A 194,358-nucleotide genomic window follows, 5' to 3' on the forward strand; every position below is an offset into this window, starting at 1 on the left:
TGTGGTCATCCAGGCTCGCCAGCAAGCGGCCCTGGCTGTCCCACGCCGCCGAGCCGCCGGCGCCGATGAACGTGTCCGCCGGCCCCACACAGTTGGCCATCAGCACCGGCATGCTCAGTTCACGCGCCACTGCCGGGTAATGCAGGTAGCCTTCGCGGATGCCCTTGGCGGTTTTCGCCACACTGACCAGATACAGGTCGGCGCCGTGCTCACGGGCGGCGGCAGCGTGCGCCATGAACATCGACTCGTAGCAGATTGCCGGTGCCACCCGGTGCTCACCGACCTGCAGCAGCAATGCCTGATCGCCCGGGGTGAAGTAAGGCAGCTCGTCTTCATGCAGGCGCCGTTTGGCATAGGCCTGGCGCGCAGCCATGGGGCTGAGAATCGGCATGCCGATGCGGATACCTTCGGGTGTCGGCAACGGTAAGCCAGCCGCAACGGTGATGCCCAAGCGGTCACAGGCGGCTTGCAGCGGGTCCAGCCGTGCGGAGCTGACCGGCAGGGCGGCCTGGCGCGCCAGGGTAGGCTCATAGCCCGTCAGCGAGAGTTCGGGGAAGACCACCAGCTCGGCACCCAGCGCCGCCGCCTGTTCGATGCAGGCCAGGTGACGTTGGAGGTTGCCTGGCACATCGCCCTTGAGCGACGCCAGTTGTACGGCACACAGTTTCATCTAAACCCTTCCCTGGTACAGGTTGAAGGGCCGAGCATACTACCGGCACCAACGCCTGTACCAGTGAAGGGTTTTTCAGGTTGCCGGGTGCGCGGCGAAGCGTTGGCGGAACCAGTCGTTGAGCATGGCCTTCTCGGCATACAGGCGGTCGCTGCTGCTGGCGACCCGGCCCGGGCGGCTGAGGTACATCTTGTCGCTGACCCGCTCCTCCACTTGCCGGGCGGGTTTGCCCGGCTGGCTGAGGGTGTAGGTCAGGTCAATCGTCGGCCAGGTGATCTCGCGCATGAAGCGCACATCGTAGGCCTGGCTGTGCCAAGGCTCGAAGCGCCCGGCCAGGTCGATGTCGCGGATGTCGATGACCAGTTGCTGGCCCGGTTGCAGGTAGCGTTGGCCGAGCTTCTGCAAGTACTGGGTGAGGGTTTTCATCACATAGTCATCGGCGCCACGCTCATAACCGTGGCTGTCCAGGCTGGCATCGCGGAATTTTTCCGGGTGGTCGAAACGCACCTCGACCTGCGCGGGCGGGGCACCTTGTGCCATGCTGTCCAGTGACAGCGCCATGAGCACGGCAAACACGAGGGCGGTACGCATGATGCACCTCCGGGGTAGAGTGGGAGTGCTTCCATTTTACGCCTGCCATGGCGCCACCAGCAGAGGAAGATTGTAATGGGACGGTTTCGGCGGTTGCTTGCCAACATCCGGGGGCGGGACCTGGCAGTGGGTGATATCCATGGTCACTTCCAGCGGCTGGAGAAGTGCCTGGAAGCGGTAGGGTTCGACCCGGCCGTGGACCGCCTGTTCAGCGTGGGTGACCTGGTCGACCGTGGGCCGCACAGCGAGGCCGCTCTGGAATGGCTTGCGCAGCCATGGTTTCACGCGGTGCAAGGCAACCATGAGGCGCTGGCAATCACTCGCGTGCGAGGGGGGCGGCTTGACCTTGAGATGTACCGTGCAGCGGGTGGGAGCTGGTTCCTCGACCTGCCGCGGGCCGAGCAACTTCGCTATGTGGAGCGCTTCGAGCAGTTGCCGATTGCGATAGAAGTGGAAAGCGCAGATGGTCTGGTAGGCCTGCTGCATGCCGACAGCCCGTTTGCCGATTGGGCAGCCTTGAGGCGTTGGCTGGAGCTGGAACTGGATGACGATCCCAAAGTGCGGGAAGTGTGCCAGTGGTCGCGGCGGCGGCTGAAGGAAGGCAATACCCAGCCGGTGCAAGGCCTGCGCGCCTTGTTGGTGGGGCACACGCCGGTGCTGGAGCCCAAGCTGCTGGGCAATGTCTGGCACCTGGACACCGGCGGTTGGGCCAGTGGCCACTTCAGCTTGATGGACATGCGCACGCTGAAACTGCTCAGCCCAGCGCCAGATGCAGCAGCAACGCCAACGCCAATGCCACCAGCATGACGCCCGAGGCTCGCTCCAGCCACGGCAGGCTGCGGGCGAAACGCCGCAGAACCCGCCGGTTACCGATGGCCACGGCAACCAGCAAGTCCCAGAGCAGCACGATGCTGAACATCCACAAGGCGTACGCTGTTTTCCAACTGTCGCTGGCACTGGCTACCATGCTGGCCAGGCTGGCATAGAACAGCGCGTTCTTGGGGTTGAGGATGCCGGACAAGAAACCCATGCCCAAGCCCCGCCACCAACCCGGTACCGCCGACTCGCCCGCGACTGCGCCCAGGCGGGTTTGCCCGGCATGGCGTAAAAACAGCACGCCGATGTACAGCAGGTAGCTGGCCCCCGCCAGTTGCAGGGCGGTGAACAGCAGGCTGCCTTCCTGCAGCACCGACAGGCCGGTGAACGCCATGGCGATGAACGCGCCATTGGCCAGGGCGATGCCCAGGCAGGCACCACTGGCGATGCGCCAACCGCTGTTGATCGAAGTGCGTGCCACCAGGAAGAAGTCCGGCCCAGGTGATAGCAGCGCGAGGAAGTGGGCGAGGGCGATGATCAGGAACTGTTGCATGGGTGGGGCTGCTCTGCGGAAAACCGCAGTCTGCTGCCCGGCCTGTCAGGCGTATTGAACAATATTGCAAGCCCAGGCGGCGGGCCTTCAGCGCCCTCGGTACTGCCCCGGCGTCACCCCCACATGGGCCTTGAACACCCGCTGGAAGTGGCTCTGGTCGGCAAACCCGAGTTGGTAGGCCACCTCCGCCAACGCCGCCCCTTCACCCAACAGCTGGCGCCCGCGATTGACCCGGGCATTGAGCAGGTAGGCATGCGGTGTAAACCCGGTAGCCGCACGAAACGCACGGATCAGCTGATAGCGCCCAAGCCCGGCCTGATGGGCCAGTGCTTCCAGGCTCAAGTGCGCCGGGTCTTGGCCTTCGATGCGCGCGACCAACCCGCTCAGCGCGCTTGCCTCCAGGGCGGGGGCTGCAGATAGCGGCGGCTGGGCCGAGTAGTCCAGGTCCCCCAGAAAGGCAATCAGCGCTGCATCCTTCTCACCGTTGCTGGCGCAGGAGAACAACAGGCTGTTCAACTCGCAGAATTGCCGATACACCTGTGGTGCCCGGCAGATACGCGCCGGTTCGCCTGCCCCGGCACCGCTCAGCCCCGACTCCAGGCGCAACTGCGTCAGCCAGTCGGCGTCCACATGCAGCATCTGGTAGCTCCAGGCATGCCCGGGTGCGGGGTTGCAGGCATGTACGCGGTGGGCCGGGACAAACACCAGCGTGCCGGGCGTCAGGCGTTCCTGCCCGTCGGCAGCCCCGGTGAAATGGCTGTGGCCAGCATCCACCGCGCCGATGGAAAACGTGGGGTGGCTGTGGGCCTTGTAGCAAGCCCGGCTATGGCAGGCGCGGCGACTTTCCACATGCGCAAGTGCCGGGTCGCGCCATAGCGCGGTGTGGGGGCGGGGCATCACAAGGTCCTCGGTTTTGCCAGCAGGGTAACAGTTGCCGTTCACCCGTACAGTTTTTAACGCTGGCTGTAACTTGACCGCAAGGCCCGGCACCCGCCGAAATAGACGCCTGTTGCCAAAGGAAAACAAGAATGGACCTTTCTAGCCTGCTGCTTTTCATCCCCGCCTGCTTCGCCCTGAACATGGCGCCCGGGCCAAACAACCTGCTGTCGCTTCATAACGCCAGCCGCTACGGCCTGCGCACCGCCTGCGTGGCGGGTGGCGGGCGTATCCTGGCCTTCAGCGGCATGATCGCCCTGGCGGCCATGGGCCTGGCGGTGGTGCTGCACACCAGCGAATACCTGTTCCTGGCCATCAAGGTGGTGGGCGCGGCCTACCTGTTCTACATCGCCTGGCAGCTGTGGCGTGCACCGGTGGGCGAAGCCGTGGTGGCAAGTGACCACCCAAGTGGCACGTGGCGCCTGGCACGCCAGGAGTTCTGGGTGGCGGCCGGCAACCCCAAGGCCATTCTGATCTTTACCGCCTTCCTGCCACAGTTCGTCTCGGTCGGTAGCGCCACCCCGGTGAGCGAGCAGTTCCTCTGGCTGGGTGTGTTGTTCCTGCTGCTGGAGTGGGCGGCCATTGCCATTTACTCAGGCCTGGGCGCCTACATGCAGCGTTGGTTCAGCCAGCCTGGCCCACGCCGCCTGTTCAACCGGGTCAGCGCCTCCCTGCTGGGCTGCGCCGGCCTCGGCTTGCTGGCGGCACGCCGCTAGAACTGCCAGCGCACGCCCAGGTTCACGCCGCTGGCTTCCTGCTGGCGGCTGTCCAGGTTGGCGGTGTACTGCACGCCGCCATGCAGGCTCAGCGCCTCACTGACCTGCGCCACCACGCCGCCTTCCAGTTGTGCCGAGGTGTAGCGGTAGTCGGTCTTGATCTTGTCGACATCATCGAAGGTCAACGTATCGCGGCCACCGTCGCCGTGCCACAGGTTGACCTGTGCATAGGGCTGCAACAGGCGCCCGCTGCTACCCGCAAACGCACCTTCCAGGCGTACCCCCAGCCGGCCGGTCAGTTCAACCTGTGCGTCATGATGGATGCGCGAGACACTGTCGCTTGCGCTGTCGAGCGAGACCTTCTGTGCAATCAGCTGGGCTTGTGGCTCCAGGGTCCAGCGCTCGGACAGGGCGATGGGGTAGCCGGACTCCAGCGAAGCCGTCCAGGCATGGCCGTCGATGTTCAGCTTGTCGCCACGGTCCGAGCGGGCGCGGCCATCGAGGTGGGTGTACTGCAACACGGTATCCAGATAAGCACCTTGTGGCCCGACCAGCGTCCAGTAGGTGCCCACGCTGTCGCCATCAAGCCTCAGGTCGCCGACGCTTCGGTTCTCCTCGGCCAAGGCGAAACCCTTGACGTCGGCCTCCAGGCGGCTGTGACTGACGTAGAGGCCAACATGCTGCCGATAACCGTTGTCGCCAACCTTGGCGTACAAGTCCTGCCCAACCTTGAAACCGTACAGATCGCCATCCAGGCTCGGGCTGACCGTGCCGCTCCATTGCTGGCGTAGCGCGCCGCCGTAGGCCTGGCCCCAGCTGGCGGGCAGGGCGCCTTCACCTTTGAGTAGCAGTTGGTCGCCCTGGCGCTGGTGGAATGTGCCCAGTGCCTGGCGGGCGATGATCGCAGCGCCACGTGGAGCAGCGGCATATACGGGAACTTCCGGGCGATACAGCGGCAGGCTTTCACCTTGCACCGGGGCCGGCAGATCCACCTGACCGGGTGCCGGTGCCGCAACAGGTGGGGTTGCAGCGGGGGCAATGACAGGCGGCTCGCCAGGTTCGGTTGGCTGCGTCGGCTCGCCTGGTTGCGGGACAGGGGCCGGAGCGGGTGGCGCGACCACGGTTGAACGCAGGAACCAGCTGTTTTCGCTGCCAGCGGTTACGCCACCTTTGAACAGGCGATAGTCGTAGGCGCCAATCGACAGCGTCTGTGTCTGCACGAAGGCAGTGGCGGTACTGGTGGCGCCGTCACGGGCTTCGACGACCTGGATACCATTCAGAGCGGTCGCTGCACCCGCGCCATTGAGGTTGTTGATGAGCAATTGGGTAGAACCGCTGATGGCACCACGGCTGACCACCAGGCGGTCGGAGTCGGCACCGTCGCCTGCCAGCACGCTGTTCAGGCGCAAGGTGCCGTTGTTGCCGGTGTAATCGCCCTGTATGGTCAGGCGGCCCTGGGCGTCGTTGCCACGGCTCAGGTCGATGGTGCCGGCGTTTACAACCGATACCTTGTTGCCACTCTGGATACTGACGATGCTGCCCTGGCGGCTGATCAGCGAGCTGCTTGCATCAATTTGCAAGGTGCCGGTGCCCGTGGCAGGGATCACGCGTGGTTGGTCGGCGCCCAGATCTCCCAGGGTGAGGGTATCGTCGAGGGTCAGCTGGCTGCCTTGTTTGAGGTTGATGCTTTCCCAGTTGGCGTACAAGGCACCTTTGCCGACCTGACTCTGCTCGAACGAAAGCGTGTCCGTGCCGGTGCCGCCGTCCAGGATAACGGCCGAGTTGCCGAGGTCGAGGGTGCGGACGGTAGCCGTGTCATTCCCATTCTCCAGGATGACTCGTTTGCCGATCTGACCGCCAGTCCAGGTAAACACATCATTATCGTTGCCAGTGCGTATTTCGCCTTTGAGCGTGCCGCCACTGAGGGTGATCTTGTCTACGCCGCTACTGGTGCTGATATCACCGCCGATGGTGCCACCGGTCATGGTGATCGTGTCATTGCCAAGCCCACTGACGACATTGCCGACAACGAGGGTTTCAATCCCGAGATTTTGGGAAATATTGAGAATGTTGTCAGCAAGTTTGAGATCTATCCGGCCAATGCTGCCGCCCTGGAAGTCGGCGATGTCACCATCTTCAAACGCGCCCGTAATAGTTCCGCCGGTCATGGTGAACGTGTCCATGTCACCGCCCTGGTTCAGCGACCCCAACGTACCGCCAGACATGGTGTACGTGTCTTGGCCATTGCCTTGCTGCAATGACAGAACCGTGCCGCCACCGATAGTGAACGTGTCGGCCGCATTCGTCTGCACGATGGCACCCAGATTGTCACCGGGTGAAACGGTCAGGGATTCAGCGTGAGCCAGCAAAGGCAGGGTAAGCAGGGGGAATGCGGCAGGCAGCAGCAGGCGAGGGCAGCGCATAGGCAGGTCTCCGTGTCCATTGAAGGGTCCACTACCTGAAGCGTCGCTTCGGCCCTGCCTGTGTTGTATGTAATGTAAGGTGACGGGACAACTGGCAGAAATGTCAGGTGGCCCGCTGCCATCAATCGCGGTAGAAGGTTTGCACCAGGTGGTAGCCGAACTTGCTCTTGATCGGCCCGTGCACCACGCGCAGCGGCTTTTTGAAGATTACCTGGTCGATGGCACCGACCATCTGGCCCGGGCGGATTTCGCCCAGGTCGCCACCGCGTTTGCCTGACGGGCAAATGGAGAACTTTTTGGCAAGCACGTCGAAAGCCTCGCCGTTGGCGATGCGCTGCTTGAGCTTTTCGGCTTCGTCAGCGGTCTTGACCAGGATGTGGCGGGCTTGGGCTTTCATGGGGTACCTGTGCTTCGGGGAAAAAGGGCGGCATTATGCCTGCTCGCGCAACTCCACGCGATCTCGAAACTGCTCCAGCGCTTGCGGGTTGGCAAGCGCGTCGGTGTTCTTCACCGGTAACCCATGCACCACATTGCGAACCGCCAACTCCACAAGCTTGCCGCTGATGGTACGTGGTATGTCGCTGACCTGGGCAATCACCGCCGGCACGTGGCGGGGGGTGGTGAATTGGCGTATCACCTGGCGAATGCGCTGACGTAGGGTTTCATCGAGCTGCAGGCCGTCTTGCAGGCGTACGAACAGCACCACGCGCACATCGCCTTTCCAGTCCTGGCCGATGGCCACGCTTTCCAGCACCTGTTCGACCTTCTCCACCTGGCGGTAGATCTCCGCCGTGCCAATGCGCACGCCGCCCGGGTTGAGCACGGCATCCGAGCGGCCGTGAATCACCAGGCCGCCATGGGTGCGCTGTTCGGCATAGTCGCCTTGGGCCCAAACCCCCGGGTACTGGCTGAAATAAGCGTCGTGATAGCGGTTGCCGTCCGGGTCGTGCCAAAACCCCAACGGCATGCTGGGAAAGTTGCGGGTACACACCAGCTCGCCTTTTTCGTCCTGCACCGGCTGGCCGTGCTCATTCCACACTTCCACCGCCATGCCCAGGCCCTTGCACTGGATTTCGCCACGGCGCACTGGCAGGGTCGGGTTGCCCAGCACGAAGCACGAGACAATGTCGGTACCGCCGGACATGGACGCCAGGCACAGGTCAGCCTTGATCTTGCTGTACACGTAGTCATAGCTGTGGGGTGACAGCGGCGAGCCGGTGGACAGCAGCAACCGCAGGTTGGCCAGGTTGTGGCTGGCTGCAGGCTCAAGGCCCGCCTGCTCCAGCGCTGCCAGGTACTTGGCGCTGGTCCCGAAGGCGTGGATGCCCTCGGCGTCGATCAGGTCCAGCAGCCGTTCGGGGCCGGGGTGGAACGGCGAGCCGTCGTACAGCACCAGCGTGGCGCCTATTGCCAGGCCGCTGGCCAGCCAGTTCCACATCATCCAGCCGCAGGTGGTGTAGTAGAACAACACGTCATCGGCTTTCAGGTCGTTGTGCAGGCCGTGTTCCTTGAGGTGCTGCAGCAACACGCCACCGGCGCGGTGGACGATGCACTTGGGCACGCCGGTGGTGCCGCTGGAGTAGAGGATGCACAGCGGGTGGTCAAACGGCAGCGGGGTGAAACGCGGCTCGCCACCGGGCTGGTAGACGTCATCCCACAGGCTCACCCGGGCCGCGTGGAACTCGTCGGGGCGAGTGCCGCTACGGGTATGAGGTACTACGATCAGCTGCTCCAGGCCCGGCAGCTGCTCGCACACCTGATTGACCTTGGCCACCTGATCGATGTCTTTTCCAGCGTATTGATAGCCGGCACAGACGATCAGCAGTTTGGGCGTAATCTGGCCGAAACGGTCGATGATGCCATGCACGCCGAACTCGGGCGAAGAGGTTGACCAGATCGCGCCGAGGCTGGTGCAGGCAAGCATGGCCACCAGTGTTTGCCAGGTATTGGGCATCACGGCAGCCACACGGTCGCCTGCGACGATGCCTGCGGCCTTGAACGCCGCTTGCAACCCCGCTACATGGGCGGCCAGCTGGGCGTGGGTGAGCGCCTGGCGGTGGCCATCCTCGCGTATGGAAACGACGGCCGGGCGGTCGTCGCGACGGCGCAGCAGGTGTTCGGCGAAGTTCAGGGTGGCGTTGGCGAACCACTGCGCTTCGGGCATTTGTGGCCCTTCACTCAGCACCTGGCTCGCCGGGGTGTGCCAGCGCACGTGGAAATAGTCGGCAAGGGTCTGCCAGAAGGCGGGCCGCTGTTCGATGCTCCAGCGGTGCAGCGCCTGGTAGTCGGTAAGTTGCAGGTTGTAGCGCAGGTTGACCCGTCGGCGGAAGGCATCCATCCGGCTGGCCTCGACCTGCGCCGTGGAGGGGCGCCAGAGCACATCGTTCATGCGGTTCCTCCCGTTACTGCCAACTGCGGGCTTGTTCTTTGTGGGACAGGTATCCGCTATTCCCTGTGGGAGCGGGCGTGCCCGCGAAGCAGGCTGCGCGGTGGATGGCACGGGCTTCGCCCGTGTTCGCGGGCAAGCCCGCTCCCACAGTGACCGCGCAAGCTTTCAGATTTACTCTACTTTAGCCTTTTGCACGTCTTGCGATGCCGACCACACGCGGTAGCGCACTTCGACATCCTTGGGCACATACACCACCACCGGCAGCTTGCTGTTGTAACGCAGCAGGAAGCCGTCACCGACCACCGGCACGAAGGCCTCGGTCTTCTTGCCATCCGGGCAGGCCATCAGCGTGCTGGCAGGGCCGCTGACCTTGTCCAGGCGATAGTAGTTGTAGCCCCAGCCTTCCAGGGTGCGTTCTTCCAGGTTGCCGCCCAGGCGTTGGCGATTGCAGTCCACCTGCAGTGTCTTGCCGGCGAGGATTTCCAGTTTATAGGCCGACTCATCAGCCTGTGCCGGCAGGTGAATCACCTGCCGGGTGAAGCCTTTTTCTGCCTCGGGGTAGGGGGCGACGTCCTTCAGGCTGGCTGCCATCACAGGGGCTGCGGCAGCCAGGGTCAAGGCCAGAATCGCGGTCATCGGGGTAGGGCGCATAAGGCCTCCTTGCAAATAATCGAATGCGAGACCACTGCCAGGCCCAGGCCGCCCGTCATTGGGCCAACCAGCCACCATCGACGTTCCAGGCGGCGCCGCGAACCTGGCTTGCGGCCTCGCTGCACAAGAATAGTACCAGCTCACCCAGGTGTTCGGGGGTGACGAACGCCAGCGATGGTTGCTTCTCGGCCAGCAGATCATGCTGTGCCTGCAGCGGATCGCCACCGTTGGCAGCACGGTCGTCGATCTGCTTCTGCACCAGCGGGGTCAGCACCCAGCCTGGGCAGATGGCATTGCAGGTGACATTGCTGGTGGCCGTTTCCAGCCCGACCACCTTGGTCAGGCCGACCACACCATGTTTGGCCGCCACATAGGCTGCCTTGCCAGTCGAACCGACCAGGCCATGTACCGACGCGATGTTGATGATGCGCCCCCAGTTGCGCGCACGCATGCCCGGCAGCGCCAGCCGCGTGCCATGGAACACGGCCGACAGGTTGAGGGCGATGATCTTGTCCCAGCTTTCCTGCGGGAACTGCTCCACCGGTGCTACATGCTGGATGCCGGCATTGTTGACCAGGATGTCGACACCACCGAATTCGCGTTCGGCCAGGGCGAACAACGCTTCAATCTGGGCCACGTCCGACAGGTCGGCCGGGTGGTGAACGGCCTTCACCCCGTGCCGGGTGATCTCGGCCAGCGCCGGTGCCGGGTCGCCAAAGCCGTTGAGCACGATATTGGCGCCCGCGCGGGCCAGCACCTGGGCGATGCCCAGGCCGATACCGCTGGTGGAACCGGTGACGAGTGCAGTCTTGCCTTTGAGGGTCATGCATAGCTCCTTAGACGATGCCGGTGGCGTAGAACGTGGCGATGACCACGAACACCGCCAGGGTCTTGATCAGGGTAATACCGAAAATGTCCTTGTAGGCCTCGCGGTGGGTCAGGCCGGTCACCGCCAGCAAGGTGATCACCGCGCCGTTGTGTGGCAGGGTGTCCATGCCACCGCTGGCCATGGCGGCCACACGGTGCAGTACTTCGAGCGGGATGTTGGCGGCATGGGCGGCGGCGATGAACGTGTCGCCCATGGCCGCCAGGGCGATGCTCATGCCGCCCGAAGCGGAGCCTGTGATGCCGGCCAGCAAGGTCACGGTGATGGCTTCGTTGACCAGCGGGTTGGGGATGCCACGCAGGGCATCGGCCAGCACCAGAAAGCCTGGCAGCGAGGCGATCACTGCACCAAAGCCATATTCGGAAGCGGTGTTCATGGCCGCCAGCAAGGCACCCCCCACCGCGCTTTTGGTGCCCTCGGCCAGGCGCGTACGGATGGCGCCAAAGGCACACACCAGCACCATCAGGATGCCCACCAGCAATGCTGCCTGCACTGCCCAGATGGCCGTGAGCTTGGCCACGTCGCTTTGCACTGGCGCGCTCATGCCGGGCAGTTGCAGGCTGTGGCTGGGGCCGTACCACTGCGGGATCCAGTGGGTGAACAGCAGGTTCATCACCCCCACCAGCAGCAGTGGTGCCAAGGCCAGCCAGGGGTTGGGCAGGGCCAGGTCGGCAGCGGTTTCCGGCTCGTTGCGCAGGTCGGTGCCATAGCCCTCACCCGCACGCTGGGCTTTGTTGCGTTGGCGTTGCAAGTAGGCCATGCCGGTAAAGAACACGAACAACGTGCCGATCAGGCCCAGCCATGGCGCCGCCCAGGCGGTGGTGTTGAAGAAGGTGCTGGGGATGATGTTCTGGATTTGTGGGGTGCCCGGCAGGGCGTCCATGGTGAACGAGAATGCGCCCAAGGCGATGGTGGCCGGGATCAGGCGTTTGGGGATGTTGCTCTGGCGGAACATTTCGGCGGCGAACGGGTACACCGCGAACACCACCACGAACAGCGAAACACCGCCATAGGTGAGCAGGGCACAGACCAGCACGATGACCAGCATCGCCTGTCGGGTGCCGAGCAGGCGGATGGCGGCGGCAACGATCGACCGGGAGAAGCCGGACAGTTCGATCAGCTTGCCGAACACTGCGCCCAGCAGGAACACCGGGAAGTAGAGTTTGATGAAGCCCACCATTTTCTCCATGAACACCCCGGTGAACGCGGGGGCCACGGCAGAGGGATCGGTGAGCAGGACGGCGCCGAGGGCGGCAATGGGGGCAAAGAGGATTACGCTGTAACCGCGATAGGCAGCCAGCATCAGCAGAGCCAGAGCGGCGAGGGCGATGAGCACGGTCATCGGGGTGGGTCTCCTGGGTGAGTCTTGTTTTTATCGGTGTGCAGGAGATAGCGGGAATCGTGCCAACATATAAGATATTGATTTATAAGTGTTTTTTGTTTGTTCTGAAATATTTGTCTCTAATTCGAGATTTTTGTTTCGCGTTGCGTCCCGTCGAGGCACAAGGGCAAAGCCCTCGCGATAGTCTCAATATTGAAACTAAAGTCTCTAATCAGAGACCTAGTGCAGCCATCTTCTTGTACAGGGTCGACCGTCCTAGCCCCAATGCCTGAGCAGCCTGCGGCACATTGCCCTCGCATTCTGCGAGGGCCTCGCCAATCAGCTTGCGCTCGAATGCCTCGCAGGCCTCCCGGTATGTCTGTCGCACCGGCCCGGCCGCTACCGGGCTCAACGGCCCCAATGCCGCACGCAAGTCCGCCACCCCCAACCGTGGCTGATCCGCCAGCAATGTCGCGCGCTCCAGCACATTGCGCAGCTCGCGAATGTTCCCCGGCCATGCATGCCGCGCCAGCAGTTGTTGCGCATCAGCCTCCAGTTCGTACTGGCTGCCCAGTTCACCCAGTATGGTCTCGCACAGCGCTGGCAAATCCTCCAGACGCTCCCGCAGCGGCGGCACGTCGATTGGCAGCACATTCAGCCGGTAATACAGGTCTGCGCGAAACGCCCCACGGGCCATGGCTGCCTGCAGGTCGATGGAGGTAGCGGCAATGATGCGCACGTCGCTGCGCAGCATCTGGTTCGAGCCAACCGGCTCGTATTCCTTTTCCTGCAGCACGCGCAGCAGCTTGCTCTGCAGGGCTAGCGGCATGTCGCCGATCTCGTCGAGGAACAGCGTGCCGCCTTCGGCCAACTGCAGCTTGCCACTGCGGCCCTTGCGGTCGGCGCCGGTAAACGCACCCGGCGCGGTGCCGAAAAATTCGGCTTCGAGCAGCGTTTCGGGGATCGCTGCACTGTTGATGCTGACGAAGGCTTTGTGCGCCCGCGCCGACGCCGCGTGGATGGCATGGGCCAGTAGCTCTTTGCCCGTACCGGTTTCGCCCAGCAACAACACCGGCGAATCGCTGCCCGCACCGCGCCGGGCGCGGCGCTTGGCTTCCAGGCTGGCAGCGCTGCTGCCCACGAACTGGGCGAAGCTGTACTTGGCTTGGCGGGCGCGCAGTTGCGAGCGTGTCGAGGCCAGTTCCTGCTGCATGCTGGCGTAGCGTTTTAGCAGTGGCGACAGGCTGCGCAGTTCGTCGAACAGGGCAAAGCCGATGGCACCGATCAGTGCGCCCTGGTCGTCGTGGATCGGCAGGCGCATCACCACCAGGGGCTCGTTCGGGGTGTCGAGCATGTCCAGCAGGATTGGCCGGCCATTGCTCACCACGTCGCGCATCAGGCTGCCCGGGATCACCGCCTCGCACGGCTGGCCGATGGCACTGGCGGCATCGGCCAGGCCAAAGCGCCGGGCGTAGCGTTCGTTCATCCAGACGATACGTGCATTGCGGTCAACGATGACCGTGCCTTCGCTGGACTGCTCGATGATCTCGAACAGCGAGTGAATTGCCAGTTGCCGTACCTGGGGGTAGTTCTTGAGGCTGTCGCTGTCGTACATGGGTAAACATCCTGAATCATTGTATAAGCAGGTCTGGCCTCTTCGCGGGCACGCCCGCTCCCACAGGTACTGCACAAAACTCAGCTTTTGCGGAGAACCTGTGGGAGCGGGCGTGCCCGCGAAGAGGCCGGGCCTGCAAACTTATCCTCGGGGATCGAACGCCTCACGCAAGGCGTCCCCGATAAACACCAGCAACGACAAGATCATCGCCAGCGCGAAAAACGCGGTAAAGCCCAGCCATGGCGCCTCCAGGTGTTGCTTGCCCTGGGTCACCAACTCACCCAGCGAAGCACTCCCGGCCGGCATGCCAAACCCGAGGAAATCCAGTGCAGTCAGGGTAGTGATCGCCCCGGTCAGCATGAATGGCACGTAGGTCAGCGTGGCATTCATGGCATTGGGCAAAATATGTCGCAGCATCACCTGGCTGTCCGGCAGGCCCAGCGCCCGGGCTGCCTTTACATACTCCAGGTTTCGCCCACGCAGAAACTCGGCCCGTACCACATCGACCAGCGTCAGCCAGGAAAACAGCGCCATGATCCCCAGCAACCACCAGAAATCCGGTTCGACAAAGCCGCTGAGGATGATCAGCAGGTACAGCACCGGCAAGCCTGACCATACTTCCAGCAGGCGCTGGCCGAGCAGGTCGACCCAACCGCCGTGGTAGCCCTGCAACGCGCCGGCTATCACGCCAATGAGCACGCTGACGACGGTCAGGGCAAAAGCGAACAGCAGCGATACTCGCGTGCCGTACAGTACCCGCGCCAGCACATCGCGCCCTTGATCGTCGGTGCCCAGCCAGTTGCTTGCACTTGGCGGGCTGGGGGTGGGTACTTGCAGGTCGTAGTTGGGGGTGTCGGCGCTGAACGGGATGGGCGCAAACAGCATCCAGCCGCCTTGTTCCGCGATCAGTTGGCGCACATACGCACTGCGGTAATCGGGCTGGAACGGCAACTGGCCACCAAACTGCTGCTCGGTGTAGCGTTTGAGTGCCGGCATGTACAGCTCGCCCTTGTAGCCCAGCAGCAGTGGTTTATCGTTGGCCACCAGCTCTGCGCCCATGCTCAACAGCAACAGGCCGGCGAACAGCCACAGCGAGACCCAGCCCAGGCGGTTGCGGCGAAAGCGTTGCAGGCGACGGCGCGAGACGGGGGAAAGCATCAGTGCGCCCTCGTATCGAAGTCGATGCGAGGGTCGAGCAACGTGTACGACAGGTCCCCGATCAGGCGGATCAACAGGCCCGCCAGGGTGAAGATGAACAGCGTGCCGAACACGACCGGGTAATCCCGCGATACCGCTGCGTCATAGCTCATGCGGCCCAGGCCATCGAGCGAGAAGATCACTTCGATCAGCAAGGAACCGGCGAAGAACACCGTTATCAGTGCCTGCGGCAAGCCCGCTACCACCAGCAGCATGGCATTGCGCAGTACATGGCCATACAGCACCCGGCGTTCACTCAGGCCTTTGGCCCGGGCGGTGACCACGTATTGGCGGGAAATCTCGTCGAGGAAGGCGTTTTTGGTCAGCAACGTGAGGGTCGCGAAACCGCCAATCACTAAGGCGCCGACTGGCAGCACCAGGTGCCAGAAGTAGTCGGCGACCTTGCCCAGCAGGCTGAGTTCGTCGAAGTTGTCCGAAACCAGGCCGCGCACCGGAAACCAGTTGAGCGAGGTACCACCGGCGAACAGCACGATCAGCAGCAGGGCGAACAGGAACGAGGGCAGGGCATAGCCGACCACGATCAGCGCGCTGCTCCAGGCATCGAAGCGGCTGCCGTGGCGCACCGCCTTGCGAATGCCCAGCGGGATCGACACCAGGTAGGTGATCAGCGTGGCCCAGAAACCCAGCGACAGGGTCACCGGTAACTTGTCCAGGATCAGGTCCGTGACCTTGGCGCCGCGGAAGAAACTGTTGCCGAAGTCCAGCCGGGCATACTGGCCCAGCATCAGCCACAGGCGCTCGGGGGCGGACTTGTCGAAACCGTACTGGCGCTTGATCGCCTCGATCAGTTTCGGGTCCAGGCCTCGTGTGGCGCGGGACTCACCGTGCACCACTTCGGCCCGTGCGCCGGGTGCGCCGCCGCCAAGCCCTTGCAGGCGCGCCACGGCCTGTTCTACCGGGCCACCCGGCGCAGCCTGGACGATGGCGAAGTTGACCAGCAGGATCGCCAGCAGGGTCGGGATGATCAACAACAAACGGCGCAGGATGTAGGTGGTCATGGCAAGGCCTTCTGGCGTTCAGCCATTTGCGCGTTGGTCAGCGGGGTGGGGCTGATCTCCCACCAGGTGTCCAGGCCTTCGTCATAGGCCGCCTGGACCTTGGGCAGGCCAAAGCGGTTCCACCAGGCGGTGGAGCTACCTGGCGGGTAGTAGTTGGGGATCCAGTAGTAGTTCCATTGCAGCACCCGGTCCAGGGCGCGGGCGTGCTGCAGCATGTCGACCTGGGTATCGGCACGCACCAGGCCGTCGATCAGGCGGTCCACGGCCGGGTCTTGCAGCACCATCAGGTTGTTCGAGCCGGGATCGTGGGCGGCTGCCGAACCAAAGTAGTTGTACAGCTCGGCACCCGGCGACAGGGTAACCGGGTAGCCGGTGACGATCATGTCGTAGTCACGCGCCATCAGCCGGTTAACGTACTGGGCAGCGTCGACATTGCGGATGTTCAGGGTGACGCCGATCTGGGCCAGGTTGCGCTTCCACGGCAGCAGCAGGCGCTCCATGCCCGACTGGCCGTTGAGGAAGGTGAAGGCCAGCGGTGTGCCGTCGCTGTTCACCAGGCGGTCGCCTTCGGGGTGCCAACCGGCTTGTTCAAGCAGGGCCAGGGCCTGCAACTGTTGTTTGCGGATGATCCCGGACCCGTCGGTGACCGGGGCGCTGAACACCGTGGTGAACACTTCGCCCGGTACGTTGCCGCGCAACGGCTCAAGCAGCTTCAGCTCGCCGGCATCTGGCAGCGTGCGGGCCGCCAGCGGGGTGTTGGAGAACACGCTTTGTTGGCGGATGTACATATTGCGCATCATCTGCCGGTTGCTCCACTCGTAGTCCCACAACATGCCCAGCGCCTGGCGCACCCGGCGGTCCTTGAACTGCGGCTGGTCGAGGTTGAACACGAAGCCTTGGGCCACTTGCGGTTTGGCCGGGCCTAGGTGGGCGCGTTGCAGGCGACCATCCTCCAGTTGCACGCCGTTGTAGCCCAGTGTGTAAGCGGTGGCGGAGAACTCGCGGTTGTAGTCGTAACCCCCGCCTTTGAGCACCTGCCGGGCCACCTCGGTATCGCCGAAGTACTCGATGCGCAGCTTGTCGAAATTGTAGCGGCCACGGCTGGCGGGCAGGTCGCGCGCCCACCAGGTGGGGTCGCGTTCGAAGGTGATGCTGCGGCCGTTGTCGATGCGCCCGATGCGGTACGGGCCGCTGCCGACTGGCTTGTCAAAGCCGGCACCGTTGGCGAAGTCGCGTTGCTGCCAGTCGTGTTCGGGCAGTACCGGCAGGCTGGCGAGGTCCAGGGCCAGGGTGCGGCCGTGCCCGGGCTTGAAGTCGAAGCGCACGCTGTGCGGGTTTTCAACGGTCACGCCAGTGACGTCGGCGAACTGGGTGCGGTACTTGAGGCTGCCGTTGTTCATCAACAGCTCGAAGGTAAAACGTACGTCTTCGGCGCGCACCGGTTTGCCATCGGCGAAGGTGGCACGCGGGTCGATATTGAAACGTAGCCAGGCATCGTCGGGGCCGCGCTCCATACTGTGGGCGATCAGGCCATAGACGGTATAGGGTTCATCGAACGAACGCACGGCCAGTGGTGCATACAACAGGCCATCGACTTCACTGACGCCAATGCCTTTGTCGATGTACGGCAGGATGTGGTCGAACTGGCCGATCTCGATGGCCGAGCGGCGCAGGATGCCGCCCTTGGGGGCGTTGGGGTTGACGTAGTCGAAGTGCTGGAAGCTGGCGTTGTAGCGGGGAGCTTCACCGTAGACGGTGAGTGCGTGGGCGGGCGCGGCTTGGGCATTGAAAGCCAGACAAAGCAAGAACAGGCCCCACAAACCCTGTGGGAGCGGGCGTGCCCGCGAATGCGTCGGCCCAGGCAACGAGGTTGTCTGGTCTGGCCTATTCGCGGACAAGCCCGCTCCCACACGGACTTTCATCGGCTGCGAGGACTTAGTCCTGGCGGCTGGTCACTTCCAGCAGGTGGTAGCCAAACTGGGTTTTCACCGGGCCTTGCACGGTGTTGACCGGGGCGCTGAACACCACGGTGTCGAATTCCTTGACCATCTGGCCTGGGCCGAACGAGCCCAGGTCACCGCCCTGGCGGCTGGATGGGCAGGTGGAGTTGGCTTTGGCGATTTCAGCGAAGTCGGCGCCTGCTTCGATCTGGGCTTTGAGTTCGTTGCACTTATCTTCGGTGGCGACCAAGATGTGGCGGGCGGTTGCACGGGCCATGGGTACTGCTCCTTGGGGTAAAAAGGCAAGCCTAGCGCACTTGCTTGGGGTATGTCTCGCCAGGCTTGCAAGCTTCGCCTTACAGTTTTTGTGCCGCTTCGCGCAACAGGGTTTCGGTCGAGGCCCAGCCCAGGCAGCCGTCGGTGATCGACACGCCGTATTTCAGTGCGCCCTTGCCCAGCGCCTGACAGCCATCGAACAGGTGCCCCTCGATCATCACGCCGATGATCGAGCGATCGCCGGCCAGGCGCTGCGCCAGCACATCGTTGAACACCGCTGGCTGACGCGCCGGGTCTTTGCCGCTGTTGGCGTGGCTGCAGTCGACCATGATGCTTGCGTGCAATCCAACCTTGGCCAGTGCCTGACGGGCCATGGCGATGCTGTTGGCATCGTAGTTGGGGCCTTTGTGGCCACCGCGCAGTACCAGGTGCGTGTCCGGGTTGCCCAGGGTTTCGATGATGGCCGGGTGGCCCTGCGCATCCATGCCGAAGTGGCGGTGCGGGTGGGCGGCGCTGCGCATGGCGTCGCTGGCGATGGCGATGCCGCCGTCGGTGCCGTTCTTGAAGCCGACTGGCAGCTCCAGGCCACTGACCATTTCCCGGTGAATCTGCGATTCGGTGGTGCGTGCGCCAATTGCGGCCCAGGCCAGCAGGTCGTCGAAGTAGCCGGCGGCCATCGGTTGCAGCAGCTCGGTGGCGATCGGCAGGCCGCGTTCGATCATGCTCAGCATCAACCCACGGGACAACGCGATGCCCGAGTGCATGTCGTCACTGCCATCGAGGTGCGGGTCGTAGGCGAGGCCTTTCCAGCCCACGGTAGTGCGCGGTTTTTCGACGTAGGCGCGCATCACCAGCAGCAGCTTGTCGCTGACTTCACGGCTGAGAGCGGCCAGGCGGTCGGCGTATTCCAGGGCTGAGCGAGGGTCGTGGATCGAGCAGGGGCCAACGATCACCAACAGGCGCGGATCGCGGCCTTCGAGGATGTCGCGGATGGCCTGGCGGTGGGCATGGACTTGCTGGGTGAGTTCGCTGGACAGCGGCATTTGCTGCTTGAGCAGGTGCGGGCTGGGCAGGCGCTTGCTGACGGTGGTGTTGGCCGCTTGCGGCTGGGTCAGGGGCAGGGCGAGGCTGGAAGCTTGCATGGCGTTTTTCCCTGGGCGGACGGCGGGTTCTGGCCCGCGTGGTCGGCCCTATCGAGGTGTTCGACAGATCGTTGAATTCGTATTGGCTGCTGCATTGCCACCTGTGGAAGACCGGTCGGAGGCGGCAGGCTGGCCCGAACGGGATTGGCTAAATCGCCAGGCATAGGTGTTTGCGTAGTAATAAGTGGCGTAGTTCATGAATCTGTCCTCAATGTGAATCGGTGATGTTCAAAGGCCTGAAAAGCAAAACCCCCGGTCGGGGAGCCGACCGGGGGGTTGAGTATTCTCATGTTCGGCGGCCCCTCGAAGGTGGGCGCCGTGTGGGTATCGGCGCCTAGTGGCTAAACCAATACCCAAAGTAATAGCTGGCAGGTGCCACGCAGCCGGCAACGGCCAGCACAGGGCGCAGGGTGCGACCGGTGTGGTTGGCGTGGTTGCGGGTGTGTTTCGGCATGTTGCTCTCCAGTGAATGAGCCCGAGCTTACTTCAGTTCGGCCGGGCCATTCAATGGATAAATGCTATTGGGTTGATCATTTGTTTTTGTACTGGTTGGTTCAATGGCCATAACGCCCGACCAGGCTCTGCGCGCCCAGCGCGTGGCCTTGCAGCAACTGCAAAAGGCCGCTGCGGTCCAGGCCCTCGGGCAAGGTACCCAAGGGCAGGTCGGTGGCGATCAGGGTCAATGCATAGTGATGCGGGTTGTCACCGGCGGGTGGGCAAGGGCCACGATAGCTCAGGGTGCCCCGCGAGTTGCGCCCTACGGTCAGGTACTGCCCGCTGACACCGGCCGTGCCTTCCTTGAGCCCGTCCTGTTCCGGGTCGATGTTGTAGGCCACCCAGTGCACCACACCGATTCCCTTGCCGCCGTCCGGGTCGAACATGATGAGTGCCAGCGACCGGGTACCGGTGGGCAGGTTGTCCCAGCTCAGTTGCGGAGTGCGCTCTTCACCGGCGCCGCAGGCCGGGTCCGGGCCGACCTGCTGCAGGGCGATCACGCCGCCATCGGTAAATGATGAGGAACTGATCGACAGTGCGCCTTGATTGCTGCTGTTGGCCAGGGCCGTGCAGGGCAGCAGGGCGGCGAGCAGCCAGAGTTTGAGGTTCATGGCGAATCCTTGGCGGGCTTTGCGGCGCAGTGTAGCCCAGGCCAAACAAATGGGGCCGCAAAGCGGCCCCTGGGATCAATGAGATTCTGAACGCTGTGCTGGCGCCGGGTTTTCTACCGGCTCCAGCGGCGGATGCTCCTGCGCGGCGTGCATCAGGTCTTCGGTCACGCGCAGTTCGGCGCCGGTTGGCGAGAACGTGGTCGAAGCCGTAAACGGCGCCGGGTGCTCCGCCGCCGGGCGTTTGCCACGGCGCCACATGAAGAAGCACACCATGCCCAGGTTGACCACGGCAAAGGCCCAGAACAGGCCAGCCTCGCCAAATTCGGTCATCATCGGCGACATGGCGACCGGCGCCATGGCAGAGCCCAGCGAGTTGATCAGCAGCAGGCCCTGAATCATCGGTACCAGCGCATCGGACGGTGCCCGGTCGGCGGCATGGCTGACCGCCACCGGGTACAGCGTGAACACGCCGCCCCCCAGCAGGAACAGCATGGCTGGCAGCAGGAACGAGTCCGACGGCAGGAACACCGTGACCAGTGACAGCACCACACACAGCGCGGCCAGGGCGATCAGCACATCCTGGCGGTCCTTGCGGTCGGACCAGCGCCCGACCGGGTATTGCAGCAGCATGGCGCCGAGGATCACCCAAGCCATCATGTTACCGACCTCGCCCACCTCCAGGCCGATGCGTTGCAGGTACAGCGGCAGCAGGGAATAGATCCCGGCAATGGCCACGCCCGAACCGAAGCAGCCCACCAGGCCCGACGGTGCCACACCCAGCAGCTGGCGGGGTTTGAGCGGTTCGACCTGGTCCAGCAGGGGCGATACCCGCGGCAAGATCACGATGGGCAGCACCGACAGTGAAGCCAGCACGCCAGCCAGCATGAAGGGGGCGGTGTCACCCAGCTGGGTGATTTCGCCAAGGCCGGCCTGGGCGATTACCCCGGCGCCGTAGAAGGCGATCATGTACAGCGCAAGCAGGCGGCCGCGGATCTTGGCGTCGCCGGCCAGCAGCAGCCAGCTTTCGATCACCAGGAACACGCCGACCGCTGCCCAGCCGTTGATCAGGCGCAGCACAGACCACCAGGTGACGTCGTAGAACAACCCTTGCAGCAGGATGGTCGCGGCGATCAGCGAAGCGAAGCTGGTGTAGGCGCGGATATGGCCGATGCGCAAGATCAGCCGGTCGTTGAAGATTGCACCCAGGGTCAGGCCGATGAAGTAGGTCGACGAGACAATACCGATGGTGGTGGCTGATTCACCGGCAGCGCCCAGGCGCAGGGTGGTCAGGGAAGACATGAAGCCGTTGCCCAGGGCAATGATGAACAACCCGAGCAGGGGCGCCAGCGCCATGGCCAGCAAACGCGGAGACATACGTACCTCTAGTTGGATGAGCGGAATGAGCGCCTTCTCGGACGCGCACACCGGCCCGACCCGGCAAGGGGCGAGTGGCTACACGGATGCGACCTGGGCAAGACTCAACCGCTGGGCCCTTTGGGAAATGGGCCGTGCGGGGAGGGTTGAGCCTATTTCACATGTGCGTTCATGTGTTCAGGCACGGACTCTGTCATTGCTGCCGGTTGCCACCGTTCAAGGCGACGGGCGAAAAGGAGGCGCGATTCTACGGGCTTGCGCAGTTTTGCCCAAGGGGCATTGGTATGCGACGAGACGCCGCAGTCTGTGGGCGACATGAATGTGTCTGTGGCAGACAAGCCAGTGCTGCAGGGCAAACCCGGTAAGCCACTACCTGTCCCGCAGTTGCCATCCTTGATGGGTCAGCACCATGGCCCGGGTATCTTTGAGCGGCGCATCATGACTGGCCACTGCCTTGCCCAGTTCGGCAATGCTGGCCTTGACCTGTTCATCACTGGCCCATGCCGGTAGCCCGGTAATCGTGTAGGCATAGGTCACATTGGATGTCTTCTGTCCCCCCGCGTCGCTTGGCGCGCTGAACTGTTCGATCGCTGTTACCTGCGCCTTGCCAAAGCACAGGCCGTGGTCCGCCTTGTAATACTTGCGGCCTTCGTCGGTAAGCGCGTAGGCATAGTAGATGTCCGTACGTGCCGGTTGCCACAGACGGGCAGGCACTTCGGTGCGCGAGATTTCCTTCTCACTGACCACGCCCACCTTGGCCAAGGCATGCAGCGCCTTGTTGGTGCCGTGCAGGTCGAAGTCCTGGGTCTTGGTGGGGAATGAGCTGATGACGAAGCAGTGTGGATACTGGGTGTCGAGGTAGGCCTGGGCGGCTTTCCTGAAACCGGCCTCGGGGGTGTCACTGCTGTCGGAGCAACCTGTCAGGGTTGCCAGCAGCGCCAGCGGCATGATCTTCCTGTACATGGTGAAACTTCCTTGAATGGCGAAGATAAAACCGATGGCTGAAGATTAGAACCCACGGGTTAGAGCGGCGCAATCGTGGCAAGACGGCATCGCTATGGCTCACCTCGGGTATCGATACTGACGACCACCGACATGCCAGGGCGCAGTCGCCTGGCTTCGTCTTGGCCGGCATCCACAGTAATGCGCACCGGAATTCGCTGGGCAATCTTGACGAAGTTGCCGGTGGCATTGTCTGCCTGCAGCAGGGCGAACTCCGAGCCGGTGGCTGGCGATATCTGCTGCACGTGCCCCTGCAACTTCAGGTGGTTCAGGGCATCCACGGTGAACGTCACCGGCTGGCCGATGCGTACATTGGCCATTTGGGTTTCCTTCATGTTGGCGATGACCCACAAGGTGTCGGGTACCAGCGCCATCAACTGCGCGCCAGAATTCACATAAGCCCCCAGGCGTGTGCCGATCTGCCCCAGCTGGCCGTCGCGCGGGGCGGTGACGCGGGTATTGTCGAGGTCGATGCGCGCCAGTTCCACGGCCGCCTTGGCATTCTCCACCGATGCTTCCAGCGCGGCCCGGTTGACCACCACCGTTTCACGGTCCTGGCGGGCGATTTCCAGCGCTGCCTTGGCCTGGGCCAGGCTGGCGACCGCTGCCGCTTCGCTGGCACGGGCCAGGTCCAGGTCGCGCCGCGACACCGAGCCGTCGTTGACCAGCGCCTGGTTGCGGCTCAGGTCGGCTTTGGCCTTGATCGCCTGGGCCATCGCATCGCCGATGGCCGCCTGGCGCTGGGCGATGGTGGCTTCGGCACTGTTGCGCTGCTGCAGGTTGTTGGCCAGGGCTGCCTGTTGTTGCTGGAGTTGGGCGATGGCCTGGGCCAGGCGCTGTTTGTAGATGCGGTCGTCCAGTTGCACCAAGAGGTCACCGGCCTTGACGAACTGGAAGTCGTGCACCGGCACGTCGACAATGTAGCCACTCAGTTGTGGGCCGATGATGGTCACCTGGCCGCGTACCAGCGCATTTTCGGTACTTTCGATGGCGCTGCTGAACGGTGGCAGGCGCCAGGCATACAGCACCAGCAGGATGCCGGCCAGGGCCACGCAGGCGAAACTGATTGACGAGAGGATGCGTACCCGCCGCGAACGTACCGGGCTGGTCGGCTCGCTGGGTGGTGTGGCACCTTCCGGGGTTTCGGCGATGGCGGTGGTGGTCGTGGTGCGGGTGTCGTCGGTCATCGGTTGGGCGCGCCGGGGGTGGAGTCGGTGAGGGTGGCCTGGCGTTTTGCGTACCAGAGCCAGGTACTACGGATGCAGATCCAGACCATTGTCAGGATAGCGATACTGCCAATCAGCACGAACACGTCGTTGTAGGCCATGATGTTCGCCTCGCGGGTGGCGGCGCTGGCCAGCAGGCGCATGCCGGCTTCGCTACGCAGGGCCGGGTCGGCGATGATGCCGCCGTAACCGCTGCCGCCACTCTGCACACGCGCATTGACCAAGGGTTCGAGGTAGCTGAGGCGGTCCATCAGGTGGCTGGAATGGAATTTTTCCCGCCAGGTCTGGAAGGTGCCCAGCAGCGCAGCGCCAATCAGGCCGCCGAGGTTGTTGCAGATGCCGAACAGTACCGAAAAGCTCACCAGGTTGCGTGGGTTGGCGCGCACATGGCTGATGCCCAAGGCCATCGACGGGCCGAGAAAGAAGGTGCTGCCAAAGGCCAGCAGAAACTGGCTGAAGTACATTTGTGCCGGGCGCGTGAGGTTGCTGGAGCTGCTGTCCATGAAGGCGCCGGCAGCCATGGCCAGCAACGAGACGAACAGCGGAATCACCAGGTGGTTGGGGTTGATGGTGAGGGCGCTGCTGGCCAGGCCTGCCACGGCACCCAGCAGCATGATCCAGTACAGCGTGCGCATTTGCTCGCTGCCCATGTTCAGCGCCTGCAAAAAGCCGACTGCGCCCGTGGACTGTTCGGACGTGACCATGCGGATCAACACCACGCACAGCGCCAGGCGAATGACTGCACCGCTGCCCAGCCAATGGGTCATCAACAACGGGTTCTGCCGGTTGTGCTCGATGGCCAGGCCGCTGAAGAGCAGGCCGATCGAGGCCGCCAGCGCCACGCCGATCCACGGCGCCTCCAGCCACCAGTCGATGCGCCCCAGCGACAGCACGGCGCAAAGCAGGGCTGTGCCACTGGCGATCAGGGTGAAGGTGAGGAAGTCCAGGGGCTCGAAGGTCTTGAAGCGGTCACCGGGTGGCAACTTGAGCATCAACACGCAACCCAGCGCGGCCAGCGCCAGGCCCAGCTCGAACAGGTACAGGCCACGCCATTCGGCGATTTGCAGCAGGTCTTCGGAAAAGATGCGTGCCAGCGGCAGCGCCAGCTGCGAGGCGCCCAGGCCCAGCACCATTGCCTTGAGCCGCCATTGCGCCGGGAACGCCTGGATCATGTAATACAGCCCCAGCGAGCTGAGCGCGGCACCGACCATGCCGTGGGCCGCGCGTACCGCGATGGCCGAGTTGAGGTCGTTGACCAGCAGGTGGGCGAAGGTGACCAGGGCGTACAGCACCAGGAACACCTCGGTGAAGGCACGCAGGCCGAATTGTTGGCGAAACTTCACCAGCAGCAGGTTGATGGACACGTTGGTCATGACGTAGGCGGCAGGCAGCCAGGCCATTTCTGCCGTGGTCGCGCCCAAGGCGCCTTGCAGGAACACCAGGTTGGCGGTGACCAACGCATTGCCAAGGCCACCGGTGATTGCGACCAGCAGGCCGACCACGCCGTAGGCCAGGCGCCTGGCTGGCGAATGCAAGGGCGTGGAGGGGGAGCCTGGCAGGCTGGGTTTTTCGTGGGGGAGCCACTGGCGTGGGGCGTACTTGTCCATGGGCAGACTGTACTTGAGCGGCGGTGGCAAAGAAAACAATTGTGCCTGTGCCGGCCTCTTTGCAGGTAAACCCGCTCCTACAGGGATTGCACCAACCTTGAGGCTGGCGCTGTACCTGTAGGAGCGGGTTTACCCGCGAAAGGGCCGGCACAGGCTATAACAGCGGCTAGCCTCCAGACTCAGAAATCAACACTGGCCGACAAGCGCAATACCCGCGGTGTGCCTTGGGTCAGGTAATTGTTCGATGTCGACGCCGACGCCCAATACGCCTTGTTCGCCACGTTCTCTACATTGGCGCGCAACGTCACCTGCTTGTCATCGACCTTGAAGCGATAACGCCCGCCCAGGTCTACCCGGGTCCAGGCAGGAATGCTCAGGCTGTTAGCCGCGTTTACATACTGGCCCCCCGTGCGCAGCAACCGGGCGCTCAGCGCAGCCCCCTCCAGGCCAGGCACGTCCCAGTCGGCACCCAGGTTGAACTGGAAGCGCGGTACACCGGCAGCGCGGTTGCCGTCGTTGCTGCCATAAGCGGTGTTCTTCTGCTCGGTGTGCATGAACACCGCGCCGGTCAGCAGGCGCAGGCCGTCCACCGGTTCACCGAACACATTCAGCTCCACCCCCTTGTTGACCTGTTCGCCGTCCATGCTGAAGGTGTCCTGCTGCGCCCCGGGTACGCGGTAGGTGACGCTGTTGGGCTGCTCGATGCGGTACACACCCAAGGTGGCGCCGAAGCTGTTCCAGTCCAGTTTCACTCCGGCCTCGACCTGCTTGCTGCGCTTGGGTGGGAACACCTCGTTGGCGTTGGTCACGCTGGACGGTGCAGTCGGGCCCTGGGCCAGGCCTTCGATGCGGTTAGCGTAGAACGACACATGCTCCCAGGGTTTGATCACCAGGCCATACACCGGGGTAGTGATGGACTCGTCGTAAGGCGTGTTGCGCGCACCGGTGCCGGTCACCCAGCTGTCGACGCTGATCGATTGCCGCCGTACGCCCACGGTCAGCAGCACACGGTCATCAAGAAAACCCAGCGTGTCGGACAGCGCGACACTCTTGTTGCGGTTTTTACCGACAATGCGCGGGTCATGCAGGTCGCTGCCGAAGTAGGTATCGGTCGGGCGCGGTACCTTCACCGGGTTGTACAGGTTACTGTCGTAGCGCTTGGCCGCCGCCAGCGCTTCATAGGCGGAACGTTGCTCACCCCACATACCCGACAGGCCAAAATTGACCCGGTGGCTGACCGGGCCGGTGGCAAAACGGCCGTTGAGCCCGGCGACGGCGCTCTTGTTGTCCTCGTCGTGAGGGGAATAGAGGAAGCCGCCACGCGCGGTGCCGTTGGCGTCGCTGACGTACAGCGAGGAGTACTCGCCATTTTCGCGGGTGTGCTTGGCGCCAGCACCGGCGTACAGCATCCAGTTGTCGTTCAGGTCGTACTCGGCGTTGACCATGCCATAGGTATCTTCGAGCTGTGACCAGCTCCAGTCCTGCGAGTAGTTGTCACGCGCCGATGGGGCGTGGGGCACTTTGCTGCCGGTAGGGTAGATCACCGCGCGGCCCTGGTTGATGCGCTCTTTCTGGTAACCCAGGTCGGTGGACAGGCGCAGGCGTTCGCCTCGGTAGTCCAGCGCCACGGCAACCAGGGTGGAATGCTGGGCCTCGTCGTCGACGCCGGTGCCACCGTCATGCTGGGCCAGGTTGACGCGTGCGCCGAAGCGGTTGTCTTCACCGAAGCGCTTGCCCAGGTCCAGGTGGCCACCGATGTTGTCGCCTGTGGCGTAGTCGAGGGTGACATGGCGCGTCGGGGTGTCTTCGGCGCGCTTGGGCACCAGGTTGATTGCCCCCCCGATGCCGCTGCCTTGTGGCGCGACCCCATTGAGAAAGGCGCTGGAGCCTTTGAACACCTCGACCCGTTCGAGCGCCTCGGTGGTCACGATCTGCCGTGGCAGCACGCCGTACAGGCCGTTGTAGCTGATGTCGTCGGTGTTCAGCGGCAAGCCGCGTATGGTGAACACTTGCGAGAAATTGCCGAACCCCGCCGACTGGCGCACCGCCGCGTCATTGAGCAACACATCACCCAGGGTGCGGGCTTGCTGGTCGGCGATGGTCTTGGCGGTGTAGCTGGTGACACTGAACGGCACGTCGCTGATTGCCTGGTCGCCGAGCACGCCCAGCTTCGCGCTGCGGGCCACCTGGCCGCCTTGCCAGGTGTCGCTGCTGGCGGCCAGGTCGCTGTTGATGGTGGTTGCGCCCAGTTCCAGGGCATTGCCCAGGTCGACCGTGGGGGCCAAGGTATACCCGCCGCTGTCGGTGGTTATCAGGCTGTAGCCACTGCCGGCCAGCAGACGGGCGAAGCCTTCCGGGATGCTGTAGCTGCCTTCGAGGCCCTGGCTTTGCACGCCCTTGAGCAAAGCCGGGTCGAACGACAACGGCACCCCGGCGCTGGCGGCGAAGCGCGCCAGTACATCGGCCAGCGGGCCGGCCGCCAGGTGATAGGTGCGCGGGGTGGCGTCGGTTGCCATTGCCACAGGGGCTGTGGCGGCCATGGCGATGGCAAGGCCTAGGGCCTTGAAAGGCAAGCGGTACGGCTGGCGGGGCGTCATGCGAAGGTCCTGTGGATGCAGAAGATGAAGGTTCTGCACTCATCACCGGACGAAGCAGGAAAAGGTATCACTGAAATGTTCGCAACCCTGCCGGATCACGTCAGCTCAGCGGTTCCACGGTCACCCAGAAGCGGGACAGGCCCTGGAGGGTGACGGGCAGGGTGTCGCTCAGCAGCCGCAGGCTGGCATCGGTGTCTGTCAGCGGGAAGGCGCCCGATACCTTCAACTCGCGCACTGCCGGGTGGCAGCGCAGCACACCGGGGCGGTAGCGGCCCAGCTCCCGCAGCAGATCGGCCAGGCGCATGTCGCGCGCCAGGAGCATGCCGTGCTCCCAGGCCAGGTCGCCGATCTCCAGCGGCGAGGCAGGGAGCGCGCGTTCGGCATCGAAAGCGTTGCGCTCGCCAGCCTTGAGCAGCAGCCCGCCGGTGGCGTACAGGGGGCGGGTTTCGACTGCGCCTTCAAGCACGGCCACCCGTGTCAGCGCGCCATCGATTCGCACACTGAAACGTGTGCCCAGCGCAGTTGCCAGACCTTGCCGGGTGCGCACCAGCAGGGGCCGCGCTGGGGTGGCACGGTCCTTGGCGCTGGTAATCAGAATTTCGCCTGCCAGCAGGTCGATGCGGCGCTGCTGGGCGTTAAAGGTAATGTCAATGGCGGTGTCGGTGTTCAGCAGCACCTGGCTGCCATCGGCAAGTGTCAACGAGCGTTGCTCACCCACCGCTGTGCGTGCATCGGCAGCCCATTGCTGCCACGGCGTTTCGCGCCAGGCCAGCCAGGCTGCTGGTGCGGCCAGCAGCCACAACCCCAGGCGCTGCAAGGCCTGGCGGCGGCTGACGGCACCGTTGCGGCTAAGCCGGCGCAAGGTTTCGCCGGTCACTGGCGTGGGCAGGCGGCGGAAGTCGCCCAGAATGGCCTCGGCCCGCTGCCAGGCCTGGGCGTGCTGGGCGCTGCGCTGGCACCAGGCCTGCACCGCACGGTGGTCGTCTTCGGTGGCGGTGCCCGACTGCAACTGCACCAGCCAGTCGGCCGCCTCGCCGAGAATCAGCGGGTCGATGCGCTGCTCCATCAGTCGATGCTCAGGCAGGCGAGAAAAGCGGTGCGCATGTCGCGCTTGATGGTAATCAGCGATACCTGCAGGTGTTCGGCGATTTCTGCGTAGGTCAGCCCGTCCAGCTGCGACAGCAGGAACACCTGGCGCACCCGGGCTGGCATGTCGCGCAGCATGGCATCGACGCGGTACAGGGTTTCGAGGATCAGCCAGCGTGTTTCCGGTGAGGGCACTTCGGGCGGCGGCAAGTGGGCGATGGCCTCCAGATAAGCACGCTCGACATCCTGGCGGCGCCAGCGGTCGACCACCAGGCCCTTGGCGATGTGGGTGAGCAACGCCCGGGGTTCACTGCCGAAGTAGCTGCTGCCCTGGCGGCTCAGCAGGCGCACGAAGGTGTCATGCGCCAGGTCGGCTGCATCGCAGGCATTTCCCAGTTTGCGCCCTAGCCAACCCTGCAGCCAGCCGTGGTGCTCGGTGTACAGCGTCTGGACCTGCAGGTTGAGGGTAGGGTCGGCGGGCGGCATGGCAGGCGCGAGGTTCCGGGAGAGGGGTGCAATTAAGAATTGATCGCATTCTAAGCCTCTGCCTGGAACCTGGCAATGCGCGCTTTTACAAGGCCTTGGCCAAAAACGCCGCTGTGCGGCTTGCCGTACACCCAGCCACCACCTGCGGCGTGCCACTGACCACCACCTTGCCCCCGGCATCGCCGGCACCCGGCCCGATATCGATCACCCAGTCGCTTTGCGCTACCACACGCATGTCATGTTCGACTACCACCACGCTGTGCCCGCCGTCGACCAGGCGGTTCAGTTGCACCAGCAACCGGTCGATGTCTTGCGGGTGCAAGCCGTTGGTGGGCTCGTCCAGCACATACAGCGTTGCCCCGCGGGCCGTGCGTTGGAGCTCGGTCGCCAGTTTGATCCGTTGCGCTTCACCACCGGACAGTTCGGTAGCCGGTTGGCCCAGGCGAAGGTAGCCCAGGCCGATGTCCTGCAACACTTGCAGGCAACGCCGCGCCGATGGCTGTTTGGCAAAGACCTGCAGGGCCTGCTCGACAGTCAGCTGCAGCACTTGGGCAATGTTCATGCCTTGCCAGCTTACCGCCAGGGTTTCAGGGTTGTAGCGGTCGCCATGGCAGGTGGGGCAGGGGGCGTAGACACTGGGCATGAACAGCAGCTCAACGCTGACGAAGCCTTCGCCTTCGCAATTGGCGCAGCGCCCCTTGGCAACGTTGAAGGAAAAGCGCCCTGCGTCGAAGCCCTGTGCCTTGGCCTGCTCAGTGGCCGCGAACAGTTTGCGCACGTGGTCGAACAGGCCGGTGTAGGTGGCCAGGTTGGAGCGAGGCGTGCGGCCGATCGGCTTCTGGTCGACCTGTACCAGGCGCTTGATGCTGTCCAGGCCAGCGCTGACATGCCCACTGCCGGTCTGCTCAGGCGCGTCCTCCAGGCTTGTTTCTTCGTGCTCGCTGCGTTGCTCGGCATGGCCCAGGTGCGCACCGACCAGCTCCAGCAGGGCCTGGCTGACCAGGCTGGACTTGCCCGAGCCGGAAATACCCGTAACGGCGGTAAAGCAGCCCAGCGGGAAGGCGGCGCTGAGGTTGTTGAGGTTGTTGCGGGTAATGCCTTCAAGCGTGAGCCAGTCTCGGGCCTGGCGTGGCGTATGTGTGGCCCGGGACTGGGCGTTGAACAGGTAGGCGCGGGTGCATGATGGCTCGATCTCGGCCAGGCCTGCGGGCGGCCCGCTGTAGAGGATGGTGCCACCATGCTCGCCGGCAGCCGGCCCTACATCCACCAGCCAGTCGGCGCGGCGCATGGTGTCCAGGTCGTGCTCCACCACATACACCGAGTTGCCCGCGTGCTTCAGGCGTTGCAGGGCGTCGAACAACGCTTCGCTGTCGGCCGGGTGCAAGCCGGCCGAGGGCTCGTCGAGCACGTAGATCACACCGAACAGCTGTGAGTTGAGCTGGGTGGCCAGGCGCAAGCGTTGCAGCTCACCCGAAGACAAGGTGGGGGTGCTGCGCTCCAGGGCCAGGTAACCGAGGCCAAGGTCGAGCAGCGTGTCGATGCGCTCCAGCAATTCCTTGGCGATGCGTTGTGCCGCCAGGCGCTTTTCCAGGGTCAGGTCGTCTTGCGGGTGCGCCAGATAGTCAGCTGCCGCCACTTTGCCGAACACCTCAGCCAGCGCCTGCAGCGACAAGTGCGACAGTTCGGCGATATCCAGGCCGGCGAAGGTCACGCCCAGCGCCTCGCGCTTCAATCGCTTACCCTGGCACAGCGGGCAAGGGCTGGGGCGCATGTACTGGGCCACGCGTTTACGCATCTGTGCGCTCTGCGAGTGCATGAAGGTATGCAGCACGTAACGCCGGGCACCCATGAACGTGCCTTGGTAGCTAGGCTCCAGCTTGCGCTTGAGTGCGGCGCGGGTCTGCGCGGGCGTCAGGCCGGCATACACCGGTGCGGTGGGCGTTTCTTCGGTGAACAGGATCCAGTCGCGTTGCGCCTGGGGCAAGTCGCGCCAAGGGATATCGACGTCATAGCCCAGCGTTACCAGAATGTCGCGCTGGTTCTGCCCCTGCCAGGCCATCGGCCACGCGGCCACCGCGCGTTCGCGAATGGTCAGTGACGGGTCGGGGACCATGGTCGCTTCGGTCACCTCGAAGACCCGGCCCATGCCATGGCACTCCGGGCACGCGCCCTGGGGCGTGTTTGGCGAAAAGTCTTCGGCATACAGCATCGCTTGCCCGGCCGGGTAGTGGCCGGCGCGTGAGTAGAGCATGCGGATCGAGCTGGACAAGGTGGTCACGCTGCCCACCGAGGAGCGCGCACTGGGTGTGCCACGTTGCTGCTGCAGGGCCACGGCTGGAGGCAGGCCTTCGATCGCATCTACGTCTGGCACGCCAACCTGGTCGATCAGGCGCCGGGCATAGGGCGCCACGGATTCGAAATAGCGGCGCTGGGCTTCGGCATAGAGCGTGGAAAAAGCCAGTGAGGACTTGCCCGAACCGGACACACCAGTGAACACCACCAAGGCATCACGGGGTATATCGACATCGATGTTCTTCAGGTTGTGCTCGCGGGCACCACGGACTCGAACAAAACCCATTAGCGAGGTAGGGCGTTGATGCATGTGGTGATCCTTCATCGTTCGTGGCATTGACGTTAGGGTACCAAGAGCCGTGGGGTAATGGTTCCTTTAATGAGACCTGAGAGTTTTTGCGCTTTGGGTATGCGAATACAGTGGCCTCGCGAATTAATGAAAACTCGGAGGTAAAAATGCACCGCTCGCTAACAGAAACTGCGGGTCGCCAGAACTTGACCCACACGAGAATAAAGAGCGCTGAGCGCGTTTATTCACCTTACGGCTTTGGCAGGCCACAGGCCGACAGTGTGTTGGGTTTTGCCGGATACCTCAGCGCGTTGAATGGCGATGGCTATTTTTTGGGCAATGGCGTGCGCATGTACAACACCCAGTTGATGCGGTTTCATAGCCCGGATAGTTTCAGCCCATTTGGCCGTGGAGGGATCAATGCTTATGCCTATTGCGAGGGCGACCCCGTGAACCAGATAGACCCGGATGGCCATTCGGCGGTTTCTGTAGTAGGCAAAGCTCTCTGGGCTGCCGCGTGGGGCGCGGATACGGTGACATCGGTGGATGCGGCAGCAAAAAGAATTCTCCACCGGTCGATCCAGAAAATGAAAGGGCGGCGTGTGCCCCCGATGAATGGAAATAGATGCCGAGGGAACGAGGCATTGATTAACGTCGGAACGACGGTTGCTATGGGCGGGTATAATTTACCGGATTTGGTCATGGAATCGTTGACGACGTTGGGCCCGTTCAAGGAGAACCTAATTAACGGGTTTACGGGATTCGGCGCTGTGGCGGCTACCGTGGGCAAGGCAACAAGGGCATTTCGTAAGGTCAAGCAAACTAATGCGTTGGCCAAAAAACACAATTTTTCGCGGCCGAAGCTTTTGTGGGAAGCTGTAAAAGAGGCGTACGGATGGAACCTGCTGCGTGGTAACGAGTCGGCTATCCTCGAACCACGGGACAGAACGATAGTGTTGCAAATTGATGAATATAGGGTTCCAACGGGAAATTACATCAGGAAAGGCAAACTGAATTTCGGTTCCACCGTGTGAAACCAATTTGGATTGTGCTTCCAGTCTCCTCGCGTTTAGCTGTGGTCAGACACGACCTGCCTCCCCCGTCGTGACCTCAAGGCGAACAACAAGAACGGGAAACCACCCGCGCGAGGAGACTCTACATGTCCCGACATCAGCACATCCTGGCCTGGCTTGACGATGTGGCCAGCGAGCTGCACGCGATCCGTCACGATATCCACGCTCACCCGGAACTGGGTTTTGAAGAAAACCGCACGTCGGCACTGGTCGCCCGGTTGCTTGAGGCGTGGGGCTATGAGGTGCACACCGGCATCGGCAAGACTGGCGTGGTCGGCGTGCTACGCAATGGTAGCAGCCCACGCCGTCTGGGCCTGCGCGCCGACATGGACGCGCTGCCCATTCACGAGGCCACGGGCGCGATGTACAGCAGCCAGCACCAGGGTTGCATGCACGCCTGCGGCCATGATGGTCACACCACCATGCTGCTCGGCGCCGCGCGCTACCTGGCGGCGACCCGGCAGTTCGACGGCACGCTGACGCTGATCTTCCAGCCGGCAGAGGAGGGCCAGGGCGGCGCCGAGGCGATGCTGGCCGACGGCTTGCTGGAGCGCTTCCCTTGCGATGCACTGTTCGGCATGCACAACATGCCGGGCCTGCCAGCCGGGCACCTGGGCTTTCGCGAGGGCCCGATGATGGCCTCGCAAGACTTGCTGACGGTGACCCTCGACGGGGTTGGCGGCCATGGTTCGATGCCGCACCTGACTGTCGACCCGCTGGTGGCGGCAGCCAGTGTGGTAATGGCGCTGCAAACCGTGGTGGCGCGCAATATCGATGCGCAGGAGGCGGCTGTTGTCACGGTGGGTGCGCTGCAGGCCGGCGAAGCGGCCAACGTGATCCCGCAGCAGGCCCTGCTGCGCCTTAGCCTGCGCGCGCTGAACGCCGAGGTGCGGGCACAGACCCTGGAGCGGGTGCGGGCGATCATCGTCAGCCAGGCCGAAAGCTTTGGCTGCCGTGCCAGTATCGAACACCGTCCGGCTTACCCGGTGCTGGTCAACCATGGCGCAGAGAACGCCTTCGCCACGCAGGTCGGGGTGGAACTGCTGGGTGCCGAGGCGGTGGATGCCAACACCCGCAAGCTGATGGGCAGCGAAGACTTCGCCTGGATGCTGCAACGTTGCCCGGGCGCCTACCTGTTCATCGGCAATGGGGTATCGCGGCCGATGGTGCACAACCCGGCCTACGACTTCAACGACGACATCCTGCTGACCGGCGCCGCCTACTGGGGCGCGCTGGCAGAGCGCTGGCTCGCGCCCGCCTGACCTTCCTGTTTACGACTGCCGCTGGAACCCGGGTGCGACCGCGCCCGGGTGATCACCCAATCATTGTGTGGAGTGTTCCCCTATGCAGACTTCGAGCACTGGCGTGTCGCGTACCCGGCAGGTGGTCGCTGCCGTTATCGGCAATGCCCTGGAGTGGTATGACTTTATCGTGTATGGCTTTCTGGCCAGCATCATTGCCCGGCAGTTTTTCCCGTCCGACGATGAGTACGCCTCGCTGCTGATGGCCCTGGCCACCTTCGGCGTCGGCTTTTTCATGCGCCCGGTGGGGGGTGTGTTGCTGGGCATGTATTCCGATCGCAAGGGCCGCAAGGCGGCCATGCAGATGATCATCCGGCTGATGACCGTGTCGATCGCCATGATCGCTTTTGCCCCCGATTACCTGGCCATAGGCATGGCCGCGCCGATGCTGATCGTGGTGGCGCGCATGCTGCAGGGCTTTGCTACCGGTGGCGAATACGCCAGCGCGACAGCGTTTCTGGTAGAAAGCGCGCCTGCCCACCGCAAGGGGCTGTATGGCTCGTGGCAACTGGTGGGGCAATGCCTGGCGGTGTTTTCCGGGGCGGCGATGGTCGCCCTGGTGACGCACCTGTGTTCGCCTGAGGCACTGGACAGCTGGGGGTGGCGCATTCCGTTCGTGCTCGGCCTGCTGATCGGCCCGGTGGGGCTGTGGATTCGCAAGCACATGGAAGAGCCCGAAGAGTTCGTCGAAGCGCGCCGCCAGGCCAAGGGCCAATCGCCCAGCCTGTGGCAGGTGTTGCGTGAGCACCGGCGCAGCCTGCTGGTGTCGATGGGCCTGGCCTGTGGCGCGACGGTGTCGTTCTACGTGGTGCTGGTGAACATGCCGACCTTCGCCCACAAGAACCTCGGGCTGCCGCTGGACCAGGTGCTGCTGGTGCAGATGCTGGCCGTGGGGCTGATGACCGTGGTGATTCCGTTGTCTGGCGCGCTGTCTGACCGGCTGGGGAGGCGCCCGGTGTTGATGGCCTTCACCTTGGCGTTCTTCGTGATGGTCTACCCGCTTTATGTCTGGGTGGCCGCCGCGCCGTCCGTGGAACGCCTGCTGATCATGCAACTGCTGCTGTGCACCGCCATCGGCGGCTTCTTCGGCCCGGCACCCACTGCCTTGGCCGAGCAGTTCCCGGTCGAGGTGCGCTCCACCGGGGTGTCGGTGGCCTATAACGTGGCAGTGATGGTGTTCGGCGGCTTTGCCCCGTTGATCGTGACCTGGCTGAGCAAGGTGCTCGGCACCCCGGTGGCGCCTTCGTTCTATGTGCTGTTCGCCTGCCTGCTGACGCTGCTGGGTACCTACTGCCTGAAAGAAGCACCTCGGTTGGCCAAGCCTGCCGCCTTCAACCTTGGAGTAAAACCGTGAAGCCGCTAGCCATCGACCCCATCGTAGCCCTCGATGCCGAGGCATTGTCCCAAGCCATCCATGCCCGTCAGGTGTCGTGTCGGGACGTGATGCAGGCCTATCTGCTGCACATCGAACGCTGCAACCCTGTAGTCAATGCGCTGGTGTCGCTGCGCCCGGCCGAAGCGCTGCTGGCCGAGGCTGATGAGCGTGACCGTGAACTGGCCCGCGGCCATTCACGAGGCTGGATGCATGGCATGCCGCAGGCGATCAAGGACCTGGCAGCCACTGCCGGGCTGCGCACCACCCTTGGCTCCCCCTTGTTTGCCGAACAGGTACCCGAGCAGGACGCGATCAGTGTTGCGCGGGTGCGGGCGAGCGGGGCGCTGATCGTGGGCAAGAGCAACGTGCCCGAGTTCGGCCTCGGCTCGCAAACCTACAACACCCTGTTCGGTACCACCACCAATGCCTACGACCCGCAGCGTGTGGCCGGTGGCAGCAGTGGCGGGGCGGCAGCGGCGCTGGCCATGCGCCTGCTGCCGGTCGCCGACGGTAGCGACATGATGGGCTCGCTGCGCAACCCGGCGGCGTTCAACAATGTGTTCGGCCTGCGCCCCTCACAGGGCCGAGTGCCCCATGGGCCGGCGCCCGAACTGTTCGTGCAGCAGCTGGCCACCGAGGGGCCCATGGGCCGCAGCGTGGTTGACGTGGCGCGGTTGCTGTCGGTACAGGCTGGTGTCGACGCACGGGCACCCCTGTCGCTGAGCGAAGGTCGGCGGGATTTTGCCGCCGGTTTGCAGCATGATTTCCGGGGCGTGCGGGTCGGCTGGCTGGGGGATTACAACGGCTACCTGCCCATGGATGACGGGGTGATGAGCCTGTGCGAGTCGGCGCTGGCCGACTTTGCCGAACTGGGTTGCCGGGTGGAGGCTTGCCAGCCGGGGTTCGACCTCGCGCGTTTGTGGCAATGCTGGCTGACCCATCGCCACTTCCTGGTGCACGGCAATCTCGCCGCGGCCTACGCCGACCCGAACAAGCGCGCACTGCTCAAGCCTGAAGCACAATGGGAAGTGGAAGGGGGCTTGCAACTGAGTGCGGCAGCGCTGTACCAGGCTTCGCTGGACCGCAGCGACTGGTACCGTGCATTGGCCCATCTGTTCGAACGTTACGATTTCCTGCTGCTGCCATCGGCCCAGGTGTTCCCTTTCGATGCACGCCAGCCATGGCCGACGGTGGTTGGGGGGCGGGTGATGGACACCTACCACCGCTGGATGGAGGTGGTGATCGGACCGACCCTGGCCGGCTTGCCGAGCATCAGCATACCGGTCGGGTTCAGTGCTGCCGGGTTGCCCATGGGCCTGCAAATCATAGGCCCGGCCCAGGCTGACCATGCCGTGTTGCAGTTGGCGTATGCCCATGAACAGCTCACCCGGTGGGTGGAGCGTTGCCCACCCCATTGCCTGCAGGCGTCATGAAAGCAGCGGGCAGGCGCGGATCTTGCTGGCTATGCTGACCATCCCGCAACAAGGAGGTCAAACCCATGGGCATCACGGCAGACAGTGGCGGCGTGCGTTCCGTGGAACGGGCGTTGGCCATTGTCGACCTGTTGGGCGAACACCAGGCACTGGGCCTGGAAGAACTGCATTACCTGACGGCGCTGCCCAAGGCCACCGTATCGCGCATGCTCGCCACCTTGCAGGAGCAAGGCTGGGTGTACCGTGGCCTGAGCGACCGGCGCTACCGGCTGTGCGCGCGTCGCCTGTTCGGCGACCGCCAGTTGCGTTTCAAGCGACGTCTGGTGGAAAGTGCTGCGCCCATGCTGCTGGAACTGAGCGAGCGCACCGGCCTGGTAGCGGACCTGTCGTGCTTCGACGGCGAACGGCTGGAGGTGATGGAAAGCGCCATCCCCCAAGTATTGCGCAAGCGCTATCCGCACACCTGCCAGATCGTCGGGCACCATGCCAGCCTGTTCCATTCGGCGATGGGGCGGGCCTGCCTGGGTGAGCTGGCGGAGGACGAAGTGCAGCGCCTGGCGGCCCACGAGCGGCTGGGTGATGACACAGTGCTGCGCAATATCGAGGAAGACGCACACAAGGGCTTTGGCCAGCGGACTGAAGGGCACTGGGAGTATCCGGTGCGGTTGCCGTTCCTGATTCGCGCCATCGCCTTGCCGGTGCATGCCGAAGGGCGCCTGGCCGGGAGCATTGCCTTGCACTGGCCACTGGACCAGGCGCCGGTCGAGCGGGTGTTGAACCTGCACCTGAACAGCCTGGCGACTACCGTGGGCGAGGTGCAGCGGGCATTGTCGGTTTGAGGTTTCGGCGTTGGTGCCGTGGCAGCAAGGTCGGCATGCCGCACACTGGCTTACCGCTCCAGGCTGTACATCCGGCACTCCGCCAGCAACGCCAGCAGGTTCGGCTCCCGCTCCCGGGCTTTCAGAAACACCACACCGATATGCTGCTGCAAGCGATATTGCGGCTTCAAGGCAATCAACCGGACGCGGTTCTCGTATACCGCAGCGATGCGCCCGGGCAGCAGGGCAAAGCCCACCCCCGAGCTGACCATGCTCAGCAATGTGAAGATATCGTTCACCTGCATGGCCACCTTCGGTTCAAAGCCGGCCTGCTGGAACACCCGTGCGCCATCGCGGTGGGTGGCGAAGCCCTGGGTCAGGGTAATGAACGTGGAGTCGGCAAGGTCTGCCAGGTCCACCTCGGCTTGCTCGGCGAAAGGCGAGTCGGTGGGGACCGCGAGGAAGATATCGTCGGAGAACAGCGGCAACTGCTCGCAGGCCGGGTCGCTGACGCTTTCATCAAGGGAGACCAGAATGGCCTCCAGTTCGTGGTTCTTCAGGCGCTGCAGCAAGTCGATGTTGGAGCCCAGGGTGAGGTCGATGTTCAGTTCGCTGCGGCGCAGTTTCAGGCCCATGACCAGCTTGGGCACAGTCTTCACGGTTAGCGAATAGAGCGCGCCCAGGCGGAAGCGCTCAGCATAGAAGCCGGCGGCCTCACGGGTCTGGCGCACCATCTGCTCAGCGTCCTGGATCAGCTGTCGGGCCTTCTTTTCCAGCACGTAAGCACTTTCCAGCGGGATCAGCTGGCGGCCTTCATGCTTGAACAACGGGCAGCGCAGGGCGCTTTCCAGTGAGTGGATGGCGCGATGCACACTGACCGCACTGGTGGACAGCTCGCCCGCGGCGCGGCCGAGGTTGCCGGTGCGCATGAAGGCGAGGAAGGTTTCCAGCTTTTTGAGGGTGAGTTCTTCGTCGATCAGCATGGGCGGCCTTGGGCGGTCATTGCATGGATTCGATCAATGCCCACAACGCCGGGTCATTGAAGTCATTCACAACCAGCCTGGCTCCCGCCGCCAGCAACCGCTCCGGCGTTTGCGTCGTGGCCACGCCTACGGTGAAGATGCCTGCACCACTGGCCGCGGCCACGCCTGGTAATGAATCCTCGAAGGCCAGCGCTTGCGCGGCTTCGGCGCCCAGCCGCTGCAACCCGGTGAGGTAGGGCAGCGGGTCTGGCTTGGGCCGCGCCAGTTCCTCGGCCACCAGCACATGCGCGAAGCGCTGGCCAAGGCCCATGGCATTCAACATGTGCTCGGCATTCAGCCGTGGTGCGTTGGTGACCACGCACATGCCGATGCTGCGCGCCTGGGCATGTGCCAGCAAGCGCAGCAGGCCCGGCATTGGTTCAAGGGAAGGCGACATGTCGCGGAACAGCGCTTCCTTGCGGTCGGCCAGCGCCTTGCACTGTTCGGCGCTGGCGTCGCTGAACAGCTCGGCGAACAGCTCGCCGTTGGCGCGGCCGCTGACCTGCGCATCGAACTGCGCCTGGCTAAGCTCGCGGCCATCGTGCTCACGCAGCAGCTGGCGAAAGGCTTGCAGGTGCAGGGTATCGGTGTCGGTGAGGGTTCCGTCGAGGTCGAACAGCAGGGCGGTCAGCATGAGATATCCAGATCAAAAAACACAAGCCAGGGGATCATAACCAAAGCTGGCGACAAAGGGGGCTGTTCAGCGTGCCCCGAAAAGAGTACAAATGTGCTCCATGAACAATCTAACCCCCAAACGCCGCGCCATTTTCGAATTCATTCGTGAGCGCATTGCCGACCATGGCCAGCCGCCAAGCCTGGCCGATATCGCCACGCGCTTCGGTTTTGCCTCGCGCAGCGTCGCGCGCAAGCACATCACTGCCCTGTGCCAGGCCGGCTACATCGATGTCACGCCGAACCAGGCGCGGGGCATCCGCCTGGCTGAACCGTTGCGCCGGCCCGAAATCCTCGAAGTACCGGTGCTGGGCCAGGTGGCAGCAGGTGCCCCCATCGGCCCGGACCTGGGCATCCACGAACAATTGCTGCTCGACCCCAGCCTGTTCCGCCGTACACCGGATTACCTGCTGAAGGTGCGTGGCGACTCGATGATCGACGACGGTATTTTCGACGGTGATCTGGTCGGCATTCTTCAGCAGGCGGACGCCCGCGATGGCCAGATCGTGGTTGCGCGCCTGGACGGTGAAGTCACCATCAAGCGCCTGCAACGCAAAGGCAGCCACTATCGGCTGTTGCCGCGCAACCCGGCCTACGCGCCCATCGATGTGAAGCCTGAGCAGGAGTTCTTCATCGAAGGCGTGTTCTGCGGCCTGCTGAGGCGTGACTGATGGGCGCGGTGGTCGACCTCGACAGGCTGCTCGACCAGCGCCGGGTATGGCGCGGGCGGCAGGCCCAGGCGCGGCCACTCGGGTTGCAGCCCACCGGCCATACGGCCCTTGACGAGCGCTTGCCGGAAGGTGGCTGGCCAGCGGCCGCACTGAGCGAGCTGTTGCTGGCCAGCCCCGGTTGTGGCGAATTGCAGTTGCTGTGGCCAACCCTCGCCCGGCTAAGCGCTGACGCCAGCCGCGTGGTGCTGGTGGCACCGCCGTTCATTCCGTATGCACCGGCCTGGCAGGCGGCAGGGGTGGACCTGCGCTGGCTGGTACAGGTGGATGCCGACCCCGCCGATGCCCTGTGGGCCGCCGAACAGTGCCTGCGCTCGGGCAGTTGTGCGGCAGTGCTATGCTGGCCGGAACGTGCCGATGACCGCGCCCTGAGGCGCTTGCAGGTGGCCGCCGAAACCGGTCAGGCACTGGCATTCGCCTGCAGGCCGCAGCAGGCGGCGCACAACCCTTCACCTGCAGCACTGCGCATTGCCGTTGACACGCGCCCGGCGCAATGGCGTGTGCTGAAGAGCCGTGGCGGCATGCCGCCAGCGCTGCCCATCGCCTGCCCGGGCCGGGGCTGATGCACCATGCTCTGGGCCTGCATCCTGCTGCCGCAGCTGGCGCTGGACACCGTCCTGCGTGAGCGTGACGACCCTGATACGCCTCTGGTGCTTGTTGGCGGGCCTACCCAGCGGCGTGTGGTGCAGGCGGTCAACCCGGCGGCCGCTGCACTTGGCTTGCGGGCCGGGCAAACCCTGACCGCAGCGCGTGCCCTGGCGGATGGTTTCACCTGTGTCGAAAGCGACCCCAGGCGCATCGAGCAGGTGCAGCAGTTGCTGGCGGCCTGGGCCTACCGTTTCAGTGCCCAGGTCAGCGTGCATTACCCTCGGGCGCTGTTGTTGGAAGTAGGCTCCAGCCTGCAACTGTTCGGCCCGTGGCCCTTGTTCGAGGCGCGTCTGCGCCAGGAACTGGCAGACCTGGGCTTGCGCCAACGCATCGTCCTGGCCAGCAACCCGGTGGCGGCACGCATGCTCGCCAATGGCCACGACGGTTTGGCGGTGAGCGATGCCGATGCAACTCGCGCAGCGTTGCTGGCCATGCCCATCACGCGAATCGGCTTGCCGGCAGAGGCTGCCGAAGCCTTTGCCCGCATGGGCTTGCGTCAACTGGGCCAGGTACTGGCCTTGCCGCGCGATACCTTGGCCAGGCGCTTTCCGGCCCAGGTACAGCTGCACCTCGACCAGTTGCTCGGCCTGCGCAACCTGGGGCTGGACTTCTACCAGCCACCGGACCGTTTCGAAACCCGGCTGGAGCTGAATTTCGACGTTGAATCACACCAGGCGCTGCTGTTCCCGCTGCGGCGCATGCTCAACGACCTGGCTGCATTTCTCGCCGGGCGCGACTGTGGCGTACAGCGCTTTTGCCTGCATCTGGAGCATGCCGAAGGGCCGGATACCCTGCTCAAGGTGGGCCTGCTGGCGGCTGAGCGCGATGCTGCGATGCTGTTCGAACTGGCCCGTGGGCGCCTGGAGCCACTGCGTATACCGGCACCGGTGCGCAACCTGCGGTTGGTCGCCGAAGACCTGCCGCCCTTCGTGCCGCAGCATCAGCCGTTGTTCGACCCGCGTGCTCAACAGGCGCAGCCCTGGGCGCAATTGCGTGAGCGGCTGCGCGCCCGCCTGGGTGATGAGGCCGTCAAGGGGCTGAGCGCGGCTGCAGATCACCGCCCTGAATGCGCCTGGCAACTGGCAGAGCAGGGCGCACAAGGCAACATGCCGGTTGCCCCGGGCAGCCGCCCAGGTTGGCTACTGCCTGCACCGATGGCGCTGGATGATGCCGGCTATCGGTTGCAGGGCCATGCCGAACGCATCGAATCGGGCTGGTGGGATGGCGGCGATGTGCGCCGCGACTACTACCGCATCGAAACCCGTGAGGGCCTGCGTGGCTGGGCCTACCGCGACCTGGGCCAGGCCGGCCCGCTGTGGTTGCAGGGCTGGTTTGCATGAGCACGTCGGGTTATGCCGAGCTGCATTGCTTGTCCAACTTCAGCTTCCAGCGCGGTGCATCGAGTGCCGAGGAACTGTTCCGCCGCGCAGCTGAACAGGGTTATCAGGCGTTGGCGATCACGGACGAATGTACCCTGGCCGGTATCGTGCGCGCCTGGCAGGCCGCCAAGGCGCATGGGTTGCGGCTGATCGTCGGCAGCGAGGTGCAGTTGCACGACGGCCCCAAGCTGGTGCTGCTGGTCGAAAACCTGGCCGGCTACCAGAACCTGTGCGCACTGATCACCCGTGCCCGTCGGCGGGCAGAAAAGGGTGAATACCAGCTTTTTCGTGACGACCTGCAGCTGCACGGTCAGGGCCTGCTGGCCTTGTGGGTGGTCGATGACAGTGACAATACGGCCACCGGCGAGTGGCTGCGCAGTGTGTTCGATGAGCGCCTGTGGCTGGCGGTGCACCTGCACCGGGGCCACGACGATGCCATGCGCCTGCAACGCCTGCGGGCACTGGCGGCCGATGTGGGGATCCGCGCCGTGGCCTGTGGCGACGTGCACATGCATGTGCGCGGCCGCCGTGCCTTGCAGGACTGCATGGCTGCCATCCGCCAGCATTGCCAGGTGGCCGAAGCCGGGCGCTTTCTGTTTGCCAATGGCGAGCGGCACTTGCGTAGCCTGGCGCAACTGGGCGAGCTGTACCCGTTCGACCTGTTGGCCGAAACCCTGGCCATTGCCCAGCGCTGCCAATTCGACCTCAGCGAGTTGAAGTACCAGTACCCGCGCGAACTGGTGCCCGAGGGCCACACCCCGGCAAGCTGGTTGCACGCGCTGTGCGAGCAGGGCCTGCCGTTGCGCTGGCCGCAGGGGCCCAGTGACAAGGTGCGTGATGTGCTGGCCAAGGAACTGGCGCTGATCGAAGCACTGGGTTACGAAAGCTACTTCCTGACCGTGCACGACATCGTCGCCTTCGCCCGCAGCCAGCGCATCTTGTGCCAAGGGCGTGGCTCTGCTGCCAACTCGGTGGTGTGTTTCGTGCTGGGCATTACCGAGCTCGACCCCATGGAGCACCACCTGTTGTTCGAGCGTTTCCTGTCGCGCGAGCGCAACGAGCCACCCGATATCGACGTGGACTTCGAGCACGACCGGCGCGAAGAAGTGATTCAGTATGTGTTCCGCCGCTATGGCCGGCACCGTGCCGCGCTGACTGCGGTGGTCAACACTTACCATGCAGCAGGTGCGGTGCGGGATGTGGCGCGGGTGCTGGGTTTGCCAATGGATCAGGTGGATGCCCTGGCCAAATGCTGTGGCCGCTGGAGCGACCGCATACCCGACGACCAGCGACTGGCAGAAGCCGGCTTCGAGGCCGGCAGCCCTTCGTTGCGCCGGGTGCTGGTGCTGGCGGGTGAGCTGATCGGCTTCCCTCGGCACCTGTCGCAGCACCCGGGTGGTTTCGTCATTTCCCAGCAGCCGCTCGACCAGCTGGTGCCGGTGGAGAATGCGGCAATGGCGGAACGCACGGTGATCCAGTGGGACAAGGACGACCTGGACATGGTCGGTTTGCTCAAGGTCGACGTGCTGGCGCTGGGTATGCTCAGTGCCTTGCGCCGTTGCTTCGACCTGCTGCAACACCACCGTGGCCGGCAGCTGACCCTGGCGACCATCCCCAGCGAATGCCCGGCCACCTACGCGATGATCAGCCGCGCCGAGACCATGGGGGTGTTCCAGATCGAGTCGCGTGCGCAGATGGCCATGCTGCCTCGGCTGCGCCCCCGAACGTTCTATGACCTGGTCATCGAAGTGGCCATTGTCCGCCCCGGGCCGATCCAGGGTGACATGGTGCACCCCTACTTGCGCCGGCGCCTGAAGCAGGAGCCCGTGACCTACCCGTCGCCGCAGCTCAAGGCAGTCTTCGCACGGACCTTGGGCGTGCCGTTGTTTCAGGAGCAGGTGATGGAACTGGCCATGGTCGCAGCCGACTACACGCCGGGCGAGGCCGACCAGCTACGTCGCAGCATGGCGGCCTGGAAACGCCACGGCGGCCTGGAGCCGCACCGCGAGCGGCTGGTGCAAGGCATGCTGCGCAATGGTTACGAACTGGCATTCGCCGAGCGTATCTTCGAGCAGATCAAGGGCTTTGGCAGCTATGGTTTCCCGGAGTCGCACGCGGCCAGTTTTGCCTTGCTGTGTTATGCCAGCAGCTGGCTGAAGTGCCATGAGCCGGCAATCTTCACCTGCGCGCTGGTCAACAGCTGGCCCATGGGCTTCTACAGCCCGGACCAGTTGCTGCAGGAGGCGCGCCGCCAAGGTATCGAGGTGCGGCCCGTCGACGTTTGCCACAGCGACTGGGACTGCACCCTCGAACCTGAGGCTCAAGGTGCGTTGGCCATTCGCATGGGCTTGCGGCTGGTGCGTGGCCTGGCCGAAGCCGATGCCAGGCGCGTGCAGCAGGCGAGGGCGCAACGGCCGTGGCGCGATGTCGAAGACCTTTGCCTGCGTGCTGGCCTCGACCAACGCGCCCGTGCCCGTCTGGCTGATGGCGGGGCATTGCGTACCTTGGCCAGCGACCGCCATCAGGCACGCTGGCAGGTGGCGGCGGTGCAGCCGCAGTTGCCCTTGTTCGCAGAGGTGGAAGCAGCGCCTGAAGCCGCAGTTGATTTGCCTGTGCCAAGCGTGGGTGAGGACCTGATGGCCGATTACCAAACCTTGGGCACCACACTCGGGCCGCATCCGCTGGCGTTGTTACGTTCACGCCTGAGGGCGTTGGGGTGTCGCAGTTCGAGTGAGCTGCAAGGTGTCGCGCATGGCGACACGATTGCCGTAGCCGGGCTGGTAGTCGGCCGCCAGCGGCCGCAGACTGCCAGTGGGGTCACCTTCGTCACACTGGAGGATGAGCACGGGATGGTCAACGTGGTCGTGTGGCGGGAGCTTGCCGAGCGGCAACGGCGGGCGCTGGTGGGGTCGCAGCTACTCAAGGTCAGTGGGCGGCTGGAGCAGGAGGAGGGTGTGAGGCACCTGATTGCGCGGCGGCTGGAGGATGTTAGCCCATTGTTGCAAGGGCTGGATGTGCGCAGCCGCGACTTCCATTAAATGATTGGGGCTGCAAAGCAGCCCCAGATGCTCAAGGCTGGGTGCTTACACCATCGCCAACCGCTGCTTGCGCGTCGGTGCCGGGAACGCCCGGTCTATCGCTCGCAGGTCTTCGCTGTTCAAGGTCAATAAACCCGCAGCAGCATTCAGCCGCACATGCTCAGGTGTCACGGCTTTGGGGATGGCGATCACCCCGTCGTTGCGGGTCACCCAGGCCAGGCTGACCTGGGCCGGTGTAGCACCATGGCGCTCGGCGATTTCTGCCAGCACGGGGTGCTGCAACAAGCGCCCGGCCTGAGCCAGCGGGCAGTAGGCCATGGTCGGCAGCGCACGTTTTTCGCACCACGGCAGCAGGTCGAACTCAATGCCACGCTGAGCCGGGTTGTACAGCACCTGGTTGGTGGCACAGTCAGGGTTGTGCAGTTCGCGCAGGTCGTCTACGTCGAAATTGGACACGCCCCAGCGCTTGATCTTGCCTTGCTCGCGCAAGCGCTCGAATGCGTCGACCGTTTCTTCCAGCGGGTGCTGGCCACGCCAGTGCAGCAGGTACAGGTCAATGCAGTCAGTCCCCAAACGTGTGAGGCTGCGCTCACAGGCAGCTGCCATGCCGCGTGCACTCGCATTGTGCGGGTACACCTTGCTGACCAGAAACACCTGGTCGCGTCGCCCGGCAATCGCCTGGCCAACCACGGTTTCTGCCCCGCCTTCAGCATACATCTCGGCGGTGTCGATCAGGGTCAGGCCCAGTTCAATGCCCTGTTGCAGGGCCGCGACCTCGGCAGCCTTGCGGCCAGGGTCTTCCCCCATGTACCAGGTGCCTTGGCCAATGGCCGGAACGCTCGAGCCTGCCAGTTTCACGTAACGCATGTCACCTCCGGGATCCGGGTATTGGAATGCAGAACCTCAAGCAGCGCCTGCGCTGCGGTGGAAAGCTTGTGTTCGCTAAGGGCAATCACGCCGATGCGCCGCTCGACCGTGGGCTCCACCAAGGTCACGCAACGGGCGCCCAGCTCTTGCATCTGGTTGATGCACAGCGCCGGTACGGCACTGACCCCCAGGCCGCTGGCGACCATGCGGCCGATGGTCGCCAACTGGTGGCTTTCGAAGGCCACGGCCAGTTTGCCGTGCTGGGGTGCCACATTCTGCTCCATCAGCAGGCGCACTGCCGAAGGACGCTGCAGGGCGACGAAGTCTTCGGCCATCAGCTGTGCCCAGCTCACCTCGGGCAGCAGTGCCAGGGGCGAGTCGGCAGGCACCACCGCGACGAAACGGTCCATGTACAAGGGGTGGAAGTCCAGCCCGTCGATGTTGTCCGGCTCGAAGCCGATGCCCAGTTCGACGCGGCGATGGCGCACCAGTTCCTGCACCTGTTCGTTGATCACGTCATGCACGGTGACGTTGACCTTGGGGTAGCGTTGACGAAACACCTTGAGCGAGTGGGGCAGCAGGTTGCCGGCGAAGGCCGGCATGGCTGCCACCGCCACGCGGCCCAGTTGCAAGGTGAAGCGCTGGCGCAGCATCTCCTCGGTGTCGTCCCAATCGGCCAGAAGCCGCCGTGCCAGTGGCAGCAGCACTTCGCCTTCGGCGGTCAGGCTGACGCTGCGTGTGGTGCGGCTGAGCAGGGCGCCGCCGAGGTTTTCTTCCAGGGCCTTGATGGTCAGGCTGAGGGCGGGCTGTGAGACATGCAGGTGCTCTCCGGCCTGGGCAAAGCTCTGGTACTTGGCCACGGCGACAAAGGCACGCAGTTGCTTGACGTTCATGACGGGCCTATTTTTGTTTTGTAAAAGTTATCAATCGATGACGAAAACAAAATTAACAAATCAGTCGCTTGCGGTGAAGATGTCTGCACACGCTCACCGACAGCTTCGTCGGTTCAACAACTACAAAAGGCGGATCAGCATGGCCGGACTGGACAAGCGCGTTGCAACCTATGAACAGGCCCTTGAAGGCCTGACCGACAACATGACGGTACTGGCCGGTGGTTTCGGCCTGTGCGGCATCCCGGAAAACCTCATTGGCGAAATCAAGCGGCGCGGCGTCAAGGGCCTGACCGTGGTGTCCAACAACTGCGGCGTCGACGGCTTTGGCCTGGGCGTGCTGCTGGAAGACCGGCAGATCCGCAAGATGATCGCTTCCTACGTGGGCGAAAACGCCGAGTTCGAACGCCAGCTGCTCAGCGGCGAGCTGGAGGTGGAGCTGACTCCGCAGGGCACCCTCGCCGAGAAAATGCGCGCAGGAGGTGCCGGTATTCCGGCGTTCTACACCGCCACCGGCTACGGCACCCCGGTTGCCGACGGCAAGGAAGTGCGCGAGTTCAAGGGCCGCAAGTACATCCTTGAAGAGTCCATCACAGGCGACTTCGCCATCGTCAAGGGCTGGAAGGCTGACCACTACGGCAACGTGGTGTACCGCAACACGGCGCAAAACTTCAACCCGCTGGCGGCCACCGCCGGCAAGATCACCGTGGTCGAAGTGGAAGAAATCGTCGAGCCAGGCGTGCTGTTGCCCAGCGAGATCCACACCCCGGGCATCTATGTGGACCGCGTGATCGTCGGCACCTTCGAAAAGCGTATCGAAAAGCGCACCGTCAAGGCCTGAGCGCCATCCACCAGAACAACAAAGAGATCCTGACCATGGCACTGACCCGCGAACAGATGGCGCAACGCGTCGCCCGTGAACTGAAGGACGGCTACTACGTGAACCTGGGTATCGGCATTCCGACCCTGGTGGCCAACTACGTACCCGCCGACATGGATGTGATGCTGCAATCGGAAAACGGCCTGCTCGGCATGGGCGAATTCCCGACCGAAAGTACGATTGATGCCGACATGATCAACGCCGGCAAACAAACCGTCACCGCCCGCCGCGGTGCCTCGATCTTCGATTCGGCGCAGTCGTTCGCCATGATCCGAGGCGGCCACGTCGACCTGACCGTACTGGGCGCCTTCGAGGTGGACGTGCAGGGCAACATCGCCTCGTGGATGATCCCGGGCAAACTGGTCAAGGGCATGGGCGGTGCCATGGACCTGGTGGCTGGCGCCGATAACATCATCGTCACCATGACCCACGCCTCCAAGGACGGCGAGTCCAAGCTGCTGCCGCAGTGCAGCCTGCCACTCACCGGCGCTGGCTGCATCCGCAAGGTGCTGACCGACCTGGCCTACCTGGAAATCGAAGACGGCGCCTTCATCCTGCGCGAGACCGCACCAGGGGTGAGCGTTGAGGAAATCATCGAGAAAACCGCCGGCAAGCTGATCGTGCCGGATGATGTGAAGGAAATGACCTTCTAATCACGCGCTATACACCGCCCCCTGTAGGAGCGGCCTTGTGTCGCGAAAGGGCTGCAAAGCAGCCCCGCGATTTCGGCATCGACGCTGAGATCGGGGGCCGCTTTGCAGCCCTTTCGCGACACAAGGCCGCTCCTACAGGGGTTTTGTGTTTTTGCTGATTTATCCGATAAAACCAATAAAAGGAATTCAACTGTGGCCGCTGAAATCCAAGACAGCCGCTCCGCCCGCTTTGCCTTGCGTTGTTCCAACTGGGCGGAACGCTGGTTCCCCGATTCCTGGGTGTTCGCCGCGCTGGCGGTGCTGCTGGTGTGCATCGGCGCGCTGGCCATGGGGGCCAAGCCGACCGACACCGCCAAAGCCTTTGGCGATGGCTTCTGGAGCCTGATTCCGTTCACCATGCAGATGGCCTTCGTGGTGATCGGCGGTTATGTGGTGGCCAGCTCGCCGCCTGCCGCACGGCTGATCGACCGTCTGGCGCGCATCCCAGGCAATGGTCGCTCGGCAGTGTGCTGGGTCGCGCTGATCTCGATGTTGGCCTCCTTGCTCAACTGGGGCCTGTCGCTGGTATTCGGTGGCCTCCTGGTACGCGCCCTGGCACGGCGCACCGAGCTGAAAATGGACTACCGTGCCGCAGGTGCTGCTGCCTACCTGGGCCTGGGCGCGGTATGGGCACTGGGCCTGTCGTCATCGGCTGCTCAACTGCAAGCCAACCCGGCCAGCCTGCCCCCTTCGATCCTGTCGATTACCGGGGTCATCCCGTTCACCGAAACCATTTTCCTCTGGCAATCCGGCGTAATGCTGGCGGCGCTGGTGGTGGTGTCGCTGGTGATTGCCTACGCTACGGCCCCCGGCCCAAACAGTGCACGCAGCGCCGAAGACTGCGGTGTCGACCCCAGTTTCACCGCGCCACCGGCACCGCAACGTACCCGCCCGGGTGAGTGGCTGGAGCACAGCCCGATCCTGATTCTGCTGCTGGTGGCCCTGGCCGCTGGCTGGCTGTACCAGGAGTTCGCCACTAAACCTGCGATCACGGCGATTTCCGGGCTGAACACCTACAACCTGTTGTTCATCATGCTGGGTGCATTGTTGCACTGGCGCCCACGCAGCTTTCTTGACGCCGTCGCGAGAGCGGTGCCGACCACCACCGGGGTGTTGATCCAGTTCCCGCTGTATGGCTCGATTGCCGCCATCCTTACCCAGGTCAAGGGTGTGGATGAGCAGACCCTTGCGCATCACATCTCGCTGTTCTTCACCCAGATCGCCACCCATGACACCTATGCCGTGCTGATGGGCGTGTATTCGGCGGTGCTGGGCTTCTTCATCCCTTCGGGCGGTGGCAAGTGGATCATCGAAGCGCCTTACGTGATGCTGGTGGCCAACGACCTGCAGTACCATCTGGGCTGGGCGGTGCAGATCTACAACGCTGCCGAAGCCCTGCCGAACCTGATCAACCCGTTCTACATGCTGCCGCTGCTGGGCGTGCTAGGGCTCAAGGCGCGCGACCTGATCGGTTTTTCCTTCGTCCAGTTGCTGGTGCATGTGCCGTTGGTGCTGGTGTTGCTGTGGGCACTGGGTACGACGCTGCAGTATGTGCCGCCGGTAATGCCGTAGCTAAAGGGGCTCTCAGGCTTGGCGTCAGCTTTCAGACGCGTATCATGGCTGCCTCAGCCTGGGAAACCCGCGTCACATGTCTATCCGATTGAAACTGCTGCGTAAGAAACTGGGGATGACTCTGGAAATGCTGGCCGAAAAGACCGGCATGACCAAAAGCTACCTGTCCAAGGTCGAGCGTGGCCTCAACACACCCTCGATCGCAGCCGCGCTGAAGCTGGCGCGGGCGCTGAACGTCAATGTTGAAGAGCTGTTCGCCGAAGAACAGACAGGGGCGAGCCGCTACAGCCTGGTGCGTCATGGCGAACGCCAGGCTTTGGTCGGCGATGGGCAAGGGCCGGGGTATGCGGCCCTCACCAGCCAGGTGGGGCAGCGCAGCCTGTTGCCGTTTCTGATCCAGCCGCCTTCCGAATTCAGTGACCCCACGTTCAAGGAGCACCAGGGCGAGGAGTTCCTGTTCGTGCATGCCGGCCAGGTCGAGGTGGATTTCATGAACGAGCGGGTGCTGCTGGAACAGGGCGATGCCCTGCATTTCAACGCCCAGACACCCCACCGGCTGCGCTCGGTGGGTGCGCAGCCGGCGCAGCTGCTGGTCGTGGTTCACCACGCGGACGAATGAACAGCAGGGGGCGTGCGGCATGGCCCCATGCCTTCTCGACCGTAATGCACAGCCTCCATTACGACAACGTTCCGTTGCACATTCTGCATGTCGATATTTTGACGAGCTCGCCCATCTCCCATTGAATTTTATTATGGTGTCGGATCATTGACGTAGTGTCATTGTGCCCATAAGCTCAACTCAACAGCGAAACAACTCCCGCCACACCACGCCAATAACTAATTGATTTTCCTGTTTTTTGGAGGGGCGTATGCGCACGACTCTGATTATCAAATCGATGTTTTTGCTGGTGTTGCTGAGTGGTGCCGCTCGCGCAGCAGATTCGTATGTAAATCAAAACAGTATCATTCCTGTTTCAACTGCAGGCTGGTTGTTGGCTTTTGCTGTTGTCGGCTTTGTGCTGGTGGCTAACAGAAGAAAGATCTGAACCTGATCGGCGCGTTTATAAAGTACAACGCGTTGCCCCAAGCCTTGGGCCTGGCTTGTGAATTCCCCAACCGTTGCTATATTCCCATTAGCCCATGAGGCCCACGGTTGCAGCACGTTGCAGCCTGCGTATACAGCGTCAAGGTAAAGGCCTCCAGGAAGGTAGGGGCCATCGCGGCGGATGTCGGTCGCGAAGCGGAGCGAGAGTTGGTGTGCTGTTCTCATTCAGTGCTCTTTGTCGGGCCATTTGGCCGGAGGGACCCTCATGAAGCGTTCATTGATTGCCGCATTCTGCATGCTGACGGTGTGGTCTGGCGTGGGCAACGCCGACCAGGGCAGTGCGACTTACCTGCTCAGCCCCGGCGATGTCGTCATGGTTTCGGTGTGGCAGGAAGAGAGTCTGCGTCAAGAAGCCACCGTACTTCCCGATGGCAGTATTACCTTCCCCCTGGCCGGGCGCATCACTGTTGCCGGGCTGGATGTAACGGCAGTTGAAAAGCAGGTGGCTGCCAAACTCGAAAAATTCCTCCCCGACCCGAACGTCAGCGTTGTCGTCAAGAGCATCGCTGGCAACCTGGTCTATGTCCAGGGCAAAGTCATCAAGCCGGGTGCAGTGCAAATGGCAGGCCCTACGGCGGTGCTTCAGGCCCTGAGCATGTCGGGCGGCCTGGACAAGTTTGCGGACGAAAGCGAAATCAAGGTGGTCCGTGGCACTGGCGCTTCCCAAAAGATCCTGCCCGTGCGATATAAGGACCTGGTGTCTGGGCGGGACATGTCCACCAACATCCAACTTCAGGCTGGCGACACGCTGGTCGTTCCTTGATCTTGCCTTTAATAAGAACATTTAATGCCTCTTCTTAAAACAACACGCATTGCAACGGCAATTCTGGTGTTGCCGTTCACGGACGCGGTCCTGGCGGCAAATTGGCAGTCCACGGTGGTGGTACCGACATCCGTCGAATACGACAGCAACCCTTTGTTGCTGACGTCGGGGGAAAAGGGCATAACGCGCACGATCATTGCGCCGGACTACACCCTGATCGGTACCTTCGACCGTGACGAACTGAGGTTGGGGTTGGGCATGCATGTGTTGCGCTCATCCGACACGGACATAGTCGATGACCGGGAAGACCCTGACCTGAGCCTGGGCTGGCAGCGCACGACCGAGCGTGGGCGTTTTGGCCTGGTGGCACGCTATAACGAAAGCTCGACTTTGTCGGGAACCGTGCTGGACACTGGTGTGATCACCACCGACGGTACGCAAAAGCTGTATACGCTGACCGGCAACTGGAGCCAGGCGGTTACCGAACGCAGCACCCTGAGTAACGAAACCACATACAGCCGCGCCCGTTATGACATCAGTACGCTGACGGGTTACGACGAATTGGCGAACGTCTTTACCTGGACCTACGCCTGGAACGAGCGGGCCGACCTGTACACCCGTTTCGGCGCGCGGCGGTATGAGCCCGAGCAAGACCTTACCGCGACAGCCTCCAACAGCTACACCCCGGCGGTGGGGATCAAGTACCAGCTTTCGGAACGCCTGAGCGCCGACGCGCACGTAGGCGTCAACGAAGTATCCGGTGACGAAGGCGGCCGGCGCGGGGAGGGCGGCGTATCGCTGCTGTACACCGGTGTGCGCGCAGATGCCAGTTTTACTGCCGAACGCAGCACGGTGGCCAGCGCTGAAGGTGGCTTCGCCGAGCTGGACCAGGTTCGCGGTGTATGGAGTTACGCGGTCAGCGAACTGAACCGGGTGGGCGCGGATGCGGCCTGGCAAGACAGCAAGGGGCAGAGCCCCAACACGTTACAGACTTACAGCGTATGGGCCAGCCGCCAGTTTTCGCCGTACTGGGACCTGCGCCTGTCGCTGATGTACAAGGAACGGCAGCAGGACCATGTAGCGGATGCAACCGCGACGATCGTTGGTTTGACGTTGACGTACAGGTACCCCGACATCTGAACTTCAGGCAGGTGGCCCCATGAAGTCTGACTACGAACTCTCCCTCAGGGATTACATCGCCATTATCAAGGACAGGGCCCTGGTGTTAGGGGTGAGTGCCGCAGTCATTCTTGCCGCGACCGTGGCTGTCGCGTTGATGGTGCCGCCGATCTACCAGTCGACCGGCACTATCCTGGTGGAGTCGCAGCAGATTTCGCCCGAGCTGGTGTCTACCAACAACACCAGCTTTGCCGATGAGCGCATCGAGGTGATCCGCCAGCGGGTGATGACCCGTGAGAACCTGCTGCGCATCATCGGCAAGTACGACCTGTTCGCCGACAAGCGCCTCAGCGAAAGCGACAAGATCGACCAGATGCGCAGTGCCATCGTGGTCGAAACCCTCACCACGTTTGTGCGCGGGCGGGGTGAAGCCACCGTGGCGTTCAATGTGTCCTTCGAACACAAGCAGGCGCAAGTGGCCAAGGAAGTGGCTGACGAACTGGTGACGCTGTTCCTCAACGAGAACCTCAAGCAGCGCACCGAACGGGCCAACGAAACCACCGAATTCCTCACCCAGGAGGCCAACAAGCTAGGCGCCGAGCTGGCCAGCCTGGAAAACCAGCTGGCCGACTTCAAGCAAGCCCATGCCAACGCCTTGCCCGAGCACCAGACCCTGCGCATGAACATGCTGTCGCGCTCGGAGCTGGAATTCCGTGAAGTCGACCGTGACTACAAGGCTGCCCAGGAAGAGCTGCGCTACCTTGAGCTGGAATTGTCTGCCGCCAATGCGGGCCTGGCCACCAAGGCAACCGAAGGCAGCAAATCAGCGAGCGCCGACCAGCCCGAGGACCTGCCGAGCCTGAAGGCTGAATACGCCCGCTTGCTGACCCGCTACAAGGACGCCCACCCGGATGTCGTGGCGATCAAACGCAAGATTCAGGCGCTCGAAGCCACGGGTGGTCGCACGGCAGCGGCTTCCACTGTGAGCCTCGACGTTGCCCGCGTGCGCGCCAAGATGAGTGCAGCCCAGGAACGTATCAGTTCGCTGGCCGAGCAGAAGCGCGAACTGACCAAAAAGATGGAAGGCTACGAGGCCGAGATCCTCGAAGCACCGCAGGTCGAACGTGGCCTGGTGACCTTGATGCGCGACCACGACAATGCGCGCAAGAAGTACGAAGAAATCCGCGCCAAGGAAATGGGCGCGAAGATTACCGAAAGCCTGGAACAGGAAAACAAGGCCGAGCGCTTCGTGCTGCTGGAGCCACCGTTGATGCCAGAGAAGCCGATCAAGCCCAACCGCAAGAAAATCGCGGCCCTGGGCCTGGTGCTGGCGCCAGCAGGCGGTGGTGCGCTGGTGATGCTGCTGGAAATGCTCAACCAGCGTGTGCGCGGCGTCGGCGCCCTGGAAAACCTGCTGGGCAAACGCGTGTTGGTGGCGGTGCCGTACATCGATACCAAAGCGGATGTGGCCAGGCGTAAACGCTGGCGGAACGGGTTGATCCTGGCGGCGCTGGTACTGGCGGCTATCATGGTAGTGCTGGTGCACGTGTTCTACATGCCACTGGATGTGCTGTTGTTCAAAGTCATGTCTCGGTTTGCATAGGGAAAGCAGTGATGGACAGGATCAAGCCGGCTATTGGCAATAACGTTCACCCGGTGACGCCGGGAACTCCCCAGGCCTTGTCACCTGCCCCGGGGACGGCACTGGCGGAAGTGCCTGGCCAGTTCGATTACGTGAACACCAAGGTAGTGCCGCTTCGCGCGGAGCACCTTGAGCGTCACCGCATCGTGGCCTACAACAAGAACTCCAGCATGAACGGGCCGATCGACCTGCTGCGCACGCAGGTACTCAGGCTTATGGACGAAAACGGCTGGCGCACCCTGGCCATCACCTCACCCACACCTGAGGCGGGCAAGACGGTGCTGGCGATCAACCTGGCCATGAGCATCGCCCACCACACCACCAAGACGGCGCTGCTGGTGGACTTCGACTTGCGTCGGCCCAAGGTTGGCAGCAGCCTGGGCCTGCCCATGGAACAGGCGCTGAACGAGTTTTTGACGGACAAGGCCGAACTGCAGGAGTGCCTGGTCAACCCGACCCTGCCGCGCTTTGTCGTGTTGCCTACGCGGGTACCTGTGCCGTTGTCGACCGAGATGCTGTCGTCGCCCAAGGTGAACAACCTGATCAGCGATTTGCGCAACCGCTACGAGTCGCGCATCTGTATTTTCGACTTGCCACCGTTGCTTAGCTCTGATGATGCGATCACCGTGATACCCAAGTTCGACTGTGTATTGCTGGTGGTGGCCAACGGGATGAACAACAAGAAGGAAATCGAGGATTGCCTGCATCACCTGGGGCAAGTGAACCTGATCGGGACTGTGTTGAACAAGGCTGACGAGCAACCGCGGACCTATTACTGAGGCGGGCAATCAAAGCATTGGGGCCGCTCTGCGGCCCATCGCCGGCAAGCCAGCTCCCACATGTACTGCGCAGGCGTTCAGTATTGTGCGGCCCCTGTGGGAGCTGGCTTGCCGGCGATGGGCTGCACAGCAGCCCTAAAGATCTCAGCCTTGGTGCGTAGTCCAGGGATACTGCAACTCCCACTGCCACGCATGCCGCACAATCTGCTCCAGCGATACAAACTCCGGCCGCCAACCCAATACGTTCATTGCCTTGCTGGCATCCGCCACCAGCCGGGGAGGGTCGCCGGCGCGACGCGGGGCGTCGATTACGTGGATTTCACGCCCAGTCACCGCACGGGCAGTATCGATCACTTCCTGCACTGAAAAACCATGGCCATTGCCGAGGTTGAACGCCGTACGCTCGCCACCCGCCAATAGATAGTCCACCGCCAGTGCATGCGCCGTCGCCAGGTCGGCCACATGGATGTAGTCGCGTATACAGGTGCCATCCGGCGTGTCGTAATCCCGGCCAAACACCGTCACCGCCTCACGTCGGCCCGAGGCAGCCTGCAGGATCAGCGGGATCAGGTGGGTTTCCGGTTCGTGGCGCTCTCCCAGCTGGCCTTCCGGGTCAGCGCCTGCCGCATTGAAATAGCGCAGGCAAACCGATTTCAAGCCATAGGCCCGGTCGAAGTCCTCAAGAATCTGCTCGACCATCCACTTGCTCAGCCCATACGGGTTGATCGGTCCCTTGGTATGCGCTTCATCGATTGGCATATAGAGCGGGTTACCGTAAACGGCCGCGCTGGAAGAAAACACCAGATGCTTGATGCCGGCATTCACCATGGCCTGCAGCAGGCTAAGGGTGGCCGCGACATTATTCTGGTAGTACTTGCCAGGCGCGCTGACCGACTCACCTACCTGGATGAACGAAGCAAAGTGAAAGACGGCATCAAAACGGCACACGCCAAACAACACATCCAGTGCGGCCTCGTCGGCGATATCCAGCTTGGCCCATTGGACGCCAGGTGCAGGTGCAACCAGGTCAGCCACCACCACCTCGTGGCCTGCAGCGATCAAGTGCTTGACCATGTGCGAGCCAATGTAGCCGGCGCCACCGACAACCAGGAACTTCATCCGCACCTCCTGTGACCTGCTGATTTACAGACGCAGTGAACCGTCCCTGAAAAGTACAGGTGAATTGGCCAGCTACAGGTGACTTGAGCGTAGATGGCCAGATGCCCTATTTCAAGAACAGCCAGTTGGACATGTAGTTGCCGTCGAACGTAATGACGTAATGCCCGTCCTTGTACGTTGCCGGTAGCGGCTTGAGCTGCGCCTGCGCATCGCGCGCGAAGAGCTTCAGCCCGGCGGGCGCCTTGATGGTCAGGCTGCCCTCGAAGGGTTCGACATTGAATGGCGTCTTGTCATCGGCCTTGGGCATGGCGCGGGTACCCAGTGACAGCAACAGCTCCCGTGACTGGCCCAGCGGTTTGCCGTCCAGGCTCTGTACCGCAACGCTGGCGTAAGGCGTTTTCGTTTGCACCTGAATGGCCCCCAGGCTGATCGAACGGCCTCCCAGCCAGCCGGTGGCGGCCTGGCTCAGCGGTGTATCGATGGTGTAGATGCCTTGTTGCCAGTTGCGCTTGAGCTCGCCGGTGTCGGTTACCGATTCGGTAGCATCGGTGGCCAGCAGCGATTGCCCCGGGTCTTGCAGCACTTGCGCACCTGCGGGAATGGCGGCCGGTTTCAACCACGGCAACTCCGGTGTTTGCGGCAGGGCAATCTGCAGTTGGCCCTTCTCCATGGCTGTGCGCAACAAAGGCGAATTTCGTGGGGTGATCTCTTGGTTGTAAAGGGTGGCGGGCGTCGGTGCGAATACGTAATGGGTGGTGGCAGGCTTCACATCGGCACGGCGATAGAGCAGGGCGGCAGCGGGCAGCGTGGCGATCATCGCGGGGTCGTTGTAGGCGTGCCAGTTGTCCGCCGTGCGCCAGCCCGGGTTGAAGGCCTGCTGGCTGTAGGCATATTGCATCAGCGCGTCCCAGCCCTGGTGGCTGGCAGTGCCGGCCACGTACAGCGGCAGCGAGTGGCGGTCGGGCAGCGGGAAAGGCTCGGCGTTCCATTCGGTGACGGTCAGTGGTTTGCCCACGACCTGGGCGGCGGCGATCCAGTCGATCATGCCGTCGCTGGTCAACGGGTTCTTCTCCAGTTGGCCGATGGCGCCGTAGCTGTGGGCATCGACGACGTCGCCTGCGGTCAGGGCCGGCAATGCGCTCAGGCCATTGCCGCCCCAGGTGCTGGTGGTGGCGATCGGCACCTTTACCCCCACGCTGCGCAGGTGAGCGATCATGTCGGCGTTGAAGCGCTGTTCCAGGTCGTTGAGGAGCAGCTTCGACGGGCCGTGCTCCCACGCGCGCCAGGTTTGGTCGACGGGCAGGTTGTACTGCCTGGCGAAGGCTTTGGCCGCTGCCATGTAGCGCTCGCTGTGGCGCGGTACATCCTTGTTCGGCATCAGGGCGTTGCCGTAGTGTTGGGTAAGGTCATTCTCGTTGGTGATCAGCACGGCGGCGATGGCCGGGTCGTCCTTGTAGGCAAGGCCCGTGTACGCGTTCACATGGGTCAGGTACTGCTCGGCAAAGTGTTTCATCGCCGCCTGAATACTGTTGTTCACATAGGCATAGCCCTTCAGGTCGACGCGGTCATCCTTCTTGGGCAGCTCATCGAAATCGTCAATGTTGTCGTTGGCGGTAAGTGCGCGCTGTACGTGCATGTCCAGCCAAATATAGATGCCTTCGTCCTTGAGCGCCTTGATCCACAGGTCGAGCTTGCGCAGTGACTCGGCGCTGAGCTGCTGGGTGTCGCGCACCAGGGTACCGTCGCCAAACACGTTCGGGCTGACCCAGGGCGAGTCGTGGTGGTGCAGGCGCACCAGGTTGAACCCCAGGGCGGACAGGCGCTTGGCCTGTTGGCGAATTTCGTCGTCGGGGCTTTTGAACAGCGAATAGGCAGACAGGTTGGTGCCCCAGAAACGCACGGGGGTGTTGTCTTCGAACATCAGTTGTTCACCGACCGCCTTGACGAACCCACGTTTGCCGGCGGGCTTTTCCGCCGCGTTGAGGAACGACAGGTCCACCGGCGAGGTGCGCCAGTCCAGCTGGTCATCCGGCCAACTGGCAGGGTCGGCCAGGCCGAAGCGCTCAGTGGGCGTGGGCCCCAGCTCGATGTCGCCGGTCACGTTGAGTACAGCCTTGAGTTGTTGCTTGCCGGCGCTGATCGGGTCTTTGTACAGGAACGCACGCAATTCGGACGGGTTGCCACGCTCGAAATACACCTTGGCCAGTGGCGGGTCGAAGCGCATTTCGATGCGCCGGCCTTGCTCAGCCTTGCCCCAGGACCAGCCGCGGTTGTCGGCCAGCAGTTGGGGCGCACCCATATCGCCGGCGATTTGCGCCGGGTCGAACTGGAACACCATGCCGCCACCCATCACCCCGGTCTGGCGGCTATGGGCGTCCAGGTCGAAGGCCCAGCTCAGGGTTTGTGCCTGCTCCTTGCGGATATCCGCCGCCAGGTCGAAGTCCAGCTCTTTGTTCTTGCCCCGCAGTGTGTACTGATAGGGGCCATTGACCTTGAAGTCGGTATAGAAGCCGGTCCAGCTCCAGTTGGCGGCCCAGAAGTCGAACTTGGCCTGCATCACCGGGCCACCGCCGTGTGTCACGGTGGGCAGCCCATTCTGCTCATCGACACTGACCTGCCAACCGGAGCCCCAGCCGGCCAATGGCAGCAAGGTCAGGCCGGCAATGGCCGACAGACGTACGAAAGGACGCAGGGAAGGCACGTTCATGAACATTACCTGGGTTGTAGGCCGGGTTCGGCCAGTTCCATGGCCTGGCTGTCGTGCAGCCGGCGAACCATCTGGATGTAGGCCACACCCAGCCCGGCGATGGACCAGTACACCACCGGGATGAAGGTGATGCTGCTGACGGTGAAGATGATCACCAGAATGCCGATCAGTGTCGCCAGCAACACCCGGCCGAGCTGTCGTCGTTCATCATCCTTGTCAGCGAAGCTGAGCATGGCCCTGCGGATCCCGCGCAGCACCACGGCAAAGAACGCCACGAACAGCCCAAGCCCCACCAGCCCGACCCGCAGCGCCAGGTTGATGTAGGTGTTGACGATGTCGATGATGCCTTCGCCCTGGATCATCGACTGCATTTCCGGGGTGTTGCGGAAGTCGAACGAGCCGAACAGCGGGTTGCGCTGGATGACGATCCAGGAGTTGTCCATCAGCCGCTCGCGGTAGGTGATGTTCTCTTTTTCCAGGTTGCCAATGAAGGGCAGCAGGTCCAGCACCTTTTCGCCGCCGGGCACGATGGTGAGCAAGGGCAGGGCCAGCATGCCGGCTGCGCCCAGTAGCGCCAGGCGCTTGACGGCACCCTTGCCCAGGGCAATGAACACCACCACGATGACCACGACGCCGATCCACGGGCCGCGTGACAACGGTGCGAACAGCCCGGCGGCCAGTAGCAGGGCGCCCATGGCTTTGTGCAGCGGGCGTTGCACATAGCCCTGGACGAACAGGAACAGGCCGATGGCCACGCTCATCACATAGCCCAGGGCAATCGCCTGGCCGGTGGTGACGCTGGCCCGCAGCGCGCCGCCGCGGCTGAGGTAACCCGACATGCTCCAAGGCACGCCCATGGCATCGACCAGGGCGCTGTACAGCAGCCAGTGGCGTACATATTCGGCCACGGCGATCAGTGCCATGACGAAGGACGTGAGCACGAAGGCCAGCATGGCGTCCTTGAAGTCGCTTATCTGGCGCAGGCCGCGGCTGGCCACGTAATACGGCAGGAAGACGTCGACATACAAGTACAGCGCCTGGCGCAGGGTGTCGGTGGGGGTGGTTTCGCGCAAGTACAGCACGCTCATCAGCACCAGGCCAGCCGCCAGCAGCTTGTCGGCCCAGGTGCGGCCAAAGCGCAGGGTGCCTGCCTGGCGGCTTAGCTGCAGCGCGGCGGGCAGCAGCACGCACAGGGTGAGCAGGCGGATGTGGTTCAGGTCGACCAGGTAATTGACCACGCCGAATCCGGGCACCTGCACCGACGCAGGCGGGATGAGGAACAACAGCATGTAGAACAGTGCCATGGGGTTGTGTTCGCGGCGCCCGGCAATCAGCAGGATGACCGCGCCCGCGCCCAGATACAGCCAGAAGCTGTGCGAGACGAAGGCCAGCACCGTCAGCAGGAACCACAAGTTGCGCCGGCGCTTGAAGTCCGCGAGCGGAATCAGGTCGGTGGCAGGGCGCCGCGCAAGCAGGAAGACCACGCTCGCCAAAAACAGGATGACGATCAACGCACGAAAATGTTCAGGCATCGGCTATGTACACCTTTCCCTCGGTGGGCAACGGCTAGCATCGTGGCTAATTGAAACTATAGTGACTTTTAGCCAATCAGTCAGAGATTGAAGTCATGCCGTCGATTGATGTGTCAGCCACCGCAAGCCTGCGTCAGCGGGCCATGAGGGCCGGGTCCTGGAACCTGGTGTCGCAGGTGGCGTCACAGGTCATGCGCCTTGGCGGCAACCTGATCATGGCCCGCTTGCTGCTGCCGGAAATGTTCGGGGTGATGGTCATTGCCACCACCGTTTCGGTACTGCTGCACCTGCTGTCCGATGTCGGCCTGCGCCAGAACATCATCCAGAGCCAACGGGGTGACGACCCGGACTTTCTCAATACCGCATGGACCGTGCAGATCATCCGCGGCTTCGTACTGTTTGGCCTGACCCTGTTGCTGGCTTTGTGTGCCTGGGTGGCGCAGTTCGAAGAACTGTGGCCGGCAGACTCCACCTATGCCGCGCCCGTGTTGCCGATGGTGCTGGCGGTTACCGGGCTGTCGGCGGTCATCTGGGGGTTCCAGTCCACCAAGATAGACGTGGCGGTACGCACTTTCCAACAGAAGCGTGTGGTACTGGTAGACCTGGCGTCCCAAGCGGCCGGCCTGGTGGTGATGCTGGTGCTGGGCTTGCTGACCCATTCCATCTGGGCCTTGGTCATTGCCGGCCTGGTGTCTGCCGTGGCCTGGACTGTGCTGGGGCATACGGCGTTGGAGGGGCCGAACAACCACTTGCGCTGGGACCGTACGGCGCTTACCGAACTGATCGTGTTTGGCCGCTGGATCCTGCTGTCGTCGATGGTGGGCGTGCTGGCCATGTACGGCGACCGCATCCTGTTTGGTGCCAGCATGTCGGCGGCGCAGCTGGGGGTGTATTCGATTGCCGTGCTGATCCTGGGCGCGGTGCAGACCGCACTGATGAAGATTGTCGGCGCCGTGGCGCTTCCTGCTTTCAGCGAAGCGGCCCGGGCCGACGACAAGGAGCGGCTGAAAGCGCTGTATCACCGCTTCCGCCTGCTGGTCGACCTGCTGGTGCTGTTCATCTGCGGTGGCTTCCTGACCGCCAGCCCCCTGCTGATCGGCTGGATGTACGACGAGCGATACAGTGAGGCAGGCTCGATGCTGGCGATTCTTTCGCTGTCGTTCATCGTATTGCGCTATACCTTGGCTCATCAGGTGTGGATCGCCTTGGGCCTGACCAAGTATCAGGCCATGGACAACATCATCCGCCTGGTCTCGCTGTGGGGGCTGCTACCGCTGCTGTTGGCGATTGGCGGTGTGGAATGGGCCATCTGGGGTGTTGCCCTGCATACCGTGCCCACGCTGGTGCTGGTTGTGTACGTGAATTGCAAGCTAGGTATCTTCAGCCTCAAACGTGAGCTGGTGGTGCTGCCGATGCTACTGGTCGGGGCGCTGTGCGGGGCGCTGTTGACGGCCTTTTTCAACTGGCTGTGATGCAGCGTGCTGGGTTTGAATTCAATGGGTACAGGTCACGGGATCATGGGGAAGCTTACTTTTTGTAGTGCGCAGCTGGGGCGTAGGGGCTTTCTCCAGAGTTGTGTCTTGCTGGGCGTCGGTGGCGCCGTATTCGGCGCTTCTGCAGCCGTTGCTGGCAAACCTGTCGAAAAGCCGGGGTTCGTGGTGATCAACGGCTGGGTATTGCCGTCCCGTTACTTCCGGAACGAGCCAGCATGATCAAGGACTATCAGCAGCAGAAGGCGCTGCGCGATCATTACGATTTTTGCATCATCGGCGCCGGCCCGGCAGGTATTACCCTGGGCCTGCGCCTGGCCGCCGCGGGCTGGAGCGTGTTGCTCGCCGAGGGCGGCGGGCGTGAGTATGCGCCGCACTCGCAAGGCTTGTATGCCTGCGCGTCCACGGGCCTTGAACTGTACGCCGAGGAAACCCGCCTGCGTTACCTGGGCGGCACTTCCAACCATTGGGCTGGCCGCTGTCGTCCTTTCACGCCCTCCGACTTTTCTATCCCCCCGCCAGGCGACCTGCCTGGCTGGCCCATTGCCTATTCGGAGATCGAGGGCTACCTGCCTGCGGCCATGGATATCGTCGACCTGCCGGCCGGGTCGGATTTCCGTGCGATGAATACCGGCCTCAACGGTGGCGATTTCGAACCCGATCGTTTCCTGCTGAGCACACCCACGCGCTTTGCGCAGAAATACGCCACGGCCCTCGAACAGACCAAAGGCCTGGACGTGTTCATCAATTGCAACTGCGTGGACCTGGAGTTCGACAAGGTGTCCGGGCACCTGGCCGCCGTGATCCTGTCCGACTACGAACGCAATCGGCAGCGCCTGGTGGCAAGCAACTTCATTCTGGCCACCGGTGCCATCGAGAATGCCCGGCAGTTGCTCAACAGTGAAACCTTGGTGGGCGCGGGCGTGGTGAACAAGGACGGGCTGGTTGGCGGGTGCTTCATGGAGCACTTGAACATCGACCTGGGGACCTTCATCCTCAAGTCCGGGCAGGACCCGGAGCCACGCCAGTACTACACCACCGATGCCTTCGTCGATGAGTACAAGGCCGGCAAAGGCAACGTCACCGCCGCCTTGCTGGCTGATGTGCAAACCTATGGGCGCACTGCCGAGGTCAAGCATTTTCTCGAAAACCTTGCGTGTGACTGGGGCTTCGCTAGCAAGGTGTCCTTCGTCGCCAAGTTCAGCTGCCCGGGTGACGGTGTCATCAGCACCATGATCGAGCAGTTCCCCAACCTGCACAGCCGCATTTCGCTGCTGAACGAGAAGGATGCGCTGGGCGTGGCCAAGGTCAATGTCAACTGGGCGCTGACCGCCGATGACCGGCATACCATCAAGTGCATCGGCACCGAACTGGCCAAGCAGTTCGCCGACATGGACCTGGGCTTCGTCAAGCTCAACGACTTTGTCTACGACACGTCGATCCCGCTGAAAATGGCCCCGCATGCCCATCACATGGGCACCACGCGCATGGCCGCCTCGCCGCAGTTCGGCGTGGTCGATACCCACTGCAAGGTGTTCGGTACCGAAAACCTGTACATCGCCGGCAGCAGTATTTTCGCCAAGGGCGGCGCCTCCAACCCGACCATGCCGCTGCTGCAGTTTGCCGTGCGGCTGGCCGACCACCTCAATGCCAAGATGACGGCGGCCAGAGGCGCCGTGGCGTGACACTAGTTGTACATGGGTTGAGAGCGCTGCGGTCAGCAACCAGAAGAACGAGACCGGAACGCCTCAGGGACATTCCAGACGGATTTGATTGCGAGGCCAGGCAGTATGAAGGGATGGATACGCAAGGCAGTGGCGCATTATGCCCATGCAACCGGGCGGGGCGGCACGTTCTACAGGCGGTTCTGCAGGCCTTCAGGGCTTGAATGGGGCGCCTACCTCACCCGCTGGGGCAACTTTCACTCGGTCGGCACCAACTTCTTTGTCAATACAGGCTGCAAGTTCCTCGACCCGTCGCTGGTACGCATTGGCAACAGTGTGGGCCTTTCCGACTGCACGCTGATCGGTCATGACGGAGTGGTATTGCTGATCGAGCATCGCTTCGGCAAGCACCTGGATTCAGTCGGGTTCATCGATATCAAGGACAACTGCTTCATCGGCCACGGTGCGATCATCATGCCCCGTGTGACCATCGGGCCGGAATCGATCGTGGCTGCCGGCGCGGTAGTGACCAAGGATGTACCGCCAGGCACTGTCTACGGTGGCAACCCGGCTGAATTCATCTGTACCACCGAACAGCTGATCAAACGGGTCGAAGCGCGTTGCGAAGCCTACCCGTGGATCGACCTGGTCAAGCAGCGCAATGGCGCCTACGACCCGGAAGTGGAGCCGCTATTGATGGCGCAAAGGCGTCAGTATTTCTTCGGGGACAGCAAAAATGGCTAGCAAACCTGTGGATGTCATGGTGGTCAACTTCAATACCGCCGGGCTGCTGCAGCCGATGTTTGACGCCCTGCGCCGCGCCGACGGCGAGCGGCTGGCCAGCTACCTGGTGGTGGACAATGCATCACGCGATGACTCGGTGCAGCGCATGGCCCAGGTGTGTCCTGAAGCACTGCTGCTGAGCAACAAACAGAATGTGGGGTTCGGCCGGGCCAACAACCAGCTGCTGGCCCACCTGAAGGGCAAGTACGCGTTGCTGCTCAATACCGATGCCTTTGTCGCCGCCGACTCCTTGCAGAAAACCCTCGACTACATGGAGGCCCACCCGGAGTGCGGCGTGCTGGGGGTGCGCCTTGAGGGCCGAGACGGTGACCTGCAGCCCAGTTGCCGCTACTTCCCAACGCCGCTCAATGTTTTTGTCGGGCGTACCGGGTTGGGGCGGTTTTTCCCGGGGCTGAAAATGGTCGACGAAATGAACTGGGACCACGCATCGGTTCGCGAATGTGACTGGTTGCCCGGCTGCTTCTACCTGGTACGCCGCGAAGTGCTGGACAAGGTGGGCCTGTTCGACCCTCGCTACTTCCTTTATTACGAAGAGGTGGACCACTGCAAGCGGGTGAAGGAGGCGGGCTGGAAAGTGGTGTTCTATCCGCATACAACCGTGGTGCACATCGGCGGTGAAAGCTCCAAATCGGTGGCCGAACTGGAGGCGGCAAGCCGGCAGATCTCGGCGTACCAGATCGAAAGCGAGTTGCTGTACTTCCGCAAGCACCACGGGGTGGCGGGGCTGGCCCTGCATATGCTGCTGGTCACCCTGGGTGACCTGGTGCTGGCACTCAAGGCGCTGTTGAAACGACGCGGCCGGGGCGCGATACAGGCCTGCTGGCGTCATTGCCAGGCAACCTGGTCATTGTTGTTCAAGACCCGGTACGCCAGCCAGGCGACAAGGTAGGTGGAGCCATGTTCGAGAATATTCGTGCTGACCTGCGGGCCCACGGCGGTGACTGGGGCGCCCAGGGTTTCTGGGTACTGCTGGTGTATCGCTTTGGCCGCTGGCGCTATACCGTGCGCCCGGCGCTGCTGCGCAAGCTGTGCTCGTTGATCTACAAGGTGCTGTTCAAATTCGTGCAAATCATCACCGGCATCGAACTGCCGTGCGAAGTGGTGATTGGCCGCAACTTCGTCATCGACCATTTTGGTGGCATCGTTGTCAGCGGCTATGCCCGCTTTGGCGATGACTGCCGCATCCGCAACGGCGTGGTGGTGGGCTTGAAGAATGTCGACGAGCCGATTGCGCCGGTGTTCGGCAACAACGTCGATATCGGCACCGGCGCCAAGGTGCTGGGCAGTATTCGCGTAGGCAACAACGTGATCATCGGCGCCAATGCCGTGGTTCTGGTGGATGTGCCGGACAACTCGTTGGCGGTAGGGGTGCCGGCCACCATCAAGACCAGGCAGCCGGCTGGCACGGCGCCCGTTGAGTGAGGCTTATGGCAACGGTAATCGGTGTGGTGGTCATCGGCCGCAACGAAGGCACACGCCTGGAGCGATGCCTGCGTTCGCTGATGCAAGGCGTGGGCAAGGTCGTGTACGTCGACTCGGGCTCCACCGACGGTTCGCCGCAGTTGGCCCGCAGCCTGGGGGTGGAGGTACTGGCGTTGGATATGCGTGTTCCGTTCACTGCCGCGCGCGCCCGCAACGAAGGCTTTAGCGCCTTGCAGCGGCTGTTGCCGTCGATGCAACTGGTGCAGTTCGTCGATGGTGACTGCGAGGTGGATGCCCGCTGGCTGGCCACGGCGCAGGCATTTCTCGATCAGCACCCCGAGGTGGCAGTGGTGTGCGGCCGCCGCCGTGAGCGCTTCCCGGAACGATCGGTGTACAACCTGTTGTGCGATCTGGAATGGGACACCCCCATCGGTGAAGCCAAGGCCTGTGGCGGCGATGCGTTGATGCGCGCAGATGCCTTCGCTGCCGCTGGCGGCTTCCGCGCTGACCTGATCGCTGGCGAGGAGCCCGAGCTGTGCGTGCGCTTGCGAGGCCATGGCTGGAAAGTCTGGCGCCTGGACGCCGAGATGACCTTGCACGACGCGGCCATGACCCGTTTCAGCCAATGGTGGCGGCGCAGCCTGCGTGCCGGCCATGCCTATGCCGAAGGGGCCTACCTGCATGGGCAGCCGCCAGAGCAGCACTGGTTACGCGAGTCACGCCGGGCCTGGTTGTGGGGCTTGGGCATTCCTGTGGTGATAGTGCTGGCTTGCCTGCTGTTGGGTGGCTGGAGCCTGCTTTTGCTATTGATTTATCCGCTGCAGGCTGTGCGCCTGGCCCGTCGTGGTGGCAAATCGGCGCGCGAGAACTGGCTGCAGGCGGTGTTCCTGGTGCTGGGCAAGTTCCCGGAAATGCTCGGCCAGCTGAAATTCATGCGCCACCGCTTCGCGGCCGGCAAATCGGCTTTGATCGAGTACAAGTGAGAGAGACCCATGATGCTCGGCGCCCTCGTGAAAAGCGTGTTTACCCTGCAACCGGGCTACTCGTTGCGGGCATTGAACAACAAGTACAAGTTGACCCGAGAGATTGTCAGGCAATGGCCTGAGCTGAATGCCTTCATGCAGCGCATGACGGCGGCGCTGGGCCAGCAGGGGCTGCAGCGGCTGGGTGTGGATTGCATCGGCGTGGTGCAGTGGCCTTACCTCAGCAAATGCTGGGAGGCCCCGCAGCGCCTGGAGGTGGTGGCTTCGCACTTTGAAGTGCTGGCCGGGCAGTTTCCGGCGCTGTTGCTACTGGGGCGGGACGAAAGCCTGACGCTGTGCGAACTGGCCAGTTATTCGCCGGGCTGCCGCCTGGTGCTGGACCGGCCGATCTGGTTCAAGCGCGAAGGTGAACTGGTACTGAACCTGTTCCAGGGCGACCTGCGCGTGGCGTCGTTGGCGTTTACCCTGTGCCGCGATCAGGGGGGGCTGTCGATGTTCATCGGTGCCGTCCAGGGCATTCACAAGGGCATCGACAGTGAAACCTCGCTGGCCATCTACCGTGACCTGACCAAGGACTTCGAGGGGCTGCGCCCGCGCAGCCTGCTGCTCGAAGCGTTGAAGTGCCTGGCCCGCATGCTGGGCGTTGCGCACCTGTATGCCGTCAGCGATGCCTGCCGGCACCATCGCCACCCGTACTTTGGCAGCGACAAGGCCCAGGATCTGGCGGCCAATTACGACGTCATCTGGCAGGAAAATGGCGCTACGGCGTCGAACCGCGACGACTTCTTCACTGTCCCCCTGGCACCGGCACAACGGGCCGAGCAGGACATCCCGGCCAAAAAGCGTGCGATGTACCGCCGCCGCCAGGCGCTGCTCGACGATGTTTTTATTCGCCTGCAGGCCGCATTGCCGGGCAGCGGTCACAACCTTGGACTACAAGGAAAACAGGGGGATGCATTTGCTGTGAGTGCATCGGCAGTAGACAGACCACCCGTAGTCGACAGCCTGAAGTGAAGGTTGCCAGGGGAGGCCGGTCATCAAGCGGGTTGGGATCTGGATTCGTATGCGCATTGCTTACTTCATCAATCAGTACCCGAAGGTCAGCCACAGTTTCATCCGCCGCGAGATCCTGGCGCTGGAGCGTCAGGGTGTAGAGGTGCAACGCATCGCCCTGCGGGGATGGGACGCCGAGTTGCAGGATGCCGAGGATACGGCCGAGCGCGACAAGACCCGTTATGTGCTGCGGGCTGGTGTAAAGGGCTTGCTCAGGCCCACGTTACAGGTGCTGCGAGCACAGCCCGGGCGGTTTTTCCAGGCCCTGTGGCTGGCCATGCGCCTTGGCCTGCGCGCCGACCGCGCCTGGCCCTACCACCTGGTCTACCTGGCCGAAGCTTGCCAGGTGCTGCAGTGGCTGCAGGCCAGTGAGGCGAAACACGTGCATGCCCATTTCGGCACCAACTCCACCGAGGTGGTCATGCTGACCAACCAGCTGGGCGGGCCGACTTACAGTTTTACCGTGCATGGGCCGGAAGAGTTCGACAAACCGCAGTTCCTGCACATGGGTGAAAAGGTGCGGCGAGCCGCCTTTGTCGCAGCGGTCAGTTCTTACGGGCGCAGCCAGCTGTTCCGCTGGGTGGCGCACGAGCATTGGCCCAAGGTAAAGGTGGTGCATTGCGGCTTGGAGCGGGGTTTCCATGAGGTGGCGCCGGTCGATGTACCGTCGGTACCACGGCTTGTTTGCGTGGGGCGCCTGTGCGAGCAGAAAGGCCAGCTGCTGTTGCTTGAGGCGGCGCGTCAGCTTGCTGCGCAGTCGATTGACTTCGAACTGGTGTTGGCGGGTGACGGTGAAATGCGCCAGCAGATCGAGGCCCTGATTGCCCGGCATGGCTTGCAGCAGCGCGTACGCATCACTGGCTGGATCAGCAGTGCGCAGGTGCGCGAAGAAATCCTTGCCGCCCGCGCGCTGGTATTGCCCAGCTTCGCCGAAGGCCTGCCGGTGGTGATCATGGAGGCCATGGCCTTGCGCCGGCCCGTGCTGACCACCTATGTGGCGGGCATCCCCGAGCTGGTGCGCCCGGGTGAGAACGGCTGGCTGTTCCCCGCTGGCGCCGTCGACGAGCTGGCTGAAGCCATGGCGGATTGCCTGTGCCAACCGGCCGACGTGCTGCAGCGCATGGGCGAGGCCGCCTACCAGCGTGTGCTGCAGCGGCATGATATCGACACCGAAGCGGCCCGGCTGGCCGCTTACTTCAAGGCATCCGCATGATAAGTGTATTGAGTTGGTTACTGGGCCTGCTGACGGTCATCGTCCTTGCGCCTGTGTCGATTTTTTTTGTACAGATGCTGCTGGCATGTCTGCCACCACGCTCGCAGTACCTGGGCCATAGTCTGCGCCCCCGGGTGGCGGTGCTGGTACCTGCCCACGATGAGGCTGCGATCATTCGCGCAACGCTGGCGAGCATAGCCCCGCAATTGCTTGAGGGTGACCGCTTGCTGGTGGTGGCAGACAACTGCACCGATGACACCGCGCAGCTGGCCCGCGACGCCGGCGCCGAGGTTGTGGAACGCTTCGACTCGGTGTTGCGTGGCAAAGGCTATGCGCTGGACTTCGGCGTGCGTCACCTGGCTGAGCAGCCTCCCGAGGTGGTGATTGTGGTGGATGCCGATTGCCAGGTGGGTGAGGGGGCGATTGACTGCCTGGCGCGTCGCTATCACCAGACCCAGCGCCCGGTACAGGCGCTGTACCTGATGCGTGCGCCCGTGGGTGCCGGGCTGAAAGTGCAGGTCGCCGAGTTTGCCTGGCGGGTAAAAAACCTGGTGCGCCCGCGCGGGTGGGCGAGGCTGGGCTTGCCCTGCCAACTGATGGGTGCGGGCATGGCATTCGGTTGGCACGACCTGACCTTGATCAACCTTGCCAATGGGCACCTGGTAGAGGACGTGAAACTGGGCCTGGACCTGTGTCAGCAGGGCAAGCCTCCCGTGTTCTGCCCTGAGGCATTGGTCACCAGCCAGTTTCCTGCCAGCCAGCAAGGCCTGAACAGCCAGCGCACCCGCTGGGAGCATGGCCACCTGGGCTTGATGCTGGCCGATGCACCCAAGCGTGCGTTGGCCGCCGTGACCCAAGGCAATGGCAGCTTGCTGGCGATGACCCTCGACTTGCTGGTACCGCCTTTGGCGTTGTTGGTGCTGACCTTGCTGGGGCTCAATCTGGTGGCTTGGCTTGCGTACTTGCTGTTCGATGTTGCCGCGCCAGCGTGGATCGCCCTGATAGCGTTGGGCATGCTCAGCCTTGCGGTTTTGCTGGCTTGGGCGCGCTTCTGCCGTGAGCTGATCCCGTTTTCTGTCTTGCTTTACGCACCGTTCTACGCGGCAAAGAAAATCCCTTTGTACCTGGGGTTCCTGATCAAGCGCCAGGTCGAGTGGGTGCGCTCAAAACGGGATGATGACTGATGGCACTGTGGCAATGGCAGAATCGCTGGCAACGCATAATCGACGCGCTAGAGGTGGTGCCCGACAGCGGCGCGGCACAGCGCCTGCTCGACAGGCTGGCTGCCCCGCAAGCCGCAACCGTGCTGGGCTTCGTCAATGCCCATGCGATGAACCTGGTGGTCCGTGACGGCGCCTACTGCCAGGCACTGTCGGCAGCCGACGTGTTGCTGCGCGACGGCTCTGGCATGGCCATCCTGTATCGGCGCCTGGGCCTGGCACCCGGGCTTAACATGAACGGGACTGACTTCATTCCCAGGCTCATGGCCGCATACCGTGGGCGCAAGGTCGCATTCTGGGGCACCCGACAACCCTACCTGAACCAGGCCGTGCAGCGGTGTGAAGCCGAGTTTGGTGTAGTACCCGTGTCGGTTCATGACGGCTTCGCCAGCCTCGAAACCTACCTGCGGCTGGCCCGTGAGCAGCAGCCCGAGTTGATCGTGCTGGGCATGGGCATGCCCAAGCAGGAGGCAGTGGCGGCCAGGCTGGCAGCCGTTGGCGGGCCGTGCCTGATCGTGTGTGGTGGGGCAATCCTGGACTTTCTCGGCGGCAAGGTCAGCCGGGCACCGCCTTGGCTAAGGCGGCTGGGGGGAGAGTGGGCGTACCGGCTGTTGCGCGAGCCAAAACGCCTGTTCATGCGCTATGTGGTGGGCAACCCGCTGTTCCTGCTGCGCACGCTGCTTTACCGCAAGGCCGCCGATTCGGCCAGGGGCACTGTGTGATTCGGCCAAAATCCGCGCTGATGGCGGGTGGCTGCTACAGTGAGAGCAGTGGCTTGGGGGCTGCACGATCTTGCTTATCTGGCGTTGTACACGCTGTTTTCAAGACTTGATGCTTGATGGAAGGCACTGGCTACGCTCACACAGATGAGGTCTGAAATGGTTTTCGAACCCAGAAGCAGTCGTTCCTTACTCCAAAGAAGAAGCAGCGTAAGTAACGCCATTCAGGCAGGGCTCGATGGCATTGCAGTCACCGGTATTGCCTGGTATCTCATCTACGACCAGTTTGGTTACATTACCTCCGATTATGTAATCATGCTGCTGTTGCTGATTGGCGCACTGGCCGTCATTTACGACCATTATGCGATCTACCGCACCAATGTCGGGCTTTCGATCAAAGCCTTCCGCCTGTTCAAGGCCTGGTCGGCAACGTTCTGTTTTCTCGTGGTCATGGCCTTCCTGACCAAGCAGAGTGAAACGTACTCGCGGTTGTTGGTGGTGCAGTTGTTCATCATTGGCTACATCGCGCAGTTGTTCCTGCACTTTGCCGTACGTGAACTGCAAAAGCGGTTTACCGCCCATGCGCGCCTGGATAACGCACTGATTATCGGCGACGGCGACCTGGCGAATTTTCTTTATCAGAAAATCAGCAACAACCCCTGGTTTGGTGAACGGGTATTGGGGTGCGTACTGCTCGGCAAGGGCGACGGGCAGGGGCGTGACAACGGCGAGGGCAAGCAGCGCCTGCCTGTGCTGGGGCACATTGCAGACCTGGATGAAATCGTCGCCCAGCATGGTATACGCACCGTTTACCTGGTTACGCCGCTCGGTGGCTCCGAGGTCATCAACGATGTGTACTTCAAGCTGCTCGACAAGTGCATCGCGGTGAACTGGGTGCCGGATATCTTTTCGTTGCGCCTTATCAACCACAGTGTGCGTGAAATTGCCGGGATTCCTGTGCTGACCTTGTCGGAAACGCCACTGACGGGCATGAGCCTTTTCCTGAAAAACCTTGAGGACAGGGTGCTGGCTGCAGTCATTCTACTGTGCGCTTCGCCTGTATTGCTGACGGTTGCGCTGGCCATCAAACTCACCAGCCCCGGGCCGGTGTTCTTCCGCCAGGAACGCACGGGCTGGACCGGGGAATCGTTCCGGATCTGGAAATTCAGGAGCATGCATGTCCACCAGCCCGAAGGTGGTGTGGTCAAGCAGGCACAGAAGAATGACCCGCGGCTTACCCGGATTGGCGCCTTCATTCGTCGCACCAGCCTGGATGAATTGCCACAGCTGTTCAATGTGCTGACCGGGGAAATGTCGCTGGTCGGGCCGCGACCGCATGCGCTGCAGCATGACACTTTGTATTCCCAGGACATCGTTGATTACTTTGCCCGCCACAACATCAAGCCCGGCATGACCGGCCTGGCCCAGGTACGTGGTTTCAGGGGAGAGACCAAGGATATCGAGCAGATGATCCAGCGGGTGGACTCGGACATCGAGTACATCAACAACTGGTCGCTGTGGCTGGACTTCGTGATTCTGGTTCGCACCCTTAATGCCTTTACCGGCAAGCAGGCTTACTAGTTATTGAAAGCTGGCGAGATCCCTGTAGGAGCGGCCTTGTGTCGCGATGGGGCGCGAAGCGGCCCCAGATATTTGCACAACTGCAGAAATCGCCGGGGCTGCTTCGCAGCCCTTTCGCGACACAAGGCCGCTCCTACACCGTCCGTGTACAGGCTGGCTATTCCTTGTTCAGCGGGTGCAATTCCCGGAACCCCCGCGCTTCCGCCACCAGCCAGTCATGCACCGCCCGGGCCCCAGGCTGGTTCAACCCGCCTGGCGGGTAATGCACCACGTAGCGTTTGTGGTTGGCGATCGGCACGCCGAACGGCACGATCAATGCGCCGCGCTCCAGCTCGTCATTCAACAGTGTGCGGCGGGCGATCGCTACGCCGATACCGGCGATGGCCGCTTCGATGGTCAGGTGGTTGCGGTTGAAGGTGTGCCCACGCCGCACATCCAGGCCGGCGGCGCCAATACCCTCCAGGTAGAACTCCCACTCCGCATACTCCGAACTGCCACGCCACGCCGTGATGTCGTGCAGCAGCGGGTAGTGCGCGAGGTCCGCCGGCCCATGCAGCGGCGGGCGCCCGCGTAGCAGGGTAGGTGAGCACACCGGAAAGATCTGCTCGTCCAGCAGCGGTGTCGAGAGCATGCCAGGGTAGCTGCCATCGTTCAGGTCGATAGCCAGGTCGAAATCGCCTGGGGTCAATGCCTGGGCACTGTCCTCGGCCACCAGGCGCAGCTCGATGTCCGGGTAACGCTGCTGAAAACGCGGCAGGCGCGGGGTGAGCCATTTGGCCAAAAAAGACGGGATCGAGCGCACGCGCAAGGTGCCGCGGATTTCACCGGCATCCAGGCGCAACAATTCGGCCTCGATGCTGCCGTAGGCTTCTGCCACCGTCTGGGCCAGGCGTTGCCCTTCGGCACTCAGCTCCACACCGCGTGCCCGACGCAGGAACAGCCGGTAACCCAGGCGTTCTTCCAGCTGGCGCATCTGCTGGCTGACAGCACCTGGGGTAATGTGCAGCTCTTCGGCGCAGCGGGTGAAGGACAGGTGCCGGGCTGCGCAGGCGAATACATGCAGCCAGACAAACACCTGACCATTGAGTTGTCGTCGCATCATTTAGTACCACTAAAGCCTTGCTTAGAAAGATTCGTTGGTCATTCGTGAATGAGCGCGTCAGTATCGCGCAAAATCGCAATACCGCTCAATTTCTTCAGATAACCGTGCCGTGGATTCATCTCAGGGTACGGTCAGGCATTAGCATGGCTATCAGTGTTTTCGACCTTTTCAAAATCGGCATCGGGCCGTCCAGCTCTCACACCGTCGGCCCGATGCGGGCAGCAGCGACGTTCGCCCAGGCCCTGCGTGAGCAGGGGGTGCTGACGCGGGTAACGCGCGTTGAAGTGCGGTTGTATGGCTCGCTGTCGGCTACCGGGGTTGGCCATGCCACCGATCGCGCCTGCCTGCTGGGCCTGATGGGCCAATGGCCAGACCGGATCGACCCGGCCACCATCGATTCGCGTATCAGCCAGGTGCTGCAGGAGCATTGCCTGATATTGGATGGCAGCCACCCGCTGGCCTTCGAGTATGGCCGTGACATGTTGCTGCTCGACGAAAACCTGCCTTATCACCCCAATGCCATGAGCCTGGAGGCGCTGGACGGGCAGGGCAGCCTGCTGTGCCAGACCTACTATTCAGTGGGCGGTGGGTTTATCGTCGAGCAGGCCGAAATCGATGCCCCTGCCGCCGAAAGCAACGCAGTGATCCTGCCGTATGAGTTCGACAGTGCGGCCCAGCTGCTGGCCTTGTGCAAAACCCACGGTTTGAGCGTTGCGCAACTGATGATGGCCAACGAACGCGCCTGGCGCCCGGAAGCCGAAGTGCGTGAAGGTTTGCTGCGTATCTGGGCGGCCATGCAGGAGTGCGTTCAGAACGGCCTGCGCAACGAAGGCATCCTGCCGGGTGGGCTGCACGTCAAACGCCGCGCCGCGCGGCTGCACCGCAGCTTGCAGGAACTGGGCAAGCCCAACGTGATTGGCTCGACCCTCAGCGCCATGGAGTGGGTGAACCTGTTCGCCCTGGCGGTCAATGAAGAGAATGCTGCCGGTGGGCGTATGGTCACTGCACCAACCAACGGTGCGGCCGGTATTATCCCGGCGGTGCTGCACTACTATATGAAGTTCAACCCCAGTGCCAACGACGCGGATGTGGTGGACTTCCTGCTCGGCGCCGCAGCGGTCGGTATTTTGTGCAAGAAAAACGCGTCGATTTCAGGGGCCGAAGTCGGTTGCCAGGGCGAGGTGGGCTCAGCGTGTTCGATGGCCGCTGCCGGCCTGGCGCAAGTGCTGGGTGCAACACCGCCACAACTTGAGAACGCCGCCGAGATTGCGCTGGAGCACAACCTCGGGCTGACCTGCGACCCGGTCGGTGGCCTGGTGCAGGTACCGTGCATCGAGCGCAATGCGATTGCTGCGGTAAAGGCGATCAATGCCGTACAGATGGCGTTGCGTGGAGATGGCGAGCACTTCATCTCACTTGACCGGGTAATCCGCACCATGCGTGATACCGGGGCGGACATGCACGCCAACTACAAGGAAACCTCGCGCGGGGGTTTGGCGGTTGCATTCGTAGAGTGCTAACAGGCTAGATCAGGAGTAGGGCCGCAAAGCGGCCCTAAACTTAACGAGCCTTCTGCTTCGCTGCCAGGAAGCTGGCACGCATGTCCTTCGCCCAACCATCCAGCACTGGCTTTACGTCATTCAAGGTCAGCTTCTGGGTATCGTTCTCCAGTTCCTGCCCCGTGCCTTTGCGCACCACCTGGGCCAGCACCTTCTGGCTGGCACCATCAAGGAACGCTGCCTCCACGCCGACATCCACTTCCTGATCACGGCCCCCCATGGCAGTGTTCACGCCTGCCGAAATCAGTGCGATAGGGATGACTTCGTAAGGCTTCAGGCCTTCGTTGCTGGTCGACACCGCTGTAATGGCAGGGCGCACCACGATCACTCCCGGGCCTGGCCCCTTGGCCAGCGGCATCACGCTGCCCATTTCACGGCGCAAGGCTTCATTGAAGTAACGCGTGATTTCTTGCAGCGTCTGCTGCGAAATCACCGCCGTTGGCTGTGGCTTGGGGTAGAACTGGCTGGGCTCGATGAACACCTGACTGTACTGGTTGACGTTAACGTTGGGGTCGATCCAGCGCATCACCGGGTCACCCGAAGGGCTCTTGGCTTCCTGCAGGCGGCTGTAATCCTTGAGGAAGCCGGAATAGTCCTTGGGGTCCACGCTTTTGCTGGAGCAGGCGGCCACGGCAAGCAGCGCGGCGCACAACAGGGTAATGCGAGGCAGTGATTTCATGATGGAGGTGCATCCATGAGAGGTCGGCCAGAACAACGCTAGCAGGTGCGCGACAGTTGGCCAGTGGGGGCGTTCAATCTGGACGATGAATTGCGGTGCCTGGTCTGTCTGGCGCCGCAATTCATGTGCTGGACTCACCCCAACGCTTCGCGCAACCGGTACCACAGCATGCCCAGTGCCAGCAGCGGCGAGCGCAGTGCTTTGCCGCCGGGGAAGGTCAGGTGTGGCACGGCGCTGAACACATCCAGGCCATGGCTATGGCCGAGGGCGATACTTTCGGCCAGCAGTTTCGCCGTCCAGTGCGTCACGTTCAGCCCATGCCCGGAGTAGCCTTGGGCGTAGTACACATTCGGGTGCTGGCTCAGGCGCCCAACCTGGGGGAAGCGGTTGGCGGTGATGCCGATCATGCCGCCCCACTGAAAATCGATGCGTACATTGGCCAGCTGGGGGAACACCTTCAGCACCTTGGGCCGCATATAGGCCGCGATGTCCTTGGGGTCGCGCCCGGAATAGTGGCAGGCGCCGCCAAACAGCAGGCGGCGGTCGGCGGTGAGGCGGTAGTAGTCCAGGCCGACCTTCTGGTCGCACAGCGCCATGTTCTGCGGAATCAGGCTGCTGGCCAGTGCTTCGGGCAATGGTTCGGTGGCCACCACGTAACTGCCGGCTGGCAGTACCTTGCCGCTCAGGCGTGGCTCCAGCTCGTCGAGGTGGGCGTTGCAGCCGAGCACCAGGCTACTGGCCCGCACCTTGCCGCGAGCCGTGTGCAGGGTGACGCAAGGCCCGTGCTCGATGCGCAATACCGGGCTTTGCTCGAAAATGCGCACACCCAGGCCGTTCGCGGCACGGGCTTCGCCCTGCACCAGGTCGAGCGGGTGCAAGTGGCCCGAGCCCATGTCGACCAGACCGCCGGCGTACTGGTCGCTGGCGACAATCTCGTTCAACTGCCCGGCACCGACCAGGCGTGTTGCATGGCGATAACCCAGCGCAGCGAGGTCGTCCTGTTCATCCTTGAAGGCAGCGAACTGGGCCGGTGTATTGGCCAGTTCGCAGAAACCCCAACGCAGGTCGCAGGCAATACCGTAGCGGGCGATACGCTCGGCCACCAGCGCCACCGAATCGATGCCGGCCTGTTTCAGGTAACGCACGCCGTCCTGGCCAACATGCCGGGCGAAACCGCTGACATCATGGCCAATACCGCGAATCAGCTGGCCGCCATTGCGCCCACTGGCGCCCCAGCCGATGCGCCGGCCTTCCAGCAGCACCACCGAAAGGCCACGCTCGGCCAGCTCCAGGGCGGTATTGACCCCGGTCAGCCCGCCGCCGACCACGCACACGTCAGCCGTCAGTTCGCCGTCCAGGCTGGGGTAGGGTGCCGCATCGCGCGCCGTGGCGGCGTAGTACGAAGCGGCGTGTTGAGTATTGAAAGACATGGGCGTTCTCGACTCAGCGGTTGGACTTGATCTTGCTCCAGGAGCGGGTCATGACACGCATGATCTTCGGGCTCGGGGTGCTGGAGATGTACAGTTTGTCCAGCACGTCCTGGGGTGGGTAGATCTCTGGGTTGTTGACCAGCGATGCATCCATGTAGGCCTTGGCGTCCGGGTTGGCATTGGCATAGCCGACGGTTGCGCTGACCTTGGCGATCACCTTGGGATCGAGCAGGTAGTTGATGAATGCCAGGGCCTGCTCGGGGTTGCTGGCGTCCTTGGGGATGGCCAGCAGGTCGAACCACAGGTTGCTGCCTTCCTTGGGAATGCTGTAGGCCACTTTCACGCCGTTCTTCGCTTCCACGGCACGGTTGGCGGCCTGGAACACGTCGCCGGAGTAGCCGAAGGCCACGCAGACATCGCCATTGGCCAGGTCGGAGACGTATTTGGATGAATGGAAGTAGGTGATATAGGGGCGCAGCTCCAGCAGGCGGGCTTCGGCCTTGGCGTAGTCGGCCGGCTTTTCGCTGCGCGGGTCCATGCCCAGGTAATTGAGGACAGCCGGGAACAGTTCATCGGGCGAGTCCATGAAGGCCACGCCGCACTGTTTGAGCTTTTTCAGGTTTTCCGGCTCGAACAGCACCGCCCACGAGTCGATATGGTCCACGCCCAGTGCCGCCTTGACCTTGTCGACGTTGTAGCCGATGCCATTGGTACCCCACAGGTACGGCACGGCGTACTGGTTACCGGGGTCGTTCTGTTCAAGCTGCTTGAGCAGCTTTGGGTCCAGGTGCTGCCAGTTCGGCAGCTTGCTGCGGTCCAGCGGCAGGAAAGCACCGGCCTGGGCCTGGCGGGCGAGGAAGTGGTTCGACGGCACTACCACGTCATAACCGGTGCGCCCGGCCAGCAGTTTGCCTTCGAGGGTTTCGTTGGAGTCAAACACGTCATACACCACCTTGATCCCGCTGCTGGCCTGAAAATCGGCCAGGGTGGTGTCACCAATGTAGTCGGTCCAGTTGTACACGCTGACCGAAGGGGTGGCGTGGGTGGTGGTGGCGAACAGCAGGGTGAATGCAGCAGGTATCAGGGCTTGCAGATGACGCATGGGGACACCTCGTAGGTCTTGTTCTTCGAGTTCGGTGCAGGGGGGGCTTTAAGCCCCCCAAGGTGGGTCAAACGCTGAGCATCAGGAACTCGCGCTCCCACGAGCTGATCACGCGCTTGTAGTTCTCGTGCTCGGCCCGCTTGACCGCCACGTAGCCCTGGACGAACTGCTTGCCCAGGTACTGCTGCACGGTTTCGCAGTCTTCCATGTGCTGCAGCGCATCCTCGATGGTGATCGGCAAGCGCAGGTTGCGCCGTTCGTAGGCACGGCCTTGTACCGGCGCGCTGGGGTCGATTTGCTCGACCATGCCCAGGTAGCCGCACAGCAGGCTGGCGGCAATCGCCAGGTACGGGTTGGCATCCGCACCCGGCAGGCGGTTTTCCACGCGCATCGCCTCGGGGCTGGACGTGGGTACACGCAAGCCCGCGGTGCGGTTTTCTTCGCCCCACTCGACGTTGACCGGTGCCGAGGTGTCCGGCAGGAAGCGGCGGAACGAGTTGACGTTGGGCGCGAACATCGGCAGCAGCTTGGGGATGTACTTCTGCAAGCCGCCGATGTGGTGCAGGAACAGCGGGCTCATGCTGCCGTCTTCATTGGCGAAAATCGGCTTGCCGGTGGCGATGTCCACCACGCTTTGGTGCAGGTGCATGGCGCTGCCCGGCTCGTCGGTGATCGGCTTGGCCATGAAGGTAGCGGCGACGTTGTGCTTGAGGGCTGCCTCACGCATGGTGCGCTTGAACACGGTGATCTGGTCGGCCAGGTCCAGCGCGTCTCCGTGGCGGAAGTTGATCTCCATCTGCGCCGGGCCGTCTTCGTGAATCAGCGTATCCAGGTCCAGGCCCTGGATCTCGCACCAGTCGTAGACGTCTTCGAACAGCGGGTCGAATTCGTTGGCGGCATCGATCGAGAACGACTGACGGCCGCTTTCGGCACGGCCAGAGCGCCCCAGCGGTACCTGCAGCGGCAAGTCCGGGTCTTCGCAGCGCTTGGTCAGGTAAAACTCCATTTCCGGTGCGACGATCGGCTGCCAGCCTTTGTCGGCGTACAGCTTGAGCACCTTCTTCAGCACGTTGCGCGGCGACAGCTCAATGGGGTTGCCTTGTTTGTCGAAGGTGTCGTGGATCACGATCGCAGTCGGCTCGATCGCCCACGGGATCTGGTACACAGCGCTCGGGTCGGGGCGGCAGACCATGTCGATGTCGGCGGCGTCGAGCAGGTTGTAGTAGATGTCATCGTCAACGTAGTCGCCGGTGACCGTCTGCAGCAGCACGCTTTCTGGCAGGCGCATGCCACGTTCGTGGAGGAACTTGGCGGTGGGCGCGATCTTGCCACGGGCAATGCCGGTCAAGTCGCTGATCACGCATTCGACTTCGGTGATGCGGTGTTCTTTCAGCCAGGTGTACAGCTGATCGAAGGGGGCGTTCATACAGACCTCTTGGTTGGGTTTTAGTGTGGGAACGTGTAAGCCCGAGAAAGCCGTCGCAGGGTTTCCGGGGCATCACGCTTCCCAGGTGACGCGCTGGAGACTATCTTGGTCGCAGCCCCCCGGGGCAATCTATCCACTTTCTTCAGTAACGAATGCACCAAAAGAGTGCATACAGGACAATGCGTGACAACCGCCAATGCGTTGCAGGTCCAGGCTTTTCATACCACCGACGTTACCGAGCAAGTGCGCGCCACCCCTGGCTGGCAGCAACAGTATCGGCAGATGTCACCCGGGCATTTCAGTGGTGAGCTGCGTTGCCTGGGGCTCGATGGTGTGGAGGTGTACGAAGAGCGGCTGAATACCCGGGTGGAACAGTTTTTCCGCGCGCCGAGCGGTTCGTTGGCGTTCTGCTTCGACCGCAGCGAGAACAGCCTGTACCTGCTGAACGAGCAAAGCCGCAATATCTGGATCACGCCGGAGAACTACCAGGAAGTGGCGGTGGTGTTCGACCAGGCCTTTCTGGCCCGGCACGGGCTGGACCCACAGCGCCTCGAAGGTTTGTTCATGGTGCCGTTGGGCAGCGGGCAGAATGCCTTGTTCGGTAGCTGGCTGAGCGCCACGCTGACGCGCCTTGGCGAGGCGGATTGCCCGCTGCAAGGGCAGGCCCTCGCGGAGCAATTGCTGGAGGACTGCCTGTTCATACTCGACAATGCCTGCCAACGCTTGCAGGGTGTGGCGCTGGGGCGCCGTGACGAAGAGCGGGCGATCATGCGCCGGGTCAGCGAATGGGCAGCCGACTGCCCGGAAGAGACGCTGAACCTGGTGGAGTTGGCAGGGGTTGCCGGGGTTTCCCTGCGCCAGTTGCAGCAGGCGTTCAAGGCATTTACCGGCATGCCACCGGCGCAGTGGCTGCGGTTGCGCAGGCTGAACGGTGCGCGGCGCGACTTGTTGCGCGGTGGTGGCGTGACGGTCGCCGAAGTAGCGATGCGCTGGTCATTCTGGCATTTGGGAAGGTTTTCAGAGAGTTACAAACAGTTGTTCAAGGAGTTTCCCAGCGAGACGTTGAAGCGGGGCAGGGGTTAAACCCAGCATTCCCTACTGAAAGTTGCTATCGTGCCGCCCTGTTTCCACCCGAGGTACCGATGTTTTACCTGCCTTTGCCCAGCGACCAGGCCGACCGCCTCGCCAGCGAACTCAACACCGAATTTTTCACCACTGCCAGCGTGCTCGACGCCGCCGCAGTGCTGTTCGTGCAAAACCTCCCACGCCAGCCCGGCACCGCATCGGCCGACGCACAAGAGCGCCGTTTCGCCGAAATCGTGCGCATCGCCAACGAAGTCGAAAGCGCTGCGCCCGGGCGTTTCCAGGGCCAGGTGGCGCAGCACTTCGATCGCGAAGCCTTTGCCATGGGCCTTGGCATGCTGGGTGAAAACGGCATTGCCCTGTTGTCGGCCGAGGTGGAGTACACCGTAGACGAGCTGCTGGATGCCGAAGGCCAGTGGAGCTTCCAGTTCGCCGACACCTACCGCCAGCGGGCCACACCGCTGCACCCGGTGTACTTGCCGTCCCTGGCCAGTGACCTGATGCTCAGCGATCAGCAAAACCGCCTGCTGCGCGAGTTTCTCAGTGGCATAGACGAGTCGGTGGCCGTGCAGGGCTTCGCCGGCACCGGCAAGACCTTCCTGATTCACCAGTTCGCCCGGCTGCTGGAGCCACAGCGCACGTTGCTGCTGGCACTGACCGAGGGCCAGTTGCGCGCCCTGCAGGCGCGGGTGAAGGACGCTGCCGCCTACACCGCGATGACCTTCGGCCAGCTGGCAGACGAGCTGCTGAACCGCGACCTCACCAGCAATGGCTGGCGCTTGCGCGACCCGTACCGTACCAAGCTGTCGTGGCGCCCGCAGGACGCGCAGGTGGTGCGCTGGCTGTCCATTCCCGACATCGGCCCGGTTGCCGCACGCGATGTGGTTGCCTTGTGCGTGCGCGCCGTGCGCACGTTCTGCCACAGTGCCGACACCCGGCTGCAATTGCACCATTTGCCATGGGCCGGTCCGGGCACCTCGCCGCTGGACCAGGAGGTGCTGCTGGAAAAGGCGAGGTCGTACTGGCAGGAACTGATTCGCCCATCGGCACGAGAAATCCAGCTACCGGTGCGCGACTACCACCGGGTAAAGCTGCTGTCGCTGACCGACTATGTGATCGACAGCCGCTACACCCACGTCATCGTCGACGAGGCCCACGAGCTGTCGGCACCGATGCTTGCCGTGCTTGATCGCAGCCCGCAGTCGATCATTGCGCTGGGGGACGAGCTGCAGAACCTCAATGGCCTTAGCCCACACCATGGAAGCTTCATTCGCCAGCGCTGCATCGACCATTCGCTGCGTGCCGGGCCGGCGATGGACAACGTGCTGAACCCGTTGATTCAGGCGCACCCGGCCGCGATTCAGGCCGCTTTCAGTGGCAGTGCCGAGCACTACACGCGGGTCAGTTTCTTCGATGCCGTGACGGTGCCGGAACAACCCACGGCGCTGATCGTCGATGACGAATGGGGCCTGTTTGGCTGGTTCCAGCGTCTGACACACCAGGGCGTGCCGTTCGTGCTGCTCAAAAGCGCGCGCAAGGACTTCGAATTGTTCGTCGAAGACTGCATCGAGTTGTACCGTTACGGCACGCGGCCCCGGCATCCGATGCTGTTCCGCTATGCCAGCTGGCAGGCGTTGGAGCAGGACAAGGGCGATGACAAGGCCTTCGTTGCCGTGGCCAACATGCTGCGCAAGGGCTACACGCCGGAGCACTTTGCCAAGGCCAAGAGCCGTTACCGTTGGGACAAGGCACCCAAGTTGTTCCTGGGGCGGGTAAGGGACGTGAAGAACATGGAATTCGCCCGGGTGATGGTGTCGCCGGAGCTGATGGTGGCGCCTCAGGTGGCGGGCAACCGCAATGAGCGGGCGCGGATGCTGGCGGGCTTGTACACCGCCTGTTCGCGGGCGCGGCATGAGTTGATCGTACCGGGAGGGATGCTGGACTGGGTCAAGGATCAGGTTCGGGATTGAGGCCTTTGGGGCCGCTGTGCGGCCCATCGCCGGCAAGCCAGCTCCCACAGGGACTGTATACGACCTGAGCCTGATGCGGTCGAAGTGGGAGCTGGCTTGCCGGCGATGGGCTGCAAAGCAGCCCCCATTTACAAAATCAGTTGCGGTCCAGCCAGACCGTCTGGGCATTGGTGAACTCGCGCACACCAAAGTGCGACAGCTCACGCCCGAAACCGCTCTTCTTCACGCCGCCAAACGCCACACGGGGGTCGGAAGCGCAGTAACCGTTGATGAACACGCCACCGGTATCCAGTGCTGCGGTCATGCGCTCGGCCAGCGCATAGTCGGCGGTGTAGATGGTTGCGGCCAGGCCGAACTCGCTATCGTTGGCCAGCTCCACCGCATGGTCGGCATCACGGGCAGTGATGATTGCGGCCACCGGTCCGAACAGCTCCTGCTTGAACGCCGTCATCTCCGGCGTGACGTTGGCGAACACGGTCGGCGCGTAGAAGTTGGCCACGCCCTCGACCTTGTTGCCGCCCAGCAGCAGGGTGGCGCCTTCGGCGAGGGTCGCTTGCACCTGGCCGTCCAGCTCATCGCGCAGGTCGTAACGGGCCATCGGGCCAATGTAGGTGTCGTCTTCCAGTGGGTTGCCCACTTTCAGTTCACGGGTGGCTTCAACGAACTTGCGGGTGAATTCGTCAACGATGCTTTCTTCGACGATCAGGCGCTTGGCTGCCGCGCAGACCTGGCCGGTGTTCTGGTAGCGGCCGATGACCGCAGCCTTGACGGCGGCATCCAGGTCGGCGTCGGCCAACACGATGAACGGGTCGGAGCCACCCAGCTCCAGCACGCACTTCTTCAGCGCGGCACCGGCCTGGGCACCGATCGCCATGCCGGCACGTACGCTGCCGGTCAGGGTCACGGCGGCAATGCGCGTGTCGTTGATGGCGCGGGTGACGCCATCCGGGGTCACGTTCAGCACTTCGAACACGCCCTCTGGCAGCCCGGCATCCTTGAACAGCTCGCCCAGCAGGTAGGCGCTGCCCATCACGTTCGGCGCATGCTTGAGTACGTACGTGTTACCCGCCAGGATCGCCGGCACGGCGCCGCGCAATACCTGCCAGACTGGGAAGTTCCAGGGCATCACGGCCAGGATCGGGCCAAGCGGGCGGTATTCGATACGGGCTTTTTCAACCTGGGTCGGCTCCGGCGCGAGCATGGCCGGGCCGTGCTCGGCGTACCAACGGCACAGGCCAACGCACTTGCTGACTTCGCCACGGGCCTGGGCGACTGGCTTGCCGATTTCGCGGCTGATCATCTGGGCGAAGGCTTCGGCCTTGGCTTCGAGGGTGCTGGCGAGGGCGAGCAGGTACTCGCTGCGCTGACCCAGCGACACTTGGCGCCACTGGCGGTAGCCAACCTTGGCACGTTGCAGCGCCGCTTCCAGTGCGGCGTCGGTGTCGAACGGGTAGGCGCCGATCTGCTCGCCGCTGTACGGGTCGAGGGAGATGGCGTGGGTCAGGCTGCTGATCGCGCTCATGGCGGACACTCTCGTTGTTGTTAATCAGTGACGCCAGACTAGTGGGCTATGGCTTTAATGAAAACTGAATAATAATGAGCGAAACATTCACGTTTGGAGAAAGGCTGTGGACCTGGTGCAACTGGAGATCTTCAAGGCCGTGGCAGAGCAGGGCAGCATCAGTGCCGCCGCGCAGCACATCCATCGGGTGCCGTCGAACCTGACCACGCGCATCAAGCAACTGGAGGAAGACCTCGGCGTTGAACTGTTCATTCGCGAAAAGAGCCGCCTGCGCCTGTCGCCTGCCGGTTGGAATTTTCTCGAATACACCCGGCGCATTCTCGACCTGGTTCACGAGGCGCGGTTGACCGTGGCCGGTGAAGACCCGCAGGGCACCTTCGCCCTGGGCTCACTGGAAAGCACCGCGGCCGTGCGCATCCCCGCGCTGCTGGCGGCCTACAACCAGCGCTATCCCAAGGTCGATCTGGACCTGTCTACCGGCCCTTCGGGCACGATGCTGGAAGGCGTGTTGTCGGGTCGCCTGGTGGCAGCGTTCGTCGATGGCCCGGTGCTGCACCCGACACTGGAGGGCATGCCCGTGTTCGAGGAAGAGATGATGGTGATCGCCCCGCTCAACCATGCCCCGGTCACCCGTGCACAGGACGTGAACGGGGAGAGCATCTACGCCTTCCGCGCCAACTGCTCCTACCGCCATCACTTTGAAAACTGGTTCGTGCAGGACCAGGCGGTGCCGGGCAAGATCCACGAGATGGAGTCTTACCACGGCATGCTGGCCTGCGTCAGCGCTGGCGCAGGCCTGGCCATGATGCCGCGCAGCATGCTCGACAATATGCCCGGGTGCAGCACCGTCAGTGCGTGGCCGATGTCGGAGGATTTCCGCTACCTGAAAACCTGGCTGGTGTGGCGGCGGGGCACGGTATCGCGCAGCTTGAGCATGTTTGTGAAGCTGCTTGAAGAAGCACGCACAACATCCTGATATTCATATAAATTTATGTTCGCTTCATGCGTTAGTGCCGAATATCACGACGGTAACCACACATCGGCACGAACACCGGTACGCCTGAAGGATCAGATACTAGGTAAGCCATCCTCTAAAGGAGGGTCGTACCATGCGTAACCATCACTATGCCCTCGGTGCGGCGCTGCTGGTCGCCTTGGCCCTGCCATGGACCTTGGCAGCCGCCGCCAACCTCAATGCCCCCATCGATATGCAGGCCGTTCAGTTACAACCACAGGAACAGAACGGCGTGCGCTTTCTCCAGGGAGGCATCGGCCAGGATGAGGCCAACGCCCTGCGCAAGACCCCAGGTTACGACTTGCATGTAGAGCTTTCTACGGGGCCGGAAGGCAAGTTCCAGAGCGGTGCCAATGTCGATATCCAGAGCGCTCAGGGGCAGCCCGTGCTCAGCGTCATGGATGCCGGGCCGCTGCTGTATGTGCAGTTGCCGCCTGGCAAATACAAAGTCACCGGTAACGCTCAAGGGCAGACAGTGCAGCAAATGGTGACTGTTAACGGAAAGGCCCCTACGACGGTGAGCCTTAACTGGCGTTAATGGATAACGGGCGGGAGTACGCATGTACTCCTGCCGGGTCGGAGCACATCGCCATGAGCCTGAGCCTTCAACTGGAGATGTTGGACGAGCAGGGTTATGTATTGATCCCGGAGGTGCTCGAACCCCTGCGTATCGCCCTGTTACGCTGCGCCATCGATGACCTGCAGCCGATCCACTGGGATTACCAAGGGCTGCTGGAACACTACAAATGCGTGTTCAACCGCAACCCGTTGTGGTTGCCTTTTCTCGACCTCCCACCACTCATCGCACTGGCTGAAGCGGCGTTGGGTACCGATTGCCATGTCATCGGGCAAACCGCCTGGCGCAGCCATCCGGGTTACCCGGGTATGCCTTTGCACCTCGACCACTTGCCCATGCAACTGCCCGGCTGGCTCAGAGAGCGTGGGGACTTCACCCAACCCGCGCAGATTCTGACTGCACAGTTGTACCTCAGCGAGATTGATCACAGCCTGGGGCCGACCTGGATCGTGCCTGGCAGCCACCACGCCGCGCGCTCGCCACAGGCGGGTGAGAACCATTGGCAGGGCTGCGAAGCCGTGCCGGTGCTGTGCAAGGCGGGCGATGCGCTAGTGTTTCGCAGTGACGTGTGGCACAGCGGCGGGGCCAACTGCAGCCAGGCCCGAGCGCGCGACATGCTGCAAGTGCACTACGGCCGGCGCATGGTCGCACAGAAGTTTTCGCCGTACTTGAGCTGGCGTTTCAACCCGCAGGTGCTGGAGCACGCCACATCCCGGCAACGGCGCCTGCTGGGCGAACACGAAGAGGCGGAATACGACTGAAGCCCTGCGCACGGCAAGGCACATCTTAAAGAAGCGAATTAGCCAATAGTGGCAATTCACTTTCAACTTTCTGATTATCTGGACAATAATCAAAAAACTATTACTTCGTGTGACCGGCCTGGAAGTGCCGGGCACCGCATAAAATCGAGGGGCTCAAGCCCCCGCTTGCCGTGTAGACCATCAGGAGAGTCGTTGATGAAAACCCGTCTGGCAGCATCGCTGGCCGCTGCAGTGCTGGCCTTTGCAGGGGCCAATCTGGCCCAGGCCGCGCAGGTGTCCGGTGCCGTTGGCGCCACAGGCCAAGGTGACATGACCTACCGTATTGGCATGTCGTTCGACTGGGACAAGAAATGGCTGGAAAGCAGCACTGGTTATCTGAGCGGGTATTGGGACGCCGCGTATACCTACTGGGAGGGCGGGGACGCCAGTGGCGCACATTCGCTGTCGTTCAGCCCGGTGTTCACCTATGAGTTCAGCGGTTTCACCTACACGCCGTACATCGAGGCCGGCATTGGCCTGGCGGCGTTTTCCAAGACCGACGTGGGCGATCAGCGTCTGGGTTCTTCGGTCAACTTCGAAGACCGCATCGGTTTTGGCTTGAAGTTGCCGGGGGAGCAGAAGGTAGGGATCCGTGCGATGCATTACTCCAATGCGGGCATCAAGCAGCCTAACGACGGGATCGAGTCGTACTCGCTGTTCTACAGCAAGGGTTTCTAGCGGTTTGGGGCCGCCAAGCGGCCCCCACACCCGTCAGAAGGTATACGAAACCCCAGCCTGCACTGTCCGAGGCGCCCCCGGATACACATAGCTGTTGAACGCCCCCTCGTCATAGCCTTTGTTGAACACGTTCTTCACATCCAGGTTCAGACGGACGTGTTCGTTGACCTGGTAGAAGCTCAGCAAGTCGACCACGGTGTATTGCTCCATGGTGTAGGTCGTCGCGGCGGTCTGGCCTTGACGATCATCCACATACTTTACGCCAACGCCCAGGCCCAGCCCCTTGGCCAAGCCATCCTGGAATTCATACGTGTTGAGCAGGCTGAAGCTGTTGCGCGGGATGTTTGCCAGGCGCGTGCCGGTCGGCAGGCTGGTGTCCTTGGTGACTTGGGCATCCACGTACGAATAGCCACCAATCACCCGCCACTCAGGCGTGATGTTGCCGGCAACGTTGATGTCCAGGCCACGGCTGCGCACTTCGCCGGCTGCGATCTTGTAGGTGCCAGTTGGGTCACTGGGATCGTTGGCCAGTACGTTTTCCTTGACGATGTGGTAGATCGCCGCGTCAACGCTCAACTGGCGATCAAGTGCCTCCCATTTCACACCCAGCTCGTAGGACTTGCCTTTCTCCGGGTCGAATCCCCCACCGCTGGCCGGGGTTCCGGTATTGGGCTTGAACGACCGGGCCGTGTTGGCATAGACCGCGACGGTATCGGTCAGGTCATACAGCAGGCCGAACCGCGGGGTTACACCGTTCTCGCCTTTATCGAAGTCACCCGCACTGTTGAGCTTGTTGACGTAGTCATGTTCAAAGCGTTCAAAGCGCACACCTGCCAAGGCTTTAAGGCGCTCGGTCAGGGCAACCTGGTCCTGAACGAAGAATGCCCAGGTCTTGAGGTTTTCCTTGTCATGCGTGGTGGTGCGGTTCAGGGCCGGGCGCGCCTGGTCGTACACCGGGTCGAACAAGTCGATGGTGTAATCAGTCGCGCTGCCGCCTGAGCGCTGGATGATCGAATTGTAATCGTAGTCTTCATACTCGACACCGGTCAGCAGGGTATGGCTGAAACCACCGGTGTCGAAGTGCCCGGTCAGGTTCAACTGGTAGTCGCGGTCACGCCATTTCAGCTTGCGGTAGTTGAAGTTACGCCCCAGGGTACGGCCATCGGCCTGCAGGGTGTTGGCTTCGATGGCGTTGCCCTTGAGGGTACCGTCCAGCCACTGCATGCCGCCGCCCAGGGTCCAGTCATCATTGAGCGCATGCTCGAAACGCAACTGCGCCATGTTGTTATCGTTGTGCAGCATGTTGTCGCTGCCTTTGCCCCAGATGTTGGTATCGCGCGAGGCGCTGCCAGCCTGGTTGGTGTAACGCGTCAGCCCGCGGTCAAGCGGGTGGTTGTTACGCATGAAGTCGCCTTCAAAGACGATTTTGGTCGCATCGTTCACCTGCCAGCTCAGCACCGGCGCGACGTTGTAGCGTTCGCTTTCGACGTTGTCGCGGAAGCTGTCGCCACCTTCGCCCAACACATTCAGGCGATAGGCCAGGCTACCGTCCTGGTTCAAGGCACCGGTGGCGTCGAGGGTGGCGCGGTGCATGCCCTGATCGTCGAACTGGCTGCCCAGGGTTACCTGCTGTTCAGCCTGCGGCTGTTTGGTAACCACATTGAAGGTGCCGCCGGGGTCGCCACGGCCGTACAGGCTGCTGGCTGGGCCGCGGATCACTTCCAGACGCTCGACGCTGTTGGCATCAGGCGCATTCGGGTAACCGCGGTTCATCGGGAAGCCGTTGCGGTAGTACTCGCCAGTGGTGAAACCGCGGACAGTGACCGTGGTCAGGCCCTGCCCGCCAAAGTTGTTGGCGCGGCCCACACCACCGGCATAGTCCAGGGCGTCTTGCAGGCGGGTGCTGGCCGTATCGGTCAACACATCCTTGGGCACCACGCTGACCGACTGCGGCGTTTCGTGCAGCGCCGTGTCGGTGCGGGTGGCGCTGGCCGAGCGGGTGGCCTTGTAGCCAACGACCGGGCCATCGGCGCGTTCGCTGTCGGCGTTGCTGGTGATGTTCAAAGCCTGGAGTTCAATCTGGGCAGGGTCGCTGAGCGGTTCGGGCTCGGCAAAGGCCAGCGGGGAGACAGCATGAAGCACACAAAGCGAAACGAACGTGCGACGCATCGACGGTACGATCCTGGAGTAAGGCGCTGAGGGAGAGGGTGGGGAAGCGTCGCGAAATTACTACGAATCATTATCAAATGCATTCTTTTTGTGTGGCACTGGTGTACCAAATACCAACCAGTGAAATTCACACCGGCCTCTACGCGGGTAACCCGCTCCCACAGTTGATATTCCTGAGGGAGCGGGTTTGCCCACGAAGCGGCCGGTTCAGGTATACCAGAACTCAGTGAACGGCCTTGATCGCCAGCACATTACACAACGGATGCTCCAGTACATGGGCCGTGGTCCCACCCAGGAACGTCTGCATCGCGTCATGCCGGTGGCTGCCCATGACAATCACATCGGCCCGGCTGTGGCCGACAAACTGGGCAATCGCCCTGATCGCTGCCCCTTCCAGGAAGTGCCTGCGCTCCAGCGGAATCTGATGATGGTCACCCAGGCGGTTGAACGCGGCCCGCTGCGCGGTACGCACGCTGCTGTCGAAGCCAGGCATGGTTACCGTACCTGCACCGAAATCGGCGATATGGGTCTTGGCTGCATCGCACACATGCAGCAGATGGAGCTCGCCGTTGCATTGCAGCGCCAGGGCATGGGCAGTCTGTATGACCTGTTCATCCAGGTGTTCGCCTGCACCGTGGCTGTTCAGGTCCACCGCTGCAGCAATCTGCCGGGGCAAGGGCAGGCGGATGTCGCTCACCAGGTGTACAGCGACCGGACTGTCCTTGAGCAGTTGCCAGTCCAGGGGCGTGACCAGCAGGCGTTTGAGAATCGGTTCGTGCTGCACGTCCTTGACCAGCAGGTCGCAACCCAGCCGCTCGACCCGCTCCAGCACACTGCCCAGCGGGTCGCGGGTCAACAACAGTTCGGTCGACACGTCCAGGCCGGCATCGCCCAACTGTTCGGCCTCATCCGCCAGCCATTGGCGGTTGTCACTGAGCAGCCGCTCACGTTCGCGACCATCGCTCATCAAGCCAAAGGTGTCGACATCATCGACGAACACGTTGATATCCAGCAGTGCACCGCTGGACTCCGCCAGCGCCGCTGCGCGTTGCAGCGCGGGTGTATGGCGCATTTGCGGGCCAAGCATGACGAACAAACGCTTGAACTGGCTCATCTCACACCTCCACGTGTGGCAGCCCCCCGGTGATCTGGTCTTGTTCAGTCTAGTTCGCCTCAGGCTGCATGAGCGGCAGGCTGGCGATGCTCGTTGTGTCGGGTATGATGCTGCCCCTAATCATTGTCCTGAGGCCGTCCCATGTCCCTGAGTGCTGAACAGATCGGTGAATTCCGCACCTTCGCCGAGCAGCTGGCCGATGCCGCCGCGGTGGCGATCAAGCCTTATTTCCGTGCCAGCCTGGCTGTCGAGGACAAGGGCGGGCGCCTGTACGACCCTGTCACCGTGGCCGACAAGGCGGCCGAGGACGCCATGCGCGAGCTGGTCCAGGCCCGCTACCCCGACCACGGTATTCTGGGTGAGGAAGCGGGTGTCGCCGTCGGCAGCAGCCCGCTGACCTGGGTGCTCGACCCGATTGATGGCACCCGTGCCTTCATCACCGGCCTGCCGCTGTGGGGGACGTTGATCGCCCTGAATGACGGCGAACGGCCGGTTGTGGGGGTGATGAACCAGCCGTTCACCGGCGAACGCTTTGTCGGCACCCCTGAAGGCGCCTGGCGCAGCGGCACGTCGCTGCAAACCCGTGCCTGCGCCGACCTGGCCTCGGCCACGCTGATGTGCACCACCCCCGACATGTTCGATTCCGCCGAGCGCAAGGCTGCGTTCGAGGCCGTTGCCGGTCAGGCGCGGTTGATGCGTTATGGCGGTGATTGCTATGCCTACTGCATGCTGGCTTCGGGGTTTGTCGATGTGATCGTGGAGGCCAGCCTGCAGCCGTATGACGTGCAGGCACTGATGCCGATCATTGAAGGGGCGGGTGGTGTGATCACTGCGTGGGACGGCAGCTCGGCGCAGAATGGTGGTTGCGTGGTGGCATGTGGTGACCCGGCGTTGCATGCGCAGGTGGTGGAGATGTTGCGCCACGCCATGTAGTTGAAAATCCCCAACCACTGCACTTTTTCCGTTTTCGGAGCTCTATGCTTGGCCAGGCTGCCTTGACCCCCAAGGCAGCCGCCGAATATCGACCCGGTGCCGATGGTTGCAAGCTACCCAAGTTTCTTCTCCCGCCTGCTGCTGGCAGGCGCCCTCACATGCCTGTGCGCCTGCACCCAGGAGCAAGGCCGTGACATCGTTAATCAGTTCGGCAACGGCAAACCCAGCGAGCTGTTCCAGACCAGCGTCGACCGCATGGCCACGCTGTCCATGCGTGACAACCTGCAAAGCCTGTACCTGCTGATGAACAAGCTGTACCAGCGCAATCCCAACCAGTGGAAAATGTCTGGCTACATCGACGCCGCCACCGCCGAGCGGCAGATCCGCATGGCCATCGAGCAACGCCAGCCATTGCCGCAACTGGGCAACCGCCGTGACCTGGCGGCATTGAGCTACGCCCTGAGCCCGGAGTTTCGCGGTGATCGCGTTGGCGCCTTTATTTACGCCATCGGCAGCATGCTGATTACCGCGCATGGTGGGCGTACCGAGTTTTACATGACCGATACCATCGACCCGCTATTCGTTAACAACGCGGCGCGCAATATCGAGAAGGCAACCTGGATGCTCAGCCAGCGCCAGGACGCGAATGGGGTATTGCTGCTGTTCTCCAATGAAATTTCGGAAGAGGGCAGCAACCTCAGTTTTGCCGTGGAGTTCGGTAAAATCGTGGCCCGACTGGACTTGCTGGCGGAACTCCTGGACGAGCGTTACCGGCGGATTGGCCTGAACTACGCGCAAAGCTTGTTGTTAATGAATTTTCTGCCGGTGCAATGAGTTCAGCGCAATGACTCCAGCAACGGCTGAAACTCGTCCAGCAACCAGTCCCGCAACCGCCGGCAACTGGAGTCATGTTCCTTGTCTTCATTGAACGCCAGGAAGTGAAAGGTATCTTTCAACACCAGTTCTTGCTCCACAGGCCGCACCAGCAGCCCTTGCACCACCAGCGGTGCAATCAAGTGATGCCAGCCCAACGCCACTCCTTGGCTGCCCAGTGCCAGCTGTACCAACAGGTTGTAGTCATTGGCATTGAAAAAGTGCGGCGCGGTGTTGGCGCGGCTTTTCAGGTCGATGTCATGAAAGGCCAGCCACACGTTCCAGTCCACATGCTCGGCAACCTGCGAGCGGCCATAGGGGCTGAGGTTCAGCAAGGTGCCATCGCGCAGCCCTTGCAGGGTGCGTATTTCGGGGTGCTGCGCCAGGTAGTGCGGTGTGCACACCGGGTAGATCACGTCATGGTTGAGCGGGTGCGAGCTGTAGCCCGCCTGCACCTTGCCGATTTTGGTGATGTAGATATCCGGGCGTACCCCAGGCTCCATCGACAGGAAGTTCTGTGTGGTGACCAGGTTGATGTCGATGTCCGGGTTTTCGTCGAAGAACTTTGGCATGCGCGGCCCCAGCCACAGCGCGGCAAACGCCGGCGAGCAACACAGGGTGACGACGTGTTTGGTGTTGGTGTTGCTGCGGATGCGCTCGGCCGCCTGGGAGATGTTGACGAACGACAACTGCACCGCATCGAAGAAGATCGAGCCCGCCACGGTCAGCTCCACCGCGCGACCGACACGGGCAAACAGCTCTGCCCCCAGGTAGGTTTCCAGCTCACGAATCTGCCGGCTGACCGCAGCCTGCGTCACGCAGAGCGCCTCGGCGGCGCGGGTGAAGTTCTGGTACTTGGCGGCGGCGACGAAGACTTTGACCGCGCGCAGCGAGGGCATCTTGATCAGCGTCTGATCGGGTTCGGAGTGTCTGACCATGGGGTGGGGCGAGGTCCTTCGTCTTAGCCAGGTAGATCACTCTAGCCTGTTCAAGGCGCGCAGGTAAATGCGCAGGGCTCTGGCGCCGGGCTCAGGGGCCGATTGATAACTTCAGGTAATGGTTAGCGCCATACAAATGTCGTTGGACCCGCTCTGGTGCAGGGCCTAACGTTAAACCCACGGCGCGACATTCGAGACATCGAGGTCGAACAATTTTTTGAAGCAGGATTTTCTGCGTGCCGGTTTTGACTCACGTTCGAATTTGAACGGACTGCCAAGCGTACTCGCACTGATCTCTACCCGCCTTATTGAAAGTGCGATGTTGAAAGATTGGTTAATAAGCATAATAAAGAGGGTCGTATGAGCCATGCCGATGAGATTCTTTCGGTAAACAATATCTTCAAGGTGTTCGGTCCCAACCCGGACATGGCCATGGAGATGCTCCGCAAGGGCGCCGACAAGAACGAAATCTTCAGCAAGACCGGCCACGTCGTCGGCGTGTTCGATGCAAGCTTTTCCGTCAAGCGTGGCGAGATCTTCGTCATCATGGGCCTTTCCGGTTCGGGCAAATCGACCATGGTGCGGCTGTTCAACCGCCTGATCGAGCCGACCTCCGGCAGCATTCACCTCAACGGCAAGGAAATCACCGGGCTCTCCGACAAAGCCCTGCTGGACGTGCGCCGCAAGGAAATGGGCATGGTGTTCCAGTCCTTTGCGCTGATGCCGCACATGAGCGTGCTGGAAAACACCGCGTTCGGCCTGGAAATCGCCGGCGTGGCGGAAGCCGAGCGCCACAGCCGCGCCCGAGAAGCCTTGAGCCAGGTTGGGCTGGCTGGCCATGAGCACAGCTACCCGCACCAGTTGTCTGGCGGCATGCAGCAACGCGTGGGCCTGGCCAGGGCGCTGGCCAACGACCCGGCAATCTTGCTGATGGACGAGGCGTTCTCAGCCCTCGACCCGCTGATCCGCAGCGAGATGCAAGGCGAGCTGATTCGCCTGCAGGCCGAGCAGCAGCGCACCATCATCTTCATTTCCCACGACATCGAGGAAGCCATCCGGATTGGCCATCGCATCGCGATCATGGAAGGCGGCCGGGTGGTGCAGATCGGCACCCCGCAAGAGCTGATCAACCAGCCCGCCAACGATTACGTGCGCACCTTCTTCAAAAGCTTCGACAGCTCAAGGGTGCTCAAGGCCGGCGATGTGGCCAGGTTCGACCCTGCCGTGGTGTGCAAGGTCAACGGCAAGGCCCCGAGCTTCCAGGCCGGCGTGCCGTTCGGCTACCTGGTCGATGACCGCGGGCAGTTGCTGGGCGTGGTCGACACCGACGCCAACGGCGCATCCGCCAGTGACCGCTACAGCCTGCACGAGCAGTGCCCGGTGTACACCGACACGCCGCTGCACGAGGTGCTGGGTATTGCAGCCAACCTGCCATATCCGGTCCCGGTGCTCGACCGCCAAGGTGCCTTCAAGGGCACGCTGTCGAAGAACGAGCTGCTGCAGACCCTGAGCCGCCACTAAAACAAGAAGCGCCCGTAGCGTTTACTAAAAGAGGTAAGCCCTCATGTCCGAATTCAGCCTTCTCGACCCGTTCCAGGCGGCCACCATCCCCTTGGGTGACTGGGTCACCGCTACCCTGAATTTCCTGGTGCACAACTTCCGAGAGGTGTTCCGCGCCATTCGCTGGCCCATCGACCAGGTGCTCAATGGCATCGAATTCACCCTGCAGAGCATCCCTCCCACCATCGGCATCATCCTCTCGTCGTTGCTGGGTTGGCAATTGGCGGGCAAGCGCATGGCCTTGCTGTGTTTCGTCACCCTGACCCTGCTGGGCCTGATCGGTGTGTGGGCCGAGTCGATGACCACCCTGGCGCTGGTACTGACCTCGGTGTTCTTCTGCGCGCTCATCGGCATCCCGTTGGGCATCCTGTGTGCCCGCAGTGACCGCATGGAGCGGGTCATCCGCCCGCTGCTCGATGCCATGCAGACCCTGCCGGCCTTCGTTTACCTGGTGCCGGTGGTGATGCTGTTCGGCATCGGCAACGTGCCAGGGGTGCTGGTGACCATCGTGTTCGCGTTGCCACCACTGGTGCGCTTGACCAACCTCGGTATCCGCCAGGTGCCGGAAGACAAGATCGAGGCCGCCCGCGCTTTTGGCTGCACCCCACGGCAGATGCTGACCCGCGTGCAGCTGCCGCTGGCCACCTCGACCATCATGGCCGGCCTCAACCAGACCCTGATGCTGTCACTGTCGATGGTGGTGATCGCCTCGATGATTTCGGTCGGCGGCCTGGGCCAGATGGTACTGCGCGGCATCGGCCGCCTGGACATGGGCCTGGCCACGGTCGGCGGCGTAGGCCTGGTATTGCTGGCGATTTTCCTCGACCGCCTGACCCAGGCCATGGGCGCCCGCACCAGCGCCGACCCAAGCCTGCGCTGGTACCACACAGGCCCCGTAGGCGTGGTGATGCGCCTGTGTGGCGCTGGGCAACCGCAAGGGCGGCGCAAGACCGCCTGAGCACAGCAAGACTTTTGAGACGTTCGATCTGCCGCACTTGAAGATAAAAATCAGAAGAAGGTAAGCGACGATGTACGAATCCAAGTTCTCCCGCAGCATCCTCAAATGCGCCACGGCGCTGACCTTGGTCGCCGCAGCGCAGGGCGCCCACGCCTCGGCGGAAAAGCCGGGTGATGGCGTGAAGGTGACGCCCATCTTCCCCTCCATCGCTGAAGAGCGCTTCCGTGGCGAAGTGGCCATGGAGGGCCTGCGCGAGCTGGGCTACAAGGTTCAGGAGCCGAAGGAGACCGAGTACGGCGTGATGATGGTGGCCCTCGCCAATGGCGATGCCGATTTCACCGTGCACCTGTGGGACAAGCTGCACAACCAGTTCTACCAGCAGGCCGGTGGTGACGACGTGATGGTCAAGACCGGCGACATTCTGCCGGGAGTGGCCCAAGGCTACCTGATCGACAAGAAAACTGCCGACCAGTACAACATCAAGTACATCACCGACCTTAAAAAGCCCGAGATCGCCAAGCTGTTCGACACCGACGGTGACGGCAAGGCCGACATGACCGGTTGCAACCCGGGGTGGGGTTGCGAGCTGGTGATTGCCCACCACATGAAGGCCTACGACCTGGACAAGAGCATCACCGTCAACCAGGGCTCGTACTTCGCGCTGATGGCCGACACCATCACCCGTTACAAGGAAGGCAAGCCGATCTTCTACTTCACCTGGGTGCCACAGTGGATCGCCAGCGTGCTGGTGGAGGGCAAGGACGTGGTCTGGCTGGAAGTACCGAAGACCGACCTGCCGGATGGCAAGAATGATGTCGACACGATGTACCACGGCAAGAACCTCGGCTTTGCCATCGACAAGGTGGTGGCCGTGCTGAACAAGGACTTTGCCGAAAAGAACCCGGCAGCGCTGAAGTTCCTGTCGCTGGTACAGATCAGCACCGACGACGAGAGCAACCAGAACCTGAAGATGCAGCAGGGCGAGAAGAAGCCTGCCGACATCACCCGCCATGCCAAGGAATGGGTTGCCGCCCACCGCCAGCAGTTTGACCAGTGGCTGCAAGCGTCGCGTGACGCTGCGGCCCAGTCCGGCAAGTAACCTGATCCATCAGCGTTGGCCTCTTCGCGGGCTTGCCCGCTCCCACAGGTCCGCCACAGGTTTTGAAAACTGTGCAAGGCCTGTGGGAGCGGGCGAGCCCGCGAAGAAACCAACGCGATTTCCGCTGTTGAGTTAAGACCATGAGCCACTTCGAAAGCATCCTCAAGAACACCAACCTTGCCCACCTGGACCCTGCCTTGCGCACCTCGCTGTCAATGCCGTGCCAGCGCGTGGCCTTCGTACTGCGCGAGCACTTCTCCATGATGGCGTTCACCGCCGCCATGGACAGCCTGGTCACCGCCAACCTGATGAGCGCCACGCCGCTGTTCCAGATCCAGGTAGTGGGCGAGGGCGAGCAGGTAATGAGCGACCTGGGCATCGCCCTGCCGGTCAACACCCAGCTGGCCGACCTTGAGGTACAAGGCCTCGACTGGCTGCTGGTATGTGGTGGCTTTCGCGTAAGGCTGGAAACCGCGCCACTGCTGCGCGCCAAGTTGCGCCAGGCTGACCAGCACGGCTGCCAGCTGGGCGGGTTGTGGAACGGCGCTTACTTCCTGGCCGAGGCCGGCCTGCTCAACGATCACGACTGCGCCTTCCACCCCGATGGCCGGGCGATGATGAACGAACTGTTCCCCAAAGTACGTATCAGCCGTCAAGCCCATGTGCTGGACCGTCGCCGCATGAGCTGTGCCGGGGCCAGCAGTGCGCTGGACATGATGCTGGCGCTGCTCGAACACTGCGGTGGCGCGCCGCTGCGCCGGGCGGTCGAGCAGATGCTGGCCTGTGACCGTTCGCGGGTAATGAGTGACGCCCCGGCCAGCGCGCCGGAAATCGACCCCAGCCTGCCCAAGGGCGTGCGCCTTGCGCTGGAGCTGATGCACGCCAATATAGAAGACCCGATTGGCATCGATGAGATCGCCGAGCACGCAGGGTTGTCCCGTCGGCACCTGGAACGGTTGTTCCGCCGCCATGTACAGGCCACGCCGCCACGGTATTATCTGGAGCTGCGCCTGACCCATGCGCGGCAGTTGTTGCAGCACACCAGCAAGTCGTTGACCGAAGTGGCGGTGGCCAGCGGGTTTGTCAGTTTCCCGCATTTTTACCGGCGGTTTCGTGAACTGTTTGCCATTGCCCCGCGCCAATACCGGGCACGGAGTCAGGGGTGGGCAGGTCGGCAGGAAATTACTGTTCGATAGCCGAACATATTTATTACCCTCACTGTCCGCTATCCGCCCATCCATTGCCAAAGCCGCATTGCCCAACCCCCGCCTTTTTGCTGTAGTGTGCCTATCCGCCGGTTGTCACCTGCCCTCATCACCCCACAACCGGCCCGATAGAATGACCGTGACGACCGCAACCACAGCCCACAAGGCCGTAGGAAGCGGCGACCAGAACAATAACGATACCGAGTGCCTTGCCTATGGAAAGCCGCCTGCTGAGCGAGCGCAGTAGCGTGTTTCATCACGCCGACCCCTATGCTGTGTCCGATTATGTGAACCAGCATGTAGGCCAGCATTGCATCGGTCTGTCGCGCACCACCCATCCTCAAGCCAGCCTCAGCCACCGCAAGTTCGCCGAACTCGACCTGTGCCGCATCAGCTACGGCGGCAGTGTCCGGGTTACCTCGCCAGCACTGGAAACCATCTACCACCTGCAAGTGTTGCTCAACGGCAACTGCCTGTGGCGCGGGCACAAGCGCGAGCAGCACCTGGTGCCGGGCGAGCTGCTGTTGATCAACCCGGACGACCCGGTTGACCTGACCTATTCGGAAGACTGCGAGAAGTTCATCCTCAAGGTGCCCACCCGGCTGCTGGACTCGATCTGTGATGAGCAACGCTGGCACCGGCCAGAAGGCGGGGTGCGGTTCCTGCGTAACCATTACCGACTGGATGAACTGGACGGGTTCGTGAACCTATTGGCCATGGTTTGCCATGAAGCGGAAGTGACCGATTCGCTACCTCGGGTGCAGGGGCACTATAGCCAGATTGTCGCCAGCAAATTGTTGACCCTGATGAGCACCAATATCCGCCGCGAAAGCCTGAGCGCTCCGCAAGCAGGCCTTGAGCGCATTCTTGATTACATTGAGCGCAATCTGAAGCTAGAGCTGTCGGCTGAGGTGCTGGCAGAGCAGGCCTGCATGAGTTTGCGTTCGTTGTATGCGCTGTTTGATCAGCACCTGGGTACCACGCCCAAGCATTACGTGCGCCAGCGCAAGCTGGAGCGGGTGCATGCGTGTCTAAATGACCCGACTTGTGGGGTGCGCAGTGTGACAGAGCTTGCTCTGGATTATGGCTTCCTGCATCTGGGCCGGTTTTCTGAAGTGTACCGGCAGCAGTTTGGTGAGCTGCCTTCGCAGACGTTCAAGCGGCGGGGGTGACGCGCGCCAGCTTGGGCACCTGATATTTCTGCCAGTTGTTTGCACTTCATGCGCAAGCCACCCTTGGGTTTATCTCGGGAAAAGGGTGGCAATCATGCCGACTTCATTGCAGTACGCCGTTTATGGGTACGATGGATTTGATCAATTCGCGCTAGTGCTGCGCTTCAGCGGGCAGAGAAAAGAATCTGCCACAGGATACTACTTGCTGGGGAATGGATACCGTGCGTTCAATCCGGTTTTGATGAGATTCCACAACCCTGACAGTTTGAGCCCAATGGGTGCTGGAGGATTAAATTGCTACGCCTACTGTGGCGGGGATCCTGTTAATAATACTGACCCAACCGGTCACATTCTGCTGCCGAGTATCAGGCCCAAGGCAGGAAACGCTAAAGGCGGATACAGCTTCAATCCAGACTTCAAGACCAGCACTCTTGAGCGCCGTGTGGTGAGCCCGAGCACGGTAGCTACGGTGAATGCATTAGGCCGTGGTTACGGCTCTCAAATTGAGCCGATTCTTAACGCTCCTGTCTGGACTGATCCGGAAAAATTACTGGTGCAAGGAACGACACTCAAGGTGTCTAGCAATTATGGCGAAAATTTGAAGCGGGCTGCCGGTTTGAGCGTTGATTCAGCTGCAACCCCAATAGGTTCTCAAAGCGATTTGATGGAGGCGCTCAACGTGCTCGCTCCGCTCAACGATAAAATGCAAGCAGCCGAAACCCACTTTCCACGAGTCAGTTGGCTTCATGATCCCAAACGAATTGTTCCCGCAGTAAGAAGGCCGCATACCGCTGGATAGCACTCTGCACAATCCGGATAGTCCCCCGCCAGTCGTCTCCCTAACCTGACCAGGTCTAAACAATAACAAGGGAGACCCTGGCCATGTCCCTGGGATTCGACTACCTCAATGCCATGCTTGAGGACGACCGTGAAAAGGGCATCTACCGCTGCAAGCGCGAGATGTTCACCGACCCACGCCTGTTCGATCTGGAGATGAAACACATCTTCGAGGGCAACTGGATCTACCTGGCGCACGAAAGCCAGATCCCCGAAAAGAACGACTTCCTCACCCTGACCATGGGGCGCCAGCCGATTTTCATCGCGCGCAACAAGGACGGTGAGCTCAATGCCTTCCTCAACGCCTGCAGCCACCGAGGCGCCATGCTGTGCCGGCACAAGCGCGGCAACCGTTCCAGCTACACCTGCCCGTTCCACGGCTGGACGTTCAACAACAGCGGCAAACTGCTGAAGGTGAAAGACCCAAGCAACGCCGGCTACCCCGACAGCTTCAACTGCGACGGCTCCCACGACCTGACCAAGGTGGCCCGTTTCGAGTCGTACCGAGGCTTTTTGTTCGGCAGCCTGAACGCCGATGTAAAACCGCTGGTAGAACACCTGGGCGAGTCGGCCAAGATCATCGACATGATCGTCGACCAGTCGCCAGAAGGCCTGGAAGTGCTGCGCGGTGCCAGCTCGTACATCTACGAAGGCAACTGGAAGCTCACCGCCGAGAACGGCGCCGACGGCTACCACGTCAGCTCCGTGCACTGGAACTACGCCGCTACCCAGAACCAGCGCAAGCAGCGTGAAGCCGGTGACGAGATCAAGACCATGAGCGCCGGTTCCTGGGCCAAACAGGGCGGGGGCTTCTATTCCTTCGACCACGGCCACCTGCTGCTGTGGACCCGCTGGGCCAACCCGGAAGACCGCCCGGCCTACGAGCGCCGTGACCAGCTGGCTGCCGACTTCGGCCAGGCCCGTGCCGACTGGATGATCGAGAACTCGCGCAACCTGTGCCTGTACCCGAACGTGTACCTGATGGACCAGTTCAGCTCGCAGATCCGCGTTGCCCGGCCGATTTCGGTGAACAAGACCGAAATCACCATCTACTGCATCGCGCCCAAAGGCGAGAGCGCCGATGCCCGCGCCAAGCGCATTCGCCAGTACGAAGACTTCTTCAACGTCAGCGGCATGGCCACCCCGGACGATCTGGAAGAGTTCCGCTCCTGCCAGACCGGCTACGGCGGCGGCACTGGCTGGAACGACATGTCCCGTGGCGCGAAGCACTGGGTCGAAGGCGCCGATGAAGCGGCTAAAGAGATCGAGCTCCATCCGCTGCTGTCTGGCGTGCGCACCGAGGACGAAGGCCTGTTCGTGCTGCAACACAAATACTGGCAGGACACCATGATCCAGGCCCTGAAGGACGAACAGCAGCTGATCCCTGTGGAGGCCGTGCAATGAGCCTGTATGAAACCGTGCGCGACTTCCTCTACCGCGAAGCGCGCTACCTGGATGACGCCCAGTGGGACGAGTGGCTGGAGCTGTACGCCAGCGACGCCAGCTTCTGGATGCCGAGCTGGGATGACGATGACACCCTCACCGAAGACCCACAAAGCGAAATCTCGCTGATCTGGTACGGCAACCGTGGCGGCCTGGAAGACCGCGTGTTCCGTATCAAGACCGAGCGCTCCAGTGCGACCGTGCCGGATACCCGCACCTCGCACAACATCAGCAACATCGAGATCGTCGAGCAAGGCGAGGGCAGCTGCCAGGTGCGTTTCAACTGGCACACCCTGAGCTTCCGCTACAAGACCACCGACAGTTACTTCGGCACCAGCTTCTACACCCTCGACCTGCGCGGCGAGCAGCCGCTGATCAAGGCCAAGAAGGTGGTGCTGAAGAACGACTACGTGCGCCAGGTCATCGACATCTACCACATCTGATACAGGGTTTTGCGAGCATTGCCCGGTGCGTCCTGCGACGCGCCGTGGGCCGGCTCGCCCGCGAGGTGCAACATGAGCTACCAGATCGCACTGAATTTCGAAGACGGGGTTACCCGTTTCATTGAAGCCACCGGCTATGAAACCGTGGCAGACGCTGCTTACCGCCAAGGCATCAACATCCCGCTGGACTGTCGCGATGGCGCCTGCGGCACCTGCAAATGCAAGGCCGAATCCGGCCGCTACGACCTGGGCGACAACTTCATCGAAGATGCCCTCAACGAAGACGAAATTGCCGAAGGCTACGTACTGACCTGCCAAATGCGCGCCGAAAGCGACTGCGTCATCCGCATTCCGGCTTCGTCGCAGCTGTGCAAGACCGAACAGGCCAGCTTCGAGGCGGCCATCAGCGATGTACGCCAGCTGTCGGCCAGCACCATTGCCCTGTCGATCAAGGGCGAGGCCCTCAGCCGCCTGGCCTTCCTGCCGGGGCAGTACGTCAACCTCAAGGTGCCGGGCAGCGAGCAGAGCCGCGCCTATTCGTTCAGTTCGTTGCAGAAGGACGGCGAAGTCAGCTTCCTGATCCGCAACGTGCCGGGTGGTTTGATGAGCAGTTTCCTCACCAACCTGGCCAAGGCCGGCGACAGCATGAGCCTGGCGGGGCCGTTGGGCAGCTTCTACCTGCGGCCTATCCAGCGCCCGCTGTTGCTGCTGGCTGGCGGCACTGGTCTGGCCCCGTTCACCGCGATGTTGGAAAGGATCGCCGAGCAGGGCAGTGAACACCCGCTGCATCTGATCTATGGCGTGACCAATGACTTCGACCTGGTTGAACTGGATCGTCTGCAAGCGTTGGCTGCACGAATTCCCAACTTCACCTACAGCGCCTGCGTAGCCAACCCGGACAGCCAGTACCCGCAGAAGGGCTATGTGACCCAGCACATCGAGCCGCGCCACCTGAACGATGGCGATGTGGACCTGTACCTGTGCGGCCCGCCTCCGATGGTGGAAGCGGTCAGCCAGTACGTACGTGATCAGGGCATTACCCCGGCCAACTTCTACTACGAGAAGTTCGCGGCAGCGGCCTGATGGATCGTCGGGGCCGCTTTGCGGCCCTTTCGCGACACAAGGCCGCTCCCACAAGTAAGCCGCAAGCCTGTGCCAAACACGGTACCCGTGGGAGCGGCCTTGCGTCGCGATGGAGGGCGCAGCCCTCCCAATTGCCATTAACCGGGTCATGCAGGAGAAACACATGAACAACAGATTCCAAGGCAAGGTCGCCCTGGTCACCGGTGCCGCACAAGGCATCGGACGGGGCGTGTGCTGGCGGCTGAAGGCCGAAGGCGCGCAAGTGGTGGCGGTAGACCGTTCCGAACTGGTCCACGAGCTGGCCGGCGAGGGCATGCTCACACTCACCGCCGACCTCGAACAACACGCCGACTGCGCCCGTGTCATGGCCAGTGCAGTGGAAACCTTCGGCCGCCTCGACATCCTGGTCAACAACGTCGGCGGCACCATCTGGGCCAAGCCCTTCGAGCACTACGAAGTCGAACAGATCGAGGCCGAAGTGCGGCGCTCACTGTTCCCTACCCTGTGGTGCTGCCATGCCGCGCTGCCCTACATGCTCGAACGCGGTAGCGGCGCCATCGTCAACGTCTCGTCCATCGCCACCCGTGGCGTCAACCGCGTGCCTTATGGCGCGGCCAAGGGCGGCGTCAACGCGCTCACCGCGTGCCTGGCCTTTGAAACCGCTGGCCGTGGCATCCGTGTCAATGCTACCGCGCCCGGCGGCACCGAAGCGCCACCCCGTCGCGTGCCACGCAACAGCGCCGAGCAAAGCGAACAGGAAAAACACTGGTACCAGCAGATCGTCGACCAGACCCTCGACAGCAGCCTGATGCACCGCTACGGCAGCATCGACGAGCAAGTGGGCGCGATTCTGTTCCTTGCCTCTGACGAAGCCTCATACATCACCGGCGTGACCTTGCCGGTAGGAGGCGGCGACCTCGGCTGAGCAGCAACCTCAAGGCAACAGCTTTCCCTCACAACAAAAACAAGAGCGACAGATGCCATGCGAACCCTTGACGTACACCCGATCATCGATAACGCGCGCTTTACCCCGTTCCACTGGATGGTCATGGCCTGGTGCGGCCTGCTGCTGATCTTCGACGGCTATGACCTGTTCATCTACGGCGTGGTACTGCCGGTCATCATGAAAGAGTGGGGGCTTACCCCGTTGCAGGCCGGTGCGCTGGGCAGCTACGCGCTGTTCGGCATGATGTTCGGCGCCTTGGCATTCGGTAGCCTGGCCGACCGTATCGGGCGCAAGAAGGGCATTGCCATCTGTTTCGCCTTGTTCTCGGGGGCAACCATTCTCAATGGCTTTGCCAGCAGCCCGAGCGAGTTCGGCATCTACCGTTTCATCGCCGGCCTGGGCTGCGGCGGCCTGATGCCCAACGCCGTGGCACTGATGAACGAATATGCGCCCAAGCGCCTGCGCAGCACGCTGGTGGCAATCATGTTCAGTGGCTACTCGCTGGGCGGCATGCTGTCGGCAGGCGTAGGCATTTTCATGCTGCCGCGCTTTGGTTGGGAGTCGATGTTCTTTGCCGCTGCCGTGCCACTGCTGCTGTTGCCGGTGATTCTCTACTACCTGCCTGAATCGATCGGCTTCCTGGTGCGCCAGGGCCGCACCGAAGAAGCTCGCAAACTGTTGAAACGGCTGGACCCGGAATGCGATGTACAGGCGGATGACGTGTTGCAGGCCGCTGACCGCAAGGGCAGTGGGGCATCGGTGCTGGAGCTGTTCCGCAATGGCCTGGCCATACGCACACTGGCGTTGTGGCTGGCGTTTTTCTGCTGCCTGCTGATGGTCTATGCACTCAGTTCCTGGCTGCCGAAACTGATGGCCAACGCGGGCTACAGCCTGGGTTCGAGCCTGTCGTTCCTGCTGGCGCTGAACTTTGGCGGCATGGCCGGGGCAATTCTGGGCGGCTGGCTGGGCGACCGCTACAACCTGGTCAAGGTGAAGGTGGCGTTCTTCATTGCCGCTGCGCTGTCGATCAGCCTGCTGGGGGTGAACAGCCCGATGCCGGTGCTTTACCTGCTGATCTTCATTGCTGGCGCCACCACCATCGGCACGCAGATCCTGCTGTATGCCGGCGCTGCGCAAATGTATGGGCTGTCGGTGCGCTCCACCGGCCTGGGCTGGGCCTCGGGCATTGGGCGTAACGGCGCCATCGTCGGCCCGCTGCTGGGCGGCGCACTGATGGGCATCAACCTGCCGCTGCAACTCAACTTCATCGCGTTCGCCATCCCTGGCGCAATTGCTGCGCTGGCCATGGCCGTGCACCTGGCCAGTGGCCGTCGGCACGCCCAGGCCCTTGCGGCGCAGGCGTAACCCGAAGAACAAGCGCCGGGCACCGCGCCCGGCCAATGCCTTGCCAGAGGTGCCATGAAAACCCTGATCAAGGACAGCTCGCTGTCCGCCATCGTCGCTGGCTGCATCGCCACGATGATCTCCTACGCAGGCCCGTTGGTGATCATCTTCCACGCCGCCGAAGCCGCCGGCCTGTCCCACCAACAGTTGTCATCCTGGGTCTGGGCCGTGTCCATGGGCAGCGCCGTGCTCGGCGCGCTGCTCAGCCTGCGCTACCGGGTACCTGTGGTGATCGCCTGGTCGATTCCAGGTTCCGCGCTGCTGGTCACCGCTTTGCCGCAACTCGGCCTGGAGCAGGCCGTGGGGGCTTACCTGGTGGCCAATCTGGTTCTGCTGATGATCGGCATCAGCGGGGCCTTCGACCGCATTATCGCCCGCCTGCCGGGCTCCATCGCTGCCGGCATGCAGGCGGGCATTCTGTTCAGCTTCGGCATCGAAGTGTTCCGCGCCCTGCCAGTGCAGCCGCTGCTGGTGCTGGCGATGTTCGTTACCTACGTGCTGATGCGCCGGCTACAGCCACGCTATGCGGTGGCGGCGGTGCTGTGCGTGGGCACCCTGGTGACCGTTGCCAGCGGGGCGTTTCGCAGCGATGCACTGGTGCTGGAACTGGCTTCGCCACAGTGGGTCACGCCGCAGTTCAGCCTTTCGGCGGTATTCAGCCTGGCCTTGCCAATGGTGCTGGTGGCGCTCACCGGGCAGTTCATGCCAGGCATGGCGGTACTGCGCAACGCCGGCTACGCCACACCCGCCAGCCCGTTGATCAGCGCCAGTGCCCTGGCTGGAGCGCTGCTGGCGCCGTTCGGCTGCCACGGGCTGAACCTGGCGGCGGTCACCGCCAGCCTGTGCACCGGCCATGAATCCCATGAAAACCCGAGGCGGCGTTATGTGGCGGCGGTGGCTGGCAGTGCGCTGTACCTGCTGCTGGGCATTGCCGGCGCCACGTTGATGTCGCTGTTCGCCGCCTTTCCTGCTGCGCTGATCGCTGCCCTGGCCGGTTTGGCCCTGTATGGCGCCATCAGCGAGGCCCTGGCCCGCAGCCTGGCAGAGCCGGCCGAGCGCGACGCCGGGCTGTTCACCTTCCTGGTCACCGCTTCGGGGGTGGCATTCCTGGGGCTGTCAGCGGCGTTCTGGGGGCTGCTGTTCGGCCTGCTGGCCCACGCGCTGCTCAGGTTGCATCGGCCACGTGCCCGGGAGGTGCTGCGCCGTACCCCATGAACTGCCGTGTTCCCAACGCTTTACCCATAAAAACAAGATCAAGAGAGCTTCGGAATGAATCACACCCCTTGTGTCGCCCTGGGCCTGACTTTGCTCAGCCAACCGCTGCTGGCTGCCGAAGGCGGCTTCTTCGAGGACTCGAAGGCCACCCTGAGTGCCCGCAACTACTATTTCAGCCGCGATTTCTCTGACATCGTCGGGGCCAACAAGCAGTCCAAGGCCGAGGAGTGGGCCCAGGGCTTCATCCTCGACTTCAAGTCGGGCTACACCCCCGGTACCGTCGGTTTTGGCGTGGACGCGCTGGGCCTGCTGGGTATCAAGCTCGACAGCAGCCCCGACCGGGCCAATACCGGCCTGCTGCCGGTGCATGGCGATGGCCGTGCCGCCGACGAGTACAGCCGCCTGGCGCCCACCTTCAAGGCCCGCCTGTCGAAGACCGAACTGCGCATCGGTGAACTGCAACCCAACCTGCCGGTACTGACGTTCAGTGATATCCGCCTGTTGCCGCCGACTTACCAGGGCGCCAGTTTGAGTTCGTCGGAAATCGACGGGCTGACCTTGCAGGCCGGCCACCTGAAAAGCACTCACCTGCGCAACGAAGGCGGCGACGGCAAGATGAACGCCATGCTCGGCCATGTGCCGATGCGCCAGGCCGAAAGCGATGCCTTCAACTACGTGGGCGGCGACTATGCGTTCAACGCCAACCAGAGCAGCGTCAGCCTGTGGTACGGGCAGTTGGAAGACATCTATGAACAAGGTTTTATCGGCCTGAAGCACAGTAAGCCAGTAGGGGACTGGGTGCTTAGCGCAAACCTGGGCTATTTCACCGCGCGTGAGGATGGTGATGCGCTGCTGGGCAATATCGACAACCAGGCGTTCTTCTCGATGTTCACCGCCCGGCATGGCGGGCACAGCTTCCATGCCGGCTACCAGGGCATTTATGGCGATAGCCCGTTCCCTCGGGTATTCGCCAACATTTCGCCGTTGGGTAACGAGGTGCCGACGTATGAGTTTGCCTACACCGATGAGCGCTCGTACCAGGTGCGCTACGACTACAACTTCGCCGCCCTGGGCGTACCGGGCCTGACGGCGACTGTGCGGTACATAACCGGTAACAATGTCGATACCGGGCTGGGTTACGAAGGGCGGGATCGCGAACGTGACCTGGACATTGGCTATGCAGTGCAGAGCGGCGTGCTGAAGGGGCTGGGGATTCGGGTGAGGAACGCCATGGCACGCTCCAATTACCGCAGTGACATCGACGAAAACCGCCTGACGTTGGTGTACACCTGGCAGCTGTTCTGAGCCAGCCAAGGGAATTGCGCACCGAGGTCGTATGAAGGTAGCTTGCGCAAATATCCCTTTCAGGAGCGCGACCCTTGGACTCCATCACCCAAGCCGTACTCGGCGCGGCCCTGCAGGGTACCGTGCTTGGCCGCATCCAGGGGCGGCGCGCGTTGCTGTATGGCGCTGCGCTGGGCACGCTGCCCGACCTGGACGTGATCATCCGCTACGCCGACCCGGTGTCGCAGATGACCTACCACCGCGGGTTCTCCCACTCGCTGTTCGTGCTTACCGGGCTGGCCTTGCTACTGGCCTGGCTGGTCCACAAATGCTGGCCTGGCAAGGGTTACACCTTGTCCAGGTTGTTCGTGGCGTTCTGGCTGGTACTGGTTACTCACCCGTTGCTGGATGCCTTCACGGTTTATGGCACGCAGTTGTTCTGGCCACTGCAAGTCACCCCGCAAAGCTGGGCGGCGGTGTTCATCATCGACCCGGTCTACACCTTGCCGCTGCTGGCGGCGGTTATCTACGCCATCTTCAAGGGGGTGACCGCAAAGGCGACACGTCTGCTGACCTTGGCGCTGGTGTTCAGTACCACTTACCTGGGTTTCGGCCTTGCCGGGCGTATGGCGGCGGAGCAGCGCTTCCAGGCGGCGCTGGATCAGCAAGGCATTGTCGCCAGTGAAGTGCGCGCCGTGCCGATCGCTTTCAATAGTCTGGTCTGGCGCGTACTGGCCAAGACCCCAGAGGGTGATTACTACGAGGGCATCAGCAGCGGGCTCGACCGGCAAGCGCCTGAAATGCAGCGTTTGCCGCGTAATCTGCCGCTGGCGAAAGCACTGGCAGGAAGCCCTTTGCACCAGCGTTTGCGCTGGTTTACCGATGACTGGCTGCGCTACGACCAGGTGGGCGACGCGCTGGTAGTGACCGACTTGCGCATGGGCATTCCTGGCAACTACACCTTCCGTTTCAACATGGCCCACCGTGACCGCCAGGGGCACTGGGTTGCCGACGTACCTTCGCGGTGGCAAGGCAGCGGGCCTGGCTCGATGTTCAACGGTAATGACCTGCGTTTGATCTGGCGGCGTATTGTCGACCAGCAGCCACCACTGCCGTTGGCCACCTGGACTGACGCGTACATGAGGCCAGCCCCGAACACGCCCTAGCCAGCCTGTGGCCTTGCATTAGCTGGCTTCGGCCCCATTTATGCCGGTTCGATGACTCCAGGAACCCGCTCATGGAACCCAACCGCTTCGGCGACATTGCCGCCTTTGTGAGTGCCGCCAAGGCTGGCAGCTTCACCGCTGCCGCCGCCAGCCTTGGCCTGACGCGTTCGGCGGTGGGCAAAAGCATCGCCCGCCTGGAAGCGCGCATGGCTGTGCGCCTACTTAACCGCACCACGCGCAAGCTGAGCTTGACCGACGAAGGCCTGGTGGCCTTTGAGCGCTGGCGGCAGATTCTGGATGACCTGGATGAGGTGGAAAGCACCATGGCCCAGCGCCGGGGCAAGCCCACGGGCACCCTGCGAATGACCGCGCCGCTGTCACTCGGCCAACGCCATGTATTGCCAATCCTCGACCGATACCTCAAGCAATGGCCCGAACTGCGTGCAGACATTCGCTTCACCGACCGCTTCGTCGACCTGGTCGAGGAAGGCATAGACGTTGCCGTACGCATCGGTGCCCCCAAGGAAGACTCACAGCTGCTGACCCGCACAGTGGCCTGGCAGCAGTTCGTGACCTGTGCCTCGCCGGCCTACCTTGAGAAGCGCGGCGTACCGCAAGTGCCCGGCGACCTCTATGGCCACGACAAAATCGCCTTCCTCGCGGGCGAGAAGGCCATGCCCTGGCGTTTTCACACCGAAGCGGGGCTGCACCTGTGCGAAGACCCCGGCCGTTTGAACATCGACAGTTCCGAAGCCATGCTCGACGGCGCCCGCGCAGGCTTCGGGCTGATTCACCTGCCCACCTACATCACCGGTGACGACTTGCGCGCCGGCACGTTGGTAGAAGTGCTGCAGGCGTATCGGCCGCCGGCAGACCCGATCCGCATCGTCTACCCAAGCAAACGCCATTTGTCCCCGCGCGTACGCGGCTTTATCGATTTGTTGGTGGCTAGCTGGGAACCGGACGTGCCTTGGGAATACTGATTGGGGAATGCCAGGCCCCTATACCGGGCCTGAACCTGGGTTTATCGCTGGCGGCGCAGCAGGGAAACTGGCAGCCACTGATAATCCCTCTGGAGACCCCATGACTGCACTGTCCGTACTGGATCTGGTCATGATCGGCGAAGGCAAGACCTTCGCCGACGCGATCGAAGAGTCCCGCCAGCTGGCGCGGCATGTCGAGCAACAGCACTACAGCCGCTACTGGATTGCCGAACACCATGACATGCCAGGCATCGGCTCAGCGGCCACTTCGCTGGTGATCAACGAAATCGCCAACGCCACCCGGCACATCCGTGTTGGCGCGGGTGGCATCATGTTGCCCAACCATGCGCCGTTGGTGATAGCCGAGCAGTTCGGCACCCTCGATACCTTGCACCCGGGCCGTATCGACCTGGGCCTGGGCCGTGCGCCAGGCACTTCCGGGCCGACCGTACGTGCCTTGCGCGGTGCCGCGCCAGAACGTGACTTCAGCCAGGACATCGCCGAACTGCGTGACTACCTGGCCGACAACGGCAAGCGCCGGGTGCGTGGCGTGCCAGGCAGCCACGAGGTGCCGGTGTGGATCCTTGGCTCCAGCCTGTTCGGCGCCGACCTGGCGGCGAAGCTGGGCCTGCCGTACGCCTTCGCTTCGCACTTTGCGCCGCGTTACCTGCTGCAGGCGATTGCCCACTATCGCGCCAACTTCCAGCCTTCGGCGCAGTTGGCCAAGCCTTATGTGATGGTAGGCATGAACCTGTTCGCCGCCGCCAGTGATGCCGAGGCAGATTACCTGGCCAGTTCCCATCGCAAATGGATGCTGGACCTGCACGTCGGGCGCTTTGGTTTGTTGCCCAAGCCGCAGGAGGGTTATGTGCAACGCCTGCCTGAGCATGAGCGCGCAGTGCTGGAGCAGGTGATGGCCTGCACCGTGGCGGGTGGGCCTGAGCGAGTGAGGGAAGGGCTGCGCTCGCTGATCGAGCAGACCGGGGCGGATGAGCTGATGATCGATTGCCGCATCCATGACCCGCTGGCGCGGCAGCGGTCGCATGCCTATGCGGCGCAGGCGCTGGCAGAGCTGGGTTAAAGCTACCGGCCTCTTCGCCGGTTTACACGCGAAGAGGCCGGCATTGGCAACAAAAAACGGGAGCCCATAAGGGCTCCCGTTTCTGCATCAAGCCTGCTTCAGGAACGGATAATCCGTATACCCTTCAGGCCCATTGGCATAGTCGAACTGCGCCCGGTGCTCGTTCAACGGCGCCTGCAGCCGCAGCCGCTCGACCAGGTCCGGGTTGGCGATGTAACTGCGCCCGAACGCCACGGCATCGATCAGGCCACGCCCGATCAGGTCTTCGCCTTTCTCGGCGGTGTAAGCACCGGCCGCGATGATTACGCCCGGATAAGCCGCGCGGATTGCCTGGCGGAATTCGTCACGCAATGGCTTGCCACCGGCCCAGTCAGGCTCGGAGAGGTGCAGGTAGGCGAGGTTGCGCTTGGCCAGCTCGCGGATCAGATACAGGCCGGCGGCTTCCTGGTCTTCGCCATTGTCCACGCCATTGAAACCACCCAACGGGAACACGCGGATGCCGACGCGCTCGGCGCTCCAGTTGGCAACGGCAGCGTCCACCGCCTCCAGCACAATACGTGCGCGGTTTTCGACGCTGCCGCCGTAACGGTCTTCGCGCTGGTTGGCACTCGGGGTAAGGAACTGGTGCAGCAGGTAACCGTGGGCCGCATGCAGCTCGATGAAGTCGAACCCGGCTTCACGGGCGTTGATCGCGGCCTGGCCGAAGTCGGCAACGATACCGACAATTTCCGCTTCGCTGAGCGCCCGCGGCGCGGAGGTTTCCACGCGTATCAGGTCGCCTTGCTCGTCACGCAGGGTAGTGCGCGCACCTGCCGGAAGTGCCGAAGGGGCCACTGGCGCTTCGCCGCCAGGTTGCAGAGACGTGTGTGACACCCGCCCGGTGTGCCAGACCTGCACGGCGCTGTGGCCGCCATCGGCATGGATGCCTTCGTTGATGTGCTTCCAGGCAGCGATCTGTTCGGCGCTATGAATGCCGGGCGACCCCGAATAGCCCTTGGCCTGGAAGGAGATCTGCGTGGCTTCCGTGATGATCAGGCCAGCACTGGCGCGCTGGCGGTAGTACTCGCCCATCAGCGTGGTGGGTACATCGCCCGGCTCCAGGCTTCGCAGGCGTGTGAGGGGCGCCATGAAGACACGGTTGGGCAGGGTGAGGGGGCCAATTTGCAGCGGTTGCAAGAGTTTCATTGCAGCTCCAGAGGTGGAAAACCAATGGTGCGCACGATACCGGGGTGATTGGGGAAAGGGGGGACCGGGAGCCCGGCGCAGGGCTCCCCAATGCGTCAGCTGCGCGCCAAGCGCCCGCTCACGTAATGCGCCACATCATTGAACCCCGGCGTGGATGCATGCCCCGGCGTCACCAGCGAGTCGATGAACGCCTCATCTTCCGCCGTGATCTTCACCGCCAATGCACCGCCATAGGTGTCCCACTGCTCTTCGGTACGCGGCCCGACAATCGCCGAGCTCACCCGCTGGTTATTCAGCACCCAGGCAATGGCGAACTCAACCATTCCCACGCCCTTGGCCTCAACGTAAGCCTGGATCTGCCGGGCGATGGCCAGCGACTCCTGGCGCCACTCCACTTCCATGATGCGCTTGTCCTGGCGCCCTGCGCGGCTGCTGGCATCCGGCACCGCACCTGGCGCGTACTTGCCACTGAGTACGCCCCGCGCCAACGGGCTGAACGGCACGACGCCCAGGCCATGGGCGGCGGCGGCAGTGAGCTGCTCCGGCTCGGCCTGACGGTTGACGATGTTGTACAGCGGCTGGCTCACCACCGGCCTGGGCACCCCGAGGCGCTCGGCAATGTGGCAGACCTCGGCAATGCGCCAGCCACGGAAGTTGGACACGCCCCAGTAGCGGATCTTGCCCTGGCGCAGCAGGTCGCCGATGGCCTGCACGGTCTCTTCCAGCGGCACCTTGTGGTCTTCGCGGTGCAGGTAGTAGATGTCCAGATAGTCCATGCCCATGCGGGTGAGGGTGGCCTCCAGGGCATTGAAGATGTGTTTGCGCGACAGCCCGCTGCGGTTGGGCAGGCCATCGGCCGGGCCGAAGCCGACCTTGCTGGCGACGACCCAGTCCTGACGATGGCGTGCCACCGCTTCACCGACGATTTCTTCCGAACGCCCGGCGTTGTACACGTCGGCAGTGTCGATGAAGTTGATGCCCTGGTCCCAGGCCTTGTCGATGATGCGCAGGGCGTCCTCGGTACTGGTCTGCTCGCCGAACATCATGCTGCCCAGGGTAAGGGCGGAAACCTGCAGGCCACTGTGGCCGAGGGGGCGGTAGATCATGCGCTTGGGTCCTTTTCAGTCGGCTGATCCAGCTGTTTTACACACAACCGGGGCGCATTGAAAGGCGGACCTCAGCCAATTAGCGCCAAAGCCTCTTGCAGGCTCAACGGGCGTTTCATGCGTTGCGACAGCGTTGCCATGGCATCGGAATAACCCTTGGCGACCACAGCCTCAACCCGTTCATCCACACACTGCAGCGCAATGAAATCGCCTTTTTCCGGCTCACCGACGAACTCGATCCGGTTCCAGTCCCGGGCGTGGCCAAGCACTTCATAAGTGCGGCCGTGCTGGTAAGTCCAGAAGAACGGCACATCGGCATAGCGGCGCTGCTCGCCAAGCATGTTGGCTGCAGCGATCACCCCGTGTTGCTGGGCCAGACGCCAGTGCTCGATGCGCACAGGTCGACCGGTGAGCGGGAAGGTGGCGATATCTCCTGCCGCCCACAGGCCATCGGCAGCGCGCAGTTCTGCGTCGACCCTCACAGACTTGTCCTCGGTCAGCGGCACGCCCTGGAGGAAGGCAGTGGCCGGTTTTACCCCCGTGCCGAGCAGCACCAAGGGTGTTTGAAGCCGTTCTCCGTTGGCCAGTTGCACGGCTTCGACTTTGTCCCGGCCCTCGATGCGCTGAACTTCAGTAGGGCCGTGGAAGGTGACCCCCTTGCGCTCTTGCAGCTCACGGATGCTGCGGCCGATGCGTTCACCCAGCTGCCGGGCCAGGGGGACTTCGTGGCGGGTGACCACGTGAACCTGTAGGCCGTACTTGCGCAATGCCGAGGCGGCTTCGAGGCCGATTAAACCGTCACCGATGATGACCACCGGTTGGCCGGGTTCGGCTGCATCGAGCAACTGGGCGGCATCCTCCCGTGAGCGCAGGGTGAACACCCCGGGCAGGTCGGCGCCGGGGATGTCCGGGCGCAGTGCTTTCCCGCCAGTGGCCAGCAGGCAGGCGTCGTAATCGATCTGTTGGCCGTCGGCGAGCGTAAGCTGGCGTTTCTGGCTGTTGAGTGTGCGCACCTTGCCGTGCTTGCGCTCCAACTGGCCCTTGCGCAAGGCTTCGGCATCAAGCAGGGCGGGGACTTCATCGGGCGGCATCTGCCCGGCAATCACGAATTTGCTCAGGGCCGTGCGGTCGTAGGCGGGCTGGCGTTCCTGATCGACCCACACCAGCCGGCCGGCGAAACCGTGGGCCAGCAAAGTAGCGACTGCAGCGCTGCCGGCGGCGCCAGCACCGACCACGACGAAGCAGCGGGCATCGCTGTGCCGTGGCGGCTCGATGGCTGGAAGGGGCTGGTCATCGACCCAGACTTCATCGCCCTTGACCCAGGTTTTGTAGCGACGCAGGTCGGCCAGCGCTGGGGGCTCGCAGACCACGCCATCGTCCACGGCGAAGGCGGCTTTGTGCCAAGGGCAGACCAGCAAGCCGCTGCAAACCACGCCTTCATTGAGTGGCGCACCTTCGTGGGGGCAGTTGCCTTGGTAGGCACGAACCTGGTCGCCCTGGCGGATGAGGACAAGTTCTTCGCTACCGGCCTGAACACGCAGAGGACGGTGTTCGTCGAGCTGGCTAAGGCGGGCCACGGCGTGCTGGGTCATGGGGGTTCTCCAAAGGGGCCTTTGGAACCATTTGACGCCTGAGGTGGGGAGGGGATGCGTTGAGCTGACGATCGGTGGAGGGTGTGTGGCCTGGGCTGGCCTCTTCGCGGGCTTGCCCGCTCCCACAGGATCACCACGAGCTCGAACACTGTGGCGGTCCTGTGGGAGCGGGCGAGCCCGCGAATGGGCTCAACTGGCCTTTGCAGTACTCAGCGCACCTGCCCGCGTTACCCGCAAGGCTACCAGGCTACCCACCACGATCAGCGCCGCCAGCGAATACAGTGCGGCATCGGTTGAACCGGTCTGGTCCTTGATGAACCCCACCAGGTACGGGCTGAGGAACCCCGCCATCTGGCCCACCGAGTTGATGATGGCCAAACCGGCCACAGCGGCACCGGCACTGAGCAGCGCGGTGGGCATTGGCCAGAACATCGGCAGGCCGGTCAGCGCGCCCATGGTGGCAATCGACAGGCCAAGAATGGCAATGGTCGGGTTACCCGCGAAGTTCACCGCAATCAGCAGGCCGATAGCACCCATCAGCATCGGCACCACAAGGTGCCAGCGGCGCTCGTTGCGCAGGTCGGCCGAGCGCCCGCAGAGGATCATGAACACACCCGCCAGCAGGTACGGAATGGCGCTGAGCCAGCCGATCAGCAGCGGGTTGTCGAAGCCCATGTTCTTGATGATCGATGGCAGCCAGAAGTTGATCGCGTACACACCGCTCTGGATGCAGAAGTAGACGAAACCGAAGGTCCAGATCAGCGGGTTGGTCAAAACGGCCAGTACGCTGTCGCCGGTAGTGTTCGGTTTGCCGGCAGCATCGGCTTCCAGGTCGGTTGCAATCAGCTGGCGTTCCGCCGTACTCAGCCAAGGCGCTTTCTGGTAGCCGTCACTGAGCAAAAACACCGCCAGTATGCCCAGGGCAACGGTCGGCAGGCCCTGGATCAGGAACATCCACTGCCAGCCGGCCAGGCCGTGTTGGCCAGCGGCGAAGTGCTGCAGGATCCAGCCGGAGAACGGCCCACCGAGCAAGCCCGACACCGGGATCGCCGACATGAACAGGGCCATGATGCGCCCGCGACGGGCCGCCGGGAACCAGCGCGAGAGGTACAGCACCACACCCGGGAAGAAGCCGGCTTCGGCGGCGCCGGTGAGCAGGCGCAAGGTGTAGAACTCGGTGGGGGTGGTGACGAACAGCAGGCAGGTGGAGAGGCTGCCCCAGGCGATCATCATCAGTGCAATCCAGCGCCGAGGGCCAAACCGGTTGAGCGCCAGGTTGCTTGGCAAACCGCACAGTACGTAACCGATGAAGAAGATGCCGGCGCCTAGGCCGTACACCGTTTCGCTGAACTTCAGGGCGTCGAGCATCTGCAACTTGGCAAAGCCGACGTTGACGCGGTCCAGGTAGTTGAACAGGTAGCAGATGAAAATGAACGGAATCAGCCGCAGGGTGATGCGCCGGTACAGCGCGTTGCGGGTGGTGTCCGTGCCTTGGTCAGGGGCGGGGCTGTGTGCCATGATCGGGTTCTCTGTTGTTATGGTTGTCGCCGCGTCGCCTGTGCCGGCGCTCGCCCTGACGAGTCTCGGGGACTGCGGCCAGCCTGTCTTTGTGCTTTTGCACAGTGCCTGGCCCAGGCTGCTGTGCCCGAGCCCAAAAGCCTGACACCTAAAGGACCCCGCAATGTTCGAACTCGACCATGACCTGGCACAGGATATCGTTGACCGGGCGATGGCCATTCTGCCGTGCAACGTCAATGTCATGGACAGCCAGGGGTTGATCCTGGGCAGCGGTGAACCGGAGCGTATCAACACCCGCCATGAAGGCGCGCAACTGGTCCTGGCCAATGGCCGTATCGTCGAGCTGGATACTGATGCGGCCAAATGCCTGAAGGGCGTGCAGCCCGGGGTAAACCTGCCGCTGATGCTCGATGGCCGGCTGATGGGCGTACTGGGCCTGACGGGTGACCCGCAACAGGTGCGCACCTATGGCGAGCTGGTACGCATGACCGCCGAGATGCTGCTGGCCCAGCGCCATTTGCAAGCCGACCAGCAATGGCGACGCCAGCGTTGTGATGACCTGCTGGCGCTGTTGCTAGGCGGCAGCGGCGACTCGCCACGCTTGCTCGACGAAGCCCGGCAACTGGGCCTGAAGCCGCAGTTGCCACGGGTGCCTTGCCTGTTCGAGCTGGCCTCGGGGCCGCCCGCCGAGGCGCTTGCCGCGTGGTTGCTGAGCCGTTACCCGGACAGCTGGTGTGTCAGCCCGGCGCGGCAGTCGTTGCTGTGGTGTCGGCCCGCAGGTGTGACGCTGGATGAGCCACGCCTGCTCGAGCGCCTGCAACGCCATGGCTGGGGCGTGGAGCGCCTGGCCTTGGGCAGTACCGCGCAGAGCCTGGAGCAACTGCGCCGAGGTTATCGCCGGGTGCGAGACTTGCTGGCCTACGGGCGCGAGGTACTCCCCGGCGAGCGCTTGCTGAGCCTGCATCGCTACCGGCTACCGGCACTGCTGTGGCGGCATCGCAACGATGACGCGCTGGATGAACTGCTGGAACCGTTACAGCGCATACGCGCCAAGGACAACAGTGGGCAGTTGCTCACCACCCTACGCGCGTGGTGTGCCCATGACGGCCAGAGCCAGGCCTGTGCCGATGCCCTGGGCATCCACCGCAACAGCCTGCGCTATCGCCTGGAACGGATCGCCGAACTGGGTGAGGTCGACCCGCTGCGCATGGAGGGGATGCTTAGCTTGTACCTGGGGTTGCAGCTGTTGCCTGCTGACTGACGCGGCGCCTGCAGGCGCCGCCACGAAGGCATCTGCCCAAACAACCCGCCCGGCGTTTTGTGCATTTGACCGAGGCCAGCCTGGCGGGCACCTGTCAGCATGCCGCTCATCAGGACAGGAGAATCCCCATGAAGATCGTCATTGCCCCCGACTCGTTCAAGGACAGCCTTGATGCTGCCGGTGTCGCCCGCGCCATCGCTGCTGGCCTGAGCCAGGCGTGGCCGGACGCAGCCTTGGTCGAGTGCCCGATGGCCGACGGCGGCGAGGGCACCATGGAGGCGATCCTGGCCGCCAGCCACGGCGAACTGCGCCGCCAAGCGGTGCGTGGGCCATTGGGGCACAGCGTCGAAGCCGGCTGGGGGTGGCTGCCACAAAGCCGCACGGCCATCATCGAAATGGCCCAGGCCAGTGGCTTGCAGCTGGTGCCAACCGGCCAGCGTGATGCGTGCCGCAGCAGCACCTGGGGCACCGGCGAGCTGATCGCCGCCGCCTTGGCCGCCGGCGCACAGCGGGTGGTGCTGGCCATCGGTGGCAGCGCCACCAACGATGCGGGCAGCGGCATGCTGCGCGCGCTGGGCCTGCGCCTGCTGGATGCCGACGGGCAAGCGCTGGAAGAGGGCGGCCTGGCACTGGCGAAGCTGGCGCGGATCGACGCCAGTCACCTCGACCCGCGCCTGGCCGAGGTGCAATTCGAAGTCGCGGCGGACGTCGACAACCCGCTGTGCGGCGCCAACGGCGCATCGGCGATTTTCGGCCCGCAGAAGGGCGCTAACCCGCAGCAGGTGCAGGCGTTGGACCAGGCACTGGGGCATTTTGCCGACCACTGTGCACAGCTGCTGGGCGACGATGTGCGCGACTACCCTGGATGCGGCGCTGCCGGTGGTATGGGCTTCGCCGCCCGTGCGTTCATGGGGGCACAGTTCCGCCCGGGGGTAGAGGTGGTGGCCGAACTGGCCGGGCTTGACGCCTTGGTGCAGGGCGCGGACCTGGTGGTGACGGGTGAGGGGCGTTTCGATGCCCAGACACTGCGCGGCAAGACGCCGATGGGGGTTGCCCGGGTCGCCAAGCGCCACGGTGTGTCGGTGGTGGTGCTGGCCGGGACACTGGGTGAGGGCTACCAGCAGTTGTATGCCCATGGGGTCGATGCTGCATTTGCGTTGGCCAGCGGGCCGATGAGCCTGGAGCAAGCGTGTGCCAACGCGGCAGAACTGCTGCAGGCTCGGGCTTGTGACGTGGGCCGGTTATGGCGCTGCGCAGCGCGCGCCTGATCAACGCGTTTTTGCGTCTTCGAACAGGGCGATGAAGTTGGCCAGCGCAGGCGAGGCATTCTGGGCGTTCCATTTCATGTACAGGCCGATGCCTGGGGTGGATTGCTCGTCTATCGGGCGGATCGCACAGAATTGAACACGCTCGCGCGGGGTCGATCGGGCGAATGAGGCCGGCACCAGGGCCACACCGAAACCACAGGCGACCAGCCCCAGCAGGGTATGAATCTGTGCGGCTTCCTGTACCACCCGAGGGTAGAAGCCGGCCGACTCGCACAGGGCAACCAGCTGGGCATGGTAGCCGCCGCCCAACGCTTGCGGGGTAAACACAAAGTCCTCATTGGCAAACTCGCGCAGGTCGACGTCGCCTTGCTGCGCTTTCACATGGCCGGCGGGCAGCGCCATGACAATCTGCTCGTCAAGCAGCAGCCGTGACTCCAGCGTACCCACCGGCAGCGGTAGCCTGCGCATGAAGCCGATATCCGCCTCGCCGGCCAGCAGCGCCTTGGCCTGCGTCGCCGATGGCATCTCGCGCAGGGTCAGTTGCACGTTCGGGTAAGTCTCGCGATAGCGCCGCAAGCTGTTGAGCAGCGAGTCGTAATAGGCGATGGAAATGGCCGTGATGGTCAGTTTCCCGCTGACACCCGCAGAGACATTACGGGCGTACTCGATACCCTGTTCCAGCTCGGCAAGCACGCGGTAAGCCGTATCGCGAAAGGCTGTGCCAGCCGGGGTCAGACGCACCCCGCGGGTATTGCGCAAGAACAAGCTGAAACCGAGCTTTTCTTCCAGGCGGCTGATCGCCTGGCTCAGCGGCGGCTGTGCCATGTGCAGGCGCTCGGCAGCCTTGTGAAAATGAAGCTCTTCGGCCACGGCGATGAACTGCCTGAGCAAACGTGTCTCGATCAATCAAGCATTCCTTCAGCGCGGCGACTCGGGGGTGATATCCATGAGATATCAAAGTTGCATGCTTTTAATATTAAGTCATTGAATTTTTTGTTGTTATCGTAAAAAGGAGAATCGAAGGTAGCCAGAAATGCCCGTTACAGAGCCTTTCCACAACGAAGTTGCGGCCGTCACCGATGCCGCACAGGGCCTGGGCTTGGCCTATGGCATGGGGCAGGCCGGACGATCGCCCCGCATCAAGGAATGCAGCTGCGTGCCAGTCAAGGTCGCCAATACCCGCGCCGACCTGGGCGAAAGCCTGGTCTGGGATGAGCGTAACGGCGCGTTGTACTTCATCGATATTTCTGGCGGGCGCATCAACTGCCTGACGCCAGACGGCGAAGTCGAGAACCTTTACGCATCAGCCGCACGCATTGGCGCCCTTGCGCTGACCGACCGGGGCAACCTGATTTTCACCGAAGATGCCAGCGTGGCCATCTTCGATGTGCCGGCGCGCAAGGTATGCCAGCATTCGGCATCGGTCCATCCGCGCTCCACCTACCGCTTCAACGACGGCGCCTGTGACCCGCAAGGGCGCTTCGTTACCGGGTTGATGGACGATGCCCTTAGCGGCAATACCGGGGCGCTGTTCCGTTTTGACGGGCAGTTGAGCGACGAGGTCATCCACGATGACATGGCCTTGCCCACCGGGGTTGCCTGGTCGCAAGACGGCCAGACGGTGTACTTCGTCGATTCGGCGGCGCGCGCCATCTACCGTGCCGAGTACCTCATGGAGGGCCGGCTGGGCACTGTTACGCTGTTTGCCGAAACCCCTGCCGAACTGGGGCGGCCAGATGGCCTGGCGCTGGACCGCGAAGGCGGGCTGTGGGTGTGCCAGTACCATGGCAGCTGCCTGCTGCGCTACGACCGCCACGGCCACCTGACCGATCAGGTACTGATGCCGGTACCGTGCCCCACCAGTTGCTGCTTTGGCGGGCCCGGCATGAATACCTTGTTCATCAGCACCGCGCGTTTCGACATGAGCCCTGAAGACCTGCTCCATTACCCGGATGCTGGCGACCTGTATGCCATTCACCCGACAATTGGCGGTGTCGCCCGGCACAGCTTCAAGGAATAAGCGCTTGGGCCTGGCTGGCCGGCAACACGGCCAGTTCGCCAAAACGCTGCGCTGAGTCGATGTAGCGCAGCGCCGACTTGGCGTCTTTCCAGCCCACGTAGCTCATCAGTGATTTCAGTTCCCAGCCATTGGCTGTGGCCCAGGTGGCAAAGCCACGCCGTAGCGAGTGGCCGGTATACAGCGCCGCCGGTACCCCGGCACGTTCCAGCATGCGCCGCAACAGGCCGACCAGGCTGTTGCTGTTGAGCGCGCTTTCACCGAGGTTGCCCCAGCGGTCAAGCTTGCGAAACACCGGCCCATGGGCAATGCCGGCAACTTCCAGCCATTGCAGGTAGGCCGTTACCGGACACAGGGCCTTGAGGGCAGGGGTGCGGTGCTGCACGCCCAAGGCTTCGCGGTCACCCTTGCTGCGCGGCAGGAACAGCGTGATGCCGACACCGGCTTCGGCCTGGATATGTTCGATGCGCAAGCGTGCCAGTTCATCACCGCGAAAACCTCGCCAGAAGCCCAGCAACAGCAACGCAGTGTCGCGGCGTGCCCGGCGCAGGGCGGCCAGGTCGTGGTGTTCGCGGGCCTGGCGAGCCTCCTCTTCAAAACACGCCACGGCGGTTTGCAGGTGTTGCAGCAACAGCGGGGCGGCCTGCCTGGGCGGCGTCGGGTGCAGGGTGCGGATGCCGCGTAGAACCTGACGTACCAGCGGTGCCTTGGTCGGGTCGGGGAAACCTTGGGCGACATGCCATTGACTGAGCGCGGCCAGGCGCTGACGCAGGGTACTGACGGCGTGGTGTTCGGCATGTTCGACCAGGTAGCGGGCGATGCTCTCGGCGGTGGCCGGGAGAAAGCCGCCCCAGTGGCTTTCGAAGTGTTCGATGGCGGCCTGGTAGCTGCGCCGGGTGTTGTCACGGGTGGCGGCGCGAAGGTAGCGCTCGATATCGGTCATGGTGCGGCTGTCGGTGGGTGATGGGCACACGATAAACCGAAATCCCAGGACAAGCACCTAATGCGGCGTCGGGGCAACGCCATCCTGCAGGGCCGGCACCAGCCCCATGGTATCGTGCGAGGCCTCGATGCCGTTGAAGTGCGGGTAGTCGCGCAACTGCGCCGGTGACAGCGGCCGGCTGAAGTGATAGCCCTGGGCAATATCGCAACCCGCCAGTTTCAGGCACACCACCTGCTCACGGGTTTCCACACCTTCGGCCACCACTTCCAGGCCAAGGCGTTTGGCCAGGATAATGGTGGAGGACACGATCGGGCTGTCGTCATGGCTGTTGGACAAGGGGGCGATCAGCGATCGGTCGATTTTCAGCTTGCTTAGCGGCAGCGAATGCAGGTGGGCGAAGCCGGCGTAGCCGCGGCCGAAATCGTCCAGGCTGATGCCCAGGCCCGCGCTGCGCAGGGTGTGCAGGTGCGCCACAGCGGTACTTTCCGGGTCGAGGATGGTGGTTTCAGTGATTTCCAGCTCAAGCCGCTGCGGCGCAATTGCATACTGTTGCAGTTCGTTCAGCAACCGCGTAGCGAAGTCGTCCTGGCGTAGTTGCAGGGCGGAGACATTGACGGCCAGCCGCGTCTCTCGGCCTTGGGCGTCCCACCCCGATAATGCCTCGCAGGCCAGGCGCAACACCTCCCAACCCAACTCGACAATGAAACCACTGCGTTCGGCCAGGTCGATGAAGCGGTCCGGGTACAGCAGGCCGAATTCGGGGTGATCCCAGCGCACCAGCGCTTCGTAGCCCAGCACTTGCTGGGTGTCGAGGCGAATCTGTGGCTGGTAGTGCAGCACGAACTGGCGCTCGGCCAAGGCACTGCCGAACGCCTGTTCGAGGGTGAAGGCCTGAATGTCGGCCAGGTTCAGTGAGGGGTCGAAGAAGCGATATTGCGCGCGCCCGGCCTGTTTGGCCGAATACATCGCCGCGTCGGCACTGCGGATCAGGCTGTCGATGTCCTGGCCGTCGCGGGGGCAGATGCTTACGCCCACGCTGGGGCTGGTGTTGACCTCCTGGCTATCCAGGGCATAGGTGGCCGACAACCGCTGGACCAGTTCGCGAACCCAGGTATTGATCTGTTCCTCGCTGCGTTCGCCTGCCAGCAGCACCACGAATTCGTCGCCGCCAAAGCGCGAAGCCTCGTCGCCGGGGTCCAGAAGGCGCTGGATGCGTCCGGCCACAGCCTGCAGCAGCAGGTCGCCGATCTTGTGCCCGAGCGAGTCGTTGATCGACTTGAAGCGGTCCATGTCGATGAACAGTATCGCCATCAGCCGGCGCTTGCCCCGTTGCCGGGTAAGCGCCTGGCCCGCCACCTCGACGAACTGGCGACGGTTGTGCAACCCGCTGAGGTGGTCGGTGGCGGCGGCGTGGCTGCTGCGCCGGTGTTCGTCCTCAAGGCGCCCGATCAGTTGCTGGTTGACCTGTTGAGCCTGCTCCAGTGCGTTGAAGGCCTCCTGGTGCTTGCGCAGCAGGCGCAAGGTGCACAGCAAACTGCCGAGGATCAGCAGGGTCATGCTCAGGTTCAGCCAGAACTGCCGGGAATAGGGCAATGCCGAGGGTGTAGACAGGCCAAGGCCGCACGCCGGGTGGGCGGCGGTTACGGAGAGGATGTGCAGCCCCCAAAGAAAGGCCAGGGTGGCTGCACACAGCATCAGGATCAGCAGCCGCAGGAGGCTGGTGGATGAAAGCGAACGGCGAATCACTGCTGATAGTTCCCGACCCTGGGTGATGCTCGAAAAATACGACAATAAGATGACAGGCTGATGACTGATAGCTAATTGCCTTTAAGGGTTTCCCGTATCCGCCAAGGGCGCCTGCAGGCGTGCGGTTTCCTCTTCGATGTAGCTCATCAAGGCGCTGACTTCGGCATCACCCAGGCGCATGTTGGGCATCGCCAGGCGGTTGTACTGCTCGTACAGCAGCATGGCCAGGGGGTCTTTCTCTGCCAGCATGCGGTCGGGTTCTTTCAACCAGCGGGTCAGCCAGTTGGCATCACGCTGGCGGGTCACGCCCAGCAGGTCGGGACCTATACCGGGTTGCCCCGGCTCGGTATTGCCCAGCGTGTGGCAGGATGAGCAACGGGTGCGGAAGATCTGCTCGCCACTGCTTGGCGGGCGTACTTCCGGGGCTTGGGCGTAGTCATTGTTCAGGGCGCTGGCCTGTTTCCAGTTGTGCAGGCTGTTGCCCAGGCGATCGGCGAGGATATACGGGCTTTCGAAGGGTGAAGCCTTCATCCAACGGCCGGTGGCCTGGTTGCCGATGATCAGGCTCAGGTTGTGGTCCTTGGAACGGCCGTTTTCCAGGCCGTCAATCCACAGCCCCAGGCTACGGCGCAACCGTTCGATGTCGTCAGGTTCACCGGTGAGCAGCGTCCAGCCGGGGCCGATACCGAACTTTTCAGCGTAGCGTTTGAGGGTGGCGGGCGTGTCGTTGTAAGGGTCGATGCTGATGGAGTACAGGAAAATGTCCTTGCCGACCCGGTCGCCAAGAATCTTCTGCACCTGGCGCAAGCGTGCGGTCTCTACCGGGCAGGAGTCGGAACAGCCGGTGAAGATGAAGTTGATGGCGACAACCTTGTCTTTGATCAGGTCGTCGAAGAAATGCACTTGCTCGCCGTCCTGGGTGAGCAGGGGGATGTTGGGGAAGTAGTCGGCACCCCAAGGGCTTTCAGCTTCTTTGGCCACCGGTTGTTGCGGCTGCAACGGCCAGAACGGGATGCTGGCGGCGAACAGCGCGAGCACCAGCAGGAAACGCCATGAGCCGGACATGATGCGGTCCTCATCGGTTGGCAGTGGGGCCGCATGGCGGCCCCTGCCTTGCACTCACTGATACTTGAGAGGCGCCGTCACGGTCTGCCCCAGCGCCGACTTCACGGTAACCGTCGCCGGTGTGGCCGGGCCGAAGCCGGTAGTGGTCACCGACACGCGCCAGCGCGCGCCGGTGGTCGTGACGGTCAGCGTGGCGTTACCCAGGCTTACCGGGCCACCCGTGGTCGCCGCAGTCACGCTGATGCTGTTGCCCGTGGCCACTGTGGTAGTCCCTTGCACATCCCAGGTGAAGCGGTTGCCGCTGCGCACCTGCACCGTGGCACTGGTGACCTGGATCTGGTCGACCGCTGCCGCCTGGCTCACCGCGATGCTGACCGTGGCCGGGTTCACCGACTCGGCCCCTTTGGCATCCCGCGCCGTGTAGTTGAAGCTGGCGGTGAACGGCGTGGCGACCGTGGCCGGCGGGGTGTAGGTCACCGTGGTGCCATTGGTGCTGACGCTACCCTGCCCGGAGTCTGGCTGGCTGAGGCCAACGACAGTCAATGGCAGGTTACCTTCCGGGTCGGTGTCGTTGGCCAGCACGTTCAGGGTGATCGGCTTGCCCGCTGTGGTTGCCGCACTGTCGTTGGCCGCGACCGGTGGCTTGTTGGCAGCATCATCGTTGTCGTCCTTGGCTTTGGTGCGGAAGGTCGGCAGGCCCACCGACGCCATGTATTGCACGCCATCCCAACCTGGCAGCGGGGTCGGCATTACCTGGAACTGCCCTGGGTGTTCAATGTCCCAGCGCAGCAGCATCGAAGAGTCTTCGTGCTGGGTGTTGTGGCAGTGCTCCATGTAGGTACCGGCGAACTCGCGGAAGCGAATAGCCATTTCCACTTCTTCCGACGAATCGGCATCCGGCCCGATGCGGTACACGTCTTTGCGTGCCCATTTCTCCCATTCTGGCGGCGCCTTGCCGTCGCGGCTAAGAATCACACCTTCCTCGAAGTGCACATGCACCGGATGGCTCCAGCCATTGCCGCCGTTGACGATCTTCCACACTTCCAGGGTGCCGTCGCCGCTGAAGCCGCCATCGGTGGACTGTTGGGCCAGTTGTGGCGCAGCACTGATGCGCCGTGGGTCCATGCTGTAGCCGAAGCCGCCATCGGTCTTGATGGTCCAGGGGGTGGTGTCGGTGCCGTCGGAGCGACCAAAGATGAACTCGCGGTGGCGGGCATCCTTGATCCTGGCCTGGTCGGCGGCCGAGTTGCGATCAATGGGCAGCGGCAGCATCTTGAGGCCTGCGGCCTTGCCTGGTTTGGCCGGTTCGTAGGCAACCGGGTCCATGCTCACGTCCTGGCCGCTGTAGGGCTGCACGATCAACTGCAGGAACTTGCCGACCAGCGGGTCGCCGTTATCCCACTGCGGGCCTTTGCTGGTCTGTTTGATGACGGCCTTGTATTTTTCCGATAGCACGTCGGCCAGCGAAATGGCACCTTCCGGGCCCTTGCCGGTGCGGTGTTCCTCGATGTTGACGAAGTACAGCTTGTCGCCCACCTTGATGCCGTTTTTAGCGAAGTTGATGATGATGTCGTAGCGCTCGGCGATACCTTGCAGCGGCAGGATACCGTTGTTGTCTTGCAGGTTGCCGTCACCGTTGAGGTCCATGGTGCCGTCGAATGGCACGGCATGCTCCATGATGTTGCCGTCGTTGGCGATCATGTGGAACGGCACCCGCGCATAGGATACGTTGGAGCCGGCCGGCCCCTTGAATTCGCCGGCGGTGCCGGCAATTTCACGCACGACGGCGAATTTGAAGTAGCGGGATACCGAGCCATTGAGCAGACGGAAGCGGTAACTGCGCGCGCGCACCTTGAGCTTGGGCTGGTACTGCCAGTTGACCAGCATCTGGTCGCCAAGGAAGCCATCGGTGTTGAACGGGTTGAACCACAGCTGGCCGTTGGCATCCCAGGCCTTGTCGGCCATCACCAGGTTGACGTCGTAGTCGCGGTTGCCCCAAGGCATGCCCGAACCGCTGGGGAAGCGCAGGTTCACGCCATCCTGCAGGGCCTCGTTGCCGCGGTCCAGGGCGCTGTAGTAGTTCATCATCACGGCGTTGCCCTTGTAGACGTTCTGCGCCGTGAAATCCATCATGTGGTCGTGGAACCAGTGGGTACTCATGGTTTCGCGCCAGTCGCCACGGATCTTGATGCTGCCGTTCTGACAGGTTTTCAGCCCTGGCGAGCCGTCATTGACGAACAGGGTTTCACCCGGTGAGCAAGGGAACGCGGCACGCGGGTCTTGTGCGCGGGTGTTGATGGTGTCGTAGCCGGCCAGCTGCACCGGCCAACGGTAGTCATAGTACTGGCCGGGGAAGAAGTAGGCGTTGGCAAAGCCGTCGCTTTCGGCCGGGGAGTGGCCGTTGTGCTCGTGGGTCGAGATGGTGTGCAAGCCAAAACCGCCGTTGGCCGAAGGGTCGATCGGCAGAGCGTTGTAATGACGCATCAGCACCGGCTGGCCATAGCGCACCATCAGCAATTTGACCGGGAAGGTGCCATCGAACGTCCACAGCGACTTGTGGTTCTGCAGCGGCATGTTCGGGTGGAAGCGGGTGTCGATGCCCTTGGTGGTGCCCAGCGTGGTCGGGATGTCGGAGGTCTGGTAGTACAGCCCGCCCGGGGCAAATTCACCGACCGCATAGTTGTGCAGTTGCTTGCGGTCGCGCAGGCCTTGGTTGATGCGCGCACCGGCTTGCGCGGTCTTGAACGCAGTCTGCGGGTAAAACTCGTTCCAGCGCTGGTGTGACCAGCCTTTTCCTGGTGGACGGCCTTCGGCTGGGGAGCCGACGGGCTGGCGGTTGAGGAACATTTCGATCTGCGCCTTCCACGGGTTGCGGTCCAGCACATTGGAAAACTGGGTCGGGAACGGGTACAGGCCCGGCTGCTTGAGGAAGGCCTCCAGGGCTGTGCCACTGGGACCACTGCGCGCCACTACGTTAGGGTCCTGCGCGGGTGCAGCGCCCAAGGTGGGGACCGGGAAGGTCAGGCTGGGCGGCGGCAGGGTGGGGTCGAGTTTTTCTGTGCCGAATTCTTCGAACAGCAGCAATTGCTGGGTAAACGGCTGCGCACCGAACAACGGGCTGGGTTTGCCGTTGGTGGGGTACCTGTCCGAGGTTTGCAGGGCTGGCGGTAGCACGTTGTCGGTGCGCACCGTGTTGCGGTCGCCATACACACCATTGGTCAGCTCCAGTGAGCCCCGGTTGGCTTCTGGCAAGGTCTCCAGGTTTAGCAGGGCCGGGGTCGGGTCGGCCGGCTGGTCGGTGTAGGCGGAAGGGTCGGTTGGCGGCGGCGGGCTGTTATCGTCGAGGGGGGCCGCTGTAACCGTGATCAGCCCGAGGCTGAGCATCAGCGCGGTGACGGTGGACAGCTGGAATGCATGCCTAGCAGGGTGGATCACGGCAGGTGTTTTCATTGCCTTATGCCTCGCTCGCGGCTGTATGGCGTACTGCCTTCAATGGCGTTTTGCCCGGTATATGGCCTTGAGCAACCGCTGTGCCAACTGAAAATTCAGTAATGCTTTGTTAAACAATTCCTTGTAGTACCTGATGTGCGCTAAATAACGGGGCGTCAAAAATGGGGATGTTCCCCCAGTAGCGGGCCCCCATTACCCACACATTGGGTGCAGTGGGTAGTGACAGCACCCGCGCCCTGGGGTATACCTGAACGCCACCAAGGGGAGCCCGGCAACGGGCTGAGAAACCGCTGAACGTTGCAGCGCGGTGACCCTTCGAACCTGATCCGGATCATGCCGGCGAAGGGATGGGATTCGTAACCTGCCTTTTTGCCGGCCTCACTGCGAGGCCCGTCCATGCTCACCACCAAGGTCTCGCTGTCACCTCCATCAAGGACAGCAACATGACCGAACGTTTCAGCCAGTCCCTGCGCCGCCAAAGCGAGCCGACCTGGTCGGCGGCCGTTGGCCACCGTTTCGTGACCCAATTGTGCGACGGCAGCCTGCCGGCCCCGATCATGGTCGACTACCTGGTGCAGGACCACCGTTTCCTCGACAGCTTCCTGACCTTGCTGGGCGCGGCCATCGCCACCGCCGACACGTTCGAGGCCCGCCTGCGCTTCGGCCGTTTCGCCGGAATGATCTCCAGTGACGAGAACACCTACTTCCTGCGCGCTTTCGAGGCACTGGATGTAAGCCCGGCGCAGCGCACTGAACCGGCCGACACTGCGCCAACCGCAGGTTTCAAGGCGATCATGCGCGAAGCGGCAGCCACCCGCTCCTATGCGGCGGCGCTGGCGGTGCTCAACGTTGCCGAAGGCCTGTACCTGGACTGGGCACTGAAGGCGCCGAAACCGATGCCGGACAACTTCGTCCATGCCGAGTGGATCACCCTTCACGACAACCCGGACTTCCAGGCTTTCGTTGCCTTCCTGCAAGCCGAGCTGGACCGCGTCGGCCCGCAAGAAGCCGCACTGGCCAGTGACTTCTACCAACGCACCGTCGAGCTGGAGCTGGCCTTCTTCGATGCCGTTTACCCGGAGGGCAAGTGAGCATGGACACCTTCGAGCGCCTCAAGGCTGCCGCGACCCAGCAGTGGAACAGCTACGTCGACCATGACTTTGTGCGGCAGATGGGCGAGGGCACGCTGAGTGAGGACGCGTTCCGGACTTATCTGGTGCAGGATTACCTGTTCCTTATCCAGTTCGCCCGTGCCTGGGCGCTGGCCGCCTATAAAAGCCGCCGCCCGGCGGACATACGCGCCGCGCAGGCCGGGCTGGCAGCGATCCTGGATGAAACCGAACTGCATCTGCGCCTGTGCGCACGCTGGGGGCTGACCCAGGCCGATATCGAGGCGGCGCCAGAGCACCAGGCTACCGTGGCCTATACCCGCTACGTGCTGGACTGTGGCGCCGCCGGTGACCTGCTGGAGCTGCATGTGGCGTTGGCACCTTGCGTGATCGGCTATGCCGAGATCGGCCGTACCCTGGCCGAGCGGATTGGCGACTTGAGCAACCACCCGTACCGCGAGTGGATTGGCGAGTACGCCGGCGAGGGCTACCAAGGGGTGGCGGCGGCGGCGCGCAAGCACCTGGATGAACTGGCAGCGCGGAGCATGACCGAACAGCGCTTCGCAGACCTGGTGGGGATTTTCGGGCAGGCGTCCAGCCTGGAGGCTGATTTCTGGCAGATGGGGCTGGACAGCCAGTAAACCGATACCTGCGCCAGGCACTGGCGGATACCCTTGGGCTCGACCACTATGCAGGTAGCGGCGATAAGCGAGCCCAAGGAGTAACAGCATGAACATTATCAATGCACGCTTGCGCGGCAAGCCCGGTTTGTTTCGCATCGAACTGAGCGGCGAGCGCATTGCCGCCATCGTGCCCCAGGTCGAGGTAGTGGCACCCGTAGCTACCGATGACCTTGATGCCGGGCAAAACCTGGTGGTGGCACCCTTTGTGGAACCGCACATTCATCTGGATGCCGCCCTGACTGCCGGTGAGCCGAAGTGGAACATGAGCGGCACATTGTTCGAAGGCATCGAGCGCTGGGCCGAGCGTAAGGAAATCACCACCCACGACGACATCAAGGTCCGCGCGAAAAAAACCATCGGCATGCTGGTGGACCACGGAATCCAGCATGTACGGACCCATGTCGATGTCACCGACCCGAGCCTTACCGCGCTCAAGGCCATGGTCGAGGTGCGTGACGACGTGCGCGAGCTGATCGACTTGCAGATCGTCGCCTTCCCTCAGGAGGGTATCGAGTCGTATGCCAATGGGCGGGCGCTGATGACCGAAGCCGTGGCCATCGGTGCCGATGTGGTGGGCGGCATTCCGCATTTCGAGAACACCCGCGACCAGGGCGTGTCGTCGGTGAAGTTCCTGATGGACCTGGCCGAACGTACCGGCTGCCTGGTGGACGTGCACTGCGACGAGACCGACGACCCGCAGTCGCGCTTCCTTGAAGTGCTGGCCGAAGAAGCCAGGGTGCGCGGTATGGGCGCCCGGGTAACCGCCAGCCATACCGTGGCCATGGGTTCGTATGACAATGCCTACTGCTACAAGCTGTTCCGCCTGCTGAAACTGTCGGGCATCAACTTCGTGTCGTGCCCGACCGAGAGCATTCACCTGCAAGGGCGCTTCGACAACTACCCGAAACGCCGCGGCGTCACCCGGGTGGCCGAGATCGACCGCGCCGGCATGAACGTGTGCTTTGGCCAGGATTCCATCGTCGACCCTTGGTACCCGCTGGGTAATGGCAACATCCTGCGCATTCTCGAAGCCGGGCTGCACATCTGCCACATGCTCGGCTACGAAGACCTGCAGCGCTGCCTGGACCTGATCACTGACAACAGCGCCCGCACGCTGAACCTGGGGGAGCGCTACGGCATCGAGGTGGGGCGGCCGGCCAACCTGTTACTGCTGTCGGCGCCTGATGATTACGAGATGGTGCGTAGCCAAGGGCACGCGCTGGTGTCGGTGCGAAACGGCAAGGTGTTGATGCGTCGCACGCCCGCGCAGGTTGAGCGCATGCACTGATACACCCGTCACTTACACCCGCCACTTTGAAGCCCGTAACGCCCCGCCGGCCTTGAGCCGGACGGGGCGTTTTGCTGTTTGCCGTACGGCTAAACGCACGCTTCGAGCGGATTTTTGTCGGTCACATGCGATAAGCCGTGATTATTCTTCCTTAGGAAACGTTTGCAGGTGAGCATTGATATCGCCATAATCAGTACGTAATTACATGTTACATAACACAGTACAAAATCGTAGGAGCACGCATGGCCCGGGGCGGTATCAACAAGGTGGTGGTTCAGCAGGCACGTCAGGCGTTGATTGCCCGCGGCGAGAACCCCAGCATCGATGCCATACGTATCGAGCTGGGCAATACCGGCTCGAAAACCACGATTCACCGCTACCTGAAGGAATTGAACGGCCAGCAACCCGTGGCCTCCGAAGGCGGCGCGGCGCTGAGCGATGTGCTAAGCCGCCTGGTCGGTCAATTGGCCACTCAGCTACAAGATGAGGCCGACCTGAAGATCGAACAGGCCGAAAGCACCTTCACCGAACAGCGAGAGCAGCTTGAGGCTCAGCTGGAAATCGTCCATCAGGCCCTGGCGGCAGCGCATCAGCAGCATCAGATCGATGCAGCGGCCTTGGCCGACGAGACGGAAAAGCGGTTGACCACGCAAAGCACGCTGCAAGCCGAACAGCTGCGCAGCGCCAGCCTCAACCAGTCACTGGGTGAGTTGCAGGTGCGCCTTGCCGACAAGGACGAACAGGTGAAGTCACTGGAGGACAAACACCGCCATGCCCGCGACGCCCTAGAGCATTACCGCAATGCCAGCCGCGAACAGCGCGAGCAGGAACAGCGCCGTCATGAAGCACAACTGCAGCAGATGCAGGTGGAAGTACGCCAACTGCAGCAGGGCATGATCGTCAAGCAGGACGAGCTGACCCGCTTGCACCGCGATAATGAGCGTTTGCTGGGTGAGCACCGCCAGGCCGCCAACGAGTGCCGGGCGCAGGACGAGTTGCTGGAGCAACGCGATGCGCAGATCCAGGGCTTGCGGACGATCCTGGCACAGGCACAAGGTGCCAGTGAAGAAATGCGCCGGCAGCTGGATGTGCAAGCGCAGCATCTGGAAACCAGGCGCGACGTGTGCGCGGAACAGGCGCGGCAGTTGCTGCGGTATGAAGAGCAGCTAAAAGAACGCGATGTGGCGTTGGCGCAATGCAGGGCACAGCTGCCTGCACATGCAGAGTGACGGGCCGTCTAATGTTCGACGTAACGGCGCATTGCACAACGCTCAGTGAGGCCGTGTGCACGTTCATTGGCCAGGATTTCCCGTAACCGCGGGCTTAGCAGCCGCTCATCGAGCACCTCGAACCCGAACCGTGCATAGAAGGGCGCATTCCAGGGCACCTTGGCAAAGGTGGTCAACGTGAGCTCGCGCAGGCCTGCGTCACGCGCGGCATCAGCCACTTGCTGCAGCAAACGCCGCCCCACGCCTTGCCCTTGAACCTCCTGGCGCACCGATATTTCATAAAGGTGCAGAGCCTGCCCTTCACGGCGGGCACAAGCAAAACCGGCAAGGCACCCATTATCGTCCTCGGCCACCCAGCTACCGCCCGCGTCGACGAAAGCCCTGTGCGCAACGCAATCCATCACATCACCTTGCGCCAGCCAGGCCAGCGTCGGCCAGCCGGCAAACGCCTGGGCCGCCGAACGCTCCACGTCCGGCAGGTGTTGAATATCGCGCTCAAGGGTAGGGCGGATACGCATGAATCACTCCTGTTTCAGTAATCCGCCGCCAGTGCCTGCGGCTGTAATTGCCAGCGCACCGAGCTTACACCTTTCTCCAGGCTCACCCGGCTGACCAGCCGCTCCAGTTGCGCGGGTGCCTGCGCGGTGCCCAACAGCTCGGCGCGTACTTCCAGGCGCGCCGGGCTGTCCAGGTCCTGGCTTTGCAGTGACTGCAGCCGCAGCTGCGGATCGCCCAGGCTATGCAGCATCAGGCTGCGCACCTGGATTTCGTCCTCGGCGCGGCAGACGATTCGCACTTCGAAGTGCTGCTCCACCTCGCTGGCCGGCACCACGTCCTGACGGTCCAGGCGCTGGGCGATATCACGCAGCAGGATATTGGCACATAGCACCACCAGGCTACCCAATGCCGCCTCCAACAGCAGCCCAAGGCTGCACAGCACACCCACTGCCGCCGTGCACCACAAGGTGGCTGCAGTGTTCAGGCCTCGTACGTTGAAGCCGTCACGCATGATCACACCACCCCCGAGAAAGCCGATGCCCGATACCACATAGGCGGCGATGCGCGATGCATCGGCAGGTGCCATGCCTGGCACCGCCTGGGTCATCAGCACGAACAGGCAGGCACCGGTGCTGACCAGCGCATTGGTGCGCAGCCCGGTCAGGCGTTGGCGCAATTGCCGTTCGGCACCGATCAACGCCCCCAACAGCAAGGCAATGCTGACGCGCAGCAGAAATACTTTCCAATCCATAGCAAACCTCTTCCGCAGGCATACGCCCGCATGAACGCCATCAGTTGGCGCGGTTGAAAAACCAGAACAATGCGCAGGACCACGAGGAAGGGAGGAAAAGCGGGGGTTACAGGAAACCACCGTCTTGCCAGGGCGGCCAGACAGTGCAGGACACTGCCGGGCTAGTACGCCACGCGGGCCTGTCGCAAGCGACTGGGGCTACTGTCCAAGGCAGGTCTCCTGTTGAGGAAGGCAAAATTGCGTCGCGGACCATACGCCCCGGGGCAGAGCAGGTCAAGGGCGAAAACATGACAAGGGCTTCATCCTTGAATGGCCAGCAGCCGGTCACGCCCACATGGAAAAAAACCTGGGCAGCCGTTACCCTTGCGCCTCTCTTTGCCATCACCCGGACCGTTCCATGCTGTTCAATCTCGCCGTACTGTTCGGCACCCTGGTGGCCATGGAGGGCGTTGGCACGCTGGCTCACAAGTACATCATGCATGGCTGGGGCTGGTGGCTGCACCGTTCGCACCATGAGCCTCAGTTGGGCATGCTCGAAACCAATGACCTGTACCTCGTGGCCCTGGGCCTGATCGCCACGGCACTGGTAGCGCTGGGCAAAAGCGGTTATGCACCCTTGCAGTGGGTGGGCGGTGGGGTTGCAGGGTACGGGGTGCTGTACGTGGTGGCCCATGACGGTTTTTTTCACCGGCACTGGCCGCGCAAGCCTCGGCCGGTCAACCGCTACCTCAAACGCTTGCACCGGGCGCATCGGTTGCACCATGCGGTGAAGGGGCGCACGGGAAGTGTCTCGTTCGGCTTCTTCTATGCGCCCCCATTGAAGGTGTTGAAGCAGCAGCTGCGCAGCAAGCGCAGCCAGCAGTAACTACCTGAACGGGCCTCAATTCACCGTTTCGCCTTCGGGTTGAGCCGCCACATGCCCACGGCTCACCCACCAGCCAAACCCCGCTGCCGTAAAGAACATGATCAGGCTATACAGCGCCGCCGGTACCGCCATGGTCGCGTTGTTCAGCAGCGAAGGGCTCAACGCCAAGGCAATGGCCAAGGTCCCGTTATGGATGCCGATTTCCATGCCAATGGCAATTGCCTGGCGTTTGGGAATATTCAACAGGCGCGGCACCCAGTAGCCCACTGCCAGGCTCAACAGGTTGAACAGCAGCGCCGCCAGGCCCACCACCGGCGCATACTCGACCACGGTCTGCCAGTCCTTGGCCAGGGCCAGGACGATGGTGAAGGCGAGGAACAGCGCGGCCACCAGCTTCATCGGTTTTTCCATGCGCGCGGCGAAAACCGGGGCGAAATGGCGAATCAGCATGCCCAGTGCCACCGGCAGCAGCACAATGGCAAACACCTGCATCACTTTGGCAAACTGCAGCGGAATGGCTTGATCCGAAGCCATGAACCAGCTCAACGACAGGTTCACGAGCAATGGCATGGTCAGGATTGCGATCAGCGAATTGACCGCCGTGAGGGTGATGTTCAGCGCCACATCGCCATGGGCAAGGTGGCTGAACAGGTTGGCCGTGGTGCCGCCTGGCGAGGCTGCCAACAGCATCAGCCCTACTGCAAGGGCCGACTCCAGGCCAAAACCGTTGGCGATCAGGAAGCACACCAGCGGCAGCAGCAGGATCTGGCAGGCCAGGCCCACCATCACCGGTTTGGGGTACTTCACGACGCGTGCGAAGTCCGCCAGGGTCAACGACAACCCAAGGCCGAGCATGATGATGCCCAAGGCTAGCGGCAGAACGGCGGTGAGCAAGGGCGAGGCTGTCATGGGCGGTCTCTTGGGCGAAGGATCTCGAGGAGTGTAGGCAGGCGCGGATTGATAGCTAATCGCAAAGGGCCAGCTATTGGTAACCATTTGTTACCAAGCGCAGCGGCTGGCCAGGCTGCATGCCGCGTTGCAGTAGGCCTGCAGGCGCAGTAGCATTCCTGTTTTTACCAAGGATTAGCCTGTCATGCCGTTCCAGCAAGGTCTGCTTGCCAACCCTGTGCCGGCCCATGCCCGTCACCTGTTCTTCACCCTGCAGTCGCCCGAAGCGTTGCCAGCTGCGCTCGATGCCTTGCTGCCGCAGGTTGATGGCGAACAGCTGCTGCTCGGTGTCGGCGCCCCGCTGGCCAAGGCCCTGGGCCGCGAAGTGCCGGGCCTGCGCGCCTTCCCGCAGCTGGATGCCGCCGTTGAAAACCCGAGCACTCAGCACGCCCTGTGGCTGTGGTTGCGCGGGAACGAGCGCGGCGACCTGCTGCTGCGCGCCAACGCCCTGGAGCAGGCGCTGGCACCGGCCCTGCGCCTGGTGGACAGCGTCGATGGCTTCCTGCACCGTGGCGGCCATGACCTGACAGGCTACGAAGACGGCACCGAAAACCCGGTGGACGAAGATGCGGTGCAGGCGGCCATTGCCAGCGATGGTTCCAGCTTTGCCGCGTTCCAGCTGTGGAAGCACGACCTTGACTACTTCAAGTCGCTGCCCCAGGCCGACCAGGACAACATTATCGGCCGCCGCCTGAGCGACAACGAAGAGCTCGACGATGCGCCCGAGTCCGCACACGTCAAGCGCACCGCCCAGGAAAGCTTCGAGCCCGAGGCGTTCATGGTGCGTCGCTCGGTCGCCTGGGCCGACCAGCGCGGTGCCGGCCTGGCCTTTGTCGCCCTGGGCCACAGCTTCGATGCATTCGAGGTACAACTGCGGCGCATGAGCGGCCTGGAGGACGGCATCATCGATGGCTTGTACCGCTTCAGCCGGCCACTGACCGGTGGCTATTACTGGTGCCCGCCGATGGGCGACGCGGGTGTCGACCTGAGCCAGCTGCTGCAGGCCTGATCACTAAACATCCAGATACAGAAACACCCGCTGGCGCGGAGCAGAGCGACTAGCCTTGAAAGTTTCCGATTCATGACGGGAGCTTTCCATGTACGCACGTCGTGATGTCCTACGCGCCAGTGCCGCCTTGAGCTTGCTGGCGGCGGCCCCTTGGCTGCATGCCGCCAGCCCGGCCGGCCTGCTGACCCGTAAAGTGCCGTCCACCGGTGAAGCGTTGCCGGTGATCGGTGCCGGTACCTCGGGCAGCTTCGAAGTGGACGCTGGCTCGGCTCAGTACGAGCAGCTCAAAATCGTGCTCAAGGCCTTTTTCGAAGGCGGTGGCCGGGTGATCGATACGTCGCCCAATTATGGTGGCGCCGACAGCATACTCGGCCAGTTGCTCGAGGAGGGTGGCTGGCACCGGCAGTGCTTCATAGCCACCAAAATCGCGGCCAACAGCCGGGCCGAGGCCGAAGCACAGTGGGCCGGCAGCCTGAAGAGCCTGCGTACCGACAAAGTCGACTTGCTGCAAATTCACAATCTGCGTGAGTGGCAGACCCAGCTGCCCTATGCCCGTGAGTTGAAGCAACAGGGCAAGACCCGTTACATCGGCCTCACCCATTACCTGAACAGTGGCCAGGACGAAGTCGCCCGCATCGTGCGCAGCGAGCCGCTGGACTTCATCCAGATCAACTACTCGGTCAACGCCCCCGACGCAGCCCGCGAACTGCTGCCGCTTTGCCAGGACAAAGGTATTGCGGTGCTGATCAACCGCGCTTTCGACGATGGCCGCCTGTTTGCCCGGGTCAAGGACCAGGCGTTGCCCGGCTGGGCCGCAGAAGCAGGCATCGGCAGCTGGGCGCAGCTGTTTCTGAAGTTTGCCATCAGCCATCCTGCGGTGACCACGGTCATCCCTGCCACCGGCCGGCCCGAACGCCAGCTCGACCAACTCAAGGCCGGGCATGAACCCCTGCTTAGCCAGGCGCAGCAACAGGCGCTGATCAAGCAGTTTGCCTGACACCATGCAAGCGTGGCGGCGGCGGCTCGATCAAGGGCTGAACATCAAGCCCGGCGAAGGGCCGGCGGTCATCGCCGGCTTGCTGCTGTTCTACCTGCTGTTCACCGGCTACTTCATGCTGCGCCCGGTGCGCGAAACCATGGGTATTGCCGGTGGGGTGGACAACCTGCAGTGGCTGTTCACCGGTACCTTCATCGCCACCCTGGCGTGCCTGCCACTGTTCGGCTGGCTGGCGTCCAGGGTGCAACGCAGGCTCATCCTGCCGTGGACCTATGGCTTCTTTGCCAGCAACCTGCTGCTGTTCGCCGTCCTGTTCGCAATTACCCCTGACGACTTGTGGGCGGCCCGGGGCTTCTACATCTGGCTGTCGGTATTCAACCTGCTGACCATCTCCCTGGCCTGGAGCGTGCTTGCTGATCTGTTTTCCACCGCCCAGGGCAAGCGTTTGTTCGGCCTGTTGGCCGCTGGGGCCAGCCTGGGCGGGCTGAGTGGCCCCCTGCTGGGCACCTTGCTGGTGGCGCCGCTGGGCCATGCCGGGCTGCTGGTGCTGGCGGCAGTATTGTTGCTGGGCAGCAGTGGCGCGGCCCTGTTCCTGCAACGCTGGCGAGCACGCCAACCTCTGCCGGGACACCCCCAACGCTCGGGATCGCGACCTTTGGGCGGCAACCCGTTTGCCGGTGCAACCGCCGTACTGTGCTCGCCGTATCTGCTGGGGATCGCGCTGTTCGTCGTGTTGCTGGCCAGCGTCAGCACCTTCTTGTATTTCGAGCAGGCACGCATCGTCAGCGAAACCTTTGCCGATCGCACCCGGCAAACCCAGGTGTTCGGCCTGATCGACACCGTCGTGCAAGCATTGGCCATCCTTACCCAGGTATTTCTCACGGGCCGCCTGGCGCGTCGGTTGGGCGTCGGGGTGTTGCTGGTAGCGGTGCCGCTGGTGATGGCTGTGGGCTTTGTATGGCTGGCGCTGGCCCCGGTGTTCGCGGCGTTCGTGGTGGTCATGGTGGTGCGCCGAGCTGGCGAATACGCACTGGTGCGGCCTGGGCGGGAGATGCTGTTCACTGTGCTGTCGGCCGAGGACAAGTACAAGGCCAAGAACTTCATCGATACGGTGGTCTACCGGGGTGGCGATGCCTTGAGCGGATGGGTCAAGCGGGCACTGGACGTGATGGGCGAGCACCCGCAACTGGCAATGCTGATAGGCGCATTGATTGCCTTGGGCTGGGCAGTGACCGGCGGCTGGCTTGGCCGCCGACAAGCACGCCTGGATAGCCCGCCGCACGACTGACAGGCGCCCCAAATATGGCGTTGTCGCTTATTTAACGCCACCGGTCCGAACCCTTCGCAATAAACCGAATCCCCCGAGGGGGCCGTACTCACAACCTGTGTACGGCAGCGTGCCGTGCACACCCAAGTCATACGAGGTTTCAAGACCATGGCCAACAAAGAAAACAGCCGTACCGGCAATCAACAAGGCAGCCAGGGTGGTAGCAAGAACCCGGGCAACTTCGCCAACGACCGAGAAAAGGCCTCCGAAGCCGGGCGCAAGGGCGGCCAGTCTTCGGGCAGCAACATGCCCCACGATCGCGAGTCGGGCCGCAAGGGCGGCCGCTCGTAAGTGACCTGATGGCAGTGCCGGGGCAACCTGGCACTGCAACGAACCGGGGGTTTGCAATTAGGCAAGGTTGGCTGACAATGGCGGCGCCCCTTGCAGCCACCCGGAATCATCTGCTCCATGATGCTGATCAAGCAATTCCCTGACATTTCGCTGGATGACACGCTCTTCGTCTTCGCCCTTGAGGCCGAGGCGGGCGATGTATTCACCGAGGTACGCACCGTATTCACGGGTATTGGCAAAGTGAATGCTGCCATCGCCCTGACCAAAGCCATTGCGGCGCAACGCCCAAAGCTGATCGTGAACCTGGGCTCGGCGGGCAGCCAGCGCCATGGCAAGGGCGAGGTGGTGTGCTGTAACCGCTTCGTGCAACGCGACATGGACGTGACCCCGCTGGGCTTTGCCCGTTATGAAACACCGCTGTCGGACATACCGGTGGTTCTGGAGCACGGCACCACAATTCCGGGCCTGGCGTTGGAAACCTGTGGTAGCGGTGACAACTTCGAGATCAACCATGGCGATGCGCCTTATGACGTGGTCGACATGGAAGCCTATGTGCTGGCGTTGATCGCGCGCGACGAACGCATTCCGTTTGTGTGCCTGAAGTACATTTCCGACGATGCCGGCAGCGAAGCTGCAGATGACTGGGCGGTGCAGGTGCATCTGGCGGCCGAGGCGTTCAAGCGGGTGCTGTTCAACCAGGGGTGATCCGTTCAACGGCCCTTGTCAGGTCTGGGCGGGCTTGTCACGCTGGCGCATGGCCTTGGCGCGTTTTTCCAGGATGAGGTAGGTAATCACGGCCAGCAGCAGCGGTAAGAGGTAGTACAACGTGCGATAGCCGAGCAGGGCAGCGACCAGCGTGCCTTGGGCCATTTGCCCGTGCAGCAAGGCCAGGAAAACCGCCTCCAGCACCCCCAGCCCGGCCGGGATATGTGCGACCACACCTGCCACGCAACTGATCAGCAGAATGCCCAGTATCGACGGGTAGAACGCTTCCCCCGGCAGCAACCAGAAGATCAGTAACGCCATCAGCGCCCAGTTGCTGGCACCCAGTACCACTTGGTACAGCGCCAGGCGCAGTGAAGGTAAAGTCACTTCGTGGTTGCGCCAGCGCCACGTGCGCTTTTTGGCAAAACCGCAGGCCAGCAGGTAGCTCACGGCAATACCGAGTAACAGCACACCGATCAGGCGCAGGCCGGTGGCACCCACCGCCCAGTTGCTGGGCAGCTCGACCAGGCCCAGGGCGAACACCGTGCCGGCCAGCAACATGTAGCCCATCCAGTTGGTCAGCAGGCCCAGGGTGAGAATGCGTGTGATGGTGGGCGTGTCCAGCCCCAGGCGGCTGTAAAGCCGGTAACGCAGGGCAACACCGCCCACCCAGGTCGTGAAATTGAGGTTGAATGCATAGCACACGAAAGCGATTGGCAGCACTTGCCGAACCGGCAAATGATGACCGGTGTAGGCCCGTGCCAGCAGGTCGTAACTGGCGAATGTCAGGTAGCTACACAGCGCAACTGCAAAGCCGATGACCAAGGTGCCGGGTTTGTACGCCAGCAACGATTGGCGCACTTCGTTCCAGTCCAGGTTGCGTGCCAGCAGGTAAAGCAGCACGGGTACCAGAATCAGGAACGCCATCGTCAACACGCGTTTGCCCCGGGCTTGCCAGTTTGTGCGCGGCATCAGGTATTGCCCTCGTGCAGGTCCGCCTGGGCCTCGACTTCCGGCTGTACCGAGCGCAAACGCTGACGGTGTGCCGGGAACCAGCCGGCAATGCGCGGGAAATGCCGAATTACGTGAAAACACACGAAGATCAACGGCGCCCGCCACCAGTAACCGCGAATCATGCGTTCCAGCGTGACCGGCTTGCACTGGTCGCAGGCCAAAGCCTGCAGATGCCGGTTGAGTTGCTGGTTGAACGCGCGGTCCCGGATGAACAGGTTGGCTTCCAGGTTGAACGACAGGCTCAAAGGATCGAGGTTGCTGGAGCCAACGGTGGCCCACTCGTCATCCACCAGCGCCACCTTGCCATGCAAAGGACGCTGGCAGTATTCGTGAATGGCCACGCCGTCGCGTAGCAGGTAGTTGTACAACAGCCGCGAGAGTGCCCGGACCCAGCGCATGTCGGGCTGGCCCTGCAGAATCAGCCGCACATCCACGCCACGTCGGGCCGCATTGCGCAGCTCACGCATCAGCCGGTAGCCCGGGAAAAAGTAAGCGTTGGCGACCACGATGCGCTGCCTGGCACCACGAAATGCCTCCAGGTAATGGTTTTCTATATCGGTACTGCGCAGCCCGTTGTCGCGTTCCACCAGCACGGCGCTGCTGGCCCCGGCGGGCTCGGTAACGGGCCGGACCGCGCTGGGCGGTTGCAACACCGTAGACATCAGGCGTTTGCTGGCCGCGTGCACCTGCGCCACCACCGGGCCGGCCACCTCCACGGCGTAGTCCTGCTTGGCCATGGCGCCAAAGTCGCTCAGGTGGTCGGCGCCATAGTTGATGCCGCCGATGAAGGCTCGCTCTCCGTCAATGACCACGATCTTGCGATGCAGGCGCCGAAACAGGTTGGTTCGCAGACCTACCAGGCGCGGCTGCGGGTCGAATGCATGGAGACTGACTCCCGCATCGGTCATGGCGGATATGAAGGCCGTTGGCAGATCGGCGGTGCCGTAACCATCCACCACCACCTCCACACGCACTCCGCGCCGGGCCGCTTCGATCAATACCTGTTGCAGTTGCTGGCCGACCTTGTCGTCAAAGATGATGAAGGTCTCAAGCAGTATTTCTTCTCGCGCCTGGGCCATCGCCTTGAACACACAGGGGTAATACTGCTCGCCATTGATCAGCAACTGCACGTTGTTGCCGTCTACCCAAGGTCGGTTCACAGGTTGATCTCCGCAGCCAATGGGGCATGGTCGGACAGATGCGACCACGGGTAGTTCGACAACACCTGGGCATTGCCCGGCATTGCATTGCGCAAGTAGATGCGGTCCAGCCGCAACAGCGGCAGGCGCGCAGGAAAGCTGCGCGCCGGGGAGCCAAAATGCTCGCCGAAGGCTTCTATCAAGTGTTCGCACAGCACGGCGTCGGCCTTCAGCCGCCAGTCGTTGAAGTCGCCGGCAATGATGACGGGCGCCTTTGGCGGCAAGCTGGTCAGCAGGTCCAGCAGCAGCTTTACCTGGCTTTGCCGGTGGGCCTCACGCAAGCCCAGGTGCACGCATATGGCATGCATCTGTTCGTGGCCCGGCACCTCCAGCTGGCAATGAAGCAGCCCGCGCTGCTCGTTGCCTTGCACCGAAACGTCCAGGTTGTTGTAGCTACGGATGGGGAACTTCGACAACAACGCATTGCCGTGATCGCCATGGGGGTATACGGCATTGCGGCCATAGGCGAACTGCGGCCACATGCTGTCGGCGAGAAACTCGTACTGGGGCGCTTCTGGCCAGGCGGGGTGGCGCAGGGCATGTCGTTCATGGCTACCGTGCACTTCCTGCAAAAACACCAGGTCGGCGCCGGTGGCGCGCACGGCTTCGCGCAGCTCCGGCAAGATGAAGCGCCGGTTGAAAAAGGTGAAACCCTTGTGCACGTTCAGCGTCAGCACATTGAGCCGGCGTACCGCGGTGACCTTGTCGATGATGCGGTTTGGGGCGGGCAGGGTCTTGTTCACAAGGCCCCCTCCATTCGGTTGCTTTGAGCGTGCGACCGGTGCAGACCACTTGGGGTTCAGCATGCATGACCAACGGAAACGTTGATGTCGGGTTGAACTTTGCGGCGGCTTGCGTTTCCACCGCATACCCGCCAGACCAAGGAATGACCTGCCTACCCTGGAGGCAAACATGGCACGACACATCATTCATTTCACCGGGCCGATCAACTCGTCAACCTGTGGCAACCTCATCAATACCTGTTCGCGGGCATTGCAACAGGGTGCCGAAGTGCTGCAGTTGAACATCGCCACCATGGGGGGCGAGTGCAGCTACGGGTTTACCCTGTACAACTTCCTGCGGGCGCTGCCGGTGCAGGTGCATACGCACAACCTGGGCACGGTGGAGTCGATGGGCAACATCCTGTTCCTGGCCGGTGAGCGGCGCACGGCCTGCAGTTTCAGCAAGTTTCTGTTCCATCCGTTTCATTGGACCTTGCATGGTGCGGTGGACCACTCGCGGATGGCCGAGTATGCAATGAGCCTGGATTATGATTTGCAGCTGTATGCGCAGATCGTTGCCGAACGGACTGCGGGGGCGGCCGAGGTGCTGGATGTGCCACGGTACCTGATGGCGAACCCGCGAATACTGGGGCCACGGGAGGCGCTGGAAAACGGGATGATCCATGCCATTGATGAAATGCCGATCGAGCGGGATGCGGTTCAGTGGAGCGTGCACGCCTGATGAGCCAATTCCACAAGGCATGTACGCCACGCAAACTTCTTGGCTCCGTGTATTTCGTGCCACTGGTCAGTCGGTGAGAAATACATTGAGCAGAGCCCGTGTTCAGCGCCTCGTAACTTAGGCATGGCGCGAATCCATGCAATTCGCCAATCCCTCGCAAGGAGAAACGACATGGCACAGGACCAAGCGCAAACACGCCAGCGTGGTGGCAGCAAAGAAACCAATCCAGGTAATTTCGCCAATGACCGGGAGCGTGCTTCCCGCGCCGGGCAGAAGGGTGGCCAGGCTTCTGGCGGCAATTTTGCCAATGATCGCCAACGGGCGTCGGAAGCGGGCCGCAAAGGCGGGCAGAACAGTCACGGGGGCGGCCGCAGCCAGTGATTGAGCGGGCCGGGTGTCGGGTTGCGGGCTGCAATTGTTCGACAAAATTTTGAATTATCTGGCCCTGCCCGAATCAATCAGGTTGTCATCCATGGAGAAGAGGAGGCCCCCTGCGATGCCTAGCCCACAACTGTACATCATCGATTACCAACTGCATGGCCAGCCGCGCAGTTTCATCATTCGTCTGGAGCGGTTGGACAATGCCGAGGCCTGGCATTGGGCAAGTTGCGATGCGGGCATCGGCATCATTCCCAAGTTCGGGCGCGAGAAGATCAGGAAGATCAGCCGGCCCATGGCCGAGCGCTACGGGATTACCGCCGTGACGTGGCGGATTTCAGGGAGCAAGCCGAACCAGTCGGTGGGGGATCCAGCGGCAATGCGATGATGCCACACGTGACGCTGCCGGCCACTTCGCGGTTGAACCCGTGAAGTGGCCGGCGAGGTCAAGCCATCACTCGGGCTGCTTCAGCACCAGGGTCAGGATGTCATAACTGGCCACCAGTTCACCCAGCTGGTTAGTGACTTCCACATCCCACGCCACCACACCCTGCGGCTGGCCCAACGGGCTGGTCTTGCCTTGGTCGATCTTGCGCTTGCAGGTCAAGCGCGCCTGGATGGTGTCGCCGATACCCACCGGGTTGATGAAGCGCAGGGTGTCCAGGCCATAGTTGGCCAACACCGGCCCGGCACCTGGCGACACGAACAGGCCGGCTGCCGCCGACAGCACGAAGTAGCCATGGGCAATGCGCTTGCCAAACTGCGATTCCTTGGCCGCGATTTCGTCGAAATGCATGTAGAAGTGGTCACCCGACAGGCAGCCGAAGTTGACCAGGTCGGCTTCGGTCACCGTGCGGCGGTGGGTCAGCAGCGACTCGCCGATGCGCAGTTGCTGGAAGTAGCGGCGGAACGGGTGGACTTCGGTTTCGATCACTTCGCCACCGCGTACGTATTCGCCGGTGACTGCCGTGAGCATGCTCGGCGAGCCCTGGACAGCGGCACGCTGCAGGTAGTGCTTGACCGCACGCAGGCCACCCAGCTCTTCACCACCACCGGCCCGGCCAGGGCCGCCGTGCTTGAGTTGCGGCAGTGGCGAGCCGTGGCCGGTGGACTCCTTCGCGGCCTCGCTGTCGAGCACCAGCAGGCGACCATGCCAGGCAGCCGCCACCGGAATGGCCTTGGCAGCCACGCTACGGTCGGCGGTGACCAGGGTTGCCACCAGGCTGCCTTTGCCCCGTGCGGCCAGCGCCAAGGCTTCGTCAAGGTCATCGTAAGCCATCAGCGTGCTGACCGGGCCGAACGCTTCGATGTCGTGGGCGCCGCCTTCGGCGTGCGGGTCGCGGGCTTGCAGCAGGGTCGGGGCGAAGAACGCCCCCTCGGCCACACCTTCGCCGCGCGGGGCAAAGCCATCGCTGGCGCCGAACAGCTGGTCACAGCTTTGCAGCAGGCTGCGCACCCGCTCGGCCACGTCGTGCTGCTGGTCATGGGAGGCCAGGGCACCCATGCGCACGCCTTCCAGCGAGGGGTCGCCAACCACGACTTTGCTCAGGCGCTCGCGCAAGCGTGTGGCAACGGCATCGATGTGCCTGGCCGGCACAATGGCCCGGCGGATGGCCGTGCATTTCTGCCCTGCCTTGGTGGTCATTTCACGCACCACCTCTTTGATATACAGATCGAACTCTTCGCTGTCCGGGCTTACGTCCGGCCCGAGGATGGCACAGTTCAGCGAGTCCGCCTCTGCGGTGAAAGGTACCGAATTACGTATCAGGTTCGGCGTGACGCGCAATTTGGCAGCGGTATCGGCAGAGCCGGTGAAGGTCACTACATCCTGACCTTGCAGGCGGTCGAGCAAGTCGCCTGTGCTGCCGATCACCAGTTGCAGGCTACCTTCCGGCAGCAGGCCGGAGGCGTTCATCAGGCGTACGACGGCTTCGGTCAGGTAGCTGGTGGCGGTCGCAGGCTTGACGATACAAGGCATGCCGGCCAGGAAGGTCGGCGCGAATTTTTCCAGCATGCCCCAGATGGGGAAGTTGAACGCGTTGATGTGCACCGCAACGCCTGCACGCGGCACCAGAATGTGGCTGCCGGCGAAATGGCCTTGTTTGCCCAGCGCAATGGCAGGGCCTTCGTGCACCAGGTTACCCGACGGCAACTCACGGCTGCCAATGCCCGCGTACGAGAACAACGTGGCGTTACCGCCCTCGATGTCGATCCAGCTGTCGGCACGGGTAGCGCCGCTGTGGTGGGACAGGGCGTAAAGCTGTTCTTTGCGTTCGGCCAGGTACAAGGCCAGGGCTTTGAGGCGCTGGGCGCGTTGCTGGAAGTCCATGGCCATCAAGCTGGCAAGGCCACGGGCTCGGGCGTAGTCCACGGCTTCGGCGAAGTCCGGGCGCTCTTCATGGCTGTAGGCAAGCACGTGGCCGTCGAGGGCACTGCGCAGGGCCTGAGCGCCATGCTGGCCCAGCCAACGGCCGGCAATGAAGCTTTGCAGGGTAGGGGCGGCAGACATGCTGTTCTCCATGCTGTTCAAATGTAGGGGCGCGCTGTTACCACAGCGCCAGGGTGTAGCCGATGATCAGGCGGTTTTCGTCCACGGCATTGGTCAGGCCGTTGCCGGAACGGAAAGTGACATTGCGCCAGCGCAGGCTCACGTCTTTGAACGGGCCGCTCTGGATGACGTAGGTGATGTCGGTGTCGCGTTCGCGCTCGCGGCCATTGCTGACGGTGGCGGTTTCGGCGTGGCGGCCGTCGGTGTAGCGGGTCATGAAACTCAGCCCGGGGATGCCCATCGCCACAAAGTCGTAGTCATAGCGCACTTGCCATGAGTCCAGCCCGGCACGGGTGAAGGTGTTGTAGGTGACCAGGTTGACCGTAAAAGGGTCGCCGCCGTTGACGAACGGGAAAGCGCTGTCGCCGGACATCTGCTGCCAGGTGGCGGTGAACTTGTGCGCCCGCACGCCGAGGGTGAACATGGCGTTGAAGTTGCGGTTGTCGATGTTGCCGGCACGCTCGGCGCCGTCGTTGCGGCTGTCGAAGTAGCGCAGGTCGCTGCGCAGGCTCACACCTTCGCTCAATGGGCGGGTATCGATCAGGCCCACGAACTGCTGGCGGTAGATGTCTTCGAGCTTGGCGTAGTAGTAGCTGACGCTGGTTTGCGGGGTGATGGCATAGCTGCCACCGCCGAAGTCCAGGTGGTCGCTGGTAGCAGCGCCGTAGCCAATGTCGTCCCGGCCCGAGGAATCGCGCAGGTTGGCCTTGGTCAGGCGGCCGGCGTTGAAGGTGAGGCCATCAAGGTCCTGGCTGGTCAACAGGCCACCCTGGAAGGTGGACGCCAACAGGCGGGTGTCGTTGTAGACCACCACCGGCAAGATGGGTTGCAGTGTGCCCAGGCGCAGTGTGCTCTTGGACACGCGCACCTTGCCGGTCAGGCCCAGTTCGCTGTAGTCATCGACCGGCTCATGGCTGTTCGGGCCAAAGGGCAGCAGGCCGGTGTTGCGGCGGTCGCGACTGGAGTCGAGCTTGATACCCAGCTGGCCCATGGCATCGACGCCAAAACCGACCGGGCCTTCGGTAAAGCCCGACTCCAGCTTGGCGGTAAAGCCCTGGCCCCATTCCTCGGCCTTGGCCTGCGGGGCATTGCTTTGGCGGAAGTCGCGGTTGATATAGTGGTTACGCAGCTCCAGCCGTGCGTGGCTGTCGCTGATGAAGTCTGCCATCGCTGGCAATGGCAGTGCGAGGGTGGCCAGCCAGGCAGCTGACATGAAGTGCGTGCGGTTCATTGTTGTTGTTTTACCCGACATGATTGTTCGTCCTTGAAGTCAGTGCTTGCTGGCGCCGGCGGCGCCGATACCTGTCATGGAGCGGATGAACTGGGCCAGGTAGCGGCCGCGCTCTTCAGTGGCGCGCTCGGAGCTGTCGGTGACCGAGAACACCCAGGCGCTGAGGAACGCCAGGCTCATGGAGAACAACGCCGGGTTGCTGTAAGGGAACAATGCTGTTTCGTTGTGCAGCACGTTGACCCACACCGCCGGGCCAAGCACCACCAGCAGCACGGCCGAAACCAGGCCAGCCATGCTGCCGCATACCGCGCCACGGGTGGTCAGCCCCTTCCAGAACATCGAGAGCAGCAGCACCGGGAAATTGACCGAGGCAGCCACTGCCAGTACCAGGCCGGAGAGGAAGGCGATGTTCTGCGACTCGAACAGCAGGCCGAGGATCACCGCCAGCAGGCCGATCAGCAGGGTGGCGATACGCGACACACGCATTTCTTCCTGCTCGGTGGCCTTGCCTTGACGGAACACGCAGGCGTACAGATCGTGGGACACGGCCGATGCGCCAGACAGCGCCAGGCCGGCAACCACGGCCAGGATGGTGGCGAAGGCCACGGCAGAGATGAAACCAAGGAACAGGTTGCCGCCCACGGCCTGGGCCAGGTGCACGGCGACCATGTTGCCGCCGCCGATGATGGCGCCGGTGGCATCGCGGTAGGACGGCTCGGTACCGACCATGACAATGGCGCCAAAGCCAATGACGATCAGCAGCAGGTAGAAGTAGCCGATAAAGCCGGTGGCATAGAACACGCTCTTGCGTGCTTCCTTGGCGTCGCTCACGGTGAAGAAGCGCATCAGGATATGCGGCAGGCCAGCGGTGCCGAACATCATGCCCAGGCCAAGGGAAATGGCATCAATCGGGTTGGACAGCAAGCCACCCGGGGCCATGATCGCCTGCCCCTTGGCATGCACGGCCACGGCGCTGGCGAACATGGCTTCGGTGCTGAAGCCAAAATGCCTGAGCACCATGAAGGCCATGAAGCTGGTGCCCGACAGCAGCATGACGGCCTTGATGATCTGCACCCAGGTGGTGGCGAGCATGCCGCCGAAGGTGACGTAGGCCACCATCAACACGCCGACCAGCATGACCGCGTACAGGTAGCTGATGCCGAACAGCAGCTCGATCAGCTTGCCGGCGCCGACCATCTGCGCGACCAGATACATCAATGCAACGACCAAGGTGCCGAACGCCGATGTGAGGCGTACCGGCGTTTGTGCCAGGCGGTAGCTGACCACGTCGGCGAACGTGTACTTGCCCAGGTTGCGCAGGCGCTCGGCGATCAGGAACAGTATGATCGGCCAGCCGGCCAGCACGCCAAGGGCATACAGCAGGCCGTCGTAGCCGTTCATGAACATCATGGCCGAGATGCCCAGGAAGGAAGCGGCACTGATCATGTCGCCAGCGATCGCCAGGCCGTTCTGCATGCCGGTCAGCCCCCCGCCGGCGGTATAGAAGTCGCTGGCCGAGCGGGTGCGCAGGGCAGCCCAGCGGGTGACCAGCAGGGTGAAGCAGACGAACACCATGAACATCGAGATGGCTGTCCAGTTCATTGTGCGCACTCCTGCTTGACCTTTTCGTTGAGCGGGTCGAGCACGTTGTTGGCGCGGTGCACGTAGATGCCGGTCAGGGCGAAGGACAGCAGCACCATCAGCACACCCACCAGCATGCCCACGGTGGTCACGCCGCCGCTGAGGGACTGGCCGAGGGTGCTGGGCGAAAACGCCACCAGCAGGACGAAGCCGTAGTAGATCACCAGCATGGCCAGGGTCAGGCTGCCGTTGAGGCGGCGTTTGCGCCGTACCAGGTGCTGGAAGTCGGGGTGGTTGGCGATGCTTTCTATGCGTTCGGGTGTCATGGGTTGCGATCTCTGGGTGTTGTAATTGTTTTGTTGAGGTCACGCGGGTGTTGCGGTGTCGCTGATGGCCTCTTCGCGGGCTTGCCCGCTCCCACAGGTATGGCGTTGCTCTACGCCTTTGTGCGGTCCCTGTGGGAGCGGGCGCGCCCGCGAAGCAAGCGACTCGGTCTCAAAGCTGGTCGAAATCGAGGACCACTTTGTCGCTCACCGGGTAGGTCTGGCACGACAGCACATACCCGGCCGCCACTTCGTAGTCCTCCAGGGCATGGTTGCTGTCCATTTCCACTTCGCCTTCGATCACCCGGCACTTGCAGGTAGAGCACACGCCGGCCTTGCAGGAGTAGGGCAGCTCGGCGCCGATGGCATTGCCGGCGTCCAGCACGTTCTGGGTGTTGCGTGGCAAGTCGAAGGTGAGCGCGCGTCCGTCGCTGATCACGGTGATGTGGCTGAGCGCCGCGTCCACCTGGCGCGCCGCTTCGCGGGCTTCACGTCGTGCTTCGTTACCGGCAGCGGCGAACAGCTCGAAATGGATGCGCTCCTTGCTTAGGCCGTTGGCCTGCAAGCTGTCGCGTACGGTCTCGGTCATCGCCTGGGGGCCGCAGATGAAGGCCGCGTCCAGGCCTGGAACGTCCAACCAGCGCGAAAACAGCTGGCCGCACTTGTCAGCGTCGATGCGACCGTTGTAAAGGTCGACATCCTGCTGCTCGCGGCTGAATACGAAAATCAGGTTCAGGCGGTCGAGGTACCGGTTTTTAAGGTCTTCGAGCTTGTCGCGGAACAGCGCGCCAGAGCTGGAACGGTTGCCGTACAGCAAGGTGAAGCGGCTGTGCGGTTCACTGTCCAGGGTGGTGCCAATGATCGACAGGATCGGGGTAATGCCGCTGCCGGCGGCCACGCCCAGGTAATTGCCGTGGCGGGAAGGGTCCAGCGGCACGAAGAAGCTGCCCGATGGCGGCATCACGTCCAGTTGCTGGCCGGCTTTGAGCACATCATTGGCAAACGCCGAGAAACGCCCGCCTGGCACGCGTTTTACGGCCACGCGCAGCTCGCCGTCCTGGACAGCGCTGCAGATGGAGTAGGAACGGCGGACTTCTTCGTTGTCCAGCCGGGTACGCATGACCAGGTACTGGCCCTGGGTGAAACGGAACTGCGCTTGCAGGTGCTCGGGCACGTCGAAGGCAATCGAGACCGCGTCACGGGTCTCGTTGCGCACTTGCTTGATGGTCAGGCTGTGAAACTGGCTCATGGCATTCTCCACGGCTCAAATGCATTTGAAATAGTCGAACGGCTCCAGGCACTCGCGGCAGCGGTACAGCGCCTTGCACGCGGTGGAGCCGAACTGGCTGAGCAATTCGGTATGGGCGCTGCCGCATTGTGGGCAGCACACTTGGGGCACTTCGCCCAGCAGGCTTCGCTTGCTGGCGCTGCCTTGGGGGGGCGCAATGCCGTAAGCCCGAAGGCGCTCGCGGCCCAGTTCGCTGATCCAGTCAGTGCTCCATGCCGGGGTCAGCCGGCGCTCAAGGTCTGGCGCGGCAAAACCGGCCTGTTCCAGCGCCTGGCGGATATCACCTTCGATCACCTCGGTGGCCGGGCAACCGGAGTAGGTCGGGGTAACCACCAGGTGCAGGTGGCCGGCGCGCCAGTCGAGATCGCGAACGATCCCCAGGTCGACCACGCTGACCACGGGCACTTCCGGGTCCATGACCTGGCCAAGCACCGCCCATGCCCGGGCCAGGTCGTCGCCTTGCAGCGCCCGCGCACCCCGGTCGCCGGCAATCAGCTCACCAGGTTGCATCGGGGTAGGCCCTTGGCAGGAACTGCATTTCGGCCAACAACAGGCCCAGGTGCTCGGTGTGCAAGCCTTTGCGACCGTCCAGGTAGAAGTGGCTGGCAGCCTTTGGCAGCGGCAGTTCGACCGAGGCGAAGGTTTCGCTCACCTGCTTGAGCCAGGCTGCCCCCACGGCGGCGGGGTCGGCAGCGATACCCGCTTTGGCCAGCTGCACTTCATTGTCGCTGCCAGCCGTCAGCTCGACCGTGAAACGCCACAGTGCCGCAATGGCGGCAAGCATGCGCTGGCGGCTTTCCTCCGTGCCGCCACCCAAACGCTGTACCCACTCACTGGAGCGGCGCAGGTGGTAGGTGACCTCCTTCAAGGCCTTGGCGGCGATACCGGCGATACGTTCATCGCTGGAGCCAGCCAACCCCTGCAGCAGGGCGAAGTGCCAGGCGTCGTAGAGGAACTGCTTGGTCATGGTCACGGCGTAATCGCCGTTAGGCTGCTCGACCAGCAGCAGGTTGCGGTAGGCTCGCTCGTCACGGCGGAAGGCCAGGGCATCGGCGTCGCGGCCGTCATCCAGCAGCTCAGCGGCGTACTCCAGCCAATTGCGCGCCTGGCCGACCAGGTCGAGGCCGACGTTCATCAGGGCCAGTTCTTCTTCGATGGCCGGGGCGTGGCCACACCACTCGCAAAGGCGCTGGCCTTGTACCAGGGCACTGTCGCCAAGCAGCAGCAGGTAGGGGATAAGGGCTTCGTTGTGCATGGCCAACCTCACATGTGTCCGACTTCGTCGGGCAGTTCGTAGAAGCTGGCATGGCGGTAGACCTTGTCGTCCGAAGGGGCGAACAGCGGGTCTTTCTCGTCGGGGGACGACGCGGTGATCAGCGCCGAGGGCACCACCCACAGGCTTACGCCTTCGCTGCGGCGGGTGTACAGCTCGCGGGCGTTCTCGATGGCCATGGCGGCATCGGCGGCGTGCACACTGCCGACGTGCTTGTGGTTAAGGCCGTGCTTGCTGCGCACGAACACTTCGTAGAGGGTCCAGACAGACATTTTCGATCTCCGCATCAATCGCCGCTCAGGCGGCGTTCTTGTTCTGTTGCTTGCGCGCGTAGGCCACAGCGGCCTCGCGTACCCAGGCACCGTCCTCGATGGCCTTGCGCCGGGTGGCGACACGTTCCTGGTTGCACGGGCCATTGCCCTTGATCACTTCGTAGAACTCGTCCCACTGGATTTCGCCAAAGTCGTAGTGACCGCGGTCGGCGTTCCACTTCAGCTCCGGGTCGGGGGCAGTGCAGCCGAGCAGTTCGAGCTGCGGCACGGTCTGGTCGATGAAGCGCTGGCGCAGCTCATCGTTGGTCTGGCGCTTGATCTTCCAGGCCATGGACTGGGCGCTGTTCGGGGAATGTTCGTCGCTGGGGCCGAACATCATCAGCGAGGGCCACCACAGGCGGTTGATGGCGTCCTGCACCATGTCGCACTGGGCCTGGGTACCGTGGCGCATCATGGTCAGGAGGATTTCGTAGCCCTGGCGCTGGTGGAAGCTTTCTTCCTTGCAGATACGGATCATCGCGCGGGAGTAGGGGCCGTAGGAGGTGCGCTGCAAGACCACCTGGTTGACGATCGCGGCGCCATCCACCAGCCAGCCCACGGCACCCATGTCGGCCCAGCTGAGCGTGGGGTAGTTGAAGATGCTCGAATACTTGGCCTTGCCGCTGTGCAGCTTGGCGATTTCTTCATCGCGGTCGGCGCCCAGGGTTTCCATGGCGCTGTACAGGTAGAGGCCGTGGCCGGCTTCGTCCTGGATCTTGGCCATCAGTTGCAGCTTGCGTTTGAGGCTGGGGGCGCGGGTGACCCAGTTGCCTTCGGGCAACATGCCGACGATTTCCGAATGGGCGTGCTGGGAGATCTGCCGGATCAAGGTCTGGCGGTAGGCCTCGGGCATCCAGTTCTTGGCTTCGATCTTGATTTCAGCGTCGATCTTTTCCTGGAAGTTGCGCTCTTCGGGCGACATCTCTTCCAGCGACTTGACGCGCTTGACTTCGGTTTCCACTAGCTGTGCGTACATGTGCTGCGACTCCTGCTAAGGCATGAGTCATTTGTAAGCGATACAAAACATAACGTCAAACTGTTTTGTGTGTATCAAATAAGATTTGTGTATCGCTTTCAGGCCCCGTCGCGGGCAAAACCGTCCCCCGAAGGGATCTCGCAGCCCCTGTGAGGGCATGCAACACGCAAAAAAAAGCCCCGGACTGAGCCGGGGCCGAAAAGGCAGCCGAATGAATCAGCTGGCCAACCGTTTATCAAACACGTGGCAGGCCTTGCCCTCGGAGCGCTTGAGCGTGCCGCAAGGCTGCAGGTGCACCTGGGTGCTGATGCCAATGTAGGTCTTGATCTGCTTGCTCAGCTCACCGATCACCTGCTTGCGCTGGCCGTCATCGAGGTGCTGGCACTCCCCGCGCAACTCCACGTGCACCTCGACACTGTCCAGGTTGCCATTACGATACAGATGGATCTCATAAAGCTCAGAGAGTTGTTTTATTTTAAGCACCTGCTCCTCGATTTGGGTCGGGAACACGTTGACCCCGCGAATGATCAGCATGTCGTCGCTGCGACCGGTAATCTTGCCGATCCGCCGCATCGGGCGAGCGGTGCCCGGTAGCAGCCGTGTTAGGTCGCGGGTGCGGTAGCGCACCATCGGCAACGCCTCTTTGCTCAGCGAGGTGAACACCAGCTCGCCGAGCTGGCCGTCTGGCAGCACTGCGCCGGTGACCGGGTCGATGATCTCGGGGTAGAAGTGGTCCTCCCAGATGGTCGGGCCGTCCTTGGTTTCGATGCACTCCATTGCCACCCCAGGGCCCATGATTTCCGACAGGCCATAGATGTCGAGGGCATTGATGCCCAGCCGCCCTTCGATCGAGCGGCGCAGCTCGTCGGTCCAGGGTTCAGCACCGAAAATGCCCAGCCGCAGCTTGAGGTCGTGCGGGTCGATGCCCTGGCGCTCGATCTCGTCAGCCAGGTTGAGCATGTAGGAGGGGGTGACCATGATGATGTCAGGCTGGAAGTCGCGAATCAGCTGCACCTGCTTCTCGGTCTGGCCGCCAGACATCGGGATTACCGTGCAGCCGAGGCGCTCGGCGCCGTAATGCGCGCCAAGGCCGCCCGTGAAAAGCCCATAGCCGTAAGAAACGTGCACCTTGTCACCTTTACGCCCTCCGGCCGCGCGGATCGAGCGGGCGACGACATTGGCCCAGGTGTCGATGTCATTCTGCGTATAGCCAACCACCGTCGGCTTGCCTGTAGTGCCGCTTGAGGCGTGCAGGCGCACCACCTCTTCCTGAGGCACGGCGAACATCCCGTAGGGGTAGTTGTCACGCAGGTCGTTCTTGCCGGTGAAGGGGAACTTCGCCAGGTCTTCAAGGCTTTTGAGGTCGTCGGGGTGGGCGCCGCACTCGGCAAAGCGCTTGCGGTACAGCGGTACATTGTCGTAGGCGTGCTTCAGGCTCCAGCGCAGCCGCTCCAGCTGGTGCTGACGCAGGGCATCGACGCTGGCGGTTTCCATCGGGTCCAGCAGGGCACGATCGGCATCATGGTACATGTTCATGGCTTCACTCGAATTGTTCTTGTACGCCGCGCGGCACCGGTTGCAGGCCGTGCGGTGAGTGTCATGAGCGCAGCATATACGGCTGCGTTCGGTTGGGTAACAGGCAGATGGTCTGATCCGCTCAGAGGCGCTCGATGACCATCGCAATGCCCTGGCCAACGCCGATGCACATGGTGCACAGGGCGTAGCGGCCGGCGGTTTCTTCCAGCTCATGCAAGGCAGTGGTCACCAGGCGTGCACCGCTCATGCCCAGTGGGTGACCCAGGGCAATGGCACCGCCGTTGCGGTTCACCCTCGGGTCATCATCGGCCAGGCCCAGTTCGCGCAACACCGCCAGGCCCTGGGCCGCAAAGGCCTCGTTAAGCTCGATGACGTCGAGGTCGGCCAGCGACAAACCCGTCAATTCCAGCACCTTGCGGGTTGCCGGTACCGGACCGATACCCATCAGCCGGGGCTCGACCCCGGCCACGGCCATGCCGACGATACGGCCGCGCGCCTTGAGGCCGTGTTGGCGGGCAGCCGCGCTACTGGCCAGCAGCAGGGCGCAGGCGCCGTCGTTGACCCCGGAGGCGTTGCCCGCTGTTACGCTGCCACCTTCACGGAAAGGCGTCCCGAGCCGGGCCAGTTGCTCAAGCGTGGTATCGCCACGTGGGTGCTCGTCGTGCTCGATCACTTTGGGCGGGCCTTTGCGCTGCGGGATTTCGACCGGCACGATTTCCCGGGCCAGGCGGCCGCGGGCCTGAGCTTGCGCTGCCTTGTGCTGGCTACGCAGGGCGAAAGCATCCTGGTCGGTGCGCGAAATACCGAACTGTTCCGCCACATTCTCGGCCGTTTCCGGCATCGAATCGGTACCGTAGGCAGCTTTCATGAGCGGGTTGACGAAACGCCAGCCGATGGTGGTGTCGAACAGCTCGGCGGCACGACCGAATGCCTGATCTGACTTGCCCATCACAAATGGCGCACGGGACATTGATTCCACGCCACCCGCCAGCATCAGCCCAGCTTCACCACAGCGCAGGGCGCGGGCTGCATTGCCGATGGCATCCAGGCCGGAACCGCACAGGCGGTTGATGGTGGTCCCAGGCACTTCGAGTGGCAGCCCGGCCAACAGGCTGGCCATGTGCGCCACGTTGCGGTTGTCTTCACCGGCCTGGTTGGCGCACCCGAGCATGACGTCATCGACGGCTTTCCAGTCCAGTTCGGGGTGACGCTGAATTAACGCCTTGAGCGGGATTGCGGCGAGGTCATCGGCCCGCACGCCGCTCAAGGCGCCGGCGTAGCGGCCAATAGGGGTGCGCACGGCGTCGATGATCAAGGCATCGGGCAGAGTGTGTTCATTCATCTTGCGTCTCCTGCGCCAGCACGGTGCCGCGCACTTTGTAGGATTTGCCATGGAACATCGCCACCAGCTCACCGCGCTGGTTATCGATGCGCACGTCGTACAGGCCGGTACGGCCCTTGCGGCTGACCTCGCTGGCGCGGGCGGTGAGCACGTCATCGCGCAACGCCGGAGCCAGGTAGTCGATGCTGCAGCCCAGCGCCACGGTGGCCTCATCGTAGCTGTTACAGGCGAAGGCAAATGCCGAGTCGGCCAGCGCGAACAGGAAGCCGCCATGGCAGGTGCCATGACCCTGGATCATGTCGGCACGAACCGGCATGCGCAGGCTGGCGCTGCCTGGGCCGGCATCCAGCAGGGTGATGCCCAGGCTCTGGGTGGCTTGGTCGCGGGCGTACATGGCGTCGGCACAGGCGTGTGCCAGTTCCACTTCAGTCATGCAGGGTGCCTCCTTTGGCTTCGCAGCGGCGTAACAACAGGGAAGGGCGGTAACGGCTCTCGCCGTAGCTGCGCTGCAGGTTGTCGAGCACGTGCAGGGTGTGGGCAATACCTATATTCCCGGCCCAAGCCAGCGGGCCGCAGGGGTAATTGACGCCGGCGCGCATGGCGAGGTCGATGTCGGCGGCGCTGCCGACACCTTGCAGCACGGCATCGGCGGCTTCGTTTGCAAGCATTGCCACGGTGCGCAGCACCACCAGGCCAGGCAGGTCGGCGACCGCCGTGACCTTGAGCCCGGCGCGCTGCAGCAGGGCCACGGCGTGGTCGCGTGCGCTTTCGGTGATGTCCGCCGACCAGCTGATGGCTATTCGCGTGGCAGTGCTGTAGTCCAGTGCGAGGTCGAGCAGCACCAGGTTGCGCAGGCCATCTTCACGGGCGCGCTGGCTGGCGAGGCGGCCATCGGACAGTGCCAGGGTGGCATCGCCGACCCGGATCACACCGCTACCTGCACGCCGGGTGACGGCGATGCCATTGAGGCTCAGGCGCTCTACCAGTGGCTGCATTACACCCAAGTTTCCCTCGATGACGCAGGCTTCGGCGCTGGTGAGGCTGCACAGTTCAGCAGGTGCTGGCCGTTCGGCGCCTTCGGCATAGCTATAAAAGCCTTGGCCAGTCTTGCGGCCAAGGCGTCCGGCATCCACCAGCTCTTTTTGCACCAGCGAAGGCTGGAAGCGGAAATCTCCATAGAACGCATCGAACACCGAGCAGGTGACGGCGTAGTTGACGTCGTGCCCTATCAGGTCGGTGAGTTCGAACGCCCCCATGCGGAAACCACCCGCATCGCGCAACAGTGCATCGAGGCTGGCGCAGTCGGCTGCACCTTCCTGCAACAGGCGCAGGCTTTCGGCATAGAAAGGCCGCGCCACACGGTTGACGATAAAACCCGGTGTCGAGCGCGTGTGCACTGGCTGTTTACCCCAGGCCTGGGCGGTATCGTAGATGCAAGAGGCCACTGCCGGTTCGGTTGCCAGGCCCGACACCACTTCGACTAACGCCATCAGCGGCGCCGGGTTGAAGAAGTGCATGCCAACTACCTGTTGCGGGCGTGCAAGGCCGGCGGCCAGGCTGGTGATGGACAACGACGAGGTGTTGCTGGCGAGTATGCAATCGTCGGCGCACAGGGCTTCGAGCTGACGCAATAGCGTCTGCTTGACCTGCAGGTTCTCGACGATGGCTTCGATCACCAAGCCGGCATCAGCCAATGCTTCAAGGGTGTCGACCGGGCATAGCCGCAGGCGGATCATTTCGTGTTCGGCTGCCTGCAACTTGCCTTTTTCCACCAGCCGGGTGAGTTGCCGATCAATACCGGCCACAGCCTGGGCAGCAGCGCCTGGGCGGTTGTCGTACAGTTTCACCGGGTGTCCGGCCTGGGCCGCGACCTGGGCGATGCCGGCCCCCATGGCACCCGCACCGATCACCGCCACCTGCACATCGCTTGCGAGTGCACTCATGTTCAGCACCCCTTGAAATCTGGCGTGCGCTTGTTCATGAAGGCGCTCACACCTTCGCGGTAGTCTTCGCTGCGCCCGGCCAGACGCTGCAGATCGCGTTCCAGCTCCAGCTGTTCATCGAAGCCATTGTCGAAGCTGGCATTAAGGCCGCGCTTGATCAGGGCCAGACCGTAAGTGGGCTGGGTGGCAAGCTGGCGGGCGAGGGTGAGGGCCTCATCACGCAGTGCGGCATCGTCCACTACGCGATGGATCAGCCCCCACTGCTGGGCCTGCTCGGCGCCAAGGCGTTCGCCCAGCATGGCCAGGGCCTTGGCCCGTGCCATGCCGACCAGGCGCGGCAGCAGCCAGGTACCACCAGAGTCCGGCACCAGGCCGATCTTGCAGAACGCCTGAATGAAGCTTGCAGAGCGGGCAGCCAGTACCAGATCGCAGGCCAGCGGTATGTTGGCACCGGCGCCAGCGGCCACGCCGTTGACCGCACAGATCACCGGCAGCGGCAGGTCGCGCAACGTGCGCACCAGCGGGTTGTAAAACTTGTCGATGGACTCGCCCAGGTCTGGCATTTCGGCACCTGGGGCAACGTTGCGGTCGGACAGGTCCTGGCCGGCGCAGAAGCCACGGCCTTCGCCTGTCAGCAGCAGTACTCGCGCATCACTGCTCTGGCGTACTTGCTTGAGTGCCTCGCGCACTTCCAGGTGCATGGCGGTGTTGAAGCTGTTCAGTTGCTCGGGGCGGTTAAGCGAGAGGAGGGCGACGCCGTCCTCGATGGAAAACAGGATGTGCTGGAAAGTCATGACAGACTCGCTCCGTCAGTCGAGGGAAAAATGGTCAGCGGCCCTGGAAACGGGCCTGGCGCTTTTCCTGGAATGCCCGGATACCTTCATCGCGGTCGGCGGTACCGGCAAGCAGGGTGAACGCATGCCGTTCGAAACGCAGGCCGCTGGCCAGGTCGGTGTCGCCGGCTTTCAGTAACGCCTCCTTGCCCAGGCGCACAGCCAGGGGCGCCTTGGTGGCAATGCTGCGGGCAACCTGCAGGGCGCGTTCCACGGTGAATTCCGGTTGAGTGGTTTCGCTGACCAGGCCGGCTTGCAGGGCGTGGCGGGCGGTGATCGCTTCACCTGTCAACACCATCTGCATGGCCAACGGCTTGCCGACAGCGCGCAACAGCCGCTGGGTGCCGCCAGCGCCGGGGATGATGCCGAGGTTGATTTCCGGCTGACCGAAACGGGCGTCAGTACCGGCAATGACGATGTCGGCACACATCACCAACTCGCAACCGCCACCCAGTGCATACCCGTTCACGGCGGCAATCAGCGGCTTGGCGAATGCGGCGATCGTTTGCCAATGGGCTACACGAGGGTCGTTGAGAATGCCGACCAGATCGCGCTCGGCCATCTCACGGATGTCGGCACCTGCGGCAAATGCCTTGGGGCTACCGGTAATCACTACGGCGCGTATCTGCTCGTCGCCCCCGGCAAGCTGCAAGGCAGCAGCCAGCTCTGCCAGTAGCTCGGTGCACAGGGCATTCAGGGCCTCAGGCCGTTGCAAGGTGATGAGCTGAACGCCACGTTCGGGCGCCTGCACATCGAGATATCGCGGCATGTCGGGTTCCTCTGGCTACACGCACGGCACATCGTGGCGCCGGCATTTCTTGGAATTGTTTTTTTGCAAGGCGTGATGCTGGATCACGACCAAGTGCAGCCAGTATATGCATCATGCGATACCATTATGCAATGCTAAAAATTGTTTTATGTATCTCTTTGTTCGTATCGAAACTTCAGAAACAGGCATCGATGACCCTTCGCTTAAACGCTTCATCTGGCTATTAATCATCGTTATTGCCTAAATTTTTCACGATTCGCCACTCATGAGAGAAGCGATACACGATTGACGGGTAAGCTGAATGTGATACAAGCTGTAACGGTATCTCAAATCATTTCAGGAGTATTGCCATGCCTTGTTATCGACTGGACGGCCTGACGCCCGTGGTGCATCCATCAGCCTACGTACACCCCAGCGCAGTGCTGATCGGCGATGTCATCGTTGGCCCTGGTTGCTACATAGGCCCATTGGCATCGCTGCGGGGTGATTTCGGCCGTATCGTGCTGGAAGAGGGCGCCAACCTGCAGGACACCTGCGTAATGCATGGCTTTCCGGGCGGCGATACCGTGGTTGAACGCAACGGGCATATCGGACATGGCGCCGTGTTGCACGGGTGCAGAGTGGGCGAGGATGCCTTGATCGGGATGAATGCGGTGGTGATGGATGGTGCCCATATCGCACCACGCTGCATCGTAGCGGCTGCCAGCTTCGTCAAAGCCGGCTTCGAGTGCGAGGCTCAAAACCTTGTAATGGGCTCGCCAGCCCAGATGAAACGGCGCCTGAGCGAGCAGGAGCTGGCCTGGAAGCAGCGCGGCACCGCGCAATACCAGCAACTGGCGCAGCGCTGCATGAACACCATGGTCGAATGCCCGCCACTGGCCGAGGTTGAAGCAGGGCGGCTGCGTATGGAAGACACAGGTATCAGGCCCAAAGGCCAGGCGACGGCATGAGCCTGGTTGCGTCACGCAATGGCCAGGCGGCCCGCCGCACAGGTATAGTCGGTGCTTTATCCGCGCACAGTTCGCCCATGAGCAATCTCGCCCCACTGAACAACTTGATCACTCGCTTCCAGGAGCAGACGCCGATCCGCGCCAGCTCCCTGATCATCACCTTGTACGGCGATGCCATCGAGCCCCACGGCGGTACCGTTTGGCTAGGTAGCCTGATCAACCTGCTGGAGCCAATCGGCATCAATGAACGGCTGATTCGCACATCGATCTTTCGCCTGACCAAAGAAGGCTGGCTCACGGCAGAAAAGGTTGGCCGGCGCAGCTACTACAGCCTGACGGGCACGGGTCGCAGGCGCTTCGAGAAAGCCTTCAAACGCGTCTACAGCCCAAGCCAACCCGCTTGGGACGGGGCGTGGACGCTGGTGCTGCTGTCGCAACTGGAGGCAGGTAAACGCAAGGCCTTGCGTGAAGAACTGGAGTGGCAGGGGTTTGGCGTAATGGCGCCGAACCTGATGGGTTGCCCACGGGCAGACCGTGCCGACCTGGCTGCCACGTTGCGCGAACTCGAGGCCAGCGACGACAGCATCGTCTTTGAAACCCACACACAGGAGGTGCTCGCTTCCAAGGCCATGCGCGCCCAGGTGCGGGAGAGCTGGCGTATCGAAGAGCTGGGGCAACAGTACAGCGAATTCATCCAGCTGTTCAGGCCGCTGTGGCAGGGGTTGAAAGAGCAGACAGTGCTCGATGCGCAAGATTGCTTCCTGGCACGCACGCTGCTGATTCACGAGTACCGCCGGTTGCTGTTGCGCGACCCGCAACTGCCAGAGGAGTTACTGCCAGGGGACTGGGAGGGAAGGGCCGCACGACAGCTGTGCCGTAACCTCTACCGGTTGGTGTTTGCCAAGGCGGAGGAATGGCTGAATGCAGCGTTGGAGACGGCAGACGGACCATTGCCGGATGTTAACGAAAGCTTCTACAAACGTTTTGGTGGGTTGGTGTAAGGGCAAAGAGAGGGCAGTTATCTGCCCTTTTATATAACTACGCTAAATGACTATTTAGTGTAGTTAACGGTAATCACCAGCCAATTTCTACCTATACATTAGAAGAAATCGCCGCCTAATCCAACTTTCTCGCAATGCTAAGCTTCCGCCGCTTGCTTGAATGGAGCAGGCGGCGGGCTCTGGACACCCAACAACCAGTCGCAGTAGCGGGCCACGCCTTGCTGGACTGTCAACGTTTGTGCCTTGTACCCGGCAGCGCGCAAGCGCTCGAGGTCGGCACAGGTAAAACACTGGTATTTGCCACGTAAATGATCCGGAAACTCGCAGTACTCCAGTACACCTTCGAGCAAGGCCGTCTCAAGTGACAACGGGGGTTGGTCTTGTTGCTCACGCAGCCGATTGATTACAGCCAACGCAACGTCATTGAAAGGCTGGGCGCGACCGCTGCCTACATTGAAGATACCGCTTGATTGCGGGTGATCAAGGAAGAACATGTTGACCTTGACCACATCATCCACAGAGACGAAATCACGCAGGTGGCCACCGCTGGGATAATCACCATAACGGCCAAACAGCGTCACTTTTCCCTGGGCCTGGTACTGGTTGAAGCAGTGCAGGGCCACTGACGCCATGGCGCCTTTATGCTGTTCCTGGGGGCCGTACACGTTGAAATAACGCAAACCGACGATCTGGCTGCGTGCTGTAGTCAATTGTCGGCGTACCTGTTGATCGAACAGGAATTTGGAGTAGCCATAAACGTTCAGCGGTCGCTCGCATTCGCGCTGTTCGCGAAAATCTCGTCCTGCACCGTACACAGCTGCCGATGACGCATATAAGAACGGCGTTTGCTGGCGCTGCGCAGAAACAAGCAATTCATGGCTGTACCGGTAGTTGTTGTCCATCATGAAACGACCATCAGCCTCGACGGTGCTTGAACACGCGCCTTGGTGCAGCACCGCGCGAACCTTGCCAAACTGACCACGGGCAAAACGATCGAGAAAATCGTCCTTATCCAGGTAATCAGCGATTTCACTGTCGGCCAGGTTACGGAATTTGTCGCCATCGGTCAGGTCGTCGACGGCGATAATCTCCGTTTCGTTACGCCGGTTAAGTGCCTGGACGAGATTGCTGCCGATGAAGCCTGCAGCGCCGGTTACGATGATCGTCATGCCAGATTCCCCGTAAGGGTGCGTAGGCTGGATTTTAATCAAGGCACAGGTACCCAACCTTAACCTGGGTCAACGAATTCGCCGGCAAGGATGAACCAGGCGCTTGAGCTGGCTTAACATCTGGCACTCCACGGTGCCGTTTGAAATATCTAGTAACCCTATAATGCATATTATGTTAAATATGATATAGCTCGTCGTCTCTGTCTGTGTGATGTCCTCATTGTGACCGCCACCTAATGAATGGAATGGCGTCAGTCAAGGCGTTGACTATTGGATTTACTCTCCCGCCTCCCTATCGCACACTGCGGTAAACGCTCACCTGTCTGTGCAGATTGCGTTGTTCTATCCTCGTGACACGAGAGCTTCTATGCTGACGGTGCAAAATCTAATTGCTATTGATCCACTGAAACTGCAGGTTGCCGCCGGCATGGCAGGCATTGGACGGACTATCACCTGGGCGCATACGGTTGACCTACCCGACCCTTGGCGCTGGGTGTCGCCGGGTGACCTGGTGATGACTACCGGCGTGGGCCTGCCACAGACTTCGCAGGAACAGGTCGAATGGCTGGAGCAACTGGTACAAAGCAACCCTGGCGCATTGGTTATCGCGCCAAGGCAAGATGCCCCAGACTTGACACAAGCACTGCTAGACGCTGCCGACAGGCTGCACTTTCCGGTGCTGCGCGCGAGCTTCCAACTGGAGTTCGTCAAGCTTTCGCACCAGGTTATTGAAAGCGTGCTGCAGGCGCAGAGGGAGCGGTTTAACGCCAGTGAACGGCTGTTTCAGACTTACGCAGAAGCACTGCGCAAGCAGCCAGAAATGGCTGGTAGGCTATCGATTCTCGCCAATGCTTTGGGTATGAGCCTGACAATCGAAGACGCCGTCAGTGGGCTCAAGATTGTCGAAGCCCAAACCCTATCCCCAGACGATGTCGATCACATCGAACGCATACCGATCGGCGGTCGAGCCCGCGCCAATCTCATTATCTCGAGCAGCGCCAGGCGTTCGGCCGATGACTCCATTTTGGTGAGGTCATTGGCCGGTTTGCTGGGTGTCGAACTGGAGCGACTGATGATCCAGCGCGACCTGCAACGCGAAGAAGGTGCATCGCTGCTCCGCAGCCTGGTCGACAGTACAACCGAGTTTGCTTTAGCGTTGCCAATGCTGGAGCGTCATGGGCTCACAGGCACATTGGTAAGTCTGGCGGTACTGCCAGGGCAAGCCGGCCCATGGTCAATCGAAGATATTCATCACTGCCCTGCCCTGCACGCGCTAACGCCATTGCTGTTTGTCGAGAGCGGACTGTTGATGGCGCTAAGTCGAAATCAGCCATCAATATTTGAGGCATTGCGCACCAACCTTGGTGCCGGCACTGTAATCGGCGTTAGCGGGCCCATCTCCGCAGCAACGGGCCTGAAGGAAAGTTTCCGGCAATCCCGGCTCGCCCTTACCCAGGCTCAGGAGATAGAAAAAGAAATCCTGGCCTATGGCGAGGCAGAAACCGGGTTGATCATGGCACCCAAGTCGATGCCTGAAGCACGGGCATTGGTAGGTCGCTATCTGGGCCCATTGATTGAGCACGACCGTACCCAGGGTGCAGCGCTGCTGACCACATTGATTACCTTCCTGAAGAACGACGGTAATTGGAAAGCAACCGCTTTCGACCTTGATATTCACCGCCAAACGCTTGTTTATCGTTTGAAGCTGGTTGAGCAACTCACAGGGCTGAAGCCAACCACTACCAGTGGCATCGCACGTTTCTGGATTGCGATTCAGGCGGGCAAGAACACAAAGCTGATCGATTGAAATCGGCGCAATGTAAAAGACCCCGCTGCGTGGGCGGGGTCTTTTCCGTCAGCTAACCGATAGCCTTAATGGCTGGTCGGCATCGCGAACTCTGCGCCTTTGGCGATGGCTTGCGGCCAGCGCTGCATGATGCTCTTCTGCTTGGTGTAAAAGCGCACCCCCTCCTCGCCATAAGCATGCATGTCGCCGAACAAGCTCTTCTTCCAGCCGCCAAAGCCATGCCAGGCCATCGGCACCGGAATCGGCACGTTGATACCGACCATACCCACCTGGATACGGCGTCCGAACTCGCGGGCAATGTGGCCGTCGCGGGTGTACAGGCTAACGCCGTTGCCGAATTCGTGGGCGTTGATCAGGTCGACCGCTTCGGCGAAGTCTTTCACGCGCATGCACGCCAGCACCGGGCCGAAGATCTCTTCCTTGTAGATCCGCATGCCTGGCGTGACATTGTCGAACAGCGTGCCGCCCAGCCAGAAACCATCGCCACAGCCTTCGCCTGCGGTCTGGCCATTGAAGCCACGACCATCGACCAACATGGTCGCGCCCTCTTTTACACCTTGCTCGATGTAACCGGTAATACGCTCCAGCGCCGCACGGGTAACGATCGGGCCCATTTCGGCTTCGAGGTTGGTGCCGTTGAGCACTTTGAGCTCACGGGTGCGCTCGATCAGCTTGGGCATGACTTTTTCAGCGGTATCATCACCGACAAATACCGCTACGCTGATGGCCATGCAGCGCTCACCGGCCGAACCGTACGCCGCACCGATCAGGGCATCGACTACCTGATCGATATCGGCATCGGGCATCACTACCAGGTGGTTTTTCGCGCCGCCCAGTGCCTGGACGCGCTTGCCATGGCGGGCGCCGGTTTCATAGATGTGGTTGGCGATCGGGGTCGAGCCCACGAACGAAACAGCCTGTACATCCGGGTGCTCAATCAAGGCGTTGACCGCGTCCTTGTCGCCCTGCACCACGTTGAACACGCCATCAGGCAGGCCGGCTTGCTTGAGCAGTTCGGCGATGAACAGGCTCGGGCTCGGGTCCAGCGGGCTTGGCTTGAGCACGAAGGTATTGCCGGTGGCCAGGGCGACCGGGAACATCCACATCGGCACCATCACCGGGAAGTTGAACGGGGTGATGCCAGTGACCACGCCCAGCGGCTGACGCAGGGTCCAGTTGTCGATGTTGGTGCTGACTTGATCGGTGAAATCGGTTTTCAGCAGCTGCGGCGCGCCGCAGGCGAATTCGACGATCTCGATGCCACGCATCACTTCGCCCTGGGCGTCGGTGAAGACCTTTCCGTGTTCGGCGGTGATCATGCGCGCCAGGTCGTCTTTGTGCTCATTCAGCAGCGCCAGGAACTTGTTCAGCACCCGCGAACGGCGCAGCGGCGACAGATTGCTCCAGGCCGGGAAGGCAGCCTTGGCCGATGCCACGGCAGCATCCACGTCTTTCTGCGCCGACAGTTGCACGTGACCTGTGACCACGCCGGTGGCCGGGTTGTAGACCGGCAGTTGCTGGCCGCTGGTGGCCTCGGCTTGAGCGCCGCAGATCCAGTTCATGATGGTTTGGGTCATTGTCTTTCTCACATCAAAGGGTAACTACGGTAGCGCGCGTTTTTTGCTCGCCGTACTCATGTTTCAGTAGATTGCGTAGACCTTGCGTACAGTCTCGAGAACATCCCAGCGGCCAGTCCACCCTGGCGGCAGGATGATCAGGTCGCCACCGTTCACTTCTACGACTTCGTCAGTGCTGCTGTCGGTGAGCAGGGCTTTGCCGGAAATGATGTAAGTGAACTCGGTGTCGGGACGCTCGATAACTGGCCAACCACCGGGTTGGCACTCCCACACACCGAGATTACCGACTGCATCTGGAGCAAGCGTCTGGATGGCGATCTGTGGGTCACCCTTGTCAGCCCCTGCACGCTGGCCGGCTGGTTTAAGTGGCAAGGCCTTGATGTCGGCGTGCTTGATGATGGTGAACGAAGGCATAGGGTTTTCTCCTTATCAATGGGCGCCGGTGAGCTTTTCCAGCAGCATCGCGGTACGCGAAGGTTTGTGGGTGAAGCGTTCTTCGATATCACTCAGCGAGGCTGCGGCGAGGCCGCTGTTGATACCGAACCAACGCAAGGGTTCGCGCTCCCAGGATGGCGAGCGGTGGTTGACCAGAGGCAACGTGTTGATTTCTTCGTCGCGCTCCAGAATGAAGTTGCGCAACAGACGCCCGGCCAGGTTGCTGGTGGCTACGCCGTCACCGACATAGTTACCCGCCCAGGCCATGCGCTTACTGCGATCGATGCTCACAGTCGGGCACCAGTCGCGCGAGACGCCTAGCGCGCCGCCCCAACGGTGAGTGATGCGTGCATCTCGCAGCGCCGGGAAGAACTCGAGCAGGGTGTCGTAGATCTTGCCGTGGATGTTGTCGACCAAATCGTCCTCGGCAGACATACGCGAGCCCCAGTTGTAGGGTGCTCCGCGACCACCGAAGACCAACCTGCCCTCCGCCGTCACCTGACCATAAACACGCAGGTGGCGCATGTCGTTGAAGGCCATGCGGTGATCGAGTTTGAGCCTGGCCAGCAAATCGCCAGGCAGTGGCTCGGTGGCCAGGACCAACGAGTACAGCGGAATGACGAAGCGCGAATGCCCGGGCTGCTGAGAAGTGAATGCCTCTGTGGCACGCACAGTCATTTCAGCGCGTACCGAGCCATGGGCGGTGTGCACCACACCCGGCGCCATCTGAGTGACAGCTGATTGCTCATAGATTTTCGCGCCCAGGCCTTCAACCAGCTTCGCCAAACCACGGACCAGCTTGCCGGGATGGATCAGCGCGCAATGCTCGGTATAAAGGCCACCCAGCGTTTCTTGAGCACCCATGCGTGTTTGGGCTTCAGCAGCCTCAAGCACGCGCCACTGATCGGGGAGACCAAAGCGTGCCGAAGACTCCACCGCTGCCCTCGCCCGCTCCATCTGTGGTTTGCTGCGCGCCAGCGACAAGAAGCCTTGCTTGGCATAGTCAGCGTCCACGCCTTCCAGGGCGAGAACCCGGCCAATCTCATCGACTGTTTCGTTCATTGCAGCCTGCAGATGCAGAGCCGCATTGTGCGAATACAACTGCTCTACGCGGTGCAGCGAGATTGGGAAAATCGCCGATGCCCAACCGCCATTGCGCCCGGAGGCGCCAAAACCGACTTCGTTTTTCTCCAGCAGGACTACGCGCAGAGAAGGATCACTCTTGAGCAGGTAGTAGGCCGTCCACAGCCCTGTGTAACCGGCTCCGACGATGACGACATCGGCTTGGACCGCACCGTCCAGTCGCTCACGCAACGGGCTTGGCGCGAACCACAGCGGTTTGTTGGGCAACTGGGACAATTCGTATTTCGCTGACATGCTGTTGGCTTCCCATTGAGGGCCCCGGGGGCCGGGGTGTACTGATACGGCGTTGTTGACTAGGCAGTGGTGACGGGCTGGCCTTTGACGGCTCGCTGACGCTTGCGAGAGAGACTCAGTGCCAGGTAAGAAGCAGCAATGGCGAAGATGGCAATCACGCACTGCAAGAGGCTCATTTGCATGGAGGGGTCGAATGCCATGCTGACCAGAACGGCGATGATCGAGGCGGTGACCAGCAGCGGCAACCATGGGTGGGCCCACATGGCGAACTTCAGGCTGCCCTCTTCTACCCACTTGCGGCGCAGCTTGAGCTGTGACAAGCAGATCATCAGGTAGACAAACAAGAACACCGTGCCCGAGGAGTTGATCAGGAACTGGAACACCGTATCCGGCCACAGCGCTGCAATGACGACGCAGCCATAGCCCACCAAGGTGGAGGCAAGCACGCCACGAACCGGCACACCTTTTTTGTTCACGCCAGCAATCCAGCGAGGTGCCTCGTCATTGGACGCCAGGACGAACAGCAGGCGTGAAGAGGTATAGAGGCCGGCATTGAGCACCGACAGCACGGCAACCAGAATGACCGCGGTGAGCATCTCGCCAGCACCGGGAATGCCAATGTGCTCCAGTGTGGTCACGAAGGGCGATTTGCCTGGGGTCAGGCTGGTCCACGGCTGGGCGACAACGATGAAGAACGTAGCCAGCACAAAGAACACCAGGATGCGCAGCATGACGGTGTTCACGGCCTTGCGGATGTTGCGGGTAGGGTCTTCCGATTCTGCCGCGGCGAGTGTCGCGACCTCGACACCTGTCATCGAGAAAATGACCACGACGACACCCGTGAACAGTGCACCAACACCGTGGGGCAAGAAGCCGCCGTGCTGGGTCAGGTTGTCAAACGTGGCAGTCGAGTTCGGCCACAGATGGAACACGTACGCGCCCGCCACCAGCAGGAACACGACGATAGCGGCGACTTTAATCCCGGCGAACCAGTATTCGGCCTCGCCAAAGGAGTGCACCGACATCATGTTCAGCAAGGTCATGCTGATCATGAGCCCCAGCGCAATGACCCAGACCGGAATATCCGGGAACCAGCCATTGATGATCTGGCCGCCAACCACGGCTTCAAAACCGACGACAATGACCCAGAAATACCAGTACAGCCAGCCGGTCATGTACCCCGCCGGCCGGCCGAACGCCATTCGGGCGTAGTCAACAAAAGAACCTTTGGTGGGATGTGCCGCTGCCATCTCACCGAGCATACGCATGACCAGGGCGACGATGATGCCGGTGATGCCATAGGTGAGGAACGCACCCGGGCCGGTTGAGGCGATGACAGCGCTGGAGCCCACGAACAGGCCGGCACCGATTACCCCGCCCAGGGCAAGCATGCTGATGTGTCGGGTTTTCAATGATCGTTTAAGGCGCGGATCATGCGCTGACTGAATGGGCATTGCGTGTCTCCTGTTATTATTGTTCAACGCTTGAACAGGAGACTAAAACGCCTAGGCGGCACTGAAAATTGTTAAATGTTCAGGTTTTCGAGCATGGATTTGTACAAATGTATGATCTCGAATGCGGCGGTTTAGAAGCACTTTTCGTCTGCTCTGCCAGGTTTGCCCGCAGTGTCATGGATTGTTATGAAGCAATGTGCAGACGAAGAGGCGCAAAGGGCCAGGGCACGCCAGAGCTGGCTCTTCCTGGCCTTCTCTAACGGATGGACAACTCAGGCGCCTCTCTGAAATGCACGTCTGTCCTCAGTGGAACTGAACGTTACCCGCTCGGCCATCAGTGCAAATTACATCCGCCCGGGCCATGTTCGATCTAGAGTTCTACAACGATCTTGCCTACCTGGCTGTTTGATTCCATGTAGCGGTGCGCTTCTACCATCTCGTCGAACTTGAATACCTTGCCGACAATCGGACGCAAGCTGCCATTCTCCAAACCGTCGGTGATGAACGCCTTGGCCCTGTTCAGCCGCGCCTCATCCTGGGTAACCTCGAAAAGCTGATAACCCCGGATGGTCAAGTCTTTGCCAAGTAGGTCCATCACCGGCACGCTGATGTCAGACGTCTCCAGCGCGCCGTACTGGAAGAAAATCCCGAGGAAAGACAGTGACCGCAGGATGTTACCCACCTCAGGGCCACCCACTGGGTCAAATGCCATGCGTGCACCCTTCCCGTCCGTGATGCGAGCCACAGCGGCGACCAGATCCTCTTCATCCGTTGCGATCACGTGCACTGCCCCAGCGTTCACGAGCGCCTGGCGCTTCTTCGAGGTGCGAGTCAACGCTACCGGAATGGCGCCAAGTGAATTGGCGATTTGAATAGCTGCCAGTCCCACACTGCTCGACGCAGCCCGGATCAGCACAACCTCACCTTTCTGTAGCTGGCCGATGTCCACCAAGGCGCCATAAGCAGTGACATACTTCATCCAGGTAGCCGCGGCCTCCACCGAAGACAGCCCCGTTGGCTGCTTCACCAATGCATGCGCCGGCGCGACAACGGCTTCGCCATACATGCCGTAGTCCGCAAATGAAAATGCCGGGATCACATTCACTTCATCGCCGACGGCAAAATCGGTCACGCCCTCTCCGACCGATTCAATCGTACCTGCCGCTTCATAGCCCAGGGCCGCGGGCATGTCGGGAGTAAAGGTGTACTGGCCGGAGCGGTACATCGCTTCCGCGCGATTGAGCCCAAGCGCCTTGACCTTGATCTTCACCTCACCTGAGCCTGGAGCCCTGACATCAAGCTCATCAATCTGAAGAACCTCTGGGCCACCAAGACGGTGGAATCGAATAACCTTTGACATGTCTTTGTTCCTCTTGTGAATGCTCAAAGCTCAAAGTTACTGAGCTGCACGCAGGAGAAAAAGACGCGTCCGAATTACAGACTGGTATCCCAAAATTACCAATCAAGGCTGGGTCAAGCCCTTGTCAGCCATCAGCGACCGTAGCCAGGCAACAAAGGCCTCGACCGCCGGCGGAATAAGTTCGCGATGGGGGTACAGGATCGAGACACGCTTTGAGGGTACCGGACAATGCTGCATCACCCGCACCAGCGCGCCGGAATCAAGATGAGCCTGAACATTGAGCGCTGGGCCTTGTATCAGGCCGAATCCCGCCAGTGCCGATGCGACAAAACCCTGAGTATCGTTCACGTTGATTGCCGACCTGACCCGAACGGTCTGGATTTCGTCGCCTTGAACAAACAACCATTCCAGCGTGCGAGGATTGCGGCCCGAGAAATAGTTCACCGCGAGGTGTTCGCTCAAATCATCAATGCGCTCGGGCACCCCATGTCGCGCGAGGTACGCTGGAGAAGCACAGGTCACCATGGGTAGATAACCAATTCCGCTGGCAATCAGGCTGGAATCTTCCAGTGCGCCAAGCCTCACGACGCAATCGACGCCTTCGCTGATCAGGTCGATCGGCTTATCGCTGGTACCCAGCGTCAACTCAATCCCAGGATAGCGTTGCTGAAACTCCATGAGTGACGGAATGATGAGCAGGTGGCCAACTGACACCGGTAAGTCGACACGCAGTTTCCCGACCAATCGCGCTGGACGACCACTTAGCGAAGCCATCGCCTGCCCGACATTCTCCAGGATGGCCTTGCACCTGTGGTAAAACGCCTCACCCTCCGGGGTCATGCTGAGCCTGCGTGTAGACCTGTTGAGCAGCCGCCCATCTAGCCGCTGTTCAAGGAGCTGGATTGACTTTGACACCGCCGGCCGGTGCATGTGAAGCGAATGCGCCGCGTTGGTAAAGCTGCCGGTTTCCACAACACTCACGAAGACCTGCATCGCATTAAGTACATCCATTCATAGCTCCAGGTAGATGCCATTGATTGACAAGAGCACTCTTATTGAGTGGTTGCAGCGTCCCCTTAAGCAACCGACCGCACGAAATCCAGGAAGCTCTGCGTGGTTGCACTGCGTTTATCGCTTTGCTGGCTGACTACATGGAACTGACGTTTGGCCCAGGCATCATTGAGCGGGATTGTAATAAGAGGTGGGTCTTCGGCTGATTCGCTAATCGCTCGATCAGGGAGAACGGCAATACCTAGCCCACCTTGAATCATCCGGCACACCGCATCAAAACTCTGCAGGTGCACGCCGTAGTTGATGGGCCTCTGTACCGCACAGGCTGCCTTGTCCAAAGTCTGATACAGCGGGCTGTCGCGATGCAGTGCAATGTGCCGGTATACGAGACTTTCGGCAAAATCGACGCTAGCTCGGCTTGCCAGCGGATGGTCGTCCCTGACCACAAGTGCCAAGTGGTCAATGTGATAATTCTGGATAGCCAAGCCTACCTCGCTCGCCGACTCCAGCCCTGCCCCGATACCAATATCACACTGATTCCCCATGATGTTCTCAATCACCTGCTCACTGGTGCGTTCCTCCAGTTCGACATCGACATGGGGATGGACGGTGAGGAAACTGTTCAGGTCATGGGGCAGGAACTGAATGATACTGGAGCGGTTTGCGTGGATTCTGACATGCCCTTTTTCGCCGCTCGTGAATCTGGATAAATCCGCGCTCATCTTGAGCATTTCGTTGAGCAATCGCTGCGCGTGCTCAAGCAGGCACTGGCCGGCAGGCGTTGGCTGAACACCTTTATTGAACCGGTACAACAACGAAGACCCTACGGCCTCCTCCAATTCAGCGATGCGCTTGCTCACAGCCGAAGCCCCCATGCATTCGCGCTCGGCTGCCTTGGCGAAGCTGCCCTCCGCGCAGGTCGCGATAAACAGTCGAAGCGTGGTTGGGTCGTAGCGCCAGGTGGTTTGCATAGGTAACCGGAAATTTTATCGTGGCAGGCAGGAAGAATTATCGCGGCAAGCTCATCGCATAGCTTTCATCATGCTCATCGTTGAGGAGATGATCATGACAAAAAAAATCCGCTTTGCCGGGCGCTTCCTATTTTTATCCTGTGACAGCGAAGCAGTGCAACGCCAGATCAAGGGCGCTGATCTCAGCCTGCAACAAACGCTGCCGCTCAGGGACAACATTTCCACTGATGAAATTACCCCGGTCGTCATCATGATGACCTACGACGAGCGCTTGGGTACCTACCCCTACGTCGGGTTCAAAACCGAAGGCAAGCTGCCGATCGGTAACGACACAGTCAAGAACGGCGGCTTTGAGATCACGGTTGCGGGTAAACGCTATGGTAAAGGCTCGTCCCGCGAATCCAGCCCACTGGCAGAAAAGTCTGCCGGAATCAGGTTGATCATCGCCGAAAGCTTCGAGCGGATCTATCGGCAGAACTGCGACAACATCGGCATTTACACCTCTACCGATTTCTCATTGATTGATCGCATTCGCGCAGGTGAAGAGATTGATCTGGAGGCGTTTCTGGTCGGCCGGGACGAGGTCACTCAGGAGGTGATTCGCGCTGGCGGCTTGTTGCCCTACAGCAAAGCGAATCTGCCCCGCCGCCCTGAGAAAGTGTTCAACCCCTCTGCCCCTGACCGTCGACCCATGACGTTAGTCGAGAAGATCATTGAGTGTCGGCGTGTTGCACCGGAAGGTAATCTCGCCCGCGGCGACGGCGTTTTTCTGTCCGCTGACTGGCGATTCAGTCATGACTACTTCACCGGCATGTGTGCTCACCTCATGCATGGCGCATTCGGCCACGCGCTAGAGCTGGCCCGACCAAGCGAGATCATTGCCTTCCAGGATCACCTGATCCTGGCTAACCAGAGCTTCCCACATGTTCGCGACAATTTGCTTGGGGCGGTCGGCGGCCTCGCATCTGCGCATGACGCGTTCGTACGCCGATATCCGGTGCGGGCACATGGTGCTCTGGCAGGTCAAAGCGGGTCTGAAGGCATCTGTCATGCCCTGCTGACCGAAAAATACGCACTCCCCGGTCAGGTTGTGGTCGGTACCGACTCGCATACACCGCATTCGGGTGCATTGGGTTGCCTGGCCTTTGGTGCCGGGGCAACGGATATCGCCAACAGCTGGGCGACGGGTTTCATTCGTTGCCGTATGCCTGAGGTCATCAAGGTTGAGCTTACCGGCAGGCTGCGAGCCGGTGTCACAGCCAAAGACATTGTCCTGGAATTGTTACGCAGCGAACCTATCCGCCAAGGTCAGGCCATCGGTGCGGTCTTTGAGTATTCAGGCGAAGCAGTGGCAGCACTCTCCATTGATGAACGGGCAACGCTCACGAACATGGTCGCTGAGCTGGGGGGCTTCACCGGTATCGTGATCCCCGACCAGAAAGCGGTGGACTTCATTCATGAGCGCCGTGGCGTCAAGATCGAACTCGAAGATTGGCTGTTCAGCGATCCCGATGCAGAATACAAAGAGCACATCAAAATCGACTGCCGCACGCTCTCCCCGATGCTGGCAGCGCCTGGTGATCCAGGCAACGGCATTGCACTGGATGACCTTGCTGAAGAGGTGCCGATCGATATCGCGTATGGCGGCTCTTGCACCGCCGGCAAGCGTGAGGACTTCGATTACTACCATGAAGTACTGGCGTGGGGCCTCGACCACGGGCTCCGCATCCCCGGTCACACCAAGCTTTTCCTGCAATTTGGCACGCTCGCCGTACGTGATTACTGCCAGCAACAAGGCTACCTGGATACCTTTGAGAAGGCGGGTGTCGAACTGATCATGCCCGGCTGCGGCGCATGCGCAAACTGTGGCCCGGGGTCGTCAACGCGACCCGATCAGGTGACTGTCAGCGCGATCAACCGTAATTTTCCAGGTCGATCTGGCCCTGGCCAGGTCTGGCTTGCCAGCCCGTATACAGTGGTAGCCAGTGCGTTGCTTGGAAAGCTTGGCAGCTTCGAAACCTTGCAAGCGTCCGTCGCCGCTGAAGTAACGTCAGCATGATCACTACAGCTGATCTGTGCGATAGCCATTCAGACATGATTGGCGCAGGCGGTCTTTTAGTTCTTCAAGGCGCCTGGCGCTGGTTCGGCAAGGCCGCCTCCATGGCGGGCCCAATCGCCACGCTCCAGGCACGCGGCTGCAATTTAGAGTTGCGCGAGCAGTTAGACCAGCCAGGCCTTGGCCGAATCCTGGTGATCGAAGCCGGGGGCGACCCTGGTGCGTTATTGGGTGACAACCTGGCGATCAAGGCACTGGTTAATGGTTGGGCCGGCTTTTTTATAAACGGCAACGTGCGTGACAGCAGAGCGCTCTCTGCGATCGATCTGCCCGTCCTGGCTTTAGGTGCATGGCCCGCGCGGTCAAAAAATGGGCCCGGCGGCAGGGGCGACGTCACACTTGAAATTGGCGGCGCGCGACTCTCTCCTGGAAACTGGCTTTATGCCGATGCGGATGGCGTTTTGCTGAGCGAGGTTCAACTCAATACGAACTGAGCTTGCGGCCACTGCCAGAATCATGCGCAAGTTTGGAACGTGATTAGCGGCTGGTGGGCCTCCATCAGCCAATTCATCTCTCCGACAAATACAATTATGGAGAAAGCGAATGGCTACCTTGACCCAAGAGGCAACGTACGTTGCTTCAGATGTGCAAGAGCTATTGCTCTACCGTCGCATTGCCTGGCGTATCCTGCCACTGACGATTGTCTGCTTCCTTTTCTCGTATTTCGATCGCATCAACATCAGCTTTGCCAAGACCCAGATGCAAGCTGAACTGGGGCTCAGCGATGCCGCCTATGGCTTTGCTGCCAGTATTTTTTTCTTCGGCTACGTGATGTTTGAGGTACCCAGTAGCTACGGGCTCAAGAAATACGGAGCGCCCAGCTGGATCTGCCGAATCATGGTCAGCTGGGGCATCGCGACGGCATGCCTGGTCTTTGCCTATAACGAGTACACCCTGTATTTCTTGCGGTTTCTGATCGGCGTCATGGAAGCTGGCTTCGGCCCAGCCTTGCTGTTCTACCTCGCATGCTGGTTCCCGAAGAAGAATCTGGCCAGCATGAACGGTATCTGGTTCCTGTCCATTCCACTCTCGGGTGTACTGGGCGCGCCGGTGTCGGGGGGCATTCTTGAGTACATGAACGGCTTCCTGGGGTTGGCCGGATGGCATTGGCTGTTCGTCCTTTCAGGTCTCCCCTGTGCGCTGCTTGGCGTTATCGTGCTGTACAAGCTTGACCGTGATATCCAGTCGGCAAAATGGCTGACTCAGCCGGAAAAGGATCTACTGCAGCGTAACCTGGATAATGACCGAAAAGACGCGAAGCCAATCCATGCTTCATTGCTGAAAGTCATCCTCACTCGCGAGGTAGCGGTACTGTCTGCGATTTATTTCATGGTGAAGCTGACGGGCTATGGGCTGAATTTCTGGATGCCACACTTGATTGGTTCATCTGGCGTCAATAATCAGATGGCCGTCGGATTCCTCACCGCATTGCCATACCTGGTCGCAGCCATCGGAATGATTTTCGTCACCCGGCGCTCTGACGCCACCGGCGAGCGCAAGCGCTACTTGTGGCAGTGCATGCTGGTAGGGGGTATCGGTTACTTCGCGGCCTGCTACTTCAACAGCAATCATTATCTCCTGACAGCGTTTCTGGTGCTGGCCACCGCTGGCGTCTTTATTGCCATTCCGATCTTCTGGACTATTCCGCAGAAGGCCTTCGCAGGCTTGGCAATTGCTGGCGGCATTGCAGCGATCAATACCGTAGGCCAGCTCAGCGGCATGGTGGCGCCGCTACTGGTCGGCTACATAAACGACCTCACCGGTAATACCTACATGGGTATGTTAGCGCTGGCGCCGTTCTGCCTGATCTGCGCCGCAGTCATCCTTTGGGGTATTCCCAACGACCGTAAAACCGCTTGATCCCTGGTGCCCCTCCAGGGCACCTCAGTCCAACCTGATGGCTTGCTCGGCATGCACTTGATTGCGGCGTGTCGAGCTGGCAAGGCGTTTGCCGAGCTCCGTTACTTCGATGCTGAAAACGATGGATAAGCCTTGGCCGGTGACGTGGATAACAGGACGCTCAGCACAAACTTTGGGTACAAATTCGGCGCTCACACGATCAGCGATGGCTACCAGAAAAGCCGTGGCGAATCGGCCTACGCTTACCTGGGCGGCAGTGATACGACTGCGCTTTCTGGCAGTGCCGAGCATTCGTGACGGCTAGCGGTCGTGAAGATGCTTCTTCAAAAAGGCCCGGGTGCGCTCCTGAACGGGCTTTTTCAGGATTTCATCCGGTGCCCCCTGTTCGACCACCACACCGCCATCCATGAACACGATCTGATCAGCGACTTCGCCAGCAAAACGCATCTCATGTGTAACGATCAACATGGTCATGTGTTCGGCCGCCAACTGCTTCATGACCAGGTTCACTTCGTCCACAAGCTCCGGGTCCAGCGCTGAAGTCGCTTCATCGAACAACATGACCTTCGGTTGCATGGCCAGCGCCCGGGCAATGGCAACACGCTGTTTTTGCCCACCCGACAAGCGCGACGGGTACTCGTCGACCTTGTTGCCCAGCCCGACTTTCTGCAGGTACTCCAGGGCCAGCTCCCTGGCCGCACGTTTCGAATAGCCTTTGAGCTTCACAGGCCCTATCGCGATGTTTTCACAGACCGTGAGGTGCGGAAACAGATTGAAATGCTGAAACACCATGCCCATCTGCTGGCGCACCTTGTTGATATGCTGCTCAAAGGCGCGGCCTTTCAAGGGTTGATTGACTTGAGCGCCGTCAAGCCAGATTTCACCACCATTAAGCACTTCGAGATGATTGATCGAGCGCAGCAAGGTGCTTTTGCCCGAACCGCTTGGGCCGATGATGGCGAAAATCTGCCCACGCGACACCGACAGATCGATCCCCTTGAGCACCTCAAGTGCACCGTAGGCTTTACGAGCGCCCTTCACTTCTACCATAGCGTTGTTGTTCATCGTGACATCTCGACCTTTGCTTCAATAAGATGCAACCCGGCTTCGAGCGCCAGGTTGGCCACGTAGTAGATCACCGCGACGGCGATGTAGAACTCGAACGGGCTGTACGTTTCGCTGACGGCCAGCTGGGCGCTGTAGACGAGTTCGGCAATACCGATGATCGATACCAGCGACGTGTCCTTCAGCAACACGATGAGGTTGTTTCCCAGTGGCGCGATGGTTTTTCTGAGCGCCTGCGGAACAATAATGTAGCGCTGGGTCATGGCCTTGCTCAGGCCGATTGAGCGCGCGCCTTCTATCTGGCCTGGGTCAACCGCCTCGATACCGGACTTGATCACGTCGGCGTTGTACACGGCAAAATGCAGGCTGAGCCCGATGATTCCCGCAGCCAGCGCCGGAATATCGATACCCACCTGAACCAGCCCGTAGTAGATCAAATAGAGTTGCAACAACAATGGTGTGCCCATCAACAGCCAGGTCATAAAGCGCACAGGCAGCGCCATGGCGTGAGGCGCATACAAGTCGATCAGGGCAATGAGCACACCCACGACCAGGCTGATGACGCTGCTGCAGAGAAACATGACAACCGTCCACCACAGTCCGGTCGCCAGCATGTCGTAATAAGGTGCGATGACACTCAGGTTTAATCCTTCCACTGCCAACCCCTCACTTGGTCGCGTATCGCTTGTCCAGCACTTCCACCAGATACTTGACCGAGTAGACCATGACGATATAAAGCAACGCCGACACCATGAATATCTCGAATGGTTTGTACGTTGAACTGATGAAGCGCTGCGCGGTGTATGTCAGTTCAACCACCGAAATGGCCGACACCAAGGCGGAGCCTTTGATCAGGCCAATGGCATTGACACCAAGCGGCCGAATCATGAGTTTCAGTGCCTGGGGAATGATGATGAATAACAATGTTTGCCTACGGCTGAAACCAATCGACCGTGCCCCCTCCTCCTGGCCTGGGTCAACGTTGGCGATCGCACCTCGTATGGACTCCGACATATAGGCCGCGATGTTCATGCCCAAACCGATTACCGCAGCAGCGAACGGCTCCAGCTCTATGCCTATTTGTGGCCCGCCAAAATAGATGATGAACAACTGCACCAGGCAGGGTGTGCCGCGGAACACGCTGACGTACAGGCTTGCCACCCACCGCAGGATAATGAACGGCGAAAACCTGCAGGTTACCAGCACAATGGCGAGAAGCAGGCCAAGTAGTAATGAAAGCAACGAGATCTGCACGGTGACCCAAGCGGCTTCCAGAAAAAACGGGTAAGTGCGATGGATTAATGACAGGTCCATGAAACCACTCACAAAAAGTCTGCCAACCCGGCCCGGCCTACCGGCCAGGCCATTCCTGGGGCGCTTCAGCGAATGTCGCTGCCCACCCATTTCATTGAAATTTCCTTGTACGTGCCGTCTGCCAGAATCTCGTCCAGAGCCTTCTGCAACTGGGCCTTGAATTCAGGGTTGTTTCTGCGAATGGCAATGCCCAGACCTTCGCGGCCACCCTGCTCGTCCGGCAAACTGATGATCCGCACTTTTTGCCCGGTTTCCTTTACCGCAACCATGACCGGGATGCTGTCCATCACCACCGCATCGATACGCCCGGCATCCAGGTCGACCAGCATTTCAGGCAAGCCTTTATAGGTGCGCACTTTAAGATTGCCGCGCGCACGCGCCCATTTGTCATGCGAATCACCCAACGTGACGCCGACGGTAACATCCTTGAGGTCATCAAGTTCTTTAATCGGAGAGCTTTCCTTGACACCAATGGTACGGCCCGCATGGTAATACGGCCCGACGAAGTCAACGGCTTTAAGGCGCTCGGGCGTAATGGTCATCGAGGCGATGACAGCGTCATACTTCTTGGCCAGTAACCCTGCAATAATGCCGTCAAACGGTGTAGTGATGATTTTTATATTCACGCCCAGGCGCTGGGCAAGTGCTTCTCCGATGGAGGCGTCGAAACCGACAATTTCATTCTTTTCATTGGCAAAGCTAAAGGGAGAATACTGCCCGCTCATTGCCACCCGTAACACGTTCGACGCTTGAACAGCCTGCAAGTCGTCGGCGTATGCCACACCTTGAGAGAACAAGGCGACAGCCGCTACCGCAGTGGAAGCCAGTAGCATTCTGGTTTTTCTTGCCAGCATCGAGGCACTCCTTGGAAGTTTGTATTTCTTATTGTTCCGGGCTCTTAGGCCCCATCCTTCACAGAAAGCTTTGCACACTGAAACCTTGAAATCACCCTGCAAAGTGCGTGTAGGACTGGCACATTGCCGGAATCGACCGACATAATGCCGGCGCTACTTCGACCCTTGGAGAAACTGGAGTAGTGTCTTGCAATGCACAAAAAAGAAGCAAATGGCTAACTATTCCCTGCACTTTATTGGGGCGGACGGCCCTTTACCGGCGATCAGACAGGAGTGTCAGCATTGCGCGAATTAGACGTCAAAGATCGGGAAATCCTCGAAATACTCTCCAAGGAAGCACGTGTCGCACTCAAGGCACTTGCGGCAAGAATCGGCCTGTCAAGAAGCGCGACCAGCGAACGGGTTTTACACCTGGAGCGCAGCGGAATCATTCGGGGATATCGCGCGGACATTGGTGAAATTGATGCCAACGTTATACGGGCAATCATTCTGGTCTCGCTGAAACGCACACCGGCGCTTGGCCTGCTGGACCTGCTGGCACAGAACGCCCAAGTGAAACGGGTATCCTCGGTCAGCGGCCAACTCGACCTGGTTGTAGAGGTCGAGGCACGAACGATTGATGACTTGAACCGGGTGCGCGATGCCGTGGCATGCCACGATTCAGTGGATGACATCACCACTGCCGTGGTGCTGCGGCGCGATATCGACCGCCAAAAAGCCTGAACGCACGAACAGGGCTTGCCGATCGGCACGCCCTGCCCGGTTGAAACGCGCTACTTCAGCGCCGCAGTGAAGCTGTCTTGCAGCACGTCAAGAAGAAAGTCCGCATTGGCCCGGCTGAAAATCATGGAAGGACGCATTTTCAGCACGTTGTCATGCGGGCCTTCGGTACCGATCAACACGCCGCGTTCTCTGGCGCCATCGGCAACTTTCCTGGCCAAGGCCGTGGCCGGAGCCTTTGAGGTGCGGTCCGTGACCAATACGATGCCGAGGAACAGGCCCAACCCGCGTACATCACCAATCACATCGAATTGCTGCTGAAGTTTGCGGAAACCCTCAAGCAGGTAATTGCCGATGCTCAAGGCGTTCTCTTTCAGCTGGTCGCGCTCGATTGCATTGAGCACCGCCAGGCCCACCGCACACGACACGGGGTTGCCGGCGAACGTATTGAAATACTCCATGCCGTTGTTGAAAGCATCGGCAACTTCGCGCGTGGTCACCACCGCCGACATCGGGTGGCCGTTACCAATCGGTTTGCCCATGGTGACAGCATCCGGCACTACGCCTTGGGTCTCGAACGCCCACCAGTGGCTACCGACGCGGCCAAACCCGACCTGCACCTCATCGGCCAGGCACAGCCCACCTTCGGCGCGAACCATGGCGTATACCTCCTTGAGGTAATGCTCGGGCAGGAACACCTGCCCCGCCACGCTGGGGATCGACTCGGCAAGAAAGAAGCCCGGGCCCTTGCCGGCTTTGCGCATGGCGTCCAGCTGCTCTGCCACCGATTCGGCAAACCGTTTGCCGTGTTCTTCCAATGGCCAGTGCCCGGGCGCGTAGTAGCTGTCTGGAACCACCGCCTCGTATACGTGCGCCGCCCTGCCCTTGCCGGCTTTGCGCTTGTACTTGTAAGGGCTCAGGTCGATGAGCTCTTGCGTGGTGCCATGGTAAGCCCAGTCCAGCACGATCGCCTGGTCGCTACCGGTGTAGTTGCGCGCCATGCGCAACATGAGGCTGTTGGCTTCACTGCCCGAGCAGCCGAATGACGCCACACAAAGGCCCTCTGGCAACGTGCCGGTCAGCCGCTCGGCGTACTCGACGATGTTGTCGTGCAGGTAACGGGTGTTGGTGTTAAGTCGTGCAGCCTGGCGGGTCAAGGCGTCGACCACGTCGGGATGGCTATGGCCCAGGTGGCACACGTTGTTGAAGCAGTCCAGGTAGGCCCGCCCGAAGTTGTCGATCAGCCATACGCCATCGCCGCGCACGAACTTGATCGGGTCGGTGTACGAAATTGACAAGTTCGGTAGCAGCAGCTCTTTACGCTTGGCAATGATCTGGGCCTTGGCCATTCCCTGCTGGTTGTAGGTTTCTGGCGGGATGCCGGCCAAGGTCGAGGCATCAGGGAACAGGTCAGCCCACACCTCGCGGTATTCGGGCTCTCCAACGCCAATGACCTCACTCGCGCTCAGCTGGGTGTCGGTGGTCATCTGCAGATGCAGGTGGGGAATCCAGCCGCCGTTTTCATTATCGGTGCCCATGTAGCCCACCAGGTCGCCGGCTTCGAGCTTGTCACCGGCCTTCAAACGGCTGAGCGCCTCGTGGGCCATGTGCCCCCACAGGGTCAGAAATGGCGGGCAACCTGGCGGGCTGTGCTCGATCATCACCAGCCCACCATAGCCCAGCGGGTCGGGTTCAACCTCAACGCTTTTGACGGTACCGGCGACCGGAGCGTACAACGGCGTACCGGCGGGCATCACCAGATCGACCCCCACATGCAGGGTGCGGCGCTGCCCCTTGATGAAGCGCGACTCGAAGGCACTGTCCGTATAAATGGTACGCAACTCACCCCATGGCCCAATGGCCAGCGGCACGTTGTGCGCGGCAGAGAACGCATCCCACCAGCGCGTCGCATCGGCAGGCCGCTGCTCGGCTGAGGCGATGGTCATTTCGTGGCTGGCGTCGCCAAACGGCGCGATCACCTTGTTGAGGATGGCGGCTGACGGGCGCACCAGGTCGGCAAATGATGTGTGGTTATCGGCGATCCAGCGGCGCACTGCACCCGCCCCCTCGACGGCATCGAAACCACAGGCTTTGCGCAGGATGCCTGTAGCCAGCCGTGGATTCATCGAATCAAGCTGTTCCAGCAGGCGCCAGGCTGGCGCTTCACTGATCGCCAGGTAGGGGTTGTCTTCTGTCTGATCTTGCCGGGAAGCGGAGAAAGTAACGCTGATGACCAGGCGCATGGCAATCAGGTTGAACAGCACGTCAAGCTCTTGCGCTTGCAATGGGTACTTTTCATGGAATCCGGCCACCAGCGCTGCGGCAGCGCCGATCGGGTCGTCCATGTCGAGAATGGCGTACGCACTGGCGATCGCGACCTCGGCAATCAGCACGGTGTGCACGGCATCGCCAAAGTCGATGAAGCCGGTCACATGGCGGGTGGTCTCGGCATCGACCAGAATGTTCCAGTCGTTGGCGTCATTGTGGATCACCTGCGCCCTGAGTGATGCCAGCCTGGGCTGTACCGTGTGTTCGAACCGGGTGATAAAACGCTCGGCAATGGCCCGGCGCTCGGGGCTTTTGATGTGGTGCAAGCGCGAACGGGAGCGTGCGGCATGGCGCAAGTCCCAGTCCAGGTCACGGACGGCACCCGGGTGCATGAACCCCTGCAGGGCGCGGTCAAGTTCACCGAGTGCCCGGCCAAAGTTGCTCATCAGCGCGAAAGAGCGCTTGGCCTCGGCAAGCGGCGTGCCGGCCAACCAGCTGACCAGGCGCATCGCATGCTGCTCACCTGTGGCGCTGGCCACGGATGGCAGGTAGTCACCCGCCACACTAGCCCGAAGGTGAGGCACACCCAGGTGCGCGCCATGCACGGCCAGATGATCGAGCAGCGCGGTTTGAAACTCGCTTTCTACCCGGGGCTCGCTGGCATTGACGATTTTCAGTATCCAGCCCGCATCGACGCCCGTATCCAACCGGTAATTGCGGTCACGCTCCCCGTCCAGGGGGGTTGCTGTAGCGGTGACATTGAAGAAATCTTTTGCGAGGCCCTCTGCATCGCTTGCCGAAAACCGAGGTGCCGGGTGGGAAAGGTCTGTCATATCATCACGTTCCGAGCGAGCAAATTGTTTTGAATAGCTTGTCATGCACTGCCGAAACCGACACCCTGCATACGGTCGGGATCCACAGGCATTATGCCGGTACCGACCGGCATAAAGACGGCGAGCTTATCAGGTGGTGCAATGCGTGAACTGGACGCAAAAGATCGTGAGATTCTTGAAGTACTTTCGAAGGACGCGCGCATTGCGCTGAAGGCATTAGCCGGCCGCATCGGCCTTTCCAGAAGCGCCACGACCGAGCGTGTGGCCAACCTTGAACGCAGCGGGATTATTCGTGGATACCGTGCAGATATCGGCGAAATAGACGCCAATGTCATACGCGCGATACTGCTGGTGACCTTGCAGCGCACACCTGCCATGGGGCTGCTCGACCAGTTGGCGACGGACGCACGCGTGCGGCGGGTTTCCTCGGTGAGTGGGCAGCTTGACCTGGTGGTTGAGGTGGAAACCCGGACAATCGACGACCTCAATCAGGTACGCGACAACGTGGCACGTCACGAATCGGTGGATGACATTACCACGTCGGTTGTCCTGCGCCGTGATATCGACCGCCAGGGCGCCTGATCATCCACGCAGGGTTGTCCAGGCCAGCTCGCGCAGCGGCGTACGAGCGCTCAACGCGTTAGCAGTACGCGGTCAATCTCGCCAACCACCTGCCGCGTTGCGTCTTCGATGGCCCCTTCATTACGGCACAACACCCAGCCGTGCTTTACAAGCGCCCGCTCGAAAGCCTCGGTGCAGGCAACCTGTTCATTCAGGTTGTGTATCACCGTACTGCCCAGGCCACGCGTGCGTGCCGCCGCCCTTGCCCACGAGGTTTCAGGGGCCGTGACAACCCCGACATGCAAATCTGGCACTTGCACGCTGAGGTCGAGGTTCAATCGCAAGATCTGGTCAAACGGCACCGTGCGGCGAAACGCGGCGTCAGAGGGGTACCAGCGATCAATCAGGACGATGCTGTCAGCGGGCTGCCTGGGCAGTACGTGCCGGGAAATCCAGGCGCGGCTTTCAGCGAAGCGCTCGCACACCTTGAACTCCAGATCCCGGCACGGGTTTCTGGCGAGCTTGTTGACCAACGCCATGGTTTCGCCCCGGTAGGGATCGCTCTTTTTTTCGCAAAGGCGAATCACCTTTTTCCCGTCCACCCTCAGGGCTTGGGTGACGGCCTCCAGCAGCGTGGTCTTGCCGGTGCCTTTAGGCCCATCAATGGAAACAAACAGCGGGCGGATCATCGTTCAATACCAGTTGGCTCAGGTGCGGATGAGACCATTGATCGCCGCTTGCCTTCAAGGCATATCGACAAGGGTACATCTGTACTCCACAGGCAAAAGGCGGCACATGCCGCCTTCTCGTCCCTTCCTGGCGACTGCCTGCCCAGGTATCAATCCTGGGCCTTCCAACCCATTTGCCTGAGCGCGGTCAGCAAGCGCGCCCCATCCAGGCCAGGCACCTCCCGCCCGTCTTCAGCCTGCATGGGCCGACCGGCCAGGATGGCGTTGACAATGGCTTCCTCTACCGCCTCGGCCGCTGCCGCGAACAGCGGCGAAATGTGGTCGTTATTGACCATCGCCACGTGCGCTGTCATCGGCAGATCGCGGCGGTTGTAATCGGCCGGCGCCAGCCCGGTATTGCCCGTCGAGAACGCCAGGAAGATATCGCCGCTGGAGTCATCGGTGCCGCCCCCCGTGCGGGCAATACCCAGCGCAGCACGTTGCGCCAGGCGTTGGCACTGATGCGGCAGCAACGGTGCATCGGTGGCCAGTACCACCACGATCGAACCCATGCCTGGGGTGTCCTGCTGCTCGAAGGGTGAAGGCAAATCGAGCAACACCCGGCCGACGGGGTAGCCATCCACCCGCAGCTCACGGCGTTGGCCATGGTTGGCCTGGACAAAGGCTCCCACCGTCCAGCCACCCTGCTCTGCCGGCAGTACCCGCGACGCGGTACCAATGCCGCCTTTGAACTCATGGCAGATCATGCCGGTACCCCCACCTACCGCACCCTCTTCCACAGGCCCGCTGCGGGCAGCACCCAACGCCTGCTGAACCAGGTCTGCATTGACATGCTGGCCCCAGATATCGTTCAGCACGCCATCATAGGTTTCCATTACCACCGGCATGCACCAGTAGGTCGAGCTGTCCCCCAAGGTTGCATGCTCATGGGCGATCATCGCATCACGTACCACGCCAACGCTGTGCGTGTTGGTGGTCGCGATGGCGGTGGTCAGCAGACCCGCCTCTCGGATCCACTCAAGGCCCGTGGCATCGCCATTGCCATTCAGCACATGGCAACCGGCAAAACATGGCTGATAACGCGCCGGGCCTTCGCGGGGCTCGATGACACTGACACCGGTGCGCACCGGTTTTCCCGCATGGGCCTTGTTCAGGGTCGCGTGGCCTACCCGTACGCCGGGTACATCGGTGATTGCGTTGTGCGGGCCTGGCAGGCCAAGGCCCAGCGTGATCCCGAAATCGCGTGCTCGCATCATGTCTCTCGCTTAAAGTTTCTGAAAGGCTGGGCTCAACTTGCCGTAGGTGCCGTACAGCACCACGGAGGTAAGCAGAATGCCAACGATGATGAAAATGTCCCGGGCTGAAGCCGAACTCAAAAGCGTCGAAAGCAGGTATCCGGCACCTGTCACGGCGGCCAGTGCCGGCAGCGGCCAGAGCGGCATGCGGTACGGGTGCTCGCGGTCACGGCGCAGGACTCTGCTGAACAGCGCGCACAAGCCGACGACCAGGTATACGCACAAGATCAGCAGCACGGTGAACGATGTGAGCTCCGCCAGGTTGGAACTGAACGTTAGGGCCGCAGACGGCACCGCAAGGAACAACGTGGCCAGCCATGGCGACTCCCACTTGGGGTGAATGCAGGTAAAGGCGCGGTTCAGGCTCGGCATCCACAACGCATCCCGCCCGCTGCTGTAGATCACCCGCCCGCTCTGGATCACCAGGGCGATGATGGCGTTGAACACCGACAGGAAGATACCGGCACTCACCAGGCGCGACAGGGTTTCGTTGCCATGCGCCGTCAACAGGTAGCCGATCGGGTCGGGGCTGGCCAGCATCGCCTCCAGCGAGGGCGCACCGATCAGCAGCGCAACCAGCGGAATCACTTCGATGGCCACCACCAGCACCAGTGACCACATCACCGCTCTGGGGATGCCGCGCCCACCGCACTTCATGTCCTCGGCCAGCAGCACTGCGCCGCCATAACCGTTGAACGAGAACAACGCCGTGCCAATAGCACCAACCACCAGCGCCCAAGGCGCCGCGTGAAGTATTCCGTTGTCGAGTACCAGCGGGCTGACGAGGCTGCTGACCGGTTGCTGAGCATGGCCGAAGCCCAGCACCACAATCACCATCAGCGCCGCCACCTCAAGCAACAGGCACACGCCGGTGACCCACGCGTTCAGCTTTATATTGAGGATACCCAGCAGGTAACCCAAGGCCACAATCACCAGGGCCACCGTCTGCCCGTCAAGCTGGGTGCCCAGTGCTGCATTCAGGTAAGTGGCAGCCCCGGTGGCCAGTACCGGTGGAATGAACACCAGCATCGCCAGCACGGTAAGAAAGGTGGCGTAACCGAACATGCCGCCAAATACCCGTTTGGCAAACACGTACTCCCCGCCTGCTGCACTGTGCGCACGGCCCAGTTCGGCATAGCAAAGCGCGAACATCAGCGCCAGCACGCCACCCAGCATGAAGGCCCATATGACCCCGGTACCGGCCTGGGCGATGGCAAATGGCGCGATGACGAAGACCGAACTGGCGGGGGTTACCGAAGAGACGGTAATGGCAACTACATCTGCGACGCTCAGCGTCGGTTTAAGGACTGGGGCGGGTGCACTGCAGGACGTCATTTGTTCATCCTCACGTTGTTGTTAGTGTCAGGAGGCAGAACCAGAAAGCGAAGCATGGCGAGCTCGACGGCCCGCTTGATGGGTATGGAATCTATGCGGCGTCACCCTGCCGGGCAATTCCCACTAAGGGGTACCCCCGTTGACAGCTGCGGCAAACCGGGCGCCAATGCCTTACCCCTTTCAAGGATGCTGTCGTGGACATTCTCTTTCATGAAGTGGCCGGCCACACCGCGCTGGCCAGAACGATCGAGCAGATTGGCGGCCCGCGCTTCTGGCGCCAGCTGATCCTGGTACTGCGGCATTGGGTGCCGTTCGACAACGCGCTGGTGATTCACTTCGCGGCCCAGGGCGCGCCTCACGTGCTGGAGGAATACGACGCCGCGCCAGCGCCCGCTGCGGGTGAGCTTTACCTCGACGGCCTGTACCTGCTCGACCCGTTCTACCAGGCCGCGCGCGAAGGCCTGGCCAGTGGTTGCTACCACCTCGAAGAAGTGGCGCCGGACCACTTCTGGCAAACGGACTATTACCAGAACTACTTTCAAAACCACGTACTGGTGGACGAAGTGCAGTTCCTGTTGCAGTTGCCCGAAGGGGTGTTGTCGCTGTCGTTGGGCATGCGCCGTGCGTTCACCGCAGCAGAGCTGGGCAAGTTGAACCTGGTCAGTGCCTGGGTGCTGGCCTTGCTTGAGCAGCACTGGGCACGTAGCGGCATCTCGGTGCCAGCACAGCCACCGGTTGGCGACGCCTTGGCCAGGTTTGCCCAGGGCCTGTTATCCGAGCGGGAGCTGGAAATTGCCCGCCTGATCCTGCGCGGCTATTCGTCGAAGGCGATGGCGCAACGGCTGGGCATCTCGCCAGAAACCATCAAGGTGCACCGGCGCCACCTGTACGCGAAACTGAATATCTCGTCTCACCCTGAACTGTTTTCGATGTTCATCCGTGAGCTGGGGTTCGCTGATGATCGAGGGGAACACCCGTCATAAGCCGGTACAGCCCTTTTCGCCTCGCTATGCCAAAGGCCGGCATGCCTGCTAGGCTGACGTTGGCGGCCCTGCTGGCAGCCTCCTCATCCCCCCACAGGCACGGCCAATGACATTCAACCCCCAAGTAAACCTGACCAACTGCGACCGCGAGCCTATTCAGATACCCGGCAGTATCCAGCCCCATGGCTGCCTGCTGGCATGCGATGCCTCGGCCACCGTCGTTTTGCGTCATTCGGCCAATGCTGCACAAATGCTGGGCGTAGCAAGCGACATCAACGGCCAGAAGCTGCATGCGGTGCTCGGGGATGAGGTGGCGCATACCCTGCGCAACGCGCTGGCCCGCACCCGGGAGGCCTCGCGGCCGGCGCTCAGCTTCGGTGTGAAGCTGCCCAGCGGCGAGGCTGTCGACATTGCCGCCCACTTGTTCAAAGGCACAGCTATCCTCGAGTTCGAACCTGCTGGCGCGAGCATCGCCGAGCCGATCGAACTGGCCCGCACGCTGATCGCCCAACTGCGCGAAATCGACCAGACCAGCAAGCTGTTCCGCGATGCTGCCCGCTTTGTCCGGGCCGTGCTCGGTTACGACCGGGTGATGATCTACCAATTGGGTGCCGACGGCGCCGGCAAAGTGGTTGCAGAGGCCAGGCGCAGCGACCTCGAAAGCTTCATGGGCCAGTATTTCCCGGCCTCCGACATCCCCCAGCAGGCCCGCGCACTTTACCTGCGCAACCCGATCCGGGTGATCTCGGATGCCCAGTTCAAGACAGTCGCCATCGACCCGGTGCTCGACCCCTCGGGCGAGCCGCTAGACCTTTCCTATGCGCACTTGCGCAGCGTCTCGCCGATCCATTGCGAATACCTGTGCAACATGGGCGTGGGGGCCTCCATGTCGATTTCGGTCATCGTCAACGGAGAGCTGTGGGGGATGATCGCCTGCCACCACTATGCACCGCGCACACTGGCCATGGGGCAACGTGTGGCGGCGGAAATGTTCGGCGAATTCTTCTCGCTGCATATCGAGACCCTGCGCAGCCGGCAAAAGCTTGAAGCCGCCGTGCACGTTCACAAAGCGCTGGACAGTATGCTGCTTGACGCCAACCAGGCTGCAGACATCGATGGGTTCTTCCGTGCGCGCCTGCCCCGGCTTATGTCGCTGATCCCCTGCGACGGCATCGGTATGTCGCTGCAAGGCCGATGGTCATCCGCCGGGCTGACGCCGCCCAAATCGGCGGTGCCCGACCTGCTGCGCCTGGCAGATATCGTCAGCTCCGGTCGTACCTGGGCGTCCAACCGCCTGTCGATGGTGCTGCCTGCGGCCCAGGCGTACTTTACCGATGTGTCGGGTGTGCTGATCATACCGATGTCGCAGCAACCGAGGGATTACCTGATCTTCTTCCGCAAGGAAGTGGTCGAGACACTCGACTGGGCCGGGGACCCGAACAAGACCTATGACAGCGGCGCACTGGGCGACCGCCTGACACCACGCAAGAGCTTTGCGATCTGGAAAGAAACCGTTCACCAGCAGTCACTGCCCTGGACCGAGCAGGACCGCCAGTTTGGCGACGCCATCCGTACTGCTATCGTCGAGGTGGTGCTGTATAACAGCGAGTTGCTGGCCAGCGAGCGTTCGAAGGCAGAAGTGCGCCAGCGCATCCTCAATGAAGAGCTCAACCACAGGGTCAAGAACATCCTGTCGTTGATTGGCGCGCTGGTTGCCCACCCGACCTCGGAGAGCCAGACACTGCAGGACTACGTGGCGACATTGAAGGGGCGCATCCATGCGCTGTCCCTCGCTCACGACCAGGTGGTACGCGGTGACGGTGGCGGGCGACTGGCCAAGCTGCTGGAGGCAGAGCTTTCACCCTACCGCACCGCCGCCGGAGTGATTGAACTGCAAGGCCCGAACGTTATCCTGGATGCCCGCGCCTATTCGGTCATGGCCTTGGTGCTGCACGAACTGGCAACCAATGCTGCCAAATACGGCGCGCTGTCGCAGGCGAGCGGCAAGCTTGCCGTGAGCTGGGCCATCGACGCCAGCAACGGCTGCAGCATTACCTGGCGCGAAAGCGGCGGGCCAACGGTTCGCCCGCCCAGCCGCAATGGCTTTGGCTCGGTGCTGATAGAACGCAGTATTCCGTTCGATCTGAGTGGCACCAGCGCAGTGGAATATCACCCCGAAGGCGTGGAAGGGTTGTTCAGGATTCCTGCAAAACACCTGTCCGTGGCCGAAGCGGCCGAGCCTGCGAGCACGGCCGCGCCGGTTACCCGTGCAGCCGATGCCTTTGCCGCCCGGACGGGCTTGTGCGTGCTGATCCTTGAAGATCAGCTGGTGATCGCGGTTGGCCTTGAGCAGATTCTCAACGATGCACAGATCAAGGACGTGATGACCGCCAGCTCCGAGGATGAGGCCATGCGCTTGATCAGCAGCCGCACACCGGACGTCGCGATACTGGATGTGAACCTGGGAACAGGGACGTCGATTTCCGTCGCCGATGAACTGCAGCGCCGGCAAATTCCGTTTCTGTTCGCTACAGGCTATGGCGACGGCATCAGCATTCCCGAGCATCTGAAGGATGTGCCCGTAACCCGCAAGCCATATGACGCCAACAGCATCCTGACCAGTCTGCAGGCCCTGGTTGATCGCTGAGAGAAGGGATTCCTGAACGGAAGGAGGGAGCGCAAGCCGCTCCAGGGTACGGCGCCAGCCTTGAGGTGGCGCCGTACCTGTCAAGCATTACACCGCCAGCGCGCGCTCACGCAGCTCGCTGTTAAGGATGCGGTCGTTTTCGCTGTAATCGACCGGGCAGTCGATCACATGCACGCCCGGAGTCTTGATGCAGTGCTCCAGCAGCGGCAGCAGGCCTTCGGCGCTTTCCACGCGGTGGCCATTGGCACCGTAGGCTTCGGCGTACTTGACGAAGTCCGGGTTGCCGTAGTCCAGGCCGAAATCGGTGAAGCCCATGTTGGCCTGCTTCCAGCGAATCATGCCGTAGCCGTCGTCACGCAGGATCACCACGGTGATGTGCATGCCTAAGCGAACTGCGGTTTCCAGCTCCTGGCTGTTCATCATGAAGCCGCCGTCGCCGCATACCGAAATTACCGGGCGGTCCGGGTGCACCAGGTGTGCCGCCATGGCCGAAGGCAGGCCGGCACCCATGGTCGCCAGGGCGTTGTCCAGCAGCACGGTGTTTGGCTTGTGCGCCTTGTAGTTACGGGCGAACCAGATCTTGTAGATGCCGTTGTCCAGCGCAACGATGCCTTCGGACGGCAGCACGCGACGGATGTCGGCAACCATGCGCTGCGGGTAGACCGGGAAGCGGTTGTCGTCAGCGCCTTCGGCGATTTGCGCTTCGTTGGCTTCACGGATGGCCATCAGGCGAGTGAAGTCCCAGTGCGAGGTGTCATTCAGCGCTTCGCTGATCTGCCACACGGCGTTGGCGATGTCGCCGATCACTTCTACCTGCGGGAAGTACACGGCATCGACTTCGGCAGAGCGGAAGTTGATATGGATGACCTCAGTACCGCCACGCACCATGAAGAATGGCGGCTTCTCGATCACATCGTGGCCGATGTTGATGATCAGGTCGGCGGCTTCAACCGCACGATGCACAAAATCGCCGGACGACAGCGCGGCGTTGCCCAGGAAGCGCGGGTGGCGCTCGTCGACCACACCTTTACCCATCTGGGTGGTGATGAACGGGATGCCGGTCTTGTCGATCAGTTGCTTGAGGACCTTGGCGGTCATCTTGCGGTTGGCGCCAGCACCGATCACCAGGATCGGGTTACGGGCGTTCAGCAGCTTCTCGACGGCGGCTTCGATGGCCACATGCTCGGCCAGCGGGCGGCGGTGCAGGCTGCGCGGGATCGGCAGTGCATCGGTCTGCTCGGCGGCGATGTCTTCCGGCAGCTCCAGGTGTACCGCACCCGGCTTTTCTTCTTCGGCCAGGCGGAAGGCTTCGCGCATGCGCGACGGGATGTTGTCGGCCGAAGCGAACTGGTGGGTGTACTTGGTGATGGGGTCCATCATGCCGCACACGTCGATGATCTGGAAGCGGCCCTGCTTGGACTTCTTGATCGGCTTCTGGCCGGTGATCATCATCATCGGCATGCCGCCCAGGTAGGCGTAGGCACTGGC

At 62.1% G+C, this 194,358-nt stretch carries 168 protein-coding genes, 3 pseudogenes and 1 riboswitch (1 of these 172 running past the window's edge); of the genes and pseudogenes, 83 read left to right on the plus strand and 88 right to left on the minus strand.

Annotation, left to right across the window (positions count from 1 at the left end):
- Positions 1-670, minus strand: the 5' portion of a protein-coding gene (locus N436_RS10565; RefSeq protein WP_110740982.1) for a carbon-nitrogen hydrolase family protein. Its footprint begins 74 nt before the window's first position; 670 of the gene's 744 nt are visible here — the first part of the coding sequence; it begins with the start codon at positions 668-670; its stop codon lies off the left edge, out of view.
- Positions 671-745: 75 nt separating this feature from the next.
- Complete coding sequence (locus tag N436_RS10570; RefSeq protein ID WP_110740983.1) at positions 746-1,261, minus strand: DUF3016 domain-containing protein; 516 nt, start codon at positions 1,259-1,261, stop codon at positions 746-748.
- A 75-nt stretch (positions 1,262-1,336) separates the two neighbouring features.
- Between N436_RS10570 and N436_RS10575 the strand changes: the two genes are divergently transcribed.
- Positions 1,337-2,068, plus strand: coding sequence for a metallophosphoesterase (locus N436_RS10575; RefSeq protein WP_110740984.1), 732 nt, complete (start codon positions 1,337-1,339; stop codon positions 2,066-2,068).
- On the opposite strand, the gene N436_RS10580 is transcribed toward N436_RS10575, so the two are convergent.
- Positions 2,016-2,630 (minus strand): LysE family translocator, encoded by a 615-nt coding sequence (locus tag N436_RS10580; RefSeq protein ID WP_110740985.1) that lies wholly within the window; start codon positions 2,628-2,630, stop codon positions 2,016-2,018. The two genes, N436_RS10575 and N436_RS10580, sit on opposite strands and share 53 nt — an antisense overlap.
- Before the next feature lie 87 nt (positions 2,631-2,717).
- Positions 2,718-3,527, minus strand: a complete 810-nt coding sequence (locus N436_RS10585) for an AraC family transcriptional regulator (RefSeq protein WP_110740986.1) — start codon at positions 3,525-3,527, stop codon at positions 2,718-2,720.
- Between the two features lie 131 nt (positions 3,528-3,658).
- Here N436_RS10585 and N436_RS10590 point away from each other — a divergent pair, with 131 nt between their 5' ends.
- On the plus strand, positions 3,659-4,282 hold the full coding sequence (locus tag N436_RS10590) for a LysE family translocator (protein ID WP_104834775.1): 624 nt from the start codon (positions 3,659-3,661) through the stop codon (positions 4,280-4,282).
- Here the strand turns inward: N436_RS10590 and N436_RS10595 are convergent.
- The 21 genes from N436_RS10595 to N436_RS10695 all read right to left on the minus strand — a co-directional run bounded on the left by N436_RS10595 (position 4,279) and on the right by N436_RS10695 (position 32,227).
- Positions 4,279-6,705: an autotransporter outer membrane beta-barrel domain-containing protein gene (locus N436_RS10595; RefSeq protein WP_110740987.1), complete on the minus strand. Its 2,427-nt coding sequence runs from the start codon at positions 6,703-6,705 to the stop codon at positions 4,279-4,281. The genes N436_RS10590 and N436_RS10595 overlap by 4 nt on opposite strands.
- A 121-nt stretch (positions 6,706-6,826) precedes the next feature.
- Entirely contained in the window at positions 6,827-7,102 is a 276-nt protein-coding gene (locus N436_RS10600) for a peptidylprolyl isomerase (protein WP_016715601.1), read from the minus strand.
- 33 nt (positions 7,103-7,135) lie between these two features.
- Complete coding sequence (locus N436_RS10605) at positions 7,136-9,094, minus strand: acetoacetate--CoA ligase (RefSeq protein WP_110740988.1); 1,959 nt, start codon at positions 9,092-9,094, stop codon at positions 7,136-7,138.
- 171 nt (positions 9,095-9,265) lie between these two features.
- Complete coding sequence (gene eco, locus N436_RS10610) at positions 9,266-9,745, minus strand: serine protease inhibitor ecotin (RefSeq protein ID WP_025754168.1); 480 nt, start codon at positions 9,743-9,745, stop codon at positions 9,266-9,268.
- 55 nt (positions 9,746-9,800) lie between these two features.
- On the minus strand, positions 9,801-10,571 hold the full coding sequence (hbdH, locus tag N436_RS10615; protein WP_110740989.1) for a 3-hydroxybutyrate dehydrogenase: 771 nt from the start codon (positions 10,569-10,571) through the stop codon (positions 9,801-9,803).
- A gap of 10 nt (positions 10,572-10,581) precedes the next feature.
- Positions 10,582-11,973: a GntP family permease gene (locus N436_RS10620; RefSeq protein ID WP_105948069.1), complete on the minus strand. Its 1,392-nt coding sequence runs from the start codon at positions 11,971-11,973 to the stop codon at positions 10,582-10,584.
- Positions 11,974-12,184: 211 nt separating this feature from the next.
- Positions 12,185-13,567 carry a sigma-54-dependent Fis family transcriptional regulator gene (locus N436_RS10625; RefSeq protein WP_110740990.1) on the minus strand — a complete coding sequence of 461 codons (1,383 nt, stop codon included), beginning with the start codon at positions 13,565-13,567 and terminating at the stop codon, positions 12,185-12,187.
- Positions 13,568-13,708: 141 nt separating this feature from the next.
- Positions 13,709-14,725: an ABC transporter permease gene (locus N436_RS10630; RefSeq protein WP_110740991.1), complete on the minus strand. Its 1,017-nt coding sequence runs from the start codon at positions 14,723-14,725 to the stop codon at positions 13,709-13,711.
- Positions 14,725-15,783: a microcin C ABC transporter permease YejB gene (locus N436_RS10635; RefSeq protein WP_105948071.1), complete on the minus strand. Its 1,059-nt coding sequence runs from the start codon at positions 15,781-15,783 to the stop codon at positions 14,725-14,727. Before N436_RS10635 ends, N436_RS10630 begins: the two co-directional genes overlap by 1 nt.
- Positions 15,780-17,579, minus strand: a complete 1,800-nt coding sequence (locus tag N436_RS10640) for an extracellular solute-binding protein (RefSeq protein ID WP_110741063.1) — start codon at positions 17,577-17,579, stop codon at positions 15,780-15,782. Before N436_RS10640 ends, N436_RS10635 begins: the two co-directional genes overlap by 4 nt.
- Before the next feature lie 139 nt (positions 17,580-17,718).
- On the minus strand, positions 17,719-18,000 hold the full coding sequence (locus N436_RS10645) for a peptidylprolyl isomerase (protein ID WP_054884552.1): 282 nt from the start codon (positions 17,998-18,000) through the stop codon (positions 17,719-17,721).
- Between the two features lie 79 nt (positions 18,001-18,079).
- Positions 18,080-19,141: a 3-deoxy-7-phosphoheptulonate synthase gene (locus N436_RS10650; RefSeq protein ID WP_105948073.1), complete on the minus strand. Its 1,062-nt coding sequence runs from the start codon at positions 19,139-19,141 to the stop codon at positions 18,080-18,082.
- Positions 19,142-19,695: 554 nt separating this feature from the next.
- Positions 19,696-20,247 (minus strand): YbhB/YbcL family Raf kinase inhibitor-like protein, encoded by a 552-nt coding sequence (locus N436_RS10655; protein ID WP_105948074.1) that lies wholly within the window; start codon positions 20,245-20,247, stop codon positions 19,696-19,698.
- A 75-nt stretch (positions 20,248-20,322) separates the two neighbouring features.
- Positions 20,323-21,621: an MFS transporter gene (locus N436_RS10660; RefSeq protein ID WP_105948075.1), complete on the minus strand. Its 1,299-nt coding sequence runs from the start codon at positions 21,619-21,621 to the stop codon at positions 20,323-20,325.
- A gap of 369 nt (positions 21,622-21,990) precedes the next feature.
- On the minus strand, positions 21,991-22,584 hold the full coding sequence (locus N436_RS10665) for a hypothetical protein (protein WP_105948076.1): 594 nt from the start codon (positions 22,582-22,584) through the stop codon (positions 21,991-21,993).
- Between the two features lie 92 nt (positions 22,585-22,676).
- Positions 22,677-23,810 (minus strand): HlyD family secretion protein, encoded by a 1,134-nt coding sequence (locus tag N436_RS10670; protein ID WP_110740992.1) that lies wholly within the window; start codon positions 23,808-23,810, stop codon positions 22,677-22,679.
- On the minus strand, positions 23,807-25,456 hold the full coding sequence (locus N436_RS10675; RefSeq protein ID WP_105948077.1) for an MFS transporter: 1,650 nt from the start codon (positions 25,454-25,456) through the stop codon (positions 23,807-23,809). The genes N436_RS10670 and N436_RS10675 overlap by 4 nt, the downstream gene beginning before the upstream one ends.
- A gap of 179 nt (positions 25,457-25,635) precedes the next feature.
- The gene (locus N436_RS10680) at positions 25,636-28,053 is read right to left on the minus strand and encodes a TonB-dependent receptor (protein ID WP_110740993.1); all 2,418 of its coding nucleotides are present in this window, start codon (positions 28,051-28,053) and stop codon (positions 25,636-25,638) included.
- A 100-nt stretch (positions 28,054-28,153) separates the two neighbouring features.
- Complete coding sequence (locus N436_RS10685; RefSeq protein ID WP_110740994.1) at positions 28,154-29,119, minus strand: FecR domain-containing protein; 966 nt, start codon at positions 29,117-29,119, stop codon at positions 28,154-28,156.
- Positions 29,119-29,625: a sigma-70 family RNA polymerase sigma factor gene (locus N436_RS10690; RefSeq protein ID WP_110740995.1), complete on the minus strand. Its 507-nt coding sequence runs from the start codon at positions 29,623-29,625 to the stop codon at positions 29,119-29,121. Before N436_RS10690 ends, N436_RS10685 begins: the two co-directional genes overlap by 1 nt.
- Before the next feature lie 85 nt (positions 29,626-29,710).
- On the minus strand, positions 29,711-32,227 hold the full coding sequence (locus N436_RS10695; RefSeq protein WP_110740996.1) for an excinuclease ABC subunit UvrA: 2,517 nt from the start codon (positions 32,225-32,227) through the stop codon (positions 29,711-29,713).
- 146 nt (positions 32,228-32,373) lie between these two features.
- Between N436_RS10695 and N436_RS10700 the strand changes: the two genes are divergently transcribed.
- From N436_RS10700 to N436_RS10720, 5 genes are all read left to right on the plus strand, one after another.
- Positions 32,374-33,240 (plus strand): RHS repeat-associated core domain-containing protein, encoded by an 867-nt coding sequence (locus N436_RS10700; RefSeq protein ID WP_105948082.1) that lies wholly within the window; start codon positions 32,374-32,376, stop codon positions 33,238-33,240.
- Positions 33,241-33,365: 125 nt separating this feature from the next.
- The gene (locus N436_RS10705) at positions 33,366-34,541 is read left to right on the plus strand and encodes a M20 aminoacylase family protein (protein WP_110740997.1); all 1,176 of its coding nucleotides are present in this window, start codon (positions 33,366-33,368) and stop codon (positions 34,539-34,541) included.
- Positions 34,542-34,623: 82 nt separating this feature from the next.
- Positions 34,624-35,934, plus strand: coding sequence for a citrate-proton symporter (locus N436_RS10710; protein ID WP_060499324.1), 1,311 nt, complete (start codon positions 34,624-34,626; stop codon positions 35,932-35,934).
- Positions 35,931-37,388, plus strand: coding sequence for an amidase (locus tag N436_RS10715; RefSeq protein ID WP_105948084.1), 1,458 nt, complete (start codon positions 35,931-35,933; stop codon positions 37,386-37,388). Before N436_RS10710 ends, N436_RS10715 begins: the two co-directional genes overlap by 4 nt.
- Positions 37,389-37,453: 65 nt before the next feature.
- Complete coding sequence (locus tag N436_RS10720) at positions 37,454-38,227, plus strand: IclR family transcriptional regulator (RefSeq protein WP_110740998.1); 774 nt, start codon at positions 37,454-37,456, stop codon at positions 38,225-38,227.
- Between the two features lie 50 nt (positions 38,228-38,277).
- Here the strand turns inward: N436_RS10720 and N436_RS10725 are convergent, their stop codons facing one another.
- Both N436_RS10725 and N436_RS10730 read right to left on the minus strand, forming a co-directional pair.
- Positions 38,278-39,189, minus strand: a complete 912-nt coding sequence (locus N436_RS10725) for a LysR substrate-binding domain-containing protein (protein ID WP_105948086.1) — start codon at positions 39,187-39,189, stop codon at positions 38,278-38,280.
- 16 nt (positions 39,190-39,205) lie between these two features.
- Entirely contained in the window at positions 39,206-39,862 is a 657-nt protein-coding gene (locus N436_RS10730) for an HAD family phosphatase (RefSeq protein WP_110740999.1), read from the minus strand.
- Positions 39,863-39,953: 91 nt separating this feature from the next.
- Here N436_RS10730 and lexA point away from each other — a divergent pair, with 91 nt between their 5' ends.
- Genes lexA through N436_RS10750 form a run of 4 tightly spaced genes read left to right on the plus strand, consistent with a single transcriptional unit; the run spans position 39,954 to position 45,693 of the window.
- The gene (gene lexA, locus N436_RS10735) at positions 39,954-40,571 is read left to right on the plus strand and encodes a transcriptional repressor LexA (protein ID WP_105948088.1); all 618 of its coding nucleotides are present in this window, start codon (positions 39,954-39,956) and stop codon (positions 40,569-40,571) included.
- The gene (gene imuA / locus N436_RS10740; RefSeq protein WP_105948089.1) at positions 40,571-41,191 is read left to right on the plus strand and encodes a translesion DNA synthesis-associated protein ImuA; all 621 of its coding nucleotides are present in this window, start codon (positions 40,571-40,573) and stop codon (positions 41,189-41,191) included. The genes lexA and imuA overlap by 1 nt, the downstream gene beginning before the upstream one ends.
- A 6-nt stretch (positions 41,192-41,197) precedes the next feature.
- On the plus strand, positions 41,198-42,616 hold the full coding sequence (locus tag N436_RS10745) for a DNA polymerase Y family protein (protein ID WP_105948090.1): 1,419 nt from the start codon (positions 41,198-41,200) through the stop codon (positions 42,614-42,616).
- Entirely contained in the window at positions 42,613-45,693 is a 3,081-nt protein-coding gene (locus tag N436_RS10750; RefSeq protein ID WP_110741000.1) for an error-prone DNA polymerase, read from the plus strand. The genes N436_RS10745 and N436_RS10750 overlap by 4 nt, the downstream gene beginning before the upstream one ends.
- A 45-nt stretch (positions 45,694-45,738) precedes the next feature.
- Here the strand turns inward: N436_RS10750 and N436_RS10755 are convergent, their stop codons facing one another.
- Both N436_RS10755 and N436_RS10760 read right to left on the minus strand, forming a co-directional pair.
- The gene (locus N436_RS10755; protein WP_110741001.1) at positions 45,739-46,560 is read right to left on the minus strand and encodes an aldo/keto reductase; all 822 of its coding nucleotides are present in this window, start codon (positions 46,558-46,560) and stop codon (positions 45,739-45,741) included.
- Positions 46,548-47,453: a LysR family transcriptional regulator gene (locus N436_RS10760; RefSeq protein ID WP_019099075.1), complete on the minus strand. Its 906-nt coding sequence runs from the start codon at positions 47,451-47,453 to the stop codon at positions 46,548-46,550. Before N436_RS10760 ends, N436_RS10755 begins: the two co-directional genes overlap by 13 nt.
- 139 nt (positions 47,454-47,592) lie before the next feature.
- Between N436_RS10760 and N436_RS10765 the strand changes: the two genes are divergently transcribed.
- The 9 genes from N436_RS10765 to N436_RS10800 all read left to right on the plus strand — a co-directional run bounded on the left by N436_RS10765 (position 47,593) and on the right by N436_RS10800 (position 56,002).
- The gene (locus N436_RS10765; protein ID WP_105948093.1) at positions 47,593-48,291 is read left to right on the plus strand and encodes a CoA transferase subunit A; all 699 of its coding nucleotides are present in this window, start codon (positions 47,593-47,595) and stop codon (positions 48,289-48,291) included.
- A gap of 35 nt (positions 48,292-48,326) precedes the next feature.
- On the plus strand, positions 48,327-48,983 hold the full coding sequence (locus tag N436_RS10770) for a CoA transferase subunit B (protein WP_012272371.1): 657 nt from the start codon (positions 48,327-48,329) through the stop codon (positions 48,981-48,983).
- Positions 48,984-49,175: 192 nt separating this feature from the next.
- The gene (locus N436_RS10775) at positions 49,176-50,594 is read left to right on the plus strand and encodes a short-chain fatty acid transporter (protein ID WP_016715302.1); all 1,419 of its coding nucleotides are present in this window, start codon (positions 49,176-49,178) and stop codon (positions 50,592-50,594) included.
- 76 nt (positions 50,595-50,670) lie between these two features.
- Complete coding sequence (locus N436_RS10780) at positions 50,671-51,213, plus strand: helix-turn-helix domain-containing protein (protein ID WP_105948094.1); 543 nt, start codon at positions 50,671-50,673, stop codon at positions 51,211-51,213.
- A 250-nt stretch (positions 51,214-51,463) separates the two neighbouring features.
- Positions 51,464-51,640 (plus strand): EPS-associated small membrane protein EppA, encoded by a 177-nt coding sequence (eppA, locus tag N436_RS28565; protein WP_016487266.1) that lies wholly within the window; start codon positions 51,464-51,466, stop codon positions 51,638-51,640.
- Positions 51,641-51,904: 264 nt separating this feature from the next.
- Positions 51,905-52,462, plus strand: a complete 558-nt coding sequence (locus N436_RS10785; protein ID WP_105948095.1) for a polysaccharide biosynthesis/export family protein — start codon at positions 51,905-51,907, stop codon at positions 52,460-52,462.
- Between the two features lie 24 nt (positions 52,463-52,486).
- Positions 52,487-53,602 carry a hypothetical protein gene (locus N436_RS10790; protein ID WP_105948096.1) on the plus strand — a complete coding sequence of 372 codons (1,116 nt, stop codon included), beginning with the start codon at positions 52,487-52,489 and terminating at the stop codon, positions 53,600-53,602.
- Positions 53,603-53,621: 19 nt separating this feature from the next.
- On the plus strand, positions 53,622-55,184 hold the full coding sequence (locus tag N436_RS10795) for a Wzz/FepE/Etk N-terminal domain-containing protein (protein ID WP_105948097.1): 1,563 nt from the start codon (positions 53,622-53,624) through the stop codon (positions 55,182-55,184).
- 11 nt (positions 55,185-55,195) lie between these two features.
- Entirely contained in the window at positions 55,196-56,002 is an 807-nt protein-coding gene (locus N436_RS10800; RefSeq protein WP_016715296.1) for a CpsD/CapB family tyrosine-protein kinase, read from the plus strand.
- Positions 56,003-56,146: 144 nt separating this feature from the next.
- Here N436_RS10800 and galE read toward each other — a convergent pair whose 3' ends face one another.
- From galE to N436_RS10815, 3 genes are all read right to left on the minus strand, one after another.
- Positions 56,147-57,121 carry a UDP-glucose 4-epimerase GalE gene (gene galE, locus N436_RS10805; RefSeq protein WP_110741002.1) on the minus strand — a complete coding sequence of 325 codons (975 nt, stop codon included), beginning with the start codon at positions 57,119-57,121 and terminating at the stop codon, positions 56,147-56,149.
- A gap of 106 nt (positions 57,122-57,227) precedes the next feature.
- The gene (locus N436_RS10810; RefSeq protein WP_110741064.1) at positions 57,228-59,828 is read right to left on the minus strand and encodes a cellulase family glycosylhydrolase; all 2,601 of its coding nucleotides are present in this window, start codon (positions 59,826-59,828) and stop codon (positions 57,228-57,230) included.
- A gap of 5 nt (positions 59,829-59,833) precedes the next feature.
- Positions 59,834-61,360 (minus strand): O-antigen ligase, encoded by a 1,527-nt coding sequence (locus tag N436_RS10815; RefSeq protein ID WP_105948099.1) that lies wholly within the window; start codon positions 61,358-61,360, stop codon positions 59,834-59,836.
- Between the two features lie 95 nt (positions 61,361-61,455).
- Here N436_RS10815 and N436_RS10820 point away from each other — a divergent pair, with 95 nt between their 5' ends.
- The 11 genes from N436_RS10820 (at position 61,456) to N436_RS10875 (ending at position 73,509) form a co-directional block, all read left to right on the plus strand.
- Positions 61,456-62,832 (plus strand): oligosaccharide flippase family protein, encoded by a 1,377-nt coding sequence (locus N436_RS10820; protein WP_105948100.1) that lies wholly within the window; start codon positions 61,456-61,458, stop codon positions 62,830-62,832.
- Between the two features lie 236 nt (positions 62,833-63,068).
- Positions 63,069-64,535, plus strand: coding sequence for an FAD-dependent oxidoreductase (locus N436_RS10830; RefSeq protein ID WP_110741003.1), 1,467 nt, complete (start codon positions 63,069-63,071; stop codon positions 64,533-64,535).
- A gap of 105 nt (positions 64,536-64,640) precedes the next feature.
- Complete coding sequence (locus tag N436_RS10835) at positions 64,641-65,258, plus strand: acyltransferase (protein ID WP_016715289.1); 618 nt, start codon at positions 64,641-64,643, stop codon at positions 65,256-65,258.
- Positions 65,251-66,207: a glycosyltransferase family 2 protein gene (locus N436_RS10840; protein ID WP_110741004.1), complete on the plus strand. Its 957-nt coding sequence runs from the start codon at positions 65,251-65,253 to the stop codon at positions 66,205-66,207. Before N436_RS10835 ends, N436_RS10840 begins: the two co-directional genes overlap by 8 nt.
- Before the next feature lie 8 nt (positions 66,208-66,215).
- Positions 66,216-66,740, plus strand: a complete 525-nt coding sequence (locus N436_RS10845; protein WP_105948104.1) for a serine O-acetyltransferase — start codon at positions 66,216-66,218, stop codon at positions 66,738-66,740.
- Positions 66,741-66,745: 5 nt separating this feature from the next.
- Entirely contained in the window at positions 66,746-67,723 is a 978-nt protein-coding gene (locus N436_RS10850; RefSeq protein WP_105948105.1) for a glycosyltransferase family 2 protein, read from the plus strand.
- Positions 67,724-67,732: 9 nt separating this feature from the next.
- Positions 67,733-68,737: a VirK/YbjX family protein gene (locus N436_RS10855; RefSeq protein ID WP_105948106.1), complete on the plus strand. Its 1,005-nt coding sequence runs from the start codon at positions 67,733-67,735 to the stop codon at positions 68,735-68,737.
- A 49-nt stretch (positions 68,738-68,786) separates the two neighbouring features.
- Positions 68,787-69,989, plus strand: a complete 1,203-nt coding sequence (locus N436_RS10860; protein WP_105948107.1) for a glycosyltransferase — start codon at positions 68,787-68,789, stop codon at positions 69,987-69,989.
- Positions 69,986-71,173: a glycosyltransferase family 2 protein gene (locus tag N436_RS10865; protein ID WP_105948108.1), complete on the plus strand. Its 1,188-nt coding sequence runs from the start codon at positions 69,986-69,988 to the stop codon at positions 71,171-71,173. Before N436_RS10860 ends, N436_RS10865 begins: the two co-directional genes overlap by 4 nt.
- Positions 71,173-71,931, plus strand: a complete 759-nt coding sequence (locus tag N436_RS10870) for a WecB/TagA/CpsF family glycosyltransferase (RefSeq protein ID WP_371920901.1) — start codon at positions 71,173-71,175, stop codon at positions 71,929-71,931. The genes N436_RS10865 and N436_RS10870 overlap by 1 nt, the downstream gene beginning before the upstream one ends.
- A gap of 156 nt (positions 71,932-72,087) precedes the next feature.
- Positions 72,088-73,509, plus strand: a complete 1,422-nt coding sequence (locus N436_RS10875) for an undecaprenyl-phosphate glucose phosphotransferase (RefSeq protein ID WP_105948109.1) — start codon at positions 72,088-72,090, stop codon at positions 73,507-73,509.
- Between the two features lie 157 nt (positions 73,510-73,666).
- Here N436_RS10875 and N436_RS10880 read toward each other — a convergent pair whose 3' ends face one another.
- Positions 73,667-74,608, minus strand: a complete 942-nt coding sequence (locus tag N436_RS10880) for a LysR substrate-binding domain-containing protein (RefSeq protein WP_105948110.1) — start codon at positions 74,606-74,608, stop codon at positions 73,667-73,669.
- Positions 74,609-74,754: 146 nt separating this feature from the next.
- On the opposite strand from N436_RS10880, the gene N436_RS10885 reads away from it, so the two are divergent.
- Entirely contained in the window at positions 74,755-76,131 is a 1,377-nt protein-coding gene (locus N436_RS10885; protein ID WP_110741005.1) for an L-serine ammonia-lyase, read from the plus strand.
- 40 nt (positions 76,132-76,171) lie between these two features.
- Here N436_RS10885 and N436_RS10890 read toward each other — a convergent pair whose 3' ends face one another.
- The 4 genes from N436_RS10890 to N436_RS10905 all read right to left on the minus strand — a co-directional run bounded on the left by N436_RS10890 (position 76,172) and on the right by N436_RS10905 (position 80,807).
- Complete coding sequence (locus tag N436_RS10890) at positions 76,172-76,849, minus strand: DUF3313 domain-containing protein (protein ID WP_105948112.1); 678 nt, start codon at positions 76,847-76,849, stop codon at positions 76,172-76,174.
- Between the two features lie 134 nt (positions 76,850-76,983).
- A complete protein-coding gene (locus tag N436_RS10895) occupies positions 76,984-78,279 on the minus strand; it encodes an FAD-binding oxidoreductase (RefSeq protein ID WP_110741006.1) in 1,296 nt (431 codons plus the stop codon).
- A 13-nt stretch (positions 78,280-78,292) separates the two neighbouring features.
- Positions 78,293-79,381, minus strand: coding sequence for a polyamine ABC transporter substrate-binding protein (locus tag N436_RS10900; protein ID WP_105948116.1), 1,089 nt, complete (start codon positions 79,379-79,381; stop codon positions 78,293-78,295).
- Positions 79,382-79,448: 67 nt separating this feature from the next.
- A complete protein-coding gene (locus N436_RS10905; RefSeq protein ID WP_016715275.1) occupies positions 79,449-80,807 on the minus strand; it encodes a glutamine synthetase family protein in 1,359 nt (452 codons plus the stop codon).
- Positions 80,808-80,990: 183 nt separating this feature from the next.
- Here N436_RS10905 and N436_RS10910 point away from each other — a divergent pair, with 183 nt between their 5' ends.
- A complete protein-coding gene (locus N436_RS10910) occupies positions 80,991-81,890 on the plus strand; it encodes a helix-turn-helix domain-containing protein (RefSeq protein WP_105948117.1) in 900 nt (299 codons plus the stop codon).
- Between the two features lie 59 nt (positions 81,891-81,949).
- Positions 81,950-83,860: an AAA family ATPase gene (locus tag N436_RS10915; protein WP_110741007.1), complete on the plus strand. Its 1,911-nt coding sequence runs from the start codon at positions 81,950-81,952 to the stop codon at positions 83,858-83,860.
- Positions 83,861-83,996: 136 nt separating this feature from the next.
- On the opposite strand, the gene N436_RS10920 is transcribed toward N436_RS10915, so the two are convergent.
- A complete protein-coding gene (locus N436_RS10920; protein ID WP_105948119.1) occupies positions 83,997-85,382 on the minus strand; it encodes an aldehyde dehydrogenase family protein in 1,386 nt (461 codons plus the stop codon).
- Positions 85,383-85,488: 106 nt separating this feature from the next.
- On the opposite strand from N436_RS10920, the gene N436_RS10925 reads away from it, so the two are divergent.
- The 4 genes from N436_RS10925 (at position 85,489) to N436_RS10940 (ending at position 88,452) form a co-directional block, all read left to right on the plus strand.
- Entirely contained in the window at positions 85,489-86,358 is an 870-nt protein-coding gene (locus N436_RS10925; protein WP_060499365.1) for a LysR family transcriptional regulator, read from the plus strand.
- Between the two features lie 133 nt (positions 86,359-86,491).
- On the plus strand, positions 86,492-86,935 hold the full coding sequence (locus N436_RS10930) for a carboxypeptidase regulatory-like domain-containing protein (RefSeq protein ID WP_110741008.1): 444 nt from the start codon (positions 86,492-86,494) through the stop codon (positions 86,933-86,935).
- 53 nt (positions 86,936-86,988) lie between these two features.
- Positions 86,989-87,735: a phytanoyl-CoA dioxygenase family protein gene (locus N436_RS10935; RefSeq protein WP_110741009.1), complete on the plus strand. Its 747-nt coding sequence runs from the start codon at positions 86,989-86,991 to the stop codon at positions 87,733-87,735.
- 195 nt (positions 87,736-87,930) lie between these two features.
- The gene (locus N436_RS10940) at positions 87,931-88,452 is read left to right on the plus strand and encodes an acyloxyacyl hydrolase (RefSeq protein ID WP_019096263.1); all 522 of its coding nucleotides are present in this window, start codon (positions 87,931-87,933) and stop codon (positions 88,450-88,452) included.
- 33 nt (positions 88,453-88,485) lie between these two features.
- Here the strand turns inward: N436_RS10940 and N436_RS10945 are convergent, their stop codons facing one another.
- Positions 88,486-90,621, minus strand: a complete 2,136-nt coding sequence (locus N436_RS10945) for a TonB-dependent siderophore receptor (protein ID WP_110741010.1) — start codon at positions 90,619-90,621, stop codon at positions 88,486-88,488.
- Positions 90,622-90,844: 223 nt separating this feature from the next.
- Positions 90,845-91,735 (minus strand): universal stress protein, encoded by an 891-nt coding sequence (locus N436_RS10950; protein ID WP_019096261.1) that lies wholly within the window; start codon positions 91,733-91,735, stop codon positions 90,845-90,847.
- A 141-nt stretch (positions 91,736-91,876) separates the two neighbouring features.
- Between N436_RS10950 and hisN the strand changes: the two genes are divergently transcribed.
- A complete protein-coding gene (gene hisN / locus N436_RS10955; RefSeq protein WP_110741011.1) occupies positions 91,877-92,668 on the plus strand; it encodes a histidinol-phosphatase in 792 nt (263 codons plus the stop codon).
- Between the two features lie 102 nt (positions 92,669-92,770).
- On the plus strand, positions 92,771-93,502 hold the full coding sequence (locus N436_RS10960) for a hypothetical protein (protein WP_060499426.1): 732 nt from the start codon (positions 92,771-92,773) through the stop codon (positions 93,500-93,502).
- Between the two features lie 2 nt (positions 93,503-93,504).
- On the opposite strand, the gene N436_RS10965 is transcribed toward N436_RS10960, so the two are convergent.
- Complete coding sequence (locus tag N436_RS10965; RefSeq protein ID WP_105948124.1) at positions 93,505-94,479, minus strand: LysR family transcriptional regulator; 975 nt, start codon at positions 94,477-94,479, stop codon at positions 93,505-93,507.
- 360 nt (positions 94,480-94,839) lie between these two features.
- Between N436_RS10965 and N436_RS10970 the strand changes: the two genes are divergently transcribed.
- From N436_RS10970 to N436_RS11050, 16 genes are all read left to right on the plus strand, one after another.
- Positions 94,840-96,000: a glycine betaine/L-proline ABC transporter ATP-binding protein gene (locus N436_RS10970; protein ID WP_105948125.1), complete on the plus strand. Its 1,161-nt coding sequence runs from the start codon at positions 94,840-94,842 to the stop codon at positions 95,998-96,000.
- Between the two features lie 43 nt (positions 96,001-96,043).
- Positions 96,044-96,997 (plus strand): glycine betaine/L-proline ABC transporter permease ProW, encoded by a 954-nt coding sequence (gene proW / locus N436_RS10975; RefSeq protein WP_105948126.1) that lies wholly within the window; start codon positions 96,044-96,046, stop codon positions 96,995-96,997.
- Between the two features lie 70 nt (positions 96,998-97,067).
- Complete coding sequence (proX, locus tag N436_RS10980; RefSeq protein ID WP_110741012.1) at positions 97,068-98,096, plus strand: glycine betaine/L-proline ABC transporter substrate-binding protein ProX; 1,029 nt, start codon at positions 97,068-97,070, stop codon at positions 98,094-98,096.
- Between the two features lie 140 nt (positions 98,097-98,236).
- Entirely contained in the window at positions 98,237-99,292 is a 1,056-nt protein-coding gene (locus N436_RS10990; RefSeq protein ID WP_105948129.1) for a GlxA family transcriptional regulator, read from the plus strand.
- A 224-nt stretch (positions 99,293-99,516) separates the two neighbouring features.
- Positions 99,517-100,473: a benABC operon transcriptional activator BenR gene (benR, locus tag N436_RS10995; RefSeq protein ID WP_110741013.1), complete on the plus strand. Its 957-nt coding sequence runs from the start codon at positions 99,517-99,519 to the stop codon at positions 100,471-100,473.
- A gap of 94 nt (positions 100,474-100,567) precedes the next feature.
- The gene (locus N436_RS28935) at positions 100,568-101,272 is read left to right on the plus strand and encodes an RHS repeat-associated core domain-containing protein (protein WP_371920900.1); all 705 of its coding nucleotides are present in this window, start codon (positions 100,568-100,570) and stop codon (positions 101,270-101,272) included.
- An 83-nt stretch (positions 101,273-101,355) separates the two neighbouring features.
- Positions 101,356-102,714, plus strand: coding sequence for a benzoate 1,2-dioxygenase large subunit (gene benA, locus N436_RS11005; RefSeq protein ID WP_016715262.1), 1,359 nt, complete (start codon positions 101,356-101,358; stop codon positions 102,712-102,714).
- The gene (benB, locus tag N436_RS11010) at positions 102,711-103,196 is read left to right on the plus strand and encodes a benzoate 1,2-dioxygenase small subunit (RefSeq protein ID WP_110741015.1); all 486 of its coding nucleotides are present in this window, start codon (positions 102,711-102,713) and stop codon (positions 103,194-103,196) included. The genes benA and benB overlap by 4 nt, the downstream gene beginning before the upstream one ends.
- 72 nt (positions 103,197-103,268) lie before the next feature.
- On the plus strand, positions 103,269-104,279 hold the full coding sequence (gene benC, locus N436_RS11015; RefSeq protein ID WP_105948133.1) for a benzoate 1,2-dioxygenase electron transfer component BenC: 1,011 nt from the start codon (positions 103,269-103,271) through the stop codon (positions 104,277-104,279).
- Between the two features lie 163 nt (positions 104,280-104,442).
- Positions 104,443-105,204: a 1,6-dihydroxycyclohexa-2,4-diene-1-carboxylate dehydrogenase gene (locus tag N436_RS11020; protein ID WP_019096256.1), complete on the plus strand. Its 762-nt coding sequence runs from the start codon at positions 104,443-104,445 to the stop codon at positions 105,202-105,204.
- 57 nt (positions 105,205-105,261) lie between these two features.
- On the plus strand, positions 105,262-106,590 hold the full coding sequence (locus tag N436_RS11025) for an aromatic acid/H+ symport family MFS transporter (RefSeq protein WP_110741016.1): 1,329 nt from the start codon (positions 105,262-105,264) through the stop codon (positions 106,588-106,590).
- A 54-nt stretch (positions 106,591-106,644) separates the two neighbouring features.
- Positions 106,645-107,844, plus strand: coding sequence for a benzoate/H(+) symporter BenE family transporter (locus N436_RS11030; protein WP_110741017.1), 1,200 nt, complete (start codon positions 106,645-106,647; stop codon positions 107,842-107,844).
- A 54-nt stretch (positions 107,845-107,898) separates the two neighbouring features.
- Positions 107,899-109,149 (plus strand): OprD family porin, encoded by a 1,251-nt coding sequence (locus tag N436_RS11035; protein ID WP_105948136.1) that lies wholly within the window; start codon positions 107,899-107,901, stop codon positions 109,147-109,149.
- A gap of 74 nt (positions 109,150-109,223) precedes the next feature.
- Positions 109,224-110,294 (plus strand): metal-dependent hydrolase, encoded by a 1,071-nt coding sequence (locus N436_RS11040; protein ID WP_110741018.1) that lies wholly within the window; start codon positions 109,224-109,226, stop codon positions 110,292-110,294.
- A 71-nt stretch (positions 110,295-110,365) separates the two neighbouring features.
- A complete protein-coding gene (locus N436_RS11045) occupies positions 110,366-111,277 on the plus strand; it encodes a LysR family transcriptional regulator (RefSeq protein WP_110741019.1) in 912 nt (303 codons plus the stop codon).
- Positions 111,278-111,377: 100 nt separating this feature from the next.
- Positions 111,378-112,358, plus strand: coding sequence for an LLM class flavin-dependent oxidoreductase (locus tag N436_RS11050; RefSeq protein WP_060709998.1), 981 nt, complete (start codon positions 111,378-111,380; stop codon positions 112,356-112,358).
- A gap of 87 nt (positions 112,359-112,445) precedes the next feature.
- Here the strand turns inward: N436_RS11050 and N436_RS11055 are convergent, their stop codons facing one another.
- The 4 genes from N436_RS11055 to N436_RS11070 all read right to left on the minus strand — a co-directional run bounded on the left by N436_RS11055 (position 112,446) and on the right by N436_RS11070 (position 117,759).
- Entirely contained in the window at positions 112,446-113,543 is a 1,098-nt protein-coding gene (locus N436_RS11055) for an alkene reductase (protein ID WP_105948140.1), read from the minus strand.
- A 95-nt stretch (positions 113,544-113,638) separates the two neighbouring features.
- Positions 113,639-114,649 carry an aldo/keto reductase gene (locus tag N436_RS11060; protein ID WP_110741020.1) on the minus strand — a complete coding sequence of 337 codons (1,011 nt, stop codon included), beginning with the start codon at positions 114,647-114,649 and terminating at the stop codon, positions 113,639-113,641.
- 71 nt (positions 114,650-114,720) lie between these two features.
- Entirely contained in the window at positions 114,721-116,241 is a 1,521-nt protein-coding gene (locus tag N436_RS11065) for an FAD-dependent oxidoreductase (RefSeq protein WP_110741021.1), read from the minus strand.
- A 189-nt stretch (positions 116,242-116,430) separates the two neighbouring features.
- On the minus strand, positions 116,431-117,759 hold the full coding sequence (locus N436_RS11070; protein ID WP_105948143.1) for an MFS transporter: 1,329 nt from the start codon (positions 117,757-117,759) through the stop codon (positions 116,431-116,433).
- Positions 117,760-117,922: 163 nt separating this feature from the next.
- Between N436_RS11070 and N436_RS11075 the strand changes: the two genes are divergently transcribed.
- Complete coding sequence (locus N436_RS11075) at positions 117,923-119,020, plus strand: sugar diacid recognition domain-containing protein (RefSeq protein ID WP_105948144.1); 1,098 nt, start codon at positions 117,923-117,925, stop codon at positions 119,018-119,020.
- Positions 119,021-119,148: 128 nt separating this feature from the next.
- Positions 119,149-120,288, plus strand: a complete 1,140-nt coding sequence (locus tag N436_RS11080; protein ID WP_110741022.1) for a glycerate kinase — start codon at positions 119,149-119,151, stop codon at positions 120,286-120,288.
- Here the strand turns inward: N436_RS11080 and N436_RS11085 are convergent, their stop codons facing one another.
- Entirely contained in the window at positions 120,289-121,194 is a 906-nt protein-coding gene (locus tag N436_RS11085; protein ID WP_110741023.1) for a LysR substrate-binding domain-containing protein, read from the minus strand.
- A gap of 205 nt (positions 121,195-121,399) precedes the next feature.
- Between N436_RS11085 and N436_RS11090 the strand changes: the two genes are divergently transcribed.
- Positions 121,400-122,308, plus strand: a complete 909-nt coding sequence (locus N436_RS11090) for an SMP-30/gluconolactonase/LRE family protein (protein ID WP_232888505.1) — start codon at positions 121,400-121,402, stop codon at positions 122,306-122,308.
- On the opposite strand, the gene N436_RS11095 is transcribed toward N436_RS11090, so the two are convergent.
- From N436_RS11095 to N436_RS11110, 4 genes and pseudogenes are all read right to left on the minus strand, one after another.
- The gene (locus N436_RS11095; RefSeq protein WP_016715244.1) at positions 122,298-123,248 is read right to left on the minus strand and encodes a site-specific integrase; all 951 of its coding nucleotides are present in this window, start codon (positions 123,246-123,248) and stop codon (positions 122,298-122,300) included. The two genes, N436_RS11090 and N436_RS11095, sit on opposite strands and share 11 nt — an antisense overlap.
- Positions 123,249-123,305: 57 nt before the next feature.
- Positions 123,306-124,850 (minus strand): annotated as a pseudogene (locus N436_RS11100) (putative bifunctional diguanylate cyclase/phosphodiesterase); the annotation flags it as partial.
- Positions 124,851-125,075: 225 nt separating this feature from the next.
- Positions 125,076-126,059, minus strand: a complete 984-nt coding sequence (locus N436_RS11105; RefSeq protein ID WP_105948209.1) for an SCO family protein — start codon at positions 126,057-126,059, stop codon at positions 125,076-125,078.
- 54 nt (positions 126,060-126,113) lie between these two features.
- Positions 126,114-129,509, minus strand: coding sequence for an Ig-like domain-containing protein (locus N436_RS11110; RefSeq protein WP_110741024.1), 3,396 nt, complete (start codon positions 129,507-129,509; stop codon positions 126,114-126,116).
- A 250-nt stretch (positions 129,510-129,759) separates the two neighbouring features.
- Positions 129,760-129,874, plus strand: a riboswitch (TPP riboswitch).
- 78 nt (positions 129,875-129,952) lie between these two features.
- Here N436_RS11110 and N436_RS11120 point away from each other — a divergent pair.
- The 4 genes from N436_RS11120 (at position 129,953) to N436_RS11135 (ending at position 133,818) form a co-directional block, all read left to right on the plus strand.
- Positions 129,953-130,600, plus strand: a complete 648-nt coding sequence (locus N436_RS11120) for a TenA family protein (protein ID WP_110741025.1) — start codon at positions 129,953-129,955, stop codon at positions 130,598-130,600.
- Positions 130,597-131,259, plus strand: a complete 663-nt coding sequence (gene tenA, locus N436_RS11125) for a thiaminase II (protein ID WP_110741026.1) — start codon at positions 130,597-130,599, stop codon at positions 131,257-131,259. The genes N436_RS11120 and tenA overlap by 4 nt, the downstream gene beginning before the upstream one ends.
- An 88-nt stretch (positions 131,260-131,347) precedes the next feature.
- On the plus strand, positions 131,348-132,589 hold the full coding sequence (gene codA, locus N436_RS11130; RefSeq protein WP_105948152.1) for a cytosine deaminase: 1,242 nt from the start codon (positions 131,348-131,350) through the stop codon (positions 132,587-132,589).
- Positions 132,590-132,831: 242 nt separating this feature from the next.
- Positions 132,832-133,818 carry a DNA-binding protein gene (locus tag N436_RS11135; RefSeq protein WP_110741027.1) on the plus strand — a complete coding sequence of 329 codons (987 nt, stop codon included), beginning with the start codon at positions 132,832-132,834 and terminating at the stop codon, positions 133,816-133,818.
- 8 nt (positions 133,819-133,826) lie between these two features.
- Here N436_RS11135 and N436_RS11140 read toward each other — a convergent pair whose 3' ends face one another.
- Complete coding sequence (locus tag N436_RS11140) at positions 133,827-134,336, minus strand: GNAT family N-acetyltransferase (protein WP_110741028.1); 510 nt, start codon at positions 134,334-134,336, stop codon at positions 133,827-133,829.
- Positions 134,337-134,350: 14 nt separating this feature from the next.
- Positions 134,351-135,067, minus strand: a complete 717-nt coding sequence (locus N436_RS11145) for an MgtC/SapB family protein (protein ID WP_110741029.1) — start codon at positions 135,065-135,067, stop codon at positions 134,351-134,353.
- A 397-nt stretch (positions 135,068-135,464) separates the two neighbouring features.
- Here N436_RS11145 and N436_RS11150 point away from each other — a divergent pair, with 397 nt between their 5' ends.
- The gene (locus tag N436_RS11150; protein ID WP_105948157.1) at positions 135,465-135,932 is read left to right on the plus strand and encodes a sterol desaturase family protein; all 468 of its coding nucleotides are present in this window, start codon (positions 135,465-135,467) and stop codon (positions 135,930-135,932) included.
- A 15-nt stretch (positions 135,933-135,947) separates the two neighbouring features.
- On the opposite strand, the gene N436_RS11155 is transcribed toward N436_RS11150, so the two are convergent.
- Complete coding sequence (locus N436_RS11155) at positions 135,948-136,841, minus strand: bile acid:sodium symporter family protein (RefSeq protein WP_060499397.1); 894 nt, start codon at positions 136,839-136,841, stop codon at positions 135,948-135,950.
- A 184-nt stretch (positions 136,842-137,025) separates the two neighbouring features.
- Between N436_RS11155 and N436_RS11160 the strand changes: the two genes are divergently transcribed.
- The 5 genes and pseudogenes from N436_RS11160 to N436_RS11180 all read left to right on the plus strand — a co-directional run bounded on the left by N436_RS11160 (position 137,026) and on the right by N436_RS11180 (position 141,209).
- Positions 137,026-137,889 carry a Dyp-type peroxidase gene (locus tag N436_RS11160; protein ID WP_110741030.1) on the plus strand — a complete coding sequence of 288 codons (864 nt, stop codon included), beginning with the start codon at positions 137,026-137,028 and terminating at the stop codon, positions 137,887-137,889.
- A gap of 88 nt (positions 137,890-137,977) precedes the next feature.
- Complete coding sequence (locus N436_RS11165; RefSeq protein ID WP_110741031.1) at positions 137,978-138,886, plus strand: aldo/keto reductase; 909 nt, start codon at positions 137,978-137,980, stop codon at positions 138,884-138,886.
- Between the two features lie 4 nt (positions 138,887-138,890).
- Positions 138,891-140,174: an NTP/NDP exchange transporter gene (locus N436_RS11170; RefSeq protein WP_110741032.1), complete on the plus strand. Its 1,284-nt coding sequence runs from the start codon at positions 138,891-138,893 to the stop codon at positions 140,172-140,174.
- A 204-nt stretch (positions 140,175-140,378) separates the two neighbouring features.
- Positions 140,379-140,504, plus strand: a pseudogene (locus N436_RS11175) (general stress protein); the annotation flags it as partial.
- Between the two features lie 117 nt (positions 140,505-140,621).
- Entirely contained in the window at positions 140,622-141,209 is a 588-nt protein-coding gene (locus tag N436_RS11180; RefSeq protein WP_105948162.1) for a nucleosidase, read from the plus strand.
- Between the two features lie 18 nt (positions 141,210-141,227).
- On the opposite strand, the gene N436_RS11185 is transcribed toward N436_RS11180, so the two are convergent.
- From N436_RS11185 to N436_RS11195, 3 genes are read right to left on the minus strand one after another with little or no spacing between them, the layout of a single operon-like run.
- Positions 141,228-142,181, minus strand: coding sequence for a lysylphosphatidylglycerol synthase domain-containing protein (locus tag N436_RS11185; RefSeq protein WP_110741033.1), 954 nt, complete (start codon positions 142,179-142,181; stop codon positions 141,228-141,230).
- A complete protein-coding gene (clsB, locus tag N436_RS11190) occupies positions 142,181-143,383 on the minus strand; it encodes a cardiolipin synthase ClsB (RefSeq protein WP_110741034.1) in 1,203 nt (400 codons plus the stop codon). The genes N436_RS11185 and clsB overlap by 1 nt, the downstream gene beginning before the upstream one ends.
- A complete protein-coding gene (locus tag N436_RS11195) occupies positions 143,380-144,165 on the minus strand; it encodes an endonuclease/exonuclease/phosphatase family protein (RefSeq protein WP_110741035.1) in 786 nt (261 codons plus the stop codon). Before N436_RS11195 ends, clsB begins: the two co-directional genes overlap by 4 nt.
- Positions 144,166-144,334: 169 nt before the next feature.
- Between N436_RS11195 and N436_RS11200 the strand changes: the two genes are divergently transcribed.
- The 3 genes from N436_RS11200 (at position 144,335) to N436_RS11210 (ending at position 145,652) form a co-directional block, all read left to right on the plus strand.
- Positions 144,335-144,886, plus strand: a complete 552-nt coding sequence (locus tag N436_RS11200; protein WP_110741036.1) for an ATP-dependent Clp protease proteolytic subunit — start codon at positions 144,335-144,337, stop codon at positions 144,884-144,886.
- A gap of 171 nt (positions 144,887-145,057) precedes the next feature.
- On the plus strand, positions 145,058-145,267 hold the full coding sequence (locus N436_RS11205; RefSeq protein WP_105948167.1) for a general stress protein: 210 nt from the start codon (positions 145,058-145,060) through the stop codon (positions 145,265-145,267).
- A 115-nt stretch (positions 145,268-145,382) separates the two neighbouring features.
- The gene (locus N436_RS11210) at positions 145,383-145,652 is read left to right on the plus strand and encodes a DUF6555 family protein (protein ID WP_105948210.1); all 270 of its coding nucleotides are present in this window, start codon (positions 145,383-145,385) and stop codon (positions 145,650-145,652) included.
- Positions 145,653-145,718: 66 nt separating this feature from the next.
- Here the strand turns inward: N436_RS11210 and paaZ are convergent, their stop codons facing one another.
- The 15 genes and pseudogenes from paaZ to paaF all read right to left on the minus strand — a co-directional run bounded on the left by paaZ (position 145,719) and on the right by paaF (position 161,218).
- Positions 145,719-147,773 carry a phenylacetic acid degradation bifunctional protein PaaZ gene (paaZ, locus tag N436_RS11215; RefSeq protein WP_110741037.1) on the minus strand — a complete coding sequence of 685 codons (2,055 nt, stop codon included), beginning with the start codon at positions 147,771-147,773 and terminating at the stop codon, positions 145,719-145,721.
- A gap of 37 nt (positions 147,774-147,810) precedes the next feature.
- The gene (locus N436_RS11220) at positions 147,811-149,043 is read right to left on the minus strand and encodes an OprD family porin (protein ID WP_110741038.1); all 1,233 of its coding nucleotides are present in this window, start codon (positions 149,041-149,043) and stop codon (positions 147,811-147,813) included.
- A gap of 39 nt (positions 149,044-149,082) precedes the next feature.
- Positions 149,083-150,651: pseudogene (locus tag N436_RS11225) on the minus strand (cation acetate symporter); the annotation flags it as partial.
- Complete coding sequence (locus tag N436_RS11230) at positions 150,642-150,950, minus strand: DUF485 domain-containing protein (protein WP_016499671.1); 309 nt, start codon at positions 150,948-150,950, stop codon at positions 150,642-150,644. The gene N436_RS11230 and the pseudogene N436_RS11225, both read right to left, overlap by 10 nt.
- 169 nt (positions 150,951-151,119) lie before the next feature.
- Positions 151,120-152,196: a 1,2-phenylacetyl-CoA epoxidase subunit PaaE gene (gene paaE / locus N436_RS11235; protein ID WP_110741040.1), complete on the minus strand. Its 1,077-nt coding sequence runs from the start codon at positions 152,194-152,196 to the stop codon at positions 151,120-151,122.
- 15 nt (positions 152,197-152,211) lie between these two features.
- Complete coding sequence (paaD, locus tag N436_RS11240) at positions 152,212-152,745, minus strand: 1,2-phenylacetyl-CoA epoxidase subunit PaaD (RefSeq protein WP_016715219.1); 534 nt, start codon at positions 152,743-152,745, stop codon at positions 152,212-152,214.
- Positions 152,732-153,490 (minus strand): 1,2-phenylacetyl-CoA epoxidase subunit PaaC, encoded by a 759-nt coding sequence (paaC, locus tag N436_RS11245; RefSeq protein WP_110741041.1) that lies wholly within the window; start codon positions 153,488-153,490, stop codon positions 152,732-152,734. The genes paaD and paaC overlap by 14 nt, the downstream gene beginning before the upstream one ends.
- Positions 153,491-153,498: 8 nt before the next feature.
- On the minus strand, positions 153,499-153,780 hold the full coding sequence (gene paaB, locus N436_RS11250) for a 1,2-phenylacetyl-CoA epoxidase subunit PaaB (RefSeq protein ID WP_004374528.1): 282 nt from the start codon (positions 153,778-153,780) through the stop codon (positions 153,499-153,501).
- Positions 153,781-153,805: 25 nt separating this feature from the next.
- A complete protein-coding gene (paaA, locus tag N436_RS11255; RefSeq protein ID WP_110741042.1) occupies positions 153,806-154,795 on the minus strand; it encodes a 1,2-phenylacetyl-CoA epoxidase subunit PaaA in 990 nt (329 codons plus the stop codon).
- Positions 154,796-155,011: 216 nt separating this feature from the next.
- Positions 155,012-156,331, minus strand: coding sequence for a phenylacetate--CoA ligase PaaK (gene paaK / locus N436_RS11260; RefSeq protein ID WP_104834707.1), 1,320 nt, complete (start codon positions 156,329-156,331; stop codon positions 155,012-155,014).
- 121 nt (positions 156,332-156,452) lie between these two features.
- Positions 156,453-157,673 carry a 3-oxoadipyl-CoA thiolase gene (pcaF, locus tag N436_RS11265; protein WP_105948174.1) on the minus strand — a complete coding sequence of 407 codons (1,221 nt, stop codon included), beginning with the start codon at positions 157,671-157,673 and terminating at the stop codon, positions 156,453-156,455.
- A complete protein-coding gene (gene paaI, locus N436_RS11270; RefSeq protein ID WP_105948175.1) occupies positions 157,666-158,106 on the minus strand; it encodes a hydroxyphenylacetyl-CoA thioesterase PaaI in 441 nt (146 codons plus the stop codon). The genes pcaF and paaI overlap by 8 nt, the downstream gene beginning before the upstream one ends.
- Entirely contained in the window at positions 158,099-159,616 is a 1,518-nt protein-coding gene (gene paaH / locus N436_RS11275) for a 3-hydroxyacyl-CoA dehydrogenase PaaH (protein WP_105948176.1), read from the minus strand. Before paaH ends, paaI begins: the two co-directional genes overlap by 8 nt.
- 2 nt (positions 159,617-159,618) lie before the next feature.
- Complete coding sequence (gene paaG / locus N436_RS11280; protein WP_110741043.1) at positions 159,619-160,410, minus strand: 2-(1,2-epoxy-1,2-dihydrophenyl)acetyl-CoA isomerase PaaG; 792 nt, start codon at positions 160,408-160,410, stop codon at positions 159,619-159,621.
- 34 nt (positions 160,411-160,444) lie between these two features.
- Entirely contained in the window at positions 160,445-161,218 is a 774-nt protein-coding gene (gene paaF, locus N436_RS11285) for a 2,3-dehydroadipyl-CoA hydratase PaaF (protein ID WP_105948178.1), read from the minus strand.
- Positions 161,219-161,568: 350 nt separating this feature from the next.
- On the opposite strand from paaF, the gene paaY reads away from it, so the two are divergent.
- Together paaY and paaX are read left to right on the plus strand one after the other, a co-directional pair.
- On the plus strand, positions 161,569-162,168 hold the full coding sequence (gene paaY / locus N436_RS11290) for a phenylacetic acid degradation protein PaaY (protein WP_105948179.1): 600 nt from the start codon (positions 161,569-161,571) through the stop codon (positions 162,166-162,168).
- A 77-nt stretch (positions 162,169-162,245) separates the two neighbouring features.
- The gene (gene paaX / locus N436_RS11295; RefSeq protein ID WP_177410878.1) at positions 162,246-163,169 is read left to right on the plus strand and encodes a phenylacetic acid degradation operon negative regulatory protein PaaX; all 924 of its coding nucleotides are present in this window, start codon (positions 162,246-162,248) and stop codon (positions 163,167-163,169) included.
- Between the two features lie 137 nt (positions 163,170-163,306).
- Here paaX and rfaD read toward each other — a convergent pair whose 3' ends face one another.
- Entirely contained in the window at positions 163,307-164,338 is a 1,032-nt protein-coding gene (gene rfaD / locus N436_RS11300) for an ADP-glyceromanno-heptose 6-epimerase (protein WP_110741045.1), read from the minus strand.
- A 367-nt stretch (positions 164,339-164,705) separates the two neighbouring features.
- Between rfaD and N436_RS11305 the strand changes: the two genes are divergently transcribed.
- Complete coding sequence (locus N436_RS11305; protein ID WP_110741046.1) at positions 164,706-166,145, plus strand: PucR family transcriptional regulator; 1,440 nt, start codon at positions 164,706-164,708, stop codon at positions 166,143-166,145.
- A 65-nt stretch (positions 166,146-166,210) separates the two neighbouring features.
- On the opposite strand, the gene N436_RS11310 is transcribed toward N436_RS11305, so the two are convergent.
- The 7 genes from N436_RS11310 to N436_RS11340 form a co-directional block, all read right to left on the minus strand.
- On the minus strand, positions 166,211-167,722 hold the full coding sequence (locus N436_RS11310; RefSeq protein ID WP_110741047.1) for a CoA-acylating methylmalonate-semialdehyde dehydrogenase: 1,512 nt from the start codon (positions 167,720-167,722) through the stop codon (positions 166,211-166,213).
- 63 nt (positions 167,723-167,785) lie between these two features.
- On the minus strand, positions 167,786-168,136 hold the full coding sequence (locus N436_RS11315) for a cupin domain-containing protein (RefSeq protein ID WP_105948184.1): 351 nt from the start codon (positions 168,134-168,136) through the stop codon (positions 167,786-167,788).
- A gap of 15 nt (positions 168,137-168,151) precedes the next feature.
- Positions 168,152-169,534 carry an FAD-binding oxidoreductase gene (locus N436_RS11320; protein WP_110741048.1) on the minus strand — a complete coding sequence of 461 codons (1,383 nt, stop codon included), beginning with the start codon at positions 169,532-169,534 and terminating at the stop codon, positions 168,152-168,154.
- A gap of 59 nt (positions 169,535-169,593) precedes the next feature.
- Positions 169,594-171,015, minus strand: coding sequence for an amino acid permease (locus N436_RS11325; RefSeq protein WP_256589939.1), 1,422 nt, complete (start codon positions 171,013-171,015; stop codon positions 169,594-169,596).
- Between the two features lie 343 nt (positions 171,016-171,358).
- Positions 171,359-172,348: a zinc-dependent alcohol dehydrogenase family protein gene (locus N436_RS11330; protein WP_110741050.1), complete on the minus strand. Its 990-nt coding sequence runs from the start codon at positions 172,346-172,348 to the stop codon at positions 171,359-171,361.
- Between the two features lie 102 nt (positions 172,349-172,450).
- On the minus strand, positions 172,451-173,359 hold the full coding sequence (locus N436_RS11335; RefSeq protein WP_105948188.1) for a LysR family transcriptional regulator: 909 nt from the start codon (positions 173,357-173,359) through the stop codon (positions 172,451-172,453).
- A gap of 65 nt (positions 173,360-173,424) precedes the next feature.
- A complete protein-coding gene (locus tag N436_RS11340; protein WP_105948189.1) occupies positions 173,425-174,330 on the minus strand; it encodes a LysR substrate-binding domain-containing protein in 906 nt (301 codons plus the stop codon).
- Between the two features lie 70 nt (positions 174,331-174,400).
- On the opposite strand from N436_RS11340, the gene N436_RS11345 reads away from it, so the two are divergent.
- The 4 genes from N436_RS11345 (at position 174,401) to N436_RS28730 (ending at position 178,603) form a co-directional block, all read left to right on the plus strand.
- Positions 174,401-176,389, plus strand: coding sequence for an aconitase family protein (locus tag N436_RS11345; protein ID WP_218274926.1), 1,989 nt, complete (start codon positions 174,401-174,403; stop codon positions 176,387-176,389).
- On the plus strand, positions 176,386-176,880 hold the full coding sequence (locus tag N436_RS11350) for a ribonuclease (protein ID WP_105948190.1): 495 nt from the start codon (positions 176,386-176,388) through the stop codon (positions 176,878-176,880). Before N436_RS11345 ends, N436_RS11350 begins: the two co-directional genes overlap by 4 nt.
- A 109-nt stretch (positions 176,881-176,989) precedes the next feature.
- Entirely contained in the window at positions 176,990-178,306 is a 1,317-nt protein-coding gene (locus N436_RS11355) for an MFS transporter (protein ID WP_105948191.1), read from the plus strand.
- Positions 178,307-178,450: 144 nt separating this feature from the next.
- Positions 178,451-178,603: an OprD family outer membrane porin gene (locus N436_RS28730; protein ID WP_256589764.1), complete on the plus strand. Its 153-nt coding sequence runs from the start codon at positions 178,451-178,453 to the stop codon at positions 178,601-178,603.
- Positions 178,604-178,606: 3 nt separating this feature from the next.
- Here the strand turns inward: N436_RS28730 and N436_RS11365 are convergent, their stop codons facing one another.
- From N436_RS11365 to N436_RS11380, 4 genes are all read right to left on the minus strand, one after another.
- Positions 178,607-179,356 carry an amino acid ABC transporter ATP-binding protein gene (locus N436_RS11365; protein WP_105948212.1) on the minus strand — a complete coding sequence of 250 codons (750 nt, stop codon included), beginning with the start codon at positions 179,354-179,356 and terminating at the stop codon, positions 178,607-178,609.
- Positions 179,357-179,367: 11 nt separating this feature from the next.
- Positions 179,368-180,027, minus strand: a complete 660-nt coding sequence (locus N436_RS11370; RefSeq protein ID WP_105948192.1) for an amino acid ABC transporter permease — start codon at positions 180,025-180,027, stop codon at positions 179,368-179,370.
- A 10-nt stretch (positions 180,028-180,037) separates the two neighbouring features.
- Positions 180,038-180,685: an amino acid ABC transporter permease gene (locus N436_RS11375; protein ID WP_105948213.1), complete on the minus strand. Its 648-nt coding sequence runs from the start codon at positions 180,683-180,685 to the stop codon at positions 180,038-180,040.
- Positions 180,686-180,750: 65 nt separating this feature from the next.
- Entirely contained in the window at positions 180,751-181,539 is a 789-nt protein-coding gene (locus tag N436_RS11380; protein WP_105948193.1) for an ABC transporter substrate-binding protein, read from the minus strand.
- Positions 181,540-181,821: 282 nt separating this feature from the next.
- Here N436_RS11380 and N436_RS11385 point away from each other — a divergent pair, with 282 nt between their 5' ends.
- Positions 181,822-182,262: an Lrp/AsnC family transcriptional regulator gene (locus tag N436_RS11385; protein ID WP_060499927.1), complete on the plus strand. Its 441-nt coding sequence runs from the start codon at positions 181,822-181,824 to the stop codon at positions 182,260-182,262.
- Positions 182,263-182,312: 50 nt separating this feature from the next.
- Here the strand turns inward: N436_RS11385 and N436_RS11390 are convergent, their stop codons facing one another.
- Positions 182,313-185,360, minus strand: a complete 3,048-nt coding sequence (locus N436_RS11390) for an aminotransferase class III-fold pyridoxal phosphate-dependent enzyme (RefSeq protein WP_110741051.1) — start codon at positions 185,358-185,360, stop codon at positions 182,313-182,315.
- Between the two features lie 141 nt (positions 185,361-185,501).
- On the opposite strand from N436_RS11390, the gene N436_RS11395 reads away from it, so the two are divergent.
- Positions 185,502-185,942, plus strand: a complete 441-nt coding sequence (locus N436_RS11395) for an Lrp/AsnC family transcriptional regulator (protein WP_016714074.1) — start codon at positions 185,502-185,504, stop codon at positions 185,940-185,942.
- Between the two features lie 50 nt (positions 185,943-185,992).
- On the opposite strand, the gene N436_RS11400 is transcribed toward N436_RS11395, so the two are convergent.
- The 3 genes from N436_RS11400 to N436_RS11410 all read right to left on the minus strand — a co-directional run bounded on the left by N436_RS11400 (position 185,993) and on the right by N436_RS11410 (position 189,240).
- Entirely contained in the window at positions 185,993-186,610 is a 618-nt protein-coding gene (locus tag N436_RS11400) for a dTMP kinase (RefSeq protein ID WP_110741052.1), read from the minus strand.
- Between the two features lie 149 nt (positions 186,611-186,759).
- Positions 186,760-187,863 carry a P1 family peptidase gene (locus N436_RS11405; protein WP_110741053.1) on the minus strand — a complete coding sequence of 368 codons (1,104 nt, stop codon included), beginning with the start codon at positions 187,861-187,863 and terminating at the stop codon, positions 186,760-186,762.
- Between the two features lie 12 nt (positions 187,864-187,875).
- Positions 187,876-189,240: an APC family permease gene (locus N436_RS11410; RefSeq protein WP_110741054.1), complete on the minus strand. Its 1,365-nt coding sequence runs from the start codon at positions 189,238-189,240 to the stop codon at positions 187,876-187,878.
- 194 nt (positions 189,241-189,434) lie between these two features.
- On the opposite strand from N436_RS11410, the gene N436_RS11415 reads away from it, so the two are divergent.
- Together N436_RS11415 and N436_RS11420 are read left to right on the plus strand one after the other, a co-directional pair.
- The gene (locus N436_RS11415) at positions 189,435-190,223 is read left to right on the plus strand and encodes a helix-turn-helix transcriptional regulator (protein ID WP_105948197.1); all 789 of its coding nucleotides are present in this window, start codon (positions 189,435-189,437) and stop codon (positions 190,221-190,223) included.
- 106 nt (positions 190,224-190,329) lie between these two features.
- Positions 190,330-192,870, plus strand: a complete 2,541-nt coding sequence (locus N436_RS11420; protein ID WP_110741055.1) for an HWE histidine kinase domain-containing protein — start codon at positions 190,330-190,332, stop codon at positions 192,868-192,870.
- Positions 192,871-192,957: 87 nt separating this feature from the next.
- Here N436_RS11420 and N436_RS11425 read toward each other — a convergent pair.
- The coding region (locus tag N436_RS11425) for an acetolactate synthase large subunit (RefSeq protein WP_110741056.1) at positions 192,958-194,358 on the minus strand (1,401 nt) is incomplete at its 5' end.

The sequence above is a fragment of the Pseudomonas sp. RV120224-01b genome (assembly GCF_003208145.1).
Lineage (GTDB): Bacteria > Pseudomonadota > Gammaproteobacteria > Pseudomonadales > Pseudomonadaceae > Aquipseudomonas > Aquipseudomonas monteilii.

Excerpts from the sequence above, each read along its gene's own strand:
- N436_RS10570 (WP_110740983.1), bottom strand. The coding sequence starts at position 1,261 with ATGCGTACCGCCCTCGTGTTTGCCGTGCTCATGGCGCTGTCACTGGAC.
- N436_RS10575 (WP_110740984.1), top strand. The coding sequence starts at position 1,337 with ATGGGACGGTTTCGGCGGTTGCTTGCCAACATCCGGGGGCGGGACCTG.
- N436_RS10580 (WP_110740985.1), bottom strand. The coding sequence starts at position 2,630 with ATGCAACAGTTCCTGATCATCGCCCTCGCCCACTTCCTCGCGCTGCTA.
- N436_RS10585 (WP_110740986.1), bottom strand. The coding sequence starts at position 3,527 with ATGCCCCGCCCCCACACCGCGCTATGGCGCGACCCGGCACTTGCGCAT.
- N436_RS10590 (WP_104834775.1), top strand. The coding sequence starts at position 3,659 with ATGGACCTTTCTAGCCTGCTGCTTTTCATCCCCGCCTGCTTCGCCCTG.
- N436_RS10595 (WP_110740987.1), bottom strand. The coding sequence starts at position 6,705 with ATGCGCTGCCCTCGCCTGCTGCTGCCTGCCGCATTCCCCCTGCTTACC.
- N436_RS10600 (WP_016715601.1), bottom strand. The coding sequence starts at position 7,102 with ATGAAAGCCCAAGCCCGCCACATCCTGGTCAAGACCGCTGACGAAGCC.
- N436_RS10605 (WP_110740988.1), bottom strand. The coding sequence starts at position 9,094 with ATGAACGATGTGCTCTGGCGCCCCTCCACGGCGCAGGTCGAGGCCAGC.
- eco (WP_025754168.1), bottom strand. The coding sequence starts at position 9,745 with ATGCGCCCTACCCCGATGACCGCGATTCTGGCCTTGACCCTGGCTGCC.
- hbdH (WP_110740989.1), bottom strand. The coding sequence starts at position 10,571 with ATGACCCTCAAAGGCAAGACTGCACTCGTCACCGGTTCCACCAGCGGT.
- N436_RS10620 (WP_105948069.1), bottom strand. The coding sequence starts at position 11,973 with ATGACCGTGCTCATCGCCCTCGCCGCTCTGGCTCTGCTGATGCTGGCT.
- N436_RS10625 (WP_110740990.1), bottom strand. The coding sequence starts at position 13,567 with ATGTACGACAGCGACAGCCTCAAGAACTACCCCCAGGTACGGCAACTG.
- N436_RS10630 (WP_110740991.1), bottom strand. The coding sequence starts at position 14,725 with ATGCTTTCCCCCGTCTCGCGCCGTCGCCTGCAACGCTTTCGCCGCAAC.
- N436_RS10635 (WP_105948071.1), bottom strand. The coding sequence starts at position 15,783 with ATGACCACCTACATCCTGCGCCGTTTGTTGTTGATCATCCCGACCCTG.
- N436_RS10645 (WP_054884552.1), bottom strand. The coding sequence starts at position 18,000 with ATGGCCCGTGCAACCGCCCGCCACATCTTGGTCGCCACCGAAGATAAG.
- N436_RS10650 (WP_105948073.1), bottom strand. The coding sequence starts at position 19,141 with ATGCAAGCTTCCAGCCTCGCCCTGCCCCTGACCCAGCCGCAAGCGGCC.
- N436_RS10655 (WP_105948074.1), bottom strand. The coding sequence starts at position 20,247 with ATGAACCTCAAACTCTGGCTGCTCGCCGCCCTGCTGCCCTGCACGGCC.
- N436_RS10660 (WP_105948075.1), bottom strand. The coding sequence starts at position 21,621 with ATGTCTCCGCGTTTGCTGGCCATGGCGCTGGCGCCCCTGCTCGGGTTG.
- N436_RS10665 (WP_105948076.1), bottom strand. The coding sequence starts at position 22,584 with ATGTACAGGAAGATCATGCCGCTGGCGCTGCTGGCAACCCTGACAGGT.
- N436_RS10670 (WP_110740992.1), bottom strand. The coding sequence starts at position 23,810 with ATGACCGACGACACCCGCACCACGACCACCACCGCCATCGCCGAAACC.
- N436_RS10675 (WP_105948077.1), bottom strand. The coding sequence starts at position 25,456 with ATGGACAAGTACGCCCCACGCCAGTGGCTCCCCCACGAAAAACCCAGC.
- N436_RS10680 (WP_110740993.1), bottom strand. The coding sequence starts at position 28,053 with ATGACGCCCCGCCAGCCGTACCGCTTGCCTTTCAAGGCCCTAGGCCTT.
- N436_RS10685 (WP_110740994.1), bottom strand. The coding sequence starts at position 29,119 with ATGGAGCAGCGCATCGACCCGCTGATTCTCGGCGAGGCGGCCGACTGG.
- N436_RS10690 (WP_110740995.1), bottom strand. The coding sequence starts at position 29,625 with ATGCCGCCCGCCGACCCTACCCTCAACCTGCAGGTCCAGACGCTGTAC.
- N436_RS10695 (WP_110740996.1), bottom strand. The coding sequence starts at position 32,227 with ATGCATCAACGCCCTACCTCGCTAATGGGTTTTGTTCGAGTCCGTGGT.
- N436_RS10700 (WP_105948082.1), top strand. The coding sequence starts at position 32,374 with ATGCACCGCTCGCTAACAGAAACTGCGGGTCGCCAGAACTTGACCCAC.
- N436_RS10705 (WP_110740997.1), top strand. The coding sequence starts at position 33,366 with ATGTCCCGACATCAGCACATCCTGGCCTGGCTTGACGATGTGGCCAGC.
- N436_RS10710 (WP_060499324.1), top strand. The coding sequence starts at position 34,624 with ATGCAGACTTCGAGCACTGGCGTGTCGCGTACCCGGCAGGTGGTCGCT.
- N436_RS10720 (WP_110740998.1), top strand. The coding sequence starts at position 37,454 with ATGGGCATCACGGCAGACAGTGGCGGCGTGCGTTCCGTGGAACGGGCG.
- N436_RS10725 (WP_105948086.1), bottom strand. The coding sequence starts at position 39,189 with ATGCTGATCGACGAAGAACTCACCCTCAAAAAGCTGGAAACCTTCCTC.
- N436_RS10730 (WP_110740999.1), bottom strand. The coding sequence starts at position 39,862 with ATGCTGACCGCCCTGCTGTTCGACCTCGACGGAACCCTCACCGACACC.
- lexA (WP_105948088.1), top strand. The coding sequence starts at position 39,954 with ATGTGCTCCATGAACAATCTAACCCCCAAACGCCGCGCCATTTTCGAA.
- imuA (WP_105948089.1), top strand. The coding sequence starts at position 40,571 with ATGGGCGCGGTGGTCGACCTCGACAGGCTGCTCGACCAGCGCCGGGTA.
- N436_RS10745 (WP_105948090.1), top strand. The coding sequence starts at position 41,198 with ATGCTCTGGGCCTGCATCCTGCTGCCGCAGCTGGCGCTGGACACCGTC.
- N436_RS10750 (WP_110741000.1), top strand. The coding sequence starts at position 42,613 with ATGAGCACGTCGGGTTATGCCGAGCTGCATTGCTTGTCCAACTTCAGC.
- N436_RS10755 (WP_110741001.1), bottom strand. The coding sequence starts at position 46,560 with ATGCGTTACGTGAAACTGGCAGGCTCGAGCGTTCCGGCCATTGGCCAA.
- N436_RS10760 (WP_019099075.1), bottom strand. The coding sequence starts at position 47,453 with ATGAACGTCAAGCAACTGCGTGCCTTTGTCGCCGTGGCCAAGTACCAG.
- N436_RS10765 (WP_105948093.1), top strand. The coding sequence starts at position 47,593 with ATGGCCGGACTGGACAAGCGCGTTGCAACCTATGAACAGGCCCTTGAA.
- N436_RS10770 (WP_012272371.1), top strand. The coding sequence starts at position 48,327 with ATGGCACTGACCCGCGAACAGATGGCGCAACGCGTCGCCCGTGAACTG.
- N436_RS10780 (WP_105948094.1), top strand. The coding sequence starts at position 50,671 with ATGTCTATCCGATTGAAACTGCTGCGTAAGAAACTGGGGATGACTCTG.
- eppA (WP_016487266.1), top strand. The coding sequence starts at position 51,464 with ATGCGCACGACTCTGATTATCAAATCGATGTTTTTGCTGGTGTTGCTG.
- N436_RS10785 (WP_105948095.1), top strand. The coding sequence starts at position 51,905 with ATGAAGCGTTCATTGATTGCCGCATTCTGCATGCTGACGGTGTGGTCT.
- N436_RS10790 (WP_105948096.1), top strand. The coding sequence starts at position 52,487 with ATGCCTCTTCTTAAAACAACACGCATTGCAACGGCAATTCTGGTGTTG.
- N436_RS10795 (WP_105948097.1), top strand. The coding sequence starts at position 53,622 with ATGAAGTCTGACTACGAACTCTCCCTCAGGGATTACATCGCCATTATC.
- N436_RS10800 (WP_016715296.1), top strand. The coding sequence starts at position 55,196 with ATGGACAGGATCAAGCCGGCTATTGGCAATAACGTTCACCCGGTGACG.
- galE (WP_110741002.1), bottom strand. The coding sequence starts at position 57,121 with ATGAAGTTCCTGGTTGTCGGTGGCGCCGGCTACATTGGCTCGCACATG.
- N436_RS10810 (WP_110741064.1), bottom strand. The coding sequence starts at position 59,828 with ATGAACGTGCCTTCCCTGCGTCCTTTCGTACGTCTGTCGGCCATTGCC.
- N436_RS10815 (WP_105948099.1), bottom strand. The coding sequence starts at position 61,360 with ATGCCTGAACATTTTCGTGCGTTGATCGTCATCCTGTTTTTGGCGAGC.
- N436_RS10820 (WP_105948100.1), top strand. The coding sequence starts at position 61,456 with ATGCCGTCGATTGATGTGTCAGCCACCGCAAGCCTGCGTCAGCGGGCC.
- N436_RS10830 (WP_110741003.1), top strand. The coding sequence starts at position 63,069 with ATGATCAAGGACTATCAGCAGCAGAAGGCGCTGCGCGATCATTACGAT.
- N436_RS10835 (WP_016715289.1), top strand. The coding sequence starts at position 64,641 with ATGAAGGGATGGATACGCAAGGCAGTGGCGCATTATGCCCATGCAACC.
- N436_RS10840 (WP_110741004.1), top strand. The coding sequence starts at position 65,251 with ATGGCTAGCAAACCTGTGGATGTCATGGTGGTCAACTTCAATACCGCC.
- N436_RS10845 (WP_105948104.1), top strand. The coding sequence starts at position 66,216 with ATGTTCGAGAATATTCGTGCTGACCTGCGGGCCCACGGCGGTGACTGG.
- N436_RS10850 (WP_105948105.1), top strand. The coding sequence starts at position 66,746 with ATGGCAACGGTAATCGGTGTGGTGGTCATCGGCCGCAACGAAGGCACA.
- N436_RS10855 (WP_105948106.1), top strand. The coding sequence starts at position 67,733 with ATGATGCTCGGCGCCCTCGTGAAAAGCGTGTTTACCCTGCAACCGGGC.
- N436_RS10860 (WP_105948107.1), top strand. The coding sequence starts at position 68,787 with ATGCGCATTGCTTACTTCATCAATCAGTACCCGAAGGTCAGCCACAGT.
- N436_RS10865 (WP_105948108.1), top strand. The coding sequence starts at position 69,986 with ATGATAAGTGTATTGAGTTGGTTACTGGGCCTGCTGACGGTCATCGTC.
- N436_RS10870 (WP_371920901.1), top strand. The coding sequence starts at position 71,173 with ATGGCACTGTGGCAATGGCAGAATCGCTGGCAACGCATAATCGACGCG.
- N436_RS10875 (WP_105948109.1), top strand. The coding sequence starts at position 72,088 with ATGGTTTTCGAACCCAGAAGCAGTCGTTCCTTACTCCAAAGAAGAAGC.
- N436_RS10880 (WP_105948110.1), bottom strand. The coding sequence starts at position 74,608 with ATGCGACGACAACTCAATGGTCAGGTGTTTGTCTGGCTGCATGTATTC.
- N436_RS10885 (WP_110741005.1), top strand. The coding sequence starts at position 74,755 with ATGGCTATCAGTGTTTTCGACCTTTTCAAAATCGGCATCGGGCCGTCC.
- N436_RS10890 (WP_105948112.1), bottom strand. The coding sequence starts at position 76,849 with ATGAAATCACTGCCTCGCATTACCCTGTTGTGCGCCGCGCTGCTTGCC.
- N436_RS10895 (WP_110741006.1), bottom strand. The coding sequence starts at position 78,279 with ATGTCTTTCAATACTCAACACGCCGCTTCGTACTACGCCGCCACGGCG.
- N436_RS10900 (WP_105948116.1), bottom strand. The coding sequence starts at position 79,381 with ATGCGTCATCTGCAAGCCCTGATACCTGCTGCATTCACCCTGCTGTTC.
- N436_RS10905 (WP_016715275.1), bottom strand. The coding sequence starts at position 80,807 with ATGAACGCCCCCTTCGATCAGCTGTACACCTGGCTGAAAGAACACCGC.
- N436_RS10915 (WP_110741007.1), top strand. The coding sequence starts at position 81,950 with ATGTTTTACCTGCCTTTGCCCAGCGACCAGGCCGACCGCCTCGCCAGC.
- N436_RS10920 (WP_105948119.1), bottom strand. The coding sequence starts at position 85,382 with ATGAGCGCGATCAGCAGCCTGACCCACGCCATCTCCCTCGACCCGTAC.
- N436_RS10930 (WP_110741008.1), top strand. The coding sequence starts at position 86,492 with ATGCGTAACCATCACTATGCCCTCGGTGCGGCGCTGCTGGTCGCCTTG.
- N436_RS10935 (WP_110741009.1), top strand. The coding sequence starts at position 86,989 with ATGAGCCTGAGCCTTCAACTGGAGATGTTGGACGAGCAGGGTTATGTA.
- N436_RS10940 (WP_019096263.1), top strand. The coding sequence starts at position 87,931 with ATGAAAACCCGTCTGGCAGCATCGCTGGCCGCTGCAGTGCTGGCCTTT.
- N436_RS10945 (WP_110741010.1), bottom strand. The coding sequence starts at position 90,621 with ATGCGTCGCACGTTCGTTTCGCTTTGTGTGCTTCATGCTGTCTCCCCG.
- N436_RS10950 (WP_019096261.1), bottom strand. The coding sequence starts at position 91,735 with ATGAGCCAGTTCAAGCGTTTGTTCGTCATGCTTGGCCCGCAAATGCGC.
- hisN (WP_110741011.1), top strand. The coding sequence starts at position 91,877 with ATGTCCCTGAGTGCTGAACAGATCGGTGAATTCCGCACCTTCGCCGAG.
- N436_RS10960 (WP_060499426.1), top strand. The coding sequence starts at position 92,771 with ATGGTTGCAAGCTACCCAAGTTTCTTCTCCCGCCTGCTGCTGGCAGGC.
- N436_RS10965 (WP_105948124.1), bottom strand. The coding sequence starts at position 94,479 with ATGGTCAGACACTCCGAACCCGATCAGACGCTGATCAAGATGCCCTCG.
- N436_RS10970 (WP_105948125.1), top strand. The coding sequence starts at position 94,840 with ATGAGCCATGCCGATGAGATTCTTTCGGTAAACAATATCTTCAAGGTG.
- proW (WP_105948126.1), top strand. The coding sequence starts at position 96,044 with ATGTCCGAATTCAGCCTTCTCGACCCGTTCCAGGCGGCCACCATCCCC.
- proX (WP_110741012.1), top strand. The coding sequence starts at position 97,068 with ATGTACGAATCCAAGTTCTCCCGCAGCATCCTCAAATGCGCCACGGCG.
- N436_RS10990 (WP_105948129.1), top strand. The coding sequence starts at position 98,237 with ATGAGCCACTTCGAAAGCATCCTCAAGAACACCAACCTTGCCCACCTG.
- benR (WP_110741013.1), top strand. The coding sequence starts at position 99,517 with ATGGAAAGCCGCCTGCTGAGCGAGCGCAGTAGCGTGTTTCATCACGCC.
- N436_RS28935 (WP_371920900.1), top strand. The coding sequence starts at position 100,568 with ATGCCGACTTCATTGCAGTACGCCGTTTATGGGTACGATGGATTTGAT.
- benA (WP_016715262.1), top strand. The coding sequence starts at position 101,356 with ATGTCCCTGGGATTCGACTACCTCAATGCCATGCTTGAGGACGACCGT.
- benB (WP_110741015.1), top strand. The coding sequence starts at position 102,711 with ATGAGCCTGTATGAAACCGTGCGCGACTTCCTCTACCGCGAAGCGCGC.
- benC (WP_105948133.1), top strand. The coding sequence starts at position 103,269 with ATGAGCTACCAGATCGCACTGAATTTCGAAGACGGGGTTACCCGTTTC.
- N436_RS11020 (WP_019096256.1), top strand. The coding sequence starts at position 104,443 with ATGAACAACAGATTCCAAGGCAAGGTCGCCCTGGTCACCGGTGCCGCA.
- N436_RS11025 (WP_110741016.1), top strand. The coding sequence starts at position 105,262 with ATGCGAACCCTTGACGTACACCCGATCATCGATAACGCGCGCTTTACC.
- N436_RS11030 (WP_110741017.1), top strand. The coding sequence starts at position 106,645 with ATGAAAACCCTGATCAAGGACAGCTCGCTGTCCGCCATCGTCGCTGGC.
- N436_RS11035 (WP_105948136.1), top strand. The coding sequence starts at position 107,899 with ATGAATCACACCCCTTGTGTCGCCCTGGGCCTGACTTTGCTCAGCCAA.
- N436_RS11045 (WP_110741019.1), top strand. The coding sequence starts at position 110,366 with ATGGAACCCAACCGCTTCGGCGACATTGCCGCCTTTGTGAGTGCCGCC.
- N436_RS11050 (WP_060709998.1), top strand. The coding sequence starts at position 111,378 with ATGACTGCACTGTCCGTACTGGATCTGGTCATGATCGGCGAAGGCAAG.
- N436_RS11055 (WP_105948140.1), bottom strand. The coding sequence starts at position 113,543 with ATGAAACTCTTGCAACCGCTGCAAATTGGCCCCCTCACCCTGCCCAAC.
- N436_RS11060 (WP_110741020.1), bottom strand. The coding sequence starts at position 114,649 with ATGATCTACCGCCCCCTCGGCCACAGTGGCCTGCAGGTTTCCGCCCTT.
- N436_RS11065 (WP_110741021.1), bottom strand. The coding sequence starts at position 116,241 with ATGACCCAGCACGCCGTGGCCCGCCTTAGCCAGCTCGACGAACACCGT.
- N436_RS11070 (WP_105948143.1), bottom strand. The coding sequence starts at position 117,759 with ATGGCACACAGCCCCGCCCCTGACCAAGGCACGGACACCACCCGCAAC.
- N436_RS11075 (WP_105948144.1), top strand. The coding sequence starts at position 117,923 with ATGTTCGAACTCGACCATGACCTGGCACAGGATATCGTTGACCGGGCG.
- N436_RS11080 (WP_110741022.1), top strand. The coding sequence starts at position 119,149 with ATGAAGATCGTCATTGCCCCCGACTCGTTCAAGGACAGCCTTGATGCT.
- N436_RS11090 (WP_232888505.1), top strand. The coding sequence starts at position 121,400 with ATGGGGCAGGCCGGACGATCGCCCCGCATCAAGGAATGCAGCTGCGTG.
- N436_RS11095 (WP_016715244.1), bottom strand. The coding sequence starts at position 123,248 with ATGACCGATATCGAGCGCTACCTTCGCGCCGCCACCCGTGACAACACC.
- N436_RS11105 (WP_105948209.1), bottom strand. The coding sequence starts at position 126,059 with ATGTCCGGCTCATGGCGTTTCCTGCTGGTGCTCGCGCTGTTCGCCGCC.
- N436_RS11110 (WP_110741024.1), bottom strand. The coding sequence starts at position 129,509 with ATGAAAACACCTGCCGTGATCCACCCTGCTAGGCATGCATTCCAGCTG.
- N436_RS11120 (WP_110741025.1), top strand. The coding sequence starts at position 129,953 with ATGACCGAACGTTTCAGCCAGTCCCTGCGCCGCCAAAGCGAGCCGACC.
- codA (WP_105948152.1), top strand. The coding sequence starts at position 131,348 with ATGAACATTATCAATGCACGCTTGCGCGGCAAGCCCGGTTTGTTTCGC.
- N436_RS11135 (WP_110741027.1), top strand. The coding sequence starts at position 132,832 with ATGGCCCGGGGCGGTATCAACAAGGTGGTGGTTCAGCAGGCACGTCAG.
- N436_RS11140 (WP_110741028.1), bottom strand. The coding sequence starts at position 134,336 with ATGCGTATCCGCCCTACCCTTGAGCGCGATATTCAACACCTGCCGGAC.
- N436_RS11145 (WP_110741029.1), bottom strand. The coding sequence starts at position 135,067 with ATGGATTGGAAAGTATTTCTGCTGCGCGTCAGCATTGCCTTGCTGTTG.
- N436_RS11150 (WP_105948157.1), top strand. The coding sequence starts at position 135,465 with ATGCTGTTCAATCTCGCCGTACTGTTCGGCACCCTGGTGGCCATGGAG.
- N436_RS11155 (WP_060499397.1), bottom strand. The coding sequence starts at position 136,841 with ATGACAGCCTCGCCCTTGCTCACCGCCGTTCTGCCGCTAGCCTTGGGC.
- N436_RS11160 (WP_110741030.1), top strand. The coding sequence starts at position 137,026 with ATGCCGTTCCAGCAAGGTCTGCTTGCCAACCCTGTGCCGGCCCATGCC.
- N436_RS11165 (WP_110741031.1), top strand. The coding sequence starts at position 137,978 with ATGTACGCACGTCGTGATGTCCTACGCGCCAGTGCCGCCTTGAGCTTG.
- N436_RS11170 (WP_110741032.1), top strand. The coding sequence starts at position 138,891 with ATGCAAGCGTGGCGGCGGCGGCTCGATCAAGGGCTGAACATCAAGCCC.
- N436_RS11180 (WP_105948162.1), top strand. The coding sequence starts at position 140,622 with ATGATGCTGATCAAGCAATTCCCTGACATTTCGCTGGATGACACGCTC.
- N436_RS11185 (WP_110741033.1), bottom strand. The coding sequence starts at position 142,181 with ATGCCGCGCACAAACTGGCAAGCCCGGGGCAAACGCGTGTTGACGATG.
- N436_RS11200 (WP_110741036.1), top strand. The coding sequence starts at position 144,335 with ATGGCACGACACATCATTCATTTCACCGGGCCGATCAACTCGTCAACC.
- N436_RS11205 (WP_105948167.1), top strand. The coding sequence starts at position 145,058 with ATGGCACAGGACCAAGCGCAAACACGCCAGCGTGGTGGCAGCAAAGAA.
- N436_RS11210 (WP_105948210.1), top strand. The coding sequence starts at position 145,383 with ATGCCTAGCCCACAACTGTACATCATCGATTACCAACTGCATGGCCAG.
- paaZ (WP_110741037.1), bottom strand. The coding sequence starts at position 147,773 with ATGTCTGCCGCCCCTACCCTGCAAAGCTTCATTGCCGGCCGTTGGCTG.
- N436_RS11220 (WP_110741038.1), bottom strand. The coding sequence starts at position 149,043 with ATGAACCGCACGCACTTCATGTCAGCTGCCTGGCTGGCCACCCTCGCA.
- N436_RS11230 (WP_016499671.1), bottom strand. The coding sequence starts at position 150,950 with ATGACACCCGAACGCATAGAAAGCATCGCCAACCACCCCGACTTCCAG.
- paaE (WP_110741040.1), bottom strand. The coding sequence starts at position 152,196 with ATGAGCCAGTTTCACAGCCTGACCATCAAGCAAGTGCGCAACGAGACC.
- paaD (WP_016715219.1), bottom strand. The coding sequence starts at position 152,745 with ATGCAACCTGGTGAGCTGATTGCCGGCGACCGGGGTGCGCGGGCGCTG.
- paaC (WP_110741041.1), bottom strand. The coding sequence starts at position 153,490 with ATGCACAACGAAGCCCTTATCCCCTACCTGCTGCTGCTTGGCGACAGT.
- paaB (WP_004374528.1), bottom strand. The coding sequence starts at position 153,780 with ATGTCTGTCTGGACCCTCTACGAAGTGTTCGTGCGCAGCAAGCACGGC.
- paaA (WP_110741042.1), bottom strand. The coding sequence starts at position 154,795 with ATGTACGCACAGCTAGTGGAAACCGAAGTCAAGCGCGTCAAGTCGCTG.
- paaK (WP_104834707.1), bottom strand. The coding sequence starts at position 156,331 with ATGAACATGTACCATGATGCCGATCGTGCCCTGCTGGACCCGATGGAA.
- pcaF (WP_105948174.1), bottom strand. The coding sequence starts at position 157,673 with ATGAATGAACACACTCTGCCCGATGCCTTGATCATCGACGCCGTGCGC.
- paaI (WP_105948175.1), bottom strand. The coding sequence starts at position 158,106 with ATGACTGAAGTGGAACTGGCACACGCCTGTGCCGACGCCATGTACGCC.
- paaH (WP_105948176.1), bottom strand. The coding sequence starts at position 159,616 with ATGAGTGCACTCGCAAGCGATGTGCAGGTGGCGGTGATCGGTGCGGGT.
- paaG (WP_110741043.1), bottom strand. The coding sequence starts at position 160,410 with ATGACTTTCCAGCACATCCTGTTTTCCATCGAGGACGGCGTCGCCCTC.
- paaF (WP_105948178.1), bottom strand. The coding sequence starts at position 161,218 with ATGCCGCGATATCTCGATGTGCAGGCGCCCGAACGTGGCGTTCAGCTC.
- paaY (WP_105948179.1), top strand. The coding sequence starts at position 161,569 with ATGCCTTGTTATCGACTGGACGGCCTGACGCCCGTGGTGCATCCATCA.
- paaX (WP_177410878.1), top strand. The coding sequence starts at position 162,246 with ATGAGCAATCTCGCCCCACTGAACAACTTGATCACTCGCTTCCAGGAG.
- rfaD (WP_110741045.1), bottom strand. The coding sequence starts at position 164,338 with ATGACGATCATCGTAACCGGCGCTGCAGGCTTCATCGGCAGCAATCTC.
- N436_RS11305 (WP_110741046.1), top strand. The coding sequence starts at position 164,706 with ATGCTGACGGTGCAAAATCTAATTGCTATTGATCCACTGAAACTGCAG.
- N436_RS11310 (WP_110741047.1), bottom strand. The coding sequence starts at position 167,722 with ATGACCCAAACCATCATGAACTGGATCTGCGGCGCTCAAGCCGAGGCC.
- N436_RS11315 (WP_105948184.1), bottom strand. The coding sequence starts at position 168,136 with ATGCCTTCGTTCACCATCATCAAGCACGCCGACATCAAGGCCTTGCCA.
- N436_RS11320 (WP_110741048.1), bottom strand. The coding sequence starts at position 169,534 with ATGTCAGCGAAATACGAATTGTCCCAGTTGCCCAACAAACCGCTGTGG.
- N436_RS11330 (WP_110741050.1), bottom strand. The coding sequence starts at position 172,348 with ATGTCAAAGGTTATTCGATTCCACCGTCTTGGTGGCCCAGAGGTTCTT.
- N436_RS11335 (WP_105948188.1), bottom strand. The coding sequence starts at position 173,359 with ATGGATGTACTTAATGCGATGCAGGTCTTCGTGAGTGTTGTGGAAACC.
- N436_RS11340 (WP_105948189.1), bottom strand. The coding sequence starts at position 174,330 with ATGCAAACCACCTGGCGCTACGACCCAACCACGCTTCGACTGTTTATC.
- N436_RS11345 (WP_218274926.1), top strand. The coding sequence starts at position 174,401 with ATGCTCATCGTTGAGGAGATGATCATGACAAAAAAAATCCGCTTTGCC.
- N436_RS11350 (WP_105948190.1), top strand. The coding sequence starts at position 176,386 with ATGATCACTACAGCTGATCTGTGCGATAGCCATTCAGACATGATTGGC.
- N436_RS11355 (WP_105948191.1), top strand. The coding sequence starts at position 176,990 with ATGGCTACCTTGACCCAAGAGGCAACGTACGTTGCTTCAGATGTGCAA.
- N436_RS11365 (WP_105948212.1), bottom strand. The coding sequence starts at position 179,356 with ATGGTAGAAGTGAAGGGCGCTCGTAAAGCCTACGGTGCACTTGAGGTG.
- N436_RS11375 (WP_105948213.1), bottom strand. The coding sequence starts at position 180,685 with ATGGACCTGTCATTAATCCATCGCACTTACCCGTTTTTTCTGGAAGCC.
- N436_RS11380 (WP_105948193.1), bottom strand. The coding sequence starts at position 181,539 with ATGCTGGCAAGAAAAACCAGAATGCTACTGGCTTCCACTGCGGTAGCG.
- N436_RS11390 (WP_110741051.1), bottom strand. The coding sequence starts at position 185,360 with ATGACAGACCTTTCCCACCCGGCACCTCGGTTTTCGGCAAGCGATGCA.
- N436_RS11395 (WP_016714074.1), top strand. The coding sequence starts at position 185,502 with ATGCGTGAACTGGACGCAAAAGATCGTGAGATTCTTGAAGTACTTTCG.
- N436_RS11400 (WP_110741052.1), bottom strand. The coding sequence starts at position 186,610 with ATGATCCGCCCGCTGTTTGTTTCCATTGATGGGCCTAAAGGCACCGGC.
- N436_RS11405 (WP_110741053.1), bottom strand. The coding sequence starts at position 187,863 with ATGCGAGCACGCGATTTCGGGATCACGCTGGGCCTTGGCCTGCCAGGC.
- N436_RS11410 (WP_110741054.1), bottom strand. The coding sequence starts at position 189,240 with ATGACGTCCTGCAGTGCACCCGCCCCAGTCCTTAAACCGACGCTGAGC.
- N436_RS11420 (WP_110741055.1), top strand. The coding sequence starts at position 190,330 with ATGACATTCAACCCCCAAGTAAACCTGACCAACTGCGACCGCGAGCCT.